At 67.8% G+C, this 226641-nt stretch carries 207 protein-coding genes and 3 tRNA genes (2 of these 210 cut by a window edge); 86 read left to right on the top strand and 124 right to left on the bottom strand.

The window, feature by feature from the left end; translation table 11 throughout:
• Positions 1 to 2737: the 3' portion of an FG-GAP-like repeat-containing protein gene (locus ACTWQD_RS06180; RefSeq protein ID WP_443195265.1), read on the top strand. The gene continues 251 nt to the left of window position 1, outside the view; the window shows 2737 of its 2988 coding nt (coding positions 252-2988); its start codon lies off the left edge, out of view; its stop codon occupies positions 2735 to 2737.
• Between the two features lie 118 nt (positions 2738 to 2855).
• Here the strand turns inward: ACTWQD_RS06180 and ACTWQD_RS06185 are convergent, their stop codons facing one another.
• From ACTWQD_RS06185 to ACTWQD_RS06205, 5 genes are all read right to left on the bottom strand, one after another.
• Complete coding sequence (locus tag ACTWQD_RS06185; RefSeq protein ID WP_443195266.1) at positions 2856 to 3512, bottom strand: NAD(P)H-binding protein; 657 nt, start codon at positions 3510 to 3512, stop codon at positions 2856 to 2858.
• Positions 3513 to 3646: 134 nt separating this feature from the next.
• Positions 3647 to 3720 (bottom strand) — tRNA-Met (locus ACTWQD_RS06190).
• 62 nt (positions 3721 to 3782) lie between these two features.
• A tRNA-Thr gene (locus ACTWQD_RS06195) sits at positions 3783 to 3854 on the bottom strand.
• A 240-nt stretch (positions 3855 to 4094) separates the two neighbouring features.
• Positions 4095 to 6200 (bottom strand): DEAD/DEAH box helicase, encoded by a 2106-nt coding sequence (locus ACTWQD_RS06200; protein ID WP_443195267.1) that lies wholly within the window; start codon positions 6198 to 6200, stop codon positions 4095 to 4097.
• 381 nt (positions 6201 to 6581) lie between these two features.
• Positions 6582 to 7235, bottom strand: coding sequence for an MOSC domain-containing protein (locus tag ACTWQD_RS06205; protein WP_443195268.1), 654 nt, complete (start codon positions 7233 to 7235; stop codon positions 6582 to 6584).
• A gap of 102 nt (positions 7236 to 7337) precedes the next feature.
• Here ACTWQD_RS06205 and ACTWQD_RS06210 point away from each other — a divergent pair, with 102 nt between their 5' ends.
• The gene (locus ACTWQD_RS06210; RefSeq protein ID WP_443195269.1) at positions 7338 to 8546 is read left to right on the top strand and encodes an acyl-CoA dehydrogenase family protein; all 1209 of its coding nucleotides are present in this window, start codon (positions 7338 to 7340) and stop codon (positions 8544 to 8546) included.
• A gap of 84 nt (positions 8547 to 8630) precedes the next feature.
• Here ACTWQD_RS06210 and ACTWQD_RS06215 read toward each other — a convergent pair whose 3' ends face one another.
• From ACTWQD_RS06215 to ACTWQD_RS06240, 6 genes are all read right to left on the bottom strand, one after another.
• Positions 8631 to 9413 carry an SDR family oxidoreductase gene (locus tag ACTWQD_RS06215; RefSeq protein ID WP_443195270.1) on the bottom strand — a complete coding sequence of 261 codons (783 nt, stop codon included), beginning with the start codon at positions 9411 to 9413 and terminating at the stop codon, positions 8631 to 8633.
• Positions 9414 to 9448: 35 nt separating this feature from the next.
• Positions 9449 to 10780: an MFS transporter gene (locus ACTWQD_RS06220; protein WP_443195271.1), complete on the bottom strand. Its 1332-nt coding sequence runs from the start codon at positions 10778 to 10780 to the stop codon at positions 9449 to 9451.
• The gene (locus tag ACTWQD_RS06225) at positions 10777 to 11301 is read right to left on the bottom strand and encodes a winged helix-turn-helix transcriptional regulator (RefSeq protein WP_443195272.1); all 525 of its coding nucleotides are present in this window, start codon (positions 11299 to 11301) and stop codon (positions 10777 to 10779) included. Before ACTWQD_RS06225 ends, ACTWQD_RS06220 begins: the two co-directional genes overlap by 4 nt.
• A gap of 132 nt (positions 11302 to 11433) precedes the next feature.
• Positions 11434 to 12714, bottom strand: coding sequence for a glycosyltransferase 87 family protein (locus ACTWQD_RS06230; protein WP_443195273.1), 1281 nt, complete (start codon positions 12712 to 12714; stop codon positions 11434 to 11436).
• Positions 12715 to 12730: 16 nt separating this feature from the next.
• Positions 12731 to 13924: a cystathionine gamma-synthase gene (locus tag ACTWQD_RS06235; RefSeq protein WP_443195274.1), complete on the bottom strand. Its 1194-nt coding sequence runs from the start codon at positions 13922 to 13924 to the stop codon at positions 12731 to 12733.
• Between the two features lie 72 nt (positions 13925 to 13996).
• Complete coding sequence (locus ACTWQD_RS06240) at positions 13997 to 15382, bottom strand: cystathionine beta-synthase (RefSeq protein WP_443195275.1); 1386 nt, start codon at positions 15380 to 15382, stop codon at positions 13997 to 13999.
• 142 nt (positions 15383 to 15524) lie between these two features.
• Between ACTWQD_RS06240 and ACTWQD_RS06245 the strand changes: the two genes are divergently transcribed.
• The gene (locus tag ACTWQD_RS06245) at positions 15525 to 16658 is read left to right on the top strand and encodes an SLC13 family permease (protein WP_443195532.1); all 1134 of its coding nucleotides are present in this window, start codon (positions 15525 to 15527) and stop codon (positions 16656 to 16658) included.
• A gap of 39 nt (positions 16659 to 16697) precedes the next feature.
• On the opposite strand, the gene ACTWQD_RS06250 is transcribed toward ACTWQD_RS06245, so the two are convergent.
• Entirely contained in the window at positions 16698 to 17126 is a 429-nt protein-coding gene (locus tag ACTWQD_RS06250) for a VOC family protein (RefSeq protein ID WP_443195276.1), read from the bottom strand.
• 163 nt (positions 17127 to 17289) lie between these two features.
• On the opposite strand from ACTWQD_RS06250, the gene ACTWQD_RS06255 reads away from it, so the two are divergent.
• A complete protein-coding gene (locus ACTWQD_RS06255) occupies positions 17290 to 18282 on the top strand; it encodes a DNA-3-methyladenine glycosylase family protein (protein WP_443195277.1) in 993 nt (330 codons plus the stop codon).
• 90 nt (positions 18283 to 18372) lie between these two features.
• Here the strand turns inward: ACTWQD_RS06255 and ACTWQD_RS06260 are convergent, their stop codons facing one another.
• Both ACTWQD_RS06260 and ACTWQD_RS06265 read right to left on the bottom strand, forming a co-directional pair.
• Complete coding sequence (locus ACTWQD_RS06260; protein WP_443195278.1) at positions 18373 to 19293, bottom strand: endonuclease domain-containing protein; 921 nt, start codon at positions 19291 to 19293, stop codon at positions 18373 to 18375.
• Positions 19294 to 19425: 132 nt separating this feature from the next.
• On the bottom strand, positions 19426 to 21102 hold the full coding sequence (locus ACTWQD_RS06265; protein ID WP_443195279.1) for an AMP-binding protein: 1677 nt from the start codon (positions 21100 to 21102) through the stop codon (positions 19426 to 19428).
• Between the two features lie 101 nt (positions 21103 to 21203).
• Here ACTWQD_RS06265 and ACTWQD_RS06270 point away from each other — a divergent pair, with 101 nt between their 5' ends.
• On the top strand, positions 21204 to 21482 hold the full coding sequence (locus tag ACTWQD_RS06270; protein WP_443195280.1) for a putative quinol monooxygenase: 279 nt from the start codon (positions 21204 to 21206) through the stop codon (positions 21480 to 21482).
• Between the two features lie 113 nt (positions 21483 to 21595).
• Here ACTWQD_RS06270 and trxA read toward each other — a convergent pair whose 3' ends face one another.
• Entirely contained in the window at positions 21596 to 22009 is a 414-nt protein-coding gene (trxA, locus tag ACTWQD_RS06275) for a thioredoxin (RefSeq protein ID WP_443195281.1), read from the bottom strand.
• Between the two features lie 156 nt (positions 22010 to 22165).
• Here trxA and ACTWQD_RS06280 point away from each other — a divergent pair, with 156 nt between their 5' ends.
• Together ACTWQD_RS06280 and ACTWQD_RS06285 are read left to right on the top strand one after the other, a co-directional pair.
• Positions 22166 to 23176: an ABC transporter ATP-binding protein gene (locus ACTWQD_RS06280; protein ID WP_443195282.1), complete on the top strand. Its 1011-nt coding sequence runs from the start codon at positions 22166 to 22168 to the stop codon at positions 23174 to 23176.
• Positions 23173 to 23973, top strand: coding sequence for an ABC transporter permease subunit (locus ACTWQD_RS06285; protein ID WP_443195283.1), 801 nt, complete (start codon positions 23173 to 23175; stop codon positions 23971 to 23973). Before ACTWQD_RS06280 ends, ACTWQD_RS06285 begins: the two co-directional genes overlap by 4 nt.
• A gap of 50 nt (positions 23974 to 24023) precedes the next feature.
• Here the strand turns inward: ACTWQD_RS06285 and ACTWQD_RS06290 are convergent, their stop codons facing one another.
• A complete protein-coding gene (locus ACTWQD_RS06290; RefSeq protein ID WP_443195284.1) occupies positions 24024 to 24569 on the bottom strand; it encodes an acyl-CoA thioesterase in 546 nt (181 codons plus the stop codon).
• A 9-nt stretch (positions 24570 to 24578) separates the two neighbouring features.
• A complete protein-coding gene (locus ACTWQD_RS06295; RefSeq protein WP_443195285.1) occupies positions 24579 to 25319 on the bottom strand; it encodes a Type 1 glutamine amidotransferase-like domain-containing protein in 741 nt (246 codons plus the stop codon).
• Between the two features lie 61 nt (positions 25320 to 25380).
• Between ACTWQD_RS06295 and ACTWQD_RS06300 the strand changes: the two genes are divergently transcribed.
• A complete protein-coding gene (locus ACTWQD_RS06300) occupies positions 25381 to 25869 on the top strand; it encodes a GNAT family N-acetyltransferase (RefSeq protein ID WP_443195286.1) in 489 nt (162 codons plus the stop codon).
• Positions 25870 to 25968: 99 nt separating this feature from the next.
• Here the strand turns inward: ACTWQD_RS06300 and ACTWQD_RS06305 are convergent, their stop codons facing one another.
• Positions 25969 to 26511 carry a GNAT family N-acetyltransferase gene (locus ACTWQD_RS06305; RefSeq protein WP_443195287.1) on the bottom strand — a complete coding sequence of 181 codons (543 nt, stop codon included), beginning with the start codon at positions 26509 to 26511 and terminating at the stop codon, positions 25969 to 25971.
• Positions 26512 to 26552: 41 nt separating this feature from the next.
• Positions 26553 to 27281, bottom strand: coding sequence for an MgtC/SapB family protein (locus ACTWQD_RS06310; protein ID WP_443195288.1), 729 nt, complete (start codon positions 27279 to 27281; stop codon positions 26553 to 26555).
• Between the two features lie 176 nt (positions 27282 to 27457).
• Between ACTWQD_RS06310 and ACTWQD_RS06315 the strand changes: the two genes are divergently transcribed.
• The 4 genes from ACTWQD_RS06315 to ACTWQD_RS06330 all read left to right on the top strand — a co-directional run bounded on the left by ACTWQD_RS06315 (position 27458) and on the right by ACTWQD_RS06330 (position 29125).
• Positions 27458 to 27895: a DUF1810 domain-containing protein gene (locus tag ACTWQD_RS06315; RefSeq protein ID WP_443195289.1), complete on the top strand. Its 438-nt coding sequence runs from the start codon at positions 27458 to 27460 to the stop codon at positions 27893 to 27895.
• A gap of 75 nt (positions 27896 to 27970) precedes the next feature.
• Entirely contained in the window at positions 27971 to 28231 is a 261-nt protein-coding gene (locus tag ACTWQD_RS06320) for a hypothetical protein (protein ID WP_443195290.1), read from the top strand.
• Between the two features lie 51 nt (positions 28232 to 28282).
• On the top strand, positions 28283 to 28615 hold the full coding sequence (locus ACTWQD_RS06325; RefSeq protein WP_443195291.1) for an ArsR/SmtB family transcription factor: 333 nt from the start codon (positions 28283 to 28285) through the stop codon (positions 28613 to 28615).
• A 12-nt stretch (positions 28616 to 28627) separates the two neighbouring features.
• Positions 28628 to 29125, top strand: a complete 498-nt coding sequence (locus tag ACTWQD_RS06330; RefSeq protein WP_443195292.1) for an SRPBCC family protein — start codon at positions 28628 to 28630, stop codon at positions 29123 to 29125.
• 107 nt (positions 29126 to 29232) lie between these two features.
• On the opposite strand, the gene ACTWQD_RS06335 is transcribed toward ACTWQD_RS06330, so the two are convergent.
• Together ACTWQD_RS06335 and ACTWQD_RS06340 are read right to left on the bottom strand one after the other, a co-directional pair.
• Positions 29233 to 29553 (bottom strand): SHOCT domain-containing protein, encoded by a 321-nt coding sequence (locus ACTWQD_RS06335; RefSeq protein ID WP_443195293.1) that lies wholly within the window; start codon positions 29551 to 29553, stop codon positions 29233 to 29235.
• Positions 29554 to 29585: 32 nt separating this feature from the next.
• Positions 29586 to 30041, bottom strand: coding sequence for a DUF6325 family protein (locus ACTWQD_RS06340; protein ID WP_443195294.1), 456 nt, complete (start codon positions 30039 to 30041; stop codon positions 29586 to 29588).
• 273 nt (positions 30042 to 30314) lie between these two features.
• Here ACTWQD_RS06340 and ACTWQD_RS06345 point away from each other — a divergent pair, with 273 nt between their 5' ends.
• From ACTWQD_RS06345 to ACTWQD_RS06370, 6 genes are all read left to right on the top strand, one after another.
• Positions 30315 to 31514 carry a PP2C family protein-serine/threonine phosphatase gene (locus ACTWQD_RS06345; RefSeq protein WP_443195295.1) on the top strand — a complete coding sequence of 400 codons (1200 nt, stop codon included), beginning with the start codon at positions 30315 to 30317 and terminating at the stop codon, positions 31512 to 31514.
• A gap of 212 nt (positions 31515 to 31726) precedes the next feature.
• The gene (locus ACTWQD_RS06350) at positions 31727 to 32950 is read left to right on the top strand and encodes a PP2C family protein-serine/threonine phosphatase (RefSeq protein WP_443195296.1); all 1224 of its coding nucleotides are present in this window, start codon (positions 31727 to 31729) and stop codon (positions 32948 to 32950) included.
• Positions 32947 to 34944 carry a glycosyltransferase family 2 protein gene (locus ACTWQD_RS06355; protein WP_443195297.1) on the top strand — a complete coding sequence of 666 codons (1998 nt, stop codon included), beginning with the start codon at positions 32947 to 32949 and terminating at the stop codon, positions 34942 to 34944. The genes ACTWQD_RS06350 and ACTWQD_RS06355 overlap by 4 nt, the downstream gene beginning before the upstream one ends.
• Complete coding sequence (locus ACTWQD_RS06360; RefSeq protein WP_443195298.1) at positions 34928 to 35260, top strand: STAS domain-containing protein; 333 nt, start codon at positions 34928 to 34930, stop codon at positions 35258 to 35260. Before ACTWQD_RS06355 ends, ACTWQD_RS06360 begins: the two co-directional genes overlap by 17 nt.
• Entirely contained in the window at positions 35253 to 35678 is a 426-nt protein-coding gene (locus ACTWQD_RS06365) for an ATP-binding protein (RefSeq protein WP_443195299.1), read from the top strand. Before ACTWQD_RS06360 ends, ACTWQD_RS06365 begins: the two co-directional genes overlap by 8 nt.
• Before the next feature lie 155 nt (positions 35679 to 35833).
• Positions 35834 to 37060, top strand: a complete 1227-nt coding sequence (locus ACTWQD_RS06370) for a glycoside hydrolase family 26 protein (RefSeq protein ID WP_443195300.1) — start codon at positions 35834 to 35836, stop codon at positions 37058 to 37060.
• A 99-nt stretch (positions 37061 to 37159) separates the two neighbouring features.
• Here ACTWQD_RS06370 and ACTWQD_RS06375 read toward each other — a convergent pair.
• A tRNA-Tyr gene (locus ACTWQD_RS06375) sits at positions 37160 to 37241 on the bottom strand.
• A 150-nt stretch (positions 37242 to 37391) separates the two neighbouring features.
• Positions 37392 to 37646 carry a hypothetical protein gene (locus ACTWQD_RS06380; RefSeq protein WP_443195301.1) on the bottom strand — a complete coding sequence of 85 codons (255 nt, stop codon included), beginning with the start codon at positions 37644 to 37646 and terminating at the stop codon, positions 37392 to 37394.
• 217 nt (positions 37647 to 37863) lie between these two features.
• Between ACTWQD_RS06380 and ACTWQD_RS06385 the strand changes: the two genes are divergently transcribed.
• Positions 37864 to 38355, top strand: coding sequence for a YajQ family cyclic di-GMP-binding protein (locus ACTWQD_RS06385; RefSeq protein ID WP_443195302.1), 492 nt, complete (start codon positions 37864 to 37866; stop codon positions 38353 to 38355).
• A gap of 482 nt (positions 38356 to 38837) precedes the next feature.
• Here ACTWQD_RS06385 and htpX read toward each other — a convergent pair whose 3' ends face one another.
• On the bottom strand, positions 38838 to 39707 hold the full coding sequence (htpX, locus tag ACTWQD_RS06390; RefSeq protein WP_443195303.1) for a zinc metalloprotease HtpX: 870 nt from the start codon (positions 39705 to 39707) through the stop codon (positions 38838 to 38840).
• Positions 39708 to 39757: 50 nt separating this feature from the next.
• Positions 39758 to 41029, bottom strand: a complete 1272-nt coding sequence (locus ACTWQD_RS06395) for an MFS transporter (protein ID WP_443195304.1) — start codon at positions 41027 to 41029, stop codon at positions 39758 to 39760.
• A 137-nt stretch (positions 41030 to 41166) separates the two neighbouring features.
• Here ACTWQD_RS06395 and ACTWQD_RS06400 point away from each other — a divergent pair, with 137 nt between their 5' ends.
• The 3 genes from ACTWQD_RS06400 (at position 41167) to ACTWQD_RS06410 (ending at position 44137) form a co-directional block, all read left to right on the top strand.
• Positions 41167 to 41637 carry a Fur family transcriptional regulator gene (locus tag ACTWQD_RS06400; protein WP_443195305.1) on the top strand — a complete coding sequence of 157 codons (471 nt, stop codon included), beginning with the start codon at positions 41167 to 41169 and terminating at the stop codon, positions 41635 to 41637.
• Positions 41638 to 41657: 20 nt separating this feature from the next.
• Positions 41658 to 43157, top strand: coding sequence for a catalase (locus ACTWQD_RS06405; protein WP_443195306.1), 1500 nt, complete (start codon positions 41658 to 41660; stop codon positions 43155 to 43157).
• A 344-nt stretch (positions 43158 to 43501) separates the two neighbouring features.
• A complete protein-coding gene (locus tag ACTWQD_RS06410; protein WP_443195307.1) occupies positions 43502 to 44137 on the top strand; it encodes a DUF2461 domain-containing protein in 636 nt (211 codons plus the stop codon).
• Between the two features lie 60 nt (positions 44138 to 44197).
• Here ACTWQD_RS06410 and ACTWQD_RS06415 read toward each other — a convergent pair whose 3' ends face one another.
• The 6 genes from ACTWQD_RS06415 to ACTWQD_RS06440 form a co-directional block, all read right to left on the bottom strand.
• Complete coding sequence (locus tag ACTWQD_RS06415) at positions 44198 to 44803, bottom strand: TetR/AcrR family transcriptional regulator (protein ID WP_443195308.1); 606 nt, start codon at positions 44801 to 44803, stop codon at positions 44198 to 44200.
• A gap of 212 nt (positions 44804 to 45015) precedes the next feature.
• Positions 45016 to 46623 carry an amino acid permease gene (locus ACTWQD_RS06420; RefSeq protein ID WP_443195309.1) on the bottom strand — a complete coding sequence of 536 codons (1608 nt, stop codon included), beginning with the start codon at positions 46621 to 46623 and terminating at the stop codon, positions 45016 to 45018.
• 173 nt (positions 46624 to 46796) lie between these two features.
• A complete protein-coding gene (locus ACTWQD_RS06425) occupies positions 46797 to 47204 on the bottom strand; it encodes a DUF779 domain-containing protein (protein WP_443195310.1) in 408 nt (135 codons plus the stop codon).
• A 151-nt stretch (positions 47205 to 47355) separates the two neighbouring features.
• On the bottom strand, positions 47356 to 48882 hold the full coding sequence (exaC, locus tag ACTWQD_RS06430) for an acetaldehyde dehydrogenase ExaC (RefSeq protein WP_443195311.1): 1527 nt from the start codon (positions 48880 to 48882) through the stop codon (positions 47356 to 47358).
• Positions 48883 to 49005: 123 nt separating this feature from the next.
• Positions 49006 to 50385, bottom strand: a complete 1380-nt coding sequence (locus ACTWQD_RS06435) for a GAF domain-containing protein (protein ID WP_443195312.1) — start codon at positions 50383 to 50385, stop codon at positions 49006 to 49008.
• 559 nt (positions 50386 to 50944) lie between these two features.
• Positions 50945 to 52381: an FAD-dependent oxidoreductase gene (locus ACTWQD_RS06440; RefSeq protein ID WP_443195533.1), complete on the bottom strand. Its 1437-nt coding sequence runs from the start codon at positions 52379 to 52381 to the stop codon at positions 50945 to 50947.
• 185 nt (positions 52382 to 52566) lie between these two features.
• Between ACTWQD_RS06440 and rarD the strand changes: the two genes are divergently transcribed.
• A complete protein-coding gene (gene rarD, locus ACTWQD_RS06445) occupies positions 52567 to 53595 on the top strand; it encodes an EamA family transporter RarD (protein WP_443195313.1) in 1029 nt (342 codons plus the stop codon).
• Between the two features lie 96 nt (positions 53596 to 53691).
• Here the strand turns inward: rarD and ACTWQD_RS06450 are convergent, their stop codons facing one another.
• From ACTWQD_RS06450 to ACTWQD_RS06460, 3 genes are all read right to left on the bottom strand, one after another.
• Positions 53692 to 54567 carry a universal stress protein gene (locus ACTWQD_RS06450; protein ID WP_443195314.1) on the bottom strand — a complete coding sequence of 292 codons (876 nt, stop codon included), beginning with the start codon at positions 54565 to 54567 and terminating at the stop codon, positions 53692 to 53694.
• A 261-nt stretch (positions 54568 to 54828) separates the two neighbouring features.
• Positions 54829 to 56184 carry a 4-aminobutyrate--2-oxoglutarate transaminase gene (gene gabT / locus ACTWQD_RS06455; protein WP_443195315.1) on the bottom strand — a complete coding sequence of 452 codons (1356 nt, stop codon included), beginning with the start codon at positions 56182 to 56184 and terminating at the stop codon, positions 54829 to 54831.
• A gap of 94 nt (positions 56185 to 56278) precedes the next feature.
• Entirely contained in the window at positions 56279 to 57709 is a 1431-nt protein-coding gene (locus ACTWQD_RS06460) for a gamma-aminobutyraldehyde dehydrogenase (RefSeq protein ID WP_443195316.1), read from the bottom strand.
• A 160-nt stretch (positions 57710 to 57869) separates the two neighbouring features.
• Between ACTWQD_RS06460 and ACTWQD_RS06465 the strand changes: the two genes are divergently transcribed.
• From ACTWQD_RS06465 to ACTWQD_RS06515, 11 genes are all read left to right on the top strand, one after another.
• On the top strand, positions 57870 to 59312 hold the full coding sequence (locus ACTWQD_RS06465; RefSeq protein WP_443195317.1) for a PucR family transcriptional regulator: 1443 nt from the start codon (positions 57870 to 57872) through the stop codon (positions 59310 to 59312).
• Between the two features lie 330 nt (positions 59313 to 59642).
• Positions 59643 to 60467, top strand: coding sequence for a polyphosphate kinase 2 (gene ppk2, locus ACTWQD_RS06470; protein WP_443195318.1), 825 nt, complete (start codon positions 59643 to 59645; stop codon positions 60465 to 60467).
• A gap of 25 nt (positions 60468 to 60492) precedes the next feature.
• Positions 60493 to 63225, top strand: coding sequence for a cation-translocating P-type ATPase (locus tag ACTWQD_RS06475; RefSeq protein WP_443195319.1), 2733 nt, complete (start codon positions 60493 to 60495; stop codon positions 63223 to 63225).
• A gap of 186 nt (positions 63226 to 63411) precedes the next feature.
• Entirely contained in the window at positions 63412 to 63705 is a 294-nt protein-coding gene (locus ACTWQD_RS06480; protein ID WP_443195320.1) for a hypothetical protein, read from the top strand.
• Positions 63706 to 63847: 142 nt separating this feature from the next.
• Complete coding sequence (locus ACTWQD_RS06485; protein ID WP_443195321.1) at positions 63848 to 74611, top strand: amino acid adenylation domain-containing protein; 10764 nt, start codon at positions 63848 to 63850, stop codon at positions 74609 to 74611.
• A 64-nt stretch (positions 74612 to 74675) separates the two neighbouring features.
• A complete protein-coding gene (locus tag ACTWQD_RS06490) occupies positions 74676 to 74888 on the top strand; it encodes an MbtH family protein (protein ID WP_443195322.1) in 213 nt (70 codons plus the stop codon).
• Positions 74885 to 75892 (top strand): ATP-binding cassette domain-containing protein, encoded by a 1008-nt coding sequence (locus ACTWQD_RS06495; RefSeq protein WP_443195323.1) that lies wholly within the window; start codon positions 74885 to 74887, stop codon positions 75890 to 75892. Before ACTWQD_RS06490 ends, ACTWQD_RS06495 begins: the two co-directional genes overlap by 4 nt.
• Positions 75889 to 76689 (top strand): ABC transporter permease, encoded by an 801-nt coding sequence (locus tag ACTWQD_RS06500; protein WP_443195324.1) that lies wholly within the window; start codon positions 75889 to 75891, stop codon positions 76687 to 76689. The genes ACTWQD_RS06495 and ACTWQD_RS06500 overlap by 4 nt, the downstream gene beginning before the upstream one ends.
• Positions 76686 to 77507 (top strand): 4'-phosphopantetheinyl transferase family protein, encoded by an 822-nt coding sequence (locus ACTWQD_RS06505; RefSeq protein WP_443195325.1) that lies wholly within the window; start codon positions 76686 to 76688, stop codon positions 77505 to 77507. The genes ACTWQD_RS06500 and ACTWQD_RS06505 overlap by 4 nt, the downstream gene beginning before the upstream one ends.
• A 31-nt stretch (positions 77508 to 77538) precedes the next feature.
• Positions 77539 to 78804 carry an MFS transporter gene (locus ACTWQD_RS06510; RefSeq protein WP_443195326.1) on the top strand — a complete coding sequence of 422 codons (1266 nt, stop codon included), beginning with the start codon at positions 77539 to 77541 and terminating at the stop codon, positions 78802 to 78804.
• Positions 78801 to 79481: a FadR/GntR family transcriptional regulator gene (locus ACTWQD_RS06515; RefSeq protein ID WP_443195327.1), complete on the top strand. Its 681-nt coding sequence runs from the start codon at positions 78801 to 78803 to the stop codon at positions 79479 to 79481. Before ACTWQD_RS06510 ends, ACTWQD_RS06515 begins: the two co-directional genes overlap by 4 nt.
• 75 nt (positions 79482 to 79556) lie before the next feature.
• On the opposite strand, the gene ACTWQD_RS06520 is transcribed toward ACTWQD_RS06515, so the two are convergent.
• Positions 79557 to 80093, bottom strand: a complete 537-nt coding sequence (locus ACTWQD_RS06520; RefSeq protein ID WP_443195328.1) for a hypothetical protein — start codon at positions 80091 to 80093, stop codon at positions 79557 to 79559.
• Between the two features lie 135 nt (positions 80094 to 80228).
• Here ACTWQD_RS06520 and ACTWQD_RS06525 point away from each other — a divergent pair, with 135 nt between their 5' ends.
• On the top strand, positions 80229 to 81050 hold the full coding sequence (locus tag ACTWQD_RS06525; protein ID WP_443195534.1) for a DUF1206 domain-containing protein: 822 nt from the start codon (positions 80229 to 80231) through the stop codon (positions 81048 to 81050).
• Between the two features lie 8 nt (positions 81051 to 81058).
• Here ACTWQD_RS06525 and ACTWQD_RS06530 read toward each other — a convergent pair whose 3' ends face one another.
• The 14 genes from ACTWQD_RS06530 to ACTWQD_RS06595 all read right to left on the bottom strand — a co-directional run bounded on the left by ACTWQD_RS06530 (position 81059) and on the right by ACTWQD_RS06595 (position 97138).
• Positions 81059 to 82063 (bottom strand): DNA topoisomerase IB, encoded by a 1005-nt coding sequence (locus tag ACTWQD_RS06530; RefSeq protein WP_443195329.1) that lies wholly within the window; start codon positions 82061 to 82063, stop codon positions 81059 to 81061.
• Between the two features lie 159 nt (positions 82064 to 82222).
• Positions 82223 to 83677, bottom strand: a complete 1455-nt coding sequence (locus ACTWQD_RS06535; RefSeq protein ID WP_443195330.1) for an FAD-dependent oxidoreductase — start codon at positions 83675 to 83677, stop codon at positions 82223 to 82225.
• 36 nt (positions 83678 to 83713) lie between these two features.
• On the bottom strand, positions 83714 to 84976 hold the full coding sequence (gene cobA, locus ACTWQD_RS06540; RefSeq protein WP_443195331.1) for a uroporphyrinogen-III C-methyltransferase: 1263 nt from the start codon (positions 84974 to 84976) through the stop codon (positions 83714 to 83716).
• A gap of 400 nt (positions 84977 to 85376) precedes the next feature.
• Positions 85377 to 85673 carry a putative quinol monooxygenase gene (locus ACTWQD_RS06545; RefSeq protein WP_443195332.1) on the bottom strand — a complete coding sequence of 99 codons (297 nt, stop codon included), beginning with the start codon at positions 85671 to 85673 and terminating at the stop codon, positions 85377 to 85379.
• Positions 85674 to 85856: 183 nt separating this feature from the next.
• Complete coding sequence (locus ACTWQD_RS06550; RefSeq protein WP_443195333.1) at positions 85857 to 86762, bottom strand: ABC transporter permease; 906 nt, start codon at positions 86760 to 86762, stop codon at positions 85857 to 85859.
• The gene (locus tag ACTWQD_RS06555) at positions 86752 to 87477 is read right to left on the bottom strand and encodes an ABC transporter ATP-binding protein (protein WP_443195334.1); all 726 of its coding nucleotides are present in this window, start codon (positions 87475 to 87477) and stop codon (positions 86752 to 86754) included. Before ACTWQD_RS06555 ends, ACTWQD_RS06550 begins: the two co-directional genes overlap by 11 nt.
• Positions 87478 to 87519: 42 nt before the next feature.
• A complete protein-coding gene (locus tag ACTWQD_RS06560) occupies positions 87520 to 88692 on the bottom strand; it encodes an ABC transporter substrate-binding protein (protein ID WP_443195335.1) in 1173 nt (390 codons plus the stop codon).
• 236 nt (positions 88693 to 88928) lie between these two features.
• Positions 88929 to 90095 carry an RtcB family protein gene (locus ACTWQD_RS06565; RefSeq protein ID WP_443195336.1) on the bottom strand — a complete coding sequence of 389 codons (1167 nt, stop codon included), beginning with the start codon at positions 90093 to 90095 and terminating at the stop codon, positions 88929 to 88931.
• Positions 90096 to 90177: 82 nt separating this feature from the next.
• Positions 90178 to 91035: an SDR family oxidoreductase gene (locus ACTWQD_RS06570; RefSeq protein WP_443195337.1), complete on the bottom strand. Its 858-nt coding sequence runs from the start codon at positions 91033 to 91035 to the stop codon at positions 90178 to 90180.
• A gap of 258 nt (positions 91036 to 91293) precedes the next feature.
• Positions 91294 to 92742 (bottom strand): sulfate adenylyltransferase subunit 1, encoded by a 1449-nt coding sequence (locus ACTWQD_RS06575; RefSeq protein WP_443195338.1) that lies wholly within the window; start codon positions 92740 to 92742, stop codon positions 91294 to 91296.
• Positions 92742 to 93674 (bottom strand): sulfate adenylyltransferase subunit CysD, encoded by a 933-nt coding sequence (gene cysD / locus ACTWQD_RS06580; protein WP_443195339.1) that lies wholly within the window; start codon positions 93672 to 93674, stop codon positions 92742 to 92744. Before cysD ends, ACTWQD_RS06575 begins: the two co-directional genes overlap by 1 nt.
• Positions 93671 to 94402, bottom strand: coding sequence for a phosphoadenylyl-sulfate reductase (locus tag ACTWQD_RS06585; RefSeq protein ID WP_443195340.1), 732 nt, complete (start codon positions 94400 to 94402; stop codon positions 93671 to 93673). The genes cysD and ACTWQD_RS06585 overlap by 4 nt, the downstream gene beginning before the upstream one ends.
• Positions 94399 to 96147 carry a nitrite/sulfite reductase gene (locus ACTWQD_RS06590; protein WP_443195341.1) on the bottom strand — a complete coding sequence of 583 codons (1749 nt, stop codon included), beginning with the start codon at positions 96145 to 96147 and terminating at the stop codon, positions 94399 to 94401. Before ACTWQD_RS06590 ends, ACTWQD_RS06585 begins: the two co-directional genes overlap by 4 nt.
• A 259-nt stretch (positions 96148 to 96406) precedes the next feature.
• On the bottom strand, positions 96407 to 97138 hold the full coding sequence (locus tag ACTWQD_RS06595) for a sirohydrochlorin chelatase (protein WP_443195342.1): 732 nt from the start codon (positions 97136 to 97138) through the stop codon (positions 96407 to 96409).
• 61 nt (positions 97139 to 97199) lie between these two features.
• Here ACTWQD_RS06595 and ACTWQD_RS06600 point away from each other — a divergent pair, with 61 nt between their 5' ends.
• Both ACTWQD_RS06600 and ACTWQD_RS06605 read left to right on the top strand, forming a co-directional pair.
• Entirely contained in the window at positions 97200 to 97871 is a 672-nt protein-coding gene (locus ACTWQD_RS06600) for a trimeric intracellular cation channel family protein (protein ID WP_443195343.1), read from the top strand.
• Positions 97872 to 97885: 14 nt separating this feature from the next.
• Positions 97886 to 98311 carry a hypothetical protein gene (locus ACTWQD_RS06605; RefSeq protein ID WP_443195344.1) on the top strand — a complete coding sequence of 142 codons (426 nt, stop codon included), beginning with the start codon at positions 97886 to 97888 and terminating at the stop codon, positions 98309 to 98311.
• A 790-nt stretch (positions 98312 to 99101) separates the two neighbouring features.
• Here the strand turns inward: ACTWQD_RS06605 and ACTWQD_RS06610 are convergent.
• The 4 genes from ACTWQD_RS06610 to ACTWQD_RS06625 form a co-directional block, all read right to left on the bottom strand.
• On the bottom strand, positions 99102 to 99533 hold the full coding sequence (locus tag ACTWQD_RS06610; RefSeq protein ID WP_443195345.1) for an endonuclease domain-containing protein: 432 nt from the start codon (positions 99531 to 99533) through the stop codon (positions 99102 to 99104).
• An 874-nt stretch (positions 99534 to 100407) separates the two neighbouring features.
• Positions 100408 to 101508, bottom strand: a complete 1101-nt coding sequence (locus ACTWQD_RS06615; RefSeq protein ID WP_443195346.1) for a polyprenyl synthetase family protein — start codon at positions 101506 to 101508, stop codon at positions 100408 to 100410.
• Complete coding sequence (locus ACTWQD_RS06620) at positions 101505 to 102869, bottom strand: geranylgeranyl reductase family protein (RefSeq protein WP_443195347.1); 1365 nt, start codon at positions 102867 to 102869, stop codon at positions 101505 to 101507. The genes ACTWQD_RS06615 and ACTWQD_RS06620 overlap by 4 nt, the downstream gene beginning before the upstream one ends.
• Before the next feature lie 10 nt (positions 102870 to 102879).
• Complete coding sequence (locus ACTWQD_RS06625; RefSeq protein ID WP_443195348.1) at positions 102880 to 103665, bottom strand: demethylmenaquinone methyltransferase; 786 nt, start codon at positions 103663 to 103665, stop codon at positions 102880 to 102882.
• A gap of 120 nt (positions 103666 to 103785) precedes the next feature.
• Between ACTWQD_RS06625 and ACTWQD_RS06630 the strand changes: the two genes are divergently transcribed.
• From ACTWQD_RS06630 to ACTWQD_RS06645, 4 genes are all read left to right on the top strand, one after another.
• On the top strand, positions 103786 to 105225 hold the full coding sequence (locus ACTWQD_RS06630; protein ID WP_443195349.1) for an isochorismate synthase: 1440 nt from the start codon (positions 103786 to 103788) through the stop codon (positions 105223 to 105225).
• A gap of 173 nt (positions 105226 to 105398) precedes the next feature.
• Positions 105399 to 106202 carry an ABC transporter substrate-binding protein gene (locus ACTWQD_RS06635; protein WP_443195350.1) on the top strand — a complete coding sequence of 268 codons (804 nt, stop codon included), beginning with the start codon at positions 105399 to 105401 and terminating at the stop codon, positions 106200 to 106202.
• Between the two features lie 97 nt (positions 106203 to 106299).
• Positions 106300 to 107091 (top strand): amino acid ABC transporter permease, encoded by a 792-nt coding sequence (locus ACTWQD_RS06640; protein WP_443195351.1) that lies wholly within the window; start codon positions 106300 to 106302, stop codon positions 107089 to 107091.
• Positions 107092 to 107102: 11 nt separating this feature from the next.
• Positions 107103 to 107903 (top strand): amino acid ABC transporter ATP-binding protein, encoded by an 801-nt coding sequence (locus tag ACTWQD_RS06645; RefSeq protein WP_443195352.1) that lies wholly within the window; start codon positions 107103 to 107105, stop codon positions 107901 to 107903.
• A 293-nt stretch (positions 107904 to 108196) separates the two neighbouring features.
• Here ACTWQD_RS06645 and ACTWQD_RS06650 read toward each other — a convergent pair whose 3' ends face one another.
• The 4 genes from ACTWQD_RS06650 to ACTWQD_RS06665 form a co-directional block, all read right to left on the bottom strand.
• Positions 108197 to 109150, bottom strand: a complete 954-nt coding sequence (locus ACTWQD_RS06650; RefSeq protein WP_443195353.1) for a type IV toxin-antitoxin system AbiEi family antitoxin domain-containing protein — start codon at positions 109148 to 109150, stop codon at positions 108197 to 108199.
• Between the two features lie 708 nt (positions 109151 to 109858).
• On the bottom strand, positions 109859 to 111625 hold the full coding sequence (gene menD / locus ACTWQD_RS06655) for a 2-succinyl-5-enolpyruvyl-6-hydroxy-3-cyclohexene-1-carboxylic-acid synthase (protein WP_443195354.1): 1767 nt from the start codon (positions 111623 to 111625) through the stop codon (positions 109859 to 109861).
• A complete protein-coding gene (gene argS / locus ACTWQD_RS06660) occupies positions 111622 to 113463 on the bottom strand; it encodes an arginine--tRNA ligase (RefSeq protein ID WP_443195355.1) in 1842 nt (613 codons plus the stop codon). The genes menD and argS overlap by 4 nt, the downstream gene beginning before the upstream one ends.
• 298 nt (positions 113464 to 113761) lie before the next feature.
• A complete protein-coding gene (locus tag ACTWQD_RS06665; RefSeq protein ID WP_443195356.1) occupies positions 113762 to 115846 on the bottom strand; it encodes a PhoX family protein in 2085 nt (694 codons plus the stop codon).
• A gap of 207 nt (positions 115847 to 116053) precedes the next feature.
• Between ACTWQD_RS06665 and ACTWQD_RS06670 the strand changes: the two genes are divergently transcribed.
• On the top strand, positions 116054 to 116464 hold the full coding sequence (locus ACTWQD_RS06670; protein WP_443195357.1) for a four-helix bundle copper-binding protein: 411 nt from the start codon (positions 116054 to 116056) through the stop codon (positions 116462 to 116464).
• Positions 116465 to 116570: 106 nt separating this feature from the next.
• On the opposite strand, the gene ACTWQD_RS06675 is transcribed toward ACTWQD_RS06670, so the two are convergent.
• From ACTWQD_RS06675 to ACTWQD_RS06705, 7 genes are all read right to left on the bottom strand, one after another.
• A complete protein-coding gene (locus ACTWQD_RS06675; RefSeq protein ID WP_443195358.1) occupies positions 116571 to 117089 on the bottom strand; it encodes a MarR family winged helix-turn-helix transcriptional regulator in 519 nt (172 codons plus the stop codon).
• A gap of 64 nt (positions 117090 to 117153) precedes the next feature.
• Entirely contained in the window at positions 117154 to 118161 is a 1008-nt protein-coding gene (locus ACTWQD_RS06680) for an o-succinylbenzoate synthase (RefSeq protein WP_443195535.1), read from the bottom strand.
• A gap of 36 nt (positions 118162 to 118197) precedes the next feature.
• Positions 118198 to 118353, bottom strand: coding sequence for a hypothetical protein (locus ACTWQD_RS06685; RefSeq protein ID WP_443195359.1), 156 nt, complete (start codon positions 118351 to 118353; stop codon positions 118198 to 118200).
• A gap of 3 nt (positions 118354 to 118356) precedes the next feature.
• Positions 118357 to 119160, bottom strand: coding sequence for a class E sortase (locus ACTWQD_RS06690; protein WP_443195360.1), 804 nt, complete (start codon positions 119158 to 119160; stop codon positions 118357 to 118359).
• A 13-nt stretch (positions 119161 to 119173) separates the two neighbouring features.
• Entirely contained in the window at positions 119174 to 119758 is a 585-nt protein-coding gene (locus ACTWQD_RS06695; protein WP_443195361.1) for a DUF6993 domain-containing protein, read from the bottom strand.
• Between the two features lie 239 nt (positions 119759 to 119997).
• On the bottom strand, positions 119998 to 120996 hold the full coding sequence (locus tag ACTWQD_RS06700) for a zinc-binding metallopeptidase family protein (RefSeq protein ID WP_443195362.1): 999 nt from the start codon (positions 120994 to 120996) through the stop codon (positions 119998 to 120000).
• Between the two features lie 249 nt (positions 120997 to 121245).
• Entirely contained in the window at positions 121246 to 122613 is a 1368-nt protein-coding gene (locus tag ACTWQD_RS06705; RefSeq protein WP_443195363.1) for a glycoside hydrolase family 32 protein, read from the bottom strand.
• A gap of 73 nt (positions 122614 to 122686) precedes the next feature.
• Here ACTWQD_RS06705 and ACTWQD_RS06710 point away from each other — a divergent pair, with 73 nt between their 5' ends.
• Positions 122687 to 123634 (top strand): phosphatase PAP2 family protein, encoded by a 948-nt coding sequence (locus ACTWQD_RS06710; RefSeq protein ID WP_443195364.1) that lies wholly within the window; start codon positions 122687 to 122689, stop codon positions 123632 to 123634.
• Between the two features lie 29 nt (positions 123635 to 123663).
• Here ACTWQD_RS06710 and ACTWQD_RS06715 read toward each other — a convergent pair whose 3' ends face one another.
• Both ACTWQD_RS06715 and ACTWQD_RS06720 read right to left on the bottom strand, forming a co-directional pair.
• Positions 123664 to 124323: a dihydrofolate reductase family protein gene (locus tag ACTWQD_RS06715; RefSeq protein WP_443195365.1), complete on the bottom strand. Its 660-nt coding sequence runs from the start codon at positions 124321 to 124323 to the stop codon at positions 123664 to 123666.
• Between the two features lie 188 nt (positions 124324 to 124511).
• Positions 124512 to 125039: a hypothetical protein gene (locus ACTWQD_RS06720; RefSeq protein WP_443195366.1), complete on the bottom strand. Its 528-nt coding sequence runs from the start codon at positions 125037 to 125039 to the stop codon at positions 124512 to 124514.
• Positions 125040 to 125332: 293 nt separating this feature from the next.
• Here ACTWQD_RS06720 and ACTWQD_RS06725 point away from each other — a divergent pair, with 293 nt between their 5' ends.
• Complete coding sequence (locus tag ACTWQD_RS06725) at positions 125333 to 126586, top strand: aminotransferase class I/II-fold pyridoxal phosphate-dependent enzyme (protein ID WP_443195367.1); 1254 nt, start codon at positions 125333 to 125335, stop codon at positions 126584 to 126586.
• A 394-nt stretch (positions 126587 to 126980) separates the two neighbouring features.
• Here the strand turns inward: ACTWQD_RS06725 and ACTWQD_RS06730 are convergent, their stop codons facing one another.
• From ACTWQD_RS06730 to ACTWQD_RS06745, 4 genes are all read right to left on the bottom strand, one after another.
• Positions 126981 to 129146: an acyltransferase family protein gene (locus ACTWQD_RS06730; protein WP_443195368.1), complete on the bottom strand. Its 2166-nt coding sequence runs from the start codon at positions 129144 to 129146 to the stop codon at positions 126981 to 126983.
• A gap of 219 nt (positions 129147 to 129365) precedes the next feature.
• Positions 129366 to 130580 (bottom strand): MFS transporter, encoded by a 1215-nt coding sequence (locus ACTWQD_RS06735; protein ID WP_443195369.1) that lies wholly within the window; start codon positions 130578 to 130580, stop codon positions 129366 to 129368.
• 97 nt (positions 130581 to 130677) lie between these two features.
• Positions 130678 to 130824, bottom strand: a complete 147-nt coding sequence (locus ACTWQD_RS06740; protein ID WP_443195370.1) for a hypothetical protein — start codon at positions 130822 to 130824, stop codon at positions 130678 to 130680.
• A 155-nt stretch (positions 130825 to 130979) separates the two neighbouring features.
• Complete coding sequence (locus tag ACTWQD_RS06745) at positions 130980 to 131714, bottom strand: GAF and ANTAR domain-containing protein (protein ID WP_443195371.1); 735 nt, start codon at positions 131712 to 131714, stop codon at positions 130980 to 130982.
• A gap of 110 nt (positions 131715 to 131824) precedes the next feature.
• Here ACTWQD_RS06745 and ACTWQD_RS06750 point away from each other — a divergent pair, with 110 nt between their 5' ends.
• The 3 genes from ACTWQD_RS06750 to ACTWQD_RS06760 all read left to right on the top strand — a co-directional run bounded on the left by ACTWQD_RS06750 (position 131825) and on the right by ACTWQD_RS06760 (position 134979).
• Positions 131825 to 132133, top strand: coding sequence for a PqqD family protein (locus ACTWQD_RS06750; protein ID WP_443195372.1), 309 nt, complete (start codon positions 131825 to 131827; stop codon positions 132131 to 132133).
• Complete coding sequence (locus ACTWQD_RS06755) at positions 132118 to 133011, top strand: nucleotidyltransferase family protein (RefSeq protein WP_443195373.1); 894 nt, start codon at positions 132118 to 132120, stop codon at positions 133009 to 133011. The genes ACTWQD_RS06750 and ACTWQD_RS06755 overlap by 16 nt, the downstream gene beginning before the upstream one ends.
• Positions 133012 to 133500: 489 nt before the next feature.
• Positions 133501 to 134979 (top strand): hypothetical protein, encoded by a 1479-nt coding sequence (locus ACTWQD_RS06760; RefSeq protein WP_443195374.1) that lies wholly within the window; start codon positions 133501 to 133503, stop codon positions 134977 to 134979.
• 386 nt (positions 134980 to 135365) lie between these two features.
• Here ACTWQD_RS06760 and ACTWQD_RS06765 read toward each other — a convergent pair whose 3' ends face one another.
• The 6 genes from ACTWQD_RS06765 to pdhA all read right to left on the bottom strand — a co-directional run bounded on the left by ACTWQD_RS06765 (position 135366) and on the right by pdhA (position 142045).
• Positions 135366 to 136697 (bottom strand): MinD/ParA family ATP-binding protein, encoded by a 1332-nt coding sequence (locus tag ACTWQD_RS06765; protein WP_443195375.1) that lies wholly within the window; start codon positions 136695 to 136697, stop codon positions 135366 to 135368.
• Positions 136698 to 136946: 249 nt separating this feature from the next.
• Complete coding sequence (locus tag ACTWQD_RS06770) at positions 136947 to 137081, bottom strand: hypothetical protein (RefSeq protein WP_443195376.1); 135 nt, start codon at positions 137079 to 137081, stop codon at positions 136947 to 136949.
• A 167-nt stretch (positions 137082 to 137248) separates the two neighbouring features.
• Entirely contained in the window at positions 137249 to 138064 is an 816-nt protein-coding gene (locus ACTWQD_RS06775; RefSeq protein ID WP_443195377.1) for an MBL fold metallo-hydrolase, read from the bottom strand.
• 140 nt (positions 138065 to 138204) lie between these two features.
• Complete coding sequence (locus ACTWQD_RS06780) at positions 138205 to 139668, bottom strand: dihydrolipoamide acetyltransferase family protein (RefSeq protein ID WP_443195378.1); 1464 nt, start codon at positions 139666 to 139668, stop codon at positions 138205 to 138207.
• Positions 139669 to 139670: 2 nt separating this feature from the next.
• Complete coding sequence (locus tag ACTWQD_RS06785; protein WP_443195379.1) at positions 139671 to 140783, bottom strand: alpha-ketoacid dehydrogenase subunit beta; 1113 nt, start codon at positions 140781 to 140783, stop codon at positions 139671 to 139673.
• A complete protein-coding gene (gene pdhA, locus ACTWQD_RS06790; RefSeq protein WP_443195380.1) occupies positions 140780 to 142045 on the bottom strand; it encodes a pyruvate dehydrogenase (acetyl-transferring) E1 component subunit alpha in 1266 nt (421 codons plus the stop codon). Before pdhA ends, ACTWQD_RS06785 begins: the two co-directional genes overlap by 4 nt.
• A gap of 159 nt (positions 142046 to 142204) precedes the next feature.
• On the opposite strand from pdhA, the gene ACTWQD_RS06795 reads away from it, so the two are divergent.
• Positions 142205 to 142669, top strand: coding sequence for an Lrp/AsnC family transcriptional regulator (locus ACTWQD_RS06795; protein ID WP_443195381.1), 465 nt, complete (start codon positions 142205 to 142207; stop codon positions 142667 to 142669).
• Between the two features lie 59 nt (positions 142670 to 142728).
• Here ACTWQD_RS06795 and ACTWQD_RS06800 read toward each other — a convergent pair whose 3' ends face one another.
• The 3 genes from ACTWQD_RS06800 to ACTWQD_RS06810 form a co-directional block, all read right to left on the bottom strand.
• Positions 142729 to 143967 (bottom strand): lipopolysaccharide biosynthesis protein, encoded by a 1239-nt coding sequence (locus ACTWQD_RS06800; protein ID WP_443195382.1) that lies wholly within the window; start codon positions 143965 to 143967, stop codon positions 142729 to 142731.
• A complete protein-coding gene (locus tag ACTWQD_RS06805; RefSeq protein WP_443195536.1) occupies positions 143964 to 144896 on the bottom strand; it encodes an ATP-grasp fold amidoligase family protein in 933 nt (310 codons plus the stop codon). Before ACTWQD_RS06805 ends, ACTWQD_RS06800 begins: the two co-directional genes overlap by 4 nt.
• Before the next feature lie 279 nt (positions 144897 to 145175).
• A complete protein-coding gene (locus tag ACTWQD_RS06810; protein ID WP_443195383.1) occupies positions 145176 to 146699 on the bottom strand; it encodes a polysaccharide biosynthesis tyrosine autokinase in 1524 nt (507 codons plus the stop codon).
• 823 nt (positions 146700 to 147522) lie between these two features.
• Between ACTWQD_RS06810 and ACTWQD_RS06815 the strand changes: the two genes are divergently transcribed.
• The 7 genes from ACTWQD_RS06815 (at position 147523) to ACTWQD_RS06845 (ending at position 156151) form a co-directional block, all read left to right on the top strand.
• Positions 147523 to 148632 (top strand): glycosyltransferase, encoded by a 1110-nt coding sequence (locus ACTWQD_RS06815; protein ID WP_443195384.1) that lies wholly within the window; start codon positions 147523 to 147525, stop codon positions 148630 to 148632.
• Between the two features lie 37 nt (positions 148633 to 148669).
• The gene (locus ACTWQD_RS06820; protein WP_443195385.1) at positions 148670 to 149920 is read left to right on the top strand and encodes a glycosyltransferase family 4 protein; all 1251 of its coding nucleotides are present in this window, start codon (positions 148670 to 148672) and stop codon (positions 149918 to 149920) included.
• Between the two features lie 94 nt (positions 149921 to 150014).
• Positions 150015 to 151400 carry a sugar transferase gene (locus ACTWQD_RS06825; RefSeq protein ID WP_443195537.1) on the top strand — a complete coding sequence of 462 codons (1386 nt, stop codon included), beginning with the start codon at positions 150015 to 150017 and terminating at the stop codon, positions 151398 to 151400.
• 45 nt (positions 151401 to 151445) lie between these two features.
• Entirely contained in the window at positions 151446 to 152759 is a 1314-nt protein-coding gene (locus tag ACTWQD_RS06830; protein WP_443195386.1) for a UDP-glucose dehydrogenase family protein, read from the top strand.
• A 3-nt stretch (positions 152760 to 152762) separates the two neighbouring features.
• Positions 152763 to 154649, top strand: a complete 1887-nt coding sequence (locus ACTWQD_RS06835) for a DUF4012 domain-containing protein (protein WP_443195387.1) — start codon at positions 152763 to 152765, stop codon at positions 154647 to 154649.
• Between the two features lie 175 nt (positions 154650 to 154824).
• The gene (locus tag ACTWQD_RS06840; RefSeq protein ID WP_443195388.1) at positions 154825 to 155421 is read left to right on the top strand and encodes an LPXTG cell wall anchor domain-containing protein; all 597 of its coding nucleotides are present in this window, start codon (positions 154825 to 154827) and stop codon (positions 155419 to 155421) included.
• Positions 155422 to 155716: 295 nt separating this feature from the next.
• On the top strand, positions 155717 to 156151 hold the full coding sequence (locus tag ACTWQD_RS06845; protein WP_443195389.1) for a VanZ family protein: 435 nt from the start codon (positions 155717 to 155719) through the stop codon (positions 156149 to 156151).
• Here ACTWQD_RS06845 and galU read toward each other — a convergent pair.
• Genes galU through paaA form a run of 7 tightly spaced genes read right to left on the bottom strand, consistent with a single transcriptional unit; the run spans position 156144 to position 161938 of the window.
• On the bottom strand, positions 156144 to 157034 hold the full coding sequence (gene galU / locus ACTWQD_RS06850) for a UTP--glucose-1-phosphate uridylyltransferase GalU (RefSeq protein WP_443195390.1): 891 nt from the start codon (positions 157032 to 157034) through the stop codon (positions 156144 to 156146). The genes ACTWQD_RS06845 and galU overlap by 8 nt on opposite strands.
• 16 nt (positions 157035 to 157050) lie before the next feature.
• Complete coding sequence (locus tag ACTWQD_RS06855; protein ID WP_443195391.1) at positions 157051 to 157830, bottom strand: enoyl-CoA hydratase/isomerase family protein; 780 nt, start codon at positions 157828 to 157830, stop codon at positions 157051 to 157053.
• Positions 157831 to 157869: 39 nt separating this feature from the next.
• Complete coding sequence (paaE, locus tag ACTWQD_RS06860; protein ID WP_443195392.1) at positions 157870 to 159102, bottom strand: 1,2-phenylacetyl-CoA epoxidase subunit PaaE; 1233 nt, start codon at positions 159100 to 159102, stop codon at positions 157870 to 157872.
• 10 nt (positions 159103 to 159112) lie between these two features.
• Positions 159113 to 159682: a 1,2-phenylacetyl-CoA epoxidase subunit PaaD gene (gene paaD, locus ACTWQD_RS06865; RefSeq protein ID WP_443195538.1), complete on the bottom strand. Its 570-nt coding sequence runs from the start codon at positions 159680 to 159682 to the stop codon at positions 159113 to 159115.
• An 11-nt stretch (positions 159683 to 159693) separates the two neighbouring features.
• A complete protein-coding gene (gene paaC, locus ACTWQD_RS06870) occupies positions 159694 to 160608 on the bottom strand; it encodes a 1,2-phenylacetyl-CoA epoxidase subunit PaaC (RefSeq protein ID WP_443195393.1) in 915 nt (304 codons plus the stop codon).
• Complete coding sequence (gene paaB / locus ACTWQD_RS06875) at positions 160605 to 160910, bottom strand: 1,2-phenylacetyl-CoA epoxidase subunit PaaB (RefSeq protein WP_443195394.1); 306 nt, start codon at positions 160908 to 160910, stop codon at positions 160605 to 160607. The genes paaC and paaB overlap by 4 nt, the downstream gene beginning before the upstream one ends.
• Positions 160907 to 161938, bottom strand: a complete 1032-nt coding sequence (gene paaA / locus ACTWQD_RS06880; RefSeq protein WP_443195395.1) for a 1,2-phenylacetyl-CoA epoxidase subunit PaaA — start codon at positions 161936 to 161938, stop codon at positions 160907 to 160909. The genes paaB and paaA overlap by 4 nt, the downstream gene beginning before the upstream one ends.
• A gap of 131 nt (positions 161939 to 162069) precedes the next feature.
• On the opposite strand from paaA, the gene lepB reads away from it, so the two are divergent.
• On the top strand, positions 162070 to 162783 hold the full coding sequence (lepB, locus tag ACTWQD_RS06885) for a signal peptidase I (RefSeq protein WP_443195396.1): 714 nt from the start codon (positions 162070 to 162072) through the stop codon (positions 162781 to 162783).
• A gap of 61 nt (positions 162784 to 162844) precedes the next feature.
• Here the strand turns inward: lepB and ACTWQD_RS06890 are convergent, their stop codons facing one another.
• The 3 genes from ACTWQD_RS06890 to ACTWQD_RS06900 all read right to left on the bottom strand — a co-directional run bounded on the left by ACTWQD_RS06890 (position 162845) and on the right by ACTWQD_RS06900 (position 166339).
• Positions 162845 to 164308, bottom strand: coding sequence for a polysaccharide biosynthesis tyrosine autokinase (locus ACTWQD_RS06890; RefSeq protein WP_443195397.1), 1464 nt, complete (start codon positions 164306 to 164308; stop codon positions 162845 to 162847).
• Between the two features lie 84 nt (positions 164309 to 164392).
• Positions 164393 to 165304 (bottom strand): hypothetical protein, encoded by a 912-nt coding sequence (locus tag ACTWQD_RS06895; protein ID WP_443195398.1) that lies wholly within the window; start codon positions 165302 to 165304, stop codon positions 164393 to 164395.
• Between the two features lie 432 nt (positions 165305 to 165736).
• Entirely contained in the window at positions 165737 to 166339 is a 603-nt protein-coding gene (locus ACTWQD_RS06900; RefSeq protein WP_443195399.1) for a hypothetical protein, read from the bottom strand.
• Positions 166340 to 166577: 238 nt separating this feature from the next.
• Between ACTWQD_RS06900 and ACTWQD_RS06905 the strand changes: the two genes are divergently transcribed.
• The 5 genes from ACTWQD_RS06905 (at position 166578) to ACTWQD_RS06925 (ending at position 173992) form a co-directional block, all read left to right on the top strand.
• Positions 166578 to 167168 (top strand): arsenate reductase/protein-tyrosine-phosphatase family protein, encoded by a 591-nt coding sequence (locus ACTWQD_RS06905; RefSeq protein WP_443195400.1) that lies wholly within the window; start codon positions 166578 to 166580, stop codon positions 167166 to 167168.
• A gap of 60 nt (positions 167169 to 167228) precedes the next feature.
• Entirely contained in the window at positions 167229 to 168305 is a 1077-nt protein-coding gene (locus tag ACTWQD_RS06910) for an LCP family protein (RefSeq protein WP_443195401.1), read from the top strand.
• Between the two features lie 117 nt (positions 168306 to 168422).
• Positions 168423 to 170639 carry a S9 family peptidase gene (locus ACTWQD_RS06915; RefSeq protein WP_443195402.1) on the top strand — a complete coding sequence of 739 codons (2217 nt, stop codon included), beginning with the start codon at positions 168423 to 168425 and terminating at the stop codon, positions 170637 to 170639.
• 240 nt (positions 170640 to 170879) lie between these two features.
• Positions 170880 to 171533 carry a peptidoglycan-binding protein gene (locus ACTWQD_RS06920; protein WP_443195403.1) on the top strand — a complete coding sequence of 218 codons (654 nt, stop codon included), beginning with the start codon at positions 170880 to 170882 and terminating at the stop codon, positions 171531 to 171533.
• An 8-nt stretch (positions 171534 to 171541) separates the two neighbouring features.
• Entirely contained in the window at positions 171542 to 173992 is a 2451-nt protein-coding gene (locus ACTWQD_RS06925; protein WP_443195404.1) for a hypothetical protein, read from the top strand.
• Between the two features lie 357 nt (positions 173993 to 174349).
• Here ACTWQD_RS06925 and ACTWQD_RS06930 read toward each other — a convergent pair whose 3' ends face one another.
• Complete coding sequence (locus tag ACTWQD_RS06930; protein ID WP_443195405.1) at positions 174350 to 174904, bottom strand: GNAT family N-acetyltransferase; 555 nt, start codon at positions 174902 to 174904, stop codon at positions 174350 to 174352.
• Positions 174901 to 176070: an acetate kinase gene (locus ACTWQD_RS06935; protein ID WP_443195406.1), complete on the bottom strand. Its 1170-nt coding sequence runs from the start codon at positions 176068 to 176070 to the stop codon at positions 174901 to 174903. The genes ACTWQD_RS06930 and ACTWQD_RS06935 overlap by 4 nt, the downstream gene beginning before the upstream one ends.
• A 124-nt stretch (positions 176071 to 176194) precedes the next feature.
• Here ACTWQD_RS06935 and ACTWQD_RS06940 point away from each other — a divergent pair, with 124 nt between their 5' ends.
• Positions 176195 to 176458 carry a hypothetical protein gene (locus tag ACTWQD_RS06940; protein ID WP_443195407.1) on the top strand — a complete coding sequence of 88 codons (264 nt, stop codon included), beginning with the start codon at positions 176195 to 176197 and terminating at the stop codon, positions 176456 to 176458.
• An 85-nt stretch (positions 176459 to 176543) separates the two neighbouring features.
• Here the strand turns inward: ACTWQD_RS06940 and pta are convergent, their stop codons facing one another.
• Positions 176544 to 178655 (bottom strand): phosphate acetyltransferase, encoded by a 2112-nt coding sequence (gene pta / locus ACTWQD_RS06945; RefSeq protein ID WP_443195408.1) that lies wholly within the window; start codon positions 178653 to 178655, stop codon positions 176544 to 176546.
• A 265-nt stretch (positions 178656 to 178920) separates the two neighbouring features.
• Between pta and ACTWQD_RS06950 the strand changes: the two genes are divergently transcribed.
• The 3 genes from ACTWQD_RS06950 to ACTWQD_RS06960 all read left to right on the top strand — a co-directional run bounded on the left by ACTWQD_RS06950 (position 178921) and on the right by ACTWQD_RS06960 (position 181491).
• Positions 178921 to 179451, top strand: a complete 531-nt coding sequence (locus ACTWQD_RS06950) for a hotdog fold thioesterase (RefSeq protein WP_443195409.1) — start codon at positions 178921 to 178923, stop codon at positions 179449 to 179451.
• A gap of 16 nt (positions 179452 to 179467) precedes the next feature.
• Positions 179468 to 180796: a phenylacetate--CoA ligase PaaK gene (gene paaK, locus ACTWQD_RS06955; RefSeq protein ID WP_443195410.1), complete on the top strand. Its 1329-nt coding sequence runs from the start codon at positions 179468 to 179470 to the stop codon at positions 180794 to 180796.
• An 89-nt stretch (positions 180797 to 180885) separates the two neighbouring features.
• Positions 180886 to 181491 carry a TetR/AcrR family transcriptional regulator gene (locus tag ACTWQD_RS06960; RefSeq protein ID WP_443195411.1) on the top strand — a complete coding sequence of 202 codons (606 nt, stop codon included), beginning with the start codon at positions 180886 to 180888 and terminating at the stop codon, positions 181489 to 181491.
• Between the two features lie 147 nt (positions 181492 to 181638).
• On the opposite strand, the gene ACTWQD_RS06965 is transcribed toward ACTWQD_RS06960, so the two are convergent.
• The 5 genes from ACTWQD_RS06965 to ACTWQD_RS06985 form a co-directional block, all read right to left on the bottom strand.
• Entirely contained in the window at positions 181639 to 182256 is a 618-nt protein-coding gene (locus ACTWQD_RS06965; RefSeq protein WP_443195412.1) for a hypothetical protein, read from the bottom strand.
• 48 nt (positions 182257 to 182304) lie between these two features.
• On the bottom strand, positions 182305 to 182892 hold the full coding sequence (locus tag ACTWQD_RS06970) for a DUF6286 domain-containing protein (RefSeq protein WP_443195413.1): 588 nt from the start codon (positions 182890 to 182892) through the stop codon (positions 182305 to 182307).
• Positions 182889 to 183341, bottom strand: a complete 453-nt coding sequence (locus ACTWQD_RS06975) for an Asp23/Gls24 family envelope stress response protein (protein ID WP_443195414.1) — start codon at positions 183339 to 183341, stop codon at positions 182889 to 182891. The genes ACTWQD_RS06970 and ACTWQD_RS06975 overlap by 4 nt, the downstream gene beginning before the upstream one ends.
• A complete protein-coding gene (locus ACTWQD_RS06980; protein WP_443195415.1) occupies positions 183338 to 183496 on the bottom strand; it encodes a hypothetical protein in 159 nt (52 codons plus the stop codon). Before ACTWQD_RS06980 ends, ACTWQD_RS06975 begins: the two co-directional genes overlap by 4 nt.
• 77 nt (positions 183497 to 183573) lie before the next feature.
• Positions 183574 to 184014, bottom strand: a complete 441-nt coding sequence (locus ACTWQD_RS06985; RefSeq protein ID WP_443195539.1) for an Asp23/Gls24 family envelope stress response protein — start codon at positions 184012 to 184014, stop codon at positions 183574 to 183576.
• A gap of 78 nt (positions 184015 to 184092) precedes the next feature.
• Between ACTWQD_RS06985 and ACTWQD_RS06990 the strand changes: the two genes are divergently transcribed.
• From ACTWQD_RS06990 to ACTWQD_RS07000, 3 genes are read left to right on the top strand one after another with little or no spacing between them, the layout of a single operon-like run.
• Positions 184093 to 184866 (top strand): RNA polymerase sigma factor, encoded by a 774-nt coding sequence (locus tag ACTWQD_RS06990; protein ID WP_443195416.1) that lies wholly within the window; start codon positions 184093 to 184095, stop codon positions 184864 to 184866.
• A complete protein-coding gene (locus ACTWQD_RS06995; RefSeq protein ID WP_443195417.1) occupies positions 184857 to 185471 on the top strand; it encodes an Asp23/Gls24 family envelope stress response protein in 615 nt (204 codons plus the stop codon). Before ACTWQD_RS06990 ends, ACTWQD_RS06995 begins: the two co-directional genes overlap by 10 nt.
• Positions 185464 to 185859 carry an Asp23/Gls24 family envelope stress response protein gene (locus ACTWQD_RS07000; protein ID WP_443195418.1) on the top strand — a complete coding sequence of 132 codons (396 nt, stop codon included), beginning with the start codon at positions 185464 to 185466 and terminating at the stop codon, positions 185857 to 185859. Before ACTWQD_RS06995 ends, ACTWQD_RS07000 begins: the two co-directional genes overlap by 8 nt.
• A 284-nt stretch (positions 185860 to 186143) precedes the next feature.
• Here ACTWQD_RS07000 and ACTWQD_RS07005 read toward each other — a convergent pair whose 3' ends face one another.
• Both ACTWQD_RS07005 and paaZ read right to left on the bottom strand, forming a co-directional pair.
• Positions 186144 to 186551: a VOC family protein gene (locus ACTWQD_RS07005; RefSeq protein ID WP_443195419.1), complete on the bottom strand. Its 408-nt coding sequence runs from the start codon at positions 186549 to 186551 to the stop codon at positions 186144 to 186146.
• A gap of 142 nt (positions 186552 to 186693) precedes the next feature.
• Positions 186694 to 188805 (bottom strand): phenylacetic acid degradation bifunctional protein PaaZ, encoded by a 2112-nt coding sequence (gene paaZ, locus ACTWQD_RS07010; RefSeq protein ID WP_443195420.1) that lies wholly within the window; start codon positions 188803 to 188805, stop codon positions 186694 to 186696.
• Positions 188806 to 188968: 163 nt separating this feature from the next.
• Between paaZ and ACTWQD_RS07015 the strand changes: the two genes are divergently transcribed.
• Positions 188969 to 189385 carry a PaaI family thioesterase gene (locus tag ACTWQD_RS07015; RefSeq protein ID WP_443195421.1) on the top strand — a complete coding sequence of 139 codons (417 nt, stop codon included), beginning with the start codon at positions 188969 to 188971 and terminating at the stop codon, positions 189383 to 189385.
• Positions 189386 to 189636: 251 nt separating this feature from the next.
• A complete protein-coding gene (locus ACTWQD_RS07020) occupies positions 189637 to 190353 on the top strand; it encodes a DUF4397 domain-containing protein (RefSeq protein ID WP_443195422.1) in 717 nt (238 codons plus the stop codon).
• Between the two features lie 183 nt (positions 190354 to 190536).
• Here the strand turns inward: ACTWQD_RS07020 and ACTWQD_RS07025 are convergent, their stop codons facing one another.
• Together ACTWQD_RS07025 and ACTWQD_RS07030 are read right to left on the bottom strand one after the other, a co-directional pair.
• Positions 190537 to 192747, bottom strand: a complete 2211-nt coding sequence (locus ACTWQD_RS07025; protein WP_443195423.1) for an LPXTG cell wall anchor domain-containing protein — start codon at positions 192745 to 192747, stop codon at positions 190537 to 190539.
• A 12-nt stretch (positions 192748 to 192759) separates the two neighbouring features.
• A complete protein-coding gene (locus ACTWQD_RS07030; protein ID WP_443195424.1) occupies positions 192760 to 193497 on the bottom strand; it encodes a tyrosine-protein phosphatase in 738 nt (245 codons plus the stop codon).
• A gap of 255 nt (positions 193498 to 193752) precedes the next feature.
• Between ACTWQD_RS07030 and ACTWQD_RS07035 the strand changes: the two genes are divergently transcribed.
• Positions 193753 to 194595: an SGNH/GDSL hydrolase family protein gene (locus ACTWQD_RS07035; RefSeq protein ID WP_443195425.1), complete on the top strand. Its 843-nt coding sequence runs from the start codon at positions 193753 to 193755 to the stop codon at positions 194593 to 194595.
• Here ACTWQD_RS07035 and ACTWQD_RS07040 read toward each other — a convergent pair.
• Entirely contained in the window at positions 194580 to 195215 is a 636-nt protein-coding gene (locus ACTWQD_RS07040; RefSeq protein WP_443195426.1) for a GNAT family N-acetyltransferase, read from the bottom strand. The two genes, ACTWQD_RS07035 and ACTWQD_RS07040, sit on opposite strands and share 16 nt — an antisense overlap.
• Before the next feature lie 92 nt (positions 195216 to 195307).
• Here ACTWQD_RS07040 and ACTWQD_RS07045 point away from each other — a divergent pair, with 92 nt between their 5' ends.
• Together ACTWQD_RS07045 and ACTWQD_RS07050 are read left to right on the top strand one after the other, a co-directional pair.
• A complete protein-coding gene (locus ACTWQD_RS07045) occupies positions 195308 to 195748 on the top strand; it encodes an SRPBCC family protein (RefSeq protein ID WP_443195427.1) in 441 nt (146 codons plus the stop codon).
• A 27-nt stretch (positions 195749 to 195775) separates the two neighbouring features.
• Positions 195776 to 196009: a DUF6480 family protein gene (locus ACTWQD_RS07050; RefSeq protein ID WP_443195429.1), complete on the top strand. Its 234-nt coding sequence runs from the start codon at positions 195776 to 195778 to the stop codon at positions 196007 to 196009.
• Between the two features lie 24 nt (positions 196010 to 196033).
• Here the strand turns inward: ACTWQD_RS07050 and ACTWQD_RS07055 are convergent, their stop codons facing one another.
• The 5 genes from ACTWQD_RS07055 to ACTWQD_RS07075 form a co-directional block, all read right to left on the bottom strand.
• Positions 196034 to 196951 (bottom strand): 3-hydroxyacyl-CoA dehydrogenase family protein, encoded by a 918-nt coding sequence (locus ACTWQD_RS07055; RefSeq protein WP_443195430.1) that lies wholly within the window; start codon positions 196949 to 196951, stop codon positions 196034 to 196036.
• Between the two features lie 2 nt (positions 196952 to 196953).
• Positions 196954 to 197772 (bottom strand): enoyl-CoA hydratase/isomerase family protein, encoded by an 819-nt coding sequence (locus ACTWQD_RS07060; protein WP_443195431.1) that lies wholly within the window; start codon positions 197770 to 197772, stop codon positions 196954 to 196956.
• Positions 197772 to 198998 carry a thiolase family protein gene (locus ACTWQD_RS07065; protein WP_443195432.1) on the bottom strand — a complete coding sequence of 409 codons (1227 nt, stop codon included), beginning with the start codon at positions 198996 to 198998 and terminating at the stop codon, positions 197772 to 197774. Before ACTWQD_RS07065 ends, ACTWQD_RS07060 begins: the two co-directional genes overlap by 1 nt.
• 164 nt (positions 198999 to 199162) lie before the next feature.
• Entirely contained in the window at positions 199163 to 199837 is a 675-nt protein-coding gene (locus ACTWQD_RS07070) for a pentapeptide repeat-containing protein (protein ID WP_443195433.1), read from the bottom strand.
• Entirely contained in the window at positions 199837 to 200295 is a 459-nt protein-coding gene (locus ACTWQD_RS07075) for an SRPBCC family protein (protein WP_443195434.1), read from the bottom strand. Before ACTWQD_RS07075 ends, ACTWQD_RS07070 begins: the two co-directional genes overlap by 1 nt.
• Positions 200296 to 200428: 133 nt before the next feature.
• Between ACTWQD_RS07075 and ACTWQD_RS07080 the strand changes: the two genes are divergently transcribed.
• A complete protein-coding gene (locus ACTWQD_RS07080) occupies positions 200429 to 200605 on the top strand; it encodes a CsbD family protein (protein ID WP_443195435.1) in 177 nt (58 codons plus the stop codon).
• 277 nt (positions 200606 to 200882) lie between these two features.
• Here ACTWQD_RS07080 and ACTWQD_RS07085 read toward each other — a convergent pair whose 3' ends face one another.
• The 4 genes from ACTWQD_RS07085 to ACTWQD_RS07100 form a co-directional block, all read right to left on the bottom strand.
• Positions 200883 to 202343 (bottom strand): amino acid permease, encoded by a 1461-nt coding sequence (locus ACTWQD_RS07085; protein ID WP_443195436.1) that lies wholly within the window; start codon positions 202341 to 202343, stop codon positions 200883 to 200885.
• Positions 202344 to 202519: 176 nt separating this feature from the next.
• Positions 202520 to 203395: a metal ABC transporter permease gene (locus ACTWQD_RS07090; protein ID WP_443195437.1), complete on the bottom strand. Its 876-nt coding sequence runs from the start codon at positions 203393 to 203395 to the stop codon at positions 202520 to 202522.
• Between the two features lie 3 nt (positions 203396 to 203398).
• Positions 203399 to 204232 (bottom strand): metal ABC transporter ATP-binding protein, encoded by an 834-nt coding sequence (locus ACTWQD_RS07095; protein WP_443195438.1) that lies wholly within the window; start codon positions 204230 to 204232, stop codon positions 203399 to 203401.
• Positions 204229 to 205194, bottom strand: a complete 966-nt coding sequence (locus ACTWQD_RS07100) for a metal ABC transporter substrate-binding protein (protein ID WP_443195439.1) — start codon at positions 205192 to 205194, stop codon at positions 204229 to 204231. Before ACTWQD_RS07100 ends, ACTWQD_RS07095 begins: the two co-directional genes overlap by 4 nt.
• 54 nt (positions 205195 to 205248) lie before the next feature.
• Here ACTWQD_RS07100 and ACTWQD_RS07105 point away from each other — a divergent pair, with 54 nt between their 5' ends.
• The 5 genes from ACTWQD_RS07105 (at position 205249) to ACTWQD_RS07125 (ending at position 209586) form a co-directional block, all read left to right on the top strand.
• Complete coding sequence (locus tag ACTWQD_RS07105) at positions 205249 to 206010, top strand: lysostaphin resistance A-like protein (RefSeq protein WP_443195440.1); 762 nt, start codon at positions 205249 to 205251, stop codon at positions 206008 to 206010.
• 73 nt (positions 206011 to 206083) lie between these two features.
• Positions 206084 to 206524, top strand: a complete 441-nt coding sequence (locus ACTWQD_RS07110; RefSeq protein ID WP_443195441.1) for a VOC family protein — start codon at positions 206084 to 206086, stop codon at positions 206522 to 206524.
• Between the two features lie 21 nt (positions 206525 to 206545).
• A complete protein-coding gene (locus tag ACTWQD_RS07115) occupies positions 206546 to 207499 on the top strand; it encodes a 1,4-dihydroxy-2-naphthoyl-CoA synthase (protein ID WP_443195442.1) in 954 nt (317 codons plus the stop codon).
• Positions 207500 to 207518: 19 nt separating this feature from the next.
• On the top strand, positions 207519 to 208655 hold the full coding sequence (locus ACTWQD_RS07120) for an AMP-binding protein (RefSeq protein WP_443195540.1): 1137 nt from the start codon (positions 207519 to 207521) through the stop codon (positions 208653 to 208655).
• 49 nt (positions 208656 to 208704) lie between these two features.
• Positions 208705 to 209586: a 1,4-dihydroxy-2-naphthoate polyprenyltransferase gene (locus tag ACTWQD_RS07125; protein WP_066439013.1), complete on the top strand. Its 882-nt coding sequence runs from the start codon at positions 208705 to 208707 to the stop codon at positions 209584 to 209586.
• 125 nt (positions 209587 to 209711) lie between these two features.
• Here ACTWQD_RS07125 and ACTWQD_RS07130 read toward each other — a convergent pair whose 3' ends face one another.
• Positions 209712 to 210020 carry a DUF4229 domain-containing protein gene (locus tag ACTWQD_RS07130; RefSeq protein ID WP_443195443.1) on the bottom strand — a complete coding sequence of 103 codons (309 nt, stop codon included), beginning with the start codon at positions 210018 to 210020 and terminating at the stop codon, positions 209712 to 209714.
• A gap of 162 nt (positions 210021 to 210182) precedes the next feature.
• Here ACTWQD_RS07130 and ACTWQD_RS07135 point away from each other — a divergent pair, with 162 nt between their 5' ends.
• Entirely contained in the window at positions 210183 to 210599 is a 417-nt protein-coding gene (locus ACTWQD_RS07135; RefSeq protein ID WP_443195444.1) for a PLD nuclease N-terminal domain-containing protein, read from the top strand.
• Positions 210600 to 210712: 113 nt separating this feature from the next.
• On the opposite strand, the gene ACTWQD_RS07140 is transcribed toward ACTWQD_RS07135, so the two are convergent.
• On the bottom strand, positions 210713 to 211156 hold the full coding sequence (locus ACTWQD_RS07140) for a hypothetical protein (RefSeq protein WP_443195445.1): 444 nt from the start codon (positions 211154 to 211156) through the stop codon (positions 210713 to 210715).
• Between the two features lie 167 nt (positions 211157 to 211323).
• Here ACTWQD_RS07140 and ACTWQD_RS07145 point away from each other — a divergent pair, with 167 nt between their 5' ends.
• Positions 211324 to 212145 (top strand): hypothetical protein, encoded by an 822-nt coding sequence (locus tag ACTWQD_RS07145; RefSeq protein WP_443195446.1) that lies wholly within the window; start codon positions 211324 to 211326, stop codon positions 212143 to 212145.
• A gap of 707 nt (positions 212146 to 212852) precedes the next feature.
• Here ACTWQD_RS07145 and ccsB read toward each other — a convergent pair.
• Genes ccsB through ACTWQD_RS07170 form a run of 5 tightly spaced genes read right to left on the bottom strand, consistent with a single transcriptional unit; the run spans position 212853 to position 217827 of the window.
• Positions 212853 to 213956 carry a c-type cytochrome biogenesis protein CcsB gene (ccsB, locus tag ACTWQD_RS07150; RefSeq protein ID WP_443195447.1) on the bottom strand — a complete coding sequence of 368 codons (1104 nt, stop codon included), beginning with the start codon at positions 213954 to 213956 and terminating at the stop codon, positions 212853 to 212855.
• Complete coding sequence (resB, locus tag ACTWQD_RS07155) at positions 213956 to 215770, bottom strand: cytochrome c biogenesis protein ResB (protein WP_443195448.1); 1815 nt, start codon at positions 215768 to 215770, stop codon at positions 213956 to 213958. The genes ccsB and resB overlap by 1 nt, the downstream gene beginning before the upstream one ends.
• Entirely contained in the window at positions 215770 to 216525 is a 756-nt protein-coding gene (locus ACTWQD_RS07160) for a cytochrome c biogenesis CcdA family protein (protein ID WP_443195449.1), read from the bottom strand. The genes resB and ACTWQD_RS07160 overlap by 1 nt, the downstream gene beginning before the upstream one ends.
• Positions 216526 to 216538: 13 nt before the next feature.
• A complete protein-coding gene (locus tag ACTWQD_RS07165) occupies positions 216539 to 217159 on the bottom strand; it encodes a TlpA family protein disulfide reductase (RefSeq protein WP_443195450.1) in 621 nt (206 codons plus the stop codon).
• Between the two features lie 2 nt (positions 217160 to 217161).
• Positions 217162 to 217827: a histidine phosphatase family protein gene (locus ACTWQD_RS07170; RefSeq protein ID WP_443195451.1), complete on the bottom strand. Its 666-nt coding sequence runs from the start codon at positions 217825 to 217827 to the stop codon at positions 217162 to 217164.
• 217 nt (positions 217828 to 218044) lie between these two features.
• Between ACTWQD_RS07170 and ACTWQD_RS07175 the strand changes: the two genes are divergently transcribed.
• The 3 genes from ACTWQD_RS07175 to ACTWQD_RS07185 all read left to right on the top strand — a co-directional run bounded on the left by ACTWQD_RS07175 (position 218045) and on the right by ACTWQD_RS07185 (position 220354).
• On the top strand, positions 218045 to 218593 hold the full coding sequence (locus ACTWQD_RS07175; RefSeq protein ID WP_066439040.1) for a YceI family protein: 549 nt from the start codon (positions 218045 to 218047) through the stop codon (positions 218591 to 218593).
• A gap of 170 nt (positions 218594 to 218763) precedes the next feature.
• A complete protein-coding gene (locus ACTWQD_RS07180) occupies positions 218764 to 219402 on the top strand; it encodes a hypothetical protein (RefSeq protein WP_443195452.1) in 639 nt (212 codons plus the stop codon).
• A gap of 154 nt (positions 219403 to 219556) precedes the next feature.
• Entirely contained in the window at positions 219557 to 220354 is a 798-nt protein-coding gene (locus ACTWQD_RS07185) for a hypothetical protein (protein ID WP_443195453.1), read from the top strand.
• 75 nt (positions 220355 to 220429) lie between these two features.
• Here ACTWQD_RS07185 and ACTWQD_RS07190 read toward each other — a convergent pair whose 3' ends face one another.
• Both ACTWQD_RS07190 and ACTWQD_RS07195 read right to left on the bottom strand, forming a co-directional pair.
• Positions 220430 to 221125, bottom strand: coding sequence for a redox-sensing transcriptional repressor Rex (locus tag ACTWQD_RS07190; RefSeq protein WP_443195454.1), 696 nt, complete (start codon positions 221123 to 221125; stop codon positions 220430 to 220432).
• Between the two features lie 91 nt (positions 221126 to 221216).
• Complete coding sequence (locus ACTWQD_RS07195) at positions 221217 to 221477, bottom strand: glutaredoxin family protein (RefSeq protein ID WP_443195455.1); 261 nt, start codon at positions 221475 to 221477, stop codon at positions 221217 to 221219.
• 111 nt (positions 221478 to 221588) lie between these two features.
• Here ACTWQD_RS07195 and ACTWQD_RS07200 point away from each other — a divergent pair, with 111 nt between their 5' ends.
• Positions 221589 to 222407, top strand: coding sequence for an HAD family hydrolase (locus tag ACTWQD_RS07200; protein ID WP_443195456.1), 819 nt, complete (start codon positions 221589 to 221591; stop codon positions 222405 to 222407).
• A 287-nt stretch (positions 222408 to 222694) separates the two neighbouring features.
• Here ACTWQD_RS07200 and ACTWQD_RS07205 read toward each other — a convergent pair whose 3' ends face one another.
• The 4 genes from ACTWQD_RS07205 to ACTWQD_RS07220 all read right to left on the bottom strand — a co-directional run bounded on the left by ACTWQD_RS07205 (position 222695) and on the right by ACTWQD_RS07220 (position 225457).
• The gene (locus tag ACTWQD_RS07205) at positions 222695 to 222793 is read right to left on the bottom strand and encodes a 30S ribosomal protein bS22 (RefSeq protein WP_003792170.1); all 99 of its coding nucleotides are present in this window, start codon (positions 222791 to 222793) and stop codon (positions 222695 to 222697) included.
• 201 nt (positions 222794 to 222994) lie between these two features.
• Positions 222995 to 223207, bottom strand: a complete 213-nt coding sequence (locus tag ACTWQD_RS07210; protein ID WP_443195457.1) for a helix-turn-helix domain-containing protein — start codon at positions 223205 to 223207, stop codon at positions 222995 to 222997.
• 166 nt (positions 223208 to 223373) lie between these two features.
• Positions 223374 to 224486, bottom strand: coding sequence for a 3-deoxy-7-phosphoheptulonate synthase (locus tag ACTWQD_RS07215; protein ID WP_443195458.1), 1113 nt, complete (start codon positions 224484 to 224486; stop codon positions 223374 to 223376).
• Between the two features lie 257 nt (positions 224487 to 224743).
• A complete protein-coding gene (locus tag ACTWQD_RS07220; protein ID WP_443195459.1) occupies positions 224744 to 225457 on the bottom strand; it encodes a FadR/GntR family transcriptional regulator in 714 nt (237 codons plus the stop codon).
• A 115-nt stretch (positions 225458 to 225572) separates the two neighbouring features.
• On the opposite strand from ACTWQD_RS07220, the gene ACTWQD_RS07225 reads away from it, so the two are divergent.
• On the top strand, positions 225573 to 226641 hold the 5' portion of the coding sequence (locus ACTWQD_RS07225) for an alpha-hydroxy acid oxidase (RefSeq protein WP_443195460.1). 260 nt of this gene lie beyond the right edge of the window; 1069 of the gene's 1329 nt are visible here — the first part of the coding sequence; the start codon lies at positions 225573 to 225575; the stop codon falls past the right edge of the window.

Raw genomic sequence — 226641 nt, forward strand, 5'->3', positions numbered from 1 at the left:
GACAGCCGCGCCGGCGGACACCGCGCCGTCGACGGCCAGCACGGCCCCCCTGGACGAGCACGGCCATTCGGTCTACTCCGAGGCCTCCGGGGACAAGCCGCTGATTGCCCACACGTTTGAAACTCCGCTTCCCACCGGTCCCAAGGGCATCCCGGTCCGGAAGAGCTCCACCGAGGCGTACTCGCTGTCCCGCAGCGGCGATATCAAGGTGAAGCTGGTCATGGTGCAGCTGGCCGACCGGACAGCCACGATTCCCGAAGCGGATGCCCGCGCCGCGATCGAGACGAGCAGCACGTACTGGCAGGCCATGTCGAACGGCAGGCTCTCCATGAGCGTCGCCAGCGTCGAAAACCGGACCAGCAAGGCCACCTCCACCCAGAGCTACTCCTCCATGATGAACACCATCACGGCGGAGATCGGGTGGGTAGCCAGCCCCTACACCGCGCTGGTGGTCTTCGTATCCACGCCCACGCTCTCTGACGGGGCCTACGGCGCCGGCTGGAGCACCAACGGCACCAGCGGCCGGGTTCTCATGCCGCTCCCGGCGACGCTGACCAAGAGTGTGCTGACGCACGAATTCGGCCACGTTTTGGGCCTGATGCATGCCAACCGGCTCCGCTGCGGGGACGGCGCCGTGGACACCGCCAGCAACGCGGACGGAACCTTCGCCAACCGCACCTGCGGTATCGAGGAATACAAGGACAACCTGGACCTGATGGGGGTATCCCAGGTGAGCCAGCCGGTGGTGAGCTCCCCCATGTACGAATACGGCGGTTTCGGTGCCGGCAGCGAGGTCAGGAACCTGGGGAAGGTGGAGGGCCGGAACTCCTACCAGCTGAAGGCCTGGGGAAGCGCGGACGCTTACCGGGGCATCAAATTCACGGACCCCGTCAGCGGGGAAACCTACTACCTCGAACTCCGCCTGCCGATAGGGAACGACGCGGCGACGGCCCTTGGCGGCAACCGCGGCGTCAAGGTGCTCCAGTCCTCCGGTGCCGGCTCCATCGCCCTCCAGCCCAACACCACCACCTTCAACGGCTACTACAGCTACAACCAGACCTGGCAGCCGGGGCAGACCTTCAAGACCCATGCCGGGACCAAAGTGACCATCGACTGGATCTCGAGTTCCGGCGCCGGGATCACCATTGACACCCTCCCGGCCGCCAAGCCCCTGCTGGTGGCCCCCGGCGACTTCAACGGGGATGGGATTTCCGACCTCATCCAGCGCAAGGTCAACGGCGAGCTCTGGCTCTATCCGGGTGACGGCACCGGCAGGTCCCGGGCCGGCCAGCGGATCGGGACCGGCTGGCATATCTTCGACACCATCCTCGGCACCGGGGACTTCAACGCCGACGGCAAAAACGACTTGGTGGCCCGGAAATTCGACGGCTCACTGTGGTTCTATGCCGGCACCGGCAATGTGTCCGGCGGCGGCGAAGGCTACCTGTCCGGGGTGAAGATCGGCGACTACGGCTGGGAAGTCTTTACCTCGCTGCTGGGCGTCCGCGACTTCGACGGTGACGGCAAACCGGACATCCTGGCACGCCGGCCGGACGGCATCCTGGTGCTGTACCCCGGCACGGGCACGGGCCGCCCGGGAACCCCGCGCAGCATCGACACAGGCTGGGAAATCTTCGACCAGCTGATCCCGATCCAGGACTTCAACGGCGACGGCACCAACGACCTCGCCGCCCGGCTTCCTAACGGGGATCTGTTCCTGTATTCGAACTCCGGCCCGGCGAAGCTGGTCAACCCGGCGCAGATCGGGACCGGGTGGGACATCTACAACACCATCACGGGCACCGGCGACGCCAACGGGGACCGCACCGCCGACATCGCGGCAAGCCAGCCCGACGGCAACGTCTTCTTCTATGCCGGAACCGCCATGCGGGACGAGGGCTATGGCAGCGCACGGAAAATCGGCGACTACGGCTGGGAGGCCTTCAACTCCCTGACCGCCGTCGAGGATTTCAACGGGGACAAGATTGCCGATCTGCTGGCCCGGAAGCCGGACGGCACCCTGTGGTTCTACCCCGGCACCGGGAACGGGGCTTACGGCACTCCGCGCAAGATCGGCAACAGCGGCTGGGAGATGTTCGACGCGCTGGTCAGCGTCCGCGATTTCACCGGTGACGGCAAGAACGACCTGGTGGCCCGCAAGCCGGACGGAACCCTGTGGCTGTACCCCGGCACCGGCCGGGTGGACGCCACCAACCAGGGCTACCTGCCGGCCAAGAAAATCGGCAACGGCGGCTGGAGCGGCTTCACTGCGCTCACCGGCACCGGCGACCTCAACGGGGACGGAAAGAACGACCTCGTGGCCCGGAAAGCGGACGGCTCGCTCTGGCTGTACCGCGGCACCGGCACTGTTGACGGCACCAACGAGGGCTACATGGGGGCCGTGAAGATCGGCGAGTTCGGCTGGGAGGTCTTTGACCAGCTGTTCGGCCCCGGGGACTTCAACGCCGACGGCAAGAACGACCTTCTCGGCCGGATGGCGGACGGAACCTTGTGGATGTATCCGGGCGACGGCACCGGCAAGCTCGCCGCGCCGCGACGGATCGGGACGGGCTGGCACGTGTTCGACACCATCCTGGGCGCCGGAAAGCTGAACTCGGACGGGTTCCCTGACCTGGTAGCCCGCCAGCCGAATGGTTCGCTCTGGGCCTACGCGGGGACGGGCATGCAGCCCAATGAGGGCTACATCGCCCGTATCTTCGCCGGATCGGTGTCCTAGGACCTGAGCTGCGGCTCGGCGCTGAGGAGCGCCAGAGGATGAGAAAAGGACCGGTTCGCGCAGCGATCCGGTCCTTTTCTGTTGGGTGCCTGCCGCCGGCGCTCCCCTGCGCCCCGGCTTAGGCCTCCAGGGCAGCGGCGAGGGGCAGGGAGCCGTCCCGGAACTCGATGGTGCGCCCCGCCGTCGACGGCAGTCCCAGCACGGCTGCGGCAACAAGGGCCACGTTGGCACGGGACGTTTCCGTGCCCGCGGAAGTGTCCGACGGGTTGACGTCGATCAGGCCGCTCCCGGGCCCGTCAGTGAGCGCTCCAGGGCCCAGGATGGTCCATTGCAGGTCCGTCGTCCCGCGCAGGTAGGCATCGGCGGCCGCCTTGGCCTCCGCGTAGGCGAAGAAGCCGTTGTCCTCGGGGACCCCATGGTCGGGCCCGGCGCCGAAGTAGGACACCATGATGTAACGCCCGACGCCGGCCTCCGCCGCCGCGTCCATCGACCGGATGGCGGCGTCCCGGTCCACGGCGTACGTGCGGTCCGGGCTGCCGCCGCCCGCGCCCGCAGACCAGACCACGGCGTCGTGGTTCCGGAGCGCCGCAGCGATCTCCGCCGTCGTCGAATGTTCAACGTCCAGGACCACGGCAGTGGCGCCCGTGGCCGCAACGTCCGCTGTGTGGTCAGGGTTACGGATGAACGACGTGACGTCGTTGCCCTCCCCGGACAGGATCCTGGACAGTTCCAAAGCCACCTTGCCGTGGCCGCCGATAATTGCGATTCGTGTCATGGACCCATTGTGTCCCACAACCCGTTGCTCTATCGCTTATCGGGGCTATCCGGCCGGTTTAAGCCCTCCACCTGATGGAGCATCCGGGGTTAAAACAAAAGGACCCTGCAGGATGGGCCTGCAGGGTCTTTCTGTAGCGGCGGGGAGGCTCGATCTCCCGACCTCACGATTATGAGTCGTGCGCTCTAACCAACTGAGCTACGCCGCCATAAATGAGGAAAACCTGCGCTAAGCCGGTCAAAAACCGCCTTGACACAGGCCCTCATTCAGAGCCCCCCACCGGAATCGATCCGGTGACCTCGTTCTTACCAAGAACGCGCTCTACCACTGAGCTAGGGGGGCAACGAGTAAATACTCTACCGGAAGATTCGCCACCCAACAAATCGGCGCCGCGGCGGCCCGGAACGGGCTGAGAACGGGCGGGGAATGCGCCGTAAACGCCGGAAATCCGGGACTTCCGGGCCGCTGCGGGAGGCCGAAACCGGGCCGCCGGCGTCTCAGTCCTCCGGGATGTGACCAAGGCGACTTAAAAGAAGAACGGGCCGGCTGTGAAGCCGGCCCGTTCTCAGATGCTGCTCGGGGTTACCACTTGTTGCGGGGCTTGAAGCCGCCTTCGGTGCGGGGCTTGCGGGCCGCGTCGGAGCCGAAGCTGCGCTCGTTGCGGTCGCTGTAGGAGCGGCCGCCACGGTCAGCGGAGGACCGCTCGCCGTCGTTCTTGCGGAACTCGCGCTTGAACCCGCCGCTGCCCTTGAAGTTGCCGCCACGGTCGCCGCCACGGCTGCCGCCCTGGTAGCTGCCGCGCTCACCGGAGGGCTTGCGGCCGTTGTCCAGCTCGAGGTGGATCAGCTCGCCGCCGATCCGGGTGCGGGACAGGGCCTTCAGCTGATCGGCGCTCAGGTCCGCCGGCAGCTCCACGAGGGAGTGGTCCGCACGAATGTCGATGCCGCCGATCTGGGCCGAGGAGATGCCGCCTTCGTTGGCGATGGCGCCCACGATGGAACCCGGCATAACGCGCTGGCGGCGTCCGACGGCGATCCGGTAGGTGGCGTTGCCCTCGGTCAGGGCGCGGGTCGGGCCGCGGGACCCGAAGCCGTCCTTGGAGCGCTCACGCTTCTGGAACTCGGGAGCTGCGGGCAGCTCCTTGACCAGGAGCGGCTGACCGCCCTGGGCCATGACGGCCAGCGCGGCCGCGATCTCCGCGGCCGGGACGTTGTGCTCTTCCTCGTAGGAGGCGATGAGATCGCGGAACGGCGCAACATCCTCGGACGCGAGGGTCTCGGTGATGCGCTCGGCGAACTTGCCCAGGCGCAGCGTGTTGACGGTCTCGGCCGTGGGCAGGTGCATCTGCTCCACCGGCTGGCGGGTGGCCTTCTCGATCGAACGCAGCAGGTACTTCTCGCGCGGCGTCATGAACAGGATCGCGTCGCCCGAGCGGCCGGCGCGGCCGGTACGGCCGATGCGGTGGACGTAGGACTCCGTGTCGTGCGGGATGTCGTAGTTGACCACGTGGCTGATGCGCTCCACGTCAAGGCCGCGGGCTGCGACGTCGGTGGCCACCAGGATGTCGATGCGGCCTTCCTTCAGCGCGTCGACAGTGCGTTCGCGCTGCTGCTGCGGGATGTCGCCGTTGATGGCGGCGGCCTGGAAACCGCGGGACTTCAGCTTGTCAGCCAGGTCCTCGGTGGCCATCTTGGTGCGCACGAAGGCGATGACGCCGTCGAACTCTTCAACCTCGAGGATGCGGGTAAGCGCATCGAGCTTGTGCGGGCCCATGACCTGCAGGTACCGCTGGCGGGTGTTGGCACCGGTGGTGGTCTTGGACTTCACCGAGATCTCGGCCGGGTTGTTCAGGTACTGCTTGGACATCCGGCGGATCTGGCCCGGCATGGTGGCCGAGAACAGCGCCACCTGGCGGTCCGACGGGGTCTGCTGGAAGATCTGCTCCACGTCTTCGGCAAAGCCCATGCGCAGCATCTCGTCAGCCTCGTCCAGCACCAGGTACTGGAGCTCGGACAGGTCCAGGGAACCCTTGGCGATGTGGTCGATCACGCGGCCGGGGGTACCCACAACAACCTGGGCGCCGCGGCGCAGGCCGGCGAGCTGGGGGCCGTAGGCGGAGCCGCCGTAGACGGGGAGGACGGTGAAATCGTCGATGTGCTTGGCGTAGGAGGTGAACGCCTCGGCGACCTGAAGGGCCAGCTCGCGGGTCGGTGCCAGCACCAGGGCCTGGGTCTTGCGGGACGGGCCGTTGAGGTCGTGGAGTTCGGCCAGGCGGGACAGCGCCGGTACTGCGAATGCTGCAGTCTTACCGGTGCCGGTCTGGGCGAGGCCCACCACGTCGCGGCCTTCCAGCAGCAGCGGGATGGTGGCTGCCTGGATGGGGGACGGCTTCTCGTAGCCGACGTCCTGCAGGGCGGCGAGGACACGGCCGTCGATGCCGAGATCGGCGAACTTGACGCCTTCTTCTTCATCATCAGCATCGGCGGCCGGGGCGGCCTTGGTGTCAGCCTTGCCGTCGGTCTGCGGTGCGGCCTCGGCGGCGGCCGGGGCGGTGGTCTCCGCGGGAGCTTCGGTGAATTCGGGGGCGGAGCCGGCTGCGGGGGCAGCCGTTTCAGAAGTCTCGACGTCGGCCTGGGTGTTCGCGGTGGCGAGTTCGGTTTCGACGGAGTTGTTCTGATTTTCGGGCATAGGTGAAATATCCTCATCCATAGGGGCCAAGCGGCACAACCCGAGGTGAGCGGAGCCGCAGTACACGTGACCGTAATCGCCGGGCGTACTTTGACCGGCCGGTCACATAGAAGTCCGGCGCTTTCGCAATCCCGTGGCAGGACTTCCCGCTGCATCTCTTGGCTGCTATCCCAGCAGTCTGTACAGCGTTTTCTTTAGCCGGCTCTCCCTATGAAAATGCCCGCATCACAATTTGCGGGCCCCAACACTTGCCAGTCCTGCCTCAAGAATTGGGCAGGAATAAGGGATTTCCGGAGTGGGGGATATTTCAAGTGTAGGGCATTGGCCCGCGCCTAGGGAACTTGGGGCGCGGTGAGCTTGCGCACACCGCCCCCGTGCACCCTACACGCCGAGGCGGCGCTGCAGCTTCTCGAACTCCCGCAGGTACTCGGGCTGCAGGCGGATCTCCCCGTCGGCGTCGGCGTCGCGCAGGGCCTCCATGTCCTCGGCCGTGGGATCGCTGAACCATTTGCCGATGGTCACGCCGTGGGTGGGGACGAAGATCCGGTGGATGTGGTCCCCGGCGGCGATGCTGCCCGTCCGCACCACGCGCAGGTAGGTGCCTACGCGCCCTGCCTCGCCGAATCTCTTGACCCAGTGCGGCTCCTTCATCCGCCGCTGGAACGTGGCGCAGGGGGTGCGCGGCGAGGTCACTTCGAGTTCGACGTCGAGCCCCACCTTCCAGCGTTCGCCGATCACGGCGTCGGTGGCGCTGATTCCGGCGACGCGCAGGTTCTCCCCGAAGATCCCCGGCGGCAGGTCGCGGCCCAGCTCCGCCGCCCAGTAGTCCGCGTCGTCCTGGGAGTAGGCGTACAGCGCCTGGTCCACGCCGCCGTGGTGGACGCGGCTGGCCTGGATGTCTCCGTGCAGGCCCAGCCGGTGCACTTTGACCGGCCCCTCGGCGGGACGTTTGTCGATCGCCGTCACGCCCACACTTCCGGGGTCCTGCAGCAGCTGGTGTACGCGGCAGACGGCGAGAACGGATGCGGTGTCCATGGCACCAGTGTAGGCCGGGCCCCGCGTCGCCGCCGGAAGGCAACTGGGTTGCACATGTCCTCCCGCCCGGCCGCCGCACGGACTTGACCGTAGGATGCTGGCATGAGCAACGACGCCGCCCCCTCCCCCGCCCCCACTGGTTCCGATGTGTCCGACATCCTGGCGATCGATTCCCTGCTGAGCACCGCGGAGCTCGGCGTGCGGGAACGCGTCCGCGACTTCACGGAGCAGCGGATCCGCCCGGGCATCGCCGCCTGGTACGAGGACGGCGTCTTCCCGCTGGAGCTGGCTCCGGAACTGGGCGAACTCGGTGTCCTGGGCATGCATCTGGAGGGCTACGGCTGCCCGGGCCGCTCCGCCGTCGAATATGGCCTGGCAGCGATGGAGCTGGAGGCGGGTGACTCCGGCATCCGCACGTTCGTCTCCGTGCAGGGCTCGCTGGCCATGACAGCCATCCACAAGTGGGGCTCCGAGGACCAGAAGCAGGAGTGGCTCCCCCGGATGGCCGCCGGCGAGCTGATCGGCTGCTTCGCCCTGACCGAGCCCACCGCCGGCTCCGACCCCGCCGCGATGAAGACCTTCGCCCGCCGCGACGGCACCGGCGACTCCGCCGGCTGGATCCTGGACGGCGCCAAACGCTGGATCGGGCTCGCCTCGGTGGCGGACGTGCTGGTGGTGTGGGCCATGACCGACGACGGCGTGCGCGGCTTCCTCGTTCCTGCCGGCACCCCGGGCGTCACCGCGGCGCCGATCGGGCAGAAGCTCTCGATGCGCGCCTCCATCCAGTGCGATGTGGCGTTCGACGGCGTCCGGTTGGGTCCCGAGGCCCTGCTGCCGGCAGCCCGCGGTCTGCGCGGACCCTTCAGCTGCCTGAACGAGGCACGGTACGGGATCGCCTGGGGTGCCATGGGTGCCGCCCGGGATTCCTACCAGGCGGCGCTGCGGTACTCGCAGGAGCGGCTGCAGTTCGGCCGGCCGCTGGCCGGGTACCAGCTGACCCAGGAGAAATTGGTGAACATGCTGCTGGAGATCCAGAAGGGCACGCTGCTGGCGCTGCAGCTGGGCCGGCTCAAGGACGCCGGGAAGCTCCGCCCGGAGCAGATTTCACTGGGCAAGCTGAACAATGTGCGGGAGGCCATCGCGATCGCCCGCGAGGCCCGGAGCATCCTGGGCGGCAACGGCATCACCCTGGACTATTCGCCGCTGCGGCACGCCGCCAACCTGGAATCCGTACGGACCTACGAAGGCACCGACGAGGTCCACACCCTGGTCCTGGGCCAGCACATCACCGGGCTATCCGCCTTCCGCTAGCGGGCGCGGCCCGCCGAGTGTACATTTCGCGGCAGTGCTGCACGCCCGGGACTGCCGTTAAGTGTCAACCCGGCGGGGGGCGGCTCAGGCGGAGAAGCCGCCGTCGGCCTTGACCAGCTGGCCGGACACCCACCGGCCCTCGGGCGAGAGCAGGAACGCCACCGTCCCGGCCACATCCGCCGGCGTGCCGAGCCGGCCGCCGGGATGTCGCCCGGCCAGGTCCTCCCGCAGCTGATCGTCCATCCAGCCGGTATCCACCGGACCCGGGTTGAGGACGTTGGCGCTGATCCCCTGCGGGCCAAGTTCCCGCGCGGCCGCAATCACGATCCGGTCCAGCGCCCCCTTGGACGCGCCGTAGGGCAGGTTGAAGGCGGTGTGGTCGCTGGTCAGCGCCACCACCGCGCCGCCGCCGGCCGGTACCTGCCGCGCAAACGCCGCGATCAGCTGCCAGCTGGCCCGGGCATTCACGGCGAAATGCCGGTCGAAACTTTCCAGCGTGGTGTCGAGGATGCCCGAGTCCACGGATTCGGCATGGCTGAGCACCAGGCCCTGCAGCGGCCCGGCTTCCGCGGCGGCGGACTCCATCAGGCGGGCCACGGCCTGCGGGTCCTCGAAGTCGGCCGGCAGGGCCACCACGGCGGCGCCGGTGGCCTGCAGCTCGGCGGTGAGCCGTTCGACGTCGTCCGGCTGGACACCCCACGGCATCCGGGCGTCATAGTCCTGCCAGTACGTCAGCACCAGGTCCCAGCCGTCGGCCGCGAGCCGGCGCGCGATGCCGGCACCGATGCCCGCCAGCCGGCCGACTCCGGTCACGAGGGCTGTCTTCCGCGGCGGTGCTGCGGGCGGGGGCGGCTGGTTGGCATGCATGCGGACCAGCCTAGCGCCCGGTGCCGCGGGTGCGCTCAACCGGCCACGGCGGGCACGGCGGCGGTGTCCTTCGCCGCGGTGTCCCTGCGGATGGTGGCGCTTACGACGGCGGCGATGGTGCACATCGCTGCGGCGCCGAACCAGGCGTAGGTGTACTGGCCGGTGGCGTCCCGGATCGCGCCGGCTCCCAGCGCCGCCGCGGCCGCGCCGAGCTGGTGGGCGGCGAACACCCAGCCGAACACCACGCTGCCGTCCGCGCCGAAAACCTGGCGGCAGATGGCGGCGGTGGGCGGCACGGTGGCCACCCAGTCCAGCCCGTAGATCACCACGAAGACGATCATGCTGGGCTGCACCGTCGCGCTGAGCAGGAGGGGCAGCACCAGCAGGCCGATGCCGCGGAACTGGTAGTAGACCGCGAGCAGGATCCGCGGATTGAAGCGGTCCGTCAGCCAGCCGGAGGCGATGGTGCCCACGATGTCGAAGATCCCGACGACGGCCAGCAGGCCCGCCGCGGTGGTCTGGGCCATGCCGTGGTCGTGGGCGGAGGGGATGAAGTGGGTGCCGATCAGGCCGTTGGTGGTGGCGCCGCAGATGGCGAACCCGGCAACGAGGGCCCAGAAGGTCCGTACCTTGCTGGCCCGCCGGAGCACTTGCAGGGCGCGGACGGCGGCGTTCTGGCGGGGTTCGCCAGTGGCTGCGCGGCCCGGCGCGGGCAGGGACTCGTCGTCCGGTTCGGCGCCGTAGGGCAGGACGCCGGCGTCGGCAGGTGAGTTTTTCAGGAATTTCAGTACCAGTGGCACCACTGCCAGGGCGCCGGCGGCGATCAGCAGGGACGCCTGCCGCCAGCCCGGGTCCTGGGCGAGGGCGGCGATGAACGGCAGGAATACGAGCTGCCCGGCGGCGCTGCCGGCGGTGAGGATGCCGATGACCAGTCCGCGGCTTTTGACGAACCAGGTGTTGGCGATGGTTGCGGCGAAGACCAGCGCCATGGACCCGGTTCCGAGCCCGATGAGCAGCCCCCACGTCAGCAGGATCTGCCAGGACTGCGTGACCAGCACGGTCAGCGCGCTGCCGGCGGCGATCAGCAGGAGCGCCACGGCGGTGACGGTCCGGATACCGAAGCGTTCCATCAGGGCCGCGGCGAAGGGGGCCGTGAGGCCGAAGAGCACCAGGTTGATGCTGACCGCGGCCGACAGCACCGTGGTGGACCAGCCGAACTCGTCCTGCAGCGGGACCATCAGCACGCCCGGCGCGGCCCGGAACCCCGCAGCCCCGACCAAGGCCAGGAAGGCCACCGCGGCGACAATCCAGGCCGGGTGGATCCGCCGCTTCGGCGCCGGGAGCAGGGCGGTGTCGGGGGCGCTCATGCGGCAGGCCCGTTCGGGTGGGTGGCGGGTGCGGCAGAGGTTGCAGCGAGCGGGACCGGCTCCGGGGTCCTGACAAGGCTGTGCCAGCTGGTGTTCCGCACCGTCAGCCATTCCCCGCAGCCGGTGCAAGTGTCCGCGGAGGCGGTGCGCGCGCCGCAGCCGGTGTGGATGACGTACATGTGGGCCTGGTCCGACGGCGCGGGCAGATGCTTCTCGGACCAGATCGCGACGGCGTTGAGCACCGGAAGGGCATCCTCGCCTTTTTCGGTGAGCACGTACTCCTGGCGGGTGCGGCCGCCGTCGTCGTACGGGCGCCGGGTGAGTAGCCCCGCGTCGACGAGGTCCTGGAGTCGTTTGGAGAGGACGGAATCCGCCGCCCCCAGCCGGGACTTCATGGCGTCGAAGCGGCCGTTGCCGAAGAACACCTCGCGGAGCACCAGCATGCCCCACGGGTCGCCCAGAACGTCCAGGCCGCGGGCCAGGCTGCAGGTCCTCTGGGACCAGTCGGATCGGAGCGGCATGCGCACCAAGCTAGCTGACTCTCTTGAAGAAAGCTAGAGGAGACGCCGGCTGTACAGTTTGCGGACGCAACATTGCCGCGAAGCGCCAACTCGCGGGCGGGGCGGGGCTGGGCCGGGTGCGGAGTAGCGGGGCTACGCCTCCGGGCGGAGCGCGGCGCGGGAGGGGCGGTACGCCAGCGCCCAGTAGACCAGCATGGCGATCCCGCACAGCACGCCGAGGCTCGCCACCGTGAGCTGCCACTGGGTCTGCGGGTCCTTGCCCCACTCGGCGGCGCCGGCCATCACCGACAGGTACTTGGGGGTCAGGTAGAAAGCGAGGGCCGAGAAGGCCACAATGACCCACCCGGCGAGGCGCATCCGGCCGTTCCGGGAGGGCACCCGGTGGATCGCGAAGCCCATGCAGGGCAGCGCCACGGCCATCCACACCCAGTGGTGGGACCAGGACACGGGGCTGATCAGGAGCATCAGCACGGCGGTCGCGGACACGGCGACGAAGTTCTCGTCCGCGGCCACGGCCCACGCGATGACCAGCGCGGCCAGCGCGGCGAGCGCCAGGGACAGTACCAGCCACAGCAGGCTGGTGGAGCCGCTGTCCGGGAGCCCCAGGTGCAGCAGCAGGCCCTTGAGGGAGAGGTTGTCCACGTAGGCGGGCCCGCCGATCCGTCCGGTGTCCGGCAGGATCTTGGTCCAGAAGGTGACCGATGCGGTGGGCAGGATGGCCCAGGCCAGGCCGATCGAGCCGAAGAACCCTGCCGCCATCCAGCCGAGGGCCTTGAAGTCGCGCCGGACCAGGAAGTACAGCCCGAACGCGAGCGGGGTCAGTTTGATGCCGGCCGCAATGCCGATCAGCAGGCCCGCCGGCCAGCGCATCTCCCCGGCCCGGGCTTTCCCGTAGAGCGCGAAGTCGGCCAGGATCAGGCCCATCAGGATGATGTTGATCTGCCCGAAGTCGAAAGTGTCCCGCCACGGCCCCAGGAGCAGGATCGCTGCGGTCCCGGCCAGTGCCACGGCCCGGAACCGCCAGTCGGCGGCGGCGTTCCGCCAGTTGCCGAGGCGGAAGTAGTGGCGTGCCAGCCAGGCGGACACCACCCCGGCGCCAAGCAGCGCGGTGGTGATAAACACCAGGCTGCCGCCGCCCTGGCCCAGCGTCGCCATGGCCGCGAAGAGCAGCGCGGCGAACGGCGGGTAGGTGAACGGCAGCCCGTCCCGGGGGGCGTACAGCTCGTTGACGCCCGTTTCGCCGGTCTGCAGCACGCGGGTGCCGCCGTAGAAGTAGACCTCGAAGTCGTTCATCAGCGGGATGTAGGACGAGTACAGCACCACCAGGGCGACGACGACGGCGAGCGCGCCGGCCGCCGTCGCGAACCAGCCGCGCGTGGTGGAGGGCGTGGCCCTGGTGGTGGTGATGGTCACGGGTGCTTTACTGCCTTTACTTGCCGGCCGCTGCGGCGATCTTGGAGAACGCCTGCTCCAGGTCGGCGATGAGGTCCTCGACGTCCTCGATGCCGCAGGAGAGCCGGATCAGGTTGACGGGGACGGCCAGCTCGGTGCCCTTGACGGAGGCGTGCGTCATCTCCGAGGGGTAGTTCATCAGGGATTCGATGCCGCCGAGGGACTCCGCAAGGGTGAAGACGGAGGTCGATTCGGCCACCGCGCGTGCCGCCGCCTCGCCGCCCTTGAACTGCACGGAGATCATTCCGCCGAATTTCTTCATCTGCTTGCGGGCCAGCTCGTGGCCGGGGTGCGAGGGCAGGCCCGGGTACAGCACGGCCTCCACCTCGGGGCGCTCCAGCAGCCACTCGGCCACCGCCTGGGCGTTGTCGCTGTGCCGGTCCATCCGGACCCCGAGGGTCTTAAGCCCGCGGGTGGTGAGGAAGGCGTCCATCGGGCCGGAGATGGCACCGACGGCGAACTGCACAAAGCCGATCTTCTCGGCGAGCTCCGCGTCCTTGACGATGATGGCGCCGCCCACGACGTCGGAGTGCCCGCCGATGTACTTGGTGGTGGAGTGCACCACCACGTCGGCGCCGAGGGCCAGCGGGTTCTGCAGGTACGGCGAGGCGAAGGTGTTATCCACCACCAGGAGGGCGCCGGCGTCGTGCGCCACCTGGGCGAGCGCCGCGATGTCCGTGATCTTCATCATCGGGTTCGACGGCGTCTCCACCCACACGAGGCGGGTCTTGCTGGCCGCCACGGCCGTGGCGACGGCGTCAAGGTTGGACATGTCCACCGGGGTGTTGCCGATGCCCCACTCCCCCAGCACCCGGCTGATCAGCCGGTAGGTGCCGCCGTAGGCGTCGTTGCCGAGCACGATGTGGTCGCCCGGGCGGGTGAGCGCACGGATCATCGAGTCCTCGGCGGCGAGGCCGGAGCTGAAGGAGAACGCGGCGGTGCCGCCCTCCAGCGCCGCGAGCTGTTCCTGCAGGGAGTCACGGGTGGGGTTGGTGCCGCGGCCGTACTCGTAGCCGTCGCGGAGCACCCCGATGGCCTCCTGGGCGTAGGTGGAGGAGAAGTGCACGGGCGGCACCACGGCGCCGGTGCGCGGTTCGAAGGCCTGGCCTGCGTGCACGGCGCGGGTGTTGAAGCCGGGGGCGTGCGCGGCGGGGTTTTCTGGCAAAGACATGTGCGTTCCTTTCGGCCGGCGGCCGCCCGGGAGGGGGCCGTGTGTCCGGGTCAGTGGGCGGTCAGTTGCAGGTCAGTTGCTCAGGTAGGCGAGCAGGTCGTGGCGGGTCAGGATCCCCACCGGCGCGCCGACGAACGTCACCATCAGGGTGTCCGCGTCGGAGAGGAGTTCACGGGCCGTGGTGATCGATTCGAGCGAGCCGATCACGGGCAGCCGGGCCTCCATGTGTTCGGAGATCTTGTCCGACAGTTTGGCCTCGCCGCGGAACAGTTTCGCAGTGAGTGTGCGCTCGTCCACGGCACCGAGGACCTCGCCCATCACCACGGGCGGTTCCTGGGACAGCACCGGGATGTGCGAGACGCCGAACTCGTTCATGATGTTGATGACGTCGCGGACGCTCTCGTTGGGGTGGATGTGGACCAGGTCCGGCAGTTCCCCGGTCTTGGCCTTCAGGATCTCCCCCACGGAGGCTTCGTCGCCGCTGGCCAGGAAGCCGTAGGAACGCATCCACTGGTCGTTGAAGATTTTGGCCAGGTAGCCGCGGCCGGAGTCGGGCAGGATGACGACGACGACGGCGTCCTCCGGCAGGTCCTTGGCGACCTGCAGGGCGGCCACCACGGCCATGCCGGAGGAGCCGCCCACCAGCAACCCCTCTTCCCGGGCCAGCCGGCGCGTCATCTCGAAGGAGTCGGCGTCGCTGACGGCGATGACGCCGTCAGGGACGCTCTTGTCGTAGTTGGCCGGCCACATGTCCTCGCCGACACCCTCGACGAAGTACGGCCGGCCGGTGCCGCCGGAGTAGACCGAACCTGCCGGGTCGGCGCCGATGATCCTGACCACGCCGCCGTCGGATTCTGCGCGGTCCGCGGAAACTTCCTTGAGGTACCGGCCCGTGCCGGTGATGGTGCCGCCGGTGCCGGCGCCGATCACGCAGTGGGTGATGCGGCCGTCCGTGTCGCGCCAGATCTCAGGCCCGGTGGATTCGTAGTGGCTGGCCGGGGCGGCCGGGTTGGAGAACTGGTCCGGTTTGTACGCGCCGGGGATCTCCTTGACCAGCCGGTCCGAGACGCCGTAGTAGCTCTGCGGGCTGTCAGGGGGGACGGCGGTGGGCGTCACCACCACTTCGGCGCCGTAGGCCCGGAGCACTGCGCGCTTGTCCTCGCCCACCTTGTCCGGCACCACGAAGATGCAGCGGTAGCCCTTCTGCTGGGCCACCAGGGCCAGGCCGACGCCGGTGTTCCCGGAGGTGGGTTCCACGATGGTGCCGCCGGGCTGGAGCTTGCCGGTGCGTTCGGCCTCCTCGATCATCTTCACCGCGATGCGGTCCTTGATGGAGCCGCCGGGATTCAGGTATTCCAGCTTCACCAGGACCGTGGCCCCGATGCCGTCGGTGACGTGCTGCAGCTTGACGAGCGGCGTATTGCCGATGAGGTCCAGAACGGACTGGGCGTACTTCATAGTTACAAAGTTACCGTCTCCACCGTCCAGGGGCGGATTCGCTCCCGCCGGGGCGGCCCTTCCGGGCTTCCGGGTGCGAAGATAAGGCGGTGAAGCGTGGATCCGGCCGGTGAGGCTCAAGAGTTATCTGCTCCCGGCCGGAATGCTGGCGGCGGGGTGTGCCGCGCTGTTCACCGGTTTCCTGCCGTGGCCGGCGTTCCAGGAACTGGCCGGCCGCACCGTCCCGGTGCTGGCATTTGTGGTGGCCATGTCCCTGGTGACGGAAATGGCGGACGACGCCGGGCTGTTCCGGGTGGTGACGGACCGCCTCGCCGCGCTGGGCCGCGGCCGGGTGTTCCTGCTGTGGCTGCTGGTGGTCTGCCTGGCCACCGTCTCCACCCTGTTCCTGTCCCTCGATACGACGGCGGTGCTGGTGACGCCGGTGGTGGTGCTGCTGGCGGTCCACGCCCGGATCCCCCCGCTGCCGTTCGCCCTGACCACGATCTGGCTGGCGAACACCGCGTCGCTGCTGCTGCCGGTCTCCAACCTGACCAACCTGCTGGCCCAAGACCGGCTCAACCTGAGCCCGGCGGCCTTTGCCGGCCTGGTCTGGGCGCCGGCCCTGGTGGGGATCCTGGTTCCGATCGGGCTCCTGTGGCTGGCGTTCCGGGAGGACCTGTCCGGCCGGTACGGGCCGCAGCCGGTGCACAAGCCGCGGGACAGGGTGCTGCTGTATTCGGCGTCGGGGGTGATGGCGGTGCTGCTGCCCGCACTGGTCTCCGGCGTGCCCGTGCAGTTCCCGGCGATGGCGGCGGCGGCGGTTTTGCTGGCCCTGTTCGTCTGGCGGCGCCGTGCGGCACTGCACTGGTCCATGGTTCCCTGGCGGCCGCTGATGCTCACGGCGGGGCTCTTTATGGTGGTGGAAGCGCTGCATGCCAACGGCCTGACCGAGTTCCTGTCCGGCATTGCCGGCTCCGGCGAAAGCCTGCCCGCCCTGCTGCAACTGGCAGGCCTCGGCGCCGGCGCCGCGAACGCCGTGAACAACCTGCCGGCCTACCTCGCCCTCGAACCTGTGGGCGACTCGCCGGTGCGGCTCGCGGCCCTGCTGATCGGCGTGAACCTTGGCCCGCTGGTGACCCCCTGGGCGTCGCTGGCCACGCTGCTCTGGCACGAGCGGCTCCGCTCACTCAACGTCGAGATCCGCTGGGGCGGGTTCGCGCTCGCCGGGCTCGCCGCCGTCGTGCTGACCGTCCCGCTGGCCGTCGTGGCGCTCTGGCTCGCCTCGGGCATGCCCTGACCCTGCGCTGCTCCGGGTGCGGGGTGCGGGGCGCCGGACTCAGGCGCCGATGTCGTCTCCGGAGTCCGCGGCGCCGGTCTCGGATTCGGGCGCGGCGTTCTGCCACAGCCCGATCACGTTGCCCTCGGTGTCCCGGAAGTAGGCGGCCCAGCCCATGGTGCCGACCTGCTGCCGCGGCTGGACGGTGCTGCCGCCGAGGGCATTGATCCTCTCCAGCGACGCGTCAATGTCGTCCACGTCCACCGTGACCAGCGGGGAGGTGAGGTGCCCTTCGCGGCGGAACATCCCGCCGTTGATGGACCCCGGCACGGACGGTGTACCTGTTTCATCCGATGGCGTGGTCATGAGCATGGCGTAGCTCATCTCGGGCATCGCGCTGATGGTCCAGCCGAAGGCTGAACTGTAGAACTCCCGCGCGCGGCCTTCGTCGTCCGCGGGGATCTCAAAATGTACAACTCCACCAGCCATCACACGCTCCTCACAACAGGGATCGGGCCTTGCGGCAGGCGTGGTGGCCCCACGCCACAGCCGAAGTCTAGCCCTACGCAAACCCCGGGATAAGGGCCCTCCGGCGGCTGTGGGGGAAGGGGTGGCACCGGTTGTTGTCAGGCGTTCGTGGAATCATGGACAGATGACCATTGCAGACGTGCCCGCCGGCGTAGCCGCCGCGGCAGACGCCTCGCTGCGGTGGCACCCGGGCGGTCCGTTCGATCTGTCGCGGACCCTCGGCACGCTCCTGCGGGGGCTCGGCGACCCGTCCATCCGCACCGCGCCGGACGGCTTCTGGATGGCGTTCACCACGCCGTCGGGGCCTGCCACGCTCCGGCTGGCTGAGGTCTATCCGCCCGGCCGCCCCGCGGTTCATCCCGTCGTGGATGTCCAGGGCTGGGGCCCCGGTGCCGCCGACGCCGTGGAGTCGGCGCCCCGGCTGCTGGGCTGCGACGACGACTGGTCCGCTTTTGACGAGCCCGCTTTCCACGCCACGCTCCCCCGGATGGTCACCGACGCCCGGCGCCGGCACCCCGCAGTCCGGCTGCCCGCCACCGGCCGCCTGGTGGACGCCCTGGTGCCCACCATCCTGGAGCAGAAGGTCACCGTGATCGAGGCCCGGCGCGGCTACCGCTACCTGATGTACCGCTACGGGACGCCGGCGCCCGGCGCGGGCACGGCCGCTCCGGCGAACCTGCTGGTGGCGCCCACGCCCGAGCAGTGGCTGCGCATCCCCTCGTGGGAATGGCACAAGGCCGGCGTGGGTCCGCAGCGCTCGGCGACCGTCATGCGCGCGCTGCGCTCCGCCGCCGCGCTGGAACGGCTCGCCCCGCTCCCGGCCGTGGAGGCCTCGGCGAAGCTGCAGACCATCCCGGGCATCGGGGTGTGGACCGCCGCGGAAGTCGTGCAGCGCACGCACGGCTGCCCGGACTCGATTTCGGTGGGCGACTACCACCTCGCGGCCTACGTGGGGGCGGCGCTGACCGGCCGCCGGACCGACGACGCCGGCATGCTCCGGCTGCTCGCGCCGTGGGCGGGCCACCGGCAGCGCGTGGTCCGGATGATCGGCCTGAGCGGCTTCCGCAAGCCCACCTTCGGCCCCCGCATGACCATCCAGGACCACCGGGGCCACTGACCGCCCATCCCAAAGCAACGCGGGGTCACCTCCGGCCCATCACGAGCCGCTTTATGGGCGCCAAGTGACCCCGCGTTGCCTTGGGGTGGTTCACATGCGGCGGATGCGGGTCCTCTTGATCCTGGCGACGGCGCCGTCGAAGCCCTCGGCGAGGTCGTCGGCGTTGAGCTTGAAGTACGCCCACCCTGCGCTGAGGAATGCCTCGTCGCGCCGGTTATCCCGGGACTGCTGTTCCCGCGTGAGGTGGGTGGCGCCGTCGTACTGCACGGCGATCCGGTACCGCCGGTACCCCAGGTCTGCAGCCGGCGAGCGCGGATCATGCGGATCAAGCCTCACCTGCAGCTCCGGCTCGGGCAGCCGCGCATCCGCCAGCGCCAGGCGCAGGAAGGTCTCCGGAAAGGAGTCTGCGCCCACCCGCATCTCGTCCAGGGCGAGCCGGGCCTTCTCCACGCCCTTCATGTTCGGGTGCTGGCGGATGAGCAGCCGCAGCCCATCCTTATAGGCATACGGCTCAGACCTCTGTTCCAGTTCAGGGCGGGGTATGCGGATGATCTGGTCGCCCAGGGCAATGAGGTAGTTGAGCGGCAGGACGGCTGCCAGGTCCAGCCACGTCCGCGGCGGTGCCGTCACGGGGATGCCGTCGACGTCGGTCAGTTCTCCCGGGATGCACCGCACGCGGTGGCCGATGACTCCGGCCCGGCGGACCCTGGGCAACTCATGGGGCTTGCTGAGGTGGATGCTGGCACAGTCCCCCAGCCACGGCGGCAGGCCCAGCAGGGTCAGAACAGCGGCGGTTTCATGGGACACCCAGGCTCCGGGTGTGGCGGCGGCCAGCACGCGGGCGCGTTCCATGATTTCCAACGGCCGGCCGGCGGGCAGGTAGATGAGCCGGCCGCCGTCGGACAGGTCCTTCGCCCGCAGCCGTTTGGGCGGGACGCCCAGCAGGCGTGACTCGTAAACGGTGAACGGCGCTTGGGCGAGGCTTTCGGGGAGGGGCACAATGCGGACCATGCGCACCATTGTGGCCGCGAACTATTCCCGCTGCAGAGGTTATCCACAGGCCAGGGCGAACCACTCCAACGCGGGGTCACATCGCGTCCGTAAAGGGGCTCCGGATGGGCGATAAGTGACCCCGCGTTGGTGTCAGAGCCCCAGCCGGGCCACCGCTTCCTGGCGCATGTCCACCTTGCGGATCTTCCCGGAGACGGTCATCGGGAAGTTCTCGCGCACGTCCACGTACCGCGGGATCTTGTAATGCGCCAGTTTCCCGCGGCAGAAGTCGGCCACGCCGCCGGCGTCCAGCGGCTCTGCGCCGGGCTTGAGGATGATGCAGGCCATCAGCTCCTCGCCGTATTTGGCGTCCGGCACCCCGATCACCTGCACGTCCTGGATGGCCGGGTGCGTGTACAGGAACTCCTCGATCTCGCGGGGATAGACGTTCTCCCCGCCCCGGATCACCATGTCTTTGATCCGGCCCTCGATCACGACATAGCCGTCCTGGTCCATGCGGGCCAGGTCCCCGGTGTGCATCCAGCCCTCCGCGTCAATCGCCTCGGCGGTTTTGTCCGGCTGGTTCCAGTAGCCCATCATCACGGAGTATCCGCGGGTGCACAGCTCGCCGATCTCGCCGCGCTCCAGCACCTCGCCGGTCACCGGGTCCACCACCCGGCTCTCCAGCTGCGGCATGGTCCGGCCCACACTTTCGGTCCGCTGGGCCAGGGTGTCGCCGTCACGGGTCATGGTGGACACCGGGGACGTCTCGGTCATGCCGTAGCAGATGGCCACGTCGCGCATGTTCATCTCCGAAATGACCCGGTTCATCACCTCGATGGGGCACAGCGAGCCCGCCATCACCCCGGTGCGCAGGGTGGACAGGTCGTAGGACGCGAAGTCCGGCAGGGCCAGTTCGGCGATGAACATCGTCGGCACCCCGTACAGGGACGTTCCGCCGAAGTCCTGCACGGCCTCCAGCGCCGCGGCGGGGCTGAAGCCGCGGCCCGGGATGATGGTGGCGGAGCCGTGGCTCAGGGCGGCCAGGTTTCCGATCACCATGCCGAAGCAGTGGTAGAACGGCACAGGCAGCACCACGCGGTCGTGCTCGGTGTACCCCAGCAGCTCGCCGATCGAGTAGCCGTTGTTCAGGATGTTGTAGTGCGAGAGCGTGGCTCCCTTGGGGAACCCGGTGGTGCCGGAGGTGTACTGCAGGTTGATCGCGTCGTGCGGATCAAGCTCTGCCATGCGCGCTTTCAGCGCGGAATGGGCGACGTCGTCCGCCCGCCTGAGCAGCTCCGCCCAGGTGCGCTCGGCCTCAGTGGCGGGATCGCCGGCAGCGAGACCGGGCTGGCCGGCGTCGGGCAGGAACACCAGTTCGCGCAGTTCGGGGCATTCGGCGAGCGCCTGCCGGGCCATGCCGGTGTAGTCGCTGTTGCGGTCCGAGGGAGCCGCCACCAGCATCCGCATGCCGTTCTGCTTGACCACGAACTCCAGTTCATGGCTGCGGTAGGCGGGATTGACGTTGACCAGCACCGCCCCGATCTTGGCCGTGGCGTACTGCAGGATGGTCCACTCGGCGCAGTTCGGGCTCCAGATGCCGATCCGTTCACCCTTGTCCACGCCCAGGGCCAGGAGCGCGCGGGCCACACGGTCGACGTCGTCGTTCAGCTTGGTGTAGCTCCAGCGCCGTGCTTCCGCACCCGGCACGGCCGCGGCCTCGATCAGGGCGTCCTGGTAAGGGAACCTGGCCACCATCCGTTCGAAGTTGTCGCCGATGGTTTCCTCGAGCAGCGGGACGTCAGTGTCCCCGGCTGTATATGAAAGCATGGTGTGACGCTACCAACACTCGGGCGCCAAAAAAAGACTAAAACTTGGATGTCCTAGGAAATTTTTCGGAAGAAAAACTGTGGCCCGGTATTGTGAAATCCATGAGCGCACCCATTGACCTTCAGGCCATCTTCATCCCCAACGACGGCGAGTTCTTCCGTGTGAAGCTCGCGCTGGAGATCGCGATCGACGAGGTGGTCAACGAGCCCGGTTGCATCCGGTATGAGCTCACCGAGGCCACCGAGGAGCGGCTGGTGCTGACCGAGCGGTGGGCCTCGCAGGAGGACCTGGACAAGCACTCCAAGGGCACCGCGGTGCAGGACCTCAACGAGTCCCTCAGCGCCCTCCTGGCCGAGCCGGTCCAGCTGGTGAAGCTCTAGCCACAACCCCGCAACAACCACAACGCGGGGTCACTCCGCGCCCACCCCGAGGGGATTTATGGGCGCGGAGTGACCCCGCGTTGCTGTATCTGTTACTGCGGACCGACCAGGGCCTAGGCCTCCGGAATCTGGCTGCCGTCCTGCTTGCCGGCTGATGCGGCAGCCTCGGCCTGAGACCGGGCCACATGGGCGTGGACTTCCTCCATGTCGAGGCCCTTGACGGCTTCAACCACCTGCTCCAGCTGCTGGGCGTTCAGGGCGCCGGGCTGGGAAAACACCAGCACCTTTTCGCGGAACGCCATCAGGGTCGGGATGGACGTGATGCCGGCCTCGGCAGCGAGCTGCTGCTCTGCCTCGGTGTCCACCTTGGAGAAGACCACGTCCGGGTGCTTCTCGGACACTGCGGCGTAAGTGGGGCCGAACTGCTTGCACGGGCCGCACCATTCGGCCCAGAAATCGACGAGGACAATGTCGTTGTCCTCCACGGTTGATGCGAACTGTTCACCTGTAATGTCTACGGTAGCCATGGGTCAACGGTACGCGAGCCGTCCCGGCTTGTCCCCTGCATTTCGCTGTTGGCACATCCATGTGACGGCCCAGCCGGGGGCCCAGGCGCACCCCGCCGGGGGCCGCGGGGCCTCCGGCTCTGGCCCCTGCGGGGGCAGCCGCCTATCATCTGCGGCATGCCTCCTGATGCGGGAACCACCACAAGCCAGGCCATCGCCGTCCACTCCCTGACCAAGAAGTTTGGCCGCCGCGAAGTGCTGCACGCGGTCAGTTTCGGCATCGACAAGGCGTCCGTGTTCGGCGTGATCGGCCCCAACGGCGCCGGCAAAACGACCGTCATGCGGTGCCTGCTGGACATCATCCGGCCCACCGCCGGCACAGCCACGGTGCTGGGCCAGGACCCCAGGCATGCCGGTCCGGAACTCCGCCGCAGGATCGGCTACCTGCCCGGCGAACTGTTCCTGGAAGGACGGGTCACCGGCCGCACGTTGCTGTCCCACTACGCGGACATCAGCGGACCCGTCCAGCCCGGCCGGATCGACGCCCTGGCGGAGCGGCTGGGCCTGGACCTGGACCGCAATATCCGCAGGCTTTCCAAGGGCAACAAGCAGAAACTGGGGCTGGTGCAGGCCTTTATGCACGATCCCGAACTGTTGGTGCTGGATGAGCCCACCAGCGGGCTCGATCCCCTGGTGCAGCAGGAATTCCTGGCGATGGTCCGTGAGGCCCAGGCCAACGGGCAGACGGTCTTCCTGAGCTCCCATGTCCTCAGTGAAATCCAGCAGGCAGCGGACCAGGTGGCCATCCTCCGCGACGGCCGGATCATCACGGTCGCCACTGTAGACAGCCTGCGGGAGGGCGCGGTGCGGCACCTGCGCCTGGCAGCCGCCGGGATAACAGCCGCCGACGCCGGCGCGCTGCTGTCCCGGGTGCCCGGCGTCGGGAACGTTGAGGTGCTGCCGGCGGGCGACGGCGTCGAGCTCACCGCCACGCTCGGCGGCGCGATCCAGCCGCTGCTCCAGGCCCTGGCCTCCCTGCAGCTCACCGAACTGGTGCTCGAGGAACCGGATCTGGAGGAATCGGTCCTGGCGCTCTACGGCACCATCCGCGGCAACGGAGAGGGTAACGCCGGTGGCGCCCGAGGCCCCGGCGCCGGGCGCCGCCGGCGGAAAGGACACGGGGCATGAAGAAGCCGCTGCCGCTGTTCCGGAGGGCGTTCCTGGATTCATGGCGTTCCACGCTCGGGTGGGCGGCGGGGCTCACCGCCGCGATCTTCCTCTACCTCCCGCTCTATCCCTCGATCGGCGGAAGCCCGGAAATGCAGGAGGTGATGAAGGCCTTCCCGCCGGAGATGATCAAGGCGCTCAACTACGACCAGATCACCTCGGGCCCCGGCTACACCCAGGCCACCATGTTCGGGCTGATCGGATTCCTGCTGATGACCATCGCATCGGTGGCGTGGGGTGCGGCTGCGGTGGGCGGGGACGAGGAGTCGGGCCAGCTGGAACTCACGCTGGCGCACGGTGTGACCCGCACCCAGGTGGTCCTGGAGCGGGCCCTGGCCATCCTGGTGCGCGTGCTGCTCCTCGCCGGGCTCGTGTTCGTGCTCATCCTGCTCCTGAACGATTCCGCGGAGCTGAATATCAGGCCGGAGCACCTCCTGGGCACCTCGGTGCTTTTCGCCGGGCTGACCATGCTCTCCGGCACCACGGCACTGTGTGCCGGGACGGTAACGGGGCGGAAGACGTTCGGGCTGGCCGCAGGGGCCGCCGTCGGCGTCCTCGGATATGTGTTCAACGCCGTCGGCCGGCAAAGCAGGGACGTCGAGTGGCTCCTGGACTTCTCGCCCTACAACTGGGCCTACGGAAACAATCCGATCGCCAACGGGGCCGACTGGGCGGCCGCGGCCTGGCTGTGGGGACTGTCGGCCGGCCTCGTGGCGCTCAGCGCACTCGCCTTGAGGCGGCGCGACGTCGGGACGTAGTCACCGGGGACATAGTCACCGCCCGACGTCGGGCCCGGGGCCGCGGGAGGTCAGGCCCAGACGTGCGGCGCGGGCCGCCGCGCCCCGGGCAGGGCGTTGGTCTCGCGCCATTCGTGGATCCATGCGGGCAACTCGAGATCCGCCGGCGGCGCCCCGAACTCACGGATGATCTCGTCCTGGCTGACCGGCTTGCCCTTGCTGACCAGGCGGGTGGCAATAAACGCCCGGGCATAGATTTCCCCGTCCACCACCATGCGCTGCTCGAAGTAGATGGCCTTCTCGTCAAGGCCGATGATCTTCGTCTCGATCGTGTACCGCTGCCACAGCTGCAGTGACCGGCGGAACGCGATGGTTTCGCCCGCCGCCACCGGGCTCCAGCCGCGGCGGCGCATGGCCTTCCAGGTTCCGCTGCGGGCCATCAGGTCGAACCGGCCCAGGTCCATCAGGGAGAAATACATGCCGTTGTTGACATGCATCGCGATGTCAATGTCTGTCGGCAGGACCTTCAGCGGGAGCGACGCCTCGTCCCAGATGCTCAGCGGCGGACGGCGCGAGGACGTGAAGAGCAGGAGAAGCGTGCGGAGAAGCAGATGCATGGGATTATGTTACCCGCCGGTAACAAGGCTGCCAAGGATTGAAACGGCGGCCCGTGGTCCGGGCCCGCGGATCAGCCAGCAGTTCCCGGTCCCGATGGCCCGCTGCTCCCCCGGGTCCAAGTGGGGCAGCACCAGCGCCGTGTTCTCGTCGACGGCCACGGCCTTCCCGGCCATGCCGTGCACGACGGCGGCCACGGCACGGCCCAGCGTGCCGGCCTGTGCGGCGTGGACATCGACGGCGAAGGGCACGAGGCCGAGCCCCTCTCGGAGCTCCAGCTCTCCCAGTCCCTCGGAGGCATCCTCCGGACACACCTCGGCGCCGCGGACCAGGTAGCCGCCCACGATCGCCCGCTCCGCCGCGATCATGGCGCCCGCAGAGAACCCCAGGTACGGAACGCCCGCCTGCACTGCCTGGCGGATGGCGGCGCCCGCCGGACGCAGGCCCTCGGCGTAGACCGGGGTGGGCCCTCCCCCGACCACAATCGCGTCAACGCCGTCGAACACGCGGGGGTCCACGCGCTCCCCACGGCGGAGCAGGACGGTCACCACGTCACACGGCAGCCGGCGGTGCAGCGGCTCCAGGTAGGCAGGGAGGAAGTATTCGGCGCTGCCTTCGTGGTCAACCAGCGCCACGGCGATCCGCGGCGGCCGGCTTTCCCCGGTGTGGTGCACCACCTCCGCCACGAACTGGTCAAAAATGACGGGAGTTGTTGTGGTGTCCGGACCTCCGCCGACCAGGAAGATGCTCATGGCGTTAAGGTACCCGGGTGGTCGCGGCCCGGCGGGCCCGTGCGCGTACTAGTCTGTCCGGATGACGAGTGACCTGACCGTCCGGCCCGCCGTGCCGGAGGACGCCGCCGGCATTGCGCGGGTGCATATCCAGGCCTGGCGGCAGAGCTACGCCCACTTGCTCCCGGCGGCGTCCCTTGCCGGGCTGGAGCAGGGGCCGCGGGAGGAAAGGTGGCGCAACATCCTTGCGGCCGCCACGTCGGATGTCTGGGTGGTCTGCGCGGGGCGGGAGATCGTCGGCTGGGCGAGCGCCGGCGTCGGCCGCGACGACGGCGGACCCCGGCCGCGGGAGCTGCAGGGAATCTACGTGCTGGCCGGCCAGTACGGCTCCGGGGCGGGGCAGCTGCTGCTGGACGCTGCCGTGGGCAGCGGCGGCGCCTACCTCTGGATCGCGGAGAACAACCCCCGCGCGTTTGCCTTTTATACCCGCAACGGTTTTGTGCCCGACGGCGCCACAGGCTCGCATGAACTGGCCGGGACACCGGTCCGGATCCTCCGGATGGTGCGCTGAGCCGCGCGCAGGGTAGGCCGTGGCGATCAGTTCGGCTTCGAAGCCGTCCGAATTCACCAAGCGGCACGGGCCACCCGTGTTCCGGCCGGGTCCTGCGCCTCAGTACAAAATGCGCTGGAAGAGAATGTGGTCCTGCCAGGCGCCGGCAATGTTGAGGTAGGCGGGCGCCGTGCCGATCTCCGTGAACCCCGCGCGCCGGAGGATCTTCTGCGACGCCGCGTTGTGCGGCAGTGTCGCGGCCTGCAGGCGGTGGAGCCCCAGTTCGTCCCGCCCGGCGTCGACGGCGAAGGCGGCCGCCGCGGAACCGATCCCGCGGCCGCCGTAGTCCTTGTCCACCCAGTACCCGAGGTGGGCGCTGAGGAAGGGGCCCCGGACGATGCCGCTGAGGGTCATCATCCCGACAATGTCCTCGCCGTCCGTCAGGACCCACGGCACATCGGATCCGGCAATGAACAGGGACAGCTTGGACTGGACGCTCATCATCTGGCCCTCCGCGGTGAAGAACTCCTCGGCCCGCAGGGGCTCCCAGGGCGCCAGGTGCTCCCGGTTCCGCACGTAGGCGGCGCACAGCAGCTCAGCATCGTCGGCTCTCAGCACCCGGATCCGGACGGTTCCGGCCAAAGGCGCGGTCTTAGCGGTCATGCGGGAGCTCAACCCATCGCGGGCAAGGGCACGGCCGGACCTCAAGCGTCGTCGTCGTCATCGTCGTCGTCCTCGCTCGAATCGGTACCCCGGACTGTGACGCTGGCAACGCCGTGCAGGTCCATGAGCGGCATCACGAGGTTGCGCAACGGATGTCGCCCGAAGAACCGCACCTCCATCGAGACCATCGGTTTCTGCTCATCCCCGGTCCGGCGGGTGTTCAGGATGGAGGAGCTGAACCCCATGGAGGTGGCGATTTCGAGGATCTGCCGCAGCACGCCCTGGCCATCGGCGTAGTCGATATGCATCACGCGGTTCCTGTCCACGGACGGGATCTTGCGGACGGCGGGGGCAATCACGAACAGCGTGATGAGGTGGAAGAGAGTCAGGACCGCCGCCAGGGACACCATGCCCGCCCCGCACGCCATGCCCACCGCGGCGGAAACCCAGATGGTGGCGGCCGTTGTGAGCCCGCGGACCACGTCCCGGCCCTTGAAGATGACGCCGGCGCCCAGGAACCCAATTCCGCTGACGATCTGGGCCGCGATGCGGGACGGGTCCAGCACGGCGCCGGGTTCCATCACGAACGCGAAGCCGTAGGCGGACACCAGGGTGAAGCCGCACGAACCAAGGCCCACCAGCACATGGGTCCGGTAGCCGGCGCTCTTCTGCCGTACCTGCCGTTCAATGCCGATCAGGGAACACAGGACGAACGTTGCGAGCAGCAGCCCGGCTTCCACCAGACTCGTGTCAGTGAAGAATTCGAACATGCCGCCCGCCTTCCGTGGCCGGTCAACCAGCAGCGGACCGGCCGGAGATCGCTGCCCCTAAGGTGACTTTAGCAAGGCAGCCGCCGGACGTCGTCGGCCTCTTTGCCGCCTCTGGGCCGATCCCCCGCCATAGGATGGAAAACCACCACAGCCGCAACCGGAACAGGGAGACCACCATGGACGATCCGTACGATCTGCAGCGGTTTGTCACAGCCCAGGACTCGGGCGGAACGTTCCAGCACGCCCTTGAGGAACTCCGGGGCGGCGCCAAGCGCACCCACTGGATGTGGTTCGTTTTCCCGCAGGTCGCCGGGCTGGGGCAGAGCCCCACCGCGCGGAGGTATGCCATTACCGGAATCGATGAAGCGCGGGCGTACCTGCAGCACCCCGTGCTGGGTGCCCGGCTGGAGGAATGCGCCCGGACCGTGGCCGGGCTCGACGGCCGCACCGCGCTCCAGATCTTCGGCGGCATCGACGAGCGGAAACTGCACTCCTCCATGACACTCTTCCTCCGGGCGGACCCGCAGCAGCCTGCCTTCCAGGCGGTGCTGGAGAAATACTTTGCGGGCCTTCCCGACGCTGCCACGGACCGGCTTCTGGCCGAACAGGGGTGACCAGGGCGGCCCCTGCCGGCAAACCGGGAAACGTACGGGAGACTGGAAGCCTCCAATCTCGAAGGCAGGACCGCATTGATTAATCTCCAGCAGGACGCCGAGGGCTTCATCCGCATGAAGCGGCACTTTCCCGCCAGCACGGCCATCTCCGTCACTTTCAACGATGGGACCTCGGAAGAGTTCACGGGCGCCCAACTCAACGCCATCTACGACGACGCAGTCGCCGCCTACCGGGCAGGGAACCACCTCGACGCCAAGGGATTCTCCCGTACGCCGAAAATGCAGCCCTCGCACAAAATCGAGTTCGTCGCAGTCCATCCCGGTATGGCCAAATAACTGCGGGCAGGCCGTTGACACCGGCAACCAGGAGGAATATTCTACAACCAAATGGTTGTAGATGAGCTGAGGGACGCTGAGCTTGACCGCCTGTTCCAGGCGTTCGCCGACGCCACCCGCCGGGACATCGTCCTCCGGGTGACGGCCGGCGAATACTCGGTGTCAGGGTTGGCAGAGCACTACGCCATGAGTTTCGCCGCCGTCCAGAAGCACGTGGCGGTGTTGGAACGCGCCTCCCTCGTCACGAAGGAAAAGCGCGGACGGGAGCAGATCGTGCGGGCCCACCACGACGGGCTGCAAAGGGCGCGGCGGCTGCTCGACCAGTATGAAACGATCTGGCGGCAGCGGGCCGGCCGGATCGCAGGCATTCTCGCAGAGGAATAGGAAGGTTCCGCAATGACTGTCATCAGTTCGCAGAAGCATGCCGAGACCCTGAGCTTCACCGTCACCGCCGAGTTCGACGCCGGCGTCGAGCGCGTCTGGCAGGTCTGGGAAGACCCGCGCCAGCTCGAACGCTGGTGGGGGCCGCCCACCTGGCCGGCCACCTTCGACGGCCACGACTTCGTTCCCGGAGGAAAAGCCAGCTACTACATGACCGGACCCGGGGGCGAAAAGAGCCGGGGCTGGTGGCGGTTCACCGCCATCGAGGCGCCGCACCGGCTCGAGTTCGACGACGGTTTCGCCGACGAGAACGGAGATCCCATCCCGGAAATGGGGACAAGCCACGCCGTCATGAGGCTGGAGGCACTCGGCAACCGCACGCGCATGACCGTGGTGTCGACCTTTGACTCCGCCGAGGCCCTGGAGAAGGTCCTTGCCATGGGCATGGAAGAGGGAATGCGGCAGGCCCTCGACCAGATCGACGGCATCCTCGCCGGTTCCCAGGTCCGCTGACAACAGCTGGTTGGCCGCGACGCCCGGACCGCACACAACGCCCCCGCGGGTGCCGTCAATGGCCGCCGCGGGGGTGTTGTTCCGGCGCCGGGAACCCGAATGCGGTGCTACCCGCCCAGGATCTTCGCCTTCTGCACCCCAAACTCCTGTTCCGTCAGGATCCCCTGCTCTTTGAGCGCCGCGAGCTCCTTGAGCTGCTGGATGGCTTCGTTTGAAATGCCGCCGGCTGCGGGCGGGGGCGGTTCCGGCTCCTCGTAATCAGGCTGCTGCTGGCTTACCTGCTCATCGTAGGCCTGCTGCTGCTTCGCCGCGGTTTCGGCGTCCTTCTCGGCGAACTTGGAAGCCTGCCGGCGCTGGACGCGGCCGCTGACCGCCGACGCCGTCCCGGCAACCACTGCCGTCCGTGCCATACCTCTAAGAAGTCCCATGATTTTTCTTCCCTTGCGTGGCGTTGTAGGTGTCAGGTAACCGGCGAGTCGGCGTCGAGGGCCTCGAGCGCTGCCATCACATCCGGCGCGGGGATCCGCGTGCTCGCGACGAGCTCGCCCCCGCTGTCCCGGACGGCGTCCACGAACGGAGCGGCCCAGATGTTCTCGTACACGATCAGCGCGGCGAGGCTGCCCGGGAGAATCGCTTCCGCGGCTTCCGCGATTTCCTCATCGCCGAGCAGCCCGGAATGTGCGCCGTCGAAGTAGGAGAACGCCTCCGCAGGCCCGCCTGGATCGGTGAGCTCAAGCACCTCGACGGTGCCGTCCTCGTTCTTCATCACGACGAGCAGGTCGAAGAGCCTGATCACACCCTGCTCGACCAGACGTATGAGTTCGTCACTCGCCCGTCCCGTCAGCCCCGCCATGGGGAATTCGAGGAGCACAAAGTCGACCGGCCCATGGGCCTCGGTCTCCGGTGTGGTTGTCACTGGCGTTCCTCCGTTTCTGTCTTGATCGGGCGCCCGCTGCCCGACCGGGTTCCACCCGGCCCGCGCCACAGCGAATCATTGAGGGCCCTACAGACCACTACAGCGCCCGCCGGAGGTGGCCGCATCATCCCTTTCGGGTGAGCCACGCCAGGAGTCCCCCGCGCCGGGCGGTAAGCTCATTCGAGGTTGAAGTACCAACCGTGGAACAGGGATTGCCCGGGCACTCCGGCAAGGAGTTCCGGGGTGGGTGTTTCCCTCAACGTTGGAGGACGCATGAAAAGCACCGAACATCCCTCCCACAGCCACCTCCGGGGTCCCGATGCCCCGGAATGGGCGCGGCTGGAGGACCTGTCCAGGACCCGCCTGCTGGACACACCCTCTGAGGAACGCTTCGACCGGATCACGCGGCTGGCGCAGAGCCTGTTCGGGGTCAGCGCGGCCAGCGTGTCGCTCATTGCGGAGAACCGGCAGTACCTGAAGTCGTTCGTGGGTCCGCTGTCCCGCGAATCGGACCGGAAGGACGCGTTCTGCGCCGAGACGCTCAAGTCCTCCGAAACCTTGATCGTGGAGAACGCCCTCACCGACGAACGTTTCCGGCACAACGCGCTCGTGACAGGCGACCCGCATATCCAGTTTTACGCAGGCCACCCCCTCACCGGACCGGGCGGGACCCACGTGGGGACGTTCTGCATCATCGACCAGGCGCCCCGGTCATTCAGCGCGGAACAGCGAAAAATCCTAGAGGACCTGACCCAGATCATCCAGCGGGAGATGAACCTCTCGTGGGACATCGACCAGGGGGCCCGCACGCAAAGGGCCCTGCTGCCGGTCACTCCCCCGGCACCTGCCGGTTACTCGCTGGGGGTCTGTTTCTATCCCGCCTTCGGGCTCAGCGGGGACTTCTACGACCTCGGCACCACCGGTGCGGGACACTTCCGAATGACCGTCGGCGATGCCATGGGCAAGGGCGTCGGCCCCGGGCTGGTGGCGGGAGCCGCACGTTCCGCTTTCGCCGATGCCGGCTGGGATGCTGACCCGTCAGTGATCCTCCGGGACGTTTCGGACCGCCTTGACGGGACCCTGGCCCGGGCCGGGTCCTTCGCCTCGGTCTTTCACGCCGTCATCGACCCGGACACCGGCGCCGGCCTCTACGCCGACGCCGGGCAGGGCCTCACCCACATCCTGCGGGCCGACGGCGCCGTCGAGCGTTTGCCCCCCACCGGGCCTCCCCTGGGGCTGGTGGCCGGAGCGGCCTGGGAGGAGCGCCCCTTCACCCTGTCTCCCGGGGACGCGGTCCTGGTTCCCACCGACGGCCTTCTCGACCTCCACGGCGACCTTGCCCGGCTCGCCGCCGCCATGACGGACTGCCGCGCCAAGGGCGATGCGGACACTGCCGTCAAGGCCTTGTGTGACCGCCGGGGCAAATCCGTGGTCCTGGACGACATCACGGCCGTCCTCTTCCAGCGCGCGTAGGGACACACCGGTGCCTCCGGCGCCGCGCCCGGGCGGGCCGGCGTCCCGCCCGGGGCTCTCACCGCGGATGAATCGGTAGGATTCATGGGAACAGCTGGGGAAGTCTGGGTTGAGGGGATTCTGTGGGGGTAACTGCAACGCGTGACGCCGTCGTGACCGGTGGCCACAAACAACCGTTGGCGCGGCAGCAGGTGCCCTCTCTTTTGACGGGCGTGGACGAACTGTCAGCACTGCGCAAACAGCTGCCGTTCGTGGTCTTCTTTATTGTCGCCGCGGCCATGAGCAGCGGCATTGCCACGCTGACGGTCAGTGACTGGGCGGCCCTGGCAGCCGGGGCGGGCCTGACGGCGGCCGCCACGTGCCTCGCCGCGCTGGTGCGCAGGCCCGGGCTGGCGCGGTGGGCCATCGCCGTGCCCTTCCTGGATTTCCTCGCCGCCGGAGCCCTGCGGCACGGCACCGGGGAAAGCCACTCCATCTACGCCTCGATTGTCCTGCTGCCGGTGCTCTGGCTCGCCGCCATGGAGGGCCGCCGCTACGTGCTCTACGCCGCGATGGGCGCCACGGTGGCGATCATGGTCCCGTTCGCCCTCGGGTCCAGCATCGACGCGAACCCCAATGAGCTCTTCCGCGGGTTGTTCAGCACTATGGTCTTCGTCCTGGGGGCGCTGGTGGTCAACGAGCTGGCGCGCCGAGCACGGCGCCGGCTCCACACCGCCCACGAAAAGGCGGCAGCGGCCAACGCCGAGCTCGGCCGGGCCGGCCAGATCCAGCGCTTCCTGCTCCCCCAGAACGCCGCCGCCCTGCCCGGTTACCAGACCGCCGGCGCCTGCGTTCCCTCCGCCGCCGTGGGAGGGGACTTCTTCGACTGGTATCTCGTCGAAGGGGGCCTCGGGTTCACCCTCGGCGATGTTATGGGCAAAGGTGCCGGGGCCGGCATGATCGCCGCCACCACACGCGCTGTGATCCGGAGCGCACGCAGCAGCACAGACCCCGTGACCGCCCTGAGCCTGACGCAGGACTGCCTGGCCACCGATCTCAGCCAGGCAGGCACCTTCGCGACGCTCTTCCACGCCCGGCTGAACGCCTCCGACGGGCGCATCCTGTTCGCGGACGCCGGCCACGGCCTGACCCTGGTGGTCCGCGCGTCGGGCACCTGGGAGAGGCTTGCCTCCGACAACTTCCCGGTCGGCCTGCTCCCCGACACCCGCTGGGAAACATTCGAAACCCGGCTGGACCCCGGGGACATGATTGTCAGCTTCAGCGACGGCGTCCTGGACCTCTACGACGGAACACTCGCTGCGGTGGACGAGATCGGACAACTCGCCGTCTCCGCAGGGTCAGCGGAGGCGCTGGTGGAGGCGGTGCGCCGGCGGGCGCACGGCTCGGCCAATCCCGACGACGTCACCATCCTTGCCGTCCGGAGGGAAGCACCATGAGGCCTTTCTGGATCCGGCTCGTCGTCGTCCTGACCGTGCTGACCGGAATCAACTACGTCACCTGGCGCTGGGTGGCGTCGCTGAACTGGGACGCCTGGTGGATCGCGGTGCCGCTGGTCATCGCGGAAACGTACAGCCTGATCGACGTAATGCTCTTCGGGCTGACGGTCTGGCGGCTCAAGGACCGCACTCCGCCGTCGCCGGCCCCCGCGGACGCCACTGTCGACGTCTTCGTCACCACCTACAACGAGCCGCTGGACATGGTGATGGCCACTGCGCTGGCCGCCCAGAATATCCGGCACCCGCACAGCACCTGGATCCTCGACGACGGGGACCGCCCGGAACTGAAGGACCTGGCCGCCGCGCACGGCTTGGGGTACGTGACACGCGGTGCGGCGTGGAGCGGAATGCCCCGGCACGCCAAAGCCGGGAACCTGAACAACGCGCTGATGGTGACCTCCGGCGAGTTCCTGCTCATCCTGGACGCGGACCAGATCCCCGAACCGGACATTCTGGACAAAACGCTGGGCTACTTCAACAACCGCCGGGTGGCCCTGGTCCAGACGCCGCAGTACTTCAGCAACGTCCCCGCCAGCGATCCCCTGGGCAGCCAGGCGCCCTTGTTCTACGGCCCCATCCAGCAGGGCAAGGACGGCTGGAACGCCGCCTTCTTCTGCGGATCCAACGCTGTGCTCCGGCGGGAGGCCCTGATGCAGCTGGGGCTGGTGGGCTATGTCAGGGAAACGGAGAAGAGCGTCCGGCGCGCGCTCAGCGCCTCACAGGCCGCCATCCGGAAGGCCCGCAAAGCGGCCTCCAGCGAGTCCCCCCTGCTCCAGGAGACCCTCGACGAAGTCGAGGCGGCAACCCAGGAGGCGCGCCGCCAGCTCGACGCCGGCGAGTCCCTCAGCGAGATCACCTACCGGGCGCGGCGGCGGGTGGACCGGGCGGTCCAGTCGCTGGTGCTGGCCGACGTGACCGCCCTGCAGGCCGACCTGGAGGAGATCGCGGCGATGTCCCCGGTGCAGGTCGGCGAGGCCGGTGTCCCCGTGGTGACCGAAGACGCCGTGCACCGGATGGCCGCCCGGGACTGGTCCCCGCTCGGCGCCATCGAGTCCGTTCAGGCGGTGCTGGACGCGCTGTCGGTGGAACGGACCGACGAGGCCCAGCCGGTCATGCCGCTGGCCACGATCTCGGTGACGGAGGACATGGCGACGGCCATGCGGCTCCACGCGATGGGATGGCAAAGCGTGTACCACCACGAGATCCTTGCCTACGGGCTGGCACCGGAGGACATCGGCACCATGCTGACCCAGCGGCTCCGCTGGGCCCAGGGCACCATGCAGGTCTTCCTGCGGGAGAATCCCCTGGTCCAGCGGGGACTCAAAATCGGCCAGCGGCTGATGTACTTCGCCACCATGTGGACCTACCTCAGCGGCTTCGCCGCCGTCGTCTACTTCGCCGCGCCGATCGTCTATCTGCTCCTCGGCATCCTGCCGGTCACCAGCCTCAGCGCGGACTTCTTCCTGAGGTTTATTCCGTTCATGGTGGTGAACCAGCTCCTGTTTGCCATTGCCGGCAAGGGCATCCCCACGTGGCGGGGGCAGCAGTACAGCCTGGCCCTGTTCCCCACCTGGATCAAGGCCTGCACGACGGCGGCCCGGAACGTCTGGATGGGGCGCCCCCTTGGCTTTGCCGTCACCCCGAAGGACCGTCAGTCCGGCGGTCCGCGGTGGAGCCTGATCCGGCCGCAGATCATCGTGTCCGTCCTTCTGGTCATCGCGGCGGTGGTCGGAATTGGGCGGCTGGCCGCCGGAATGTCCGAGCCGATCGGCACGCTGGTCAACGTACTGTGGGTGGTGTTTGACCTCGTCGTCATGAGCATCCTGGTCAGGGCCGTCCTGTACCGCGGTTACCAGGCCGGCGAACCCGGCGATGAGACCAACAGCACCACCGAGTCATCCAATGAAAGGGCCGCCCGTGGACCTGAGCTATGAACTGAAAGACAGCTACGCAGAGATTACGGCCGCCGGCCGGCTCAACATGGTGTCGGCGCCGAAACTGCGGGACATGGTGGCGGACGTTGTCGCCAAGGGCACCTCCCGGATTGTGATCAACCTCGAACAGACGGCATTCATGGACTCCTCCGGGCTCGGTGCCCTCATCGGGTGCCTGAAGGCGGCGCGGCAGGCAGGCGGCGACCTTCGGATCGCCGCAGTACAGCCCCAGGTCCAGATGGTCCTCGGCCTGACCAGCATGGACAAAGTTCTGACGTCCTACCCCTCCGCAGCCGTTGCTTTCGGCGATGACTGAAGTCCTCGCCCGGCGGACAATGCGCCAGGCGGCGCGTCCGGAAGCCATCGAGGGCGTGCACGCCGAGCTGGACAGCCTCTGGGATGCCGCGTCCTTCGTTCCGGACATGGACCGCATGACGTTCGCCACGGCAGTCATCGAGGCGGCCAGCAACGTGGTGCAGCATGCCGTTCCCGAGTCCACGGAGCCGGTGGAACTCGGGGTGGACATCAGCGTCACGCCCGCGAGGCTGGAGGCCCGGGTCAGCGCCTTCGGCGCAGTCTGCCCGGACCCCATCGACACCGATCCGGTGATGCCCGACGGCGAGGCTGAATCCGGGCGCGGCCTCGCCCTCATCCGCGCGCTGGTCACCACCGTGACGTTCAAGCGCCAGGACGGGACCAACACCTGGATCCTGTCAAAATCGCCATTGCAGTAGCAAGGCACAATGCTTGGGCAATCCTCGGGATGTCCTGCGTCTATTAGCCCTGGGGCGTGCCGCCGATGGATAACACTGGTATCGACGGCTTCCGGCAGGGGCCGGTTAAAGTCACGACGCCCCGCAGATTCCCGGCGTCCGGCGGTGGAGGTCCCATGAAGCCCCTATTGAGTCTGGCTGGTGCCCTTGTACTGGCGCTCCTGAGCCTGCCGCTGGCAGCGGCGCCCTCGCAGGCCGCCAGCGCCAACGTCAGCCTCAGCCCGGCCCAGGGCCCGGCGGGCAGCACCGTCACCGTCACCGGCACCGGCTTCCCCAAGAAAAGCTCCGGGACCCTCACGGCCGGCACCAGCTCGGCCGCCTTTAAGGTGAGCGCCTCCGGCTACTTCACAGCCGCCGTCGTGATCCCGCAAACCACCCAGCCGGTCCTTGACGTGCAGGCCGCTGCCGGGACCGTCACGGCCTCGGCGGCCTTCACGGTCGTGGCCGCACCGGTGACGGACCCGGCACAGCCGCCGGCCATCAGCAGCTCAACGCTGCGTTTTGGCGTCGGCACCCCCGGCGGGCCGCTGGCGTCCGGGGAACTGCACGAGGCCGCGTCCCTCGCCGGCGAGGTGCCGTCCGTCATCTTGTCCTACAAGGACTTCCGCCAGGCCCCGCCCGTTCCGGAGCTGGACGCGGCCCGCAGCCGGGGCGCCACAACCCTGCTGACGTGGGAGCCCTGGGCCTGGGGCGGCGGAACCGACCAGCCGGCTTATGCCCTGGACCGCATCACCTCTGGTGACTTCGACCCCTACCTGCGGCAGTGGGGTGCCGCGCTGGCGACGTGGGGGCATCCGGTGATGCTGCGGTTCGGGCATGAGATGAACGGCAACTGGTACCCGTGGTCCGAAGGCGTCAACGGCAACGGCCCCGGTGACTACGCCGCCGCGTGGCGGCATGTCCACGACGTCGTTGCCGGCACCGGCGCCACGAACATCACGTGGGTGTGGAACCCCAATGTCCCGTATTGGGGGTCCACGCCGCTCGACGGCCTGTACCCCGGTCCCGGGTACGTGGACGCGGTGGCGCTCGACGGATACAACTGGGGCACGTCCGCGGCGTGGAGCAGCTGGATCGCGCCGGCAGAGCTCTTCGGCCCGGGGCTGGCCGAACTGCGGCGGCTCGCGCCCGGCAAGCAGGTTCTCATCGCGGAAACATCCTCTGCGGAACAGGGCGGGTCCAAAGCGGACTGGAACACGGCCCTCATCAGCTACCTCGCCGCGCAGGCCGACGTCACGGCTGTGGTCTGGTTCCACTTCAACAAGGAAACCGACTGGCGGATCAACAGCAGCGCCAGCTCCGCCACGGCGCTGGCCGCCGCCCTGGCCGCTCGACCCCGGTAGCCGGTGCGGAAGGCTCCGCACCGCTGCGCCCTCGTGTCCCGGTGCCCCGGTAAAGAAAAAGCCTCCGGAACCTGATGGTTCCGGAGGCTTTTCCAAGGGTGGCAGATGAGGGATTCGAACCCCCGTAGGCGTTGCCAGCTGATTTACAGTCAGCCCCCTTTGGCCGCTCGGGTAATCTGCCGAACTTCAAAAGAAGATCACTCGCGGCTTCCATCGTCAGAACGTCTGTTTCCAGTCCGTTCCGCTTCCAGCAACCGCGGGCAAGACAACTTTACAGAACTTCTGCCGAAGAATCGAATCGGCTCTTTGAGGCCCCAAAAAGCCCGGAAAATCAGGCTTCTCCCAGGATGCGGCCGGCGAGCTTGGACTCAAACCTCGCCGCCTGCTCCACCGTGATCTGCTTCAGCTGCACGGCGCGGGCGAGGTCGGCGTGCACACCGTCGAGCCGCGACGAGGCATCCGCGGCCGGACTGATGATGACCGAGGCCGCCAGCGTCGCAGCTGCCACGGACGTCGCGGCCGTCGCCAGTCCGCCGGCGGCGGCTGCGGTGGAACAGACGACGTACCGGACGGCCTTGTGCTGCATGGGGTGGCACCTTTCGAGCGACTGTTCCAACACCTGCAACTCTCCCGCCTGAAACTTCGTTCCCGCCCTGACCCAGCTTTGAGCGGACTGTGAACGGGACGGTGTCCGACCAATACTGCAGCCGCCCGGGCACAACAGGAGCATCCGTACTAGGCTGGAAACCAGACACCGTCGGCCCCTTTACCGGGCCCCACCCCCAACGATCAGGAGGACAGTCATGGCAGGCGAATCCACATTCGACGTCGTCAGCAAGGTAGACAAGCAGGAGGTCGCTAACGCGCTGAACCAGGCGCAGAAGGAACTGACCCAGCGCTACGACTTCAAGGGCGTCGGCGCCGAGGTCGACTTCAGCGGCGAAAAGATCCTCATGAAGGCCAACTCCGAGGAGCGTGTGCTCGCAGTGCTGGACGTCCTGCAGTCCAAGCTCATCCGCCGCGGCATCTCCCTGAAGTCCCTCGACACCGGCGAGCCGTACCCGTCCGGCAAGGAGTTCCGGCTCGAGGCCACCATCAAGGAGGGCATTGCCCAGGACCTCGCGAAGAAGATCAACAAGCTCATCCGCGACGAGGCCCCCAAGTCCGTCAAGTCGCAGATCCAGGGCGATGAGCTCCGCGTGACTTCCAAGTCCCGCGACGACCTCCAGGAGACCATGAACCTGCTCAAGGGCTTCGACGAGGCCGACCTGCAGTTCGTGAACTTCCGCAGCTAGACAATCGTGCGCTGCGCAGACATTCTGACGCTGCGCTAAGGGGCTGTCGCGCCGGTACTCCCGCGTCGACAGCTCTTTAGCTTGTCGCGGAACAACTTGCGCGTCGCAGGAGCCCCATCCACACCCCACCCAGACGCACGCACGCGGCGCCAAAGTCCCTGCGCTGCCCAAAGGTGCCCGCGCTGCGCAACGGTACGTGCGTTGCGCAAAGATGCCCGCGCGCCGGTACTCCCGCGTCGACAGCTCTTTGGCTTGTCGCGGAACAACTTGTGAGTCGCAGGAGCCACTGCAGTGACCCGACGGCGGCGCCGGGCCCGGCCGCGATCTGATACTCGGCCGGCAACCGATGCCCGGTCATGGGCGCTCCGGGGGCACATTGGCGCGGACACGCCGTCAACTGGGGCGCCGCCGTCGTAATCCGGGCCCAAAGTGCCCCCGGACGGCTGCATCCCGGGCGACAGGGCACCCAGGTCGCCCCACGCTCAACCCAGCGGCCGGCCCGCCATCCGTTCCAGCCGGCCGATGCGGTCACTCATAGGCGGGTGCGTCGAGAACATCTTCGCCACCCCGCCGCCGCGGAACGGGTTCGCGATCATCAGGTGCGACGCGTTGACCAGACGCTGGTCCTGCGGCAGCGGCGCCAACTGCACCCCATGCTCGATCTTGCGCAGGGCGGAGGCGAGCGCCAGCGGGTCGCCCGTGAGCCGGGAACCGTCCTCGTCGGCGTCGTACTCCCGGGTGCGTGAGATGGCCATGCGGATCAGGGACGCCGCGAACGGGGCCAGCAGCGCCATCGCGATGGCAGCCAGCGGGTTGGCGTTGCGCCGGTCCCCGCCGCCGAAAATCAGGAACATCTGCGCCGCCGATGTGATGACACCGGCGACGGCGGCCGCGACGGACGAAGTCAGGATGTCCCGGTTGTAGACGTGCATCAGCTCATGGCCCAGCACGCCGCGGAGCTCCCGCGCGTCGAGCAGGCGGAGGATGCCCTCGGTGCAGCAGACGGCGGCGTTCTGCGGGTTCCGGCCGGTGGCGAACGCGTTGGGCGCCATGGTCGGCGAGAGGTAGATCCGCGGCATCGGCTGCTGCGCCTGGGCGGCGAGCTCGCGGACCATCTGGTAGAGCTGCGGAGCCTCGGCCTCCGTTACCGGATAGGCCTGCATGGACCGGATGGCGATCTTGTCGCTGTTCCAGTAGCCGTAGGCTGTGGTGGCGACGCCCACCAGGGCCATGATCCAGATCGGCGCGGCACTGCGCATGCTGGTGGCCATCAGCGCGCCGAAGCCCAGGAGCACCGCCCAGAGCACCCCGAAAAGAGCCGCGGTCTTCAGTCCGTTGTGATGCTGGTGCACTGTTCCTCCACAAGTCGTCGCTCGGTGGATCACACCTGGGAAACGTCCCGCTACGGCACCGGGTTCCGCGCGTCGTACTTCAGGAAGCCCGACTGCCAGTGCGCCACGGCCCAGGCCACCGCGATGCACAGCAGGCCGCCCAGCAGCAGAACCCAGCCTTCACTCAGAATTTTAGTCCCGCCACCGGCGAGCATGTCCCCCACCCGGGGCCCGCCGGCCACCACCACGATGAACACACCCTGCAGCCGACCCCGCAGATGGTCCGGCGTTGAGGCCTGCAGGATGGTGGTGCGGAAGACGGCGCTGACAGAGTCGGCGATGCCGGCCAGCCCGCAGCACACGGCGGCGGGCAGCAGCCACCACGTCACGCCGTCCGCGCCGGAGTTCCCGGCGAGCACCACCACCAGGCCAAAGCCGGCGATCGAGGCTCCCCACCCCATCACCGACCAGACGACGGCGGCCCCCTGCCGCCGTACGGACCCGAGCGGCCCCGAGAACAGGCCCGCCAGGAACGCACCGACCGCGGTGGAAGCCAGCAGGATTCCCACCGTGGCTTCCCCGCCGCCGATCATCACGGCACCGATTGCGGGCAGCAGGGCCCGAGGCTGGGCGAAGATCATCGCGACGAGGTCGATCACGAAGGTCATCCGCAGGTTGGGACGTGTGCCCAGGAAACGGAAACCCTCGACCACCGAGCGCAGCCCCGCGGGCCGCGCGTGTTCGCCCGGCGGCATGGCCGGCAGCCTCAGCAGCGCCCACAGCGCGAAGGCGAACGTGGCGACGTCGATCGTGTAGGTCCAGGCGAAACCGACCGTGGCCACCAGCAGCCCGGCCAGCAGCGGCCCGGCCGTCAGGGTGAGGCCGAAGCTGATCATGCTCAGGGCGTTGGCTGCCGGTAGAAGCTCCTTGCGGACCAGCAGCGGAATGATGGCACTGCGGGCAGGCTGGTTGATGGCCTGCGCACCGCTCTGGACCGCCACCAGCGCGTACAGCACCCAGACGTTGCCGAGCTGCAGCCAGGCCTGCAAAGCCAGGCAGGCGGTGGTCAGCCACAGCACCGACGACGCCAGCAGGGCCACCTTGCGGCGGTCGTGGGCGTCCGCGATCGAGCCGCCCAGGAGCCCGAAGAACACCAGGGGGACGAGGGCGAAGATGCTCAGCAGCCCCACGTACAGGCTGTCCTGGGTGAGCCGGTACACCTCAAGGCTCACGGCCACCAGGGTGAGCTGGCTGCCCAGGGCGGCGACGGCGGACCCCAGCCACAGGCGGCGGAACGCCGGACTCTCGCGCAACGGCGTGATGTCCGCCAGAAATTTCCCCACCCGGACACTCTAGTGGCGCCGGACCGCGGCCCCCGCGACCCTGGCCTGCGCCGCGGGGCGCCGCCGCGGACACCGGATCCGGGGACACCGCGTGTGTCTTATTGTGATTGAGTCAAAATAAGTGTTTGAATGGGTCCATGACGGAATCGACGGGCCCCCAGGAAGCATGGGCAGCCGCCCTGCGTGCCCACGGCCGCCGGGTGACCAAACAGCGGCTGGCTGTGCTGGCCGCCGTCGAACGCCACCCGCATTCCCCCGCGGAGCAGATCCTGGCCGCGGCCCGCGAGGAGCTTCCCGAGCTGACGGCGCAGTCCGTCTACGTCGTCCTGGGCGACCTCACCGATCTGCACATGCTGCGCCGCTTTGAGCCTCCTCACTCCCCCGCCCTGTACGAGACGCGGGTGGGCGACAACCACCACCACGCCGTCTGCATCAGCTGCGGCCGGGTGGAGGACGTCGAATGCGCCGTCGGGCACGCGCCGTGCCTGACCCCGCACTGGGACGAGGACGCCAAACCGATGACCATCCAGATTGCCGACGTCCTGTACCAGGGCATCTGCCAGGAGTGCCAGCGCACCCAAAAACTTCCCTCGAACGTCCATCAGTAGAAACAACAAATAGGAGAAAGATGACTCTGAACATCTCTGCGCCCGCCGTGTCCACGACACAGTCCGGCGCCCCCGTCACTTCCGATGCCCATTCGCAGTCCGTCGGCGCCGACGGCGCCATCATCCTCACCGACCACTACCTGGTCGAGAAGCTCGCGCAGTTCAACCGCGAGCGCGTGCCGGAGCGCGTGGTTCACGCCAAGGGCGGCGGCGCGTTCGGCACGTTCACCACCACGGAGGACGTCTCGAAGTACACCAAGGCCGCGCTGTTCCAGCCGGGCACCGAGACGGACATGCTCATCCGCTTCTCCTCCGTCGCCGGCGAGAGCGGCTCCCCCGACACGTGGCGCGACCCCCGCGGCTTCGCCGTGAAGTTCTACACCACCGAGGGCAACTACGACCTCGTCGGCAACAACACCCCGGTGTTCTTCATCCGCGACGGCATCAAGTTCCCGGACTTCATCCACAGCCAGAAGCGCCTCCCGGGCAGCCACCTGCGCGACGCCGACATGCAGTGGGACTTCTGGACCCTTTCCCCCGAGTCCGCCCACCAGGTCACCTGGCTCATGGGCGACCGCGGCCTGCCGGCCTCCTGGCGTGAGATGCAGGGCTACGGCTCGCACACCTACCAGTGGATCAACGCCGAGGGCGAGCGCTTCTGGGTCAAGTACCACTTCAAGTCCAACCAGGGCGTCAACTCCATGACCGGCGACCAGGCCGAGGCCTTGGCCGGCTCGGACGCCGACTTCTACATCCGCGACCTGCAGGAGAACATTGCCGCCGGCAACTTCCCCTCCTGGGACCTCCACGTCCAGGTCATGCCGTACGAGGACGCCAAGACCTACCGCTTCAACCCGTTCGACCTCACCAAGGTCTGGCCGCACGGCGACTACCCGCTGATCAAGGTCGGCACCATGGAGCTGAACAAGAACCCGGAGAACTACTTCGCGCAGATCGAGCAGGCCACCTTCGCGCCGTCGAACTTCGTGCCGGGCATCGCCGCCTCCCCGGACAAGATGCTGCAGGCCCGCATCTTCTCCTACGCGGACGCGCACCGCTACCGTGTGGGCACCAACCACGCCCAGCTCCCGGTCAACCTGCCTAAGAGCCAGGTCAACAACTACAGCCAGGACGGCGCGGGCCGGTACCACTTCAACGCCCCGTCCGTTCCGGTCTACGCCCCCAACTCGGTGGGCGGCCCGGCTGCCGTGGAGCCGGCTGTTGCCGGCGGCCGCTGGGAGAACGACGGCGAACTGACGCTCGCCGCGCACTCCCTGCACCCTGAGGACAGCGACTTCGGCCAGGCCGGCACGCTGTACCGCGAAGTGTTCGACGACGGCGCCAAGGCCCGCCTGCTGGAGACCGTCACCGGCGCCGTGAGCGGTGTCAAGAACGCCGGCATCAAGGAACGCGCCATCCAGTACTGGACCAACGTCGACGCCGACTTCGGCGCCAAGCTGCGCGCCAACCTCGGTGCCGGCCAGGTCGAGTCCGACGCCGAGGCAGCCAACAAGGTCTGATCCCCCGGTTTCCCTTGGGCCTCCAGGCCCGGACTGCACCCCGTCACGCCACCGGCGTGGCGGGGTGTTTTCTGTTGCGGCCCGGCTGGCTGCGGCGGCCGGCCGGCTGTCCGGGGGCACTTTGCGGGCTCGGCCCTGGAATCCGGAGCTCGACGCCGGCGAGTCCGTGTCAATGTGCCCCCTCAGCGCCGAGCCCAGGTCTGGCGGCGGCCTTTCCGCTCCGCGGGGTTAGCCAACCACGGGGGCGCACTGCTGCAGCTCAGAGACAGGGGGTGGTTTCTGCTTTTTCCACATACCGGCTTTGCCCCTCGCGGCGGGGCACGGCGTCTCCCTAGGATGCAGGCATGACCCCATTTGCAGGCTTTCCCGACGCCGCCTTCGAGTTCTACGCCGAGCTGGAGCACAACAACAACCGCGACTGGTGGCTGGAACACAAAGCCACCTACGACTCCGCGGTCAAGGAACCCCTTGCCGCGTTGTTGGCCGGGCTTGAGCCGCAGTTCGGTGAAGCCAGGTTGTTCCGGCCCAACCGGGATATCCGGTTTTCCGCGGATAAGTCCCCGTACAAAACGGCGCAGGGGGCGGTCGCGGCCGTCGCCGAGGGCATGGGCTTCTACGTCCAGCTCGACGCCGACGGACTGCTGATCGGCGGCGGGTACCACATCTCCACGCCGGCCCAGCTGGCCCGCTTCCGCAGCGCTGTGGACGCCCCGTCCAGCGGCGGCGTCTTGCAGCAGATCCTCGCGCACGTCGAGGAGCAGGGATTCGAGGTGGAAGGGGAGACGCTGAAGACGGTCCCGCGGGGTTTCGCCAAGGACCATCCCCGCGCGGAGCTGCTGAAGTTCAAGTCCCTGGCCGCCGGAACCCACGTCGGCCGGCCCGGCTGGCTCTCCACCCCGGAGGCCGCCGGCGAGGTGGCCCGGCGCTGGGAGGAGCTGCGGCCCTTGGTGGAGTGGACCGGCCGCTACGCCGCCCCATGAGGCGGTGCCGCCGCCTTACCGCAGCTGCCCGCCGCCGGGGTCCGGCTCAGGGGGTCCGGCTCAGAGGTGCTCGCCGTCGGTGGCCAGCCGCCGGTCCAGGTTGTTAAAGAAGACCAGCATCATCAGGTCGAAGGCCTTGCTGGCGTCCTCGGGCTGGTTGTTCACCACAAAGTCGAACTGGAGCCCGTAGAAGGCCGCGGTGAAGAGGCGCGCGTCGGTGTCCGCGTACTCTTCCCGGATGCCCTGGAGCACCAGCCAGTCGCGGGCTTTGTGGTGCAGCATCCTGAAGTGTTCCTGGGCCGTCCCCCGCGGTGAGGCCGCCACGATGTCCTGCGCGGTGGCCTCGAACTCGAGCCGGGCCAGGTGGCGGTTTCGCTGCGCCATGGTCCACCGCCAGGATTCCAGCAGGAACGCCCGCCAGGCCTCGCGGTCGATGTCCCGCACGTCCGTGGCCCGGATGCTGTCCAGCCGGGACTCGATGGTGCGGATGATCTCGTTCACCAGCTCCTCGCGGTGGCCAAAGTGGTACACCAGCACGTAGCTGCTGACCCCCAGCCCCTCGGCCAGGCCGCGGAAGGTGAGCTCCGCGAGGGTCTTGTCCATGAGATAGTCCAGGATGGCGGCCAGCAGCTCTGCCTTGCGTTCAGGTCGTGCCGGTCGGGCCATGATTCCATCATAGGGATCTGGGTGACGTCACCGGGGAGCCGCGGGCTACCCCGGCAGCTGGATGCCGTGCTCCGCGGCGAACTTAACGACATTGGGCATCATGACCTCGTTCTGCTGCCGGGCCCGCGCGGCGGCGCCCTTAAACACAACGCGGGGTCACCTTCGGCCCATCCGACGCAGCGGAATGGGCCGAAGGTGACCCCGCGTTGGAGTCAGGAGCGGGTGTTCGCGGCCTCGGCTTCCTCGGCACCGGCTTCGGCAGCGGCTGCAGCTGCCCCGGTGTGGTTCTTGGCGTCCGCGACGGCGGCGCTCTTGCCGACGGGCCCGCTGACGGAGGCCCTGGCCTCGGCGAACTTCTCGTTCAGCCGGGAGTGCCGCTGGCCGTAGGCGAAGTAGATGGCCACGCCGATCACCAGCCAGATGGCGAAGAAGATCCACGTTTCCACCGCGAGGTTGGTCATGAGGTACAGGCACAGGACGGCGGAGACAATCGGGAGGACCTTGCCGAACGGGACCCGGAACGCCGGCTTCAGGTCCGGGCGCTTCTTCCGCAGCACCAGGACGCCGATGCTCACCGTGACGAACGCGGACAGCGTGCCGATGTTGATCATCTCTTCCAGCAGGTCCACGTTGGTGAGCCCGGCCACCAGGGCCACGGCAGCGCCGCAGATGATCTGCAGGCGGGCCGGCGTCGCACGGATGGTGCTGGTCTTGGACAGCGAGCGCGGCAGCAGCCCGTCGCGGCTCATGGCCAGCACCACGCGGGAGAGGCCCATCAGCAGGACCATGATCACGGTGGTCAGGCCCACCAGGGAGCCGAAGGCGATAATCTTGGCGGCGTCGGTGTTGCCCACGGCCTCGAAGGCCGTGGTGAGGGTCGGGTTCTCGGCCTCGGCCAGCTGGGTGTAGGACACCATACCGGTCAGGGCCAGGGACACCAGGATGTACAGCACCGTGACGATCGCGAGGCCGCCGAAGATGCCGCGAGGCAGGGTCTTCTGCGGGTCCTTGACCTCCTCGGCGGAGGTGGCGACGACGTCGAAACCGATGAAGGCGAAGAAGACCAGGGCGGCCCCCGCGAAGATGCCCAGGGTGCCGTACTGTGCCGGCGCGGCGCCGGTGAGGAAGGCGAAGAAGGACTGCTTCATGACATCGGCGGCGCCGGTGCCGCCGGTGGGCTCCGACGTCGGAACGAACGGCGTGTAGTTCTCGAACTTCACGTAGGTGAAGCCCACCACGATCACGAAGAGCACCACGGCGATCTTAACCAGCGTGAAGATGTTGCCGACGCGCGCGGACAGCTTTGTCCCCAGCACCAGCAGTACCGTGAACACGGCAACAATGAGGAAGGCGCCCCAGTAGAGGTCCACGCCGCCGAGCGAGATTGACGGCGGGATGTCAGCGCCCATCAGCGCGAACACCTTGCTGAGGTAGATGCCCCAGTACTTGGCGATCACCGCGCCGGCGGTGAACAGCTCGAGGATCAGGTTCCAGCCGATGATCCAGGCCAGCAGCTCGCCCATGGTGGCGTACGTAAAGACGTAGGCGGAGCCGGCCACTGGGATGGCCGTGGCGAATTCGGCGTAGCACATGATCGCCAGCGCGCAGGTGACGGCGGCCACGGCGAAGGAGATGGTGACCGCTGGTCCGGCGAAGTTTGCTGCGGCCTTGGCCCCGACCGAAAAGATCCCGGCGCCGACGGCGACTGCGACGCCCATGATCATCAGGTCCCAGGAGCTGAGCGAACGCTTCAGCTGGCGGCCGGGCTCGTCGGCGTCCGCCATGGACTGCTCGATCGACTTGGTCCGGAATAGGTTCATAGGAAAGTCCAAAATCTCGGTAGCGTAGTGGAAACAGACCTAGCTATCGTAGTGTCCGCCCACTGGACGGCCCGATTTGTCCCATATGGTGAGACGAAAAACGGGCCGTGCAGGGTTTCCCCCGCACGGCCCGCCGCCGCGGCGTCCGCCGCAGCCCAGGGTCAAACGACCGCCTACACCGGCCAGTCCATCAGGGTGGAGCGGATCAGGAAGCGCTTGCCCTCCGGAGCCTCCACCGAGAACCCGCTCCCCCGGCCCGGCACCACGTCCACGGTCAGGTGGGTGTGGCTCCAGTAGTTGAACTGCTCCTTCGACATCCAGAACTCAATCGGCTGCGGCTGCAGGCCGTCCGAGATATCGAACAGCCCCAGCCGCACATCCGAGTCCCCCGTGATGAACTCCCCTGCGGGGTAGCACATGGGCGAGGAACCGTCGCAGCAGCCGCCGGACTGGTGGAACATCAGCGGTCCGTGCTGGAGCCACAGCTTGCGCAGCAGCTCCACCGCCTCGGCCGTGAGCGCCACCCGGGAGAAGTCCTCCCCGGGGCGGGTCACCGCCGCATGGAGCGTCGTGTCAGGCATCAGAGCCCTCCTTCATCGGAACTGCGTATACCGGAGCCGCACGGCGGCGCACCCGGAGGCGGCCGGCGTCGGGCGCCTTGTGGCGAAAGTTGAAAGGAAAAGTGGAGCGGGCGGGGCGGATGGTGGTCCGCCCCGCCCGGGATGCTGCGGCTTAGAAGAAGCCGAGCTTGTTCTCGTTGTAGCTGACCAGGAGGTTCTTGGTCTGCTGGTAGTGGTCCAGCATCATCGAGTGGTTTTCACGACCGATGCCGGAGGACTTGTAGCCGCCGAACGCAGCGCCTGCCGGGTAGGCGTGGTAGTTGTTTACCCACACACGGCCGGCCTGGATCTCGCGACCGGCACGGTAGGCGACGTTGCCGTTGCGGGACCAGACGCCGGCGCCGAGGCCGTAGAGCGTGTCGTTGGCGATGCCCATGGCGTCGCTGTAGTCGCTGAAGCGGGTCACGGACACCACCGGGCCGAAGATCTCCTCCTGGAAGATCCGCATCTTGTTGTGGCCCTCGAAGATGGTGGGCTGGACATAGTAGCCGCCGGCCAGGTCCCCGGGCAGCTCGGCCCGGGCGCCGCCGGTGAGGACCTTGGCGCCCTCCTGCTTGCCGATGTCGATGTAGGAGAGGATCTTCTCCAGCTGGTCGTTGGAGGCCTGGGCGCCGAGCTGGGTGTCGGTGTCCAGCGGGTTGCCCTGGATGATCTTCTCCACCCGGGCGACGGCGTCGGCCATGAAGGAGTCGTAGATGTCCTCCTGGATCAGGGCGCGGGAGGGGCAGGTGCACACCTCGCCCTGGTTGAAGGCGAACAGCGCGAAGCCTTCCTGCGCCTTGTCGTAGAACGCGTCGCTGGTGTTGTCGGCCACGTCGTTGAAGAAGATGTTGGGGCTCTTGCCGCCCAGTTCCAGGGTCACCGGGATCAGGTTCTGGCTGGCGTACTGGCTGATCAGGCGGCCCGTGGAGGTTTCGCCGGTGAAGGCGATCTTGCGGATGCGCGGGCTGGAGGCCAGCGGCTTCCCGGCCTCGACGCCGAACCCGTTCACCACGTTGACGACGCCGGCGGGCAGCAGGTCGCCGATGAGCTCCATCAGCACCAGGATCGACGACGGGGTCTGCTCGGCCGGCTTCAGGACCACGGCGTTGCCGGCGGCGAGGGCGGGGGCAAGCTTCCAGACGGCCATCAGGATGGGGAAGTTCCAGGGGATGATCTGGCCCACCACGCCGAGCGGCTCGTGGTAGTGGTAGGCGGTGGTGTCGTCGTCGAGCTGGGACAGCCGGCCCTCCTGGGCGCGGACGGCGGAGGCGAAGTAGCGGAAGTGGTCCGACGCGAGCGGAATGTCCGCGTTCAGGGTCTCACGGATCGGCTTCCCGTTGTCCCAGGATTCGGCCACGGCGAGCATCTCGACGTTCTCGTCGATGCGGTCGGCGATCTTGTTCAGGATGGCGGCGCGCTCGGCGACGGAGGTCTTGCCCCAGGAGGGGGCCACCTTGTGGGCCGCGTCCAGCGCCAGCTCAATGTCTTCGGCGGTGCCGCGGGCAACCTCGCAGAAGGCCTTGCCGGTGACGGGGGTGATGTTCTCGAAGTACTGGCCCTTGACCGGGGCAACCCATTCGCCGCCGATCCAGTTCTCGTAACGGTCCTTGAAGGTGACCTTCGATCCCTCGGTCCCGGGCTGTGCGTAGACAGTCATTGCAGCTCCTTTGCTGTGCAAGATGAAGGGCGGCCAGGTGACGGCGCCGCCGTTGCGTTCAGCCTAGGAGCAGGGAGGTTGCATTCAGGTTGCACTGAAGTGATGCAGGTCACGCCATGTGGGTTAGGCGCTCAGTTCGGCGTCGAGCCGTTCCAGATCCGCGACGACGGCGGCCCGCCGGGGCGACCGCGGCGGCAGCAGCCTCAGCGCCGCGAGCCGGACCTCGACGTCGTCCCTGGCCTCCGGCAGTTCGGCGTACCGGAGGAGCGATTCGGCGCTCCCATCCGTCAGCACCGCTTCGCGGAGCAGGGACGACACCCGGTTCCGGAGCTCGGCGATGCCGGGGGCTTCGGAGCGGGGCAGGACGGCGCCGCGGTAGATCTCCAGGGCGATCCGGTGGGCGCCGCGCTGCAGGCAGTTGAGGACCTGCCCGGAGTCCGGCACCAGGTCCAGGGGCAGCCGGTAGGGCCGGGAATCCGGGACGGCGGCCGGGTTGAGCTGCTGGAGGACCTTGCGCAGCCGCACCATTTCGGCGCGGAGCGTGATGGTGGACCCGCCGCCCGGGTACAGGAGCGCGCAGAGTTCCTCGGCGTTGAGGCCTTCCGGGTGCGTGCTGAGCAGGGCCAGGATCTCGCTGTGCCGGCCGGACAGCGCCACGGTGTGGCCGTCGATGCTGAGGAGCGCCTGGTCCCGGCCCAGGAGCTGGAGGCTGTTGCGGTACAGGCTGGCGGCCGAGGGGGTGTCCGCGATTTTCGGTGCCGGGCTCCGGCGCCGCGCCGGGGCGGACTGGAGTGCGGCGGCGGCCTGCAGCCGTTCCACGCGCAGGTGCGCCTGGGCGGCCGCCACGGTGGCCTCGACCAGCGACAGGGTGTGCGGGGCGACGGCGGACTCGGTGCCGGTGATGTCCACGACCCCCAGGAGGGCGCCGGAATCCGGGTCGTGGAAAGGGACGGCTGTGCAGCTCCACGGGTGGACGGAGCGTTTGTAGTGTTCGGCACCGGAGATCTGGATGCCGCGGCCCAGGGCAAGGGCGGTGCCCGGGGCGCTGGTGCCGACGGTGGCTTCGGACCAGTCGGCGCCGGGAACGAACATCATGCCCTCGGCCCGGCGCTGCATCACGGCGTCGCCCTCCACCCAGAGCAGCCGGCCCACCTCGTCGCCCACGGCCACCAGCATCCCGCTGTCGTGGCTGGGCAGGACCAGCAGTTTGTGGATGACCGGCATGATGGCCGCCAGCGGGTGCTGCCGCCGGTACTCTTCGAGTTCCTCGCGGTCCATCGCCAGCGGGGCCTCGGGGTTGTCCGGGTTGGCGTGCAGTTCGGCCGAGCGCCGCCAGGATTCCTGGATCAGGGTGCTGAGGCCCGGCAGCTGCAGGTCCGCCGGGAGCCCGTGGCCCCGCGCGTCCAGCTGTTCGTGGCCGGCGCTGGCATACTGCTGGCGCAGCGCCGCGGGAACCCCGCCTGCGGGCGGGTGCAGCACTGCCGGATGGATCGGATTCCTCATTGAACTCCCACCGGACGGGCACGACGGCGTGCCGGAGGCAGCCAGGTCGATCCGAGTCTACTGGCCGTTGCGGGCGCCCGCCAGAGCGCAGAAGCGAGCGCAGAAGACCAGCCTGCGCTGCGGCAACATCCCTGCGACGCGCCTACGCCCTCTCGACGCCGGAATACCGCCGCGCCCGCACTTTAGCGCAGCGTGAAAACACAGGCGCAGCGCGGGAACTTCGGCGCAGCGTGGGAACTTCGGCGCAGCGTGCGCTACCGGGACCGTGTTGCTGCGACGCGCCAACAAGCCCGCGACGCGGCTACGCCCTCTCGACACCGGAGTACCGCCGCGCCCGCACTTTAGCGCAGCGTGGAAACACAGGCGCATCGCAGGCACGTGAGCGCATCGTGGGAACCTCGGCGCAGCGTGCGCTACCGGGACCGTGTTGCTGCGACGCGCCAACAAGCCCGCGACGCGCCTACGCCCTCTCGACACCGGAATACCGCCGCGCCCGCACTTTAGCGCAGCGCGGAAACACAGGCGCAGCGCGGGAACGTGTGCGCGTCGCGGGGCAGAACTAGCCGCGGGAGATCCGCACCATTTCCTCGCGGGGAACCACCTTGATGCGTTCCCGCGCCACGCCGTCGGCGCCGGCGGACGCGGTCCACTCCGTGCCGAGGGCCAGTTCCCGGGCGTCGAGCTTGTTCCAGCCTTCCCAGGTGGTGTACTCGATCCCGCGCTCCTCGAGGAGGTCGATGATGGCCTGCGGGTCCGGGTTCTGCGCCGGCGGCAGGTTCAAACGGTCCTCGAGCAGGAAGCCGATGGTCTCCAGCGCGTCGCCTTTGGTGTGGCCGATCAGGCCGACGGGGCCGCGCTTGATCCAGCCGGTGGCGTAGATGCCCGGGACCGGATTGCCGTCGGAGTCGAGCACCCGGCCGCCCTCGTTGGGGATGACGCCGCGGCGGGCATCGTATTCCAGTTCGTCCAGCGGGGAGCCGTGGTAGCCGATGGCCCGGTAGACGGCCTGCACCGGGTAGTCCAGGAATTCCCCCGTGCCCTTGACGTTGCCGGTGCCGTCCAGCTGCATCCGCTCAAACTTGATGCCGGTGACCTGGCCGGGGTGCTCAGGGTCGTCGTGGATCTCCACGGGGCTGTGCAGGAAGTGCAGGTGCAGCCGGCGGGAGGACGGTTCCTCGGCCTCGGCGTGCTCCTCGACCAGCCAGTTCGTCAGGGTGGTGACCATGGTGCGGATCTGGTTGTTGCCGCGGATGGCCTCGTCCGAAGCTTCGTCGAATTCGAAGTCCTCGGGGTACAGGACAATGTCGACGTCCTTGGCGTGGCTGAGTTCGCGCAGCTCCAGGGGCGTGAACTTGACCTGCGCCGGACCCCGGCGGCCGAACACGTGCACGTCCGTGACCGGCGAATTCTTGAGGGCCTGGTAGACGTTGTCCGGGATTTCAGTCACCAGCAGTTCGTCGGCGTGCTTGACCAGCATGCGCGCGACGTCGAGGGCCACGTTGCCGTTGCCGATCACCGCGATCTCCTTGGCGTCCAGGGGCCAGTCCCGCGGCACATCGGGGTGCCCGTCGTACCAGGAGACAAAGTCGGCACCGCCGAAGGACCCCTGCAGCCCGACGCCGGGAATGTCCAGGTCCGCGTCCTTGATGGCGCCGGTGGAGAAGATCACGGCATCGTAGAAGGCCCGGAAATCGTGCAGGGTCAGGTCCCGGCCGTACGTGACGTTGCCGAGGAAACGGATGTCTCCGCGGTCCAGGACCTTGTGCAGCGCGTTGACGATCCCCTTGATCCGGGGGTGGTCCGGTGCGACGCCGTAGCGGATGAGGCCGTAGGGAGCGGGGTAGGCCTCGAACAGGTCGATGCTGACCTCGAAGTCGCCGTCCTTGACCTCATTGGATTTGGTCAGGATGTCCGCGGCGTAGACGCCGGCCGGTCCGGCGCCAACAATCGCGACGCGGAGCGGACGTTTGGACGTGTTTTCGGCCGAGTTGGACACCGGGAGCCCTTCGTAAGTCTTGGCGGCTGCGCCAGTCGAGCAGCGCACAATTCCTTATTCTAAGTGTCCGCCCCGGCTTGCGGGCGTCCCGGTGACCCAACTCGCAGGGACGCGCGCACCGCCGTCGGGCACTCCGGAACAGAAAAGGCAGGAATAGGGGTCCCGCAGGTGGTGTTATTGATCTTGTGCCTACCCCCGACCGTTCCCTCTCCCCCGCCGCGCTGAGCGACGCCGGCGCTGCCCGTCCCGGCGGCAGCCCGTCCAAGCGGCCGCCCGCCGTCCTCAAGGCCGTGGACACGGACACGACGGCGGGAATCATCTTCGGGATCGGCGCCTACGGCCTGTGGGGGCTGATGCCCCTGTACTTCTTCCTGCTGCAACCGGCGGGTGCCGTGGAGATCGTGGCCAACCGGGTGCTGTGGTCACTGGTGTTCTGCGTCCTGCTGATCACCATCACCCGGACGTGGCGGGTCCTGGGCGCGGCGTTCCGGAACCGCACAGTGATCGGGCCGCTGGTCATCGCCTCGGTCCTGATCGCGGTGAACTGGCTGACCTACGTCTACGGCGTGACCACGGGCCAGGCTGTGGAAGCGTCCCTGGGCTATTTCATCAACCCGCTGGTCTCGGTGCTGCTGGGCGTGGTGGTGCTGAAGGAAAAACTGCGGCCGCTGCAGTGGGCCGCCGTCGGAATCGGCTTCATCGCCGTGGGCGTCCTGACGGTGTCCTACGGCAAGCTGCCGTGGATCGCCCTGACGCTCGCCATGAGCTTCGGCCTCTACGGCTTCGTCAAGAAGCGCGTGGGCCCGCGGGCCGACGCCATTACCAGCCTCACTGTCGAGACGATGGTGCTGGCGCCCGTGGCGGCCGCCGCGATGACGGTTCTGGCCCTCACCGGCGCCGCCACTCTGACGGCCTACGGCGCCTCGCACTTCTGGCTCCTCGCGGCGTCCGGGATCATCACCGCCGTCCCGCTGCTGTTCTTTGGCGCGTCCGCCCGGCGGCTGCCGATGACCACCATCGGGCTGCTGCAGTACTTTGCCCCGGTGCTGCAGTTCATCGTGGCGCTGGCCGTGTTCCAAGAGCCCATGACCACGGACCGCTGGATCGGCTTCGGCGTCGTCTGGCTGGCCCTCCTGGTGCTCACGGTGGACATGCTCCTCACCGCCCGAAAGAACGCTGTGGGCCGGAAACTGGCCCGCGCCGCCACAGCCTGAAGACCCGCGCCTGAGGCGTCAGGCTGCGGCGGGGCAACCCGGGCGCACACAGGCGGAGCGCCGGGCCCACCGCCCGGCACTCCGCCCCTGGTCCCGTCAGTCCTCGGGGCTGCTGTTGACCCGCTCGTAGTCGCGCGGAACCACCACCATGGGCACCGGCAGGGCCAGCAGCACCTTGTGGGCCGTGCTGCCGATGAACAGCTTGTTCTTTTCCGCAAGCCGCGAGGAGCCCACGATCAGGATTTCGCCTTCGTCCCAGTCGAGGTCGTCAATGGCTTCCTCGATGGTGCGGCCGTGGGCAACCTCAACGGTGACGTGGTGTCCCTCCGGGAGGCGGTGGGCGGCCGCGGTGAGCACGGTATTGGCGTGGATGTGCGCCGCGTTGATGTTCTCGCCGCTGTTGTTCCCGGCGGCGTCGAGTTCCACCAGGGAGACCAGCCGCAGCGGGACGCCGCGGCGTGCAGCGGACTCGATCGCGACGTCGATCGCCGCCTCCGCGCCGGTGCGCTGGCCCACGGCCAGGGTCAGCCGCGAGATCGGCTCGGTGCGGCGGTAGCCCCGGGGCGCGAGCGCCACCGGAACGGGCGAGGCGTGCAGGAGGGCGTTGGCGGCGCTGCCGATGGTGTACCGCTTGAACAGCCCGGCGCTGGCGGCGCCCACAACGATCAGGCCGGCCTTGTACTCCTGCGCCGCCTCAATCAGCCCCGCCGCGTGCGAGTCGGCCTGGCGCACGTGGAACCGGGCCTCCAGGTCCTTGGGAACGAGGGACATGCCCTCCCGCTCCGCGCTGAGCACCTCCTGTTCGGCGGCGCTGACCCGGCTCCCCTCCGGGTTCATGGCGACGTAAGGGGTTTTCCGGTCCACCACGTAGACCAGGTCGAGGTGCGCGCCCTGGGCGCGGGCCATGGCAGCGGCCAGCGCGACGGCGTCGGCGCCGCGGTCGGTGGGAGTGTAGCCAACTACGTATCGCATGTATGAACCCCTTATGGGTCTGTGGCAGAGGCCAGCTTTGCTCCCGGGGTTCCGGGCGACGTCGGCCGGTCTGCGTTCCTGCAGTGGTAGGAACGACTCTAGCCCAGCGCAGCGCGGAAATGACCTCCGGAGACCGTGACTTTCGGCCCCGTTCTGGGCACCGGCCCCGGGCGGACCGGCAGGGGCGGAGCCGCTTAACGCGGCAGGGCCGCGGACCGGAGTCCGCGGCCCTGCCGCTGTTTGCGCGTGTGGTGTGCCGGGTCAGGCGTTGGCCTTGATGGCCGCGGCCAGGACGGCCAGCCCGTCCAGCAGCAGCTCGTCGCTGATGACCAGCGGCGGCAGCAGGCGGATGACGTTGCCGTAGGTGCCGCAGGTGAGGATGATGACGCCCTCCTTGAGGCAGGCCGCGGCAACAGCCTTGGTCAGCTCCGGGTTGGGCTCCTTCGAGCCGGCCTGGACCAGTTCGATGGCCAGCATCGCGCCGCGGCCGCGGACGTCGCCGATCACCGGCTGTTCAGCGGCCAGTTCGCGGAGCTTGCCGAGGGCGAGTTCCTCGATGTGCCGGGCGCGGGCGTTAAGGCCGTACTGCTCCATGGAGCCGATGGACGCCAGGGCCGCGGCGCAGGCCACCGGGTTGCCGCCGTAGGTGCCGCCGAGGCCGCCCGGGTGGACGGCGTCGAGCAGGTCGGCGCGGCCGGTGATGGCGGAGAGCGGCATGCCGCCGGCGATGCCCTTGGCCATGGTGATGATGTCCGGGACAACACCCTCGTGGTTTACGGCGAACCATTCACCGGTGCGGCAGAATCCGGACTGGACCTCATCGGCGATGAACACGATGCCCTTGTCCTTGGCCCAGGCCGCCAGCGCCGGCAGGAAACCCTCGGCGGGGACGATGAAGCCGCCCTCGCCCTGGATGGGTTCGATGATGATCGCGGCCACCTGGTCGCCGCCGATCTGCTTCTCGATCATGGTGATGGCGCGCTTGGCGGCCTCGGCACCGGTGATCTCCGGGTTTTCCTCGCGGTAGGGGTAGCTCATGGGCATGCGGTAGACCTCCGGCGCGAACGGGCCGAAATTGGTCTTGTACGGCATGGCCTTCGCGGTCAGCGCCATGGTCAGGTTGGTGCGGCCGTGGTAGGCGTGGTCGAAGGCGACGACGGCGTCCCGGCCGGTGGCGAGGCGGGCCACCTTGACGGCGTTTTCCACGGCCTCGGCGCCGGAGTTGAACAGCACGGTGCGCTTCTCGTGGTCGCCCGGGGTGAGGCGGTTCAGCTGCTCGGCGACGGCGACGTAGCCCTCGTAGGGCGTCACCATGAAGCACGTGTGGGTGAAGTGCTCCACTGCTTCCTTCACGGCCCCGACGACGGCCGGGTCGGAGGCGCCGACGCTGGTCACGGCGATGCCGGAGCCCAGGTCGATGAACGAGTTGCCGTCGACGTCGTGGATGATGCCGCCGTCGGCGTCGGCAACAAAGACGGGAACGCTGGAGGCGACGCCGGCGGCGACGACGGCCTTGCGGCGTTCGGTCAGGGCCACGGACTTGGGGCCCGGGAAATCGGCCTGGACGCGGCGCTTCTGCTCAAGACGGTAGGTGATGTCATGGGCGGTGGTGGTCATGGAGTTTCCTTCTCAACTGATTGGGGCCACGCCGGCAGGGTTCCCTGGCCGAGCGGAGCGAGGTTAGGGCGCCGGTGGGGATTATGCATCTGCGTCATGCGTCCAGCGCGCTCATCACGTGCTTAATACGCGTGTAGTCCTCCACGCCGTACATGGAGAGGTCCTTGCCGTAGCCGGACTGCTTGAAGCCGCCGTGCGGCATTTCGGCGGTGAGGAGGATGTGGGTGTTGATCCACACCGCGCCGAAGTCCAGATCGCGGCTGACGCGCATGGCCGTGCCGTGGTCTGTGGTCCAGACGCTGGAGGCCAGGGCGTAGTCGACGTCGTTCGCCAGCTCCACCGCTTCGGCCTCGTTGCTGAACTTCTGCACCGTGATGACGGGGCCGAAGGTCTCCTTCTGCACGATGTCGTCGGTCTGCTTGGCGCCGGTGACGATGGTGGGCTCGAAGAAGAAACCCTTTTCGCCCGCGCGGTGGCCGCCGGTTTCGATCCGGCAGTTCGCCGGGAGGTGCTCCACCACCGAGGTCACGGCGTTGAAGTGGTTCACGTTGTTGAGCGGGCCGAAGTAGTTGTCCTCGTCGTTCTGCGAACCGGTGCGCAGGGTTTTGGTGTGTTCCACCATGGCTGCGACGACGTCGTCGTGGACCTCGTCCTGGACCAGGACGCGGGTGATCGCGGTGCAGTCCTGGCCGGCGTTGAAGAACGCGAATTCGGCGATGGCCGCGGCACTCTTCTTGATATCAGCGTCCTTGAACACGATGGCGGGCGCCTTGCCGCCCAGCTCCAGGTGGGCACGCTTCAGGCCCTTGGCAGCGCCGGAGGCGACAGCGATGCCGGCCCGGACGGAACCGGTGATGGAGACCAGGCCCGGGACCTTGTGCTCCACCATCATGGCGCCGGTCTCGCCGGTGCCCAGAACCACGTTGAGCACGCCGGCCGGGAAGATCTCGCCCGCGAGGCGGGCCAGCACCAGAGTGGATTCCGGGGTGGTGTCCGAGGGCTTGAGCACCACGGTGTTGCCTGCGGCCAGGGCGGGGCCGATCTTCCAGATAGCCATGAGGAAGGGGTAGTTCCACGGTGCCACCTGGGCGACGACGCCGATCGGTTCGCGCCGCACGTAGGAGGTGTGGCCCTCGAAGTACTCTCCGGCCGACTTGCCCTCCAGGATGCGGGCGGCGCCGGCGAAGAAGCGCAGCTGGTCGGCGCCGGCGGCGACTTCCTCGGAGGCGATCAGGGAGCGGACCTGGCCGGTGTTGCGGTGCTGGGCCTCGACCAGTTCGTCGCTGTTGGCCTCGACGGCGTCGGCGAGCTTGAGCAGCATCAGCTGCCGCTGGCCGGGGGTAACGTGCTTCCAGCTGGCGAAGGCGTCCTTCGCGGCGGTCATCGCGGCGTCGACGTCGGCCTGCACCGAGACCGGTGACTTAGCCACCACTTCCCCGTTGGTGGGGTTGACGATGTCCAGCAGGGCGGTGCCGGCGGGGGTGACGAACTCCCCGTTGATGAAGTTCTGCAAGGTTTGAACCACGGTGTACAACCTCTTTCGTGCTGGCGGGGAAGGGGCAGGCAGGACGGGACCTGCGACTGGTCCGAGCCTATGCCAGGGGGCCAAGCCAGGGAATAGGCAGCTGCACACCCTCAACGCAGGGCTTTAGTGCGCTTGACCAGCCCCCGGCTATCCTGAATCCATGGCCATTTCACTCGCTGCCCTGCTGGGGGTTCCCTCCCTCAAACTCGCCAAGGCAGGCCTCGCCGAGACCACCTGGCACCAGGACATTGTGTGGGTGGCCGTCACCGAGCAGGAGGACCCGCAGCGGTTCCTCAACGGCGGCGAACTGGTCCTTACCACAGGCATGCGGCTCAAGAGCGCCCCGGAGCAGCGCCGCTTTGTCCGCCAGGTCCAGCGTGCCGGCGCTGTGGGCATCGGTTTCGGGGTGGGCCTGACGCACGACGCCGTGCCGCCGGCGCTGATTGCCGAGGCCAACCGCTGGGGCCTGCCCGTGGTGGAGGTGCCATACGAGACCCCCTTCATCGCGATCGGCAAGCTGGTGGCGGATGCCCAGTCCGCGGACCACTTCACCAAGCTGGAGCGGCTGATTGCCGGGCACCAGATCCTGGCCCGCGCCCTGCTGACCGGCGGCGGGCTCGCCGAGCTCCTCAAGCACCTGGGGTCGATGCTGCGCACGGACATTGTGCTGACCCAGTTCACCGCCCAGCTCTACAACAGCGTGCCGGGTCATCCCGCGCCGAGCGCCGACGGCTGGGCGTCGTTCCCCATCCCCACCGGCCGTCGCGACGCATGCACCCTCTGGGTGAAGCAGCCGTTCGAGGACTCCGGGATTGTGGGCTACGCGCAGAACCTGATCAGCGTGGAGCTCAACAACATGGTCAAGCAGCGCCAGTCCCAGCGCGCCCTGGCCGGGCAGGTCCTGGAGGACGTGATCCACGGGACCCTGGAGCCCAGCGAAGCCACCCGGCGCCTCGCCGGCATCGGCGTCAACAGCACCCGCAGGAACGTGGTGCTGCTGGCCGAATCCGCCGCGCACTTCAAGCAGCTCGGTGCGTCCTCCCTGCCGCAGCCGCTGGAGAAGGCGGTGAGCGCCGTCGTCGGGAAGGACCTGGTGGCGGTGGTTCCCGACGACGGCAGCGGCGCCAGTGCGCTGGCCAAGGGCCTCAGCGACCATCTGGCCGAGGCCGGGATCCATGCCACGATCGGCATCGGCGGGGCGTACACCAAACCGAACGGCCTGCGCTGGAGTTACTTCGAGGCCCGCGACGCCGCGAGCCACGGCCTGCCCGTGAACGAACCGGAGCGGCTGAGCCTGACGTCGCTGCTGCTGGCCAGCGAGGACGTGCCGCTCGCGGACATGGCGAACGAGTCACTGAACCCGCTGCGGAACTTCGACGCCGCCCACGGCGCCGAGCTGATGGCCACGCTGGAGAGCTACCTGAACAACAACGGCTCCGTGGCCGCGGTCGCCGAGGAGCTGACGCTGCACCGGAACACGGTCCGCTACCGGCTGGCCCAGATCACCGAGCTCACCGGCTACGACCCTGCCCAGACCTCGGACCGGGTGCAGCTGTGGCTCGCGCTGGCTGTGCAGCGGCTGAGTGCCCGCCACCCGCGCTGACCCGCCGCTCCCAAAAGCAACGCGGAGTCACCTAGCGCCCATCCCGGGCCCCATCTTGGGCGCTTGGTGACCCCGCGTTGGCTGGTGCGGCGGTGGAGTTAATAGGGTCTTAGTGCCGTAGACCGCGCTTCCGGCGCGGGAGAACACTGGGAATGACATCACGCTGCGCAAGAGCGCCCCCGACCAGTGCCACTGATCAGTGCCCCTAATCAGTGCCGACCACCGGGGCCGGCGCCCTCCGCCCCGTGCCGTGGCCGCAGGATGCGTCCCGCCAGTGGTACGCAGCGGTTGCCGGATTCGCCCGAGGAAGGACCGTCCAGGAGGCCGATCGTGGGTAAAAAGAAGAAAAACAAGAAGGACGACGGCGGCGACGCGCTCCGCAGCAAGATGCCCCGCAAGGAATATGAAGCGGAGATGGCCGTCCTGCAGGGCGAACTGGTGGCCCTCCAGGAGTGGGTGAAGGCCACCGGAGCCAAGATCTGCATCGTCTTCGAAGGGCGCGACACGGCCGGCAAGGGCGGCACCATCAAGCGGATTGTCGAGCGGGTCAGCCCGCGCGTCTTCCGGGTGGTGGCCCTGCCCACGCCGACGGACCGGGAAAAATCCCAGATGTACCTCCAACGGTATATGGCGCACTTCCCGGCCGCCGGAGAGGTGGTCATCTTCGACCGCAGCTGGTACAACCGTGCCGGCGTGGAGCGGGTGATGGGCTTCTGCAGCCCGGAACAGACCGAACGGTTCCTCAACATGACCCCGCTGGTGGAGAAAGCCATGGTGGACTCCGGAATCATCCTGCTCAAGTACTGGCTGGAGGTCAGCGCCGACGAACAGACCCGGCGGCTACAGAGCCGCATGGACGATCCGCGCAAAACCTGGAAGCTCTCGCCCATGGACCTGAAGTCGTACACCCGGTGGTACGACTACTCCCGGGCCAGGGACGCCATGTTCGAGGCCACCGACACCGCCTGGGCACCCTGGTACGTCGCGGACAACAACGTCAAGAAGCGCGGCCGGCTCAACATCATCAGCCACCTGCTCAGCCAGGTGCCCTACGAGCCCTTCCCGGGGCTCGACATCGAACTGCCCAAGCGCCAGAAAGCGGGCGACTACACCGAGTCGACCCTGGCGGTGCGGCACATTCCGACCCCGTTCTGAGCAGCGCCGCGATGAGGAGGACCCCATGAACGACACCCCTGGAGCAGCGACAGGGCTGGCCCCCGCGGAGGCGGAGACCACGTGGTACGCGCTGGCTCCGGCGGAGGTAGCGGCCGAGCTGCGGGTGGACCCGGCCCGCGGGCTGACGGCCGCCGAGGCGCAGCAGCGGCTGCAGGAGTACGGCCCCAACGCCCTGGCCGCCGCGGAGGCGGAGCCGGTCTGGAAACGGTTCTTCAAGCACTACCGGGACTACATGCAGATTGTGCTTGTGGTCGCGGCCCTGGTCAGCCTGCTGATCGCGGAGTACGGCACGGCCATCGGGCTCGCCATCCTGACCCTCTTCAATGCGTGGCTGGGCTACCACCAGGAAGGCAAAGCCGAGCAAGCGGCCGCGTCCCTGAGCAAGATGATGAAGGCCATGGCCAAGGTGCGCCGTGACGGCAACATGCTGGAACTCCCGGCCGAGCAGATTGTGCCCGGCGACATTGTGGTGGTCGACGCCGGCGACCGCGTCCCCGCTGACGGCCGGATCATCCTGTCGGCCACCCTCCAGATAGAGGAGGGCGCCCTCACCGGCGAGAGCGTCGCCGTCGAAAAGGACACCGCGGCCATCAACCGGCACGAGGTCGGCATCGGCGACCGGATCAACATGGCGTTTATGAACACCAACGTGACCCGGGGCCATGGCGAGATCCTTGTGACCACCACGGGCATGGGCTCCGAGGTGGGCCATATCGCCCACATGCTGTCCGGGCAAAAAGAGGAAAAGACACCCCTCACCAAGCAGGTGGACCGGCTCACCATCTTCATCATCATCGCGGCCCTCTTCGCGTTCCTCGCGATCGTGGTGATGGGGCTGGCCCAGGGCGACTCCTTCACAGTGCTCTTCGGCATCGGCGTGGCCTTGGCGGTCGGATCCATCCCTGATGCGCTGCCCGCCGTCGTCACCACCATCCTGTCGGTGGGGTCCGTCAACATGGCCAAGAAGAACGCCATCATGAAGGTCCTACCAGCGGTCGAAACGCTGGGGTCGACGTCGGCGATCAACTCGGACAAGACCGGCACCCTCACCCTGAACCAGATGACGGTGCGCGAGTTTGTCACCGTGCAGCACCACTACACCGTGAGCGGCGAGGGCTACAGCTTCGAGGGCCAGGTCCAGCGGACCACCGGCAACGAGGAGATGGACCTGGACTATGTGATGTTTCCCTGCGCGCTGTGCAACGACTCGGACATCCAGGACGGCGCCGTCATCGGCGATCCCACGGAAGCGGCCCTGTACGTCCTCGCGCAGAAGGGCGGGGTGGACGTCAAGGAGTTCCGCCGCAACAACCCGCGGGTGGCGTCAGTGCCGTTCGACTCCGACTACAAGTTCATGGCGACGTTCCACCGGATGCCGGGTGCCGACGGCAGGCCCGTGATCCGCGCCTACGTGAAGGGCGCTCCCGACGTCGTGCTGGCCAGGTCGTCGTCCGGGCGGATGCCCGGCGGGCGCGCCGAGCAGCTCACCGAGGAGATGCGGGCGAAGGTCCTCGATGCGAACGAGCGCATCGCAAGCCAGGGCCGGCGCGTGCTCGCCCTCGCGCAGCGCGAGTTCGACCCGGCCACCTTCGATCCCTCGGGTGACCTGATGGCGCTGATGCAGGACCTGGAGATCTGCGCCCTGATCGGCGAGGTGGACCCGCCGCGCGCCGAGGCCGTGGCCGCGATCGCCAAGGCCAAAGACGCCGGCATCCGGGTGCGGATGATCACCGGCGACCACGCCATCACCGCCGCCGCGATCGCCGAGGAACTGGGCATCAGGGGCCGCGCAGTCACGGGTGCCGAATTCGCCGCGATGAGCGACACCGAGGCGGACAGCCAGGTGGACGGCATCGGGGTGATCGCCCGGGTGGCCCCCGAGCACAAGGTCCGGCTGGTGGAGGTGCTCAAGCGGAAGGGCCACGTTGTGGCGATGACCGGCGACGGCGTGAACGACGCCCCGGCCATTGCCGCCGCCGACATCGGGATCGCAATGGGCATCACGGGCACGGACGTCGCCAAGGGCGCGGCCAAGATGATCCTCGCGGACGACAACTTCGCCACCATCGTGGCCGCCGTCGAGCAGGGCCGGCTGGTGTACGACAACCTGCAGAAGTTCATCCGGATCCAGGTCGCCAACCTGTTTATGTTCATCCTCGCGTTCATCGGGTCCTCCGCGTTCGCGATCGCTGGCACGGCGCTGCTCAGCCCGGCCCAGGTGCTGTGGATCCACATGGCGATCGTGGCCCCGATCGGTGCCGTGATGGGCCTGGACCTGGCGACGCCGGGCATCATGGCCCGCAAGCCGCGGCCCTTCAACCAGCCGATCATTGTCCGGTCGATGATGGTGCGCCTGTTCGTCGTCGGGCTGTTTATGGCCGCCGCGACGCTGGTCCTCGTGGAGATCGGCAAGACCTCCTACGGCTCCCTCGAAATCGGACAAAGCATGGCCATCGTGGGCCTGGGGCTGATGAACATCGCCGTGGCACTCAACCTGCGGTACCCCACCGAGAGCGCCTTCGGACCATCCACCCTCTCCAACCCGAAACTGCTCTGGGCGTTCGCGTGGGCCTTCATCGGTTCCATGCTGATCACCCAGATGCGGGTGCTGCAGGACCTGTTCGGCACTGTATCGCTCACCGGCGAGCAGTGGCTGGCCTGCCTCGTTCCGGCCGTGCTGCTGCTGCTCCTGGGCGAACTGTTCAAGGTGGTCCTGCGGGCCCGGCACCACCGCTGACGCTCCGCCTCACCGCAACGCGGGGTCACCTAACGTCCATCCGGGGCCTTCCAATGGGCGCTAGGTGACCCCGCGTTGCTTTGCGGGCGGGGCGGCCGACCCATCCGCGTTCCACGCGGGTCCGAATGTTCCTATGACACCTTTTTGGTGCGTGGAAACTGTACGGCTACCTGACTGGAGATGAACGTGACGAAGACCCTCAAGACCGCAACCAGAATCGCTGCAGGATCCGCACTGGCCCTCGCCGCCCTCGCCGCCACGTCGATGCCGGCCCAGGCCGCCACCGACACCACTGCCCTGAGCGACTCCGCGTCCGGCAACCAGGTCAGCGTCGGCCCGCTGGTCGACGGCCCCCTGATCGACGGCGGACTGTTCGACGGCGGACTCGTCACCGGCGGCGTCATCAACGGCCCCCTCGTGGACGGACCCCTCGTCGACACCGGCGGGACCGGCCCTTTCCAGTTCGGGCAGTTCCAGTAACCCCCGCAGTCCCCTGATCCCCCGGCCAGCCGGCCCCATCGACGGGCTGGCCGGGGGCCCCTTTTTCTGAGCCCACAGCGCGGCTTCCTTTGCTGTGCCCTGAACCCGCCCGCCGCGCCCCCTCGAGCACCCGAGAAGGAACATGTCCCCGAAACTGAATGCCCTGCCCGACAACTCCGACGGCCGGCTCGATCTGAGTCCCGCCCAGCGAGGCATCTGGTATGCGCAGCAGCTGGCGCCGGAGAACCCGATGTACCAGATCGGACAGTTCGTCGAAATCGAGGGGCCACTCGAAGTGCCGGCCCTGGCCGACGCCGTCGCGCGGGCCGTGGCCGAAACGGACGCCCTCAACATGGCGTTCGGCGAGGACCACGCGGGCCCGTTCCAGCGTCCGCGGCCCAACGCGGCGGACCTTGTGGTGACGGACCTGAGCGGTGCCCACGACCCGGAGGCTGAAGCCCGGGTGCTGATGGACTCGGACCTGGGCCTCGCCCGAGACGTCGTTGCGGATGAACTGCTCCACACCGAGCTCATCAAGCTCTCCGAGGAGAGGTATCTCTTCTACCAGCGGGTCCACCACCTCATGCTTGACGGCTACTCGGCCGTGCTGGTGCTCCAGCGCGTGGCGGAGCTGTATGACGGGCTGCTGGCGAACAAGGAGAACCCGGGGAGCACAGACACCCCGGCCTTCGGTGCCCTGATCGAACTCCTGGCCGCCGAAAAGGACTATGCAGGATCGGATGCCGCCGACGCGGACCACGCCTACTGGAAGGGCCAACTGCAGGACGCCCCTGCCGCGGCAGGGCTGGCCGGCCGGCCTGCGGGCGCGGCCAGCTCGCTGGTCCGCGCCGCCAGGACGCTGCCGGCCACCGCCGCCACCGCGCTTCAGTCCGCCGCTGGCTCGGCGCCTGCGCTGGTGCTCACCACCGCAGCCCTGTACCTGCACCGGATCACCGGCGAGCCCGACGTCTCGGTCGCCCTTCCCGTGACCGCGCGCCGCGGCAAACTGGCGAAATCGACGCCGTCGATGCTGTCCAACGTCGTGCCCGTCCGGATCGCCGTTGATCCCGGCACCACGGTCCGCGACACCATCAGCGCCATGGGCGCCACGCTCCGCGCAGCGGTGATCCACCAGCGCGGCCGCTTCGAGGACCGCAACGCCCACAGCGGCTACCGCGGCCCTTCGGTCAACATTCTGCCCGTCCTGGACGACATCAGCTTCGGCCCTGCCCGCGGCACCATGAACATCCTGTCCACCGGCCCCATCGATGACCTCTCGATCATCATCCACGGCCTCGGTGCCGGGCCCGCCGGCGCGGACACGGCCGCCGGCACGGGACAGGGACGCCCACCTCGGCCCAGAGTCCAGTTCGAAGCCAACGCCGCCCTCTACAGCACGCCGCAACTGGAGGAGCATCTGGACCGTTTCGTCCGGCTCCTCTCCGAGGTCGCCACCCGGCCCGAATCCCTTCTCGCCGCCCTGTCGGTAACCACCGCAGTCGAGGAACGCTCCCTGCTGGCCGCCGGAGATGCCGGAGACACCGCCCTTCCCCGGCACACTGTCGTGGAGGAATTCCGTATCAGCGCCCGGGAGTCCGGCTCCCGGACCGCCGTCGTCGCGCCTGATGGCGAACTCACCTTCGACGAGCTGGAATCCCGCTCCAACCAGCTCGCCCGGTTCCTCAAAAGCCACGGGGCGGGCCCGGGACAGACCGTCGCCGTCCGGCTGGACCGCAGTGTGCTGTTGCCGGTCGCGATCCTGGCGATCCTGAAGTCCGGGGCTGCGTACCTGCCGCTTGACCCGGACTACCCCGCGGGCCGGGTCGAGGGCATGCTCGACGATGCCGCCCCGGTCCGGCTGCTGACCTCCTCCGCGTTCACCGATGCGGACTCCGGCCACGCGGAACTCGCCACGGACGTGCCCGTCACCGTGCTGGATGCGGCCCTTATGGTGTCCTGCCTGGCTGCCAAGGACGGGTCGGCGCCGGAATCCCCGGCCGGGCAACAGGATCTGGCCTACGTCATCTTCACGTCCGGCTCCACCGGACGGCCCAAGGGCGTCGGCGTCGAGCATCTCGCCCTGCTGAACCTCTACACCGCCCACCGGGACAGCATTTTCGTGCCCGCGGAAGAGCGGCTGGGACGGAAACTGAGAGTGGCGCACACCGCCGGACTCTCCTTCGACGCGTCCTGGGACCCCATTCTCTGGCTCATCGCAGGCCATGAACTGCACCTCGTGGACAACCACACCCGCCGCGACCCGGAAGCACTCAGCAGCTACCTGGCCGCCGCGGCCATCGACTCGATCGAGACCACCCCGTCCTTCGCGAAGGTGCTGCTGGCCGGCGGCCTGTTCGACCAGGACACCCACCCGTCCGTGGTGGCCCTGGGCGGCGAAGCCGTGGATCCCCCGCTGTGGAGCGCCCTCGCAGAGAAGGACGGGCTGATGGCCTACAACTTCTACGGCCCCACCGAGACCACGGTCGATTCGCTCACCGCCGTGATGCACCCCGGCACTGGGCCGACCTTGGGCGGCTCGGTGGCCAACAGCCGGCACTACATCCTGGACTCCGGCCTGAACCCGGTGCCCGTCAACGCCGTCGGCGAACTCTACGTCGCCGGCATCAACCTGGCCCGCGGCTACCTCGACCAGCCCGGGCTCAGCGCCGAACGGTTCGTTGCGGACCCGTTCGTCTCAGACGGCTCCCGCATGTACCGGACGGGCGACGTCGTCCGTCGTCTTCCGGACGGGACGCTGGAGTTCCGGGGACGCATGGACGCCCAGGTCAAGATCCGCGGTTTCCGGATCGAGCCCGCCGAAATCGAAGAGGTCCTCCGCGGCCTCGACGGTGTGGAACACGCCGCCGTCGCCGTCACCAAGAACCGCGCCGGCTACGACCAACTGCTCGGCTATGTCACCGCCGCCGGGCAAGACGGTGCCGGTCTGGATACAGCGGAACTGGACACGGCGGAACTGCGCCAGCTCCTCCGGCGGCAGCTGCCGGACTACATGGTGCCCGCCGCCGTGCAGCAGATTGCGGCCATCCCGCTGACCGCCAACGGCAAGCTGGACACCCGGGCGCTGCCCGCGCCGGAAGCGGAAGCCACCGGCACCGCGCCGCGCACCGAGCGGGAACGGATCGTGGCCGAGGCTTTCAAGGAAGTCCTCGGGCTCGACGCCGTGGGGCTCGAGGATGACTTCTTCGACCTCGGCGGCCACTCCCTGCTGGCAACCCGGCTGGTGGCCCTGCTCCGGGACCGGACCGGCGCCGCCCCGGCGCTGCGGACCGTGTTTGAACAGGCCACTGTGGCGGCCCTCGCCGAGACGCTGGAGCTCGGATCCGGCTCCGCGAACCCGCTCCAGCCGGCGGACCGCCCGGCCGTCATCCCGCTGTCCTTCGCCCAGCGCCGGCTCTGGTTCCTGAACCGGTTCGACCCCGGATCCGGTGCCTACAACATCCCCGTGGTGCTGGAGCTCAAGGGTCCCCTGGACGTTCACGCCCTGCATGGCGCCATCAACCAGGTCACGGACCGGCACGAAACGCTGCGCACCATCTTCCCGGTGGTGGACGGCGAGCCCGCCCAGCAGATCCTCTCCCCCGGCGAGCGCCCGGTGGAGCTCCTGGCGGTGCAGTGCACCGCGAACGGCCTGGCCGGGGCCCTCGCCGCGGAAACGCGGCGGGGCTTCGACGTCACCCTGGAGCTGCCGCTCCGCGCCGTCCTGTTCCAGCTGGCTCCGGACCATCATGTGCTCGCCATGACGCTGCATCACATCGCCGCGGACGGCTGGTCCCTGGCCCCGCTGGCGCAGGACCTCTCCCTCGCCTACAACGCCCTGGCCGCCGGAACGGACGTACCGTGGGCGCCGCTTCCCGTACAGTACGCCGACTACACCCTGTGGCAGCGCGGGGAACTGGGCAGCGAGGACGACGCCGCGAGTGCCATCTCCCGCCAGCTCGATTTCTGGACCCGCGAACTGCGCGGCGCCCCCGAGGAGTTGCGGCTCCCGTTCGACTTCGTCCGCGGCGCGCAGGCCGACGCCCAGCCGGCGTCGTCCGTTCCCCTGGCCATCCGCCCGGAGACCGCCGCCCGGCTCAACGCGCTGGCCCGGAAACACAACGCCAGCCTCTTTATGGTGCTGCAGGCCGCACTCGCGGCCCTGCTCACCAAGTCCGGCGCGGGCGAGGACATCCCGCTGGGCACGCCGGTGGCCGGCCGGACGGACACCCGGCTCAACGAGCTGGTGGGCTTCTTCGTCAACACCCTGGTGCTGCGGACCAACACGTCCGGGAATCCCTCCGCCGCCGAGCTGGTGCAGAGCGTCAGGTACACCAACCTGCACGCCTACGCCAACCAGGACGCACCTTTTGAGCGCGTGGTCGAGGAGCTCAACCCGGCCCGGTCCCAGCACCGCCACCCGCTTTTCCAGGTAATGCTCACGCTGCAGAACACGGCGGCGGCCGGGCTCGCCATGGACGGGCTCGAGGCCACCGCGGACCTCAGTCAGGAACCGGGCGGGGCCAAGTTCGACCTGCTCCTGGACCTGATTGAAGTGGGCCCCGTAGAAGAGGGCACCGTCGCAGGCGGACCCGCGGAAGACGCCGCGGCCGGCATCCGCGGCACCCTTGCCTATAACCCGGCCCTGTTCACCCGCGCCACCGTCGAGCAGCTCGTGGCCGGCTACGTGGCCGTGATCGAGCAGTTCGCGGCGGATCCCGGGATCACGCTGGACCGGCTCCGGATCCAGTCCCCGGAACAGCACCGGCTCGCCCTGGCGCAGAGCCTCCGGTCCGAGCCCGCCGCGTCGGACGCGGACGGGTACGCCACCGTCGTCGAGGCCTTCCGGGCCACGGCGGACCGGACGCCGGAGGCCATGGCGCTCATCGACGCCGCCGGAACCGAGGGCGGTGCCAGCTTCGGCCGGCTTCACAGCCGTGTCCGGGCCCTCGCGAAGGGGCTGCTGGCCTCCGGGGTGGAGCCGGGCGACCGGGTGGCCGTGGCCCTGCCGCGGACGTCCGACGCCGTTCCTGCCGCGCTGGCCGTGCTGTCCGCGGGCGCGGTCTACATCCCGGTGGACCTCTCCTACCCGGAGGACCGGATCCGGATGATCCTCGAGGACGGGGCTCCCGCCGTCGTGATCTCCGGCGCCCCGGCGCCAGGTGGGTACGGCTCCGGGCATCCGCGGACGCTCGACGTCGACGCCCTCCTGGCAGCGGGTGCCGGCGTGTCAGACGATGCCCTGGCCCAGCGCCGCCCGGGCCCCGAGGATCTGGCGTACGTGCTCTACACCTCCGGTTCTACCGGCCGCCCCAAGGGTGTGGCCGTCCCGCACGGTGCCCTGGCGAACCTTTACCGGCACCACCACCGCACCCTCTACGCGCCGCGCTTCGCGGCAGCCGGCCCGGACGGCACTGTCTCCGTGGCCCACATCGCCGGCCTCGGCTTCGACGCCGCGTGGGATCCGATGCTGTGGCTGATCGCCGGAGCGGAACTCCACCTTGTGGCCGATGAGGTCCGCAGCGACGCCGAATCGCTGGCCGCCTACTGCCGCAGCCACGGCATCGATGTTCTGGAAACAACGCCGTCCTACGCCGACCTGCTGCTGCAGAGCGGCCTGCTGGACCCCTCCCGGGAGCACCCCCTGGTCCTGGCTCTCGGCGGCGAGGCGGTGTCCGCCGGGCTCTGGACGCGGCTTTCGTCGACGCCGGAGGTCTCGGCCCACAACTTCTACGGCCCCACCGAGTTCACGGTGGACTCGGTGACGGCGGAGATCAGCGGCGGAGCACCGGTGATCGGCCGCGGCATCGCCCACACGGACACCTTCGTCCTGGACCAGTACCTGGCCCTCGCCCCGGCCGGCGTTCCCGGCGAGCTGTACCTCGCCGGCCCCGGCATGGCCCGCGGCTACGATCGGCGTCCCGCCGAGACAGCCAGCCGGTTCGTGGCCAATCCCTTTGCCGCCGACGGCAGCCGGATGTACCGCACCGGCGACCTGGTGCGGCGGGCACAGGACGGCTCGCTGGAGTTCCTATCCCGCACGGACGAGCAGATCAAGGTCCGCGGCTTCCGGATCGAACTTGGCGAGATCGAGGCCGCCCTGTCCTCCCACCCGGACGTGGAACGGGCCGTTGCCGTGCCCGACGGCGAGCCGGCCCACCGCATTGTGGCCTACTACACGGGCACCGCCGGGGCCGGCGAGCTCCGCGCCCGGGCCGCCGGCACGCTGCCCGATTACATGGTGCCGGCGGTCTTTATCCAGCTGCCCGCGATCCCGCTGACAGCGCACGGCAAGCTGGACCGGAAAGCCCTCCCGGACCCGGCTGCCGGCACCGGCGCGGGTACCGGCACCGCTCCCGCCACCGCAGATGAACGAACCATGTGCGGGATCTTCGCCCAGGTCCTGGGCGTGGACGAGGTCTCCCTGGACGACGACTTCTTTGTCCTGGGCGGCCACTCGCTGCTCGCCGTCGCCATGATGGGCGGCATCCGCGATGCGTTCGGCACCGACCTGCCGCTGCGCACGCTCTTCGATGAGCCCACTCCCGCCGGGCTGCTGGCAGCGGCCCAGCGGCAGACAGGCACCACCGGTTCCCCGGCGGCGCCGGGCTCCGCAGGCTCTGACGGGTCCGTAGCCTCCGTGGATGACGCAACGACGCCGGCAACCGCGCCGGACAGTGCGGGGCCGGACAGTGCGGAACCGGATGCTGCGGAGCGGAAGCCCGCGGCAGCGCCGGTCCCGCTCACGGACTGGCTGGCCGGGACCGCATCAGTCCGTCCCGCGCGTCTTCCGCTCTCCTTCGCCCAGTCCCGGATGTGGTTCCTCAACCAGTTGGACCCGGGCTCGGCCGACTACAACATCTCCCTGGCCGTGCGCCTCACCGGGGATCTCGACGAGCGAGCGCTGGCCGCCGCCGTCGGCGCCCTGTTCCGCCGCCACGAAGTCCTCCGGACGGTTTACCCGGAGACCGGTGGCGTGCCGGAGCAGCTGGTGGTGGACCCGGCCGACGCCGCCCACGCCGGCGGCATGCGCCTGTCCGTCAGCCCCGCCGCGGACCCGGCCGAGGTTCCGGGCCTGCTCCGCGACGATGCGGGGCGCGGCTTCGACGTCCGGTCCGACCTGCCGCTGCGGGCCAGGCTGATTCCGGTGGCGTCCGGTGGCGCCCCGCAGTGGGTCCTGCACCTGGTGATGCACCACATCGCCAGCGACGGCGCGTCCCTGGCCCCGCTGGCCCGCGACCTGTCCGCCGCCTACACGGCCGCCCGCGGCGGGGACCCGGAGCGGGCCCCGGAGCAAGCAACAGCAGCCGGCCCTGAGCCCCTGCCCCTGCAGTATGCCGACTACGCCATCTGGCAGCGGCAGCAGCTCGACAGCACAGCCCTGGGCGCCAAGCTCGGCCACTGGAGCCGCGCCCTGTCCGGCGTACCGGCAGAGTTGACGCTCCCGGCGGACCACCGCCGGCCGCGCGAATCACGCCAGCCCGGGCGGCAGCTGGCCTTCCGGCTCGACCCGGCCGGCGTCACCGCGCTCAACGGCCTGGCCTCGGCGTCGAACGCCAGCCTGTTCATGGCGCTCCACGCCGCCCTGGCCGCCTTCCTGCACCGCAGCGGCGCCGGCGACGACCTGGTCATCGGCTCCCCGACGGCGGGCCGGACGGATCCGGCGCTGCGCAGCCTGGTCGGCTTTTTCGTCAACACGCTGCCGCTGCGGGTGGACGCGGCGGGAGATCCCAGCCTGCGCACCATGCTCGGCCGCTCACGGGAGAGCATCCTGGCAGCTTTCGACCATGACGACGTTCCCTTCGAACGGCTGGTCGAGGCCGTGAACCCGGACCGTGAGCTGGGCCGCCACCCGCTGTTCCAGACCATGCTCACCGTGGACAACGACGCGCCGGCCGTCCCGCAACTGCCCGGCGTCGAGGTGGCGCCCGAGCCGGAGACGGCGTCGGGTGAAGCCAAGTTCGATCTCTCCTTCACGTTCCGGCCCGACGGCGGAACCCCCGCCGTCGAGGGCAACAGCGTCGGGCTCGCCGGCACGCTCGACTACAACGCGGCCATGTTCGAGGAGTCAACCGCACGGCGTCTGGCCGACAGCTTCGGCCGGTTCCTGGAACTTGCCGCCGCTGCCCCGGAGACGCCGGTGTCCCTGCTCCCCATGCTCGGGGCGGAGGAATCCCAGGCACTGATGGAGGCCACCGCGGGATCCCGCTCCGGCCCCGCCGCCGGAACGGCCGACGCCGAGCCCGGCATCCTGGCGGCCTTCGCCGCGACGGTCCGCGCCACCCCGGAGGCCACCGCCCTGGTGGCGGAGGACGGAAGCCTCAGCTTCGCGGGCCTCGCTGCCGCGGCAGCCCGGATCGCCGCCGCCCTGGCCGGGGCGGGAGTCAGCCGCGGCGACGTGGTGTCCGTGCTGATTCCCCGCTCGCGCGGGACGGTCGAAAGCCTGTTCGGCGTGCTGGCCGCCGGCGCCGCCTACAACCCGATTGACACCGAATACCCGGACGAGCGGGCGTCTGCCATCCTGGCGGACGCGGCTCCCCCGGTGGTGCTGACCAGCCGCGCCGTGGCCGCAAGGCTTGGCCAGCTCCTCGCGGGGCTGGCGGTCCGGCCGCAGGTGCTGGTCCTGGAAGACCTCGCGGCAGCATCCGAGGCCGTGGACGCCGGCACCGGCACGGCTGCGGCTGCCGGGCTGGACGCCTTCCCCGAGCCGGACCCGCGCGAGCTGGCCTACGTCATGTTCACGTCCGGTTCCACCGGCCGGCCGAAGGGCGTCGAGGTAAGCCACGGGGCACTGGCGGCGCTGCTTGGATCCCACCGCGAGACCCTGCTCGCCGGCGTCGAACGCCGGCGCGTCGCCCACACGACGGGCGTCGGCTTCGACGCCTCCTGGGACCCGATCCTGTGGCTGGTGGCCGGCCACGAGCTGCACCTGATCGGCGACGAGACCCGCCGCGACTCCCGGCAGCTCGCCGCCTACTTCGCCGGGCACGGCATTGGCGCGTGGGAAACCACCCCCGGCTACCTGCGCCAGCTCCTTACCGAGCCGGAGTTCACCGGGCTGCTCGACTCGCACGCCGCCGGGACCACCCGGACCGGACGCTTCAGCCTGGCCCTCGGCGGGGAAGCGTTCGACGCCGGGCTGTGGGACACGGTCGCAGCGCACCCCGGCGTCCGGGCGTGGAACCTCTACGGCCCCACAGAGGCCGCCGTGGACACCGTCCTGGCCCGCGTCACCGAAACCGGCGGACCCGTGCTGGGTCAGCCCACGGCGGGCACGCGCCTCTACGTCCTGGATGACAGGCTGCAGCACACCCTGCCAGGTGCGGCCGGCGAACTCTACGTTGCCGGCCGGCAGCTGGCCCGCGGCTACCGGGGCCGCCCGGAACTGACTGCGGAGCGCTTCATCGCGGACCCCTTCGCCGGCGGCGGCGAGCGGATGTACCGCACCGGCGACGTGGTCTACCGGCATGCCGACGGGCGGCTGGTCTTCGCCGGGCGCAACGATGACCAGCTGAAGATCCGCGGCTTCCGGGTGGAACCCGGCGAGGTGGAGCAGGCCCTGCGCAGCGCCCCCGGCGTCAGCGCCGCCGTCGTCCGCTCCATCGGCGACACCGGCGGAACCGACGGCGGCACCCGCCTGGTCGGTTACATCGTCCCGGCCGAATCCGTGGCGGACCCGGGAAACCTGCCCGACGCCGGCGCCCTGGCTGACGCCGCCCGCCACCACGTGCGGGGGCTGCTGCCGGACTACATGGTGCCCGCCGCGGTCGTGGTGATTGCGGAGGTGCCGCTGACAGCGCACGGCAAAGTGGACGCGGCCGCGCTGCCCGACCCCGGCAGCACCGCCCGCAGTGCCGGGCAGGGCCCGCGGACTCCCCGCGAGAAGACGGTTGCCGGGATCTTCGCCGACATTCTGTCACTGGAGCGGTGCGGCGTGGACGAATCCTTCTTCGAACTCGGCGGGCATTCCTTCCTGGCACAGCCCCTGATTGCGAAGGTCAACTCAGCGCTCGGCACGGACCTGACGGTCCAGTCGTTGTTCCGCGCTCCCACAGTAGAGGGACTGCTCCGCGAGGCCGCCAAGGGTGCGGACGAAGGCGCCGCGGACAGCCTCCGCCAGCTGCTGCCGCTGCGGACCGCCGGAAGCAAGCCGCCGCTCTTCGCCGTGCACCCGGCGTCCGGCATCAGCTGGGCCTACGCCTCGATGCTGGGCAGGCTGGATCCGGAACGGCCCCTGATGGGCCTGCAGATGCCGGGCATGGAACCCGGACGGACCCACCCGGTCGGGGCCGGAAGCCTGACCGAGCTGGCGGATGACTACATCGCGCAGCTGCGCTCCGTGCAGCCAGAGGGCCCGTACCACCTGATGGGCTGGTCCTTCGGCGGGCACCTGGTGCACCGGCTGGCCACCCGCTTGCAGGAAATCGGCGAAGAGGTGGCCTCCCTGGCCATCCTCGACGCCTTCCCGGGCAACCAGGAGGACAACGCCGGTGTCGGGACCGGCCCGGAGCTCTGGGCCGCCTACCTCGACGCGCAGGGCTACGACGTCCCGGACGCGGACAAGGATGGGATGGACGCGCGGCGTGCCCAGGAAATCCTGCGCGGGCACCACAACCCGCTGGGCACCGTGCCCTTGGACTCGGTCAGCGCCATGGTGGAGAACTTCCCGGAGCTGGCACGGCTGATCCGGGGCGAGCAGCCGCAGGTGTTCGACGGCGACCTGCTGTTCTTCCGGGCCACCCGCGACGTGCCCCACGGCACCCCCGGCAGCAGCACCTGGCAGCCGTTCATCACCGGCACCATCACCGAGGTGGAGGTCGATGAGCGGCACTCACAGATCCTCAGTGACCGGGGTCTCAGCGCAATTATGCCCGCGCTGGCCATCCAGTTGGGCGGCGGGACCGAATAACCAGTGATGCCTCTGCTCCATCCGGGGGGCTTTCCGAACTTCAGAACCGACAGGAAAGGTCAACGTGACGAATCCATTCGATGACAGGTCCGCAACGTTCTCCGTGCTCGTGAATGAGTACCAGCAGCACTCCCTCTGGCCCGACTTCGCGGCGGTGCCGCAGGGGTGGGTGGCCATGTTCGGACCGGACAGCCGAGAAGCGTGCCTCGACTACGTGGCCCAGACCTGGACGGACATGGCCCCGCGGAAAGTCGCCGATCTCGCCGCCGCTCAGTGATCCGGGTCGAGAACGTCAGCAAGAGCTTCGGCACCTTCAAGGCCCTGGACGGCCTCTGCCTGCACGCCGGCGAAGGGACCGTCCTGGGCCTGCTGGGACCGAACGGCTCCGGCAAGACCACCACCGTCAAAGTCCTCACCACCCTGCTATCCCCGGACAGCGGTGACGCCCGGATCGCCGGGCACTCCGTCCTGAGCCACCCGGACCAGGTGCGCCGGAACCTCGGCCTGTCCGGCCAGTACGCCGCCGTGGACGAAAAACTCACGGCCTATGAGAACCTGCGCATGGTGGGCCGGCTCTACGGCATGAACCGGCGCACCGCCGCGGCCCGGGCGCACGAACTGCTCAGCAGCTTCCGGCTCACGGACGTGGCGGGCAAGCGCTCCGGCACCTTCTCCGGCGGCATGCGGCGGCGGCTGGACCTCGCCGGGGCCATCGTGGCCCGGCCCAAGGTGGTGGTCCTGGACGAACCCACCACCGGGCTGGACCCGCGCGGACGGCTCGACACCTGGGACGTTGTGTCCAGCCTGGTGGCGGACGGCACCACCGTGCTCCTGACCACGCAATACCTTGAGGAAGCCGACCGGCTGGCGGACCACATCGCGGTCATTAACCACGGCCGCGTCATCGCCGAGGGCACCGCGACGGAACTGAAGCAAAGCGCCGGTTCGGAACGGATCGACGTCGTGCTGCGCAACCCGGCGGACCTGGCCGCTGCCGCCGGAGTGCTGGAACGGGCCGCAGGTCCGGGGATCAAGGCCGAACAGGACCCGCAAAACCTGCGTGTCTCGATCGCCGCCCCCGAAGGCCACCGGCTGCTGGTCCGGGTGCTGTCTGAGCTGGAGGACCGCGCCCTGCCGGTGGACGAGGCCGCGCTCCGCCGCCCCACCCTGGACGACGTGTTCCTGCAGCTCACCGGCCACGCCGCAGCCGCTGCCGCGGAGGCACAGGCATCGGACGGCCAGGCGATCGAGGCTCCAGCGAAGGCCGGGGTGCCCGCATGAGCGCCGTCGCCGCAGCCGCCCGCGACAGCTCCGTCATTGCCCGCCGCAACCTCATCAACGTCCTGCGGACCCCCGGGGCGCTGGTCACGGGCATTGTGCAGCCGGTGATGTTCGTGCTGCTGCTGGGCTTCGTGTTCGGCGGCACCCTCGGCGGGGACCAGTACCGCAGCTACCTGATCGGCGGGATCCTGGCCCAGACCCTGACGTTCAATGCCTCGTTCACAGCCGTTTACCTGGCCAAGGACCTCCAGCTCGGGCTGATTGACCGCTTCCGGTCGCTGCCGATGTCCCGCGTCGCGGTGATCCTGGGCCGTACCTCCTCCGACCTGTCCACCAGCGTGCTGTCCGTTGCCGTGACCCTGCTGTGCGGCGTGGCCATTGGCTGGCGGATCACCACCGGCCCGGCTTCCGCGCTCGCTGCACTGGCCCTGCTGCTCCTGTTTGCCTTTGCCGTCTCCTGGATCGGGGCCGTGATCGCCCTGACGGCCAGGAGCGTTGAAGTGGCGCAAAGCCTGGGGCTCGTGTGGCTGTTCCCGGTCACGTTCGTCTCCGGCGCCTTCGTGTCCGTCAGTTCCCTGCCCGGTCCGCTCCGCGCGATTGCGGAATGGAATCCGGTCACGGCTGTCGCCACTGCTGCCCGCGAGCTCTTTGGCAACGCGGCCCCGGCCGGCTTCGGCACCCCGGGCGGCTGGCCGGCGGAGAACGCCGTCCTCTACTCGGTGCTGTGCAGCGTGGGCATCATCGCCGTCTTCGCGCCGCTGGCGATCGCGCAGTACCGCCGGATCAGCAAACGGTGACGACGACCGGCAGCCGTGCCGGCGGGATTGAGTATGTGGTGGCGCCGTCTGCCGCTGTGCAGGACGCCGCTGGCGTGTGCGCCGGTGGCCTTGGCTCCGCCGGCCTGGGCGCGTTCCTGTCGCCGCAGGAACGCGATGCCTTGGTCCGGTTCAGCCGCGCCGCGGACCGGCTGGACTACGCCGCGTCCCACGCCCTGTTCCGGCTCCTCGCGGCACGGCGGCTCGGGCTGGATCCCGCCGACGCCGCCTGGCTGGAGATCCGGCGCAGCTGCGCCACCTGCGGCAGCACGGAACACGGCAAGCCCTCCATCGACGGCGTCGCGCTGAGCATGTCCCGCAGCCATGGAACCGTCATGGCTGCGGCAGCCCCGGCCGGGACCAGCCTCGGCGCCGACGTCGAACAGGTTCCCAACGCGGTCTTCGCGGGCTTCGACGCCTTCGCGCTGGCCCCCGGGGAACAGCCCGGCAGCGAACACACCAGCGCGGAGGGGGCCGACGCCGGCCGCATCCGGCTGTGGGTCGCGAAGGAAGCTGTGCTGAAAGCGGCAGGGATCGGCCTGGCCGTGGATCCTTCTGCTGTGCGGCTGGTCCCGGCCGGGCCAGGCGGCACTGCCGGCCCCGGGTCATCGGCAGGTGAGGCACCGGGCACCCTGCGCGCGGAATGCGCCGACACTCCGTCCGTCCACGGGCTCCTGGTCACCTCAGCGCCGGCCCCTGCGGGGTACGCGGCCGCCGTCGCCGCCCCCGGCCTGCCCGGACCTGACAGCCTGCCCGGACGGGCCGTGTCATTGGCCGAGATATTCGCCACTAAAGTTTAGAACGCAAACATCAAACGTCTAACCTTTGGGTATGGCAAGCAGCATGGCGACGTCCGCCCTCCCCGAGACAGCACCTCCCGCCGTCGCGCGCGCATCCCGCGGCGTGGCGATTGCCGGCGTCGTCGCGATTGTGTTGATTGGCCTCAACCTGCGCGCCGGCATCACCGGCGCATCGGCCCTGCTGCACGACCTGCAGCAGGTGCTGGGCTACGGGCCGCTGGTGGCCGCCATCATCCCGTCGGTCCCCACCCTGTGCTTCGCCGTGGCCGGCGCCGCGACCTCCTGGCTCACCCGGCTCCTGGGCCTGGAAAAGGCCATCCTGCTGTCCCTGGTGCTGCTCGCGGCCGGCCTGCTGGTCCGCGGCATTCCGTCCACCGGCATGCTCCTCGCGGGCACCGTCGTCGGGATGTCCGGGCTGGCGATATGCAACGTGGCAATGCCGTCCTTCATCCGCGTCCATTTCGCGCACCGCACCTCCCTCATGACGGCGCTGTACACCGTGACCATGACCACCGGCGCCACCGTGGTCGCCGTCCTGATCGTCCCGGTGGCGCAGCAGCTCGGCTCGCCGTCGGCCGGCGTCGGGGCGATCGGCTTCCTGGCGCTGGGCGCCTGCCTGGGCTTCCTGCCGATCGCCCTGCACGCCCACCGCAACGCCCCCGCCGTCAAGGCCGGCCGGGTATCGCCCTGGCCCCTGCTGCGGACCCGCACCGGCGCCCTCATCACACTCGGCTTCACGGTCCAGGCGCTGCTGGCCTACGCCGTGCTCAGCTGGTTCCCCTACATGCTGGTCACGCTCGGACTCTCCGCCTCCGAGGGCGGCCTGATGTTCGGCCTGATGCAGCTGGTCTCCGTCCCGGCCGGCATGGTGCTGGTGGCGATCGGTTCACGGCCCCGGATGCAGCGCACCGCGTTCTACCTGGCCACGGTCACCATGGCCGCCGGAGTCCTGTCCATGCTGGTCCTCCCGGTCGTCTGGGCGCCGCTGACGGCGGTGCTGCTGGGCTTCGGGCTGGGCATCTTCCCGCTGGTGATGGTGATGATCAGCCGCAGCGGCCGCACCACCGCGGAGACGACGGCGTTGTCCACGGTGGCGCAGTCCGCCGGCTACCTGCTGGCAACGCTGGGCCCATTCGGCATGGGGCTGCTGCACAGCGCCACCGGGTCCTGGACGCTGCCGCTGGTCCTGCTGCTGGCCGTGGCACTGGGCCAGATCGCCGTCGGGCATCTGCTCACCGCCCGGGCGAAGGTGCCCCGGCGTACGGAACCGCAGCCGGCCGGAGAGGGGCACCGATGACACTGGGCACATCACACCGGCCGCCGCTGGTCGAGGAGGTCACCGCCAAGCTGCGGGAGCTGATCCACTCGGGCGAATGGCCGCTGCAGCAGCGTATTCCGGCCGAACCTGAACTGATGGCGGCCCTCGGCATCTCGCGCGGCACCCTGCGCGAGGCGGTGAAGGCGCTGGCGCACAGCGGCATGCTGGAAGTCCGCCGCGGGGACGGCACCTACGTCCGGGCCACCAGCGAAATCTCGGGCGCCGCCCGGCGCATGTACCGCGACCATTCCCAGGTGCACATCCTGGAGGTCCGGGTGGGCCTCGATACCCAGGCCGCCCGGCTGGCCGCCCGCCATGCGACGGACGACGACGTCGCAACGATGCGCGGGCTCCTGGAAACCCGGCGCACCGCGTGGCTGGCCGGGGACTTCAGCGCGTGGGCGCAGGCGGACTGGGACTTCCACGTCTTCGTGGCGCAGGCCTCGGGCAACCCGTTGCTGCACGAGCTCTACATCAGCTTCGGCGCCGTCTTCCATGCCGACCTGCTCCGGCAGCAGGGCCGCACCGGCTTCAACGGCCTCCCGCACGAAGGCCACGACGAACTCGCCGACGCCATCGCCGCGCACGACGAGGCGGCCGCCGTCGAGAGCGTGCAGCGGAACCTCAACTCCTGCGCGGAGTGGATCCAGCAGTAGCCGCAGCAAGAAGAAAGGCCCCCGCACCGGACGGAAAAGTCCGGTGCGGGGGCCTTCGCTGTGCGGCCGGGCGCGTTAGCGTGCGAGGCCCGCGAAAACATTCTTGGGGCGCTGCATTTCCCCGTGCTTGGCGCCGAGCACAATCACGGTGCCGGCGAAAACGGGAATGGCCCACTGGAGGACCTTCAGCTGCTGCTGGGCCGAACGGAGTTCCTCCGAGGCGCCGGGCTTGGGCTCCGTGGCGCCCTGGGCACCCTCGCTGGCCAGCTTGTCCACCTTGGCGCCCTGCAGCCCCGCGTACAGGCTGACTGCGGCACCGGCGAGCGTGACAACGGACTTGGCGACGCTGAGGCGCGTCACGCCGTCCTGCTTCGCCATGCGGCCCTTGTTCTCCCACATGATGGCGAGGCCGGAGACGAAGTGCGCGCCGAAAGCCGCCGTCTGGACGGGGGCCCACTTCTTCCAGCCGAGGCTGGACAGCCGGGTGCGTTCGGCCGGGTCCTTCGCCTCAGCCGTCGCCCCGTTCAATCCAATGGCGCCCATGAGCGAACCGCCGAACCAGGCGCCTGCGGTGAGATCGTGGATGGATCGGGCAACAAGATTACCTGCCATGTTGAGCTTCCTATCGTCTGCATTCGAACCGGGAACTGCCGCCTCCGGAAAGGCGGCGACCCGGCTATAGTAAGCACACTTATGAAGAACCTGATAGTTCCGGGCCCCAAGCCCGCCCTGCGTAGACTCGACGACATGGAAGGCGAGACCCTCGGTGATGCCGCTGACGCGGCGGAGGCCGCGTCGAACAGCGCGGCGCTCGACGTCGTCGCCCGTTCCGGTTTTGCCGTGATGGCGCTGCTGCACATCGTGATCGGGGCGATCGCCGTGGCACTGGTCCTCGGCGCCCCAGGCCAGGCCGAGCCCACCGGCGCGATCGAACAGCTCGCCGCCAACGCGTGGGGCCCGGCGGTCATGTGGGCGGGGTTCGTCGCCTGCGCCGGGCTCTCGCTGTGGCAGCTGAGCGAGGCCACGCTGCGGGCCAGGCACCTCCCCCGCGGGCAGCGCGTCGGCAAGCTCATTTCCTCGGGCTTCCTCAGTATCGCCTACGGCAGTGTGGGGCTGAGTTTCGCCAGGTTCGCAACGGGCAACCCGGGTGACTCCGGCGACTCCACCCGGGATTTCACCACCGCCCTGGTCCGCCACCCGTACGGGGTGCCGGCGCTGGTGGGCCTGGGCCTGACCATCATCGGGATCGGGATCTACTTCGTGGTCAAGGGCCTGGGGAAGAAGTTCAAGGAGGAACTGGCGCACTTCGAGGGCACCCGCCGGGGCCACCTGGTCAGCAGCCTGGGTGTTGCCGGCCACATCGCCAAGGGTGTGGCGCTGATGCTGACCGGGCTGCTGTTTGTCATTGCCGCGGCCACCAACGATCCCGCCTCCTCGACCGGCCTGGACGGGAGCCTCAAGGCCCTGCGGGACCACCCGTTCGGCCCTGCGCTGCTCCTGGCGATCGGGGCGGGCTTCATCGCCTACGGGGCGTTTGCGCTGGTGCGGGCCCGCTTCGGCCGGATGTAGGCAGCCGGCTACTGGCCGGCGGCCTTCCGCAGCGGGACCACATCACCCTCACGGTACAGCAACGCCCGGACCTCGGATTCGGCGGAGTCCAGCCGCTTCGGGTCGATGGTCTCCCCCGCGGCGAAGTGGTCCAGCACCCGGGGGTCCACGTAGCTCTTCCGGGCGATGGACGGCGTGTTGCCGAGGACCTCGGAGGCGTCCACCATGGCCCGGCTCACCGCGCGCTTGCGGGCCGCGACCTTGGGCTGCGGTCCGGTCCGCGCCAGGCTGGCCGCCGCGGCCACCGTCCCCCGCAGGGTGCGGAAGTCCTTGGCGGTGAAATCCTGGCCGGTGCGCTCCTTGACGTACTGGTTGATGTCGGAGCTGGACACCGGATGCCAGGTCCGGCCTTCCTTGTACGCCAGCAGGCGTGCGTTGCCGCCCCGGCGCTTGAGCTGTCGCACGACGGCGGCCAGGTCGGCGTCGGTGATCCGTGACTCCCAGGTCTTGCCGCTCTTGGCCGGGAAGCTGAGTTTGAGCACGTCCTTGCGCACGCTCACGTGGGCGCACAGCAGGGTGGCGAGGCCGTGGCTGCCGTTTTCGTTGGTGTACCGCTCGGAGCCCACCCGGAGTGAGCCGCTGTCCAGCATCCGGAAGGCGGCGGCCAGCACCCGCTCCCGGCCCAGGCCCTCGGAGCGCAGGTCCATGGTGACCAGGCGCCGCGCGGCCGGCAGGGTTTCGGCGAGCTGAAGGGACCGGTCGAACTTCATCCGGTCCTTCTTCTCGCGCCAGCCGGGGTGGTAGATGTACTGGCGGCGGCCCACGGCGTCGAGGCCGGTGGCCTGGATGTGCCCGTTGTCGTAGGGCGCGATCCAGACGTCCGTCCACGCCGGCGGGATGCCGATGCTCTCCAGCCGGTCCCGCACCGGCCCGGGCGGCAGGGTGGAGCCGTCCAGGTCCTTGTAGCTGAAGCCGGTCCCGGCGGCGACCCTGCGGTAGCCGCGGCCGGACGCGTTGCTGTGCCGGAGCCTCACCGCCCGGCTCCTGCCATGCGCTGTTCATCCATGACGGTAAGCCTACTGACTAAACCCCGGATTGCCGCCACCCAGAAAGCAACGCGGGGTCATTTCGCGCCCATAATCCCCTCCGGGATGGGCGTGGAATGACCCCGCGTTGCTTAAGTGAGGTGGGGATTAGACCTCCGCGGCCACCCCGCCGCGGGAAATCTCCACCATGTCCTCGCGCGGAACCACCTTGATGCGCTCGCGCTGGACGCTGCCGTCTTCGGCGCTGGCCTTCTCGCCGAGGGACCGCTCGTGCGCGTCCAGGGCCAGCCAGCCTTCCCAGCTGGTGTACTGCACGCCGCGGTTCTCCAGGAGCTCGACGACGGCGTCCGGCGCGGGTGCGGCGGCCAGCGGCAGGTTCCCGCAGTCCTCCAGCAGGTACGTCACGGTTTCCAGGGCGTCGCCCTTGGTGTGGCCGATCAGGCCCACCGGCCCGCGCTTGATCCAGCCGGTGGCGTAGAGGCCGGGCACGTGGGTGCCGGAGGCGTCCAGGACGCGGCCGCCGTCGTTCGGGACAACACCCTTGCTGTGGTCGAATTCGACCTCGGGCAGCGCGGACCCGAAGTAGCCGATGGCGCGGTAGACGGCCTGCACCGGGTAGTCGATGAACTCGCCGGTGCCGCGGGCGTTGCCGGTGCCGTCCAGTTCGGTGCGCTCGAACTTGATGCCGGCGACGCGGCCGGGGGTGGCGGCGTCGTCGTAGACCTCCACCGGGCTGTGCAGGAAGTGCAGGTGCAGGCGGCGGGAGGCCGTGAGCTCGGAGAGGTCCTCGGGCTGCTCGGCAATCCAGTTGGTGAGCGTGCCCACCATGGTCTTGGTCTGGTTGTTGCTCTGGATCTGGCGGTCCGATTCGGCGTCGAACTCGAAGTCCTCGGCGTAGAGGATGATGTCCACGTCCTTGGAGTGGGACAGCTCGCGCAGCTCCAGCGGGGTGAACTTCACCTGGGCGGGGCCGCGGCGCCCGAAGACGTGCACGTCCGTGACCGGGGAATCCTTCAGCGCGCGGTACACGTTGTCCGGGATTTCGGAGACCAGGAGATCGTCGGCGTGCTTGGAGAGCATCCGGGCGACGTCGAGGGCCACGTTGCCGTTGCCGATCACGGCGATTTCCTTGGCATCCAGGGGCCATTCCCGGGAGACGTCCGGGTGCCCGTCGTACCAGGAGACAAAGTCGGCGCCGCCGTAGGAGCCCTCGAGTTCGATGCCGGGGATGTTCAGGTCGGCGTCCTTGATGGCGCCGGTGGCGAAGATGACGGCGTCGTAGTGGGTGCGGAGGTCCTCGATGGAGAGGTCCGTGCCGTAGTCCACGTTGCCGAAGAAGCGGATGTCGCCGCGGTCCAGGACCTTGTGCAGGGCGTTGACGATGCCCTTGATGCGCGGGTGGTCCGGGGCCACGCCGTAGCGGATCAGGCCGTAGGGCGCCGGGTAGCGGTCGAAGAGGTCGATGCTCACCGTGAGCTCGCCGGACTTCACGGCCTCGCTCTTGGTCAGGATGTCCGCGGCGTACACACCGGCGGGTCCGGAGCCGACGACGGCGATGCGCAGCGGGCGGGCGGCAGTTCCTACAGGGGTGTTCGTTGACACGGCTGTGTTCCTTCGTTCTGTCACTGGTCTTCGGGGCTACTTGGTCAGGACGCGCGGCGCGTTCGGGGAGGTGGTGCTGTAGTCCGCGGTCTTGAAGTGCGACGGCGCGAACGGGCTGACGCGGACCACGTCACCGATCACGATCACGGCGGGGTTCGCGACGCCTGCGGCCTCCGCCTGGTCCGCGATGGTCCCGAGCGTTCCGATGGTGACCCGCTGGTCCGGCAGATAACCATTCTCTACGATGCCAACAGGCGTCTCCGCTGGCAAACCGGCCCGTCCCAGCGAGGCCGCGGATTCCCGCAACTGGCCCACGCCCATGAGCAGGATCACGGTGTGGTCCGCGCGGGCCGGCACCTCGGCGAGTTCCTCATGGCCCGTGACCACACTGAAGCCCTTGGCCAGCCCGCGGTGGGTGACCGGGATCCCCGCCGCGGCCGGAACGCTGATCGCGGAGGTGACGCCGGACACCACTTCAACCTCGACGCCGTGCTGCCGGCAGAACTCGGCTTCCTCGCCGCCGCGGCCCAGCACGTACGGGTCGCCGCCCTTGAGCCGGACCACCCGGTGGCCCTGCAGCGCCTCGTCCACCAGGATGCGGTTGATCTCGGCCTGCGGGACGGGGTGGTGGCCGGGGGTCTTGCCGACCTCGATCACGCGGACGTCGGGGGCCAGTTCGGCCAGCAGGTCGCGCGGGCCCAGGCGGTCTGCGACCACGACGTCGGCCTGGCCCAGGAGCCGACGGCCGCGGACGGTGATGAGTCCGGTGTCGCCGGGGCCGCCGCCCACCAGCGCCACGGAACCCGCGGCGGTGGTGGTGCGTTGCCGGCGCAGCGGCAGGTCCCCGGTGTCCAGGGCGGTGGCGACGGCGTCGCGCAGGGCCATGGCACGGCGCGGGTCTCCCCCGGCGTTCACGGCGATGTGGACGTCATCCACGACGGCGACGGCGGGGGTCCAGGCGGCGGAGGCCTCGTGGTCGGAGGCGTTGACGCACCAGATGCGCTGCGCCTCGGCGTCGGCCGCGACCTGCGCGTCCACGGCGGCATCGCCGGTGGCGGTCTGCACGAACCAGGCGCCGTCGACGTCGGTGCTGCGGTAGGTGCGCGGCTCCCAGGCGAGGAGGCCCGCCCCGGCGAGGCCTTCCAGGGCCGGGCAGGCAAGGGGCGCGACCACCGTGACTTGGGCGCCGGCGTCTAGCAGTCCTTTGGCGCGGCGTGCGGCGACGGGGCCGCCGCCAACCACCAGCACGGGGCGGCCGAGGAGGCGCAACGCCGTGGGGTAAATGTCCTGAAGTGCCATGCATCGACGATAGGGCGGTCTCATCAGGCGGAACAACGGTCCGGAAACACCCGTTCACGCAGGGTAATGCCGCGTCACAAAGCCGCTGCCAACACCGGTTGGGGGCCTGCCGGCGGTCCGTCAGCGGTCCGGGGGCACTTTGACGGCCGCAGGGGCCGTTCCGCGCCCGCGTGACGGCGAGTCCGTGTCAATGTGCCCCCGGACGGCCACCCCGAATAGGGGCCATTCCCGGTAAATCGACGCACCACCCCGCAGCCCACCGATACCCGGGCGCCGCCTCCGTTTAGACCAACAACGGCGGGCACCCCACCGGGGGCCCGCCGTCGTCCGCGTTGGCGCGAGCTGGGATCTGCTAGTGAAGTACCCCGCCTTCGAAGTACCCGGCGGGGCGGCCGCCGGGCTACTTCACGGCGATGAGGTCCACCAGTTGGATGTCGGGGTCCTTCGACAGCAGCGTGGGGCCGTGCTGGCCGAGCGCCGCGGGGATGGCGCCGTTGAGGTGCGCCTGCCGGGCTTCCTCGGTGTCGAACGTGTCGAAGATGCCGAAGGTGTAGTCGTTGACCCGGAAGGCGTACCAGCTCTTGGTTCCGGGTTCCTTGAGCACCACCTCGCGGCCGCCGTTGAGGAAGTCCCAGACCTCCTGTTCCTTCCCCAGTTTTGCCTCGACCACTGCCAGCACTCCATATTTTGGCGCCATGGCTGTCTCCTCAGAATCGGCCTGGATGGGCCGTATACCGGCCTATAGCCGCGAGTGTAGGCGTGCGCGTGACGCCAGACAACAGCAACGCGGGGTCACTTACCGCCCATAAACCGGGGATTTATGGGCGGTAAGTGACCCCGCGTTGCTTTAGGGGGCGGGGCTGGGCCGGACGGCGGGGGCTTAGCGGGTGCTGCCGGCGAGGAGCCCCCGACGGCGGAGCAGCCGCTTTTCGATCGGGCCGAACACCAGCAGCTCGATCAGGATCCCGACGGCGAGGATCAGCAGGATTGCGGACATCACGATGGTCATGTCGGACAGGTCGCGGCCCTGGTTCAGCATGGAGCCCAGGCCGAAGCCGATGCTGCCGCCGACGGCGATGATTTCCGCGGCCATCAGCGAGCGCCAGGAGAACGCCCAGCCTTGCTTCAGCCCGCCGAGGTACCCGGGCAGGGCAGCCGGGAGGATGATCTGGAGCGCCAGTTGCAGCCGGGACGCCCCCAGGACCGTGCCCACGCTGCGGTACTGCGGCGGGATCTGGTCCACGCCGGAGATCAGCCCGTTGATGATCGAGGGGATGGCGCCCATGAACACCACAAAGTAAACAGTGGCGTCGGTGAGCCCGAACCAGATGATGGCCGCGGGCACCCACGCCACGGACGGCAGCACCTGCAGACCGGAGATCAGCGGCCCGAAAGCGCGGCGCAGCGGGGCCACCTGGGCCAGCAGCAGCCCGATCGGGGTGGCGATGGCGACGCTGATGAGGAACCCCACCAGCCCGCGCTGCAGTGAGGTCCATACCGCTTCCTGCAGCTTGCCGTCCGTCCAGAGCCGGCCGAACTGGGCGGCCACATCCAGCGGCCCGGGCACCAGGTCCTGCCGCTTGAAGCCCAGCGACACGTACAGCTGCCAGACCAGGATGAGCGCCACGATCGCGGCGACCGGCAGCAGGATCCGGCTCCAGTCGACGCTGACCTTGCGGACGGCGTCGGACTGCAGCGAATCCAGCCCCGCCTCCAGCTCCCGGAGATCGGCCGACCCGGTAGAGGACCGGGTGAGGGCGGCGCCCCACAGGAACTTACTTGGCATGGCGGCGGATCTCCTCGCGTAGCCGGGCGGTGATTTCGCCGGTGAGTGCCCCGGCCAGTCCGGCGTCAGTGCGGTGCTCTTCGCTGACGTGCCATTCCCGCACCACGCGGCCGGGCCGTGAGGACAGCAGGAGTACGCGCTGGCCCAGCCGGACGGCTTCGCGGACGTTGTGGGTGACAAAAACGATGGTGCGGCCGGTTTCCTTCCAGATCCGCTCCAGCTCGTCGTGCAGCAGGTCGCGGGTGATCGCGTCGAGCGCGGCGAACGGCTCGTCCATCAGGAGCAGCTGCCGGTCCTGGGCGAGCGACCGGGCCAGGGAGACCCGCTGGCGCATCCCGCCGGAAAGCTCGTGCGGGCGCTTGTCCCCCGCACCGCCCAGGTGCACCAGGTCCAGCAGCTCGGCCGCCTTCACCCGGCGCTGGGCCTTCCCCACGCCGCGCAGCTTCAGGGCCAGCTCGATGTTCTCCCGCGCGGTCAGCCAGGGGAACAGCGCCGCGTCCTGGAACATAAACGCGGCGCCGTCGCTCGGCACCTCCAGGGCGCCCGACGTCGGCGCCTCCAGTCCCGCCATGATGTTCAGCAGGGTGGACTTGCCGCAGCCGGACGCACCGAGCAGGGCGACGAATTCGCCCTGCCCGATGGTGGCGTTGACGTCGTCCAGCACCGGGGCGCCGTCGCCGAAGCGTTTGCCCAGGTTTTCCAGTACGACTGGCATGGTCACGTCCTTACTTCTGTTGGCGGGCCGGGAAGGGACTGGCTAGTCCTTGCCCAGTCCTTGGGCGGAGACATTCGTCCCGGCGGGGTTCCCGCCCAGCACGCTGTTCAGGGCGGTGAGGTCGAAGATGCCGTTGATGTCGGCCTGGCTGGTGGTGCCGGCGTCGACCCCGTCCTGGAGCAGCTTCCGGTACGTTCCGGCGAGCGGGTCGGCCGTAAAGGTGATGTTCTGGAGCGACCGGCCGATCACGTCATCCGGCAGGGCCGCACCGGCGGATTCCTTGAGGACCGCGTTCAGGACCCTGGATTTCTCGCCCGGCGCGGTGGTGTTGAGCCAGTCCACGGATTCGGTGTGGCCCTTCAGCAGCGCCTTGACCGTGTCCGGGTGCGCGGCCGCGAACTTCTTGTTGACGATCAGGACGGTGGTGATGAACTCGCCCTTGTCCCACAGGTCCTTTTCGTCCACCAGCACTTTGGCGCCGGCCTGGAGCACCAGCCGGGAGGCCCACGGTTCCGGCAGCCAGGCGCCGTCGAGCTTGCCGTCCTGGAAGAGTTTCAGGGTCTGGGCGTTTTCGGTGGGGTTGATGGCGACGTCGCCGCCGCCGTCCGTGGTGGTCCGGTAGCCCTGCGCGCCGAGCCAGGCGCGCAGGGCCACGTCCTGGGTGCCGCCCAGCTGCGGGGTGGCGAGCTTCCTGCCCGCCAGGTCCGCGGCGGAGGCGATTTCCGGCTTGACCACCAGCTGCGCTCCGCCGGCGGCGGCACCGGCGATGATGCTGATCGATTCGCCTTTGCTCTTGACGTAGGAGTTGATGGCGGGGTTGGGGCCGATGTAGGTGGCGTCGATGGCGCCGGCGTTGAGGGCCTCGATCGCGGCGGGTCCGGCGTTGAAGACCTGGGTGCTGAGCTTGGTGCTGCCCAGGTTCTTGGCGAGCTGGCCCTGGCTGACTCCGACGAGGGCCGGGGCGTGGGTGATGTTCCCGAAGTAGCCGAGTTTGAGTTCGGTTGCGGGGGTGGCGGCGACCGGGGCGGCTGCATCGGTCCGGTTCACGGACGCGACGGCGGCTCCGGCGCCAATGAGCAGCGCCAGGCCGACGGCGAGGCTGATCTCCAGGGTGCGCTTGCGTTGGGGTTTGCCGGTTTCGCCGGCGACGATCCGGGTGGTTCCGGGCGTGGCGGGCTTGGTGCCGGGCGTGCCGGGTCCATGGGTGGATGACATGGGAAGGGGTCCTTCGGGGAAGTTTCGGGATGGCCGGGCGGGTGGTCAGCGCCGGCTACATCGCCCCCGGAAATCCCGGCGGGAGCTGCTGGAGAGCCGTTCCGTTGTTGTCATTGCTTCACCATAGGGACTGCCCTTAACCCGGTTCAACGGTCCGGAAACCGGGGGTCACGGGAGTTCATGCAGCGTCACATGCGGGCCCAACGAGCCAGGACGCGCGGCGGATGATCCGGGTGTCAGTTGCCCTTGACGTTGACCAGTTGCCGGAGCTTGTGCCGCACCGTGACCAGGTCCGCGGAGTCGCGCATCACCTGGTCAATGGGTTTGTAGGCGGCCGGGATCTCGTCGATGAACGCCTCGCTGGGCCGGAACTCGATGCCCTTCATGGCGGTCTTTAGCTCGGCCATGGAGAAGGCTTTCCTGGCGGCGTTGCGGGAGTACTCGCGCCCGGCGCCGTGCGGGGAGGAGTTCAGGGACTCGCGGTTCCCCCGCCCGACGACGACGTAGGACGCGGTGCCCATGGAGCCGGGGATCAGCCCCGGGTCCCCAGCCTCTGCCCGGATGGCGCCCTTGCGGGAGACCCAGACGGTCTTGCCGTAGTGCTGTTCCTTGGCGGTGAAGTTGTGGTGGCAGTTGATCCGCTCGGCCTCCCGGACGGACCCGCCGGTCCAGGCCTCGAACTGCCGCACCACGCGGTCCATCATCTCCTCGCGGTTCAGCAGGGCGAAGTGCTGGGCCCAGCTGAGTTCCGTGATGTAGCGGTCAAACTCCGGAGTGCCTTCCTCGAGGTAGGCCAGATCCGGGTGCGGCAGGGCGAGGTGCCGGCTCCGGGCCACGCTGCGGGCCTCGGCGATGTGCCGCTGCGCGAGTTTGTTGCCCACGCCGCGGGAGCCCGAATGCAGGAACAGCCACACGGTGTCCGCCTCATCCGCACAGACCTCGATGAAATGGTTGCCGGATCCCAGCGATCCCAGCTGCAGCTCCCAGTTCGCGGCGTACCGGGCCGGGTCAAAGCCGGCCTTTTCCGAAAGGCGCCGCAGTTCGGCAATCCGCGGCGCGGCGGTGGGGCTGATCCGGTGGTTGTAGTGCCCGGCGGACAGCGGCACCGCACGCTCGATGCCCACCCGCAGCGGCTTCCGGTCCTTGGGCAGGTCCCCGACGGCGTACTGGGTCCGGACGGCGATCATGCCGCAGCCGATGTCCACGCCCACCGCCGCAGGGATCACGGCGCCCAAGGTAGGGATGACGGACCCCACGGTGGCGCCCAGGCCCAGGTGGGCGTCCGGCATCAGCGCCAGGTGCGGCCAGATGACGGGTAGCTGCGCGGTGGCCAGCGCCTGCTCGCGGGTCTTGTCATCCAGGATCGACGCCCAGCTGTAAAGCTTGCTGTTGATGACTTCCAACGGAACCTCCGTCCCGGTCCGCAGCCCCGGAGCACCGGCCTGCGGATCCTCACCGCCAATTCACCGCGCGAGGCAGACTCGTTCATCCACGGAATGCGGCTGCGTGGTCGCGTGCCCACGTCGCGAAGGAACGCGGCTCGCGGCCAGTTACAGCACGGACTGTGTCCGTCGGCTGCGCTATGAAGCCGCTGCGCAGCAGCGGGAACATATGCTCGAAGTGCACCAGGAGCCAGCCAGGGATGCCCATCTGAACGAATGTCTGTCTGGCGGCCTCGTCGGGGATGCTGACGAACTCGACGGTGTGGCCCGCCACCCTCGATAGCTCCTCGGCAACCTGCTCGTAGGTGACCGGCTCCGGCCCACTGAGGTCGAGGATCTTGCCGTTGTAAGCGTCGGTGACCAGCGCGGCCGCTCCGACCGCTCCGGTGTCACGCGGGTCGATCATCGCGATCCGGGCCTCGCCTAGCGGCGCGAAAAGCTTGCCGGCCTGACGCACCGGCTCTGCCGAGGCGAGCAGGTTGGTCATGTAATAGTACGAGCGCAGGACCACCGACGGGATCGCGGACGCGCGAAGGTTATCCTCGATTCGTCCGTGCCAGTCGAAGGGAGGAAGCAGCGACCCTGCCTCGGCGCCGACCGTGGAGGCCTTGACAATTTTTTGAATCCCGGCCGCACGCGCAGCTTCGATCACGGCCGTCTCGTGCGCCACTTTTTGCGGGTGGTCGGCTGACGAGAGAAACACCGCGTCCACCCCATGGAGCGCGCGTGCGATCGATGCAGTGTCCTCGAAGTCTCCAGTTGCCAGCTCGACGCTTGCCCCGAGATGCTCCCGCGCGCGCGTCGCGTCACGGACGAACGCGCGCACCGGCTCTCCCTTTGCGGCGAGTTCCGCGACGACCGCGGCGCCGACGTTCCCGGTCGCTCCCGTTACCAGGATCATGATCCTTTTGCCTCCCGTACCTTGGTGACGCGGACCAACCATGGTTCGCCCCAGGTGCCGCCCGGTTGCTTGAGGCCACCGCCGTTACGGACCCGGCAGCTTCATGCTAGGCGCCTCAAGTCCGCAGTGCTATGGCCCAAGGTTCGTTCCGGCGCACATCGCCTGGCGTGAGCCCGGAAACAGCGCTGCCCCGCATGGCCGGGCGGAACGACGCCGGTCATGCGGGGCAGTGTTGGCCGATGCCTACACGCAGCAGCCTTAGATCGAGTAGCGCTCGTCCTCGTGGTCGCCGGGGTGGTCCTTGACGAGGCCTGCGGCGAGGGTGTTGCCGTCCAGCGGGTCGATCACCAGGAACGCCCCGGTGCGGCGGTGGTGCAGGTAGTTCTCCAGCGGCAGCGGCGCGGCGAGCCGCAGCTGGGCATGTCCGATGTCGTTGAGGTCCAGCGTGGAGGTGGGTTCCAGCTGGAAGTTGGCGAGGTCCAGCTTTCCGGTCACGTTCCGCACCAGCGCCTGGACCGTGCGGGTGCCGTGCTTGACCAGCACTTTCGCGCCCTCGCGAAGCGGTTTCGGCGAAAGCCAGCACAGGGCGGCGTACAGGTCCGCCGACGACTCACGGATAGTCCCGGCCGCCGCGATCGTGTCACCGCGGGCGACGTCGAACTCGTCCGCGAGCCGGATCGCCACCGACTGCGGGGCCGTGGCCTCCTGCAGCGAATGCCCGGCGAAGTCGATGCCGGTCACCGTGGTGGAGCGCGGGTCCTGGCCGGGCGTCAGAACGCTGACCCTGTCCCCCACCTTCACGGACCCCTCGGTGATCTGGCCGGCGTAGGCGCGGTAGTCGCGGTACGCCGCGGCGTCGAGCCCCGCGGCCACGGCGTCGGGAGCCAGCGCGCCCTGCGGTCGGACCACCAGCTGGACGGGAAAGCGGAAGCTCTCCAGGTGGCTCTCAAGCTCGTCCGCGGCCGGCAGGGTCTCCAGGACCTCGAGCAGGGCAGGGCCGTCGTACCAGGGTGTGCGGTCCGAGCGGTCCACGACGTTGTCACCGTCGAGCGCGGAGACAGGAATGACGAAAAGATCGGCGAGGCCACCGGTGTTCAGTTCGTTACGGCCCAGCCCGAGCTCGCGGCCCACCTGCTGCACGTCGGCTTCGATCCCGCGGAACACGTCCTCGCTGAAGTCCACCAGGTCGATCTTGTTCACGGCCACGATCACGTGCGCCACGCGCAGCAGCTGCAGCACGGACAGGTGCCGGCGGGTCTGTTCCAGGACACCCTTGCGGGCGTCAATGAGCACGACGACGGCATCCGCAGTGGACGCGCCGGTCACCGTGTTCTTGGTGTACTGCACGTGCCCGGGGCAGTCCGCGAGGATGAAGCTGCGGCGGTCCGTGGCGAAGTAGCGGTAGGCGACGTCGATGGTGATGCCCTGCTCCCGCTCGGCGCGCAGGCCGTCGGTGAGCAGGGCCAGGTCAATCGCTTGAACACCGGCTGCGCCGGCCCCGCCGAAGCCGCGGTCCGCGGAGGTGCGGGCGACGGCGTCGAGCTGGTCGGCGAGGATCGCTTTCGAGTCATGGAGGAGCCGGCCCACCAGGGTGGACTTGCCGTCGTCGACCGATCCGGCGGTGGCGAAGCGGAACAGCGAAGCGTGCGCCAGCGGCGCCTCGTCAAGCAGGGCGGCCGCGCGGGCGGTATCGAGTTCGGTGCTCATTAGAAATAGCCGTCCTTCTTGCGGTCTTCCATGGCGGCCTCGGAGATCCGGTCATCCGCCCGGGTGGCGCCACGTTCGGTGATGGTGGAGGCGGCAACTTCAATGACGACGTCGCGCACGGTGGCGGCGGCCGATTCCACGGCGCCGGTGCAGGACATGTCGCCGACGGTCCGGTAGCGGACGGTCTTGGTGATGACCGGTTCGTTGTCGCGCGGCTGCGAGACCTCGCCCACCGCGCGCCACATGCCGTCGCGGGCGAAGACCTCGCGCTCGTGGGCGTAGTAGAGGCCCGGCAGCTCGATGTTTTCGCGCTCGATGTAGCGCCAGACGTCCAATTCGGTCCAGTTGCTGATGGGGAACGCGCGGACGTGCTGGCCCACGGTGTGCCGGCCGTTGTAGAGGTTCCACAGCTCGGGACGCTGGTTGCGCGGGTCCCACTGGCCGAATTCGTCGCGGAGGCTCAGGATGCGTTCCTTGGCGCGGGCCTTGTCCTCGTCGCGGCGGCCGCCGCCGAAGACGGCGTCGAACTTGTTGCGCTGGATCGCGTCCAGCAGCGGCACGGTCTGCAGCGGGTTCCGGGTGCCATCGGCACGCTCGGCCAGCTCCCCGGAATCGATGAACTCCTGCACGGAGCCGACGACGAGCTTCAGCCCCAGCCGCTCCACGGTCCGGTCCCGGAAGTCGATGACCTCCGGAAAGTTGTGCCCGGTGTCCACATGCAGCACCGGAAAAGGCACCTTCCCAGGCCAGAAGGCCTTGGTGGCCAGGTGCAGCATCACCACAGAATCCTTGCCGCCAGAAAACAGCAGCGCCGGCTTCTCAAACTCGGCCACGACCTCGCGGATGATATGGATCGCCTCAGACTCAAGGGTGTCCAAAGACGACAGGCGTGTAGAAACCTGTGTGGGCTCCTCAGTCAGGAAAGTGCTCATACGTGTAGTCCGCATTCTGTCTTTTCGGTTCCTGCCCAGCGTCCGGCGCGGGGATCGTCGCCGGGCGCCACCTTGCGGGTGCAGGGCTGGCAGCCAATGGACGGATAGCCCTGTGAAAGCAGCGGGTTGACGGGAAGGAGGTTGTCATCGGAGTACTGGACCAGCTGGTCGAAGCTCCAGGCGGCCACGGGGTTGACCTTGACCAGGCCGTTGGCCTCGTCCCAGGTGACCAGCGGGGTGTTGGTGCGGGTAGGCGCCTCGTCGCGGCGGACGCCGGTGAACCAGAGCTCGTAGCCGGCCAGGGTGCGGCGCAGCGGAGCCACCTTGCGCAGCGCGCAGCACTGGGCGGCGTCGCGGGCAAAGAGGTCCTTGCCGAGGAGCCGGTCCTGCTGCTCCACGGTCTGCTCCGGCAGCACGTCCACCACGTTGATGCGCAGGCTCGCGGCCACCTCGTCGCGCGTGGCGTAGGTTTCCGGGAAGTGGTAGCCGGTCTCCAGGAACAGGACGTCGACGCCGGGGAGCTGGTCCGCGACCAGCGCCGGGAGGACGGCGTCCGCCATGGAACAGGCGACGGCGACGGCAGGCAGGTCGAAGTTGCGCGCCACCCAGGCAATCACCTCGCGGGCCGGGGCGTCCCAGCCGAGCTCGGCGGCGCCGGACTCGGCGAGGGCCTTCAGCTCGTCGTGGGTGCGGAGGACGGGGTCCACCCCCAGCGCGTGCTTGCTCACTGCAGGTCACCTTCGTCGGCCGCGAACGCCCACTCCGCGAAGGTCTGGTCCTCGGTGTGGTCAGCCACGTACTTCCGGACCACGCGCTCCACGTAATCCGGCAGCTCGCCGGCCGTGACCTTGAGGCCGCGGACGGTCCGGCCCAGGCCCGCCTCCTCGCGGCTGTCGGAGGCCAGCCCGCCGCCAAGGTGGACCTGGAAACCCGGGGTGGGGTCGCCGTCGGGCGTGGGAAGCATCATGCCCTTAAGGCCGATATCCGCCGTCTGGATCCGGGCGCAGGAGTTGGGGCAGCCGTTGATGTGCAGCGAGAGGGCCTGCGGGAGCTGCCCGGTTTCCACGAGGTCGGCCAGGCGGCGTTCCAGCTCCGCAACCGCCGTCGCGGCCGTGACCTTCGTTTCGACGATGGCCAGCTTGCAGAACTCGATGCCCGTGCAGGCGATGGTGCCGCGGCGGAACACGGACGGCCGGGCGGCGAGGCCCAGGGCGTCGAGTTCGGCCACCAGCGGTTCCACCTCGTCCTTCGGTACGTCGAGCACCACGATTTTCTGGTGCGGGGTGGTGCGCAACCGCCGGGATCCACGGGATTCCAGGGTGTCGGCGAGCTTCACCAGCTGGGTCCCGGAGAGGCGTCCGGCCAGCGGGGTGGCGCCGATGAAGAACCGGCCGTCCTTCTGCTCGTGCACGCCGATGTGGTCGCCCGGGGTGGCGGGCTTCGGGGCCGCGGGGCCGTCGTCGAGCTTGTAGCCGAGGTATTCGTCCTCGAGGACCTGGCGGAACTTCACCGGGCCCCAGTCGGCCAGCAGGAACTTCAGCCGGGCCTTGGTGCGCATGCGCCGGTAGCCGTAGTCGCGGAAGATGCTGGTGACGCCGAGCCAGACGTCGGCGGCCTGGTCCGGGCGGACGAACGCACCGAGGCGCTTGCCCAGCATGGGGTTGGTGGAGAGCGCGCCGCCCACCCAGAGGTCGTAGCCGATGCCGAATTCGGGGTGGACCAGGCCCACCAGGGCGACGTCGTTGATCTCGTGGACCACGTCCTGGCTGGGGTGGCCGGTGATGGCGGTCTTGAATTTGCGCGGCAGGTTGCCCAGCTCCGGGTCGCCGATGAAGCGTTCGGCCAGCTCGTGGATCAGAGGCGTCGGGTCGATGATCTCGTCCTTGGCGATGCCGGCCACCGGGGAGCCGAGGATGACGCGGGGCACGTCGCCGCAGGCTTCCGTGGTGGAGAGGTCCACGGCTTCGAGGCGGCGCCAGATCTCCGGGACGTCCTCCACTCGGATCCAGTGCAGCTGGATGTTCTGCCGGTCGGTAAGGTCGGCCGAGTCGCGGGCGAAGTCCACGGAGATCTGGCCGATGACGCGCAACTGCTCGGTGGTGAGGGCGCCGCCGTCGATCCTGACCCGCAGCATAAAGTACTTGTCTTCGAGCTCGTGCGGCTCCAGCGTGGCGGTCTTGCCGCCGTCGATCCCGGGCTTGCGCTGGGTGTAGAGGCCCCACCAGCGGAAGCGGCCGTGCAGATCCGTTCCGTCGATCGAGTCGAAGCCGTGCTTGGAGTAAACGGACTCGATACGCTCGCGGACGTTGAGGCCGTTGTCCTCCTGCTTCCAGGTTTCGTTGGCGTTCAGCGGCGCGGTGCCGTCCACTTTCCACTGCCCGTGCGGCTTTGCGGCGGGACGGGAAGTGGGGCGCTTGGCGCGGCCTGCGGCAGCCTGGTCCGGGGACGCTCCGGCTAGAGCTGTATCAGTCATGGATCGACTGTAGGGCGGCCTTTAATGCCGTTTCAAAGGTGCGGAAACGCTAGGTCACCTTGGGCAATAAATCGTCACGAAGCGTCGGAGGGCCTTGAAGTGCCGGGGGTGGTGTGCATCCGCCGGGGCCCGACGGCGGCTTCCGGGAGGCGGCGTCCGGCGGCGCCGGGCCGCGGCGTCCCGCGGCGTCCCGCGGCGTCCCGGGGCTGCGGGGTCCGGGCGCCGGGCCACGCGGGGTCCGGGCGCCGGGCCACGCGGGTCAGCCCGCGGCGAGCGCGGCGTCGTAGCGTTCCAGGGCGATCTCGGCGAGCACCGGCGAGGGCAGCAGCGCCGCGGTGACGAGGTCGGCGCCGGCCTTGGCCAGCTGGTCGTGGAAGAAGCCCGGGGCCAGCAGGTACGCGGCGATCACCACGCGGCCGCCCAGGTCCACTCCCCCGGCGGATTCGCCCGCCCCTGCGCCGCCCGCGGCTTCCTCGCGGAGCATGGCCACGGCCTCGGGCACGGAGGGCTTCGCCGATGCGCCGTACGCGGCCACGATCCGGTTGGACCGCAGGGCCCGGAGCTGGTCCACGAGTTCCTCGACGTTCTGCGCCGCCGTGGGGTCGGAGGACCCGGCAGCGGCGACGATCACGGCGTCGTTGTCTGTCACGCCGGCCTCCCGGAGCCGTTGGTCCAGCAGCGCCGCCAGCCGCGGGTCCGGGCCCAGCGGGGCAGCGGCGCGGGTGCCCGGCCGGCTCTTGACGGCCCGGGCGATGTCCACCTTGACGTGGTAGCCCACGCTGAGCAGCAGCGGGACCACGACGGCGGTCTCCCCCGCCGGCAGGCCCGCGACGACGGCCGGCAGCTCGGGCTCCTGGACGTCCACATAGGCCTCGCGGACGTCGAGGCCCGGCCGCAGCGCGGCGATCCCGTCGCGGAGGGCGTTGACTTCGGCAGCGCCCTCGGCGCTGGAGGTGCCGTGGGCGCAGGCGATCAGGATGGGGCTATTCATAGCCGTTAGCGTAACCTTGGAGCCGCCCCATTTGCCCCTCGAGATCCGACCGGGACGCTCCATGACTTTTTCCTTCAGCGCTGTCCTGATCTGGCTGGACCTGGCCGGCGTCTTCTTCTTCGCCGTCTCCGGGTCCCTGCTCGCGGCGCGGAAACAGTTCGACATCATCGGCTCCCTGCTGCTGGCCTCGGTGGTCAGCCTGGGCGGCGGCGTCATCCGCGACATCATCATCAACGCGGGCCCGCCCACGGCCTTCATCAACCCGGCCTATCTGGCGCCGCCGCTGCTCGCCACGGTGCTGGTGTACTTCCTGTTCTCCAGTGTGCAGCGCAACACCTCGCTGCTGGTGCTGTTCGACGCCGGCGGCCTGGCGCTGTTCTGCATCACCGGGTCCCTCAAGGCGATCGACGCCGGGATGAACCCGGTGGCGGCTGTGCTTCTGGGGGTCACGACGGCGGTGGGCGGCGGCCTGCTGCGCGACATCACCGCCAATGAGGTGCCGCAGCTGTTCGACCCGAAGGACATCTATGCGCTGCCGGCGTTCACCGGGGCCGCCCTGACAGTGGTGCTGTCCGTGACGGGCGCCTTCAACGCCGTGACCGCCGGTGCCGTGGCCGTCGTCGTTTTCGCCTTCCGGGTGACGGCGTGGCGGCGCAAGTGGTACGTCCCGCTGGCGGTCCGCGGCTGGCACCGGCTCGGCCTGGACACGGCCGAGGGCGGGCCCCGGGATTAGCTAGGATAAGAACCATGACTGACATGTTCCTCGAGAAGTTCCGCGCGCTTGTTCCGAAGTATCTCGAAGACGAATGGCAGGAAGAGGATGGCCTGGCCGCCGACGAGCTCGATGGGGCCCTTGCCGAGCACCAGTTCCAGGTCCCGCCGGTGCTGCGGGAGTTCTACCTTGCGGTGGGCGGCTGCGAGGACATCATGGAGGCGTACCACTACTTCTGGGACCCCGAAGAGCTCGAAGTCGACGATGAAGGCTTCCTCATGTTCCTCGAGGACGAGGAGGAGCAGTTCACCTGGGGGTTCCGGGTGGCCGACCTCAGCATTCCAGACCCGATTGTGTACCGCCGCAACAACGCCCGCGGCCAGTGGAAGAGCGAAGAAGGAACCTTCTCCGAATTCGTCTTCGACATGTTTGAGTGGGCCTTCGAGGACGACGAGGACTAAGGTCCTCCCTTGGCCTCGGCCGTCCGGGGGCACTTTGACACAGACACGCCGCCGTCGAGCCCGGTAGTCCGCTAATCAGGCCTCAAAGTAGCCCCGGCCGGCCGCAGCGGCTTCGGCTCGCAGCCAAGACAGACCCCGACGCCGGTGCTCCAGCATCGCGAGCATCCCAGCCACTCTGCCCAGGGGTGCCCGCACAGGACTCCGACGCCGCAAGGACATCTGTCACCGCCCCGAACTCCTGGCCCCGGCCTTCCGGGGGCACATTGACACGGACGCGCCGCCGCCGGGCCGGGTGGTCCGCTAATCAGGCCTCAAAGTAGCCCCGGCCGGCCGCCGCGCCCTCGCCTCGCAGCCAAGACAGACCCCGACGCCGGCGCTTTAGCACCGTGAGCATCCCAGCCACTCTGCCCAGGGGTGCCCCCACAGGACTCCGACGCCGCAAGGACATCTGTCACCGCCCCGAACTCCTGGCCCCGGCCTTCCGGGGGCACTTTGGCACGGACACGCCGCGCCCCACCCCGGAAATCCCCTAATGAGCCCCCAAAGTAGCCCCGGACGGCCGCCGCGCCCTCGCTTCGCAGCCGACACAGACCCCGACGCCGGTTCTCCAGCATCGCGAGCCTCCCAGGGGTGCTCGGGCGGGACTCCAACGCCGCAAGGACATCTGTCACCGCCCCGAACTCCTGGCTCAGCGTTCCGGGGGCACATTGACACGGATACGCCGCGCCCCACCCCGGAAATCCCCCAATGAGCCCCCAAAGTAGCCCCGGGCGGCCGTCGCGGTCCGCTCCTACGGCGCGAATGCACCCCGGCGTCGCTGCTCCAGCACAGCGAGGACCTGCGCGAGCATCCGCTCGGGGTGGTGGACGACGAGGTCGCAGCCGAATCGGAGCCCCAGGTAGCCGCCCACGAGGCTGGCGTTGTTCCGGCCTCTGTCCTTCTTGACCTGCCGCGGCTCCAGATGCGATTCACCGTCGGTCTCCACAATGAGGCAGTCTTCCACCAGGAAGTCCACCTCACCCACGCCGGGGATTTCGACGTGCCTGCGCACCCGCAGCCCGGCCCGCAGGAAGACTGTGTTGGCGAGAACTTCCAGCAGCGAGTCGGCGCGGGGAATGACCAGGTCCAGCACCGCCCTGGCGCGCGCGTTGCGGTTGCCCGTGAGTTTGCCGCGAAGGAATGGCAGGCTGATGTCCCCGCGGCCCGCCGCACTCTGGACCATAACCAGCGCCTCCAATTCCGGCAAACAATGCAAGGCATGGATCAGGACGTCGGCCAGCCCGGCAACGGGAAGCCACTCGTGCCGGGGATGCCGGCAGCGGCCATGTGCCACGGTGCCGGGCGGGGTCTTTCGGTGCCCGACACACAGGTGCAGCTCCGACGCCGGGACCAGCGTCCACAACCGGTAAGCGGGCGCCGCGGAGAGACAAGTCAGCAACCCGCCGGCCTCGCGGGCCATCCTCCCTGCTGAGCTTTCCCGGGCTAGCACGTAATGTCCGCGACGGATTCTGACGATGGCGCCCTCCGCCACGGCCTGGGCGATCCGGTAGCGCGTGAATCTTGCCCGCCGGAGGTCGGCTGAACTGGCCGGTCCGCCGCGCGAGGCCAAGAAGGAGGCGATGTTCATTCCGCCAATGTGCCCCGCCCGCGACCGGCGCGGTCCCCTGAAGCTGACCTATGTGGATAACCCGGGCGCGGCCGAGGGGCACTTCGACACGGACACGCCGCTACCCAGACCGGAGATCCCCCACGAGTGGTTCAAAGTCCCCCCGCACGGCCGGACACCTCGGCAAAGTGCCCCCCGCTACCGCCGAAGACCCCGGCAAAGTGCCCCCCGCTACCGCTGAAGACCCCAGCAAAGTGCCCCCGCACCGCCGAACTCCCGGCCGACAAAGCCCGTGACAGCCAATTTACAAACGGGCTAGACAATGTGACATTCCTGTCATATGCTCATTCATGGGTTCACTAAATGCCTCCGGTGGACCTGATGCGAACGGAGAAATGGCCCCGGTTCCGCACAACGGATTGAAACGTTGTGAGGAACCGGGGCCATTCCGTTTAAGACTGGCAGCCCGGCAAGAATCACCCGGCGAGAATCAGCTGGCGCGGTCCACCACGGCCCGTGCGAAGTTGGTCAGCGAGTCCTTCACCACACCCTCGGGCAGCGGCGCCAGCGCGGCAATCGCCTCATCCGCCCACGCCCGCGCCACCACCCAGGATTCCGCGGTCACGGGGTGCTCCCGGAGACCGGCGACGGCGGCAGCCAGCGCCTCGTCCGAGCTGAGGTCACCGTCAATGAGTTTCAGCAGCTCGACGGCAGAGGAGTCGCCGGCGTCGGCCTTCTTGCGCAGCAGCAGCACCGGCAGCGTCGGCACCCCCTCGCGCAGGTCGGTACCCGGGGACTTGCCGGACTTGACCTTGACGCCGGTGACGTCAATGACGTCGTCGGCGAGCTGGAACGCGACGCCCACCTTCTCGCCGTACTCCACCAGCACCGGCTCGTAGGCCTCGTCGGCGCCGGAGAAGATCGCGCCGAGCTGCCCGGAGGCCGCCACCAGCGAGCCGGTCTTGTCCGCGATGACGGAGAGGTAGTGCTCCACCGGGTCCTCGTCCGGGCGCGGGCCCACGGTTTCGTGCAGCTGGCCCAGGCACAGCCGCTCAAAGGTGCGGGCCTGGATGCCCAGCGCGCGGGACCCCAGCTCGGACACCAGGATGGAGGCCCGGGCAAAGATCAGGTCGCCGGTAAGGACGGCGACGGAGTTTCCCCAGACCTCGTGCGCCGTCGGGGCGCCGCGGCGGAACGGCGCAGAGTCCATCACATCGTCGTGGTACAGCGTGGCAAGGTGGGTCAGTTCAACCACGACGGCGGCCTGCACCACGGCGGGCCGGGACGCGTCGCCGAGGTGGGCGCAGAGCAGCGTCAGCAGGGGGCGGATGCGCTTACCGCCGGCTTCCACGAGGTGGCGCGACGTCGCGTCAGCCAGCGGATCGGAGTTGGCAATGGCCTCGCGCAGCTTCTTCTCCACACGGGCCAGGTTGGTGGTGATCGCCGGGCCCAGCTCGGGGTCCCCCGCAATCGCGGCGAAGCCTGCCGGGAGCTGCAATCCGGTGGCGATGGCCGTGGTGTTGAGGCTGGGCTCGGAGCTCGGCTTGCCGTGTCCGGCGTGCCTCCAGCTTTGGTCTGCAGAGTTGGTCACGGGTTAACCCTAACTTTTGTTGCGGAATCCGCGGAGTTGGCGCTGGAGGGCGAAGCACTGGACATGTCCAGCCGTGCGGGGGCCGAATTGGACGTCGCCGGGACCAGCGATTCCAGCACCCGGATGACCCGGTCCTCGAACCCCTTGGCAGCAGGATCGGTCAGGTTGGCCAGCAGCCGCACCACGAACCGCATCAGCACAGGAATGGGCATGCCCGTCCGGAGGGCCAGCTTCATCACGGCCGGCTTCCCGATCAGCGCGGCGAACGCGCGGCCCAGGGTGAAGTGTGATCCCCACTGGTCCCGCACATAGTCCGCGTACCCCGCCAGCCGGGCGTCGGCGTCGTACGTTCCGCCGGAAGCAGCCGAGCGCGCGGCGGCGTCGATGATGAACTCGGCCGCGAACCGGGCCGACTCCATGGCGTAGGAGATGCCCTCGCCGTTGAACGGGGAAACCATGCCGCCGGCGTCGCCGAGGAGCAGCAGGCCCGGCGAGTAGTGCGGGGTGCGGTTGAAGCCCATGGGCAGCGCGGCGCCGCGGATCTCGCCCACCTGGTTCTCCGGGGTAAAGCCCCATTCCGCGGGCATCCCGGCGGTCCATTCGCGCAGGACCTGCTTGTAGTCCAGCTTGCCGAATTCCTTGGAGGAGTTCAGGATGCCCAGGCCCACGTTGGAGGTCCCGTCGCCGACGCCGAACACCCAGCCGTAGCCGGGCAGCAGCTTGCCGTCGCGGCCGGGGAGCTCCAGCCAGCCTTCCATCCAGTCGTCGTCGTGCCGCGGGGAGGTGAAGTACGTGCGGACGGCGACGCCGAGGGGCCGGTCGTCGCGCTTCCGGATGCCGAGCGACACCGCGGTGCGGGTGGAGTTGCCGTCCGCGGCGAGGACGACGTCGGCCGGAAAGTCGCGCGTCTCCCCCGTCTTGCGGCCGGATTCGTCCAGCAGGGCGGCGCGGACGCCGGTGACCCGGCCGGCGTCGTTTCGCAGGGCCTCGGTGACGCTGTGGCGTTCCAGCACGACGGCGCCCGCGGACCGGGCGTGGGCGGCCAGTTCCTCGTCGAAGCCGAGCCGGGTCCGGATGAGGCCGTACTGCGGGAAGTCGGACACCTCGGGCCAGGGCAGTTCGATGCTGCGGCCCCCGGCCAGGAGGCGCAGGCCCTTGTTGCGGCGCCAGCCGTCGCTTTCGGGGTGCGGCAGGCCCAGCTTCTGGATCTCGCGGACGGCGCGCGGGGTGAGGCCGTCGCCGCAGACCTTCTCGCGCGGGAAGCTGGTTTTTTCGAGCACCGTGACGTCGATGCCTGCCTTGGCCAGGTAGTAGGCGGCGGTGGACCCGGCCGGACCCGCTCCGACGATCAGTACTTTCACGGCGTCTGGACTAACGCGCGGGCCGGGTGTTGCGGCGCAGCTTCGCGACCGGTCCGGTGTGGTTGGCGAGTGCGGCAGCGGCTGCTGCCGGCCCGGACTCAGCGCCGGGCTTCACGGCGCGGTGCACGGCCACAATGCCGCCGCTGAGGTTGCGGTACGTGACGGATTCCCAGCCGGCGTCCTGCAGCCAGGCGGCGAGGTGGTCCTGGTCCGGCCAGGCGCGGATGGACTCGGCGAGGTAGACGTAGGCATCCGGGTTGGAGGAGACCTTGACGGCGATCGCGGGCAGCGCGCGCATGAGGTATTCGGTGTACATGGTGCGCCACAGCGGCACCACGGGCTGGGAGAACTCGGCGATGACCAGCTTGCCGCCGGGCTTGGTGACCCGCAGCATCTCCTCGAGCGCCTTCTTCGGCTCGTTGACGTTGCGCAGGCCGAACGAGATGGTGCTGGCGTCAAAGGAGTTGTCCGCGAAGGGAAGGCGCGTGGCATCCCCGGCGATGAAGTCGATGTCGGGGCGGCGGCGCTTGCCGACCTTGAGCATGCCGAGGGAGAAGTCGCAGGCGATCACGTCGATGCCGGCGTCGGCATACGGCTCGCTGGAGGTGCCGGTTCCGGCCGCGAGGTCCAGCACCCGCTGGCCCGCCCGCACATCCATGGCCTCGACCACAACCTTGCGCCACCGGCGCGTCTGCCCCATGGACAGGACATCGTTGACGACGTCGTATTTGGGGGCGACGTCGTCAAACATCGTGGCTACTTCGTCCGGACGCTTATCCAAGGATGCTCGGTTCACCCTGCCATTGTCTCAAATGTTAGGGACACCCACGAACCACGCCCTGAGCAGGGCCGGAACAGGGCGCCGGCCACGGCGTGAGCGGGCCGCCACGCCCGGCGGGAGTAGTGTGGTCTCACTATGACGAGCGCGTTCTCCACCCGAATTATCAGAACACTGACAGTCCCCCTGGATGCAGAATCCTTCCCCGGGGGGCTGCCGTCGTTTCTGGTCCGCGACGACGTCCTCTGCTGGTCCCGCCGCGAAGCCGGCCTGGTGGGCTTCGGCGAAGTGGCCCGCTTCACCGCCACGGGGCCCGAGCGGTTCCTTGAGGCGGACATCTGGTGGCGCCACCTGGTGCTCGAGGCTCAGACTGAGGACACCGTGGAGTGGCCCGGTACCGGCCCTGTCGCGTTCGGCTCGTTCGCCTTCTCCAAGGCTTCCGCGCACGAGTCCCGGCTCATCGTCCCCGAGATTGTCGTGGGGCTGCGCGACGGCAAGGCCTGGCTCACCCAGCTGACGTTCGACGACGTCGACCTCACTGAGGCGGGGGCGCGCGCCGCCCTGGACCGCTGGCTCGGGAGCTCTGCCGGCGCTGGCGCTTTGGCTGGCGCTTTGGCTGGCAGCGCTGCGGACGGCACGACGTCGGAACCAAGCTTGGCCGGGAACGGCACCGCCGGCGGCCCGGCCGCGGAGGCGGGGCGCGCCGTCGTCCGCCCGCTGCCCCTGGCCGCCGGGGCAACGCTGCACACGGGGTCGCTCAGCGAGGAAGCCTGGATGGCCGCCGTCGCCGCCGGGGTCGAGGAGATCCGGGCCGGCGCCCTGGAGAAGCTGGTGCTGGCCCGCGACATCGTGGCCACGCTCCCCACGGGCGTCAACGCCGCGCAGGTGCTGCGCGAGCTGGCCGCCCGCTACCGCGAATGCTGGACCTACGGCGTGGACGGGCTGGTGGGCGCCACGCCGGAGATGCTGATCCAGGTGGAGGGCCGCACCGCGCAGGCCCGCGTCCTGGCCGGCACCCTGGACCGCCGCGACGCCGACGGCATGGCCGGTTCCCCGCTGGAGTTTGCCGAGCGCGTGCTGGCCGGGTCCGAGAAGCAGCGGCACGAGCACGACATCGCCATCCAGTCGCTGACCACGCAGCTGGCGCCGTTCTCGGAGGCGATGAATGCGCACAGCGAGCCGTTCATCCTGGAGCTGCCCAACGTGTGGCACCTCGCCTCGGACGTCAAGGCCGAGTTGACCGAGGTGGAGGGACATGTCCCCACGTGCCTGGCGCTGATCAACGCCCTGCACCCCACCGCGGCGGTCTGCGGCACTCCCACCACCGTGGCCGGCGCGCTGATCCGCAAGCTGGAACACCTGGACCGCGGACCCTACGCCGGGCCGGTGGGCTGGCTCGACGCGGCCGGCAACGGGGAATGGGGCATCGCGCTGCGCGGGGCCGTCATCGAGTCCGCGGAGACCGTGCGGCTGTACGCCGGCTGCGGCGTCGTGGAGGGCTCGGTCCCGGAAGCCGAGCTCGCCGAGACGTGGGCGAAGTTCCGTCCCATGCTGGAGTCCCTCGGCATCAACAGCTAGAGTCCGGGATAAGAGACACCGCGCGCCGGCAGAGGCTTGCGCTAGTCTCGACAATAGTTATCCAATGGTGAAACTAAGTTTCCTGTGATGCACATCTCGTTTTCGGCGATACACTATAAGCCGATTAAGTCACGCCTGCTCCTGCAATAACCTGCAACAAAAGGGAAGAAACCATGCAGCTCAAGTCCCTCGCCACGGCAAAGATGTCCGCCAAGGCAGCCGCCATCCTCGCCGTCGGCGCCCTCACGCTCACCGCCTGCGGCGGCAGCTCCACCCCCGCAGCCACCTCCGAGGGCGGCGTGCAGCTCATCAACGCCGGCAAGCTCACCGTCTGCTCGGACGTGCCCTACGAGCCGTTCGAATTCCAGAAGGACGGCAAGATTGTCGGCTTCGACATGGACATCGCCGCCGAAGTGGCCAAGGACATGAAGGCCGAGCTCAGCGTCGTGGACAGCTCCTTCGAGGCCATCGAGACCGGCACCGCCCTGACCCAGTGCGACGTGTCCATCTCCTCCGTCTCCATCACGGACACCCGCAAGTCGGTCATGGACTTCTCCGACCCGTACATGGACGATGACCTGACCCTGGTGGCCAGCACGTCCTCCGGCATCACGAACCTCGAGGGCGCCAAGGGCAAGAAGGTGGGCGTCCAGCAGGCCACCACCGGCGCCAAGTACGCCGCCGAGAAGGGCCTCGACGCCCAGCAGTTCGAGGATTCCGGCCTCCTGGTGCAGGCCCTGCAGGCCGGCACCATCGACGCCGCCCTCGGCAACCAGTCCGTGCTGGCCTACGCCATCAAGGACGATTCGAACTTCAAGCGCGTGGAGGACTTCACCACGGGCGAGCAGCTGGGCATCTCCATCAAGAAGGGCAACACGGCCATGGCCACCCAGGTCAACGGCACGCTGAAGCGCCTGACCGACGACGGCACCCTGAAGAAGTTCGAGACCACCTGGTTCGGCGAAGCCACCAAGTAGCCCGCACCCTGGCCTAGACCTACGCAGTTGGGGCCCCGTACCGCTGGAGACCAGCCCGTACGGGGCCCCACGTGCGCGAAACGAATGTGAGAACACCATGGCAATGACCGCACGCCAACGAGCCAGAGTCAGCCTGTATGTCCAGGCCGGAATCTTTGTGGTGGCCCTCGCCGCCCTGATCCTGGCCACTGACTGGGAGACCGTCAGCGAGAGCGTCTTCAACTTCAGCAAGATCGGCCCGATGTTCCCGGACATCATTCTGGTGGGCCTGAAGAACACCCTCATCTACACGGCTCTGGGCTTCCTGGTGGGCCTCTCCGGCGGCCTGCTCCTGGCCCTGATGAAGCTCTCCTCCTTCCCGCTGTACCGGTGGCTGGCCACGGGCTACATCGAGTTCTTCCGCGGCATCCCGGCCCTGCTGGTGTTCATCGCCTTCGGCTACGGCGTGCCGCTGGCGTTCGGTGTCTCCTGGAACGTGACCGTGGTGGCCATGATCTCCCTGGGCATGGTGGCCGCCGCCTACATCGCCGAGACCCTGCGCGCCGGCCTGCAGGCCGTGCCGAAGGGACAGATGGAAGCCGCCCGGTCCCTCGGCATGCCGCAGTGGCGGGCGATGGTCTCCATCGTCATCCCGCAGGCGTTCCGGATCGTCCTGCCGCCGCTGACCAACGAAGTCATCCTGCTGACCAAGGACTCCTCGCTCATCTACGTGCTGGGCCTCACCGCCTCGCAGTACGAGCTGACGAAGTTCGGCCGCGACGGCATCTCCAGCCTGGGCGCGGGCCTCACGCCGCTCCTGGTGGCCGGTGCCCTCTACCTGGTGATCACCATCCCGCTGAGCCTCTTGGCCAGGAAGTTCGAAAGCCGCTCCGCGCGGACGAAGCGATAGGCAGGACAGTCATGAACGACGTCGTACAGAACGCCGATGACCGCGGTGCCGTCAAGGCCGCGGGTGTGGCCATCACGGACCTCCGCAAGTCGTACGGATCCAACGAAGTGCTCAAGGGCATCAACCTGACCGTTGAGCCCGGCGAGGTTGTCTGCCTGATCGGCCCGTCCGGTTCCGGCAAGTCCACCCTGCTCCGCTGCGTCAACCTGCTGGAGCAGCCCAACGAGGGCGGCATCCACGTGGGCGGCTTCGAGGCCACCGACCCGGATGTGGACATCGACAAGATGCGCCGCAAAGTGGGCATGGTCTTCCAGCAGTTCAACCTCTTCCCGCACCTGAGCGCACTGAAGAACTGCACCATCGCGCAGACCAAGGTGCTCAAGCGCAGCGAGGCCGATGCCTCCGCCGTGGCCATGCGCAACCTGGAGCGTGTGGGCCTGGGCCACCTCGCCGACCGTTTCCCGGACCAGCTCTCCGGCGGCCAGCAGCAGCGTGTGGCCATTGCCCGCGCGCTCAGCATGGACCCCGAGCTCATGCTGTTCGACGAGCCCACTTCGGCCCTGGACCCGGAGACCGTGGGCGACGTGCTCGCCGTCATGCGGAACCTGGCCAGGGAAGGCATGACCATGCTGGTGGTGACCCACGAGATGGGCTTCGCCCGCGAGGTGGCCGACCGTGTGGTCTTCATGGACGGCGGCGTGGTGGTGGAGGAAGGCGTGGCCGAGCAGGTCATCAGCGCCCCCACCCACAACCGCACCAAGGAGTTCCTCCGCCGCGTCCTCGACCCGACGCACATCGACATCGCGGAGTAGGCGCCGCCGCCGCGGGTCCGCGCCGCGGGTCCGCGTGCCGTCTGGCGACGCGCTTCCTGCCTCACGACGCGGTTCCCGCTTGGCGACACGCTAAAGCCCTGACGCTACCGGAATACGGCGGCGCCAGGGCTTTTGCGCGTCATGAGACATTTCGCGGGTCCGCGTGCCGTCTGGCGACGCGCTTCCTGCCTGACGACGTGGGTCCCGCTTGCCGACGCGCCGAAGCCCTGGCGCTACCGGAATAAGGCGGCGCCAGGGCTTTTGCGCGTCGTGGGGCAGTTCGCGCATCGCCTTCACCGGGCAGACCGCGCACGACGCCGGGGCACGCCCGCCGCTGTCAGCTTCCGTTCGAGCTGCCCGGCGGCCATCAGATCGGCCCAGACCCAGCGGAACACACCGTTTCCCAGGGCCCGGATCCGGTCCTCCCGTGCCTTCTCATCCACAACCGCCTGCGAAATGGTCCGCCCGTTGAGGTACTCGGCCTTGACGTACTTCTCGACGCCGTCGAACTCGCCGGCCAGCCGCACGCTCTCCCAGAAGTAGTCCGTGTAACCAATCAGTCCCGCACCGTCACGCATCTCGCGCTGGAGTTCCGGCGGCTCGAACCCGGCCATCCACATGAGTGCCCGGCTGTACGACTCGCCAGCTGATCCGGACCGGGGATCGGCGAATTCCACTGCCGTCATGATCCGCTTCGCGGCGGCCGCGGTGTAATTGCTCTCGATTCCCGCCAAGAGCTGCTCCTTCGTGAGGGCCGGCAGGCCATGGGCTGTGTCGGGTTTCAGCACGTGGTCCAAAGGCACCACGGCCTCGGCAAACGGTGTGAAGGCGGCAAGATCCAGCACGGTTCGGACCCTCCCGGTCACCAGGACCCCCTCCCGCCGGACGGCCTTCAAGCCGGCTGGAGGGACGTAGTGCCGGACGACTCCCGCCCGTGAGCGTCCGCCGTCGTTCTGCAGGGTCAGGGCGTGGACGGGGTGCCGAAGCCCGATGGTCGGTACGTGCCACACGGCAGCGGCAGAGTGCCAGGCAAAGATTGTCGGCGCAGTAAAGGTCTCAGCTGCCGCGCTGACCCGGACCCGGTGCTGTTCCCAGGGCTTCAGCGCCCGCCAGATGCTGCCGTCGACGTACACGCCCCGGCGCACCCGGACCAGTGCCCCAGAGTGGCAGCGCCTGGCCAGGTCCTTCGGGGTCAGGCCCTGCTGAACATTCTCGCGGGTGAGGATCAACTTGGGGAGCTCATTCATCCAACGAAGGTCCCACCCCACCGCAGCACCACACCACCAACCATCGCAGCCATGTGGACAACTCGACGCGCTCCTTATCCTGCGCGGCGCAACCTCACCCCACGACGCCCTCGTTGTCCCCCGCCACGCAACCCCACCCTCGACGCGTTTTCCGTCCCCTGCGGCGCAACCCCAGACTCCGACGCGGTTCTTGTCCTGCGACGCGCGAAAATCCTGACGCGACGGGTATACCGGCGCGTGGGGAATTTACCGAGTCGCTCAGCACGAGGCGCTTCGCCGGGCACGTACCGGCGCGCCAGCCACAAAGCGCGTCACGAGGCTCCCTCGCACCAGCGCGGACTCACCCTCCGACGCGCTCCTTATCCTGCGACGCGCGAAAATCCTGACGCGACGGGTATACCGGCGCGTGGGGAATTTACCGAGTCGCTCAGCACGAGGCGCTTCGCCGGGCACGCGTCGGGGCGCGAGGAATGCGTCGGCGCGCCAGCGACTAAGCGCGTCACGAGGCTCCCTCGCACCGGCGTAGCCTCATCCTGCGACGCGCTTCCTATCCTGCGCGGCGCGAAAATTCTCACGCGGCGGGTATATCGGCGCGTGGGGTAATTAGCGAGTCGCGCAGCACGAGCCGCGTCGGAGGGCAGGAACCGCGTCGCCGGGCACGTCGCACGTAGCGAGTCGCGCAGCACGAGGCGCGCGTCCCGCCGGGGCCTACTCCGCGGCGAGGACTCCGGCCACCGCCGTGCCCACCGCGGCCCTGATGCGTCCGTGCAGGTCCCGCAGCCCACGCCGGTCCGTGCGCACCTCGATAATGCTGCGGCCCGCCACCGGCACAGACAGCGCCGCGTCGAGCTCCGCCGTCGTGCTCACCGAGCGGTGCACCACGCCGTACGCCGCCGCGAGTGCCGCAATGTCAACGCTGTGCGGGGTACCGAAGAGGCGTTCGACGGCGGTTCCGTACCGGCCCGTGGCCTCGACGGCGCCGTGTTCCAGCAGCCCGAAGATCGCCCCGCCCGCGTCGTTCAGGACCACAATCCGCAGGTCGGGCTCCTCCTCCCCGGCGCCGAGCAGCAGCCCGCCGGCGTCGTGCAGGAACGTGACATCACCCAGCAGCACCGTGGTCTCCTGCCGGCCGCCCAGGGCAATGCCGGTGGCCGTGGCGAGGGTCCCGTCGATCCCGGACAAACCGCGGTTGGCGAACACGACGGCGGCCGGCTCGGCGGCAGGCGCCCCGGCGAGGTCGACGTCGCGGATCCCGTTGGAGGATCCCAGCACGAGCTGGCCGCGCGTGTGTTTCCAGACCAGGGCCCCGACGGCGGGCCCGGTCGCGGGAGCGCCGCCGGCAGCACCATCGGTCAAGGGATCCGGCCCGGCCAGGACCTGGTCGACGGCGTGCTGCGCGGCGGCTCCGGCCAGGAGCCAGGCGTCCAGCCACGCCGCAGAGCCGCGGCCGGCGAACTCGGCCAGGTCGGCCAGGTTGTTCAGCGGCAGTTCGGTGCGGCGGCCCGGCTCGTACCAGGCCACGGGCACCGGCTGGTACAGCGCGGAGGGGACGTCGGCGCGGGCCAGCAGGGCGCTCACCGGCCGGGACAGGGTGGGCCGGCCGAACAGCACCACCCGCTCGATCGGCTGCGCGGACTCCGGGCCGAACGCGTCGAGGACAATCCGGTACGGCCCCACCGCATTGGGCCCGAACCGGGCGTTGGAGGACGGTTCGGCCAGCAGCGGCAGGCCGTGCGCGCGGGCGAACGCCTCGGCGACCGGGCCGGCGTCGTGCCCTGCCAGCACCACGGTGCGGCGTTCGGGCAGCCCGGGGGCGGCGGGCGGGAAGTCGAGGGCCAGCGGGCCGCGGGGCGTGCGGTACACGCGGCGACCGGACTCCGCCGGCAGGCCGTCACCTGGCGCGGGGACCAGCGGGTCGCGGAACGCCAGGTTGAGCTGCACCGGCCCGGGCGGGGTGTCCTCGAACGCCCCGGTGGCGGCGCTGAGCGCGGTCTCGACGGCGCGCTGCGGGTCGCTGCCGGCGGGCACATCGGCGGCAAAACGGACATGCTCCCCGAACAGGTCCAGCTGCACGGTGGTCTGGTTGGCGCCCGTGCCGCGGAGTTCCACGGGACGGTCGGCCGAGACCACCACCAGCGGCACGGCGGCGTGGTTGGCCTCCATCACGGCCGGCAGGAGATTCCCGACGGCGGTCCCGGACGTGGTGAGCACGGCCGCGGGCGCGCCGGTGGCGAGGGCCAGGCCCAGGGCCGTGAACCCGGCGTCGCGCTCGTCGATCCGGACCAGCAGCTCCACCCGCCCGGCGGCCTCAGCCTCGGCCAGCGCATACGCCATGGGCGCCGAGCGCGACCCCGGCGCCACCACCACATACCGCACCCCTTCAAGGAGCAGGGCCGCGACGGCGATCCGCGCCGCATCGACCGCGCTCAACTCCTCCGCGCCGAGCTCTTCCGGACCCGGCTCCCCTGCGCTCACATGTTCTCCGGCGTCTCGATGCCGAGCAGGTCAAGCCCCTCGGACAGCCGGCGCAGCACCAGCGCGCACAGCGCCAGCCGCGATTCCCGCACCGAGTCCTCGGACTTCAGCACCGGGCACTGGTCGTAGAAGGACGTAAACAGCTGGGCCAGCTCAAACAGGTACGTGCACAGCCGGTGCGGCTCCAGCGTCTCGCGCACCTTGTGCAGCGTGGCGCCGTATTCGAGCAGGTGCAGCGCCAGCGCGCGTTCGGCGGGTTCGACGACGGCGATCACCGCCGCCGTCCCCGGCGACTCCGGCCCACCGCCGTCGAGCACGTCCTCACCGGTCGTCCCCGGCGTCCCGCCGTCGAGCACGACGTCGCCAGTCGCCTGCGGCGTCCCGCCGTCGAAGTCCAGCCCGGTGTACCGCTCCAGCACCCCGGCCTTCCGCAGGATCGAGCGGATCCGCGCGGCGGCGTACTGGACGTAGGGCCCGGTGTTGCCGCTCAGCGCCAGCATGCGGTCGAAGTCGAAGACGTACTCGGTGTCGTGCCCGGTGGAGAGGTCGGCGTACTTGACGGCGCCGATGCCCACCTGCCGGGCGGTCGCGGCGCGTTCGGCGTCGCTGAGCTCCGGGCGGCCTGCGTCGATGACGGCACGGGCGCGGTCCACGGCCTCCTCCAGCAGGGCCATGAGCTTGACCGGGGCGCCGGAGCGGGACTTCAGGATCTTCCCGTCCTCGCCCAGCACGTTGCCGATCTGCACGTGCACGGCCTCCACGGTGTCCGGCAGCCACCCGGCCTCGCGGGCGGTGGCCATCACCATGCGCAGGTGCATGTTCTGCGGGGCTCCCACCACGTAGAGGACGCGGTTGGCCTCGAGCTCGCGGACCCGGTACCGGATGGTGGCGAGGTCCGTGGTGCCGTAGCCGTAGCCGCCGTCGGACTTGCGGATGATGAGCGGCATGGGTTCGCCGTCGCGCCCGGTGAACCCGGCGGGGAAGGTGCAGAGCGCGCCGTCGCTGATGCGGGCGATGCCGCGGTCCTCGAGCTCCTGGCACAGCTGTGCCAAATGCGCGTCGTAGGAGCTTTCGCCGGCGATGTGGTCGTCGGTGAGGCTGATGCCCAGCATGGAGTAGATCGCGTTGAAGTAGCGCTTGGACTGCGCCACCAGCCGCTGCCAGACGGCGAAGGTTTCCGCGTCGCCGCCCTGCAGCGCCACCACCCGGAGCCGCGCGCGGGTGGCGAAGCCGTCCTCATCCGTGGCAGAGGCATCGAACTTGGCGCGGGCTGCCTGGTAGAACGCGCTGGGGTCATCCACCAGCAGGGCCGCCTCCGGGGAGTCCTCGCCGATCTCCAGCCAGTGCTCGATCAGCATGCCGAACGGGGTGCCCCAGTCGCCGATGTGGTTCTGCCGGATCACGGTGTCGCCCAGGGCCTCGAGGACCTTGACCAGGCTGTCGCCCACCACCGTGGTGCGCAGGTGCCCCACGTGCATTTCCTTCGCCACGTTCGGGGAGGAATAGTCGACGACGACGCGCTGGGCCTCCGCGGCCGGTAGGGGCTGGGTGCCGGGAGACTCGGCGTTGAGCAGCTCCTCGATCCAGGTCCCGTCGAAGGTGAGGTTGATGAAGCCGGGCCCGGAAATCTCGGCCGACGTGCAGATCCCGTCCAGGTCCAGGGCCTCGACGATCCGGGCGGCGGCGTCCCGGGGGGACATGCCCACCTTTTTGGCCAGCGCCATGGCGGCGTTGATCTGGATGTCCGCAAACTGCGAGGGCCGCACCACCGGATCCGTCCCGCGGTACTCTTCGCCGAACGCGCTGGCAATTGCAGCCTGGACTCTGGGGACAACCATTTCGGCCGGATTATTCACACTGTTCAAATTATCAGTTCCGCCCACCCGCCGACGCTCCCGCACCAGAAGCAACGCGGGGTCAGATCGCGCCCATAAAGGGCCCCAACACCGGCCGGCTCTGACCCCGCGTTGCTTTGGGTGGTTGGTGGCGGGTGACCGCGGCGGAGCGGGAAGGCCGCGCCCGGAGCCCCCGGCGTTCCGGGCGCGGCCGTCTCAGGGGCAACGCGGGGTCAGATGGCGCCCATTAAGGGCTCCGACACGGGCCGGGTCTGACCCCGCGTTGCTTTGGAGGCGAGGGTCAGGAGTCCGTGCGGAACACCTGGACCACGGACGGGCGGGGGGCACTGGCCTGGCCGCGCGCCGGCGTCGTGCCTGCCGGAACGTAGTCCGGGAAGAAGGACAGCTGCGCGTCGAACGTGCCGTCCTCGCCCGGGTGCTGCACGGAGACGAACACGGTGCGTTCCTGGTCGTGGATGATGGGCCCGCAGGTTTCGCCGTCGCGCGGGACGGCGAGGAACTGCTCCACCCGGCCCCGCTCGGCGCCGTCGAGGGTGACCTTGAACAGCCCGTCGGCCTTGCCGATACCGGAGGGGGCGCCGTCGGTGGAGATCCAGAGGTTGCCCACCGAGTCGAACGCGAGGTTGTCCGGGCAGGAGATCGGCGAGACCTGATCCGCGGGGAAGCCGGAGAAGTAGGTCACGTCGCCGGTGGAGGGATCGCCGCAGACCATCAGCAGGTTCCACGTGAACGCGGTGGAGGTCTGGTCGCCGGTCTCGGTGATCTCCACGACGTGGCCGTCACGGTTGGCGTTGCGCGGGTTGACCTCGGTGGCGCCTTCCTTGCCGAGCTTGCCGCGGTCCGAGTTGTTGGTGCAGGCCACGTAGACCTTGCCGGTGTGCAGGCTGGGCTCGACGTCCTCGCAACGGTCCATCTTGGTGGGGCCCACCTTGTCCGCGGCCAGACGGGTGTACACCAGCACCTCCTCGACGGTCATGCCGGGCACCTTGGACTTCCCGCCCACCACCAGGGGCAGCCATTCGCCGGTGCCGTCGAAGCCGCCGTCGGCCGGGACCTCGCCGGTGCCGGTGATCTCGGAGGACGGGGAGTTGCCGGTGAAGCGGGCCACGTAGAGGTCGCCGGCGGAGAGGAGGGTCATGTTGTGCTTGCGGTCCCCCTCGCGGTACTTCTCGGCGGAGACGAACTTGTAGAGGTAGTCGAAGCGCTCGTCGTCGCCTGAGTAGGCCACCACGTGCCCGGATTCGGCCACGATCACGTTGGCGCCCTCGTGCTTGAAGCGGCCCAGCGAGGAGTGCTTCTTCGGGGTGGAGTCGGGGTCGAACGGGTCCACCTCCACGATCCAGCCGAACCGGTTGGCCTCGTTTTCGAAGCCCGGGGTGCGGGTGTCGAAGCGGGGGTCGTCGAGTTCCCACTGGCGGGCCGTGGGCTTGGACGTCAGCCCGTAGCGCTTGTCCTCGGCCGAGGTGCCGGGCGCCACGAAGTAGCCGTTGAAGTTCTCCTCGCCGGAGAGGATGGTGCCCCAGGGGGTGGTGCCGCCGGCGCAGTTGCCGAGGGTGCCGAGGATGCGGCGGCCGGAGGGGTCCGCGGACGTGCGGACCAGCGGCGAGCCGGCCACCGGACCGGTGAGCTCGTACGCCGTCGTGTTCAGGTAGCGGCGGTTCAGCCCGGCACCCTTGACGTAGGTCCACGGCTTGTTCTTGTTCTTGCGCTCCAGTTCCACCACGGAGAGCCCGTGCGCGGCGGCGGCGACGGCCCGGACGTCCGCGGCGGGCATCGACGCCGGGAACATGATGGCCTCGTTGGTGTACTCGTGGTTCGCGAACAGCACCGCGCGGCGGCCCTTGCTGCCGGGAAGTTCCAGGATGTCCGTGTAGTCGTTGTTGTAGCCGAACTGCCGGGCCTGCGCGGCGGCGGTCTGGTTCCCCAGATCAAAGTCCGGGGCGTCGTCGAAGATGGGGTCACCCCAACGGATCACGGGCTGCCAGGTGAAGCCTTCCGGCACGGTGAAACGGTCGACGGCGGCATCCACCGGGGCGATCGCGCTGAACCGGAGCTTGGACGCGCCGTAGCCGTCCTTGGCTGCCGCGGAAAGTCCCGTTCCGCCGTCGGCCGCTGCGGGGCCGGCCGAGGTGAGGGCGTCCCCGAACGCGACGGCGAGCGCACCGGCGGCGCCGAAGCCCAGGACGGCGCGGCGGGACATGGTGGCCGAGGCGATGTCCCGGAAGTAGCTGTTAGAGCTGGTGTTGCAGACCTCGCCGGAGCAGGCGTTGTCGCACTTCAGTGCGCAGGTGACGGCGCTGCGCTTGCCTTTGGTGTGGCCGAGCATGGGGAGCAGGGAGAACTTGCGTCCGGAGGAAACAGACAATGGGAGACCTTCCACGGTGGATTGGGGGCCTCCCTAACGTTCCAGCCGCGGGCGACGTGGAGTCGACTCTCAGATGAAGTCCGGGTGAACTCCGGTTCACGGTTCCCGCCGCTGGTGAGGGGCTGACGACGTGCCCATCACGGGTTTAGGGTGGGCGTGACGGCCGGACGGGCCGGCTGCCCATCACCGCGCGACAGGAGCTGCGTCATGACCCACCACATCGCTGCAATGCTCGACGTCCACCCGCAGGCGTCGGAAAGCGCTGACAAAGCACTGCTGGCCGAGTGCATCGCCGCGTGCTATCAGTGCGCCCAGACCTGTACAGCCTGCGCTGACGCGTGCCTTGCCGAGGACATGGTCGCTGACCTTGTCTCCTGCATCCGCACGGATCTGGACTGCGCGGACATCTGCGCCGCTACCGGCGCCGTCTTGACCCGCCAAACAGCGTCCAATGCGGGCATCAGCCGCGCACTTCTGGAGGCCTGCCGCACCGCCTGTGCCGTCTGCGCCGTGGAGTGCGAGAAGCACTCTGGTATGCACGAGCACTGCAGGATCTGCGCCGAAGCCTGCCGCCGGTGCGAGGCTGCCTGCGCCGCCCTTCTGGCCGCGCTGGCCTAAGGATCAGCCGGCCCTTTGTAACGGGAGCGTCTGCAACGAACCCGCACCATGTGCGGGAGCGTCGCCCCGGATCCCGCCGGATGTGCGGGAGCGCCGCGGGAAGGGGTTAGCCCTTTTCCGGGGCGTTGGCCGCGTCCATCAGCCGCTGGCCGATGCCCTCAAGGAACTCGGCGATGTCCGCCACGCTGTCCTTGGAGGATGCCTCCAGCAGGGCGCTGGCCGCGGCGGCGAAGTGGTCGTTGGCCCACTGCATGGCCTCGTTGCCCTCCGGGCTGAGGTGCAGCAGCACGCTGCGGCGGTCCGTGGGGTTGGGCTTCCGGACCATAAAGCCCTTGGATTCCAGCCGGTCCACCATGGCGGTGACCGAGCCGGTGGTGATGTTCAGCGTCTTGCCCAGGTCCTTGGGGGTGAGGCCGTCCACTTCGCCCACGAAGGCCATCGCGTTGATGTCGATGGTGCCGATGCCCAGCTTTTCGGCCAGCCGGATGCGGAGCGCGTAGGTTCCGGTGTCAACCCGCCGCAGGCCCTGCACAATGCGGAGTAGCCCGTCCTTGCCGGCGGTCTGGCCGTCCGCGGCTGTGGCATCTGACGCCTCGTCAACGTGCTGGGATCCAGGAGTCGTCATTAACAAATATTCCATTCCAAAAGCCATTTTTCACGGCTGCTTCGCCGCTTCCGCACCTACTTTACTAGCCCGTGCGCGCCTCACCGGCAGCCAGCACGGCGTGGACCCGGCGGAGGCGTTCCAGCCACCAGTCGCGGCGCTCCGGCGCGGCCGCGTATTCCGCCAGCAGCCCCGGGTCGGCGGCCACGTCGCGGACGCGGATGGCGCCGTCGTCGGGCACCAGGGAATCCCGGGTGACGTCGGCGGCGAGCAGCGACACGGTCCCCAGCCCGCACGCGTACGGCAGATCCGGCAGCGCGGCGGCGAGCGCCAGTCCCGCGCGGATCCCCACGGAGGTGTCCAGCGCGGAGCTGACGACGGCGGGGAGCCCGGCCTGCGCCACAATGTCCAGGGCGCGCCGCACTCCCCCGAGCGGCGCCACCTTCACGACGATCAGGTCCGCGGCGCCGGCGCGGGCCACCTTGAGCGGGTCGTCCTCCTTGCGCACGCTCTCGTCCGCGGCGATCAGCACCGGGACCCCGGCGGCGCGCAGCCGGCGGCGCACCTCGGCCAGGCCGGCGATGTCCGGCACCGGCTGTTCGGCGTATTCCAGCCCGACGGCGGACAGCCGGGTCAGTGCCTCCACCGCGGCCGGGACGTCCCAGCCGCCGTTCGCGTCCACCCGGACCGCGGCGTCCGGCAGCGCGGCGCGGACGGCGGCGACCCGGGCGGCGTCGTCGTCGAGGGTCTGCCCGGGCTCGGCCACCTTGACCTTGACGGCGTCCACCCGGCCGAAGCGGGCGAGGATCTCCGGGACGCGGTCCGCGGCAACCGCGGGGACCGTGGCGTTGACGGGAATCATGGTTCGGACCGGCGCCGGGAAGCCGTGCCACCCGGCTTCGACGGCGGCGGCGAGCCAGCGGGAGGCTTCCGCGTCGCCGTACTCCGGGAACGGGCAGAACTCGCCCCACCCGCGCGGCCCGTCCAGCAGCAGCGCCTCGCGCCGGGTGATGCCGCGGAACTTCACCCGCATGGGCAGGCTCACCACGTGCGCCCCGGCGAGGAGCTCCTCCAGCGGCGGCAGCGGCGGCAACAGGGAGGACGACGGCGGCGGGCTGGCGGGCACGGGTCAGCCCACCGTGGCGTCGGTCAGGTTGGTGACGTCGGCCAGCCAGGGGAACACCACGTCGAACAGCAGGAACACCGCCCCGGCGAGGGCCGCGGCCGAGATGAGGATCCGCACCCAGAGGGGCCCGGGAAGGTGCCGAAACAGCCAGGAGTACATGGTTTAGCCTTTCCCCTGCAGCGCGGCGAGCTGCTGTGCGATGGCCGCCGGAGGCCCGGCGCTGAGCGGCTGCCAGGAGTCGAACACCGAGTAGGCGATGATGCGCTCCTCGGACCCGAACCGCGGGTTGCAGCTGGTCATGGTCAGGAGCCGCTGGTCCGGCGCGACGCCGGGCTGGGTGGGCACCGGCGCGATCACGTCGGTGCGGTCCGGCAGGACGATCTCCTGGTTCCGGAAGACGTAGGTGTAGAAGCCGTCGGCGGTCTGCACGTAGATTTTGTCGCCGGGCACCAGAGTGTGGATGTTGTCCAGCACCGCACCGTGGGTCTGGCGGTGGCCTGCCATCGCAAAGTTCCCGACGGCCCCAGGCATGGCGGTGCCGGCGTAGCGGCCCAGGCCCAGGGTGTCGATCACGTCCGGGCTGGTGCCCTCGATGATGGGCCGGCTGTAGTTGGCGCCGAAGCGGGGAATGTAGACGACGCCGATCGCGGCGCCGTGGGCGGGCGCGCTGGCCACCGGCACGTTCGCGGGGTCCGCGGGGGCGGACGGTGCGGCCGGGGCCGGGGCGGCGGACGCGTCAGGGATGGGTGCCTGGTGTTGCTGGACGAACTGCTTGACGGCGGATTCCTGGGCGGCGTCGGCCTCGACGTTGGTCCACCACAGCTGCCAGGCGACAAATAGCACGGCGATCACGCCGAGGGTGATGAGCAGCTCGCCGGCCACCTGGACGGCCATCAGCGGGCGCCCGCGGCGGGTGCGGCGGGTTTCCTGCGCAACCGAGGCGCGGCGGTTCAGTACGTTGGACATGCGCTCTCCCCGCCTACCGCTGGACGCTGCCGATAAAGCACCGCCCGTTGGGCAGCACGGGCAGGATGGACGTTGCCACGGTCCCGGACCGGAGCTGGGCCAGAACACATTCGTTGTTGTCGCCCAGCACGCCGACCTCGACGGCGTCCGCGGCCAGTCCCGTGGGCGTGCGGGCCGCGGAGACCTCGACGGCGGCCGGGTCCACCCCCGCGGCGGTAAGGCTCTCGCGGACCTGTGCCGTGCTGGGCTGCGGCGCGGACGCCACCAGCGCCTGCAGGGCGGCCTCGACCGCAGCGGCGGTGCCGGACGGTGCCGGTTCTGCGGCGGGCGCGGACGCGGAGGCGGTCGCGGAATCCTGGGCTGCCGAAGTTGCGGGCGCCGTGCCAACCGGGCCGGCCGGCGCTGTGGAACCGGAGTTGAGCGTCGGGGCCGGGGCCGAGCATGCCGCGGTCCCGAGCATCACCAGCGCGGCAGCGGCCAGAACGGTGAACATGCGGCCACGGGACCCGGTGCCGGTGTACTCGGTGCCGCTGCGCCCGGTGCCGGTGTGCCGGCGGAGGCGCGGGCGGCTGGTCGGGGCGGGGTCGCGGGAAGTCATCGGGATCATCCTTTCATACCGGGCCTGCCGCACCGGCGCCCGGCTCAACGGATGGACATGCTCCGTCCCGGGCCTGCCCTCAGGGGAGCATGCCCAGCCTGCGCGGCGAACAGCGGACATAGTGGCACTATGCCCAGTGCTTGCAGCCAAGGTGGCGCATGTCCCGCGGGGATGGGGGTGTGACCATACCCCTCTGCGCGTCGGAACAGACGCCGGCCATCACCTGCTGGGCGGACCCGTCAGCTGGCGGCCGGAGCTGAGGTGCGCAGCCCGTGGACGAACTCAAGCTTGTCGATCACGGCGGCGGAGAGGACAAACGGGTAAAGATCATCCTTGCCCATGCTGCGGTTGACCTGGTTGAGCGCGGCGGAGAGGGGCAGCCAGTCAGCTTCCACGACGTTCCGGAAGGAGTCCCGCGCGGGAGCCTGTGGGATGAGCCCGTACTCCCGGGCGGTGTCCAGGGTGTCCCAGATGTGCAGGTAGTGCGCGAAGGACTCCGCGAAATCCTCATACGGGTGCATGGTGGCGTACTTCGAGATGAACCGCTCGTTCCAGTCCGCAGGGGCGCCTTCGCTGTAGTGGCGGTCTATTTCCGCCTGGTAGTCCTTGGTGTCGTCGCCGAAGAGCTCCCGGGCCTTGCGGGTCCGTCCTTCGTCGCTGAAGACCAGCACCGTCTCGAAATAGTGCCCCACTTCATGCCGGAAGTGACCCAGCATGGTCCGGTATGGCTCGTCGAGCTGGGTCCGCATTCTCTCCCGGTAGGCGTCATCGGTCTCGGCCAGGTCGATGGTGATGACACCGTCAGCATGCCCGATCACCACGTTTTCGTGTGAACTCGACAACAGGTCGAAAGCAAGGCCCCCGTCAGGGTCTTCGTCGCGCGTCACGATGGGCATGCCCAGTTCATCGAGCTCCGCAAGCAGGTGGCGCTTGGCCCGCTCGGCTGCGATGAACTGCGAGAGGCCCTTGGCGTCGGCGTCGTTCGGGCGGGTGCGGGTGAGTCCGCAGCTGAAGCACTGGCCGCCGCTCTCCCGGGTCAGCCAGGTGCAGCCGGACAGCAGCAGATTGGCGCACCGGTGCCAGAGGTCTCCCGCCGCGTCCGTGTACCGTCCCCGGGCGTCGACCGGCACTACCGCCCGTGTATCCCGCAGGTAGGCCAGATCCGTGCCGCACTGCAGGCACTCGGAATTTTCAAAATACACGGCCGAACCGCAGATGCCGCAGGATTGTCGCTTCACTTCACGAGCTTACCCGCGGCAAACCTGGTCCAGGCCGCGCCGGCCGGCCCGGCCAGCACGTCTGCCAGTGGACATGCTCCCCCGCGATGTGGCCAACACGGCGCGCATGTCCAGCCAGCGGGCCCGCCAGCTGGACATGCTCCCCCGCCACGTGGCCAACACGTGGCGCATGCCCAGCCTGACAGCCCGCGAGTGGACATATGGGCACTATGTCCAGTGCTTGGCGCACAGGGAGGGCATGTCCCGTGGCTAGAGGGACGGGTCAGAACCGTCCGGGTGCCGCAGCTCCCAGACATCCGCCGCGGCGCCGTGTGGCAGTTCCAGCTGCCACTCCTCGCCGGGGCCGGGGTAGGCGCGCAGCGTGGTGGGCACGGACCCGTGGCGGTACACCTCCACCATGGAGGCGTCGACGAAGATCCGCAGCTCGTCGCCGCCCGCCACCTCATCGGCGAACACGGTCCGCCGCTGCCCGGCGGCGGCCCCCACCGACGACACCAGGACCAGCCGCAGGGTGCCCTCTCCCCCGGCCACCCGGACCTCGGCAAAGGCCGGAAGGGCCAGGGTGCCGGCAGCCCCGCGGTGAAGCATGTCCCCCCGGTAGGCGGACAGTTCCGGCGCGGGTTCGACGGCGAGCACCCCGCCGTGGACGGACAGCTGGCGCGGGAACGTGAGGATCCCTGCCCAGCCGGCGCGGTCCGTCTCCGCCTGGCTGCGCCCGGGACGGTCCCCGCTGTCATCAAGTTCGCAGGACCAGCCCCACAACAGCGCCCGGTCCGGCAGCGCGAGGATCTGCGGGCCGTAGAACTCCCGCCCCAGGTCCGCTTTCCCGCCCGACGCCGGCGTGAACACCGGCAGCCCGGCGGGGCCAGCCGCCAGCGAGCCCAGGAGGTAGCCCACGCCGTGGGGGTGGGTGTGCAGGTCGCCGGGCTGCCACAGCGAGGCCATCAGCACCCAGGTCTCCGCGCCGGAGGAGTCCGGGACCCGGACCAGCTGCGGGCATTCCCAGATCGCCGCCGGCAGGTGCCGGGCCGCGAGCGGGTCCTCGGTGCTGAACCAGATGCCCTCGTACCGCCAGGAGCGGAGGTCGTCCACGCTGTAGAGCAGCACGGCGGCGTGCCCGGAGGCCAGTCCGGCGCCCTGCAAGGCGAAACGGCGGCCGCCGAAGGTGAAGAGGAACGGGTCGCGGACGGCCGTGACCTGCGGGTCCGGGGGCACCTCGGCCGCGACGTGCCCGTCCTGGGCCCAGTTCCGCAGGGATGAATCCGCCCGGGCCAGCACCACCCGGGAGTGGCCGCCGTCGGTGTCCACACCGGAGTACACAGCGGTGGGGACACCGCCGTCGACCGTCACCACCCCGGACCAGCAACCCAGCGCGTCCGGCCCGCCGGGCCGGGGACGCAGCGCCACGGGTTCCTCGTCCCAGCGGACCAGGTCCGGGGAGCTCAGGTGCCCCCAGCAGATGCTGTGGTGCCGCGCCGAGTCCGGGTTGTGCTGGAAGAACACGTGGTAGCGGCCGTCCACGTAGCTCAGGCCATTGGGATCGTTGATCCAGCCCTGCGCCGGCCGCGGGTGGAACCGGGGGAAGGCGGGGTCCGGGTGCGGCGCGGGGGTGTCCATGGGCCACACATTACCTGCGCGCCGGTGCGGGCGTCCTCAGAAAGTTCGCAGGGTTCTGTGGGAACCTGTGAGGGTGATTTTTCGGCAGGAACACACCAGCACGCAGCCGGCTCCGGAGTACCCGCAGTCGCCGTCCCGCGCGCCCGAGCCCCGGCAGGGCCGCGGCACCGGGTTCCTGTTCACCCTGGCCACCCTGTTCAGCGTCGCCGCCCTGGCCGGGACGTACTACTTCTTTGTCCGCACCACCACGGGCCAGTACATTGACGAGTCGGCCCTCGTGGAAGCGGTGGCACTCCACGGCACCGCCGGGAAGGCCGCCACCAAGCTCCTCGACTGGCTGCCCGTGGTGTCCCTGCTGATCTCCGCGGTGGTGGTCCTCATCGTCACGGTGGTGAAGCGGCGCTGGAGCGCGGCGGGGATCGCCCTGGCGGCGTGCGTCGGCGCCAACGTGGCCACCCAGATCCTGAAAAACATCAGCCCTGACAGGCCCTACCGCGGCATCGAGACGCTCGAGCTGAACTCGCTGCCCTCCGGCCACACCACCCTGGCGGCCTCGGCCGCGGCGGCGGTGTTCCTCATGGTCTCCCCCCGCTGGCGGCCCATGGCCGGCTTCCTGGGCGGCAGCTTCGCCGTCGCCACCGGGGTGTCCACGCTGATCAACCAGTGGCACCGGCCGGCCGACGTCGTCGCCGCCTTCCTCGTCGTCGCCGCCTTTATGCTCCCGGCGGGGTGGCTGGTGATCCGCACGGGTCCGCGCTGGAACGAGTGGGACGGCTACGGGCGGTTCTGGGCGTCCGCGCGGCTGTGGCTGGCGCTGCCGCTGGTGGCGGGGCTCGCCGCGGCCGCCGTCGCCGTCTTCTCGCTGCTGAGCGTCGCCGCCGGCACGGGCCTGGAGACCAACACCGCGCACTATTTCTGGGCCGGGACCGCGCTGATCGTCATTTCGGGCTACCTCGCCACGGTCGGATGCGTCTGGCTGTTCGGGCATGCTGCCCGACGGCGGCACGCACCCGGGCGCTGACCGTCACCCCCGGGCGGGGAAGCGCAGGCCTACGCGGCGGCGCGGCGGGTGAAGACCAGATGGACCACGCCGCTCGGCGACGGCGTCGCCTCGATCTCGTAGCGCTGTTCCAGTCCTTCCAGCCCGTCCCAGAGCCGTTCGCCCCGGCCCAGGACCACCGGCACCAGGACCACGTGCATATGGTCGATCAGGTCGGCGTCGAGGAACTGCCGGATGGTGCTGGCGCCGCCGCCGATCCGCACGTCCGCGTCCCCGGCCAGGGCGCGGGCCTGCTCCAGCGCGACGGCGGGCTCGGCATCCACAAAATGGAAGGTGGTTCCGCCTTCCATTTTCAGGACCGGCCGGGGGTGGTGCGTCAGGACCACGACGGGGGTGTGGAAAACGGGGTTGTCGCCCCACCATCCCTTCCACTCCTCGTTCTCCCAGGGGCCGCGCTGCGGGCCGAACTTGTTGCGCCCCATGATCTCCACGCCGATCCCGCGCCCCCACTGGCTGGCGAACGCCTCGTCCACGCCGCGGGATCCCGGCGACTTCCCGTGGAGGCCCATCTCGCGGAAGGTGAGCGTTTCAAACGCCCACTCCATCAGCCGTGAGCCGGCGTGGCCGAACGGGGCCTCGAGGGTCTGGCCTTCGCCGGTGCCGAAGCCGTCGAGGGAGACTGAGAAGTTGTGCACGCGGACGAGGGACATGTCATCTCCTGAAGCGCTTGTGGTTCGCAATCACTGGATTGGACTGCGCCGGCCCGAATGTGGTCCGGGCTGAAACCCGGCCTGGGCCAACAGCATCATTCTGGCGCACTCTCCCCTGGTGTCGAGGGCCGGTTCGGCTCGAAACGGTCCCGCACTCTAGCAAGTGCGGGACCGTTCACTGTGCGGTCTTACGGGGCTAGCTCTGCGCAAATATCCCTCTGGGTGCCGGACGTGCTCGTGACCGTTGAGCGGCCGTTGGCATCGTTACTGAACGTGACCCGCCCGGTGTAGAGCTTGGTGGAGGGTCCAGGGTCGTCGCCCGGGAAAAGAATAAACAAGTTTTTCCCCGTCAACTGGATGTCGGCTGTGCCGTCCGGGTACTGGGTGACTTGCGTGACCGATCCTTGGGTGGGGAACGTGACCGATTTTAGTGTTTCTGCATTGGTGACCGTCAAGACGGTGCCGTGTCCGGCAGTGATGGTGTAGATAACACCGTCCTTCTCCCGGACTACCCTGTCCGCCTGGTTTCCGCCGGTGAACGTGAAGGTGATGTTGAAATCCTCGCAGCCAGGGTATTCCGGCGGAGGGTCAGCGGCGACGGCTGACGCCGGTGCGGCGAGCGCCAGGGCAGCGAACATGGCTGCTGCCGGCACCAGCCGGCGGGACTGTTTTCCATACATGTGGATCTCCTCATTTTTTACGTCGATGCGCATCACCCGGACGGGCGGACTCCATGCGCAGATAGTCACGGGCGGACCCTGACGGCGGCACTCCCGTGCCGTCCAAAGCGGGGCTGAAGTGCAGGCTCCGGCACCCTCGCCAGACCGTACTAAGCCCGCTTAGCTTCCGCCCGAGTACCCGGTACTCGCATTCCCGCGCCCGGATACCCGCGGACCAAAGCCCGTTTACATCCGGCCCGCCGGGGGCCACAATTAGTCCCGCACAGCCACTGGCTCAGCAGCGCGTTGCCCATCCGTCCGGCCAAGCGGCCACGTCTCGAGGGGCTGCCATGAGCAGAGATCTCCCGGTACCACCAAGCGTTTCACCCGCCGTTCCGCCCGGCATCTCCCGCCGCGCCGCCACGCTCGCGTCCGTCCCGTCGCAGCAGCGGATCAACACCTTCCTCCGTGATTCTGTCTACGCCCGGCGCCAGCACGTGCCGGGGATCTGCGACCTCGCCCTGGGCAACCCGCACCAGATGCCGCAGTCCGCCTACGTGGAGGCCCTGGCGGATGCGCTGAGGCCCCGGAACGAGCGCTGGTTCGCGTACAAGACCAACGAGCCGGAGGCCCAGGCCGCCGCCGCCGCGTCCCTGCAGCGCCTGCTGGGGATGCCGTTCGAACCGGCGGACATCCACCTCACCACGGGCGGGTTCACCGCGATCCCGCTGGGGCTGAAAGCCGTGGCCGATCCCGGTGACGAGGTCATCTTCACCCTGCCGCCGTGGTTCTTCTACGAGCCGCTGGTGATCGAGGCGGGGCTGGTGCCGGTCAAGATCCGCTGCAATCCGGACACGTTCGACGTCGATCTGGCGGCTCTGGGGGCGGCCATCACCCCGCGTACCCGGGTGGTGATCGTCAACACGCCCAACAACCCCACCGGCCGGATCTATCCGCCGTCGCTCCTGAAGGACCTGGCGGCCATGCTGGAGGGGGCTTCGCGCAGCAACGGCCGGCGCGTCTACCTGCTCTCCGACGAGCCGTACAACCGGATTGTGTACGACGGGGCCCGCTTCCACAGCCCCGCCGAGTATTATCCGTACACGCTCCTGGCCTACTCGTACGGCAAGACCCATCTGGCGCCCGGGCAGCGGATCGGCTACCTGGCGCTGCCGCCCACCATGCCGGACCGGGCCCCGCTGCGGGAGGCCATCTCCGCGCTGCAGATGGCGCTGGGCTGGATCTACCCCAACGCCCTGCTGCAGTATGCGCTGCCGCGGCTGGAACAGTTCTCCATCGACGTCGGGCGGCTGCAGCACAAACGCGACATGATGGTGGAGGCGCTGACGGACCTGGGGTACCAGGTGACGCGGCCGGAGGGGGCGTTCTACCTGTTCGTACACACCCCCGCGGGCGACGACGAGCAGTTCACCGCCGCCCTCGCGGACCAGGACGTGTTTGTGCTGCCGGGCACCCTGTTCGAGACCCCGGGCTACTTCCGGATTTCCCTCACCGCGAGCGAGGACATGCTCCAGCGCGCCCTGCCGGTCTTCGCCGCGGCGATCCCGCGGGCGGGCGGGTCGACGACGTCGGCCGGGCCCTAGGCGAGCGCTGCCGCCAGCGCCCTGGCAATCCACTCACCAAAGGCCGAGACGGACCAGCCGGCGTCCTGTACCAGGGCCCGGAAGACATGGGGGTGGCCCAGGGAGAAGATGTCCGCGGCAACCTCAGTGCAAAAGAGTGCTGAGCCCGCCGCGGGCCCAGGTTCAGCCGCCGTTGCAAGGCCTCCGACGGGAGAGGCCAACTTGAACCTCGGCAACCTGTCCAAGGCATGCACCAGCCGGCAGGCCGCGCTTGGGCCGGTCGCTAGCGAGGCCGCAGACGAGGTACGGAAGTCAGTGGCCGTCTACCGGCTCTAGCGCTCCGTGGACATCAACTCGGCGTTGGCTCGCCAAAACAAAACGGACCCCTCAATTTGAGGGGTCCGTATTGTGCAGGTTAGAGCTTCAGTGCCGAGGCGAGCAGCGGCGCAAGGGTCACCGCGTAGTCCGGCGTCAGGTGGCCCTGGTCCGCGTAGACCGGCGTTCTGCCAACGAAGCTGGGGCAAGAGTTCCCGGAGCAGAACCAGTCCCGCGTGCTAATGACCTCAGCATTGGCCTCCGGCACGGCGGCGGCAGCGTCACGCACCGCACCGTACAGTTCGCCGTAGCGGGTATTCGGGGATGTCACGCAGTCGCTAGGCTTACTCACCCGCGTTGCGCATTCCTGCAACGCCTTACCGCCGGGCGGCGGATCAAGCAGAACAACCCGGCCAGCGAATCCAGCCAAGGCCGTGAGCGTCTCCTTGGTCCCAGCGATCCACTCACCCACCACGGCACTCCCCTCGGCCTTGGACACAAGCCGCATACTGGCGTCCTTCGAGCTCGATAGGATCACCATGTCAGGCTTGGACGCACTGACCTGATCCAGCGCCCACTGACGGAAGGGATCGCAACGCGGATGTTCCGACTTATCGCCGCGGAACACTGTGACCATGACAGCGGGGCACTGCTGCATCGTGTAGACAACCACCTTGTAGCCCTTGGGCTCAAGCGCTGCCCGCACGGCCGGGACGTAGCTGATGGCAATAGAGTCGCCCACCACGACAGCGGTCTTCGCCGCGGCCGGGTCACCATAGACGCACGTCTGCGCCTTGGCGATGTCGGCTTCCAGGCTGCCGGAGTCGCCACCGAGGCAACCGTCCTTCACCCACTCGGTAGCCTTAGCCCCCTGACCTAGACTGTCCACCGATGGGGAGAGGTCGGGCCACTCAGTTGCCGCGAGGGCTGCGTTGATCTTCACCGCATACTCGCCTTCCGGAGTCTTCGGCGCATCCTGCCCCGATGTCTGCACGGGCGCGGTCACGGCAACCGGGACGGCAGTCTTATACGAAGCGTCCTCAGCGAGGGCAGCCCCAACAACGCACGCCGTCACAAGCGCTAGAGCAACCAGCCCGCCAGTCGCAGCCTTCTGCCTCGCCACAGTCGACGGCATGCGCTTACCCTTCGGCTCCAACCAACCGGACTTACGAATCGGGTCCTCAAGGAGGTGATAGGACAGCGCCGACATGCCGCCCGCCGCGACGAGGATAGCAGCGAACAGTGGCGGCCCCTCGACCGGGAGCAAGGCGCCGAAGAGCACGATGATCGGGAAATGCCACAGGTAAAGCGAGTATGAAATATCGCCAATGTAACGGGACACACGGTTGGTCAATGGCGACAAGAACCGCACCTCCCCACCCGTGCCGGCGGCAATCAGGAGGGCAGTGGCAAGCACCGGCACGAGCGCCCACGGACCGGGAAAAGGCATCGCCGGGGTGATAGCGAAGACGCCCCAGACAATCCCGGCGAGACCGATATACGCAAGTACGGGTCTGACCGACTGAGGCAACCGCGACAAGGCGCCCGCGCTGGCCGCCAAGAGTGCCCCGACGCCAAGCTCCCATGCCCGCGAGAAAGTCGAGAAGTATGCGACGGTAGGGCTGTTTGCCGTCTCCCACAAGGCGAAAGCCAAGGATGCCGCAACGAAGACCACCATGACAGCCGTCAGCAGGAGACGGGTCCTGCCGTGCTGCCACCCAAGCCGGCCCGCCCCAGTGCCAAGGACAATCACAATCACCCAGGGCCAGACCACATAGAACTGCTCCTCAACAGCCAGTGACCAGAAGTGCTGAAGCGGGGAGACTGCGGACCCGACCTGCATGTAGTCAGTTCCGATCAGCGCGAGGTGCCAGTTCGTTCCGAACAACAGCGACCACAGGGCATCCTCGGTTACCTTCATCGCCCGCCCGCTGTTGAAGACCGCCCACGAAGCGGCGACCGTTGCAACCAAAACCAACACGGCGAGCGGCAGGATCCGGCGGGCGCGGCGCCGGTAGAAGTCCGCGAACGAGATGCGGCCATTCTTCTCATACTCACGGAGCAGAAGCCCCGTGATGAGGAAGCCGGATATTACGAAGAACACGTCAACGCCGACGAACCCACCATGCGGGTACGCGAAAGTGTGATCCGCGATCACAGCCAGAACGGCCAGTGCGCGGAGACCCTGAATGTCAGGACGAAGCCCGCCGGTTTTCTTTGACTGTGATTTTGTGGCATGCCTGATGCCCGTACTGGCTGTAGCCATGGATTCCCCCTGTTGAGACCTGCCCCGATTCTACCCGGCGGATAATTCCGGTTATGTCCGGTTTCGGTTAAGGTGCTAGCGCCATCTCAGAAGACGTACCGCGATCACGCGGGTCGGATAGGTTAGGTTCTCGGCTGACTTTTGATCCTTCGTACTGTCCTTCCAGACGATCGCCTACGGCGCACGTGGTCACACAGCTCGCGGCGCGTGCCGGACCTCTCAGTAGTTGCGCCGGTGCTTGAGCCGGGGAATGGTGACGGCGAAGACCAGCGCCGCGGCGAAGCCGAGCACGCCGGTGGTGGCCACACCGGCCCCGAGTGAGACCAGCGCGGTCACGCCGGAGAGCAGCACCGGGCCGCCGGTGGCGCCGGCGTCGGCCATGAACCGCCAGATGCCCAGGAACTGGCCGCGGCCGTTGTCGGGTGAGAAGTCGGCCCCCAGTGTCATGTTGAGGCCCGAGCTGATGCCGTTGCCGAAGCCGATTAGCAGCGCCGCGAGCAGCAGGCCCACAAAGCCGGTGCTGAGCGGGATCAGCAGCATGGCTGTGCCCATGATGAGGGTCGACGGGATGGCCACCCACTGCCGGCCCTTGCGGTCCATCAGCTTGCCGGCCGGGTAGAACACCAGCATGTCGATGGCGCCGGAGAGCCCGTAGATCAGCGAGGCGTGCGTCGCGTCCATGCCCAGGTGCTCGGCCCAGAGCGGGATCACCACCTGCCGGGATGCACGCAGCGCACTGAGCAGCAGCACCCCCAGGCCCACGCTCAGGAACACCCCGGCGTGGGAGACGGCCACGCTGCGCAGCGTCGCCTGCGGCTCCGGATCGCTGCCGTCCGGCGCCGGCGCGGCCACCAGGTCCGGGATGCTGACGGAGACGATGGCGGCCGCCGCCATGGCGATGACGCCCACCCAGTAGGCGCCGGTGATGCCTGCGAACTGCATCACGGCGGCGCCGATGAACGGGCCGATGAAGATGCCGATCCGGTTGACGCCGCCCAGCGTGGACAGCGCCCGGGCGCGGAGGACCACCGGCACCGCCTCGGTGAGGTATTTCTGCCGGGCCAGGCTGAAAACGCTGGCGGCCATCCCGACCACCAGCATGGCTGCGGCGAGCAGCCAGAGCCCGCCGGGCAGCAGCGGGGACAGGGCCGCGGCGGCGAGGGCCACGGCGCTGGCCGCCGCGGCGCCCACAATCGCCCAGCGTTCGCCGAACTTGAGCGTGATGAGCGAGGCGGGCAGGTTGAAGAACCAGGAGCCCAGGCCGATCAGGGTGACCACCAGCGCCGCGACGGCCACCGAGGCGCCCAGGCCGCGGGCGGACAAGGCCACCACGGGCAGGATGGCACCCTCGCCGATGCTGAACAGCAGCGCCGGGCCGAACGCGGGAACGGCAATGCTGCGGAGGCTGAAGGGCGCGGTCTGGGTGGCGGTCATCCCCTTCATCCTAAAGTCCGCCGGACCCGCGGCCGTTCAGGCGTCAATGCGGATGCGACCGTCCCGCTTCAGTGCAGGACCCGCGCCGGGTGCCCGCCTAGAACTGGCGGGTCAGGGCGAGGAAAACCACCGTGAATGTTACGACGGCGAGGAGCGCCAGACCGGACAGCTGTACCGTCCGCCAGGCGTGCTGCCGGGAGCGGCGCTGTTCCTCGCGCGCGTACATGGAGTTGAAAGTGCTCATCTGATCTCCCCAGCTCAGCCGTCCAGCCGTCCCCGGCTGCGCGGGCGTCCCGCCCGCTCGACCAAGCCTGCGAGATCAGGACGGCGCCGGGACAGAGTAGTAAGTACTCGATTTTGCGGCACCGGACTACTTGGTAGGGGCCGGGAGACTGGGGTTCAGCCGTCGAAGTGCGTGTGGACGTCCCCGCCGGTGAGGTTCCGGAGGATGTCGGCGGCCACGTCGCGGAGCTTCTGGTTCCGGTTGCTGGAGACCTTGGTGAGGATGCCCATGGCTTCCTCCTGGGAGCAGCGGTTCTGCGCCATGATCACGCCGCAGGCCAGGTCGATCGAGGTGCGGTGCTCCATGGCGGCCTGGAGGTCCTCGGCCCGGGACTGCGCGATACCGATCCGGACGGCCAGGCGGAGGGAGCGACCGGCCAGGTCCGCGAAGCCGGCGGCCTCGTTAATGACGCCCTGCGTGAAGACCCCGGTGGAGGGGGCGAAGAAGTTCAGCGCGGCGGTGGCGTCCGGGCCGATTTCCAGGGGAACGCCCAGGGTGCTGCGGCAGCCGTGCGCGGCGAGGTGCTCCTGGTAGGCCGGCCAGCGCGGGTCGGTGGCGACGTCGGCCAGGAGCACCACAGACTTGGTCCGCAGCGCCTCAATGCAGGGGCCGTCGCCCATGCTTTGTTCGATCCTGTCCAGCACCACGGCCCGGGGACTGCTGCCCGTCACGGTCATAGTTTTCCGGCGGCGCTGCAGCGTCACGCCGCATTCGATCTCCGCGCCGGTGGCCTGGCGGAGCATGGCGGCCGAGAATTCGGCGAGGCGGCCGAGGAAGTCCTCGACGTTCTCCGTCCCCATCAGGAGGTCCTGCAGGTGCAGGGCGGCTTCGTCCCCGGCGTTGTTGGTCATGCCTAAATCTAAATCGGTCCCCGGCGCGAAACAACTTGTGTACAGCGCGGTAGCATGAAGCTTTGCGAGGCCCGGCCCCATGCGCTATGGCCTCTTTCAGGGGAGGTCTCGTGGATCAAGTTTGGGGGGTCAGTGCCGACATCGCCTGTGTGCGGAGTCCCGACGGCGGCCGGGTGGCCGTGCTCCATCTGGGGCAGGACGTGCCGGTCATCCTGGCAGGGACCGCGGCGTCCGTCTGGAATGGGCTGGACGGAACGACGACCGAGACCGAACTGATCGACGGGCTGGCCCGTGAGTACGGCACCGATGCCTCCGCCATCCGCGCGGACGTGTTGGCCCTGCTCCAGTCGCTGGGCGGCCGCGGGCTGATAACCCTGTCTCCCGAGGACGGAACCGACAACTCATGCACGCTTCCCTGACCCTCCACCAGGACGAAGGGGTGCTCCTGGCCACGGCGCTGGTGAACCATGTGGCAGCCTCGGCCGGCATCCCTGCACTGTTCATCAAGGGGCCGGCGGCCGGCATGATGGGGCTGCGCGACAACCATGTGTCCGCAGACGTTGATGTCCTGGTCCGTCCGGAGGACCTGCACACAATGTGCAGGCTCCTGGGCGCCCGGGGCTGGCTGGAGCGGCCCTCCGGTGTGTCCGTGGTCCGGCGGTACTCACACTCCCGGACGCTGTACCACCCGCACTGGAACTGCGACATCGATGTGCACGACAGGTTCCCCGGGATGGAGGCCCCGGCGGAAGAAGCCTTCGCGACGCTGTGGCGGGACCGGCAGACTCTCGTCATGGCGGGCAGGAGCGTGCCCGTTCCCTCCCTCCCCGCGGCCGTCATCTTCCAGGCGCTGCACAGCCTTCGGGCTATGGATGATGCACGCCATCAACGCGAATACTCAGGGCTGCTCCAGCGGGTGGACGCCGCCATGCACCAGCAGATCACGGGTCTCAGCACAGAACTGCAGGCAACAGCGGCACTGCAACCGCTGCTGGACGATCTGGGCATGGAAGAGCCACCAAACCGCAGTGAGTTTGTCAGCCAGGAGTGGCGCCACCGTACGGCTGTTCAGGGAACAGGGACGGCCTACCTGGCAGCGCTCCTAGACAGTCCCTGGCGGGCCAAGCCGCAGATTCTTGTCCGCGCCATTTTCCCCTCGCGGAATACCCTGAGGGAACGCGACCTTCATCTGGACGACTCCGTCACCGGACTGCTGCGTGCCCACGCAGCCCGCTGGCGGCGGGGAATGGCTGGCCTTCCGGCAGCAGTCCGGAAGACCCGTGGTAGGAGCGGCTGATACTGATTCGTTTAAGGGGTTATTGCATAGAGCCGGGATTGATCGCCGGGACGCTCAGGCAATGACGAGAGCCAACCTGGCAAATATCAGGGAGCCACAGCGGCGGGTGGCCATACCTCGGGGAGTATACACGCTCCCGCAAACGCCGATCTTACGGCCTGCGGTCAGATTCTGTAGGAGGTCGGGTTGTCCACCCTTGTCGAGTGATTCTAGGAGTTCGCTCCTAGATGTTCTGTGTCGCTAGCCTAGACTCAAGCAAGCGCAGAATCAGCGACCGAACCTTCCCGCGCGCATCAGCCGTCAAATTTGGCAATGTGCGGGTTTGTTTAAGTTCGCTGCGGCTGTCCGTCAGGAGTACGCACAGCCGGGCCCACGCAGTCACTGCAATTGAGCGTGATCAGATACCCTGTCGGGCAAGTTCCGTCAGGCCGCTCGGCTCTGCGGGCTCGGATAGCATTGTCATGTCATCACGCATCAACTGGGGGAAACTTGCCGTCCGAAATAGCCGCGCCCGCCGAGAAAAGCAGAGCGCTCGGCGTCAGTATCGTCATCGTTCCGATTGCGGCTGTCATCGTATTGCTGCCTTGGCTGGCCGCCATAGCGAACCCAGTGGACGCGGCGCTCTTGGCGCTCATGGTAGTCACCTGCACTGTCGGAACAGTCCGGTCGTACTGTGATGGTGCGCGCCCACTGGGGCTAGTATTCTACCCGTTCACCTTTGCCTGGCTAACTGTCGGCCCCATTTACCAGTTGTCACACGGCGCATTCGCTTGGGGTGACATACCCCTCTTCGCTCAAGGCGGGGTCATCTCGGCCGCAGTCTTCTACACGCTGCTCGCGGTGCTGTCGTTTGTTGCCGGTTACGAGCTGTGGCGGAACAAACGCGGCCACATAGCTTCCAACGCAGCATCCGTCGAGGTCCGCCCCCTGCTCCTCTGGGGGCTCATTGTGGTTGGCTTCGCCTTGGCTCCGTTCGCGCTGGCGGCCGGCGGCGGAATCTCAGGCATGTTCGCCAACCGAATAGACCGTGTCGGAGCTCTAGCGCAAGCTGGGCTCTCGATGTCAGATGTCGGAGGACTGCGTTATGCGCTAGGCAAGCAATTGCCCATTGCTGTCTCAATCGCGGCATCATGCCTAGCAATTGTTGGCGCGCGTGAGCGAATCAAGAAGTCCGGCTTTATGGGGCTTCACGGTAACGAGTTCGCCGCCCTGATCCTTTCGCTCGGTCTCATTGTCCTGTACTGCAACCCCATTGCCAACAGCCGGTATATCGCCGTTATTGCCTTCGGATCCGCAGCGCTGTACACGTTCCAGCCCCGTAGCGGGTGGGGGGGTCTTCTGTTTGCAGCAGCCTCCGTAGGCGGCACTCTGGTGATCTACCCCCTGCTTGACATTTTCCGTCGAGGCTTCGAAGAAACGACCACGCCCAAATCGGGAGCGGAGGCGTTCGGAAGCGTGGACTTCGACGGATTTCAGCAGGTTGCGAACTCTATAATCTTTGTCGAAGAGCGCGGCCATAGTTTCGGGCACTATACTCTTTCCGCGCTCCTGTTCTTCCTTCCGCGGTCCTCTTGGGAAGAGAAGGCAACCCCAGCTTCCATTGACGTGGCATCCAACCGCGGCTACGCCTTTACGGACCTCTCGCTGCCATTTCATGCCGAGATGTTCGTGGAGTTCGGGGTCATTGGAATGGTTTTGGTCATGGTGCTCTTCGGCATCTTCGCAAGTCGCACTGACTCTTCGTGGCTTGAAATGGCGAGCACCCGGTTGGGGCTCGCCGCGCCCCTAATTTCGGTGGCCCTGCTGGGCTTCCTCCGTGGGCCTCTCGGCTCGCTCGCACCCATCTACCTCACGGCTGTGGGTCTGTTCCTGCTCGGATTGAAACGCGCGAAACGCCCCCAGCCGCCGTCAATGGAGGTCGGCCAGAAGCCACTTCCAGCCGCCGCTCACACTGAGCTGAAACACTAGCGGGACGGGCTACATCAGTCTCGTGCCGCACTACACAGGGACCGTGTAGCAGCTGGCCAGGGCACCGCAACGGACGGCCACTTGACTTGGTCAATAGGTGTCGCGGACTCAATCATGCCGGGGATCTAGACGAAAAATTTCCCCAGCACTCGCACGTCTCCAGAGGGCGATTTCTTGGATGACGCGACGACCACCAGCTTGGGAGGGACTGGCAGTACACCGACCGAGAGATTTTCCTGCTGCTCGCAACCCCGCGGCTTGACCGTCAGGGAGACGCCTAAAGAAGAAGCACCAGATGCTTCAAACTCGGCTACCCCTAAGACCTACTTCCTTGGCCTGAGGTGACTTCGGACAAAACCGGCAGGCTTCGCCCGATCGAAGATGCCCTAGACGTATCCGTCCACGATCGCCGCGGCAATCTCCTTGTACGCACGCCGGGTTTCCGGTCGCAGCACATCTAGGGTCACCAGGTCGCCGTCGGCCACCCCGCGGTCATGCGGCACGGCGATAAGCTGGCGGCAGATGCCGGAGAGGTGGTCCTCGATCGCGTCCTTGTCCACCCGCGAGGACACCTCGTCCTTGTCGGTGATGACCACAATGGCATTGCGGGCCAGGTCCTCGTAGCCGTGGTCTGCCAGCCAGTGCAGGGTGCTGCGTGCCCGCTTGGCCCCGCTCACGGCGTAGCCCGCCGCGATGATGAGGTTGTCCGCCGACTGCAGGATGCCCTTCATGGCGTTGTGGGTGACGCCGGTACCGCAGTCGGTGAGCGCCACCGAGTAGTAGCCGGAGATGAGCTTCCGGATGCGGAGGTATTCCTCGGCGGTCAGGGAGTCGGAGACCTCGGGGTCCTGCTCGCCGGCGATCAGGTGCAGCCGGCCGGCATGGTGCATGTACCGGGCCAGGGCGGTGAGCGAATCGATGGACTCGACGTTCTTGAGCAGGTCCGTGATGGTGCGCGGGGTCTGCTGCTGGTAGATGCCCTCGCCGAGGGCGCGCTCCACGAGGTCGCCGGAGTCCGGGTTCGCGTCAATGGCGCAGGGCGGGTCGCCGCGGTATTCGGCCAGGGTCAGGCCCACACCCACCGTGGTGGAGGTCTTGCCGATGCCGCCCTTGAGGCTCAGGACGGCGGTGTTGTAGCTGCCCTGCAGCTGGCGGGAGATCCGCCGGGCCAGCTCGTCCTCCTCGCGCTGGCGGGGGCTGGGCCCCAGGTTCAGCCCTCCCCCGGTCAGGTTGTAGAGGGCGCCGCGGAAACCGCCCACGGGGCGTGGCTTCTGTTCGCGGACGAATAGTCCGGGCGAGCTGATGAAGTCGGGTGCCAGGGCGGCCAGGGCGGCCGCACGGTTTTCGGACCGGCTGGACCGGGTGGGCATGGGCGGCACGGACGGCGCGGTCCCGGGTGCAGTGGGCACCGACGCGGATGACGGAGTCGGAGCGGTGGCAGGGGGGTTGTCGGCCGGCACCGAGGTGATGGGAGCACTGCCCTGCGGGGCCCGGTTCGGGGCAGCGGGGGCATCCGCTGCGGCAGCCGCCTCGGCCCAGGAGCTGCTGGGTGCCGTCCGCGGGGGCGGGCTGCTGACGTCGTCGGGCGTGATGGTAGGCATGGTTCCTGTCCGCGGGTCGGAGTAGTCGCCGCGACGGCGGTCGCGGCGGCGCCGGAGTTCGGGCTGCTCTGCTTCCACGGCAGGGTTGGCTGATCTGTTGTCCACCGGTTCGGGCATTAGTGTCCCCCTAGGACTCACCGCGCGGACCGCTGCGGCGCTCGTTTGAAAAGGTCCAAACAGCAATTCTAGGCGTAAGGCGGCTTACCATCTGACCAGCCCCGGGTAGTACAGCAGCCCGGGATTGCGTTTCAACGCTGCAGGGCGAGCACCACCACGGCGATCGTCGCCGCAGCCAGCAGCACCAGCCCCACATAGGCCCACCATTTGGGCCGGCTCCGGTGCGGGTTGATGTCGACGTACGGCACGCTAGGGCACCTCGCGCTGGAGCACGGACGACTGCCGCCTGCGCCGGATGCAGAGCACCAGGTAGGCAACCGCGGCAAGAAGCACCAGGCTTCCCAAAAGAATAATCAGGGCAAAGACGTAGCCGGGCAGTGTCACAGGTGAGACCTCCTGATGGCAGCGGCATCATTGACGCGAGCCTTGGGATCCCCATCCTCCGGGCGAGCTGAGCGCTTGCGGGATGAACCCTTGGGTTGCAGGTTCCCCACGAGGCTACTCACGGGTCCGCGGGCTTGTCCACCCGACGCGCCCAAGCCCGTTGGGGCTCAGTGGTGGGCGCGGGTCTCCTGCAGCCGCTTGATGAACCAGCGGGACTGCTCCGGGCCGTAGGGCAGGATCGGGATGGCCTTAGTGGCGTCGTCTGGGGTTTCCCGGGTCGCCTGGGTGGCCTGACGCACGGCCGTGGTCATGGTGTTGGCCATGGTCTTGACGAACTGGTCGCTGCAGGGTTCGCCGTGGCCGGGAATCAGGAACTCATAGCGGTGGCGGAGCGCGGAGACATGCCGGAGGACGTCTGCCCATTCCTCGGGGTAAGAATCCTCGAAAGAGGGATGGGATCCCTGCTCCACCAGGTCGCCGGCGTACAGCGTGGTGGCGGTGCCCACCAGGAGGTCCCCGTCGGTGTGCCCGCGGCCGAGGTGGAACAGCGTGACCATTTGACCGCCGAGGTCCAGCAGCACGGGCTGGTCCTTCACGATGGCGTTCGGCACCACAATTTCCACGTTGCTGCCCTGCCCGGCTGCCATCTCCGGCTCATCTGCCGCCACAAGGCGTCGCTGGCTGTCGCCGTTCTGGTCGATTTCTGCGGCGCAGTTTTCGTGTGCCCAGAACTCCGTGGCGCCTGCTTCCGAAAACACCGCGTTCCCGAAGAAGTGGTCATAGTGGGCGTGCGTGTTCACCACCACCAGCGGCAGCTGCGTTTTTTCCCGGACCGCGTCGAGGATCTCGCGCCCCTGCTTGGGACCGCTGCCGGTGTCGATCACCAGGGCCCGTTCGGAGCCGACCACCAGGCCGGTGTTGAGCAGGGAACCTTGCGTCGTCAGGGCGTAGTTGTCCGGACCGACCTCGAGCCATCGTGACATGAAGATATCTCCGTATTCCGGTGGTGTTCCGGAGTTGTTGGTGCGATGTTCTGCCCTCGATTGTAGTCACCGGAGCTGGCCGGAAGCTGGAAGCTCGCCCCGCGCGGGCAGTCTTTTAGCCTGCGCGGGGCGTACCGGGGTCAGAGGTCCGCCAGCACCGAGCCCGGGTTCTCCATCGCGTCGGCCACGTAGCGGAGGAACCCGCCGGCGGTTCCGCCGTCGCAGACCCGGTGGTCGAAGGTAAGGGTCAGTTCGGTGACCTTGCGGACGGCGAGCTCGCCGTTGACCACCCAGGGCTTGTCGATGATGCGCCCGACGCCGAGGATCCCCACCTCGGGATGGTTGATGATAGCGGCGGAGCCGTCCACCCCAAAGACGCCGTAGTTGTTCAGCGTGAACGTACCGCTGCCGAGTTCCGCAGGGGTCGCCTTGCCGTCGCGCACGACGGCGGTGAGCCGGCGGATCTCTGCGTCCAGTTCGCGGGCGCTGAGCTTGTCCGCGTTGCGCACCGACGGGACCATGAGGCCGCGGTCGGTCTGGGCGGCGAAGCCGAGGTTGACCCCGTCGAACGCCACAATTTCCTGGGATGCCACGCCGGCGCTGTCCTCGGTGGTGACGATCCGGGTGTTCAGTTCCGGGTACTTCTTGAGCCCGGCGGTGACGAAGCGGGCAATGAACGCGAGCAGCCCCGGGGTGTGGTGCGGGTCCGCCTTCTTCAGCGCCGCCCGCATCTCAACGAGGGCCGTGGCGTCAACGTCCACCCACACGGTGGCTTCCGGGATCTCGGAACGGCTGCGCGTCATGTTGGCCGCGACGGCCTTCCGCACGCCGCGGACTGCAGTCCGGCCCGTGACACCGAGCCCGGTGCGGGTGTCGGTATCGCCTTCGGACGCGGCAGGAGCCGGCGCCGACAGTGCAGCGGGCGCCGCCGGCCGCTCGACCGCCGGCGCGGGGCTGATGGCAGCCTCCACGTCCCGGCGCATGATGAGCCCACTGGCCCCCGAACCTTGGAGTTCCCCCAAATCAACCCCATGGTCCCTGGCCATCCGGCGGACGAGCGGAGAAATAACGGCCCCCAGCTTCCCGGGAACCCTGGTCCGCATCAGCAGCAGATCATCTGCGGCCTTCTCGGCCGCGGAGATCTCCGCCACCGGCTCCGCCACCGCTGTCGCGGCGGCCCCCTTGCGTGCGCGGCTCCGCCGCGCGACCCCGTGCCCGCCGGGGGTCCCGTACCCGATGAGCACATTTCCGGACCCGGCTTTTTCTTCCTCGCGGTACACCTCAGCGGCGGCGTCAACAGCACTCTCGGTCCCGGCGGCCGGCGGTGCAGGCTCAGCGGCGGCCGGAGCTACGGGCGCGCCGGCGGGCGTCACGGAGATCAGCGGCTTGCCGACGTCCAGGGTCTGGCCGGGCTCGCCGTGCAGCACGGCGACGGTGCCCGCGTACGGGGAGGGCACCTCCACCATGGACTTGGCGGTTTCGACCTCGGCGATGGGCTGGTCGACGCGGATTTCGTCGCCCACGGCCACCAGCCAGTTCACCAGTTCGGCTTCGGTGAGGCCTTCACCGAGGTCCGGGAGGAGGAATACTTTTGGTTCGCTCATGGTCAGTCTTCCCACTGGAGATCGTCAACGGCGTCGAGGATGCGATCCACGCCGGGCAGGTAGTAGTGCTCGAGTTTCGGCGCCGGGAACGGGACGTCGAAGCCCGTGACCCGGCGGATCGGCGCCGCGAGGTGGTGGAAACAGCGTTCCTGCACGCGGGCCACGATTTCCGAGGCGACCGAGGCGAAGCCGTGGGCCTCGGCGATCACCACGGCGCGGCCGGTCTTGCGGACCGAGGCGCAGACCGTCTCGTCGTCGAACGGCACGATGGAGCGGACGTCGATCACCTCGAGGGAGCGGCCTTCCTCGGCGGCGGCCGCGGCGGCGGCGAGCGCCGTCGAGACGGAGGGTCCGTAGGCGATCAGCGTCGCGTCGGTGCCAGGGCGTGCGACGGCGGCGCGGCCCTCGGAGGAGGTGCCTTGCTCGGTGTTCGCCGCGTGTTCGGCACGGAGAGCGCCCAGGTCCACCTGGTCCTTGGACCAATACAGCTTCTTGGGCTCCATGAACATCACGGGATCGTCCGAGTCGATGGCCTCGCGGAGCATCCGGTAACCGTCGGCGACGGTGGCCGGGGTGAAGACCTTGAGGCCCGCGGTGTGGGCATAGTAGGCCTCGGAGGAGTCGCAGTGGTGCTCCACTCCCCCGATGCCGCCGGCGTACGGGACGCGGATGACCATCGGCAGTTTCACGGCACCCTTGGTGCGGTTGTGCATCTTGGCGACGTGGCTGACGATCTGTTCGAAGGCCGGGTAGGCGAAGGCGTCGAACTGCATCTCGATGACCGGGCGCATGCCGTTCATGGCCATGCCCACGGCCATGCCCACGATGCCGGATTCGGCCAGCGGGGTGTCGAAACAGCGGCTCTTGCCGAAGGTCTTGGTGAGCCCGTCGGTGATGCGGAAGACACCGCCGAGCATGCCGACGTCCTCGCCGAAGACCAGGACCGACTCGTCTGCGTGCATGGCGTCGGCCATGGCGGTGTTGAGGGCCTTGGCGAGGGTGACGGGCTGCGGGCCGGACTGGTCTGCGGTTGCAGCGGCCTTGGCAGCGGCGCGGGCGGTGGCGGCGCTGACGTTGCCGTTCGCCTCGGAGGACGTGGTGACGGTGGGGCTCATCGTGCGGTCTCCTCGGAGGTGGCGGCGGAAGCAGCGTCGCGGGCCAGTTCGTCGGCGAGCAGGGCCGACTGTTCCTTCAGCTGCGGGGTGGGCGTGGAAAAGACGTACCTAAAGAGGTCCTGGGGGTCCACGGGGACGTCCTCGCCCAGGCCCTCACGCAGCTGGGCGGCCACTGCTTCGGCCTTCTCGGCAATGCGGGCGGCACCGCCGTCGTCGAGCAGCCCGCGCTCCGTCAGGTAGGTCGTCATCCGGCTGAGCGGGTCCTTGGCCACCCATTCGGCCACTTCGCTGTCCTGACGGTAGCGGGTGGCGTCGTCGGCGTTGGTGTGGGCCTGCATCCGGTAGGTGTGTGCCTCCACCAGTAGGGGGCCGGAGCCCTCGCGGGCCAGCTTCACGGCCCGGCCGAGCACGGCGAGGAGGGCGACGGCGTCGTTGCCGTCCACCCGTTCGCCGGCCATGCCGTAGCCCACGGCCTTGTGCGCCAGCGACGGGGCGACCGACTGGTGGGCCAGCGGCACGGAGATGGCGTACTGGTTGTTCTGGACGAAGAAGACCACCGGAAGGTGGAAGACCGCGGCGAAGTTGAGCGCCTCGTGGAAGTCGCCCTCGCTGGTGGCGCCGTCGCCGCACATGGCCAGGACCACGGTGTCCTCGCCGCGCAGCTTGGCGGCGTGGGCCACGCCGACGGCGTGGAGCAACTGGGTGGTCAGCGGCGTGCACTGGATGCCAACCTTGTGCTCGGCGGGGTCGTAGCCGCCGTGCCAGTCGCCGCGGAACAGCGTCATGGTCTGCACCGGGTCCACGCCGCGGGCCATCACGGCCACGGAGTCGCGGTAGGTGGGGAAGATCCAGTCGCCGTCGGCGAGGCACAGGGCGGCGGCCACCTGGCAGGCCTCCTGGCCGTGGCTGGACGGGTAGACGGCCATGCGGCCCTGGCGGACGAGGGCGGAGTTCTGGTCGTTGACGCGGCGCCCGACCACCAGCTGCTCGTACGCGGCCATCAGCTCATCATCGCCGGGGATGGCGTATTCGTGGCCCGGCTGCGTGCCCTGCTCCGTGTGCGGATTCAGGGTGCCGTCCGGGCCCACCATCTGGATGGGGTGCCGCGCTGGCAGCATGTAGTCCTCGACCGTGATGCCGAACTTGCGCACCGCCTCGCTGGCGGCGCTTCCCTGTGCGTCCGGCTGGGGCTGGGTGCCGGCAGCACCAGGCGCCTGGTCCACTCCTGTGGGGTGCGCAGTGTGGTCTGCGGAGATCGTCATTGGTCCGTCCTTCTCTAGCCACTATTCGCTCCCAGTATGGGACCGGACGATGTTTCGTATCCAGCTGCATCCTAAATCGTGGAGAAGTCAACAGGAATGACCTAGTCTGGAAGACGAATCGTAAGTGTGAGCTGGATTACCGGCGGGGTTGGAGACGAAATGGCAGAGCCCGAGGAGCGCCCGGCGGCGGTGCCGCTGGATGACGTGGACCGGAACATCATTGCCGAGCTGACCCGGGACGGCCGGATGTCCGTCACCCAGGTCGCGGAGAACGTCCACATCTCGCGCGCCCATGCCTACACGCGGATTGCCCGGCTCACCGGCGAGGGCGTGCTGACCAAGTTCACGGCGCTGGTGGACCCGATCAAGGCCGGACTCAAGTCCTCGGCCTACGTGACCCTGAAGGTCCGGCAGCATTCCTGGCGGGAGCTGCGCGAGCTGCTCCGCGCCATTCCGGAGGTGCACCACATCGCCCTGGTGGGCGGGGACTTCGACGTTATCCTCTTGGTGCGGGCGGTGGACAACATCGACCTACGCCGGGTGATCTTCGACCAGCTCCAGTCCATGCCGGGGGTGCTGGACACGCAGACGTTTTTGGTTTTCGAGGACGTGGATACACGATAGCGGGTCTGCAGGAAAACTGTCCGGATGGGCCGTCAAAGTCTCAATTTTGCCAAATCCAATCACTCCTGCCCCTCGCCCAGTAGACGCCTCGCAGCCATCGAACGGGCTGCAAACAAATAGATTGTGAGAGCAAATCCAGAGACAGCCATGGCGATGAAAGCGCCATAGGTTCCAAGCCAATATGTACCGAGAACCATACCGCCGATACAAAAAATGGCCGCAACAGACGCGGAAATATAGACAGTTTTTTGCATTCCCAGTGGGATTAGACCCAAGAGTCCGGCGGCTCGGGACGCCGCAAACATGGCCATTGACACGCCGCAGACCAAGTTCAGCTCCGTAGACAACTCGACGTTTCCGTTATAGAGCCAAGCCACGAGAGGAATACCAAGAACCGCCCACCCCAAGGAGATGGCAATGACGACGGAGAGTGTAACAAATGACAAAAGGCGCGTGCGTCGAATACGCTCTACTAGGCTATTCGACGATCCAACCCACCAAGCAAAGGCCTGCGGATAGGCGGCGGTGGCGTTGTTCACAGCCTTGTGGACATTATATAGCGCCACGAATACGTGCAGACTCTGGGGTTGAACAACCGCTACGATAGCGGGCCCAACATGCAACTGAGTTGCTGTAAGCATTCTAGAAACAGCACCCGTCAATTGCTCTTTGACGACATCAATTGTCCTATTCGACTGTTTCCATGCCACCGTAGACCAAGGTAGAAGAATTGCCGCGAAGTTGCAGAATGCACTAATCAATCCGGTTGCGAGTAGAACCACGGCATAAACCATAAGCGATTGCGTCCACGCCAGCAGTGGGATGGATATCAAATACCCAGAAAGCCGGACTAGCCCCTCATTAATAAGAACAAATCGCGATTGCCCCGTTCCAGAGAAATACCAGGAAGCATTCAAACAATTCAAGCCCATCGCAATCACAAAAACGGCTGCCTCGAACTGGTATGCCGGCGTGAGGAGGCAACAGACGGCGATCGCAGGCACGAGAAGCACCATCAACATCGCCGCACGAGACTTCAGACTCTCAACAAATAGTGTCCGCCGCCTCAGCGGGGAACTCTCAGCGACCAGTTGCGCTCCAACCACCTGCCAGCCCATGCCAGCCACAATACTCACGAAGGCACCGATTGATTGCCCTATGCCCACAGCGGACCAACCTAGAGGTCCGAATTGCCTGCTGAGCAATGGCAGGACCAGAAGGGTGGAGGCCATCGTCGCAGCAGGCACCAAAGCAAAGCCAACTACTCGCTTCAAGTGCGCCCCACGTTGCGAGCTCACGTCACGATTTCGCTTCGCCGGTCTCGCTGCGTTGCGTCCTCGTTGACGCCACTTGCGTTACTGGGATCAGGTAGATCCCAGTAAGTACCTAATTCAACATCAAAGCTTCGAGGAGTGAAAGGCGACAGACCGCCCCCAGGATAAGGTGTAGTTTCACCGAAATATATTCCATTTGGAGTATCGAAAAGATCAATTCTCATGAAATCAAATTGGCTTCCAATTACTTCAGCTATGCGGATCATTTGATCCAAGTGATCCGGTCGCACGGTACCGGAGGTCTGCCCCCACAGATCCTTGGAAGCAGCTAAATTATTCCAGTCTCGATCAAAAAGACTCATCTTGTGATCCTGGAATCTATCTTCGTCAACCTGGATCATGCGAACAACTCCGTTGAAGACAAAAAACTTGTAGTCAGTTGGGGCAATGTCTCCGTCACCGATCCATTCCTCTAGCAGGAAGGAGGGCGTAGCCACTGTGTAGGCCCACTCACCGAGGTTGGCAGCCTGAAAAGATTGCATCCAGCTCTTCGTAGCTTTTTCAAGTAATGAGAAGTCAGGCCGGCCCTTGCCAATGTAAACACATTGTGAACGGTGATTCGCCTTGAGTATCCACCGCTCGGGGAAGGTCCGGTCATTTAGCTCGCGGAGATCTGTGCCCTGCCAAAGCGTTTTTGGTATCAACACGTTGCTGTCGATGCGGGCAACGTTTGACTTCATTTGAACTTTGTCGCAGGTCCACATCAAAGCGGGCCGTCGGTCGTTGAGTATCCTCCAGTTAACCTTCTCATTGAAAGTCTTTGGACTATTTAAGCGCATTATGCGCTTATGGGCTTTAAAGAAGAGGATACTACGTCGGAGTCGAATGGGCGTCAGACGCAGTAACCGCCAGAGGGCATCTCTTACTGTTGCTTTTTGCAAAATAATCTCCATTGCTTCCACATCTCAAGTGCATCGTGGTCGACTTATTGTGTGGCCCGTGGTCGACTTAGCAGGACAGACCAGGAGGCACCAGCAACCGCATCGTAATCATGATCGGAAGGGTTGGCTTTCCCGGTCTTCTTGCGACTTCTAGTCACAAGCGAGCGATCAAAGATCGGCGTGCATCGTCCGAGCGTTTCCGCGAGAGTCCCCATCCGTGGTCCCTACACGCGTCGGAGCCGACTGAGGCCGGTCGTCTATCAGTCATTACGCTCGCTGGGTCAACTATTCCTAGTCCTCCCTACGCCTGGCCAGACGCTGTGGGAATCGGCTCGCGGTTGATTTACTCTCCTGAGCATGGAGCAACCGCTGAAATTCGTCATCATCGTTGTGAGGACTCGGGAATTCCATAGTTTCGGCTCTTTCCTTGAGCGAGAAACTCGGAGTGGACGGCTCATTTTCAAAGGATTCATATCCGTATGAACCGTACCCGTAGGCGTCTGGTCCTCTCGTCGGCGTTCTGTTCATGACGATGCCGAGCAGGTTCGCTGAGACCAATTCCAGTGAATTTAGCGATTTTTCAAGATCTTTGTTAGTGACCTGCTGCGTTCCGACAACGACGACCACTCCGCCTACGTGCTGCGACAGCACGGCAGCATCGGTGACTGGAAGCAAGGGAGGCGTGTCGATAATGACCACGTCAAATGTCGTTTCGAGGCGTTCGATGAGTGCACGCATAGAGCGGGACCCTAGGAGTTCGCTCGGGTTCGGGGGAATTTGCCCTGAAGTCAAGACGAACAAATTGTCACCGCCCCAGGGCTGCAGGAGGTCATTGACGTCTGCGGCTCCGAGTAAGGCGGTCGTAAGACCGGCATTCCGTTCGAGCCCTAAGTACTCTGAAATCATCGGACGTCGAAGATCCGCGTCGACTAGGCAAACCGCTTGTCCGGATCTCGCCATTGCAATAGCCAAATTCGTGGCTGTTGAGCTTTTCCCCTCTCCCGGCAGGGAGGACGTGACGAGAATGGTCTTTACCTGGCGCGAGACGGTTGCGAATTGCATATTGGTTCGAAGCTGTCGAAACGACTCGGCCCGTGGACTTCTCTGAGCGGCCTCCGTCAGGAGTGGCGTCTCCGCCGCAGTCGGATCAGCAGCGATTCCGCCTAGAACGGGGGACTCAGTGATTCGGCGGATGTCTGCTTCACTCCGAATCCGAATATCGAGGCTGGTCCTGAGTAGGGCCAGCACCGTTCCGAGTGCCAGGCCAGTCAGGGAGCCCAGCAGGAGATTGAGCTTTGCGTTAGGCGAAGACGGCTCGGCTGGCGCTTTCGCGGGCGCCACTACTGAAAGGGTGACCGGGGAGACACCTCCGGACTTCGGTTTCTCCAACTCGTCCACAGAACTTATGAGACTGTCCGCTACAGCTTGCGCGATGGCAGCCGCTTGGACGGAGGAATGGTCTGTGACAGAGATGTTGATCAGTACTGTGTCCAAATCTGTCGACGCCTTGACACTTTCCGCCAGGTTTTCGGCAGTCGTCTCGATTCCTAGACGATTGATTGCCGGCTGGAGAACGGCGGGAGTGGTCGCGATCTTCACATAGGACTGCACCCGTGCTTGGCTGAAGGTGTTTCCTTGCTGGAGCTCCTGTACAGAACCGGAATTCTGGATCGCCACGAATAGCCTTGTGGTCGCCGTGTAATTTGGCTTGACAACAATGGTGGCGACTCCGCTTAGGAGCAGACCGAGCAGCGAGAAGGCCACAATCCAAATCCAGTTGCGGCGCAATATGCGCAGATACTCTTGCAGGTTCAACCCGAGTCCCCCAGTGTCATTACGGGGGGCGCCTCCAACGGCGCCACCAGCATTACGGCCCTATATTCATCGGTCACTATACCGGGGAGCCGTATGGCCTCCCGCACTGAGCGTCCCGCGAGACCTGCGCTTGCAATACGCGGCGGGCTGCTGGTGCCCGCGACAAGATGGCTTCGGTTGATTCTGCCGTCGGTCTAGGGCCCGCCATGGTCCGGCCCAGCGATCGATACGACATTTTATGCGATGTGGGCCACCCGGTGGCGTCGTCGAGCCGTATAGCGCTCCGAGTTCAGTCGACTTAGTCCATCTCCTGAAAAATGAAAAGCTGCCACGGTACAGGCAGGGTCAGCCTCAGCTACATACCCAGTTCTCCGGGGAGGACGTCCATGAACTCCGCCCAAGTCGAGAACGTGAGGAATATCTCAGTGTGAAGAGCGGCTAGACATTGCAAAGGATGCGGACGACAGACGTGTATCACTTCGAACCAGGGCGAATGCTGGTGGAGTACGAAACTGACCGCCTCAACCCAGTTGGAGTCGAGGACATCGGGTCGCAGCCGATCCACTATGATTTCGTTTGGTCACAAGTCCGATCTTGACTGACGAGATGCCTAAGCTCGTGATCGGGGCTCGGCCCTGCGCCATTCGTCACGGCGTTGATGTTAAGAGGATCGAACGTGCCCGATGTGCGTTTTAGAGACGCGCAAAGCTTCTTCGGACCGCCGTCAGTTTAAATACGAGCACGGGTCAGTTTAGTTTTTGAATCAGGTAATGACAGGGGATGGTTGGCGTTGACTCGCACTGGGGGACTCGATTTTCGAGGGTTGCTGGTTCATGAATGGATAGAGGAAACAGGCGGAGCCGAGAAGGTTCTGGATGAGTTCTCAAAGATTTTCTCTTCTTCTGACATATTTTGTTTATGGAACGATCATTATGATCGGTACCACCCGGGAAGAGTTCGAGAATCATGGCTGGCCAAAACTCCTCTGCGGGGTCGCAAGTCGCTTACTGTTCCCTTTCTACCCGCGCTTTGGCGCAACGCCCCGCTTCCGGACTACGACTGGTCCTTGGTAAGTTCTCACCTGTTCGCCCACCACGTAGCTTCCGGCCGCAAGATGCGCAACGTCCCGACATTCGTCTATGCACACACACCTGCTAGGTACATCTGGGCACCCGACCTCGATCACCGAGGTGCAAATATCGGTGTGAGAAGCGTTGCTCCGGCCTTCAGACTTCTGGACCGCAGGCTCTCGCGATTCCCCACCGCGATTGCTGCCAATAGTGAGTTCGTGCGGGAGCGCGTTCGAGCGTCCTGGGATCGAGATGCGGCCGTCATCTATCCTCCAGTTGACGTATCGCGAATCGCGAGTGTCAAAAGGTGGGCGGACGAATTGACGGATGAGGAGTTCGCCACTCTTACGCAGATGCCACAATCATTCCTACTCGGCGCGTCTCGGCTGGTTCCCTACAAACGCTTGGACGCTGTAATCAAAGCGGGCGAAGTTGCAGATCTTCCGGTTGTCATCGCCGGGTCGGGACCCGAGTTGGCTCGGCTGAAGACGCTGGGATCGAACGCAAAGGTTCCAGTTATCTTCTTGGGCCGAGTCTCGGACGCGATGCTTTACGCCCTCTATCAACGCGCACTGGCGTTTATCTTCCCGGCCATTGAAGACTTCGGCATTATGCCGGTAGAGGCCATGGCAGCCGGCACGCCAGTAGTGGCGACGACAATTGGTGGTGCAGCTGAGAGCATCGTCCACGGCGTCACCGGGGCGCTTGCCGATTTTGATTCGGATGAGGCGCTGAAATCAGCAATTGACCTCGCGCTGAGCATCGATTCGTCGGCATGCACGGAGCGCGCCTTCGAGTTTGACCGCCCTTCATTCAGACAACGGACTCTCGACTGGATTCCGGATGAGTTCCATGAGAACTAATAGAAGCGCTATAGGCGGTACAGAACGAAAGACAGGCATGGAAACCAAGTCGGTCGATGTTCTCATTTTCAACCACACGTCAATTATGTCCGGTGGCGAAATCGCGCTGGTTGATCTCTTGCGTGCGAACATTGCCGAGCATGTGCACGTGCATACCGACAGAGCGGGGGGCCTCACAGATGCGATAGGACGTTTGCCTGGAGTGACTTGGTCTTCGACGAGGACTGGTACTTCATCAACCGAGTCCGACAGCCTAGGTACGGCCAACGCATTACGAGCCATTGTTCTTCGATTCACGACGCTCATCCAGATGCGCCGTGATTACTCGAGGGTGCTGGCTCAAATCAGCAGCCCAACAATCTACTCAAACACGCTGCGCAGCACTCTCGTACTCACAACCTTGGGGCTGGGGGGAAGGCGCCTGGTTTTCCATCAGCGCGATCAACTGACACCTGAATATCTCGGGCGATGGTCCGCATTTGTTAGTCGAGCGCTTATCCGTGCCAAGGCCTCCCACGTGATCGCTAACTCCAGCAGCACCGCTACAACATCCCCGCTCCCACCCGCGCGGACTAGCGTTATCCCGTCCGCAGTCGCGGACAGCTTCTACAAAATACCTATTCTTGAGCAAGATGCGACCCTGCGAATTGTCATGTTGGGTCGCCTGAGCCCGTGGAAGGGCCAACTCGAGTTTCTTCGGTCATTGCTAGTGCTCCGAGATGAAATCGGAAACACCAATTGGGAAGCAGAAATCGTTGGCGGCGCTTTATTCGGTGAATCTGAGTATGAAGATAAACTGAAGTGCTTCATTGAGAAGCACGATCTCGGATCCAAAGTCCGCATGCTTGGCCACGTCAACGGTGTGGAACAGATCCTCGCCCGGTGCCATGTGCTCGTCCACGCCAGCACTCTTCCCGAACCATTCGGCCAAGTCGTCGCGCAGGGCCTTGCGTCAGGCAGAGCCGTTATTGCCGCCAACTCAGGTGGTCCCCTCGAAATTATTCGGCACGAAGACACTGGAATACTTGCAGATCCGACAAACGCCTTCGAACTGGCTAACGCATTGGATCGCGTGCTGAAGGACGAGGGGCTACGTCGGCATCTGGGCGAAGCCGGGCGCGAATCTGCAGGACGGTATCGCATAAACCGAATCTCACATGAAGTGAGATCTGTACTGAATCTGGACCGCCGGTCGAAGTCCCATCCCCCTACCTCTGCACTTTCGGAGGAGTCCGGGACAGCTTCAACAGGGACCAGAGACCGAAACGGCCAAGCGAATCATGACTAGTACTGACATCACCCAAACGGAGACGCCACCCGGGACTCAGCCTCGGCCGGGGGAAGTCCCATGGCATCGCCGCTACGCACGACGAATTCGCTACATTGATGCGTTCGTTGTTATTTGGGCAGTGATCGGAGCTTTTATGATCCGATTCGGCATGGAATCTGATGTGCTGCTCACTGATCAGGATCTCCCGTACGCTATCCTCTCCGTGGCCTTGGGCCTTGCATGGTGGGTGATGCTGGGGGCTTGGAGCAGCAGGGAGCCCAGGATTCTGGGAGCGGGGGCCGACGAGTATAAAAGAGTGGCTGCAGCCTCTCTTTGGCTTTTCGGGTTAATCGCCACTGTGTCCTACGTGTTCCGCGTGGACACAGCCCGTGGCTACGTGGGTGTGGCCCTTCCTGTAGGGCTCGCAGGACTACTTCTTGGCCGTTGGCTTCTCAGGCAACACCTGAATGTGGACCGCAATAGCGGACGGAGTGCCTCGCGACTCATGCTTGTGGGCGGGCCAAGTGCCATAGCGCATCTTTCTTCTTCCCTCCAGAGGGCGAAACACGCAGGCTACTTGCCCGTGGCCGCGTATTCTCCTGGGGCGCACGAATCCATAGATGCAGAGGGTGAGTTGGGCCTCCCGCTACTCGGATGCAAGCCCGAAACTGCTGCGATCATGGCGGCGATAGACCTGTGCCAAGCCGACGCGGTGGCCATTTCAGCTGGAGTCCAACTCCATCCACAGACTCTGCGGCACCTTGGATGGGAACTGGCTGCCAAAAACATAGGCCTGATCATGGCACCTGCACTCACCGACATTGCTGGGCCCAGAATCCACACTCAGCAAGTAGCAGGTCTTCCGCTCATCCATGTCACTACTCCTGCATTAGAAGGTGGCCAAGCAGTCGCTAAACGGCTATTTGACGTCTTAGCATCGTCTCTTTTGATCATCGCTTCTTTCCCGGTAATGGCAGTGGTAGCGATACTGGTCAAGGTCGAGAGCCAAGGTCCAGTCCTCTTCAGACAAGAACGCGTTGGCATCAAGGGCGAACACTTCCGTATGTTGAAATTCCGTTCGATGGTGGTGGACGCTGAACAGCGCCTGAGCGATCTGACGCGACTCAATGAAGGAAGCGGGCCTCTTTTCAAAATGAAATATGACCCGCGGGTCACTCGCACCGGACGTCTCATCCGAAAGTTCAGCTTGGATGAACTCCCTCAACTATTCAATGTTTTCCGGGGGTCCATGAGCCTAGTCGGCCCGCGGCCGCCGCTGCCGTCGGAAGTCGCCGCTTATGAGCACGACGTGCGACGCCGGTTGCTAGTAAAGCCAGGCCTCACTGGCCTATGGCAGGTTAGCGGACGCTCAAATTTGTCGTGGCAGGACTCAGTAAGACTGGACCTCTACTACGTCGAAAACTGGTCGCTGGCGGGGGATCTCATCATTTTGCTGAGAACTTTTCGCGCCGTTTTCCGCAGCTCTGGCGCCTACTAATCATTTTTCCCAAGACCGACGCCCTTAATAGGCAAGGATGAACCTATGAAAATTTCAGTCATTGGCTGCGGCTACCTCGGCGCGGTTCATGCAGCATGTATGGCAAAGCTAGGACACGACGTGGTAGGGATCGACGTCGATGAGCGCAAGATTGCCGCGCTCTCGGAGGCCAAGTCGCCGTTCTACGAACCAGGACTTGATGACCTTCTCGAGGAAGTCCAGGCGACCGGGCGTTTGTTCTTCACTACCGATATGGCAGCCGCTGCCGGGTGTGACGTTCACTTCATCTGTGTGGGAACTCCACAGAAGAAAGGCGAGAATGGCGCCGACTTGAGCTATGTTGACGCCGCCACGTCCACGCTCCTCCCCCACCTCCGACCCGGAAACATCGTTGTCGGAAAGTCGACCGTGCCCGTGGGCACGGCGGCCAGACTTGCAGAATGGGTCCGCCAAGTAGAGCCCCTAACCCAGATGATGTGGAACCCCGAATTCCTTCGCGAGGGGCATGCTGTCTCCGACACGCTTCGGCCCGACCGCCTTGTGTACGGCGTCGAGGGCGGTTCCGAGGACCATCCCGCCGTGACCACACTGGACGCGGTCTACGCCTCACCTTTAGATGCTGGAACTCCCCGACTGGTAACAGACCTCGCCACTGCCGAACTGGTCAAGGCAGCGGCAAACTCGTTCCTCGCCACCAAGATCTCCTTCGTCAACGCCATGGCTGAGGTCTGTGAAGCCTCAGGGGCCGACGTGACTCAGCTGGCCGACGCGATCGGACTCGACGATAGAATTGGCCGGAAATTTCTCAACGCCGGCGTCGGATTCGGGGGAGGATGCCTCCCGAAGGACATTCGAGCGTTTATGGCAAGGGCCGGTGAGCTAGGTGCGGACCAGGCCCTGACATTCCTCCGTGAAGTGGACGCCATCAACATGAGGCGCCGCACGCGGGTGGTCGAACTGACCCGCGAACTTTGCGACGGCACCCTGCTAGGAAAGCGAATAACCGTCCTTGGGGCCGCGTTCAAGCCCGAGAGCGACGACGTTCGGGACTCGCCAGCGCTCAGCATCGCCGCCCAGCTCCAGCTCCAAGGCGCCGTCGTAACGGTAACGGATCCAAAGGCGCTGGCAAATGCCGCCGGTAGATTCCCCGAACTGCACTACGAACTTGACACCGACAAGGCTGTCCAGCGAGCCGATGCTCTGCTGCTGCTTACCGAGTGGCAGCAATACCGCGACCTGGAACCCTACGCCTTGGCTGAGTTGGTAGGCGTGCCCCGCATACTCGATGGTCGCAACGTTTTGGACGCCGCAAAGTGGCGCGCTGCGGGATGGAGCTATCGCGGGCTGGGGCGTCCATAGCCGATGACTGAAACTCATTACGAACCCTCGCCAGGGGATAAAAACACTGGACAACGCAAGCGCTTCAGTGCGAAGACCGACGGCACGGGCTGGCGGCACCGCTACGTCGTTGCTTTCGCGGGGTTAGGCGTCACGGCGGTACTTGCAATTGCCGCGGTGGCTTGGATTGGTACCCGAGCCACCATAATCAACAACGAGCTTGAAGCGACCGCGCTTCTCATTCCCGCTCTCAGAGAAAATTTAACTGGGAATGAGCCGGTAGAGGCCAAAGATACTTCGGTGAAGCTTGGCGCCCACACCGCCGCTGCCCGGGACGCAGCGGCGGATCCCCTCTGGACCCTTGCTGCCTCCATCCCTTGGATCGGCGACAATTTCAAAGCTATCTCGGAAGTTGCGCGCTCAGCGGACGATGTTGTCACCTTCGGTGTCGACCCCTTGGTGAACGTCTACGGTTCGCTCGATTGGGGCAGCCTCTTGCCGAGCAGTGCGGGGACGAACTTGGATCCGATCCAAAAAGCATCCCCCAGCGTCTCGGCCGCTGCTCACGCCGTACGGGCGTCTGCCGAACGGCTGTACAGCATCGACACAGGCAACTTGTGGCCTCAAGTGGCCGAACCACTTCAACGGGCTAGAGAGCAACTCCGGGAAGTGACCGGTACCCTCGACGCGGCCGCGAATGCAGCTGAATTGGCTCCAAGCATGCTGGGCGTAGATGGCGAGCGGAATTACCTTCTTATTATCCAAAATAATGCAGAGGCCCGGGCCTCCGGAGGCATTCCTGGGGCTCTCGCGGTGCTCGCGCTCGACGATGGCAAGTTAACGCTTGGCGCACAGAGTAGTGGAAGCGCAGTGGGCGCAATGTCACCCGTGATTCAGGTCGACCCGGAACAGCAACAAATTTACTCGACTCGACTTGGCAAATTTATGCAGGATGTCAATCTGACCCCAGACTTTCCCACCGCTGCTGCAACTGCACAAACCATGTGGGAGAGAAAAACCAATCAGCGGGTGGATGGGGTGGTCTCTATGGACCCGATCGCCCTGGGCTACGTCTTGGATGCGACTGGTCCCGTGAAGTTGAGCGATTCCAGGCTACTCGGAGTGACCAGCGGCGACCTGCCGACTGAGTTGAATGCAAAAAACGTGGCGTCTACGCTCTTATCCGATGTCTATTCAGAAATTGAGCTACCCGAACACCAAGACGCCTACTTTGCTGCGGTAGCCAAGGAAATTTTCGGGGCCCTATCGGATGGCACTCACATCGATGCTAAGGGACTCATCAAAGGTATTTCCCGGGGAGCGGCAGAGAACCGAATTATGCTCTGGTCAGCCACCCAGGCGGAACAATCAGTCATCAACAAGTACCCGCTCAGCGGGTCAATCGCCGGCCCGAGCGTGGCGCCTGCAGAGTTCGGCGTGTATTTCAACGACGGCACTGGGGCAAAAATGGATTTCCACGTCAAACGTGCTGTCCAGCTTGTCAAGAAATGTGCCGTAGACGGCTACGAGCAGGTCACAGTCCGAATTACGAGCACTAGCAATGCGCCCGCTGACGCAGCCACGTCCCTGCCCGCGTACGTCACTGGCGGCGGTATCTATGGCGTGCCAGCTGGAACTGTCCGGACCAACGTGATCACCTACGGCCCCGTGCAGGCCAACGTAGAAACTGCCATGGTGGACGGTGCTAAAACCGACTTCGCTGCCCATCACCACTCCAACAGGCCCGTGGGAATGGTCACCGTTACCCTTGCGCCCGGGCAGAGCAGCACGGTAGAAATGACCTTCGGAAAAATCGTCCAGCATACGGAACCGAATGTGGTTGTCACACCCACCGTTCAGCCGCTCAGGGACGTCATCCTGCCCACCGAAAATGCAGTCTGCAATCCGTGAAAGTTAACGCCAGGTAACGGGTATGTAAAGCAACTGGATTCACTTTGGCCACACGCGATAACAGTGCTATCGTCAGCGTGGGCTTACTAAATGAGATTTCAACCTGCTGCCACTCGAGGAACTCGGAAATCTCCACCACGCGTGACACTCGTATACACAGTCTCAGGGGGACACATTGAAGAAAACACTTGCCGCGATCACCCTCGCCGGCTCCATGGCACTCATTGGCGCAGTTCCGGCCATGGCAGTCAACACCACTTACCCGGCCCCGCCGGCCAACGCCGCCGTTTCTGACGGCACGGTTGGCCCGGGCGAGCAGTTCGTCTTCCGGGGCAAGGGCTTCAAGGCCGGCGAAGGCCTGGTCATCAAAGTAACGCCGGGCGGCCGCCCGGCCTCGACCGGCGCCAGCGTCAACGGCCGCGGCATGAGCGTCACCGGCAAGATCACCCTGCCGCTGGCACCGCAGGAGTTCTCCTCCAGTGCAAACGCCAACGGCGAGTTCTCCTTCCCGGTCAGCATCAACGACACCGGCGTTTACACCCTGACGGCCACCGGTATGGAGTCCGGCGTAACGGCCAGCGCCAGCGTCACGGTGCAGGGCGCAGCCATCAACGGAGCCTCCAACGCCAACGCCTCTGCTAACGGCCTGGCAGACACCGGTGCTGATTCCAACCTGATGATCTGGTCCCTGGTGGGCGCAGGCGCACTGGCCGCCGGTGTAACCTCCGTCGTGGTGGTCCGCCGCCGCGCCAAGGCTGAAGCCGCAGCCTAAGCGCTAGCCGCCAAAGCACCAAAGTGGGTGAGGGTCTCCGGGAAACCGGAGACCCTCACCCTTTTGTTTGTCATACGGGACCACAGCGCACCCGGAGTTGAAAGACTGCGGTTACTATGTGCTGTGGCGGAAAATCAGGGTTTGGGGAGACATTGGCGCACAAGACGCTGGCAGCTGGATATTTCGCTGCCGCAGCCTCCGCGGCAGGCCTTCCCCTACCTTTCCCTGGCACTGCTGGCGGCGGCCGCGTTCGGAGTCTCCGCCCTGGCCATCCTGAGGACCTCCTGAGGGCCCTGTGAGGGTCCCCGGTACACCGCGGCACTGGCGCGCGCTGCTCGTAAGTTTTTTAGCCATCCTGGCGCTGGTTGGCTTCTGGCCCAACCCAGTGGACCGGCCGGTGCAGGGCCAGCTGTCGGCCTTCCTGTTCCTCATTCACGTGCTCGGCGCCCCGGACTGGATCGGCTACGGGACAGTCGAGGCCTCCGCCAATGTGCTGCTCTTTGTGCCCCTGGGCCTGGCCGCGGCGCTGGCCTTTCCTGGGCGGCCCTGGTGGCGGATCGGCGCCCTCGGGCTGCTGGTCTCCGGCTGCATGGAGCTGGGGCAGCTGCTCTTCCTCCACAGCCGCTACCCCAGCGCGCTGGACCTTGCCACGAACACCGCCGGGTGCGTCGCGGGGTTCCTCCTGGCGGCGCACCTTCTCCGCCGCCAGGAGCTACGGCAACCTAGCTGACGAATTCCTTCATCCAGGTCTTGAGCTCTTCGCCGAACTCCACCCGCTCCGAGGCGATGGAAATGACGGCTTTCAGGTAGCTCAGCTTGTCGCCGGTGTCGTAGCGCCGGCCCTTGAACACCACACCGTACACACCGCCGCCCTCGCAGTCCGAGGTAGCCAGGGTCTGCAGGGCATCCGTGAGCTGGATTTCCCCGCCGCGGCCGGGCGCCGTCTCCTCCAGCACGTCGAACACCGCCGGGTGGAGCACATACCGTCCGATCACGGCCAGATTGGAGGGCGCATCCGCCACGGCCGGCTTCTCCACCAGCCGGTTGACCCGCACGTGGCCTTCGCCGTCGACCGCGGAAATGTCCGCACAGCCGTAGGCGCTGATCTCCGCCGGGTCCACCTCGATCAGTGCGATGACGGAGCCCCCGGTCCGGGCCTGCACCTCGATCATGGTGCTGAGAAGCTCGTCCCGCTCGTCGATCAGGTCATCCCCCAGCAGCACGGCGAACGGTTCGTCGCCCACGTGCTGGCGGGCGCACAGCACAGCGTGGCCCAGGCCCTTGGGGTCGCCCTGGCGGACGTAATGCAGGGGTCCCAGGCTGGAGGCGTGCTGGACGGCTTCCAGCCGGTCCAGGTCCCCCTTGTCCTCCAGGGTGCGCTCCAGGTTCGGCGCGCGGTCAAAGTGGTCCTCCAGGGCGCGCTTCTGGCGGCCCGTAATCATCAGGAGGTCGGTCAGGCCCGCCTTAACGGCTTCCTCCACCACGTACTGGATGGCCGGCTGGTCCACCACCGGCAGCATTTCCTTCGGCATTGCCTTGGTGGCCGGAAGGAATCGTGTTCCCAATCCGGCAGCAGGAATGACGGCCTTTTTAATTGATTTCCCCAAAGTCATGAGGGGATTCTAGCGGCTAACCATTGAAAACTGGCTTTCGCTTTTCCTGGAAGGCCCGGAACCCCTCGGCGTAGTCCTCGGTTTTGCAGAGCCGCGCCTGTTCGGCATTCTCCTCTGCCATGGACTCCCAGAGGCCCAGCCGCTGGTCCCGGATGTGCGCCACCAGCTCCTTGCTGGCGGTGAACGCGCTGGTGGCGCCGGTGGCGGCTTTCGCCACGATGGCGCGGGTGGTCTCCAGCAGCTCGGCCGCGGGCATGGCGCGGCTGAACATCCCCTGGGCCACGGCCTCAGCGCCGCTCATCAGCTCGGCGGTGTAGACCAGGTCCAGCGTCCGGTGCATGCCGAGGCGCTCGGTGAAGTACCAGTGGCCGCCGGAATCCAGCGTGGCACCCAGGTTCGCGAACGGCGAGCCGAACTTGGCGTTGTCCGCCACGTACACCACGTCCGTGGCCAGCAGCAGGCCCAGCCCCACGCCCAGACAGGCGCCCTGGGCGGCCGCGAACGTGGGGGCCGGGAATTCACTCATCTTCTTCAGCAGCGGCTGCAAGAGCCCGCCCAGGTAGCCCTGCACATCGTCCGTCTCCGGCGTTACGCCGGCGATGTCCCGGCCCGCGCAGAAAGCCCGTCCCTCTCCCCTGAGCAGCAGTGCCCGCACCTCTCCGCGCGAGGCGGCGGCAGCGGCGTCGTCGTACGCCTTCGACAGGTCCCGGAGGGCCTGCTCATCCAGCGAGTTGAGCTTGTACGGGGCGTCCAGGACGATCTCGGCGATGCCGTCCGCGATGGAGAGGGAAATCATGGGGCTCCTTGGTGGAGGGGGTACGGGCGGAGGGGCTGCTTAGACGTCGAAGTCGACCGTGACTTCCGGCGTGGTGGGGTGGGACTGGCAGGTGAGCACGTAGCCCTTGTCCAGCTCGTCCTGCTCCAGCGCGTAGTTCTCGTCCATGGTGACGGACCCGGTGACCACCTTGGCACGGCAGGTGCCGCACACGCCGCCGGCGCACGCGAACGGCACATCAGGGCGGACCCGCAGGGCCGCGTTCAGGATCGATTCGCGGGCGTGGGTGGGGCTGGCCACCTCGCCCTGGAGGCCGTCCAGCTTGAAGGTGATCTTGTAGGTGGCCTGGGACTCGTCCACCACCACAGGGCGGCCGGCGTTGCCCTCGGGGCGGTCCGGCTTGCCTGTGGTGAACAGTTCGAACCGGACGTGGTCCGGGTTCACGCCGCGCTCGGCCAGAGTGTCCCGGCACAGCTGGACCAGCTCGAACGGGCCGCAGAGGAACCATTCGTCCACATCGTCGGCGTGGATGGCGGTGCCCAGCAGCGACTGCAGCTTCTCGGCGTCGATCCGGCCGCTCAGCAGCGGCGCGATCCGCTGTTCACGGGAGAGGACGTGGTGCAGGGCCAGCCGGGACGGGTACTTGTCTTTCAGGTCGGCCAGTTCCTCGAGGAACATCACGTCCATGGCGGCCTTGTTGGCGTACACCAGGTCGAAGCGGGTCTCCGGGTGCGCGGCGAGCAGCGTGCGGGCAATGGCGATCACCGGGGTGATGCCGGACCCGGCGGCGATCGCCACGAAGGAGCCGGGCTCCCCCGCCAGTTCGCTGGCCATTTCCTCCGGGTGGTTCATGGAGTTCATGAGGTTCTGCTCTTTGCCGTCCCGGCCGTGCTTGGAGACAAACGCGCCCATGGGGCTCATCACGTCCAGCACGTCACCGGCCTTGAGCTCGGAGTTGGCCCAGTTGGAGAACAGGCCGCCCAGGTCCTTCTTGATGGCGACTCGGATCTCGCTGCTGCCGTCCGCGAAGCTCCGCGGCTCCGCGCAGATGGAGTAGCTGCGCCGGATCTCCTTCGGCTCGCCGGATTCGTCCGGCAGCATGGTCCGTAGAGCCACATACTGGCCGGGGAGATAGTCGAACTGGCCGGCAAGCTCGGCGGGGACGCCGAACGTCACCTCGATCGCGTCGTCCGTGAGCCGGCGGACCTCGTCGACCGTCAGCGGGTGGAAGGACGCACGACGGCGGCCGGTGGCTGCCGCCTGCTCGGCGGCGGTCTGGCGGACAACAGTCATGGCTTTTTCCTTACAAAACTTTGAAGTAGTCGAACGGTTCCTTGCAGTCCTGGCACACGTAGAGGGCCTTGCAGGAGGTGGAACCGAAGCGGGTGAGTTCCTTGGTGTGCAGCGAGGAACACTGCGGGCATTTCACGGCGAGGGACAGCCGGACCGGCCCGGCGTGCCGCACGGCTGCCGAGTGGCCTGAGGGCGGTGCGATCCCGTACTCCTGCAGCTTGGCCTTGCCGGCCTCGCTCATCCAGTCCGTGGTCCAAGCCGGGGAGAGGACCATGTCCACGCTGACGCTGGGGTAGCCTTCGCGGTTGAACGCGGCCTTGAGGTCATCGCGGATGGCGTCCATTGCCGGGCAGCCGGAGTACGTCGGCGTGATGGTGATATGGACCGTGGGGACCATACCGCCGTCGGCCGCGTTGGGTTCCTTCGTCACCTGGACGTCGCGCAGGATCCCCAGGTCCTCGATGGTGAGGACCGGGATTTCCGGGTCGCAGACGGTAGCGGCGAGGTCCCAGGCCCTCTGCTCGGGAGTCTTCTGCTCCGCGGGGCGGGCCTCCGCGGCGGTGGGGTGGCTGACGTACATGTCCATGGTGGTTACCAGCTGGCTCCTGGGTACTCGCGGGCGAGCACCTGCATTTCGGCGAGGATGTAGCCCAGGTGCTCGGAGTGCAGGCCTTTGCGTCCGCCGCCGGGGGCGGGCTGGACCTTGGGCACCTCCAGTTCGGCCTCGGCGAGGACCTCGCCGGTGAGCCGGTCAAACTCGGCGCGCAGGCTGGACGGCTCGACGGCGGCTCCGCTCGCGCTGAGGCGGGCGGTGAGCTCGTCGTCGCGGAACAGTTCGTCCACGTAGGGCCAGATGACCTTGAAGCCGTGGATCATCTTCTCGCGGGACTCGTCTGTGCCCCCGGCAAGCCGCAGCACCCATTGGGCGCTGTGGTCACGGTGGTAGTCAACTTCTTTGACGGCCTTGGCGGCGATGCCGGCCAGGGTGGCGTCGGTGGACTGGGTCAGTTTGCTGTAGAGCTCGAACTGGTAGTAGCTCACCACGAACTGGCGGGCGATGGTGACGGCGAAGTCGCCGTTGGGCTGTTCGAAGATCGAGGCCGAGCGGAACTCGTGCTCGCGGCGGAAGTAGGCCAGCTCGTCCTCGGAGCGGCCGTCCAGTCCCCCGGCGTAGCTGAGGAAGGACCGGGCGTGGCCCAGCTGGTCCAGCGCGATGTTGCCGAGGGCGATGTCCTCCTCGAGCTCCGGGGCGCGGGAGATCCAGTGGCCCAGGCGCTGCGCGAGGATCAGGGCGTCATCGCCCAGGCGCAGCGCGAACTCGGCCACATCCTCGCTGGGCTTCGCGGTGCCGCTGCTCACAGCGAGGGCGATGTCCTCCGGGCGGAGGGCGTTGCCGGGGGTGATGCGGGTGGCGCTGGCCGTCGCCTCGCCGCTGCCGCCGGCTGCTTTAACGCCGACGTTGAGGTCGCCGTGGCCGGTTTCCGTGGTTGTTTCGGAGGTGCTCACAGGTGCTTCACGCCCTCGCTCTTGGTGTAGTACGTCGCGTGCCGGTAGTCCTTGCCCTGCGGCGACTCGAAGAAGGCGCCCTTGGCGTCCGGGTCGCTGGAGGCGATGGCGTCGGCCGGGACCACCCAGATGGACACGCCCTCGTTGCGGCGGGTGTACAGGTCGCGGGCATTGCGCAGGGCCATGGCGGCGTCCGGGGCGTGCAGGGAGCCGGCGTGGACGTGGGACAGGCCGCGGCTGGAGCGGACAAAAACTTCCCAGATGGGCCAGACGTTGCCTGCGTGGGGTTCTGGGGATGTCATGCTGCGGATTCCTTCTCTGCTTGCTTCTGGGCCTGCTTTGCCGCGTACGCGGCGGCGGCTTCGCGCACCCAGGCGCCGTTGTGGTGGGCTTCGCGGCGCCGTTCCAGGCGCTGGGCGTTGCAGGGGCCGCGGCCGGCGAGGACCTCGTGGAACTCGTCCCAGTCCAGCGGGCCGTGCTCCCACTTTTTGGTTTCTTCGTTGAAACGGATGTCCTTGTCCGGGAGGGTGAGGTCCAGGACCTTGACCTGCTCCATCATCATGCCGACAAAGCGGTTGCGGAGCTCGTCGTTGCTGAAGCGCTTGATGTTCCAGGCCATGGACTGCTTGGAGTTGGGCGAATCGTCATCCGGCGGGCCGAACATCATCAGGGCCGGGGCGTACCAGCGGTTCACCGCGTCCTGGGCCATCTGCTTCTGCTCCGGCGTGCCGTGGGAGAGTTCCAGCAGGATCTCAAAGCCCTGGCGCTGGTGGAAGGATTCTTCCTTGCAGACGCGGACCATGGCGCGGCCGTACGGGCCGAAGGAGGCACGGCAGAGCGGCACCTGGTTGGCGATGGCGGCGCCGTCCACCATCCAGCCGATGGCACCCATGTCCGCCCAGGTGCGGGCGGGATAGTTAAAGATGGAGGAGTACTTGGCCTTGCCGTCCATCAGGTCCTGCATCATCTGATCGCGCGGCTGGCCGAGGGTCTCGGCGGCGGAGTACAGGTACAGGCCGTGGCCGGCCTCGTCCTGGACCTTGGCCATCAGGATGGCCTTGCGCTTAAGGCTGGGGGCGCGGGAGATCCAGTTGGCTTCCGGCTGCATGCCGATGATCTCCGAGTGCGCGTGCTGCGAGATCTGGCGCAGCAGGGTCTTGCGGTATGCCGGGGGCATCCAGTCGCGGGGTTCGATCCGCGAATCCTCCGCCATGACTTTGTCGAAGTATGCCTGGCCTTCAGCGTCGCGCCGGGCCACATCTTCAAGGCTCTGTTCGTGCCGCGCCGACGTGGGCTCTCCGGGCACTGACTGCAGGGTCTGCGCTGCCATGGTTGCTCCTATGCATATCCGATAAATAATTACCGACCGTTCGTTCAGGATATGCGGAAGGGCGGAGATGCGTCAAGCACCGGGGCGGTGTGGGAAAGGCTGGGGCGGCCCGCCGGTGGTAGCTTGAACCCGTGAAGATCCGTGCCGGCAAGAAGCTCCCCCTCTGGGCCTCCGTGGCACTGAACATGACCATCGCCCTGGTGGCGGTGGCCCTGGTCCAGGGTTTCCTGGTGAAGTCCTACCGCGTCCCGTCCGGATCCATGGAGCCCACGCTGCAGGGCTCGACCGGCGGCGGCGACCGGATCCTGGTGAACCGGCTCGCCTATACGGGCTCAACGCCGGGCGCCGGCGATATCGTGGTGTTCACCCGGCCGGACAGCTGGCAATCCGAAACGGCCGCACCCCGCAGCGGCGGGGCCGCAGGGCTAATCCGCTCCTTCGGCGACGTGACCGGGATCGGGCCCTCCAACGAGCAGTTTCTGGTGAAGCGCGTGGTGGCCGCCGGCGGTCAGACCATCAGCTGCTGCGGGGACGACGGGAAACTGCGCATCGACGGCCAGCCGGTGGAGGAACCGTACATATTTGAGGATTTCCCGTTTGAGGCGGGCACCCTCGACTGCCAGAGCAGCCCCCGGTCGCTCCGGTGCATTCCCCCGTTCACCGTTCCCGACGGCCAGCTGGTGGTCCTGGGCGACCACCGCGCCAGCTCGGTGGACTCCGCCATCGCCTGCCGGACGCCGTCGCCCGATCCCGTCGACTGCGTCCGCACGGTCCCGGCCTCCGCAGTGGTAGGCCAGGTGGCGGGCAGGTTCTGGCCCCTGGACCGCATTGGCGGCGTGGGCTGACACTCCTGCTTAAACGAAAATTCCCCTCGGAGCTGCGTTCCGAGGGGAATTTCCGTTGCTGCTAGCGGGCCAGCTGGGGCTCCTGCTCGCGCGACTGGTATTCGGTGTAGTAGCGGTAGGCGCCCGCGCCGGTGGTGGGCACCCGGTTGAGGATGGTGCCCAGCACGTTGCCGTTCACCCGGCCCAGATTGCCGAGGGACTTGCCCAGCTCCTCATCGGTGGTCTTCCCGGCCCGGATGACCACGATGGCGCCGTCGGCGATGCGGGTGAGCACAGCGGCGTCCGTGACGGGCAGCAGCGGCGGGGCGTCCACCAGCACAATGGCGTCCTGGGCGAGCGTCCTGAGCAAGGTCTTCATCGCGTGCGAGCCCAGCAACTCGCTGGGGTTCGGCGGGATCCGGCCCGATCCGAGGACCCGCAGGTTGGGCATGGCACTCCATTCCTGGAGTACGTCCTCAAGTTCCGCGTGGCCGCTGAGGACGTCCGTGACGCCGACGCCGGGGATGAGGTTGAAGACGTCCACCAGAGTGGGGCGGCGCAGGTCGCCGTCCACCACCACCACGTTCTCGCCGGCGGCGGCCATGGTGACGGCCAGGTTGGCGGTCACGGTGGACTTGCCCTCGGCCGGTACCGAGCTGGTCACCACGATGATCCGGGGAGGATTGTCCACGTCCACGTACTGGAGGTTGGTGCGGAGCTCCCGCAGCGCCTCGGTGATGGCGTGCGAGCCGTCGCCGGCCACCGGGCTGTACCCGTCGTCCAGCACGGTGCTTTTGCCGTCCAGACGGTGGTCCACCGGGAGGGTGCCCAGGACGGGGACCCCGAAGCGGCGCTCGACGGCGGTGGCGCTGCGGAGCCGGCGGTCCAGACGGTGGCGGATCAGCGCGTAGGCGAGGCCCAGGGCCAGGCCGGCCAGGGCGCCGATGGCGAGGGTGAGCTTGACGTTCGGGGAGGTGGGGGTGGTGGGCAGGGTGGCTTCGCCCAGGGGCACCACGCGGATCACCGGGACGGGGACGACGTCGGAGCCTTCCACCGCCTGGATGCTTTCCAGTTCCTTGACCTGTTCAGCCAGGCCGCTCACCCAGGCATCCGCGACGCGCTGGGCCATGGCGGGGTCAGTGGACGTTGCGGTGACGGCCAGCTGGGCGCTTTCCTTCGGCACGGCCACGGACACGGAGCCCAGCAGGGAGTCCGGTGAGGTGCTGAGGCCCAGCTGGTTGACCACACGCTCGGCCACGAGGCGGGACTTGGCCACCGACTCATACTTGGCGGCTTTGGTCTGGGCAAGGTTCTCGCTCATAAGGGAAAGGCTGAGATCATCGGAGCCGCCTGCCACCACGATGCCCGTGGACTGTGCGGAGTAGATCTTGGGCTGCAGGAGAGTCCAGCAGAAGGCGAGGACGGTGAGGGCCAGGGTGAAGGCCAGAATGCCTTTCCAGCGGGCCCGGGCGATGCGGAGGTAGTCCTCCAGCGCGAGCCCCGCCGGCGCTTGCCCGCTGCTTTCGGCAGTTTCAAAACCAGTCACGCTTAGGTCCTCTCCCCCGTGTTCGGCCCCAGCGACCCACACGAAAATTTACTGTACGGTACGGTGACCGCGTTGTGGTGCATGTTAACCGCGCAGGAGTAGCCCCTGGTCAACCAGCCCGTCTACGGCCGCATCGAGCAGCGCCTCGTAGCCCTCGGGCAGGCCGTGCACGGCCTCGATCCGTTCCGCCAGGGTCTGCATCGAGACTCTGTGCCGGGCCGTCTGCCAGATGATGGGGCCGATGCCGCTGAGCCTGGTCAGCTCGGTCTCTGTCAGGACGAGAAGGTCGTCGCCGATCTCGACGGCGTCGACGGCTTCGGTGCGCTGAATCCAGCCTGCGGGGGTTGGCCCTGCTGCGGAGTCCGCCTCCAAGTCCGCCAGTGCGGGCTTCCACTCCCCAAAGCCATCCGACAGCTTGACCGGGCCCGACGCGAACAGCGGCGCCACCGCGTCCTTGAGGTCAGCGGCTTCGGAGTAGCTCACGCGGTACACGCCGCCCACGCTGTCGATCAGCCGGCAGAGCGATTGCAGCGGCTGGACCACCGCTGCCTGGGAGGACGTATCCGGAATCAGTGCCAGCACTGCGTCCACCAGGGGCACCCCTTCGATGACCGGCCGTTGGTACTCCCCTTCTCGAACCCTGTCCAGCAGCGCGATGGCCGCGATGCGGGGGTTGTCCGGAGCGACCTTCAGGCCCAGCTCGTCCGGGCCCACCTGCAGCTTGGCGACACCCGGCGTTGCCTGCTTAACAGACAAAGGCTTCGGGTAGGGCACCACGGTCCCATCAGGCCGAATAGCGAGAGTTTCGTCAGTGATGTAGCCGAAGGCCCTCGCGAGCTGCGACGACGCAGTGGTCTTTCCGGTGCCGGACTTGGCCACCAGGGCAACCACCCTGCCTTGGTCGTCAGCGACACCGCAGGCGTGGAGCATTGTCAGCTCGCCGGCCCGCTCCAGGATCGCAGCGATCGTTACCTCCGAGGTCACCGCTTCAGCCAAGCCCTCAAAGGTATCTGACTCGAGGTGCCGGACACCGGCGTCTGCGCACCTCGAATCAAAGTGGAGAGTTGCCGTGAAATGCAGGTCCGAAGCACAGCGTGCGTCTCCCGACGCGGTGAGACTCCTGAGACCGCTAAGACAACGACTCCATGCTTTTTTCATTTCCCGCCGCTGGGCGTCGCTGACGGCCCCACCCCATTCAACGTTGAAGGTTGTTTCCAGTACATCGATATTCAAGTCAGTGGAGCCTTCAACTATGTTCCCCAATTCGAGCACTATCCATGTCTAGGGATCGGCTTCATCGGCCACCAAAACCACGTTGCCGCGGCGGTTTCCGCGTAACTTCCCAAAAGCATTCAGGTATCTGTCTCTCGCCATTAGATCACTGCTGAAGCGCCCGAGGACGTCAAATCCGGCGGCGAGGGCAAACTGCTAGCCCAAGGTGATAGTTGACGTCTCTGTCACTGTGCGTCCACCAGGGAAAGTGACTGCAACGGCAAGGGTGTATTTGCCGCCGACAGCAGTCCCGTTTCCGGTGAAATTGTAGCGAAAAGTGTTGAAGGTAAGGACGAGCGATCCGTTGGTCGGAAGGCCACCACTACGAGTGAAGGAGCCCGAATATGTCCGACCCGCCGTTCCCGAGAACGTCCCGGAATACGAAGTTGTCGACGTCGCCGTGAGCGAGGTAAAACCTACTCCCGGCGCTTTTTCTGCGACTGGTGCATTGGGAGTGATGGTGATAATACCGGTGATGTCGCCGGCGATGGCCCCCTGCCCATTCTGGATTGTCAATTTCGGAGAAGCTGCTCCATACCTAGTTTGACCGGGGCTTCCCTCTTGGCCGACACGCACAAACGACGTCGTCCCCGCCGCAGGAACTGGAGCCAAGGTCACCGTGGCATTCCCCGCGGACGCCGCAGCGGCCGGCGCTGCAATGGCTGCCGCAATAACAGGCACGCTCCAGGCTGCGGTCTTCACAACGGAACGGCGGTCGAAGCTGGCTTTCGGTGCGGCCAGGTTCTCAGTCTGCGACATCTTTTTCCCCAAGTTCTTGTGCGGCGAACCCCCCATGGGCCCAGCTCCAGCCGAGCGTCTCGGCATCCGTGGACGACTGTACGCAAAAAAGCATGAATCTTCAATATCAAGATGCTTTATTTTCAAGAACGACAGAACTCGGCCCTATCTCCCGGGGACGGGCCGGTCCTGCCCGGCGCGGCTAGACTCGGAAACCACGCCGCCTGCACGAGTCTCGCTACAGGAAGTTGGGAAAACCTTGGAAGCGCCACACCCCGTCCAGATCCTCACGGTCTGCACCGGCAACATCTGCCGCTCGCCCGTGGCCGAACGCCTGCTGCAGGCCGGCCTGGACCAGGTGCAGCCGGGTGCTTTCGAGGTGCGGAGTGCCGGAACCCGGGCCATGGTGGGCGACCCCATCCAGCCGGCGTCCGCGGACATCATCCGGACCTACGGCGGAACCCCGGACGGCTTCGCGGCCCGGCTGCTGACGCCAAAGATCCTCCGGGAACAGGACCTGGTGCTGGCCATGACCGCCAAGCACCGCGGCGCCGTAATGCAGACGGACGCTTCACTGCTGAAGCGGACCTTCACCATCCGGGAGTTTGCCCGCATGCTGAAGGTCCTGGAAGAGCGCGACGCCCCGTCCGCCGCCGTCGACCTTCCGGCGTTCTGGCGGGAGCTCCCCGCCCGCGCAGCCTCGGTGCGGCATCTGGCTTTGGCGGCGGATGCTGCCGACAACGACGTGGTGGATCCCTACCGGCGCGGCCAGGAAGTGTATGACCAGATGGAGGATGAGCTGGCCCCGGCCATCCTCACCATCCTGCGGTTCGCCCGGCAGAACAGCTGACCAATTAACTCGCCTGTGCTGCCACGGTTTTTTGGCGTACCGCGGTGGTAATGTCCGGCCATGGGAACGTCGCCGGAACCAGCAGAAGCAGCCACAGGCACCGCCGCGGCGCCGGGCGGCAGGAACCGCCGCCGGACCCTCGCCGTCGCCATTGTGGCCGTACTGGCGGTCCTGGGAATCGTGGTCGCCGCGTTCCTGATCAACAGGCCGCGGACCGAAACCGCGGCCCCGCCGCGAAGCTCCGCCCCGCCGGCGACATCTGCGGCGCCCACGCCGGAACCCACACCCACGCCAACTCCTGATCCGCCGCCGACGGCCCTGAACATCCTGCTGGTGGGCAGCGACAGCCGGATCAATGAACGGGCTGTCGCTGCTTCCGGCGCGGCGTCAGACCAGCGCGGGGACGCCCTCATCCTCCTCCACATCCCGGCAGACCGGCAGGCCATCTACGGCATCTCGATCATGCGCGACCTCTGGGTGGCCATCCCCGGCTACGGCGCTGCCAAGGTCAACGCCGCGCTGGAGCTCGGCGGGGTGCCGCTGATGACGCAGACGATGGAGTCGCTGCTGGGCCAGCCCATCAACCACACTGTGATGCTGGACTTCCAGGGCTTCGCCGCCATGACCGATGCCCTGGGCGGGGTGGACGTGGACATCAAGCAGCCCTTCCAGGGGACCGTGGACGATTTTGTGTACTTCCCGCCGGGGGTGAACCGGCTGAACGGCCTGCAGGCGCTGGCGTTCGTCCGCGAGCGCCACGCCTTCTCGGACGGCGATTACCAGCGCGTCCGGAACCAGCAGACCTTCCTCAAGGCCGTGATGGCGAAGATGGCGGCCGAGGGCGGGCTAAGCGACCGGAACACCGTGAAGCAGCTGGTGTCCACGGTCCTCCCCCACGTCACGGTGTCCCCCGGCCTCACCGTGGAGACGCTGGAACAGCTCGTGTACAGCCTGCGCAGCACACCTCCGGGCAACGCCATGTTCTTCACGCTCCCCACCGCGGGTACGGGCTTCAGCCGGGACGGGCAGTCCATCGTCGTGGAGGACCGTGCCGCCACCGCCGCCGTGTCCGCCGCGCTAGCCTCCGGGACCCTCGGCGAGTACATCGCCGCGAACGGGCTGCAGAACGGGAACTGATACCCGGCCCGCCGGCACTCCAGCTCAGCTGGTCCCGTCGTCCTCCCTACACGACCCCCGCCACGCACGGCCGTCGCGCCAGCCCGCCGTCGGCCGCCCTGCCGGTAGATTGGAGCCATGACCCAGACTCCTGTGCAGCCCTCCCCGCAGCCCCCCGTCGCCAAGAAAATCCCTGCCCTCCGCACGCACCACGGTGATGCCTTTGAGGACAACTACGAGTGGCTGCGGGACAAGGAATCGGCTGAGGTTGTGCAGCTGCTCAAGGCCGAAAACGCCTACCAGGAGGCCGTCACCGCCCACCAGCAGCCGCTGCGCGAGGCCATCTTCGGCGAGATCAAGAGCCGCACCCAGGAGACGGACCTCTCCGTGCCCAACCGCAAGGACGGCTGGTGGTACTACACCCGCTCGGTGGAGGGCCAGGAGTACGGCATCCAGTGCCGCGTCCGGGCGCAGGACACCGGGGACCGCGTGGCCGACTGGACCCCTCCCGCCGTCGAAGTCGGTGTCCAGATCCCCGGCGAGGAGATCCTGCTGGACGGCAACGTGGAGGCGGAAGGCAAGCCGTTCTTCGCCGTCGGCGGGGCGGCCGTCACGGTCGACGGGAACCTGTACGCCTACGCCGTGGACAACGCCGGCGACGAGCGCTTCACACTGCGGATCAAGGACCTGCGCACCGGGGAGCTCCTGCCGGACGTGATTGAGAACGTCTTCTACGGCATCGCCTTCTCCCCCGACGGCACCCGGATCTTCTACACCGTGGTGGACGACTCGTGGCGGCCCTACCAGGTGAAGTCCCACGTGCTGGGGACGCCGGTGGCCGACGATGAGCTCGTCTATCAGGAGGACGACGTCGCCATGTGGCTGGGCTTCGAGCTCTCCGCCGACCGGCGGCACCTGGTGCTGAGCATCGGCTGCTCCGAGTTCAGCGAGACCCGGCTGCTGCGCTTCGACGCGCTCGACGCCGGGCTGACCACCGTGATCTCCCGGGACGAGCGCATCCTCTACGATGCGGAGCCGTTCCTGCTGGCGGACGACGCGGGCCGGGTCCAGGAGCGGATCCTGTTGACGCACAACAAGGACGCCATCAACTCGATGGTCTCCCTGGTGGACCCGGCCGAGCTCGCCAAGCCGGTCGCCGAGCAGCACTGGACCGCCGTCGTCGAACATTCCGACCTGGTCCGCGTCAACGGCGCCGGCGTCACCTCCACGCACCTGGTGGTCTCCGTCCGCAAGGACACCATCGAGCGGGTCCAGGTGCTGCCGCTGGCCGGGCTGGGCACGCCGGACCAGGGCGCGCCGGTGGAGCCCGCCTTCGACGAGGAGCTCTACACCGCGGGCGTGGCCGGCTCCGACTACGAGGCCCCCGTGATCCGGATGGGCTACACCTCCTACTTCACGCCGTCCCGGGTGTACGACTTTGTGCTGCCCACCGCGGAGCAGCCCGCCGGCGAGCTGCTGCTGCGGAAGGAAAGCCCCGTGCTCGGCGGCTACTCCGCCGCGGACTACGTCGCCACCCGCGAATGGGCGGAGGTCGCCGACGGCACCCGCATCCCGCTCTCCGTGCTGCGCCACGTCTCCGTGCAGCAGGATTCGACGGCGGCGGGCTTGGTGTACGGGTACGGCTCCTACGAGATGAGCATGGACCCAAGCTTCGGCATCCCGCGGCTCTCCCTGCTGGACCGCGGCATCGTGTTCGTGATCGCCCACATCCGCGGCGGCGGGGAACTGGGCCGGAACTGGTACGACACCGGCAAGAAGCTGCAGAAGAAGAACACCTTCACGGACTTCATCGCGGCCACCGACTGGCTGGCGGGCTCCGGCTGGGTGGACCCGGCCCGGATCGCGGCCATGGGCGGCTCCGCCGGCGGGCTGCTGATGGGCGCCGTGGCCAACCTGGCACCGGAGAAGTACGCGGCGATCGTGGCCGCCGTCCCGTTTGTGGACGCCCTCACCACCATCCTGGATCCCGAGCTGCCGCTCTCCGCGCTGGAGTGGGAGGAGTGGGGCAACCCCATCACCGACCGCGCCGTGTACGAGTACATGAAGTCGTACACCCCGTACGAGAACGTCCGTGCGGTGGCGTACCCCAAGATCGCGGCCGTCACCTCTTTTAACGACACCCGGGTGCTCTACGTGGAGCCGGCCAAGTGGGTGCAGCGGCTGCGCGAGCTCAACACGGGCAGCGAGCCGATCGTCATGAAGATCGAAATGGAGGGCGGCCACGGCGGCGCCTCCGGCCGGTACGTGCAGTGGAAGGAACGGGCGTGGGACTACGCGTTCGTGGCTGATTCCCTCGGCGCTACGGAGCTGCTGCCCGGGGCCGGGCTGAAGTAGCCGCCGCTCCGCGCTTCGGTCCCAGGTTCGCCGATCTACCGCAAATGGCCGCTATGAAACCCGTCATAGCGGCCATTCGCGTCAGGTCTACGAAGTTCCGGCTTCCCTGGGCGGGGGATTTTTCGGGAGTCATCTATCGATTAGATGATAATCATGCTTACTATTGACCCTGATCAGGCACGACGGTTAGAAACTGCTCAATGGGGGCAGCAGAATCCGTGCCGGAACTGGAGCTAAATCGTGAGCATTGAACAGGGAATGACCCCGCTGAGCGACGCCGAACTGATGGCCGAGGCAGGCACCGCCCTCCCGGACAAGGAAGTGGCCTCCGTCCTGGACCTCAACGCGGACCTGGACCTCGGCCTCAACGCCGCGGCACCCATTGACCTCGCCGTCGCAGCCAACGCCAACGTGGCCGCCCCGATCGACGCCGCAGCCTCGGCGAACATCCTGTCCTACGGCTCCGAAGCGCAGGCCCTTTCGGACCAGGGCGTGGTGATCAACCAGGGTATCGACGCCGACGCCAACGCCGACGCCGCGCAGGACAGCACCATCGACCAGGAGACCGGCAGCACCGACGGCGGCGACACGGGCACCACCGACACCACCGCCGAGGAGGGCGCCCTGCCCACCGACCTCGCAGGCGCGCTCAACTCCAACCTGCTCAACGTCAACGTGGACCTGGACGCGGCCGCCGACCTCGCCGCCCCGATCAACGGTGCCGTGGCCGCCAACGCCAACGTTGCCGCCCCGATCGACGCCGCCGTCGCAGCCAACATCGGCTCGATCGACAGCGATGCCTTCGCCGTGTCCCAGCAGGACGCCATCATCAACCAGAACATCACGGGCGAGGCCAACGCCTCCGCCGACCAGCAGTCCGACCTCCGGCAGTAGCACCCCGGATGAGCACCCCGCACGGCGGGCCGTCCCCGGACGGCCCGCCGCTTTCCCCTGCGCCGCAACGGTCCGCGCCGCCGTCGCCCGCCGCCGTCGAACCCTCCGACGGAACGCCTTCCGGTGCCGGGACCCCGACGGCGGCTGGCACCGCCACCGCCACCCAGCCGGCCCCTGCCTTGGCCGACGGCGTCCAGCTCCTCGGCGCGGCGCAGGGCTCCGGCTACCGCGAACCGCCGGCCCTGGTCCGCCGCGCCGACGGCCAGACCCTGCAGCTCACCCCGCTGCTGTATCAGGTCCTGGAGGCGGTGGACGGCACCCGCGGGCTGGAGGAAATCGCCAGCCACGCCAGCGCCGGGTCCGGCCGGCTGGTTAGCGCCGAGAACGTCCAGACGCTGATCGACACCCAGCTGCTGCCCCTGGGCCTGCTTCGGCTGGCCGACGGCTCGCAGCCCGAGGTCCGCAAGGCCGACCCGCTGCTGGGGATGAAGTTCCGCTACACCGTTACCGACCCCGAGCGCACCCGGCGCCTCACCGCGCCCTTCGCGGTGCTCTTCAGCCCGCTGATCGTGGTTTTGGTCACCGCCGGGTTCCTCGCCAGCTGTTGGTACGTGCTGATGGTCAAGGGCCTTGCCTCGGCCACCCACGAGGCCTTCGCCAACCCGGGCCTGGTGCTGCTCATCCTGCTGGTAACCGTGCTGTCCGCCGGGTTCCACGAATTCGGCCATGCCGCGGCCGCCCGCCGCGGCGGCGCCACCCCGGGCGCCATGGGCACCGGGCTCTACCTGATCTGGCCCGCGTTCTTCACCGACGTCACCGACTCCTACCGGCTAGGCCGGGCGGGCCGCATCCGCACCGACCTGGGCGGGCTCTACTTCAACGCGATCGTAGCCGTCGCCATCATGGGCCTCTGGTGGGCCACCGGCTTCGACGCGCTCCTGCTGGTGGTGGTGACCCAGGTGCTGCAGATGGTGCGGCAGCTCCTCCCGCTGGTGCGCTTTGACGGGTACCACATCCTGGCCGACGCCACCGGCGTTCCGGACCTCTTCCAGCGGATCAAGCCCACCCTGCTCAGCCTCCTGCCCTGGCGCCGGAAGGACCCCGAAGCGCAGGCCCTCAAGCCCTGGGCCCGCGCAGTGGTCACCGCATGGGTGCTCATCACGGTGCCGCTGCTGGCGTTCAGCCTGGTGATGATGGTGATTTCCCTGCCGCGGCTCCTCGGCACGGCGTGGGACAGCGGGCAGAAGCAGTACGCCATGTTCAACAGTGCCCTCGCCGACGGGGACATTGCCGGCGCGGCGGTGCGGATCCTGGCGATTGCCTGCGTGGCGCTGCCTGTGCTGGGCATCCTGTACATCCTGGCCCGGCTGGTCCGGCAGGTGGTGACGGCCCTGTGGACGAAGACCCGCGGCAAGGCCCTCCAGCGCGGAACCGCCCTCGCCGTCATGAGCGCCATGGTGGCCGGCCTCGCCTGGGCCTGGTGGCCCGGCGGCGAGACCTACCGCCCGGTGCAGCCCTACGAGCGGGGCACCCTGGCCGACGCCACCACCGCCATCTTCCCGGCCGGCGCCACCACCGGCATGCGGGAGGGCCAGGCCGGGCGGACCGTCGCCCTCTGGCCCGCCGGTACGGAGAAGCCCACCCGTGAAGATCCGCAGCTCAGCATGGTGCTGGTGCCGCGGGACGCCGGGACTGCCGCCGATGCGCCGTCGTGGGTGTTCCCCTTCGACCGCCCGGCCGCGGCGGAGGAGGACGGCAACCAGGCGCTGGCCGTCAACACCACGGACGGCTCCGTGGTCTACGACGTCGCCTTCGCTCTGGTGTGGGCCGACGACGGCGAGGACGTCACCACCCGCAACGAGGCCTACGCCTTCGCCAGCTGCGCGGACTGTTCCGCCGTGGCGGTGGGCTTCCAGGTGGTGCTGATTGTGGGCCAGGCCGATGTGGTGGTGCCGGAGAACCTCTCGGCCGCCGCGAATTACAACTGCCTCCGCTGCCTGACCTATGCCCTGGCGGACCAGCTGGTGCTCACCCTGGACGGGCCGCTGAGCGCGGACAGCACGTCGCGGCTGGCTGCGCTGTGGCAGGAGATTGCGGAGTTCGGCCGGACCCTGCAGGACGTGCCGCTGTCCGAGATCCAAGGCCGGCTGGATGCCTACAAGGCGCAGATCATGGAGGTCATCCGGAACGACCCCAGCGCCAAGCTTGGTGCCGCGTCCCCCGCTTCACCGGGTGCGTCGCCGGGCGCCAGCCAGACCGCGAGCCCCTCGGCCACACCGGGCGCTACTTCCGGGGCCACTCCCGGTGCCACGGCCACCGCGCCGGCGGCTACCTCCACCGCGACGGCACCGGCCACGGCACCCGCCGGACCGCAGCCCACGAGCACCGCGGGTACGGCCACAGCACCGGCGACCGTGACGCCGTCGCCCACCCCGACGGGCACAGCACCGGCACCGTAAGCGACGAGCAGGTTCATGACCGGCGACCCGGTTCCTGACCGGCGACGCGGTTCCTGACTGGCGACCCGCGAAAGGCCCAGCGCTACGTGTATAACGCGGCGCTGGGCCTTTTGCGCGTCATGGGACATTTGCCGCCGCGGAAATTGCCGGGGGAGATCGAACCGGGGGTTTGGCGGGCGCGTTTGCTGCGCCAACCTTCTCCCGGGCGACGACACTCCAGCCCAGTTACCCAGCTCCGGAGCCCCCAGCAACCCCGAAGAACCGCGGCACACCGCGGGCACATGGCAATGCCGCCGGGAGTAACTGGGCGGGAGCGTCGCGCCGCCGTCAGGAACACGCCCGCAGCGGGTCCTAGGCCTACCGGCGGGCCTTCCACTCGTGCTCGAGGATGGCGTAGACGACTTCCGTGGCCCACTTCCCTTTGTAGTGCCACTTGTCCACCTGGGTGGATTCGAGCCGCATGCCGAGGCGTTCGCAGAGGGCCGCGGAGTCCGTGTTGAGGGCGTCCAGCTTGGCGTCGATCCGGTGGAAGCCCAGCTCGCCGAAGCCCAGGTCCAGCAGGGCCGCGGCGGCCTCGGTGGCGATCCCCCGGCCGCGCGCACCCGGAGCAAGGCTCCAGCCGATCTCCGCCTGGCCGCGCCCCGGCAGCCACTTCAGCACCACCTCGCCCAGCAGGCCGGGCGAATCCGCGGCCTCGATGGCCAGGCAGATCCAGTCGCCCTCCTTCTCGAAAACGAAGTTGGCGTACTTGCCCACTGACTCCATCGACTTGGTGTAACTCTTCGCCTCCCCCGGCAGGAAGCGGGCGGTCGCGGGCAGCGAGTGGTAGGCGTGGAACGCGTCCAGGTCCCCGGCCTCGAAGCGGCGCAGCACCAACCGCCCGGTACGGATGGGCAGGTTTAGTTCCGTCACCGGGAGACCGAGGCGCCGGTGACGACGGCGGCCGTGGCCTCGGCGATGGCCCGCTCCTCGTCCGTGGGCACCACCAGCACCGGGATGGCCGACGACGGCGAGGAGATCACCCGGGGCTCCTTGGACCGCTCACGGTTCAGGCCGCCGTCGAGCTCCACACCCAGGGCACCCAGCCGCTCCGCCACGAGGGCGCGGAACTGGTGCGAGTTCTCCCCGATCCCGGCCGTAAAGACCAGGGCCTTCGCCCCGCCGACCGCCACGTGGTAGCCGCCGATGTACTTCGCCAGCCGGTAAGACGCGACGGCGAGCGCCATGGCAGCCTTCGCGTCGCCGGCCTCCGAGGCTTCCACCACGGAGCGCATGTCGTTGTTGCCGGCCAGGCCCTTGAGCCCCGACTGGCGGTTGAGCATGGCGTCGAGGTCCTCCGGGGACCAGCCGGCCCGGCCGAGGAAGACCAGGATGGAGGGGTCCAGGTCGCCGGAGCGGGTGCCCATCACCAGGCCTTCCAGTGGGGTGAAGCCCATGGAGGTGTCCACGGACTGGCCGCCGCGGATGGCCGTGACCGAGGCCCCGTTGCCCAGGTGGGCGATGACGGCGTCGAACTCGTCCACCGGGACGTCCAGCAGCGCCGCGGCCCGGTGCGCCACGTATTCGTGGGAGGTGCCGTGGAAGCCGTAGCGGCGGATCCCGTGGTTGGTGTAGAGCTCGTCCGGCACCGCGTAGCGCCAGGCGTGCTCCGGCAGGGTGCGGTGGAAGGCGGTGTCGAACACGGCCACCTGCGGCATGTCCGGCCACTTCTTCGAGATGGCGCGGATGCCGAGCACGTTCGCCGGGTTGTGCAGGGGCGCCAGCGGGTTGAGCCGTTCAATGGCGCGGGTGATCTCGTTGTTGACCAGGACCGGCTCGGCGAAGCGCTCGCCGCCGTGTACCACCCGGTGCCCGACGGCGTCGAGCGTCCGGCTGCCCAGGGCCTGGTGGATCTCGGCGTCCACCTGCTCCAGCGCCTCCGCGTGGTCGCGGGGGCCTTCGACCTGGCCGTCGCCCTCCCCGCCGTTGCCCATCCCAATCTTCTCGACCAGCCCTTCGGCAAGGACGCTGCCGGCCTCCACATCGCGGACCTGGTACTTCAGTGAGGACGAGCCTGAGTTGATGACGAGGACGAGCACTGGGCCTCCTAAGCCTTGTGGCTGCAGCGGTGTTCGGTGGAGGTTCGATCGTATCGCCATTGCATCGGGCTCGGCTGGCGCTTAGAGTCGGCGGACCAGTGCCGCAACCCACGAAGGGACTTCCGTGACCGAGAACGCCACCCAGCCTGAGGGCACCGAACCGGACACCAACAAGACCGACGCCGGGTCCGGGACCAAGGATCCCACCGGCGTCGAGGGCGCCAACCCGGCCCTGGACGACACCGGAAACTACAAGGCCGCCGAGGTGGGCGAGTCCCCCGAGCCGCCGGAGAACGTGGAGGACCTGGACCTCACGCCGGAAGGGCTGGCGGATGAGCCGGCCAAGGAGGAAGACCCGGAAAGCCCGGCGGAGCCGGAGAACAGCTAGCCGGAAAACAGCTGACTGATCAGCACACCAAAGGGCGACGCCGGCACCCACCCGGGTACCGGCGTCGCCCTTTCTGTGCGCCTGGCTACGCGCGGGCGCCTGCCGCGGCGGGCTCGACGGCGGGCTCCACCGACTGCGCCTGCACGGCGGTGATGGCCACGGTGTTCACGATGTCCTCCACCGTGCAGCCGCGGGAGAGATCGTTCACCGGCTTGCGCAGCCCCTGCAGGACGGGCCCGACGGCCACCGCGCCGGAGGACTGCTGCACCGCCTTGTAGGTGTTGTTGCCCGTGTTGAGGTCCGGGAAGATGAACACCGTGGCCTGCCCGGCCACGGAGGAGCCGGGCATTTTGGACTGCGCGATCGCGGCGTCCACGGCGGCGTCGTACTGGATGGGACCCTCGACGGCGAGGTCCGGGCGGCGCGTCTTCACCACGTCGGTGGCCTGCCGCACCTTGTCCACCGCCTCGCCGCTGCCGGAGCCGCCGGTGGAGTAGGACAGCATGGCCACCCGGGGGTCCACGCCGAACTGCGTGGCGGTCTCGGCCGAGGCCAGCGCGATGTCCGCCAGCTGCTCGGCGTTCGGGTCCGGGTTGACCGCGCAGTCGCCGTACACCAGCACCCGGTCCGGCATCAGCATCAGGAACACCGAGGAGACGATCTTCACGCCGTCGCGGGTCTTGACGAACTCCAGTGCCGGGCGGATGGTGTGGGCCGTGGTGTGCGCGGCGCCGGAGACCATGCCGTCCACCACCCCCAGCTGCACCATCATGGTGCCGAAGTAGCTGCCGTCCAGCATGACCTCCAGGGCCCGGGCCAGGTCCACGCCCTTGTGCGCGCGCAGCTCCGCGTACTTCTCGGCAAACTGCTGGCGCAGCTCGGACGTGGCGGGGTCCACGATGGTGATGCCGGAAATGTCGATGCCCTGGGTGGACGCCAGTTCCCGCACTTCCGATTCCCTGCCCAGAATGGTGAGGTCGCAGACGTCCCGGCGATGCAGGATCTCCGCGGCGCGCAGGATCCGCACGTCATTGCCTTCGGGCAGCACAATGTGCCGGCGCTGCAGCCGCGCCCGCTCGATCAGGTCGTGCAGGAACCGCAGCGGCGTCATCCGCTCCAGCCGCGGCAGGTGCAGGCGCTCCACCAGCTCCGCCTCGTCCACGCGCTTGGCCCACAGCCCCAACGCCGAGGCCACCTTCCGGCGGTGCCCGGACCAGATCTCGCTGCGGACCTCGGAGACCTGCTTCGCGGTGGTGTACGTGTCATCCGGGCCGGCGAACACGGGGAACGGCGCCTGCGCCAGCAACGAATAGATGTTGGGGTCCGGGGCCAGGCCGCCGGTGAGGATCAGCGCCGACGGCACCGGGAACTCCGGCGAGAACGACGACGCCAGGCACGCCACCATCACGTCGGCACGGTCGCCCGGGACGATCACCAGCGCGCCGTCGTCGAGCACGTGCAGGAAGTTGGCCACGTTCATGGCCGCCACCTTGATGGACCGGACGTCACGCTCCATGTCCTGGCGGCCGGCCACCTGGCGGATCCCCAGGGCCGCGGCCACCTCGCCGGTGGTGGGCCGGGCAATGTCCTCCAGCTCCGGGAAGACGTACACGGGCCGGCCGGACGCGCCGGGCTTCACGGCGGCCACAATCCCGTCCACGTCCTCCGGATCGGCGCGGTTCACCATGATGGCCAGCAGGCTGCAGCGCTCCGCCGCCAGTTCCTTCCGGGCCACCTCGACGGCGTCCGCGGCCTCCTCGACGGTGCGCCCCTTCGCGCCCACCACGGCCACCACGGAGGCGGCCAGGTTGTTCGCGAGCCGGGCATTGAGATCGAATTCGACGGCGGCGTCCTGGCCGGTGAGGTCGGTGCCCTCCACGATCACCACGTCGCAGTGGCGGGACATCTCGGCGAAAATCTCCACGCACCGGGCGTCGATCTCCGCCCGGTTCCCCTCGGCCAAGAGCCCGCGGACCTCGGCGAAGGTCAGGCCGCCGCGGCAGCGGTTGTCATCGAGGTCGAACCGGGCCTTCATGAGGGCCACCATCGGGTCCGAGGCGGCGTCGGAACCGTGGACCACCGGCTTGAAGAAGCCGATCCGGTCCGCGTGCCGGTGCAGCGTGTCCGCCAGCCCCAGCGCGATCAGCGACTTTCCGGATCCCGGTGTGGTCGCGCTGACGTAGATCCCCTTGGCCATGGCCCGCCCTTTGCTGTGGAGGAATGCTTCCCTCCCAGCCTACTTTCTCTTTGCGTTTCTCTTCGCGGGGGTGCCGGCGACGGGGCTGCGGTGCTGCGGGATTTCCGGCCGGGTCTTTTGCCGGACCCGGTCCGGAGTTTTGCCGGATTTCTGCCGTTCGGCGGGCCTCCGACGAGAGCTTCACAAGCCCGCCAGCTCTTGACAGTGGCACCCAAATGGGATTACCTAATGAACATTCGGTAAATAAAGCTGGAGGCAATGACGCATGGCTGAACTGACGATTTCCGGGCTCGCCCACCCCATCCTTAAAGACGACTATGCCTCGGAGTGGATGGGCATCGAAGTGGTGGCCCTGGACGACGGGCATGCCACCATCCGCATGACGCTCCGGCGGGAAATGCTCAACGGCTTCGGCATGGCCCACGGCGGAATGATCTTCGCCTTCGGCGACACCGCGTTCGCGCTGGCCTGCAACCAGACAAACCCCACCCCGGCGGACGAGAACAACATCACCGTGGCGTCCGGCGTCGACATCAACTTCCTCAAGCCGGCGTTCCGCGGCCAGGTGCTTACCGCCGTCGCGAACCGACGCGCCAGCACGGGACGCAGCGGCCTCTACGACATCCAGATTTACGCCGCCGATCCTGCAGACGCACCCGCGGCGCCGGCATCCGGCGCCGTGCTTTCCAGCTCGGCACCCGCCGCCACCGTTCCGGGCGAACTCCCCACCGACACCGCCCCGGGCGAACTCGTCGCCGAGTTCCGCGGCCGCAGCCGCACCATCTCCAAGAAATAGAAACAGGGAACCCCAGATGACCCAAGAAACCGTCGCCCCCGCCAGCGAAGCCGTCCTGGACCGCGAAGAAACCATCTCCCGCGACGAGCTCGAGGCCTTGCAGCTCAGCCGCCTGCAGCACACCGTGGCGTACGCCTACGACCGCGTCCCCCTGTACAAGCGCAAGTTCGACGAGGCCGGCGTGCACCCCACGGACCTCCGCGAGCTCTCCGACCTGGGCAAATTCCCCTTCACCACCAAGGAAGACCTCCGCCTGGAGTACCCCTTCGGCATGTTCGCCGTGCCGCAGCACGAGGTGGCCCGCATCCACGCCAGTTCCGGCACCACTGGCCGCGCCACCGTGGTCGGCTACACCAAGAAGGACCTCGAGGACTGGGCCAAGCTGGTGGCACGTTCGCTGCGCGCCTCCGGCGTCCGCCCCGGCATGAAGGTCCACAACGCTTACGGCTACGGCCTCTTCACCGGCGGTCTTGGCGCCCACGGCGGCGCCGAGGCCCTGGGCTGCACGGTCATCCCCATCTCCGGCGGCCAGACCGAGCGCCAGATCACGCTCATCCAGGACTTCAAGCCGGACGCTATCCTGGCCACGCCCACGTACCTGCTCACCATCGCCGATGCCATGATGAAGCAGGGCATCGACCCCGCCTCCACCTCGCTCAAGTACGCCGTCCTCGGCGCCGAGCCGTGGACCGAGGAGATGCGCCACGAGCTCGAGACCACCATGAACATCAAGGCCTGCGACATCTACGGCCTCTCCGAGGTCATGGGCCCGGGCGTGGCCGGCGAAGCCGTGGAGACCCAGGACGGCAGCCACATCTGGGAGGACCACTTCCGCCCCGAAATCATCGACGCGTTCGACCCCTCCAGGGTCTTGGGCGACGGCGAACACGGCGAGCTGGTCTTCACCTCCCTCACCAAGGAGGCGCTGCCCATCATCCGGTACCGCACCAAGGACCTCACCCGCCTGCTGCCCGGCACGGCCCGCCCCGCGCACCGCCGCATGGGCCGCATCACCGGCCGCAGCGACGACATGATCATCCTGCGCGGCGTCAACCTGTTCCCGTCGCAGATCGAGGAGATCGCCCTGCGCATCCCCGAACTGAGCCCGCACTTCCAGCTCGAGCTCACCCGCCCCGAAGGCCAGCGGATGGACCAGCTGACTGTCCGGATCGAACGCCGCGAGACCGTCTCGGTGGAGGGTGTGGCGTCCGCCGCCAAGGTCCTGCAGCAGCAGATCAAGATCCACGTCGGCTCCTCCTGCGCCGTCGACGTCGTCGAGCCCGGCTCCCTGGAGCGGTCCAACGGCAAGCTGCGCCGGATCTACGACCTGCGTCCCAAGGCCTGACCCATCCCGTCCAGCCCCGGTGGCCCGCCTGCGATGCCAGGCCGGCCACCGGGGCTGACCGATCTCCTGATCGTGAGAAAATAGCCACTATGTCCCCCACAGCAGCAACCACCAAACGCGGCCGCCCCGGTTACGACCAGCAGTCGGTCCTGGTGATCGCTGTGGACGTTTTCAACCGCCACGGCTACGACGCCACGTCCATGGGGATCCTGGCCGAGAACCTGGGCATCTCCAAGTCCGCCATTTACCACCATGTCCCGTCCAAGGGGGACCTCCTGAAGCTGGCGCTGGACCACGCCCTGGGCGGGCTCGAGGCCATCCTGGAACAGCCGCAAGCCACCACCGGCAGCGCCGAGGCCCGGCTGGAGTTCGTCCTCCGCGAGACCATCTCGGTGCTGGTGGACCGGCTTCCGTTCGTCACGCTGCTGCTGCGGCTGCGCGGCAACACGGAGATCGAGCGCGACGCGATGGAACGCCGGCGCACGTTCGACCACAAGGTCGCTGCGCTGATCTCCGCCGCCCGTGACGAGGGCTCGCTCCGCAAGGACATCGACCCCCGCACCGTCACCCGGCTCCTCTTCGGCACCATCAACTCGATCGTTGAGTGGTACAAGCCCGGCGGTTCCCTCTCCCCCGAGAAGCTGGCGGACGACATCATCACCATGGCCTTCCACGGGCTCCACGTCCCGCAGTAGGCCGCGCGCCGTTCGCGGCGTCCGCGCACGACGGCGGTCCGGGGGCACTATGAGCGCGGCGACAGTGGCTTCGTGGCCAAATCCCGGCGTATCTGTGTCAATGTGCCCCTGCCCGGCCGGCGTTCCGACCGCGCCGTGCCCGCGTTGCTAGTGCAAGACAGTCCCCGTGGAATGCACCACGGTTCCGGTGCTTTGGGTTCGCCCGCTGACGTCGATCTGCAGCTGGCTGCGCTGCAGGGGCGCTTCCAGCGCGGAGGAGAGCTCCGGTAGCGTGGATGATTGAATGCGGTGGATGAGGTCCTGGACGTCGGCCCTGTCATTGACCGTCACCCTCAGGCTCAGGTCGGCAGCTCTGGCTGTTCCCCGCAGCAGGGCCGCGGAAGTGACGACGCCGGGCAGGTTGTTGATCCGGCTTTCAACGGCGGTGGCGAGGACGGACGAGTCGCAGAGGGTGAATCCCTGGCTGCCGTCATCATGGAGGCGATAGGCGGCGGCCCTGTTTTTCCTCGGGATCTGGGCGATTATCCACAGCAGCCCCAGCACCCCCATGATCACACCGATGATCAGTATGACGGCCACCACCCACGGCTGGGCGAAGAACGCGTGCAGGTCGCCGGTGACGACGGACTCCCAAAAGCGGGCGGTGTTCAAAAGGGCATGCAGCGTCCCGTTGGACTGCAGGAGCAGTGCGGTGCCGGCAACAAGGGCAAGGATGCCGAGAATGGCCAGCCAGGTCCGGTTCAGGGTTCCTGCGGTTTGTCTCATCGGAAACCATCCTTCAAATAGTCGCTGCGGGCGGGTGCGCGAATGGTCTCAGTCTCTGGACCGGACCGTGGCCGTCACCTGCGGAACCGGGGAGAGCCCGGTTTCTTCCAGACGGGCACGGACAGCGTCGGTGATCCTGGCACGCAGGTCGCCGGGCTCGTGCAGGGAGGTCGTCACGTTGAGGTGGACGCGCCGGGTGGTGGCTGTCGCTGCGGCCGAGCCGACGCCGTCGATCTGGAGGCATCGGGCTTTCGCCAGGCGGGCGACGGCGCGGCGGGTCATCACTGTTTCCCGCTCCTGCACCGGCGGCTCCCCAGCCCCGGCGCCGCTGCGGGAATCATCGATGGTAAGGGCATTGAACCCTCCGGGAATGAAGGCGCACAGCAACAGGACCACCCCCGCCACCACCGCGGCTATCCCGATCTGCTGGATGGCGGGGTCATTCCACGCCAGCACGGCGAGCCAGTCACGTGGTCCCTGCAGCAGGGTGGGCCACGTGCCGTTGGCCAGCCGGGTGATGGCCGACCAGGCCAAGGCGACGCCGGCGGCCAGGAGCAGGGTTCCGGCGATGATTGACGGGATGGCGCGGCTGGGCCGGTGCCGCAGGCGCGAGGACCGCTGGCCGTCCCGGCTCATAGCAACTTCCTTCGTCCGTTGGTGTCGGTGGTCAGCCACGAGATCCTGATGTCGACTTGTCGGACGTCAACTCCGGTCAGCTCTGTCACTCTGGTCCTGATCCGGCCGCGCAGGGCCTCGGTGGCCTGGCGTAACGGCACCGGATACGGCATCCCGACCTCGACGCTTAGAGTCGCGATGTTCCCGCTGAGTACCACTGATGCCTTGGGCCGGGTGGAGAGATCAGCGCGGGTTCCGACGCCCAGAAATCCGCCGGAGGAACCGCCGGCGGAGGATTCGTCGCTGGCCACCTGGGCGGCAATTTTCTCTATCACCCTTGCCGCCAGGACGGTCTGCCCCCGTGTGCCCGCCTCGACCAAGTCCGAACCGGCGTCCCCGGACTCGGGCAAGGACCCGCCCCCGGCCCCGCCCCCGGGCAAGGGCAGGGCGTGGGCTCCTGGCGGGTTCATCGGCTCGAGGCTCTACCGAACAGGGCCTGCACGTCGAGTTTTCCTTCCGCGACCCGGCCGACCAGCAGTCCGATAAAACCGAGGATCACCGCGGACAGCAGCGCCACCCAGCCGCCGAAGCCCAGAACGATTCCCAGCACTAGTCCTATCGTCATGCACCAACGTGTAGTAGACATAGCCATCCTTTTTCCTCATCGTCCCGTTCCCCTTGGCGGAGGATTCTGACGGGCAGTTACTGCAGTTGGGTCTTCTGGACCTGCTGGTCGTCGTGTTCCTCTTCGGGCAGGTGGACATCGGTAACGTTGACGTTCACCTCGATCACTTCCAGCCCGGTGGCGCGCTCAACGGACTGGATGATGTTGCGGCGGATGCCCTGGCTGACCTCCACCACGGAGAACCCGTAGTCGACGACGATGGAGACATCGATGGCTGTCTGACGTTCGCCCTTTTCCACGCTGACGCCGCCGCTGACATTGGTCTGGGAACCGGGAATGCGTTCCGTCAGTGCGCTGAACGCCCGGCGGCCGGCACTGCCCATGGCATACACACCGGGAACCTCGCGGGTCGCTATGCCAGCCAACTTCTGCACCACGGTTTCCTCGATCGTGGTGTCGCCGCGGTCGGTGTGCAGTGCGTCCCTTGCCTTCACTTGTTCCAGCGCGCCGCCGCGCATCTGCTCGTCGGGTGTGGCCATGACGCCGCTGGCAGTTCCGGGGGTTTTGGGTGTCTCTGTCATGGAAAACATCTCCTCGTGGGACTGGTGATCGTACGTACACCGATGAAGACGAAACCCGACCGGAATCGTCACGTGATGGCGCAGTATTTTTTTCTCACCGGGCAGCCCAACCTCGGCATGGTTCCCGTCGGTGCCCGGCTGTGGCATATTGGGGCCAAACACCGGCAAGTCACCGGACTGGATGGACAGCGCATGGGTGATCATGGCCCCGGTTTCGAACCGGACCTGGATGAGGCGAGCATCGTCGCCCGTGCCCAGGACGGCGACCTGGAGGCATTCGAACACCTGGTGCTCACCTATCAGTACAGACTCTTTCGGCTGGCGTATCGGATGCTCAACGATCACGGCGAAGCCGAAGACATCGTGCAGGAGACTCTGACAACGAGCTGGCGCGGTCTTCCCATGCTCGCTGACGTCGATGCATTCGGTGGCTGGATCTACCGGCTGGCGACGAACAAATGCCTGGACCTGCTGCGAAAGCGCTCCGCCCATACCGTGCACTGCATCCAACCGGATGACATGGACACCATTCCCGAAGCCTGCGCCCGCGCAGTGCCGGCCGGTTCGGATCCGGCTCATGCGACTGAATGGTCCGCCGCACAGGATGGTCTGACCGCTGTCCTGAACACGCTTCCCCCGGCACAGCGGGCCTGCTGGTTGCTGCGGGAAATGCACGGACGCAGTTACGCCGAGATTGGTGTCACGCTGAACATCAGCCCGACAACGGTTCGCGGCACACTTGCCCGGGCACGGCACCAGATAGCAGAAGGGATGAGCGAATGGCGCTAGATGACATCCCCCGGCTCGGCTGCGGCCGAAGCATCGACCGCATCTGGGCCACCATCGACCGGCCACCCACCGCGCACGAAGAGCATTGTGACCAATGCCAAACTGCCAGAACCCGACTGCGAAGACTCGGCGAAGCAACCCGTTTACTGCGCGAAAGCGACCTTCACGATCCCGCACTGAAACCCCGTCCCGGGATTGAAAACGCCATCATGGATGTGGCTCGCGCTGACGTCCGCCGCGGCAGCAGTATCCGCCTGCGCAGCGCAGGCAGCGGCACCACGGAGATCAGCGAACGGGCCCTGAGCTCCCTCATCCGGGTCGCGGCCGCAGCGATCCCCGGCGTCCACCCACGACGCTGCCGGATCGAAATACGCTCGGCTACTGCCAGTCTCACCGGTGAAGACCACCCCTCCGGAACCAACGGCACCGCCACCGTTGCCCGTCCCCGCCTCATCGTCAATCTTTGGGTGGCCGCCGCCCGGGGCATCATCATCCCTCGAACAATGGAGGCGTTGCGACAAGAGATCAGCAACGCGCTTCCGTCAGGCGTCGGTATTGGCGCCGGAACCGTCAACATCACTGTTGAGGACCTTTACGATGCCTGACCAACCCCTCAAGGGCGCCCTCATCACCAGCCGGCTCATCGCCTCCATCGCCACACGCACCACACTGGAAACACCCGGAGTCCTCAGACTTGAACCAGCGCTCCAAGGCCTTCTGGCGCGGCTGGGTCCCGCCACCCTGCAAAACCTCCGCCATTCCGGCAGCCAGGACGGCACGTACCGGCGAACCGGCGTCACGGCGACAATCAGCGACGGCACCGCACGCGTCCACCTCTATATCGCCACCGACATCGCCTACACCGCCCTCGACGTCGCCGAAACGGTTCGGCGACGCGTGCGTGAGAGCATCAGCCACACCGGACTCACCCCTGGCACGATCGACGTCACCATCGTCGCCATAGAACTCCACCGCGGAGCAACAATGCTGTAGCCCGGGTGCAACCAGCCGCTCCACCGCCCGGTCGCGCAGCTTGCGCAAATCAACGTGTACGTGACAGACGGCGGCTCACTGATGGGGACGCCGGTGCCCGGGCGCAGATCCCGCCCGGCCGACGGTGGCGGCGATCCGGGGGCACTTTGAGGGCCCCGGCACGCGTTTCGCCGGCTAATACCGGCGTGTCCGTGTCAATGTGCCCCCGGACCGCCGTCGGTCGCGCCAAAAACACGAAAGGCGCCCCGGAAATCCGGGGCGCCTTTGAACCACTGGGCCAAAGGTCAGAGCTGGTAGTCAGCCACCGACGTCGTGTCCTCGTGGAGGCAGAGGATGTTGTGCTCTGTGTCCATGAACCAGGCGCACTTCTCCGATGCTGTGGTGCAGATGTGGTTCTCGGTCTTCAGATCGGGAAGGTCGTAGTCCTGGAACTGCACACCCTTGGATTCCATCTCCCGGACGGTCCGTTCGATCTCGGAGACCTCGAAGCTCAGTGCCGTGTGCTCGGAGTGCTTCCCGTCCTTGACCGGCATGAGCTGCAGCATGGGGCCGCCCTCGCTGCCGAACATTTCACTTCCGTCGTCTGCCACGCCATGGTGCGGGAGCCCCAGGGTCTCGGCATAGAAACGCCGGGCACGTTCCGCATCATCGACCGGCAGGACTGTTGTGGCTTTGCTGAGTACTAGGGTCATGTCGCCACCTCCTACGCTGTGAATTTTACGCCGGAGCGGGGCGGAAAGAGCCTGCCGATCGACGCGCGGTTGCCCTATCACTTAGAGGGGTCATTTGGGTCTTTTGACCACCACAAGTGATAGGGCAACCTGCAGGGACGGGCTACTTCTCCACGAGGGTGAGGACGTCGTACGTGGCCACGATTTCGTCGTTCTGGTTGGTCAGGACGGCGTCCCAGGCCACCTCGCCGTACTCGTCGGTCTCGCGCGGGGTGATCTTCTTGGCGGTGAGGGTGACCCGGATGGAGTCCCCCGCGGCCACCGGCGTGATGAACCGCAGGCTCTCCAGGCCGTAGTTCGCCAGGACCGGGCCCGGCGCGGGCTCCACGAACAGCCCCGCACCCCAGGCCAGCAGGAGGTAACCGTGCGCCACGATGCCGGGGAAGAACGGGTTGGCCTCGGCGGCCGCCTGGTTGGTGTGGGCGTAGAAGGTGTCGCCCGTGGAGTGGGCGAACTTGGTGATCTCGTCCAGGGTCACTTCGCGCAGCTCGGACCGGATCGCGTCGCCGATGTGCAGGGTGCCGAGGTGCTTCCGGAACGGGTGCTGGCCCTCGGTCTCCAGGGTGAAGTTGCGGTCCGCCCCGGTGTGCCAGACACCCGTGACGGCGGTCAGCATGTTGGGCGAGCCCTGGATGGCGGTGCGCTGCATGTGGTGCAGCACGGAGCGGATGCCGCCGAGTTCCTCGCCGCCGCCGGCGCGGCCGGGGCCGCCGTGGACCAGGTGCGGGACCGGGGAGCCGTGGCCGGTGGAGCTGCGCGCGTCCTCACGGTTGAGCATGTGCACCCGGCCGTGGTGTGCGGCGATGCCGGTGACCAGCTCGCGGGCCACTTCAGGATCGTTGGTGGAGACCGAGGCCACCAGCGAGCCGCCGCCGCGGGCGGCGAGGCGGACGGCGTCGGGCAGGTCCTTGTAGCCGATCACGGACGACACCGGACCGAAGGCCTCCAGCGAATGGACCTCCTCGGCTTCCGGGTCGGCCCAGCTCAGCAGCACCGGGGACATGAACGCGCCGTCGTCGACGACGCCCACCGTCCCGTCGGCGCTGGTGACCTTCGGCGAATCGAGGGTGCCGTACGCGAGTTCGCCGCCGGCGTCGAGCATGGACTGGACGGCGGCACGCACGTCGGCGAGCTGCTCCAGGGAGGCCAGGGCGCCCATGGTGACGCCCTCGGCGCGCGGGTCGCCCACCACAACGCGCTCCCGGACCCGCTCGCCCACGGCGGTGATGACGTCCTGCACCAGCTCCTGCGGCACAATGGCGCGGCGGATGGCGGTGCACTTCTGGCCGGCCTTGGCGGTCATCTCGGTGACGAGGGACTTGATGAAAGCGTCGAATTCCGGGGTGCCCTTGACGGCGTCCGGGCCCAGGATCGAGGCGTTCAGGGAGTCGGTTTCCGAGGTGAAACGGACCCCGCCCTTGACCACGTTGACGTGGGACTTGAGCGTGTTGGCGGTGGACGCGGAGCCGGTGAAGGCCACGAGGTCGCGGTAGTCGAGGTGGTCCAGCAGGGTGCGGACGGAGCCGGAAATCAGCTGCAGCGAGCCCTGGGGCAGGATGCCGGATTCGATGATCGCCTTGACCACGGCGGCAGTGACGTAGCCGGTGGGGGTGGCGGGCTTGACGATGGTGGGAACGCCGGCGATGAAGGCGGGGGCGAACTTCTCCAGCATGCCCCACACCGGGAAGTTGAACGCGTTGATCTGCACGGCGACGCCGGGGATGCGGGTGTAGATGTGCTCGCCGGCGAAGGAGCCGTCCCTGGACAGCACCTCCATGGGCCCGTCCACGATCACCTGGGCGTTGGGGAGCTCGCGGCGGCCCTTGGAGCCGAACGTGAAGAGCACGCCGATGCCGCCGTCGATGTCCACCATCGAGTCGATCTTGGTGGCCCCGGTCTGGGCGGAGAGGGCGTAGAACTCGTCACGGCGGCCGTTGAGGTACTGGGCCAGCTCCTTGAGCTTGAGCGCGCGCTGGTGGAAGGTCAGCTTGCCGAGCTCGTCCTGGCCGGTGGTGCGTCCGTAATCCACGACGGCGGCGAGGTCCAGTCCCTCCGTGCTCACCTTGGCGAGGAGCTCTCCGGTGCTGGCATCGAGGACAGGCGCGGCGCCGGCTGCGGAGCCTGCGTCGGGAGTCCACCAGGAATCCCGGATGAAGCTGGGAACGATCTCTACAGTGTCTACTGTGGGTTCCGGAGCGGTTGCAGTGGTGGTCATCGTTGACGGGTCCTTCCAGCGGGGGCAAGATCAACACGGCCAGCATTACTGACCGTCCGTTCGGTAATATATCTACAGTACATGAATGAGGCCTGCCGCACACTAGTTGCGGCGGCACTGACCGGCCCGGGCCCCTTGGATTTCCGGCCGAAGAGGAGACGTTATGACGCCGGAGCCCCGGAACACCGAGCTGTGGAAGATCACCCTTGGCGAGCTTGACGAGAAAATGGGCGTGAAGATCGTCGAGGAATCCGTCGAGAAGGTGGTCGCCACCATGCCGGTGGAGGGCAACCGGCAGTCCTTCGGGCTGCTGCACGGCGGGGCCTCTTTGGCCGTGGGCGAGGCCGTGGGCTCCTGGGCCGCGGTGATCCACGCCAGCACCCTCGGCAAGACCGCCGTCGGCGTGGACGTCTCCGCCACCCACCACAAGTCCGCCCGCGAGGGGCTGGTCACCATCACGGCGACCCCCATCCACCTCGGCGGCACGGTGACCACGCACGAGGTGGTCATCACCAACGAGGCCGGCCAGCGCCTGTGCACGCTGCGGATCACCAACCTGCTGCTGGACCGCAAGGGCTAAGGGCGGCGGGCGCGACGTCGGCCGGTGCCCCCGACGTCGAGTTCGCCGGAAAGGTGCGGGGTCGACGGAACCTTACGGCGACCCGGCAGGTTTCCGGCGAACCCGCAGGTTTCCGGCGAACTCGGCGGGCGCGGCGCCGCCGAAATCGACCCAAATACCCGGCTGACTGCATCCAAAGCGCACCCCCGGCCGGTATTAACGGTGTCAGCAAGTCACCGCCCGGATCCGGGCAACTCAATGAGGAGTTTGAAATGCGCAAGTCCGTTTATGCCGCCGGTGCCCTGTCCATGGTTGCAGCGCTCGCCTTCGCCGCCCCCGCCCAGGCTGGCGGAAAGCACGACGGCGGCCGTGACCACGGCGACAACGCCTTCCTGTCCGTCCTGCACGGCGTCCCCGGCCTCACCGTTGATGTCTGGGTGGACGGCGAGCTCACGCTGGACGACTTCGAGCCCGGCACCCTCGCCGGCCCGCTGGAGCTCGACGGCGGCAGCTACAAGATCGCCATCACTGCCTCCGACGCCACCAGCGCCGACAACCCGGTGATCGGCCCGGTCAAGGTCCACCTCAAGGAGGGCCGGAACTACACCGCCGTCGCCCATCTGGATGCCGACGGGGATCCGACTGCCACCCTCTTCAAGAACAAGCTCTCGGCCAGCCCCGAGGGCGAGGGCAAGCTGACCGTCCGGCACGTGGCGGCAGCCCCCGCCGTCGACGTCCTGGCCGGCGACACCCCGGTCATCGAGGACCTGAAGAACGGCGAGCAGGAGGTGCTGACCCTGGGAGCCGGGACGGTGTCCGCCTCGGTCGCGGCCGCCGGCACCACCGAGCCCCTGATCGGGCCGGCCGATGTTCCGGTCACCGAGGGCAAGAACACCATCGTGTACGCCTGGGGCAGCCTGGAGGACGGCACCCTTGACGTTGCGGTCCAGGTGGTCGACTCGCGCACCGGTCACGGCCACGGCCACTGAGCCGGACCGCGGCGACCGCGGCCCGTCATGACCACAGGACCGCCGCCTCGGTCCTGACCAGCTGACCGGCAGCGCATCCCCGGGGGGTGCGCTGCCGGTCGCGCGAACGCCCGCCAGTAGCGGCCGCAGACACCGCGCGACGTCGGGTGGCTCGCGTCGGGTGGCTGACGCTGGGTGGCTAACTCAGCTGACCGCCCGACGCCGGGTGGCGGCAACCAGCGCACCGCCCAGCAGGAGCGCACCGCCGGCGAGTCCCGCCGTCGGGAGCAGCGAACCGGCTCCGGTGTCCGGCAACTGGCCCGAGGCTGCCGGAAGCACGGTGACGGGCTCGGCGGGTGGCGCGGCGGCGGGGACTACGGGCGCCACGTCCTCGGCCGGCGGGGTGACCACCGGCTCCTCCGCGCCGGACACCGTGACGTCCAGGGGGGCCGAGCCGGAGCGGCTGTAGCCGTTCACGGTCTCCGCGGTGAAGCTCAGCGGGCCGCTGGCCTCGGGGGCGGGGAAGGACCAGTTGCCGGCGGCATCGACCGGGACGTCCACCGGCGCTTCGCCGTCGACGGTGATGCGGACCGTCGAGTTGGCGGCGACGGCCGATGCAGGGGCGGCGGGCACCCGGCCCGTGATGGGCTGCCCGGGCCGGACGGCCAGGCCCGGCGCCGCAAGCTCGGGCTTGTTGAGGAAGAGCTGCAGCTGGACGTCCGGGAGGTAGCCCAGCGCGTCCGCAAGGGTGGTGGCGATGGCGAAGTTCTCGCCGGACGTCTCGCCCGCCGTGTGGGTGCCCACGGCGAAGTTGCCGCTGATCCACGGCCCGCCGGAGTCCCCGCCGCGCGACTCGACGCTCTTCGAGAGGAAGCCGCGGAAGGCCCGCAGGTCCCCCGGCGCGGTGGTGCGGCCGCCCACCACGTAGATGCCGGTTTCGTCAACCTGCCCGCAGGACCAGCCGGCGGTCCGTCCGGAGCGGCACACTTCCTGGCCCTGGAACGGGGTGACGGCCCCGATAATCTTCACGGCAGTGGCGCCGGGGTCCGTGGCGCTGGCCCAGGTGGATGCCGCCGGCTGGGGATTGATTGCGCCGTCGAGCCTTTCGATGACGGCGATGTCCGTGCCCACGTTGCCGGGGTTGTCCTCGCTGCCCGTGATCCACGAGTTGAGCGGTCCGCCGAACTGGCTGAAACCGAACGTGCCAAACGGGGCGAGTGTGCCGGGCAGCGGTTCCGCGCCGCCGGCAACGGACGACGCCGGGGGCTCAAGACCGATCACCGTGGCAGTGCCGTCCTCGGCACAGTGTCCCGCGGTCAGCACCAGCGGCAGCCCTGCCGCGCTGAAGGCGCTGAACCCTGTCGAGCAGATGGTCCGGAAGGGGGATGCGTCAATGACGTAGCCCTCCCCGCCAAAGACATCGGCTTCGGTGGTGGCCGGGGACGCCTCTTCCAGCTGCACGTTGGCGTAGCGGGACACGAAGTCCGCTGCCGAAATCTTGCCGGGGGCGGCTGTCTGGGCTGGGGTCAGTGCGGACGCGCTTGCCTGGCCGGGGGCCTCTGCGGGCGCTGACGACGCCGGGGTGGCCGCCGGTTCGGGCGCCGACGGTGCTGGTGCGGGGACGGTCGACGCCGGGGCGGCCTGCAGGTCGAGGAGCCGGGACGGGCCCGCTTCAGCCACGTTGGTTCCGCCGGTGCGGACGACATACCGGCCGTTGGAGTAGGCCACAGCCTGCAGCGCCTCCGGCCCCACCTCTCGGACGTAGGCCTGGAACAGCTGCTCCGTGCTGGCGGCCACCAGCTCCGCCTCGGAGGGAACGGCCCCGGCCGGCGCGGGGGCGGCGGAGGGTTCCGCTGTCGGTCCGGCCGCCGGCGCAACCAGCACAAACACCGCCGACGCTTCGGCGCCGTTGAGTTCATCCACGCGCGCCAGTAGCCCTGCGCCGCTGCCTTCGACCAGGATCCTGTTGTCCTGCAGGCGGATTCCCACGTAGCCGGGGAGGTCCCGCAGTGTCGGAAGGGCGTCGGCGGCGGTCCTGGCCAGCTGGCCGGCCGCGTTGAACTCCTCCAGCGTCATGCCCAGGTCGCGCCGGAGAGCCTCCGCGAGTCCGGCGTCGCTGATGTCCGGCGCCGTCAAGGGAGCCGCGGGAACGGCCGCCGACGTCTGGGTGCCCGCCGTCGGGCTGCCCGCCGTCGGAGCGTCCGCCGTCGTCGCCTCGGAAACCGCCGCACCCGGCTCAGCCGGCGCCGTCGGGCTGGGTTCCGCCGGGCTTGCCGTAACCGACGGCGTTGCGGCGCCCGGAACCGCGTCCGCTCCCCCGGCGTCGGCGAGCGCCGGAACCGCGGAGAAGGAACCCGCGAGCGCGAGGGCGGCAGCCGCCGCTGCGCGCACTGTCAGCTGAAATGTGGGACTCATCACCCGGATACTCTAGCGCCCGAGTTTGGCCAGCACCGCCCACAGTTCAGCCTCCGTGACGCCATGGCGGCGGAGGAACTCGCCGGCCTTCACCCCGCGCACAAACCGGAGGAGGCTTGCCTGACGCGTCTCCAGCAGGGGCGCCAGCACCTCCTCGGGCAGGTACCTCTCGTGCGGATGCGGGACCCCGGACACCCTGTGGTGTTCGTTGATGCCCCGCATGGCGCGCTCGTACCCCCGCACAATGGCGGCCTCATCCGTGCCGGCAAGGTCCTGGAGCATGGCGGCGATCATCCCGCTGCGGTCCCGGCCGGCCGAGCAGTGGATCACCACGCCGCCGCGTGCCGCCGCCACGGCTTTGAACACTGCGGCGAGCTTGTCCGGGAAGAGCCGCGCGTTGTCGGGATACGCCGCCGGATCGTTCAGGTAGGGGACGCAGAGCTTGCGGAACTCGGGGTTGGCCGGGTCCTCGGTGGGGGTATGCACGACGTCGAACGCGGCCAGGGTCTCCGCGCTCACCAGCGGGTCGGTGTCCCGGCGGCGGATCTCTTCCGGATTGCGGAGGTCAATGACCGTCCGGATGCCGCCGTCGTACGCCTGCCGCCACCCGTTTTCGGTGAGCCATTCGCGGCGCCCCATCCGGAACACGTCACCGGCGATGTGCCAGGCGTTGACCGCGCCCTCCCAGTCCACGGGCCCGGGCTGGGTCGGGTCCGCGGCGGGGCCGGCAGTGCCGCCTGGAATCGTCATGCTGACAGCTAAGCACACGCCCCCGGCACCGATCCACGGTCAGCTTTCGCGAAAGATTTCCACATAGGGCCTCTTGGCATGGTGCGGGGGCCGAGGCCCCCGCGTAGGGTAGCGGTGAACCCGGTAGCCGCCGGGCTCTTTTCAGCCCACCGGCCGCCGGACGGGCGCCCCGCCAGCGCACTGGAGCGCTTGGAAGGCACGGGGCAGCACGGGACGGCACCGGCGCTGGACCAGCGTGCTACTGAGGGGAACACCATGGGAACTCTGAAACTTCGACGCCGGCACACGGCATTGGCGGCGGGCCTCGCCACCCTGGCCATGGCGGCCGGACTGGCAGCAGTCCCGGCACAGGCCGTGGACAAGACCAAGTACGTGGCGCTCGGCGACTCCTACGCCGCGGGGCAGGGCGCGGGCCCCTACCTGGATGACTGCTACCGGAGCGAGAACACCTATTCCGAACTCGCTGACGAGGCCAAAGCCATCAAGCTGGTGGTGAACGCCGCCTGCAGCGGGAAGACCACCCAAGAGGTCGTGGAAACCCAGCTGCAGCGACTGAACAAGAGCACGGAGCTGGTGACCATCACGGCCGGCGGCAACAACCTTGGCTTCGGGTCCATCGTCACCGCCTGCGGCACCGCCATGGGCGATCCCAGCGCTGCCCCGGCCTGCGCCAAAGCCAGCGCTGACGCGGCGGCCCTGATCACCAGCGGCCAGTTGACCAACGACGTCATCGCCATGATCAACAGCGTGCAGACGGCCGCGCCCAACGCCAAGATCGTAGTGACGGGCTACCCCTACCTCTACGATCCGGTGGCCCCCGGCCAGACGGATCCGATGTCCTTGTTCATTTACCAGGCCACTGATCTGGCTAACGGCCTGAACTGGTCTATCAAGACCGCCGCCGACATGGCCGGTGCGGACTACGTCGACGTCCGCGCCGCCTTCGCAGGCCACGGCATCAACTCGGCCACCGGCGACCCGTGGATCACCCTCGACCTCACCAACCTGGCCAGCCCTGACAACTTCCACCCGAACGCCGAGGGCTACGAGGCGTACTTCGCCGCGCTGAACGCGGAGGGCGCCTACTCGGCTCCCTGAGCCCGCTTGGCCAGCCGGTACTCCAGCCCTGCGCGGACCATGGGCCACTCGTGTTCGAGGATGGAGAACACAACGGTGTCCCGCAGCGCCCCGTCGGCGCTGCGGGTGTGGCTGCGGAGCACACCGTCCTGCTTGGCGCCCAGCCGCGCGATCGCCTCCCGGGACTGGTGGTTGAGCCAGTGCGTCCGGAACTCGACGGCGGGGCAGCCCAGAGTTTCAAAAGCGTGCCGCAGCAGCAGGAGCTTCGAGTCCGGGTTGCTGCCGCTGCCGTGCGCGGACGCCGCGTTCCAGGTGGAGCCGATCTCCACCCGGGGCGTGGCCGCGTCAATGTTCATGTACGTGGTCATGCCGATCACCCGGCCCGGGCCGCCGGTCGCAGGGTCGAGCAGCCGCGTGGTGAAAGGCAGCATGGAACCGCTGTCCTGCAGGGCCAGCCGCCGGTCGATCTCGGCCGCCATCTGCTCCGGCGCGGGCACGCTGGTGTACCAGAGCCGCCACAGTTCACCGTCACGGGACGCCTCAACCAGGCCGTCGTGATGCTCAGGACTCAGCGGCTCGAGGACCACGGATTGGCCGGTCAGGGTGATGGGGGCAATCGCGGGCCTGTCCTGGGAAGTCACAGGACCATCCTAGGCGGGAGGAAATGCGGACAGCTGAACGAATTTCCGTCCCTGTTTCGGTGCCGGAGCGGACGTGCCGGTTAGGCTGGGGCATGATCACAGTTACCGGCACCGTCAATACCGCCCTCGATCCCGCTAGGGCTTTCGACTACCTGTCCGCCTTTGAGCACACGCCGGAGTGGGATCCCGGGACGCCCGTGGTGGACAAGCTCACCGCGGGACCGGTCGCCGTCGGGCACCGCTACCATGCCGAGGCCGAGTTCCGGGGCAAGCGCCAGCCGCTGACCTACGAGGTGATCGAACTGACTGAGCGCCGCATCAAGTTGCGCGGCGAGAACAAGTCGGTCATCTCCGTCGACACCATTGAGGTGTCACCGGCCGGGACGGGCTCCAAGGTGGATTACACAGCCGAGTTCCAGCTCAAGGGATTGCTCAAGCTCGCCGAAGCCTTCGTCCGGCCGGCCTTCAACTCCCTCGCCGGCCCTGCCATGGACGGAATGAAAAAAACACTCGACTCCCAGGCATCGCTCTAGCGCCGCAGTGCAGAACAGGAGCTTACCGTGACAGCCCAAAACCCGGACCCCCTTGAGAACAAGCTCACCGGTCTCGAGCCGGGCGGCGGCGTTCCGCCCGGTGAAACGCCGCCGGCGGAGGGGACCTCGGTGGGGCCGCAAGGGCCGCGGACCCGCGAGGACCGGGGCTTCGTCCAGTACCTCTGGATCGTCATGATCGCCGTGATGGTGCTCTTAGTGTTGCTCTTCTTTGTCGGCTACATCGTTGGGATCCTTGACTAGCCTCTCTGGCCTCACCGTTCGACCTTAGGCGGTCCAGTCGAAGAAGCCCTTGCCGGTCTTGCGTCCCAGTTCGCCGCGGGCCACCTTGTCGCGCAGGATCTGCGGCGGGGCGAACCGCTCCCCCAGGGTGGAGGCGAGGTACTCGGCGATGCCGAGGCGCACGTCCAGTCCCACGATGTCCGTGGTGCGCAACGGCCCGGTGGGGTGCTTGTAGCCCAGCACCATGGCGTTGTCGATGTCCTCGGCGGACGCCACACCCTCCTCCACCATGCGCATCGCCTCGAGGGCGATCGCGACGCCCAGCCGTGAGGACGCGAAGCCGGGGGCGTCATTGACCACGACGGCGGTCTTACCCAGCGCCTCGACCCAGCCGCGGGCGGTCCGGGCCAGCTGCTCCGAGGTGTGCTCGCCGAGGACCACTTCGATCAGGGTGGATGCCGGCACCGGGTTGAAGAAGTGCAGGCCGAGGAAGTTCTGCGGGCGCTGCAGCTCGCGGGCCAGGGCGTTGACCGAGATGGAGGACGTGTTGGAGGCGAGGGCGGCGTCGTCGGCCAGCCGTTCCTCGATGCCCCGCAGGGAGGCGACCTTCAGGTCCCAATCCTCGGGGACGGCCTCGATGACCAGCTGGCGGTCCTTGAAATCGTCGTAGTCCACGGTCACTGTGAGCCGCGAGACCATCTCGTCGAGGTTGCCGTCGATGGCGCCGCGCTCGATGCTCTTGGCCGCCGCCGACTCCACCCGCTCGCGGGCGGCCTCGGCTGCCTGCTCATCGCGTTCGACGACGAGGACGTTGGCACCGTTGATCAGGAAGGCGTGCGCGATGCCGGCGCCCATGCGGCCGCCGCCGAGCACCCCAACGAAGTTGGGAAGGGCACTGTCGGGGAGGACACTGTCGGGGAGGCCGCCGTCGGGCAGGTTCGCGGAAAGTTCGGGGTTGCTCATTTTCAGTTCTTCTTCCGGTCGGAATCCTGCTCGGACGTCTTGGCTGGCTTCTTCTCGGACTTGCGGTCCAGGAAGGCCTGCATGCGGTCGAACTTGGCCTGGGATTCGAATAGGATCCCCTGCGCCAGCTGGTCGATCAGGGGGTGTGCCTCGGCGGGGGCGTGGAACACGGACTTGGTGATGCGGACGGCGAGGGGGTCCTGCCCGCCGATCCTGTCGGCCAGGGCGTGGGCCGCGCCCATCAGTTCGTCCGGCTCATGGATCTCGGTGATGAGGTGGACGGCGAGGGCCCGGTCGGCCCGCAGCACGGCACCGGCCAGCAGGATTTCCTTGGCCACGGGCTCGCCCACCAGTTCCTTGAGGCGCCAGCTGGCCCCGGCGGCGGCGAGGATGCCCAGGCCCGTCTCGGGGTTGCCGATCCGCACCGACGGCGTGCCGATCCGGAAGTCCGCCGCGTAGGCCAGTTCGGCGCCGCCGCCCAGGCAAAAGCCGTCCAGCGCCGCGATGACGGGCATCGGAAGCTTGGCGATCCGGACAAAGATCGTGGAGTTGATGCCTTGCAGGGCATCGTCCCGGCGGCGTTCCCGCAGCTGGCCGATGTCCGCCCCGGAGGCAAAGACACCCTCCGTCCCGGCAATGATCAGCACCTTCGGCATCTGTTCCAGCGCTGCGCAGACGGCATGCAGTTCGTCGACCATCTGCTGGTCGATCGCGTTGCGGACCTCGGGCCGGTTGAGGAGGACCACCAGGCGGTCGTCGCGTTCCTCGATCAGGAGTGTGCGGAAATCCTGCGGGTCCAGGCCCGTCGCGGCGGCCGCCACTACACGCGCTCCAGCAGCATCGCGGTGCCCTGGCCGACGCCGATGCACATGGTGGCGAGGCCGATCCGGGCGTCCTCGCGCTCCATCCGGCCCAGCAGGGTGATCGCGAGCCGAGACCCGGACGAACCCAGCGGGTGCCCCAGACTGATGGCGCCGCCGTCGCGGTTAACGATCTCGGGGTCCAAGCCCAGCCGGCGCATGGTGGCGAGCGACTGGGTGGCGAACGCTTCGTTAAGTTCGACGGCGCCCAGGTCGCCCACGCTGAGACCGGTCCGGGCGAGCACCTTCTGGGTGGCCGGGACAGGGCCGATGCCCATGATCTCGGGTTCGCAGCCGGCGGAGGCGCCGTCGATGATGCGGGCGCGGGGGGTGAGGCCCAGGCGCTCGATCGCGGCTTCTGACGCGACGATGATCGCGGAGGCGCCGTCGTTGAGGGTGGAGGAGTTGCCGGCGGTGACCACCGAACCGCCGGCCACCACCGGGCGGAGGCCTGAGAGCACGTCCATGGTGGTGCCGGCTCGGGGGCCCTCGTCGGTGTCGACGATCGTTTCGCCCTTGCGGGTCTTGACGGTGACCGGGACGATTTCGTCGGCGAAGCGGCCGGCGGCGATCGCGGCGAGGGAGCGTTCGTGGGAACGGACGGCGAAGGCGTCGGCGTCCTCGCGGGTGATCCCGTCCACGCGGGCCACTTCCTCGGCCGTTTCCGGCATGGAGTAGGTCATTTTGCCGCCGCGGGAGAGTTCGCCTTTCTGGAACAGCGGGTTGGCGAAGCGCCAGCCGATGGAGGTGTCGAAGATCTGCCCCGGCTTGGCGAAGGCCGTCTGCGGCTTCTCCTGGACCCAGGGGGCGCGGCTCATCGATTCGACGCCGCCGGCGATCACGATGTCCGCGGCGCCGGACTTGATCATCTGGCTGGCCATGATGATGGCGCTGAGGCCGGAGGCGCAGAGCCGGTTCACGGTGATGCCGGGGATGTGCAGCGGAAGCCCAGCCAGGATGGTGGCCATGCGGGCCACGTTGCGGTTTTCCTCGCCGGCGCCGTTGGCGTTGCCCAGGATGACCTCGTCGATGGCGTCCGGGTCCACTCCGGCGCGGGCCACGGCTTCGCGGACCACCAGGGCGGCAAGATCATCGGGGCGGACGGCGGAGAGTGCCCCGCCGTAGCGGCCCACCGCAGTGCGGGCACCGCCTACGAGAAATGCCTGTGGTCCTGCTGCTGATGCCATGGGTACACCCTTCACGCGATAAACGTCACTGTCATCGAAAACATCGATCGAACTGCCGCCGGCGGCGTCAGCTCCGGTCACCCCGGAGGCCCGCCAATTTACCGACCGTTCGTTCTATAAAGATTACACGGCACCGCAAGGGGGTCAATGACGGCCCCTCAGGGTTACGCGACGACGACGCCGAGGTGGCTCGCCATGAGCGGAGCCAGCTGGCCGAGCTGGTAGTCGTCAATCACCAGGCCGGCGAGGCTCTCGAGGCCGCTGATGACGCGGAAGTCCGTGCCCCGGATGTCGAAGTCCTTGAGCCGGGCGCCGGCAACATCGAGGGTGCCGACGGTGCAGTTTTTCAGCGCCACCCGGGTGGCCGCGCAGGAGCCCAGGTCCAGCTCGTTGATGATGCAGTCGCTGATCTGGACGTCCGTGAGCTTGGACCCGCGCAGATTCACGTAGTCCAGCTTGCCGCCGTCGATCCTTACGGACTGCCAGCCGCTCTCGTAGAGCTCAGCGGAACCCCAGCGGGGGTTGCCGATCTCGACATCGCGCAAGCTGCTCCGCGCCGCCATCAGCACCGGCGCGTACATTTCGGCCAGAATGCAGTCCCGGAACGAGGCCCCGCGGAGCTGCGCCTCATTGAAGGAGACGCCCTGAAAGTCGCACTCGGCGAAGTCTGTGCCGCCCAGTTCCAGTCCGTCCGCCGACGCGCGGCTGTACCGGACGCCGTCGTACCTCTCCCCCGGCTGGAAGTCCGGGGCCGGGTCGTCCCGGAGCTCGGCCAGCCGGACGGGGGTAAGCCGCGGGGCCGTGACCTTGGGCCCTTTGGAGGCTGCGCCTCGCGCCACTAGAGCGACTCGGCCTTGGCCGCGATTTCAGCCAGGTCCTTGGCCAGGGCCTTGCGGGTGATGCGCATGCCCAGCCCGCCAAAAACTGCCATGGCCAGCTTCTGCATCCGCGAGGGGCTCGCCAGGTCGGCGCCGAACGTCATGGTCAGGTCGGTGCCGCCGTCGCGGTCGGCCAGTGACATGCGCGAGGTGTAGTCTGCGCCGCCCTGCAGGGCCTTGACCGTGGTGCTCCGGGGCGGGTCCGCCTGGGACACCCACATCTCCACCGTTTCTTTCCGGCCCATCATGGTGCGGGTCTCTTTCCAGCGTGTGCCCTCGCCGTAGGGGCCGTCGGTGAGCATCTGGATGGAATCGACGCCGGACAGGGTGGCGGCCGAGCCGGGAATGTCGGAGATGACGGCCCACACTTTGTCTGCCGGGGCGTTGATGTGCTGGGTCAGGCTGATCTTCTGGTCCATGGCATCGAGCCTATCCGGGGTCCGCGACAGATTTCTTCCCTTTGTGCTGAGAGACCCCTTGAAATAGTAAGCATGCTTTGTGTTAGTCTGAACAGACGTTGAATTTCAACCGGAAACGAAAGGTGTTCACACCATGGGTATCGGAGACAAGATTCAGAACGAAGCAGAGCACCTCGGCGGCAAGGCCAAGGAAGCTACTGGCAACGCCACCAACAACGACGAGCTGCGTGCCGAGGGCCAGAAGGACCAGGTAGTCGCAGACGCCAAGAAGGCCGGCGAAAACGTCAAGGACGCTTTCAAGCGCGACTAGTCCTCACGTAAGACGGCGGCGTCGGATATTCCTTTGGGGGATGTCCGACGCCGTTTTCGTGCGCCCGGGAGGGTGGGCGGCGCCGAATCACCACGAATGGCCGCCACCGACAGCCAGACCCCACCCATTCGCCACGCATGGCCGCTAAACCACCCCGGATAGCGGCCATTCCCGGCAAATCGACGCGGCACCACCCCCGGCCCCCGCTTAAACCAACGACGGCGGGCACCCCACCCGGGGGCCCGCCGTCGCACACGTTGAAGCGTGCTGGATGCTGCTAGTTGAAGAGCACGTTCTTCGGTTCGTTGTTCTTCACCTTGTGCCAGCCGAGCCACAGCAGCAGCGCAAAGAACGGGATGGTGGCCAGGGTCCAGAGGCCCAGGTGGAACACGTCGCCGGACTTGCTGGTCATGGTGTCGAAGCCGATCAGCACCGTGATGACCAGCAGTGAGATGAGGCCAGCCCAGCTGGACCAGACGCCACCCGGCGCCGGTAGGGAGGAGACCTTGCCCTTGGTCTTGCGCAGCGCGATCTGGCTGGCGAAGATGGCGCCCCACGTGAAGATCACGCCGATTGATGCGGAGTTCAGCGCGAGGTCGAACGCGTAGGAGCCGCCCAGCCAGATGTTGAGCATGATGCCGACGAGGTAGACCCCGCCGATGGCCAGGATCGCCGCATACGGCACGTGGCTCTTGGACATCCTGGTCAGCCACACCGGAGCATGTCCATTGTTGGCCATGGTCCGGAAGATGCGGCCGATCGAGTACAGGCCCGAGTTGCAGGAGGAGAGCGCTGCGGTGATGACGATCATGTTCATCACGTCGCCCATCCAGGCGAGGCCCATCTGGCCGAACACGGTGACGAACGGCGAGGTGCCGGCCACGTACTGGTCGTAGGGCAGCAGCATCGCCAGGAGCGTCACGGAACCGACGTAGAACACCACGATGCGGAAGACGACGGCGCGGATGGCCTTGGGAACTTCCTTGGCCGGGTTCTGCATTTCGCCGGCGGTGATGCCCACCAGCTCAATGCCGTTGTACGCGAAGATCACGGCGTTGAGGACCAGGATCATCACCAGCGCACCCTTGGGGAACATGCCGCCTTCGGCTGCGAAGAGGTTGTTCACCGAGGCGTTGCCGTCGCCCACCTGGGCGTTGGTGACCACCATGAAGGTGCCCACGACCAGGAAGATCATGATGGCGCCGACCTTGAGCACGGAGGCCCAGAACTCGAATTCACCGAACGCCTTGACGCTCATCAGGTTCACGCCCACCAGCAGCAGCAGGGCCGCGATGGCGGTCAGTTCCACCGGCACGTTGGGGAAGAAGAACTGGAAGTACAGCCCGATCGCGATCAGCTCGGCGATGCCGGTCATGGCCCAGTTGATGAAATACATCCAGCCGGACACATATGCGCCCTTTTTGCCGAACATTTCGCCGGCGTAGCTGACAAAGGAGCCCGAGGTCTGGCGGTACATGATGAGTTCGCCCAGGGCGCGCATCAGCAGGTAGGCGATGACGCCGGCAATGGCGTAGGAGAAGATCAGCGCCGGGCCGGTGGAGGCCAGGCGTCCGCCGGCACCCATAAAGAGGCCGACGCCGATTGCGCCGCCCATCGCGATCATGGTGACCTGGCGGCCGCTCAGGGACTTTTTGTAGCCCTCGGCGCTGAGAGTCGAGTCGACGACGGCGGATTGCGCCGAAGGGCTCTTAAGTTCTGTGGGGGTGGTTGATGGCACAGGTGTTCCTTGTAGGTCGATGTATGGCCGGGAAAGGACCGTGGGTTCAAGTACACAAAATTCGGGCCAAAGCCCCCGGGAGGGGTCAGGACATGTACCGAACCTCACAAGTGTCGAAGCTCGCGCGGCTCATCTATCGTACTAGCATTCAGGACCCCGGCGTGACCGGGGCAACATCAGACAGCGAGCGCGGCCGCCTTTTTGCGGCGCGCTTTCGCCAGCCGGGTGCCGATCAGCCCTTGCCGCGGGCTGAAAAGATAGACGACGGCGAACGCGGCCCCCTGCGTCAGCACCACCATCGCGCCGGAGGCGGTGTCGAGGTAGTAGCTGAGGTAGATGCCGGCGATGGAGCACAGCGCGGAGATGGCCGGGGCGATCACCAGCATGCGGGAGAACCGGTCCGTCAGCAGGTAGGCCGTGGCCCCGGGGATGATGAGCATCGCCACCACCAGCACCACGCCCACGGTCTGCAGCGCCACCACGGAGGTCAGCGCCAGGAGGCCCAGCAGCAGGGCGCCGAGGCGTTTCGGGGACAGCCCGATCGCGTGGGCGTGCGTGGGGTCGAAGGCGTAGAGCGTGAGGTCCCGCCGCTTGAGGATCAGAATGGCGAAGGCCACCACCCCGAGGACCAGGACCTGGATGAGGTCCGGGACGCTGACGCCCAGCAGGTTGCCGAAGATGATGTGGTTGAGGTCCGTCTGGCTCGGCGTGACGGAGATGAGCACCAGGCCCAGGGCGAACAGCGACGTGAACACAATCCCGATCGCGGCGTCCTCCTTCACCCGGCTGGTGCTGCGGACCACCCCGATCAGGGTCACGGCAATCAGCGCGAACACCAGCGCCCCCAGGGCAAAGGGAGCCCCGGCGATGTACGCGAGCACCACCCCGGGCAGCACGGCGTGGGAGACGGCGTCGCCCATCAGCGACCAGCCGATCAGCACCAGCCAGCAGCTCAGCACCGCGCACACAATCGCCGCGAGCGCCGTGGTGGCCAGGGCCCGGACCATAAAGTCGTAGCCCAGCGGTTCAAGGAGGAGGTCCAGGAGATCCATGGCTCAGCCCCTGCCCGGCCGGTTCGCAACCCCGGACACCGGAACTCCGGTTCCGGGAACACCGGCGTGGGGAGTGCCGGCGTCGGGAGTGCCGTCTTCCGGGAGGTCCCGGTTGAGGACGTCGAGTCCGAAGGCCATGGCCAGGTGCTGCGGCTGCAGCACCACCTCGGGCGGGCCGTGCATCAGGACCTTCCGCATCAGGAGCACCGCCTCGTCGCAGAGCTGGGGCAGCGCGTGCAGGTCGTGGGTCGAGACCAGGATGGTGCAGCCGTCGGCGGCGAGTTCCTTCAGCAGGCGCGTGATGGTGGCCTCGGAGCGCTTGTCCACCCCGGCGAAGGGCTCGTCCAGGAGCAGCATGGTGGCGCCCTGGGCGATCCCGCGGGCCACGAACGCGCGCTTCTTCTGCCCGCCGGAGAGCTGGCCGATCTGCCGGCCGGCGAACTCGGAGAGTTCCACCCGGTCCAGGGCGAGGTCGACGGCGGCGCGGTCCGCCTTGGAGGGGCGGCGGGTGAAGCCCTGGTGCCCGTAGCGGCCCATCATCACCACATCACGGACGGACAGCGGGAACTGCCAGTCCACGTCCTCGCTCTGCGGGACGTAGCCGATGCCGCCTTGTCTACGTGCTTTGGCCGGCGACTCGCCGTTGATGAGGACGCGGCCGGCGTCGGGCTTGACCATGCCCATGATCGCCTTGAACAGGGTGGATTTACCGGAGCCGTTCATGCCTACGAGCCCGCAGATCCGGGCGGCCTCGACGGCGAGGGAGGCGCCGTCGAGCGCCAGGACCTCGCCGTAATGGACGGTGACGTTTTCCACCAGGATGGCCGGATTGCTCATGATGCCGCTCCCGTCAGGCCTTCGGTGATGAGTCTGGAATCGTGCCGGATGAGGTCCAGGTACGTGGGGACGGGCCCGTCCGTTTCGGAGAGCGAGTCCACGTACAGCACTCCTCCGAACGCGGCGCCGGTCGCTTCCACCACCTGGCGCATCGGGGCGTCCGAGACCGTTGACTCGCAGAACACTGCGGGCACCTCGTTGGCCTTGACGAACTCGATGGCCCGGGTGATCTGCTGCGGGGTGGCCTGCTGTTCGGCGTTGACGGCCCAGATGTAGACCTCGCGGAGCCCGGCGTCGCGGGCCAGGTAGGAGAACGCGCCCTCGCAGGTCACCAGCGCCCGCTGCGCCTCCGGGACCGCGGCAAGCTTCTGCACCATCTCGTCCTGCACCGCCTGCAGCTGGGCCTTGTAGGCGGCGCCGTTGGCCTCGAAGGCGGCGGCGTTGCCCGGATCCAGCTGCGAGAACGCCTTCACCATGTTGTCCACGTAGATCTGCACGTTGGCCGGCGACATCCACGCGTGCGGGTTCGGCTTGCCCTGGTAGGAATCCTCGCTGATGGACATCACGTCGACGCCGTCGCTCACCACGGAGTGGGGGACGTCCAGGCCCTCGACGAACTGGGCAAACCACGCCTCCAGGTTCAGGCCGTTGTCCAGGATGAGGTCCGCTTTGGACGCTTTGCGGATGTCCCCCGGCGTGGGCTCGTAGCCGTGGATTTCGGCTCCGGCCTTGGTGATGGACTCGACCTGCAGCTTGTCGCCGGCGACGTTGCGCGCCACGTCAGCCAGCACGGTGAAGGTGGTCAGCACCACGGGCTTCTCGGCCGCAGCCCCCTGGCCCGGGGCAGCGCCTCCGCATGCGGCCAGGGTCAGGGCAAGAACAAGTCCGACGGCGGTTCCGGCAGTGCGGCGGCCCGCGGTTCGGGTGACGTCTTTGGCCCACCGAAACGAAAATTTAGGCATACCGAATATTATACGTGCCTCCGGCTGTTACTGCCGCGGCGCTAGGCTGGGGGCATGGGCACCGCTCTCCGCACTCCACCCGCTCCGCGGCCGGAACTTTACCGGTTCTCGCGGCTCGATTTCGTCACCGCCGGCCTCTACGTGGCGGTGGCCGCCTTTTTCGCGGTGGCCGGCGGGCTGCTGGTCCCGCTGATGCTCCAGCTCTCGCCAAACCCGGCCGTGGCCTCCTACACCGTGAACCTGCTTTTCTACGGCACCATCGGGATCCTGGCACTGGCCGCTGTCCGGCGCGTCGCCGCCCGCGACCTCAGGGTCCTCGCCACCCGGCCGTGGTTCACCATGCTGATGGTCCCACTGGCCGTGGTGGCCATGATGATCCTGACCGCGGTGTTTGTCTCGCTCACCGGCCAGCCCCAAACCTCCGCCAACCAGGCCGGACTGCAGGCGCTGATGCAGCAGGTCCCGCCCTGGCTGATGGTGCCGCTGCTGGTGATGGTGGGCCCCTTCGTGGAGGAATACATCTTCCGGCATCTGCTGATCGGCAAGCTCAGCCGCCGCGTCAACGTCTGGGTGTGCTGTGCCCTGTCCGTGGTGCTGTTCGCGGCCCTGCACATTGTCGGCCAGGAGGACCTGAGCCTCCCGGTGCTGATGCCCTACCTCGCGATGGGCGCCGTACTGGTGTTCGTATATGTCTGGACCGGCATGAACGTGATGTTCGCGTACTTTGTCCACGCCTCGAAGAACCTGCTGGCCGTCATTTTCATCTACGCCATCCCGCCGGAGCTCATGGAGCAGGTCCAGCAGATGCAGGGCTAGCCGCAGGGTGCGCCGTCGGCGTGCTGAGCCGCACCCCCTACCGCCGCGCGCCCCGACGTCGTAGTTTCTTCCCATGACACTGAACATCCAGATCGCCGTCGACTGCCGGGACCCGCATGAGCTTGCCGACTGGTGGGCCGAAACCCTTGAGTGGGCCGTGGAGCCGCAGGACGAGGACTTCATCCGCTCCATGATCGCGCAGGGGTACGCCACCGAGGCGGAGACCAAGATGCACCAGGGCAGGCTCGTGTGGGGTGCCGGCGCGGCCATCCGCCCGCCGGAGGAACTCGACGCCAAGCCGCCCACCCGCCGCATCCTGTTCCAGACTGCCCCCGAGGAAAAGACCACCAAGAACCGGATCCACTGGGACGTCAACCTGGCCGGCGCGGACAAGGACGCGGCACGCGCCGCCCTCGAAGCGCGCGGCGCCACCTTCCTCTGGACCGCCAGCCAGGGGCCGCATTCCTGGCACACCATGGCGGACCCGGAAGGCAACGAGTTCTGCATCAGCTGAGCCGATTACTAGACTCGGACTGTGAGCAACCAAATCCCCGCCAAGGTATCCGACGTCTTTGACCCCACCCGCTGGCGCACTGTGTCCGGCTTTGACGACTTCCAGGACATGACGTACCACCGGCAGGTGGAGCGGTCCGCCGACGGCACAGTGGTGCGGGACCTGCCCACGGTCCGCATCGCCTTCAACCGGCCCGAGGTGCGCAACGCCTTCCGCCCGGGCACCGTGGACGAGCTCTACCGCGCCATGGACCACGCCCGGATGACACCGGACGTCGCCACCGTGCTGCTCACCGGCAACGGCCCCTCCGCCAAGGACGGCGGCCACTCCTTCTGTTCGGGTGGGGATCAGAGGATCCGGGGCAGGGACGGGTACCGGTATGCGGACGGCGAGACGCAGGAGACCATCGACCCTGCCCGCGCCGGCCGGCTGCACATCCTGGAAGTCCAGCGGCTCATGCGCACCATGCCCAAGGTGGTGATCGCCGTTGTCAACGGCTGGGCCGCCGGCGGCGGGCACTCGCTCCACGTCGTCTCCGACCTGACCATCGCCTCCCGCGAGCACGGCAAGTTCAAGCAGACCGACGCCACCGTGGGAAGTTTCGACGCCGGCTACGGCTCCGCGCTGCTGGCCCGCCAGATCGGGCAGAAGGCCGCGCGGGAGATCTTCTTCCTGGCCCGCGAATATTCCGCCGAGGACATGGTCCGGATGGGCGCAGTCAACGAGGCCGTGGACCACGCCCGGCTCGAGGAGGTGGCCCTGGAGTACGCCGCGGACATCGCCCGGCAGTCGCCGCAGGCCCTCCGGATGCTCAAGTTCGCCTTCAACCTGGCCGACGACGGCCTGGCCGGCCAGCAGGTCTTCGCCGGCGAGGCCACCCGGCTCGCCTACATGACGGACGAGGCGGTGGAAGGCAAGGACGCCTTCCTGGAGAAGCGCGATCCGGACTGGTCCAGGTTCCCGTACTACTTCTAAGGCGACGCACGTGACTGCTGTGAACATCGAGCCTGCCCTCGCGGCGCTGGCGGCTGCCCTCCGCGGCGAGGGTCCCGCCGTCGAACTTTCCGCCGGGGAGGACGGGTCGCCGCGGGTGGACCTGGTGGAGACCGGCGTCGACGACGCTGCCGTCGTGGTGCGGACCTCCGGCTCCACGGGCACGCCCAAGGCGACCGTGCTGACCCTTGACGCGCTGGCGGCCTCCTCGATGGCCACGGCCCTGGCGCTCAAGGGCGAGGGCCAGTGGCTGCTGGCCCTGCCCGTGCAGTACGTGGCCGGCGTCCAGGTGCTGGTCCGCTCGCTCTTCGCCGGCACACGGCCGTGGGCAATGGACATGTCCGGCGGGTTCACCCCGGAGGCGTTCACCGCGGCCGCGCTGGAACTCACCGACAAGGTCCGCTTCACGTCGCTGGTGCCCACCCAACTGCAGCGGCTGCTCGACGCGCCGTCGGCCGAGACGCTGGCTGTCCTGCGGCGCTTCGACGGGATCCTGCTGGGCGGCGGCCCGGCCTCCCCCGCCCTGCTCGCCGCCGCCCGCGACGCCGGCGTCCGCGTGGTGACCACCTACGGCTCCGCCGAGACCTGCGGCGGCTGCGTCTACGACGGCGTGCCGCTCGAAGGCGTCGAGGTGAAGCTCGCCGAGGACGGACGCATCCTGCTGGGCGGCGCCACCATCGCCGCCGGCTACCTCGGGGCCCCGGACCTCACGGCGAAGGCATTCGTGGAGGACGGCGGCGTTCGCTGGTACCGGACCAACGACCTGGGCGAGCTGGACGACGCCGGGACGCTGACCGTTTTGGGCCGGGGGGACGACGTCGTGATCACCGGCGGCGTCAAGGTCTCCGCCGCGCATGTGCAGGCCGAACTGGAACGGCTCGACGGCGTCCGGGCAGCCTTCGTCGCAGGAGTCCCGTCCGCGGAATGGGGCCAGGCCCTGGCCGCGTACGTGGCACTGGCCGACAGCTCCCCGCAGGGCATGGGGGACTTTCTGGCGGGCACCCCTTGGGCTCCGGTGCTGGGTGCCATGGCCCCGAAGACCGTCCTCGCTGCCGGGGACCTGCTGATGCTGCCGAACGGAAAACCGGACCGGCTTTCCATGACGGTTCGGCTCACCGAGCTGCATCAGGGAAAATAGAGACGCCGGGCACCCCCGGAGTTAGCCAAACCAACACGAGGTACTGAACGTGGCCACAGCCGCACAATGGATTCAAGGCGCCCGACTGCGCACCCTGCCGGCCGCGATCGCGCCTGTCCTGATCGGCACCGCGGCCGCGTACGAGATGGACTCTTTCCGTCCGCTCAACGCCGTGCTGGCCGCGCTGGTGGCGCTGCTGCTGCAGATCGGCGTGAACTACGCCAACGACTACTCAGACGGCATCCGCGGCACTGACGAGGACCGTGTAGGCCCGCTCCGGCTGGTGGGCTCCGGCGCCGCTAAGCCCGAGCAGGTCAAGTACGCCGCGTTCGCCGCGTTCGGTCTGGCGATGGTCTGCGGCCTGGCCTTGGTGATCCTTTCGCAGACGTGGTGGCTGATCCTGGTGGGCATCGGCTGCGTCCTCGCGGCGTGGGGCTACACCGGCGGAAAGAACCCCTACGGCTACATGGGCCTGGGCGACCTGTTCGTCTTTGTGTTTTTCGGCCTGGTGGCCACCCTCGGCACCACCTACACACAGGCGGGGCAGATCAGCCTCGCCGCCATCATTGGCGCCATCGGCACCGGCCTCATCGCCTGCGCCCTGCTGATGGCCAACAACGTCCGCGACATCCCCACCGACCGGAAGGCCGGGAAGAAGACCCTGGCCGTGCGGCTGGGCGACAAGCACGCCCGCGAGAGCTACGTGCTGATGCTGGCCGTCGCGATCCTGCTGCCGATCGTGCTGGCACCCAGCCGGCCGTGGATGCTGATTGTGCTGCTGCTGATCCCGGCCAGCCTGATGCCGTCCTGGCTGATGATCTCCGGGCGCCGCCGCAAGAGCCTGATCCCGGTGCTCAAGCAGACGGGGCTGATCAACCTCGGCTACGCCGTGCTGTTCTCCCTCGGCCTGGTTCTGAGCCACGGGTTCTAGGGGGTCCGGGCGGATCGCAGGCCTGAAGTCGGGGGCTTGGAGTCCTGCGGCGCCCGTGTGAACTCCTAGGAGCCTTTCGGCCGGAATCGCCGGCAGGGTCTGGTCGCCCTCCGTCGCCCGGTCTCCTAGGAGTCTTTCGGCCGGCTGTCCGTGTGGACGGTGATGTCCGGGTGCTTGTCCACCAGGCGGTCCTCGGCGTCGGCGTCGTCAATCTCTCCGGCGCTGCGCAGCGGCTTGGCCTTGCCCGAGAACCGCTGGTGCAGCGACGCGGCGGCGGCGTCGCGCTGCTTCTGGAAGAACAGGAAGCTGATCGCGAACGCCATCATGCCCGCGCACAGGGCGGCGAGCAGCCAGCCGAGCTGGAGCCAGACGAACAGCGCAAACAGCGGCACAAACAGCGCCAGACGGATCAGGGAGTATTTCAGGAAAGCCACGTTCCAAGTTTAGCCGTCCGGCGCCGGGCCGGCCCACCGGGGGTCATTTCCCCGTTCCGCCGGCACCGCATCCCGCCCGGACCAGCAGCGAGGGCCAGCTCCGGCGGCAGAGACCGGTGACTGGGAGAAGCCGGACGCGCGCCTGACGGCTAGACTGATTACATGCTCCGTGTAGTGGTTGTTGTCGCCGTTCTCGTCGTCTTTGTCTACGGGCTCATCGACGTGATCCGCACTGACCCGCGCCAGACCAAAGGCATCTCTAAGCCGGCCTGGATTGTGGTGCAGATTGTCCTTCCGGTGATCGGCGCCATTCTATGGTTCCTCATCGGCCGCCCCCGCGGAACTGCTCCGGCGGGCGCCACCTACAGCCACCCCATAGCCCCCGACGACGACCCGGACTTCCTGCGCAACCTCGAGCTCCGCCGCCGCAAGCAGGCCGAGGCCGACAGGCTGAAGAAGCTCAAGGACGAGCTGGACGCCAAGGAACGCAAGGCCGCCGAGCCCGAGAGCCAGCAGGACTCCGAATCGGGCGACGCCCGGGGCAGCGGCGATACGCAGGGTACCGACGAGGTCAAGTAGCCGCCTCGCCCCCTCCCGGCATGAGCCGCGCCCATTATGACCGCGCGGTGCCGCCCGGCCCCACTCCTCCCCGTCCCGCACTTCAGCAACCGCACCGTGGACGCTCTGTGTCCTCAACGGGGGTGGCCGAAATCGCGGCGAGTGAGGATCTTGCCGTCTAGCAGAACGCGGACATAGTCTGCATCGTAATCAAACCCGTTGTAGTCCAGTCCGAAAATCAGCACAGCCTCAGCTGCAATCCGGCGCAAGCGGCGCGCTTCGTCGGCGCTGCTGAACTCGCAATTGGGCACGCCGCGGTCGCCCTTGAGGTAAATGCTTGTCCCGAACGAAACAATCTCGGAGATGAAGAATGGTCTCGCAGTTTCGGCGTCGACCAGTCCCGTACGTTCTTCAGTGTGGAAGGGGATTCGCATGTCCCCGTGCGTCAGCACAAAAGCCTTACCCGGATCGCGACCGGTGAGTGCGCCGAGCCGCAAGGAAAACTTGCGTTCAGCATCCACCACCCGGCGCTTGTTCGAGTACCACGGCTCGCCCTCAGGCAAGTTGATCGAAAACATATCCCCCCAGATAACCCAGCCTCTGAGGCCATTTAAGCACGCCGGTTATGAAGCCCGTCGCTTGTACGTCTCGTGAAGCCTGTAGCTGGCAGTGCACTCCTGCCCCTCTCCTCCTCCACATTGTGGATAACCTCCGGGTCCCCTCCCTGCGGGCGCAGAATGCTCGTATGCACTTGCCCAGCGAGCTTCCTCCGGAGCTGAGACACCACCCTTTCACCGTGGCCGAGGCCCGGGCGGCCGGGCTGAGCCGTCGTCGGACCCGGGCCCGGGACCTGGCCACTCCATGCCACGGAGTGCGCGCTCCGGTACCCGCTCCTGACAGCTTGCTGGAACGGTTGCGCGCCCTGACCGCCGTGACGGGCGCTGTGGTGAGCCACCTCTCCGCGGCGGTGCTGTGGGGCTTTCCCCTGCCGCTAGCGCTCATGAATTCGGCGCTGGTCCATCTGACGCGCGATTCGGGTCGGCGGGCCGTGCGGTATAAGAGCGTCGTGGGCCCTCAGCAGTCGCTTGAACCGGATGAAATCGTGGCGGGTGCATGGGTGCGTTGCACTTCCCCGCTGCGCACCTGGTTCGACCTTGCCGGCATGCTCAGCCTCGATGACCTGGTGATCGCCGACGACTTCCTGGTGCGGCGGCGGGACCCGCTCACCACGCTCGATGCCATGGACGAATTCCTCGCCGGGAAACGCGGCCGGACAGGGTACCGGCGTGCCCTGCGTGCCCGGTCCCTGATACGCGCCAACACGGACTCCCCCAAGGAATCCGAACTCCGTCTGCTTCTGGTCCGGCACGGCCTGCCGGAGCCCGGCATCAACGTCCCACTACTCGACGAGACCGGGGGTGGATCCAAGACCCGGATCTCTCCTATGCGCGCGAAAAGGTCGCAATCCAGTACGACGGCGGACATCACGCCGACCCCGCCCAGCGCCGCAGTGACATTTTCCGGGATGAAGCCGCACGGGATGCAGGGTGGCGGGTGGTCGTCCTGACGCAGAAGGACCTGGAATCAGGGGCAGGAGGCCGGGTGCCCAGCGCCGTGACCCGGGTGCGTGCGGCGCTGATCGAGCGCGGCTGGACGCCGAAAGCCGGCCGGAGTTCAACGCGGAACACGGTGCCGCCCGAACCCGGCCACCCATTTTCCACAAATGGCCGCTAAACGGGATGGTTTAGCGGCCACTCGTGGTGAATCGACGAGGTTCGGGGAGCCGTAGCGGCCATTCGTGGTGAATCGACGAGGTTCGGAGAGGGATAGCGGCCCTTCGTGGTAAGTCGATGAGGTGCGAGGGTCCGCTGGCCCCGGCAGGCCCAACTCCAGCCACCCATTTGCCACAAATGGCCGCTAAACGGGATGGTTTGGCGGCCACTCCTGGTGAATCAACGAGGTTCGGGGAGTCGTAGCGGCCATTCGAGGTAAGTCGATGAGGTGCGAGGGTCCGCTGGCCCCGGCAGGCCCAACTCCAGCCACCCATTTGCCACAAATGGCCGCTAAACGGGATGGTTTGGCGGCCATTCCTGGTGAATCGACGAGGTTCGGAGAGGCATAGCGGCCATTCGTGGTGAATCGATGAGGTGCGAGGGTCCGCTGGCCCCGGCAGGCCCAACTCCAGCCACCCGTCTACCACGAATGGCCGCTAAGCGCGGTGGTTTAGCGGCCATTCATGGTGAATCGGTGAGGAGAGTCTCCGGGCGAGGGTGGTTACAGCCCCGAGTAGGAGTGCAGACCGTTGAAGAACTGGTTCACGATGGTGAAGTTGAAGACCACGCAGAGGTAGCCGACAATCGACAGCCAGGCTGCGCGCGTGCCGGTCCAGCCACGGGTGGCGCGGGCGTGCAGGTAGCCGGCGTAAACCACCCAGATCACGAATGTCCAAACTTCCTTGGTGTCCCAGCCCCAGAAACGGCCCCAGGCCTTCTCGGCCCAGATGGCGCCGAACATCAGGGTGAACGTCCAGCCCACGAACGCGATGGCGTTGATCCGGTAGGAGAGGTTCTCCAGGCTCAGGGCGTTGGGTACCAGGCGCATGAAGCCCAGCTTGTCGGCGCCGCCGGCCGCGATGGTCTTCTGCCGGTGCGACTGGACCAGCTGCAGCGCCGACATCGCAAAGGTCAGGGTGAACAGGGCCGAGGACAGCACCGCGATGGAGACGTGGATGATCAGCCAGTAGCTCTGCAGCGCCGGAACGAGGTGCCCCACCGGGGTCCAGTACGCCACCGAGGCGGCCACCAGCATGATGATCGCCAGGCCCACCACGAAGGTGCCAAGAAACCGCAGATCGCGGCGGATCAGAACCAGCAGGAAGACGGCCACGGCCACAAACGCGCCCGTGGTCAGGAACTCATACATGTTGCCCCACGGCACCCGGCCTGCTCCGATGGCCCGGGTGATGACGCCGGCCGCGTGAATGGCGGCGCCCAGCACGGTCAGCGCGACGGCCACACGGGCAGGAACGCGGCGTTCGGCGGCGTAGCGCATGTCGCCGTCGGCCGTCTGCCCGATCCCGGCGGCGTTCCCGGCGCCGGCCATGGCCGACGTCGGTCGTTCAGCCCGACCCGCCGGCCCGGCCACGTCCGCCCCGGCGCGGTCCACGGCACCCGCAGAGGACCCGACGCCGGCAGCCACGGGAACGCGCGCTGCCGCGGCACCCGAGAGCTCGGCGGCCTTCAGGTCCACGGCGCGCAGCGTCTTGCTGCTCTTGGCGAGGTCCCAGGCGAACGCGATGAAAGCCACCGTGTAGGTGCCGGCCGCGAGGAGCATAAACAACTCGCTGTACTGGCCCATGGTCTCGTTGATGGGGAGCATTACTGATCCTTCTTTGACTCGGTTGAGCCTGCTGATGACTGGATGAAGTCTGCTGCGGGGTGGCCCGGGAGCGTGGCGTCCGCCCGGCCATTATCCGCTGTTCCGCTGGGAACCGACTGGGAGCCGCCGTCGTCGAGGTTCCAAGCGCCCGCGAGCAGCTTGCGGATCGCGGCGGCCTCGCCGGCGAGCCGGTGGTCCTCGCCGCGGGCCAGCAGCCCGTACTCGACCATGGTGCGGCCGTCCTCATGGGTTCCGGTGCGGACCCAGACGCGGCGGCGGTTGACGTACAGCGACGTGACCAGGCCCGCCACCGCCAGGAGCGCGAAGATTAGCGCGTACAGCTGGCCGGGGTTGTGGTGGATGTCGACGCCGATGTAGCGCTTGACGCCGTCGAACCTGATGGAGCCCTTGCCGTCGGGCAGCGTGTAGCTGGCGCCCGGGGACAGGGTGATGCCGCCGGCGTCGAGGTTGCGGGCATTGAGCGGCGTGAGTTCCTTGACGTCCAGCTCGAACACGTTCTGCGGGGCGCCGTCGTCGAGGCCGAGGTCGCCGAAGTACGAGTTGAGGGTCAGCTGCGGGTTGAACAGCTCGGGATCACCGCTGAAGGACACGCCCTCCTCGGTGATGAACGCGGTGGGCAGGAAGAAGCCGGCGAAGGCGAGCTGCTCCGGCTGGGCGTCCGGGACCTTGATGACCACGGAGGAGTAGTAGTTGTCGCCCTGCAGCTTGGCCACCACAGGCCCCTGCATGGCCACGTTGCCGGCGCCGTCGCGGATGGTGACCACCGGGGCGTAGCCGTTGCCGGTGAGGTACATGCTGGTGCCGCCGAGGGTGAGGGGGTCGTTGACCTTCAGCACCTCTTTCTGGGCGGGCGCGTCCGGGGTTTCCTTCGTGGTGACGTCGGCCTTGAAGTCGATGGGCTGGCCCACCTTGCCCTGGGATTCCCGGTCGAACGTGATCTGGAACTTGTCCAGCTGCACCGAGTAGGGCTGCAGCTGGCTGCTCTGGAAGTTGGTGCCGGGCGAGAACTGGTCGTAGCCGACCAGGGTGTTAACAAATGTGTCGCCCTCCACGAGGATGCGCTGCCCGCTGTACCCGAACAGCCCGCCGATCGCGACCGAGACGAGCACCCCGATCAGCGAGGTGTGGAACACCAGGTTGCCCACTTCGCGCAGGAAGCCGCGTTCGGCGCCCAGCGACGGCCGGGCGCCGTCGGCGTCGCGGACGTCGACGCGGTAGCCGCGCTTCTTCAGCAGCCCGGCGGCGTCGGAGATAGCGCCCGACGCCGGGATCCCGGCGTCGGCGGGGATCACCAGGGTGCCGTATTCCGGCAGCCGGGAAAGCCGCGCGGGGGTCCGTGGCGGCTGGGACCGCATGGCCTTGTAGTGCGCGATGGCACGCGGGACGACGCAGCCGATCAGCGAGATGAACAGCAGGATGTAGATCGCCGAGAACCACACCGACGAGTACACATCGTAGAGCTGGAGCGCATCGAGGATCTTGCCGTAGTCCGGGTTGTCCTTGATGTACTGCGTGACGGTGGCAGGGTTGGCCGGGCGCTGCGGGAACAGCGAGCCCGGGACTGCCGCCACTGCGAGGAGCAGCAGCAGGAACAGCGCCGTGCGCATGCTGGTCAGCTGGGTCCAGGCCCAGCGGAGCATGCCCATCGGGCCGAGCGCAGGCAGGACAGCTTCAGCCTTCGCCGCCGCGACCGGGCTGGCCGGGGTGGCCCCGGCGGTGCCGGTGGGCTCCGTGCCGGGGCGCTCCGTGCCGTTGGCTGGGAGATTCTTCTTTTCGCTCACTCGCTCGCTCATCAGATCGGCAATTTCACATCGGTTTGGAACCAGTACTGCAGCTCAGCGACCCAGGTCCCCCACACACCCGTGGCCATCAGCAGGCCCAGGCCCACCAGGATTCCGCCGCCGATGCGCTGGATGGCCAGCCGGTGCTTGCGGAAGAAGGACATCACGCCGATCCCGCGGCGCACCGCCAGGGCGATCAGCAGGAAGGGGATGCCCAGGCCCAGGCTGTAGATGAAGGCCAGGAACGCCCCCTTGGCCGCCGAGGATCCGCCGGAGAGGCTCAGCAGCTGCACCGCCGAGTACGTCGGGCCGATGCACGGCGCCCAGCCCAGGCCGAACGTGATGCCCAGCAGCGGGGCGCCCCAGAGCCCGGCCGGCGGTTTGGACTGGATTTTGGCGTCGCGCTGGAGCCAGCCGACGCCGCCCATGAACACCACACCCATGATGATCACCAGGATTCCCAGGACCTGCGTGATCCAGGCGTTCTGCGAGCCGGTGATCAGTGTGCCCAGCTGCCCGAATGCGCCGCCCAGCAGCACAAAAATCACCGAGAAGCCCAGGACGAAAAGCCCGATGCCCGCCAGCATGCGGCCGCGTTTCTGCTTCTGGAGGTCGACGCCGGTCAGTCCCGTGACGTAGCCCAGGTACCCCGGCACCAGCGGCAGCACACAGGGCGATAGGAAGGAGACCAGGCCAGCCAGCAGTGCCACCGGGATGGCAAGCAGCAGCGATCCGCTCAGGATGGCTTCGGCGAAGGGGCTGTTCACGGCGGCGGCTCCGCTACTCGGCCACGGCGGCGGCGATGAGGGACTTGAGGGTGCCCTTCTGGATCTCGCCGAGGACGCGGGACGCCACGCGGCCCTGCTTGTCGAGCACCAGGGTGGTGGGCACGGCCCCCGGAGGAACCAGCCCGGACACGGCCAGGAGGACGCCGCCGTCCTTGTCGTTGAAGCTCGGATAGGTCAGGTTGAAGGTCTTGTCGAACGCTTCCGCGGTGGCCTTTTCGTCGCGGAGGTTCACGCCGAAGAACTGCACGCCCTGGCTCTTGAACTCCTGGTGCAGCGCCTCCAGCGACGGCGCCTCAACCCGGCAGGGCGCGCACGCCGCGAACCAGAAGTTAAGCACGGTCACCTTGCCCTGGAATGCCTCGGCCGTCACGGTGGTGCCGTCGAACAGCGTGCCCTGGAGGGCCACGGGGCTCTTGCGGTCCCCGACGGCGAACTCGGTCACCGAACCGTCGCCGGCCACGTAGTTCTTGTTGTCACCGGCCCGCGCCTGCTGCGCCAGGGCATCTTCCTGCGCGCAGCCGGAGAGCCCCAGCACGACGGCCAGGGCCGCACCGCCCGCTGTCAGGATGCTGCGGCGGGAGACGGGCGTTGCGTTCGGGTTGTTGATGTTCATGCTCAGGCTCCGGGGGTGCTGGACGCACCGGGAAGCAGGGCGGCCGCGGGCTCGCTGTATTCGACGCGCAGGAGGTTCCCGGCGTCGTCGAACGTCAGCGACGTGACCGAGGTGAGCGTGCACTCGCGCTTGCGCGGATCGTGCCAGAGGGGCTTGCCCTCGGCGCTGAGCCGCGTGGCCCAGATGGGCAGCTGGTGGCTGACGAGGATGGCTTCAGCGCCGTCGCCGCCGAGTTCGATGGCCCGGAGCCGGGCGTCCTGCACCGCAGCCATGACACGGGCGGCCTGGTCCTTGTAGGGCTCGCCCCAGGACGGCCGGAACGGGTTGCGCAGCATGGGCCAGTGCCTGGGCCTGAGGATCTCGCCCCTGTTGACGTGGAGACCCTCGAAGTAGTTGGACGCCTCGATGATGCGGGCCTCGGTGGTGATCTCGAGGTTGAGGGCATCGGAGATGGGCTGCGCCGTCTCCTGCGCGCGGGTCAGCGGCGAGGCGGCCAGGTGGACGATCTTGGCCCCCTGCGCGGACCGCTCGCTGAAGTGCTCGGCCAGCATCCGGGCCATCTCCCGGCCTAGTTCGGAGAGGTGGAACTCGGGCAGCCTGCCGTACAGGACACCATCGGGATTGTGGACCTCGCCGTGGCGGAGCAGATGAACAGTGGCTGGGGGCATGTGTACCAGTTTCTCAAAGGGCAGGGGCAATGACGAAATCTTCTACAAGAAGTAGAACTGAGGAGTTTTGGAAAATGTTCCCCGGAGTTGGAATAAAAGATGCAAATGCATGTTTATACTGGGTGAAGCAGTTAGTTGAGACTTCAACGAATGTGGCTTCAGCTAACGATCAGAGCATCACCACCGGCAGTACCCACCCGACTCAAGGAGAAACACCATGGCACTCCCCGCCAACGTCACCACCGGAACCTGGACCCTGGACAACTCGCACAGCGAGATCGGCTTCACCGTCCGCCACGCGGGCATCAGCAAGGTCCGCGGCCAGTTCAAGGACGCCGAGGCCACGCTGGACCTCGCCGAGAACGTGGCCGACTCCAAGGTCAACGCCACCATCAAGACCGCCAGCTTCGACTCCGGCGACGTCAACCGCGACGGCCACGTCCGCGGCGAAGACTTCTTCGACGTCGAGAAGTTCCCGGAAATCTCCTTCGTCTCCAACGCGATCGTCCCCAAGGGCGACGCCTACGAGCTCCAGGGCGACCTCACAATCAAGGGCGTCACCCGTCCGGTGGCCCTCGAGACCGAGCTCCACGGTGTGGCCGTCGATCCGTTCGGCAACACCCGCGCCGGCCTCACCGCCGAAACCACCATCAGCCGCAAGGACTTCGGCCTGACCTGGAACGCCGTCCTCGAAGCCGGCGGCGTGCTGGTCAGCGACAAGGTGGGCATCAACCTCGAGCTGGCCTTCATCGCTCCCGCTGCCTAGTAGCAACATTCAGCCGGTCCCCGGACCTGCAGCAGGCACCCCGTTCCGTCCCCGCGACGGAACGGGGTGTTTTGTTTTAGCGGCGGGCGCGGCCGGGGGCGTCCGGACATGCTCCGCAACACGCTCAGATTCCATCGAAACCGGCACTTTTGCGGTCTAAAGTGAGTGCCATGAGCAACCCCAATGAGGTACCTCCGCAGCAGCAGCCGGGTGCCCAGCCGCCTCGGCAGGGCAATGTTCCGCCCGCAGGTTCTGTACCTCCGGGCTATCAGCCGCCGCCCGGCTACCAGTCCCCCGGCCAGGCCCCGGGCCAGCAACCCGGTTTCCGCTTCGAAATGCCTGCGGACCGGCCCCGGAACTTCTACGACGCCATGCCCAGCGGCGGATTCTCCGGCATGTTCACCGTGCCGCAGATGCCGACCGAGCTGAAGGTCGCTTACTGGATCTGGCTCATCGGCGGTCTGCTGGGGCTGCTGGGCGGCGTCATCGGCCTCTTCGGGGCTTTTGTGCTGCTGGCCGTGGTCCCTGGCATGGGGGTCCTGGTGTTCCTGCTGGTGCTGGTGGCCCTCGCCCTCTCCGCAGCGCAGGTCATCCTTGCCATGAAGATGAAGGAGGGCCGCGAGTGGGCCCGCTTCGCGCTCACGATCGTGGCGGGCATTTCGCTGCTGCTGGCTGTCCTCAACGCCAGCGCGGCGGACGGCCGGGGCGGCGGCAGCTGGCCGGGCTTCGTCATCAGCCTCGTGGCGACCGTGCTGATGTGGCTGCCCAACTCGCAGGCGTGGTTCGCCTCGCTGCGGGGCCGTATCTGACCCTCAGCACTCGGTCCGGCGGTGCCGCGAGAATACCTCTCCGGAATGATCCCTCTGGGCGCCAGCGCGCGGTACGGTGGACTTAAACCATGCTGGGGGCAGGGCAGGACGCTGTTTCCGGTATCCGAACCAGACCGCCACGCAAAGGAACGCCATGAGCATCCCGCCAGTCCCGCCGTCGAACCCGGACTCCCCCACGCCGGGCGAACAGCCGGAACCCCGCTACGGCCAGAACGCCCCCCAGTACGGGCAGAACCCGCCCTCGGCCCCGCAGTACGGCCAGAACCCGCCGTCGGCCCCGCAGTACGGCCAGGCCCCGTCCGCGCCACAGTACGGCCAGAACGCCCCGCAGTACGGGCAGAACCCCCAGTACGGCCAGCAGGCACCGCAGTACGGTCAGAACCCGCCGCAGTACAACCAGCAGGCCCAGCCGTTCGGGCAGCCCGGGTACGGCCAGTCGCCCTACGCCCAGTACCCGTCCGAGCAGCCGCAGGCCACGTCCGGCATGCCCAAGCTCGTCAACACGGCATTCTGGCTCATCGTTGCCTCCGGAGTGGTGTGGATTCTCTCCCTGCTGATGGCGCTTGGCACGCTGGACTCCCCGGAGATGCGGAACATGTTCGAGCAGCAGATGGCCGGCAGCGGCGCTGACATCCGCTACGAGGACATCAGGGGCGTGCTGGTCGGCAGCATCCTGGTGTTCGCCCTGATCAGCGCCGGACTTTACGCCTTGGTCGCCCTGAACGTGCGCAAAGGTAAGAACTGGGCCCGGATCCTCGGCACCGTTTTCGCCGCCCTGTCGATCTTCAGCATTTTCCCGCTGAGCCTCGGCACCCTGGCCGTCCTCCTCGGCATCGCCGGCATTGTGATGCTGTACCTTCCGGCCGCGGCGCCGTACTTCAGCAAGCGCCAGCCGTTCGCCAACCCCTACGGACAGCCGGGCCAGTACTGACCGACCGGTCCCACCAGGACGATCAGGCCGGGCTCCGACGCTGAGGGCGCGGGAGCCGGAGGAACCGACTGAAACCTAGTCGGCATCTTCCGGGTCCTGCGCCCTTTGTGCGTGGTACGCCAGGATCTGCAGTTCCGTGGCCATGTCCACCTTGCGCAGGTTGACCCCGGGCGGCACCTGCAGCATGACGGGGGCAAAGCTGAGAATGCTCCGCACGCCGGCGGCAACCACCCGGTCGCAGACGTCCTGGGCGACGGCGGCCGGCAACGCCAGCACCACCATGTTGGCTCCGGTCCGCTGCAACACGGGCTCCAAGTCGGCGGCGTCGCTGACCCGCAGCCAGCCCACCTCGCTGCCCACCACCATCTGGTCCGCATCGAAGATCGCGACGATCTCGAAACCCCGGGATTCGAACCCGCCGTACCGGGCCAGCGCCTTGCCGAGGTTGCCGGCTCCGACGATCGCGACCTTCCAGTCGTGCGTGAGGCCCAGCGCGGCGGCAATATGCCGGTTGAGGTACTGGACTTCGTAGCCGACGCCGCGGGTTCCGTACGAGCCGACGTAGGAGAGGTCCTTGCGCAGCGTGGAGGGGCTGACGCCCGAGGCCTCGGCCAGCGATTCGGACGAGACCCTGTCAATGCCTTCGGAGAGCAGCGTGGTGAGGGCGCGCAGATAGATGGTGAGCCGGGCCACGGCCGCGGGCGGAATCTGCTTGGAGGCAGGCCCTGATCCCCCGGGCAGCGCGTCAGGGGATGAATCCAGCGAAGTCACTATCTGCTCCATTGAGTCGCGTTGTGACTTCCACTCTAGAGCCCCCGCAGTTCAGCGAACAAAGCAACCCCTGCCAGCCGCTGCGGCCGCTTCAGGCAGGACGGCCCAGCGCCCGGCGCAGCGTCCGCTCCAGCCGGGCCTCGTCAATCTTCCAGAAGTCGCGCTGGACGCCATCCACCAGGACCACGGGGATCTCCTCCGCAAAGCGTTCCCGCAGTTCAGCGTCGTCGTCCACGGGCTGCTCGCGCCAGCCGATCCCCAGCCCCGAGGTGACGCGCTCGACGGCGGCGCGCGCCGCCGTGCAGAGGTGGCAGTCAGCTTTGGTGATGAGGACGACGTCGGGATGCGGCATGGGTCCACGGTAGCCCGGCCGGACCTCCGCCGTCGACGCGCCCGGAACATACGCCGCGCTGCCACGGCCCGGGCGGCAGGAACCTGCCTCTGCGTTGACTAGACTCTTGGCATGCCCGAAGAGAAGTTCGCCGCCGTGGTCACCTCGCCCGCTGCTGCCCCGCAGCATGGCGAAGCCGCGTTCTTCGACGTCGACAACACCCTCATGCGGGGGGCCAGCCTGTTCCACGTGGCCCGGAAGATGCACCAGCGCGGCGCCTTCACCATCCCCCAGGCGATCGGCATCGCCTGGAAGCAGCTGATGTTCGTGCTGCGCGGAGAGAAGATGGATGACATCCATGCCGTCCGCGACACCGCCATGGGCCTGGCCTCCGGTTTCACCGTGGAGGATATTCAGGCCCTCGGCCAAGAGGTGTACGACGAAATGATCGAATCCCGGATCTGGCCCGGGGCCAAGGCGCTCGCCGAGCAGCACCTCCGGGTGGGCCGCCGAGTGTGGCTGGTGACGGCGACGCCGATCGAGGTGGCCACGGTCATCTCCAGCCGGCTGGGCCTCACCGGCGCCCTGGGCACCGTGGGTGAAGTCGAGGACGGTTCCTACACCGGCCGGCTGGTGGGCGAGATCCTGCACGGTCCGGCCAAGGCGGTGGCGGTCAAGTCGATGGCCGAGTCCGAGGGGCTGGACCTGGCCCGGTGCTGGGCCTACAGCGACTCACGCAACGACATTCCGCTGCTAAGCATGGTGGGGCACCCCGTCGCCATCAACCCCGATTCCGGACTCCGCCGCCACGCCCGCGACCACAACTGGCCGGTCTACGATTTCCGCTCCGGCCGGCGCGCTGCCACCCTGGGCCTCAAGGCCGCCACAGTCGGCGGGGCCATCTACGGCCTGTGGCGCGGATTCTCCCGCTTCCGCGGCCCCACAGTCTGACCCCGGACTTCCCGGGCCCCTTTCGCCGAACCGCTCCGCTCCAGCCTGGCTCCGCATTTCCCGCTGAGCCTTCCCACTGCGCTTCCTGCCGGGCGCTACGTTTCTGGACAGACGCTACGCGGATCTGCGTAGCGTGGGTCCGAAAGCGCAGCGCTCAGGTCAATCCGAGTCGCCCGCCCAGATGCGCGTCGTTGGCCTGAACCCGCCTCAGCCGACGTGGCCTTAGGCAAAAATGAAAATGCCCGCCGCCGGGTAGGCAACGGGCATTCACATGAAGTGAGGTATCTCTACTTCTTATTGCGACGCTGGTGGCGCGTCTTGCGAAGCAGCTTGCGGTGCTTCTTCTTGGCCATACGCTTGCGACGCTTCTTAATAACTGAACCCACGAAAGTTCCTTACCGGCTAGATGCAGTACCTGCCTGTTGGGAAGGGTCCGCGGGCTTAGCTGCAGACTGCACAACTGACAGGTTCTTACAATGACGTAAAACGTTCCTTAACAGGGTACCGCCTATCGGGGGCACACCACGACCGCGAGCCTGTCCCGGCGCCTGCTGGCACTCATTCCGGCCGCAGAAGACGCGGGTGGCTCAGGCTGTTTCCGTGTGCCCGTCAACCACAGCACCCTTGAGGTACTGCTCGACGGCGGCCTCCGGCACCCGGTAGGAGCGCCCGAAACGCACGGCGGGCATCTCTCCGGAATGGACCAGCCGGTACACGGTCATCTTGGACACGCGCATGACCTCCGCGACTTCGGCCACGGTCAAAAAGCGTGCGTTGGAGAAGTTAGCCTCCGGAGACATGTCCCTATTCCTTTACTCAAGCGAACGGCAGCCTTATCAGAACGACATGGCGGTGTGCCGATGCTGAGCCATCAAACAACCATGTACTAGATACTGTAGGGGCTCATGGTGCCCGTGTGAAAGAGGGACCGCGGAATCCCCACACCCGATCCCCGGTCCCGCGTCCTCAGGCCCGGGTCCGGCGGGTGCGCGCGGAGGCGGCGAGCTGGGACAGGACCGACGCCGTAACCTCCCAGTCCATGCAGGCATCGGTGACGCTCTGGCCGTAAACAAGATCGTCGGTTCCGCCGGCGTGCTCGGCCACGTCCAGGTTCTGCGCCCCGCCCACCAGGAAGCTCTCCAGCATGACGCCGGCGATGGCTGCCGACGATTCCCCGCCGTTTTCCAGCTGCGCGCCGATTTCCAAGGCTACTTCCGCCTGCCGGTGGTGGTTCTTGCCGCTGTTGGCGTGGCTCGCGTCAACGATGAGCCGCGGGTTGAGCTGCTTCGCGGCCAGCTTGGCCGTGGTGGCTGCTACGTCGTCGGCGGAGTAGTTGGGGCCCTTGCGCCCGCCCCGCAGGATGATATGCGTGTCCGGGTTCCCGGCCGTGGAGACCAGGGCGGCCCGGCCATCGCCGTCAATGCCGAGGAAAGCCTGGGCGGCGCCGGCGGCGCTGCACGCATCGAGCGCGACCTGCAGGTCGCCGTCGGTCCCGTTTTTGAATCCGATCGGCATGGACAGCCCCGACGCCAGCTGGCGGTGGATCTGGCTTTCGGTGGTGCGGGCGCCGATGGCGCCCCAGGAGACGAGGTCGGCCATGTACTGCGGGCTGATGGGTTCCAGGAACTCGGTGCCGGCGGGCAGCCCCAGCGCGGTGACCTGCTGCAGGAAGCGGCGGGCGGCGCGGAGGCCGGCCGCGATGTCGTGGCTGCCGTCGAGACGGGGATCGTTGATCAGGCCCTTCCAGCCCACAGTGGTGCGCGGCTTCTCGAAGTACGCCCGCATCACGATCAGCAGGTCTTCCTTGTGCTTCTCGGCCTGGCTGACCAGCCGGCGGGCGTACTCCAGGCCGGCTTTGGGATCGTGGATGGAGCAGGGACCCACAATGACCAGCAGCCGGTCATCGACGCCGTCCATGATGGCGCGGACCTCGTCCCGGCCGCGGGCGACGACGTCGGCCAGGCGGGTGTCCAGCGGCAGCTCGGCGGCCATGTCCTGCGGGGTGGGCAGCGGGGTGAACTCGCTGACGCGCAGGTTAGAGGTGGACTGCTGGGATTCGGGGGCTGCTTCGATGCTCATTGGGGGTCCTGTTCCGGGGTGCGGAGCGGGCCCAGATCAGAGCCCGCCGGGAAATGGCGAAGGGCAGAGAATGATCTCTGCCCTGTTGGCTCTGAAGGAAGGTTGGATGCGTGTCAGCTAGACGCGGGCCCCTCCAGAGCCAACGAAAAATACGCATACCAACGGTTAGTCATGGGTTGACCATAGCCCGGCAGAGGTCCGCCCGGCAAAATCCGGCCCGTAACATTGCGACCACTCCCGGCGGGCCACCGCCCTGATCAGCCCCTAGGCCACTGCCCGCATAAGCCAGCGGTTCCCAGCCCGGCTTCCGCGTAGTAGCCCTCGATATGGTCCGCCACCAGCCGCGCGGCGCTGCCGCCGTCGCCGTTCTTGATGGCCGCCAGGATGCCCCGGTGTTCAGCACGGAGCCGCGCGGCCGTGGCGTCCCAGTCCGGGAGGCTGCCGGTGATCCGCCCGGCATAGGCCTGGATGGCCTCGCGCAGGGAACCCATCATGGCGCTGACCACCGCGTTGCCGGCGGCGTCGGCCAGGGCCAGATGGAAACGCACATCCAGGGCGAGGAACTCCTCTGTCCCGGCGCAGTTCTCCATTTGCTCGAGCAGGTGGGCGGCCTCGGCCAGCGCCGGGGCGTCCGGGTCTGCGCGGGAGGCCGCCCAGGACTCCAGCAGCACGCGCGTCTCCACGACGTCCTTCACGGGCAGGTGCGAGGTGGCGACATGCAGGCGGAGCGCCGAGCCCAGTGCCGCCGTCGGGTCGGCGATGACGACGGTCCCCGCGTCCGGGCCCGAGCCCACGCCGGCCCGGACCACACCCATGGCCTCCATGACCCGGATGGCCTCGCGGACGGAAGTCCGGGAGACATGGAGCTGTTCCGCGAGCGAGCGCTCGGCCGGCAGCCGCCCGCCCAGGGTGAGGTCACCGCTGGAAAGTTGGTCCTCGATCCATTGCAGGACAAGCTGGTGCGTACGCATAGGCCAATGGTACTTGATGTGGTCCAACCACAGGCCTAGACTGTGGTTGGACCACACGCCCCCTAGGGTGATGTGCAGGAAGTTCCAGGAACCCGAGACCCGCCCGGAGGCAGCAATGACGCAGACGATCGAACCCGGCAACCCAGAGGCGCCCACCCGGCCCGCAGACACCGGCGCGGACAGCCGCCCCGCCACGGCCCTGCCGGACCCGATTCCGGCAGCCCTCAAGCGCCGCGTCCCCAAGTACTCGGACCTGGCCCCGCTGATGCAGTTCAAGAAGCCCGAGTTCAGCCGCGCGGCCAGGCTGCGGCGGGCCAGCACCATCTGGGACCTCCGGGACATGGCCAAGCGCCGCACCCCGCAGGCTCCGTTCGACTACACCGACGGCGCCGCCGAGGCTGAAATCACCCTGCGCCGAGCCCGGGAGGCTTTCCTGGACATCGAGTTCCGGCCCGGCATCCTGCGTGACGTTTCCCGGGTGGACCTTGGCACGCAGATCCTTGGCAAGCCCTCCCGGCTGCCGGTCGGCATCGCCCCCACGGGGTTCACCCGGATGATGCAGTCCGAGGGCGAATACGCCGGGTCCCAGGCAGCCGCTGCCGCCGGTATCCCCTACACGCTCTCCACCATGGGCACGGCCTCGATCGAGGACGTGGCCGCGGCGGCACCGGATGGCCGGAACTGGTTCCAGCTCTACCTGTGGACGGACCGGGACCGGTCGCTGGAGCTGATCGAGCGTGCCGCCAACGCCGGCAACGACACCCTGATGGTCACCGTGGACACCGCCGTCGCCGGGGCCCGGCTACGCGATGTCCGCAACGGCATGACCATCCCGCCGGCACTGACCATCAAGACCGTGCTGGACGCCTCCTACCGGCCGGCGTGGTGGTTCAACTTCCTCACCCACGAGCCGCTGACCTTCGCGTCGCTCTCCCGCTATACCGGGACCGTCGCGGACCTGATCAACTCCATGTTCGACCCCACCCTGACGTTCGATGACCTCGACTGGCTGCGCGAAACCTGGAAGGGCAAGCTGGTGGTCAAGGGCATCCAGACGGTGGAGGACGCCCGCCGGGTGGTGGACCACGGGGCCGACGGCGTGGTGCTGTCCAACCACGGCGGCCGCCAGCTGGACCGGGCGCCGCTCCCGTTCCACCTGCTCCCGGAGGTCTCGGCCGCGCTCA

The sequence above is a fragment of the Pseudarthrobacter sp. 1C304 genome, assembly GCF_052245515.1.
Classification (GTDB): domain Bacteria; phylum Actinomycetota; class Actinomycetes; order Actinomycetales; family Micrococcaceae; genus Arthrobacter.

Excerpts from the sequence above, each read along its gene's own strand:
- ACTWQD_RS06485 (WP_443195321.1), top strand. The coding sequence starts at position 63,848 with ATGTCCCCGAAACTGAATGCCCTGCCCGACAACTCCGACGGCCGGCTC.
- ACTWQD_RS07090 (WP_443195437.1), bottom strand. The coding sequence starts at position 203,395 with ATGGATCTCCTGGACCTCCTCCTTGAACCGCTGGGCTACGACTTTATG.
- ACTWQD_RS06305 (WP_443195287.1), bottom strand. The coding sequence starts at position 26,511 with ATGACCGCTAAGACCGCGCCTTTGGCCGGAACCGTCCGGATCCGGGTG.
- ACTWQD_RS06830 (WP_443195386.1), top strand. The coding sequence starts at position 151,446 with ATGAAAATTTCAGTCATTGGCTGCGGCTACCTCGGCGCGGTTCATGCA.
- ACTWQD_RS06950 (WP_443195409.1), top strand. The coding sequence starts at position 178,921 with ATGGCTGAACTGACGATTTCCGGGCTCGCCCACCCCATCCTTAAAGAC.
- ACTWQD_RS06835 (WP_443195387.1), top strand. The coding sequence starts at position 152,763 with ATGACTGAAACTCATTACGAACCCTCGCCAGGGGATAAAAACACTGGA.
- ACTWQD_RS06575 (WP_443195338.1), bottom strand. The coding sequence starts at position 92,742 with ATGAGCACCGAACTCGATACCGCCCGCGCGGCCGCCCTGCTTGACGAG.
- galU (WP_443195390.1), bottom strand. The coding sequence starts at position 157,034 with ATGACTTTGGGGAAATCAATTAAAAAGGCCGTCATTCCTGCTGCCGGA.
- ACTWQD_RS06690 (WP_443195360.1), bottom strand. The coding sequence starts at position 119,160 with ATGTCCAACGTACTGAACCGCCGCGCCTCGGTTGCGCAGGAAACCCGC.
- ACTWQD_RS06520 (WP_443195328.1), bottom strand. The coding sequence starts at position 80,093 with ATGGCAGGTAATCTTGTTGCCCGATCCATCCACGATCTCACCGCAGGC.
- pta (WP_443195408.1), bottom strand. The coding sequence starts at position 178,655 with ATGGCCAAGGGGATCTACGTCAGCGCGACCACACCGGGATCCGGAAAG.
- ACTWQD_RS06730 (WP_443195368.1), bottom strand. The coding sequence starts at position 129,146 with ATGGCTACAGCCAGTACGGGCATCAGGCATGCCACAAAATCACAGTCA.
- ACTWQD_RS06405 (WP_443195306.1), top strand. The coding sequence starts at position 41,658 with ATGACTCTGAACATCTCTGCGCCCGCCGTGTCCACGACACAGTCCGGC.
- ACTWQD_RS07210 (WP_443195457.1), bottom strand. The coding sequence starts at position 223,207 with ATGTCTCCGGAGGCTAACTTCTCCAACGCACGCTTTTTGACCGTGGCC.
- argS (WP_443195355.1), bottom strand. The coding sequence starts at position 113,463 with ATGGTTGTCCCCAGAGTCCAGGCTGCAATTGCCAGCGCGTTCGGCGAA.
- paaD (WP_443195538.1), bottom strand. The coding sequence starts at position 159,682 with ATGTACGTCAGCCACCCCACCGCCGCGGAGGCCCGCCCCGCGGAGCAG.
- ACTWQD_RS06640 (WP_443195351.1), top strand. The coding sequence starts at position 106,300 with ATGGCAATGACCGCACGCCAACGAGCCAGAGTCAGCCTGTATGTCCAG.
- ACTWQD_RS06550 (WP_443195333.1), bottom strand. The coding sequence starts at position 86,762 with ATGCCAAGTAAGTTCCTGTGGGGCGCCGCCCTCACCCGGTCCTCTACC.
- ACTWQD_RS07095 (WP_443195438.1), bottom strand. The coding sequence starts at position 204,232 with ATGAGCAATCCGGCCATCCTGGTGGAAAACGTCACCGTCCATTACGGC.
- ACTWQD_RS06600 (WP_443195343.1), top strand. The coding sequence starts at position 97,200 with ATGACTTTTTCCTTCAGCGCTGTCCTGATCTGGCTGGACCTGGCCGGC.
- ACTWQD_RS06590 (WP_443195341.1), bottom strand. The coding sequence starts at position 96,147 with ATGACTGATACAGCTCTAGCCGGAGCGTCCCCGGACCAGGCTGCCGCA.
- ACTWQD_RS07065 (WP_443195432.1), bottom strand. The coding sequence starts at position 198,998 with ATGGCATCAGCAGCAGGACCACAGGCATTTCTCGTAGGCGGTGCCCGC.
- ACTWQD_RS06855 (WP_443195391.1), bottom strand. The coding sequence starts at position 157,830 with ATGATTTCCCTCTCCATCGCGGACGGCATCGCCGAGATCGTCCTGGAC.
- ACTWQD_RS06205 (WP_443195268.1), bottom strand. The coding sequence starts at position 7,235 with ATGGACACCGCATCCGTTCTCGCCGTCTGCCGCGTACACCAGCTGCTG.
- ACTWQD_RS07145 (WP_443195446.1), top strand. The coding sequence starts at position 211,324 with ATGCACTTGCCCAGCGAGCTTCCTCCGGAGCTGAGACACCACCCTTTC.
- ACTWQD_RS06685 (WP_443195359.1), bottom strand. The coding sequence starts at position 118,353 with ATGTACTCCTGGCTGTTTCGGCACCTTCCCGGGCCCCTCTGGGTGCGG.
- ACTWQD_RS06705 (WP_443195363.1), bottom strand. The coding sequence starts at position 122,613 with ATGGACACCCCCGCGCCGCACCCGGACCCCGCCTTCCCCCGGTTCCAC.
- ACTWQD_RS07045 (WP_443195427.1), top strand. The coding sequence starts at position 195,308 with ATGATCACAGTTACCGGCACCGTCAATACCGCCCTCGATCCCGCTAGG.
- ACTWQD_RS06910 (WP_443195401.1), top strand. The coding sequence starts at position 167,229 with ATGGGAACGTCGCCGGAACCAGCAGAAGCAGCCACAGGCACCGCCGCG.
- ACTWQD_RS06755 (WP_443195373.1), top strand. The coding sequence starts at position 132,118 with ATGCACGCTTCCCTGACCCTCCACCAGGACGAAGGGGTGCTCCTGGCC.
- paaZ (WP_443195420.1), bottom strand. The coding sequence starts at position 188,805 with ATGACCACCACTGCAACCGCTCCGGAACCCACAGTAGACACTGTAGAG.
- ACTWQD_RS07100 (WP_443195439.1), bottom strand. The coding sequence starts at position 205,194 with ATGCCTAAATTTTCGTTTCGGTGGGCCAAAGACGTCACCCGAACCGCG.
- ACTWQD_RS06300 (WP_443195286.1), top strand. The coding sequence starts at position 25,381 with ATGACGAGTGACCTGACCGTCCGGCCCGCCGTGCCGGAGGACGCCGCC.
- ACTWQD_RS06805 (WP_443195536.1), bottom strand. The coding sequence starts at position 144,896 with ATGGAGATTATTTTGCAAAAAGCAACAGTAAGAGATGCCCTCTGGCGG.
- ACTWQD_RS06385 (WP_443195302.1), top strand. The coding sequence starts at position 37,864 with ATGGCAGGCGAATCCACATTCGACGTCGTCAGCAAGGTAGACAAGCAG.
- ACTWQD_RS06285 (WP_443195283.1), top strand. The coding sequence starts at position 23,173 with ATGAAGAAGCCGCTGCCGCTGTTCCGGAGGGCGTTCCTGGATTCATGG.
- ACTWQD_RS06415 (WP_443195308.1), bottom strand. The coding sequence starts at position 44,803 with ATGGCCCGACCGGCACGACCTGAACGCAAGGCAGAGCTGCTGGCCGCC.
- ACTWQD_RS06735 (WP_443195369.1), bottom strand. The coding sequence starts at position 130,580 with ATGACCGCCACCCAGACCGCGCCCTTCAGCCTCCGCAGCATTGCCGTT.
- gabT (WP_443195315.1), bottom strand. The coding sequence starts at position 56,184 with ATGACCACCACCGCCCATGACATCACCTACCGTCTTGAGCAGAAGCGC.
- ACTWQD_RS06225 (WP_443195272.1), bottom strand. The coding sequence starts at position 11,301 with ATGCCGCTCCGATCCGACTGGTCCCAGAGGACCTGCAGCCTGGCCCGC.
- ccsB (WP_443195447.1), bottom strand. The coding sequence starts at position 213,956 with ATGCTCCCCATCAACGAGACCATGGGCCAGTACAGCGAGTTGTTTATG.
- ACTWQD_RS06475 (WP_443195319.1), top strand. The coding sequence starts at position 60,493 with ATGAACGACACCCCTGGAGCAGCGACAGGGCTGGCCCCCGCGGAGGCG.
- ACTWQD_RS07175 (WP_066439040.1), top strand. The coding sequence starts at position 218,045 with ATGGCACTCCCCGCCAACGTCACCACCGGAACCTGGACCCTGGACAAC.
- ACTWQD_RS07110 (WP_443195441.1), top strand. The coding sequence starts at position 206,084 with ATGACACTGAACATCCAGATCGCCGTCGACTGCCGGGACCCGCATGAG.
- ACTWQD_RS06355 (WP_443195297.1), top strand. The coding sequence starts at position 32,947 with ATGAGGCCTTTCTGGATCCGGCTCGTCGTCGTCCTGACCGTGCTGACC.
- ACTWQD_RS06420 (WP_443195309.1), bottom strand. The coding sequence starts at position 46,623 with ATGAACCTATTCCGGACCAAGTCGATCGAGCAGTCCATGGCGGACGCC.
- ACTWQD_RS07000 (WP_443195418.1), top strand. The coding sequence starts at position 185,464 with ATGCCTGACCAACCCCTCAAGGGCGCCCTCATCACCAGCCGGCTCATC.
- ACTWQD_RS06325 (WP_443195291.1), top strand. The coding sequence starts at position 28,283 with ATGGTTGTAGATGAGCTGAGGGACGCTGAGCTTGACCGCCTGTTCCAG.
- ACTWQD_RS06570 (WP_443195337.1), bottom strand. The coding sequence starts at position 91,035 with ATGATCCTGGTAACGGGAGCGACCGGGAACGTCGGCGCCGCGGTCGTC.
- ACTWQD_RS06775 (WP_443195377.1), bottom strand. The coding sequence starts at position 138,064 with ATGTCACGATGGCTCGAGGTCGGTCCGGACAACTACGCCCTGACGACG.
- ACTWQD_RS06365 (WP_443195299.1), top strand. The coding sequence starts at position 35,253 with ATGACTGAAGTCCTCGCCCGGCGGACAATGCGCCAGGCGGCGCGTCCG.
- cobA (WP_443195331.1), bottom strand. The coding sequence starts at position 84,976 with ATGGCACTTCAGGACATTTACCCCACGGCGTTGCGCCTCCTCGGCCGC.
- paaK (WP_443195410.1), top strand. The coding sequence starts at position 179,468 with ATGACCCAAGAAACCGTCGCCCCCGCCAGCGAAGCCGTCCTGGACCGC.
- ACTWQD_RS06695 (WP_443195361.1), bottom strand. The coding sequence starts at position 119,758 with ATGACTTCCCGCGACCCCGCCCCGACCAGCCGCCCGCGCCTCCGCCGG.
- ACTWQD_RS07025 (WP_443195423.1), bottom strand. The coding sequence starts at position 192,747 with ATGAGTCCCACATTTCAGCTGACAGTGCGCGCAGCGGCGGCTGCCGCC.
- ACTWQD_RS06245 (WP_443195532.1), top strand. The coding sequence starts at position 15,525 with ATGCTGGCGGCGGGGTGTGCCGCGCTGTTCACCGGTTTCCTGCCGTGG.
- ACTWQD_RS06630 (WP_443195349.1), top strand. The coding sequence starts at position 103,786 with ATGACGAGCGCGTTCTCCACCCGAATTATCAGAACACTGACAGTCCCC.
- ACTWQD_RS07220 (WP_443195459.1), bottom strand. The coding sequence starts at position 225,457 with ATGCGTACGCACCAGCTTGTCCTGCAATGGATCGAGGACCAACTTTCC.
- ACTWQD_RS06670 (WP_443195357.1), top strand. The coding sequence starts at position 116,054 with ATGACCCACCACATCGCTGCAATGCTCGACGTCCACCCGCAGGCGTCG.
- ACTWQD_RS06425 (WP_443195310.1), bottom strand. The coding sequence starts at position 47,204 with ATGCCTGACACGACGCTCCATGCGGCGGTGACCCGCCCCGGGGAGGAC.
- ACTWQD_RS06210 (WP_443195269.1), top strand. The coding sequence starts at position 7,338 with ATGAGCAACGACGCCGCCCCCTCCCCCGCCCCCACTGGTTCCGATGTG.
- ACTWQD_RS06675 (WP_443195358.1), bottom strand. The coding sequence starts at position 117,089 with ATGACGACTCCTGGATCCCAGCACGTTGACGAGGCGTCAGATGCCACA.
- ACTWQD_RS06980 (WP_443195415.1), bottom strand. The coding sequence starts at position 183,496 with ATGACGATAGGACTAGTGCTGGGAATCGTTCTGGGCTTCGGCGGCTGG.
- ACTWQD_RS07180 (WP_443195452.1), top strand. The coding sequence starts at position 218,764 with ATGAGCAACCCCAATGAGGTACCTCCGCAGCAGCAGCCGGGTGCCCAG.
- ACTWQD_RS06265 (WP_443195279.1), bottom strand. The coding sequence starts at position 21,102 with ATGCTTTCATATACAGCCGGGGACACTGACGTCCCGCTGCTCGAGGAA.
- ACTWQD_RS06555 (WP_443195334.1), bottom strand. The coding sequence starts at position 87,477 with ATGCCAGTCGTACTGGAAAACCTGGGCAAACGCTTCGGCGACGGCGCC.
- ACTWQD_RS06925 (WP_443195404.1), top strand. The coding sequence starts at position 171,542 with ATGAGCACCCCGCACGGCGGGCCGTCCCCGGACGGCCCGCCGCTTTCC.
- ACTWQD_RS06345 (WP_443195295.1), top strand. The coding sequence starts at position 30,315 with ATGAAAAGCACCGAACATCCCTCCCACAGCCACCTCCGGGGTCCCGAT.
- ACTWQD_RS06995 (WP_443195417.1), top strand. The coding sequence starts at position 184,857 with ATGGCGCTAGATGACATCCCCCGGCTCGGCTGCGGCCGAAGCATCGAC.
- ACTWQD_RS06635 (WP_443195350.1), top strand. The coding sequence starts at position 105,399 with ATGCAGCTCAAGTCCCTCGCCACGGCAAAGATGTCCGCCAAGGCAGCC.
- ACTWQD_RS06335 (WP_443195293.1), bottom strand. The coding sequence starts at position 29,553 with ATGGGACTTCTTAGAGGTATGGCACGGACGGCAGTGGTTGCCGGGACG.
- ACTWQD_RS06380 (WP_443195301.1), bottom strand. The coding sequence starts at position 37,646 with ATGCAGCACAAGGCCGTCCGGTACGTCGTCTGTTCCACCGCAGCCGCC.
- ACTWQD_RS06270 (WP_443195280.1), top strand. The coding sequence starts at position 21,204 with ATGAGCGCACCCATTGACCTTCAGGCCATCTTCATCCCCAACGACGGC.
- ACTWQD_RS06970 (WP_443195413.1), bottom strand. The coding sequence starts at position 182,892 with ATGAGCCGGGACGGCCAGCGGTCCTCGCGCCTGCGGCACCGGCCCAGC.
- ACTWQD_RS06975 (WP_443195414.1), bottom strand. The coding sequence starts at position 183,341 with ATGAACCCGCCAGGAGCCCACGCCCTGCCCTTGCCCGGGGGCGGGGCC.
- ACTWQD_RS06220 (WP_443195271.1), bottom strand. The coding sequence starts at position 10,780 with ATGAGCGCCCCCGACACCGCCCTGCTCCCGGCGCCGAAGCGGCGGATC.
- ACTWQD_RS06250 (WP_443195276.1), bottom strand. The coding sequence starts at position 17,126 with ATGGCTGGTGGAGTTGTACATTTTGAGATCCCCGCGGACGACGAAGGC.
- ACTWQD_RS06515 (WP_443195327.1), top strand. The coding sequence starts at position 78,801 with ATGACACTGGGCACATCACACCGGCCGCCGCTGGTCGAGGAGGTCACC.
- pdhA (WP_443195380.1), bottom strand. The coding sequence starts at position 142,045 with ATGACGATCTCCGCAGACCACACTGCGCACCCCACAGGAGTGGACCAG.
- ACTWQD_RS06560 (WP_443195335.1), bottom strand. The coding sequence starts at position 88,692 with ATGTCATCCACCCATGGACCCGGCACGCCCGGCACCAAGCCCGCCACG.
- ACTWQD_RS07195 (WP_443195455.1), bottom strand. The coding sequence starts at position 221,477 with ATGCCGCATCCCGACGTCGTCCTCATCACCAAAGCTGACTGCCACCTC.
- cysD (WP_443195339.1), bottom strand. The coding sequence starts at position 93,674 with ATGAGCACTTTCCTGACTGAGGAGCCCACACAGGTTTCTACACGCCTG.
- ACTWQD_RS06985 (WP_443195539.1), bottom strand. The coding sequence starts at position 184,014 with ATGCGCGGCGGCGCGCTGGAACAAGTGAAGGCAAGGGACGCACTGCAC.
- ACTWQD_RS06315 (WP_443195289.1), top strand. The coding sequence starts at position 27,458 with ATGGACGATCCGTACGATCTGCAGCGGTTTGTCACAGCCCAGGACTCG.
- ACTWQD_RS06295 (WP_443195285.1), bottom strand. The coding sequence starts at position 25,319 with ATGAGCATCTTCCTGGTCGGCGGAGGTCCGGACACCACAACAACTCCC.
- ACTWQD_RS07215 (WP_443195458.1), bottom strand. The coding sequence starts at position 224,486 with ATGAGCATCGAAGCAGCCCCCGAATCCCAGCAGTCCACCTCTAACCTG.
- ACTWQD_RS06260 (WP_443195278.1), bottom strand. The coding sequence starts at position 19,293 with ATGGTCCGCATTGTGCCCCTCCCCGAAAGCCTCGCCCAAGCGCCGTTC.
- ACTWQD_RS07030 (WP_443195424.1), bottom strand. The coding sequence starts at position 193,497 with ATGACGATTCCAGGCGGCACTGCCGGCCCCGCCGCGGACCCGACCCAG.
- ACTWQD_RS06280 (WP_443195282.1), top strand. The coding sequence starts at position 22,166 with ATGCCTCCTGATGCGGGAACCACCACAAGCCAGGCCATCGCCGTCCAC.
- trxA (WP_443195281.1), bottom strand. The coding sequence starts at position 22,009 with ATGGCTACCGTAGACATTACAGGTGAACAGTTCGCATCAACCGTGGAG.
- ACTWQD_RS06200 (WP_443195267.1), bottom strand. The coding sequence starts at position 6,200 with ATGCCCGAAAATCAGAACAACTCCGTCGAAACCGAACTCGCCACCGCG.
- paaB (WP_443195394.1), bottom strand. The coding sequence starts at position 160,910 with ATGACATCCCCAGAACCCCACGCAGGCAACGTCTGGCCCATCTGGGAA.
- ACTWQD_RS06370 (WP_443195300.1), top strand. The coding sequence starts at position 35,834 with ATGAAGCCCCTATTGAGTCTGGCTGGTGCCCTTGTACTGGCGCTCCTG.
- ACTWQD_RS06510 (WP_443195326.1), top strand. The coding sequence starts at position 77,539 with ATGGCAAGCAGCATGGCGACGTCCGCCCTCCCCGAGACAGCACCTCCC.
- ACTWQD_RS06330 (WP_443195292.1), top strand. The coding sequence starts at position 28,628 with ATGACTGTCATCAGTTCGCAGAAGCATGCCGAGACCCTGAGCTTCACC.
- ACTWQD_RS06255 (WP_443195277.1), top strand. The coding sequence starts at position 17,290 with ATGACCATTGCAGACGTGCCCGCCGGCGTAGCCGCCGCGGCAGACGCC.
- ACTWQD_RS06740 (WP_443195370.1), bottom strand. The coding sequence starts at position 130,824 with ATGAGCACTTTCAACTCCATGTACGCGCGCGAGGAACAGCGCCGCTCC.
- ACTWQD_RS07200 (WP_443195456.1), top strand. The coding sequence starts at position 221,589 with ATGCCCGAAGAGAAGTTCGCCGCCGTGGTCACCTCGCCCGCTGCTGCC.
- ACTWQD_RS06235 (WP_443195274.1), bottom strand. The coding sequence starts at position 13,924 with ATGTCTTTGCCAGAAAACCCCGCCGCGCACGCCCCCGGCTTCAACACC.
- ACTWQD_RS06965 (WP_443195412.1), bottom strand. The coding sequence starts at position 182,256 with ATGAGACAAACCGCAGGAACCCTGAACCGGACCTGGCTGGCCATTCTC.
- ACTWQD_RS06645 (WP_443195352.1), top strand. The coding sequence starts at position 107,103 with ATGAACGACGTCGTACAGAACGCCGATGACCGCGGTGCCGTCAAGGCC.
- ACTWQD_RS06525 (WP_443195534.1), top strand. The coding sequence starts at position 80,229 with ATGGAAGGCGAGACCCTCGGTGATGCCGCTGACGCGGCGGAGGCCGCG.
- ACTWQD_RS06745 (WP_443195371.1), bottom strand. The coding sequence starts at position 131,714 with ATGACCAACAACGCCGGGGACGAAGCCGCCCTGCACCTGCAGGACCTC.
- ACTWQD_RS06290 (WP_443195284.1), bottom strand. The coding sequence starts at position 24,569 with ATGCATCTGCTTCTCCGCACGCTTCTCCTGCTCTTCACGTCCTCGCGC.
- ACTWQD_RS07015 (WP_443195421.1), top strand. The coding sequence starts at position 188,969 with ATGACGCCGGAGCCCCGGAACACCGAGCTGTGGAAGATCACCCTTGGC.
- ACTWQD_RS06725 (WP_443195367.1), top strand. The coding sequence starts at position 125,333 with ATGAGCAGAGATCTCCCGGTACCACCAAGCGTTTCACCCGCCGTTCCG.
- ACTWQD_RS06900 (WP_443195399.1), bottom strand. The coding sequence starts at position 166,339 with ATGTCGCAGACTGAGAACCTGGCCGCACCGAAAGCCAGCTTCGACCGC.
- exaC (WP_443195311.1), bottom strand. The coding sequence starts at position 48,882 with ATGACTGTCTACGCACAGCCCGGGACCGAGGGATCGAAGGTCACCTTC.
- paaE (WP_443195392.1), bottom strand. The coding sequence starts at position 159,102 with ATGACTGTTGTCCGCCAGACCGCCGCCGAGCAGGCGGCAGCCACCGGC.
- ACTWQD_RS06765 (WP_443195375.1), bottom strand. The coding sequence starts at position 136,697 with ATGCCCGAACCGGTGGACAACAGATCAGCCAACCCTGCCGTGGAAGCA.
- ACTWQD_RS06820 (WP_443195385.1), top strand. The coding sequence starts at position 148,670 with ATGGAAACCAAGTCGGTCGATGTTCTCATTTTCAACCACACGTCAATT.
- ACTWQD_RS07020 (WP_443195422.1), top strand. The coding sequence starts at position 189,637 with ATGCGCAAGTCCGTTTATGCCGCCGGTGCCCTGTCCATGGTTGCAGCG.
- ACTWQD_RS07165 (WP_443195450.1), bottom strand. The coding sequence starts at position 217,159 with ATGAACATCAACAACCCGAACGCAACGCCCGTCTCCCGCCGCAGCATC.
- ACTWQD_RS07035 (WP_443195425.1), top strand. The coding sequence starts at position 193,753 with ATGGGAACTCTGAAACTTCGACGCCGGCACACGGCATTGGCGGCGGGC.
- ACTWQD_RS07075 (WP_443195434.1), bottom strand. The coding sequence starts at position 200,295 with ATGGACCAGAAGATCAGCCTGACCCAGCACATCAACGCCCCGGCAGAC.
- ACTWQD_RS06215 (WP_443195270.1), bottom strand. The coding sequence starts at position 9,413 with ATGCATGCCAACCAGCCGCCCCCGCCCGCAGCACCGCCGCGGAAGACA.
- ACTWQD_RS06240 (WP_443195275.1), bottom strand. The coding sequence starts at position 15,382 with ATGAAGTACGCCCAGTCCGTTCTGGACCTCATCGGCAATACGCCGCTC.
- ACTWQD_RS06310 (WP_443195288.1), bottom strand. The coding sequence starts at position 27,281 with ATGTTCGAATTCTTCACTGACACGAGTCTGGTGGAAGCCGGGCTGCTG.
- ACTWQD_RS06465 (WP_443195317.1), top strand. The coding sequence starts at position 57,870 with ATGGCCATTTCACTCGCTGCCCTGCTGGGGGTTCCCTCCCTCAAACTC.
- ACTWQD_RS07080 (WP_443195435.1), top strand. The coding sequence starts at position 200,429 with ATGGGTATCGGAGACAAGATTCAGAACGAAGCAGAGCACCTCGGCGGC.
- ACTWQD_RS06610 (WP_443195345.1), bottom strand. The coding sequence starts at position 99,533 with ATGGTCCAGAGTGCGGCGGGCCGCGGGGACATCAGCCTGCCATTCCTT.
- ACTWQD_RS06545 (WP_443195332.1), bottom strand. The coding sequence starts at position 85,673 with ATGGCGCCAAAATATGGAGTGCTGGCAGTGGTCGAGGCAAAACTGGGG.
- ACTWQD_RS06450 (WP_443195314.1), bottom strand. The coding sequence starts at position 54,567 with ATGCGATACGTAGTTGGCTACACTCCCACCGACCGCGGCGCCGACGCC.
- ACTWQD_RS07005 (WP_443195419.1), bottom strand. The coding sequence starts at position 186,551 with ATGACCCTAGTACTCAGCAAAGCCACAACAGTCCTGCCGGTCGATGAT.
- ACTWQD_RS06400 (WP_443195305.1), top strand. The coding sequence starts at position 41,167 with ATGACGGAATCGACGGGCCCCCAGGAAGCATGGGCAGCCGCCCTGCGT.
- ACTWQD_RS06795 (WP_443195381.1), top strand. The coding sequence starts at position 142,205 with ATGGCAGAGCCCGAGGAGCGCCCGGCGGCGGTGCCGCTGGATGACGTG.
- ACTWQD_RS07140 (WP_443195445.1), bottom strand. The coding sequence starts at position 211,156 with ATGTTTTCGATCAACTTGCCTGAGGGCGAGCCGTGGTACTCGAACAAG.
- ACTWQD_RS06650 (WP_443195353.1), bottom strand. The coding sequence starts at position 109,150 with ATGAATGAGCTCCCCAAGTTGATCCTCACCCGCGAGAATGTTCAGCAG.
- ACTWQD_RS06605 (WP_443195344.1), top strand. The coding sequence starts at position 97,886 with ATGACTGACATGTTCCTCGAGAAGTTCCGCGCGCTTGTTCCGAAGTAT.
- ACTWQD_RS07105 (WP_443195440.1), top strand. The coding sequence starts at position 205,249 with ATGGGCACCGCTCTCCGCACTCCACCCGCTCCGCGGCCGGAACTTTAC.
- ACTWQD_RS06500 (WP_443195324.1), top strand. The coding sequence starts at position 75,889 with ATGAGCGCCGTCGCCGCAGCCGCCCGCGACAGCTCCGTCATTGCCCGC.
- ACTWQD_RS07185 (WP_443195453.1), top strand. The coding sequence starts at position 219,557 with ATGAGCATCCCGCCAGTCCCGCCGTCGAACCCGGACTCCCCCACGCCG.
- resB (WP_443195448.1), bottom strand. The coding sequence starts at position 215,770 with ATGAGCGAGCGAGTGAGCGAAAAGAAGAATCTCCCAGCCAACGGCACG.
- ACTWQD_RS06185 (WP_443195266.1), bottom strand. The coding sequence starts at position 3,512 with ATGACACGAATCGCAATTATCGGCGGCCACGGCAAGGTGGCTTTGGAA.
- paaA (WP_443195395.1), bottom strand. The coding sequence starts at position 161,938 with ATGGCAGCGCAGACCCTGCAGTCAGTGCCCGGAGAGCCCACGTCGGCG.
- ACTWQD_RS06715 (WP_443195365.1), bottom strand. The coding sequence starts at position 124,323 with ATGTCCCTCGTCCGCGTGCACAACTTCTCAGTCTCCCTCGACGGCTTC.
- ACTWQD_RS06960 (WP_443195411.1), top strand. The coding sequence starts at position 180,886 with ATGTCCCCCACAGCAGCAACCACCAAACGCGGCCGCCCCGGTTACGAC.
- ACTWQD_RS07170 (WP_443195451.1), bottom strand. The coding sequence starts at position 217,827 with ATGCCCCCAGCCACTGTTCATCTGCTCCGCCACGGCGAGGTCCACAAT.
- ACTWQD_RS06915 (WP_443195402.1), top strand. The coding sequence starts at position 168,423 with ATGACCCAGACTCCTGTGCAGCCCTCCCCGCAGCCCCCCGTCGCCAAG.
- ACTWQD_RS06435 (WP_443195312.1), bottom strand. The coding sequence starts at position 50,385 with ATGAGGAATCCGATCCATCCGGCAGTGCTGCACCCGCCCGCAGGCGGG.
- ACTWQD_RS06595 (WP_443195342.1), bottom strand. The coding sequence starts at position 97,138 with ATGAATAGCCCCATCCTGATCGCCTGCGCCCACGGCACCTCCAGCGCC.
- ACTWQD_RS06780 (WP_443195378.1), bottom strand. The coding sequence starts at position 139,668 with ATGAGCGAACCAAAAGTATTCCTCCTCCCGGACCTCGGTGAAGGCCTC.
- ACTWQD_RS06410 (WP_443195307.1), top strand. The coding sequence starts at position 43,502 with ATGACCCCATTTGCAGGCTTTCCCGACGCCGCCTTCGAGTTCTACGCC.
- ACTWQD_RS06785 (WP_443195379.1), bottom strand. The coding sequence starts at position 140,783 with ATGAGCCCCACCGTCACCACGTCCTCCGAGGCGAACGGCAACGTCAGC.
- ACTWQD_RS07055 (WP_443195430.1), bottom strand. The coding sequence starts at position 196,951 with ATGAGCAACCCCGAACTTTCCGCGAACCTGCCCGACGGCGGCCTCCCC.
- ACTWQD_RS07135 (WP_443195444.1), top strand. The coding sequence starts at position 210,183 with ATGCTCCGTGTAGTGGTTGTTGTCGCCGTTCTCGTCGTCTTTGTCTAC.